A 230,686-nucleotide genomic window follows, 5' to 3' on the forward strand; every position below is an offset into this window, starting at 1 on the left:
GATGGGGCGATCGGCAGAACCCGGCAGATCGGCTCGACCCCATACTCACCCCGATGCTCATCAATGAAGCTGGTCATCGCTTGAACGGGCGGTCGAGCTCCGCCTGGGCAAAATATGCAGAGGCCTTGCGCAGGATCTCGTTGGCCTGGCGCAGCTCGCGGTTCTCGCGTTCCAGCGCCTTCAGCTTGTCTGCAACCTCCACCGGTACGCCGGCACGCTTGCCGCTGTTCACCTCGGCTTTCTTCACCCACTCCAGCAACGTGTGCCCTGAACAGCCAATCATCGCCGCTATGGATGTGATCGCTGCCCACCGGGATGGATGCTCGCTCTCTTGGTCCAGAACCAGGCGGACTGCCCGCTCGCGAACTTCCGGTGCAAACTTGTTCGTCGTCTTGCTCATCGTAGACCCTTCCTCTCAGGAGTTAGGGCCTCCGACAATCCCGGGGCGGTTCAAAATCCGTTTCATCTCGCCCCCTCTAAATGATCGATTGTGCGGGGAATTTTTCACCTTTGCTGTCAACATGCTAGAGATTTGCACGCTGTTACCCCAATCGTTACCCCAAACGAAAAACTTCGCCACAAGGTAGGATAAAATCTCGTCTAAGCTATTGAAAAGGTGGTGAGCCCTGCTGGGTTCGAACCAGCGACCTACTGATTAAAAGTCAGTTGCTCTACCGACTGAGCTAAGGGCCCGACCACGCGGGGGGCACTAGCAGCGTCACCGTATGGGTCAAGCGGTGAAGTAACTGGCGTAGTGTATAGCCCGATATTGGATCGCGCCAGTCGGGCGCAATCGTGGCAGCCGGAGCGAGGGCGAAGGTGCGCTGGCGGAACAGCGGATGCGGGATAGTGAGGTTCGGGCTGAACCAGGTTCCGCCACTCCACAACAGGATATCCAGATCGAGTACCCGTGCGGACCACGGCTGGCCGGTGCGTTTGCGGCCGAAAGCGGCCTCTATCGCCTGAAGCGTGGCCAGGAGCGCCTCTGGCCCCAGATTGGTCGCGATCATTGCGGCGGTGTTGGCGTATCGCCTCCGCGAAGGGCCGAGCGGGGCGCTTTCCATGATCGGGGCAATGGCCTGCAGTTCCAGCCCAGTGTCCTGCATCGCGGCGATTGCCGCAGAGAGAACTTTGCGCGGCGAACCATGCCTGATGTGTCGCACGTTGGAACCGAGCGCGACGATATAGCAATGCCCGAGCTGGCGCATAAAGAATCAGATATCTTGCGCGATTCGGCCGTAGAGCTGTGGCCTCCGGTCGCGGAAGAAGCCCATTCCCGCGCGATGCTTGGCTGCCTGTGCCAGATCGATCCGGGCAACGATCACGCCGCTGTCGTTCGCGCCGAATTCAGCCAGATAGTCGCCCCATTCGTCAGTGATGAAGCTGTGGCCATAAAATGCCTGCCCGTCTTCGCTCCCGATCCGGTTCGCGGCGATCATCGGCATACAGTTGCTGACCGCGTGGCCCAGCATGGCCCGCCGCCACATCCGACTGGTGTCCAAGTCTGCATCATAGGGTTCGGAGCCGATGGCCGTGGGATAGAACAGCAGTTCCGCCCCCATCAGCGCCATCACGCGGGCGCATTCGGGATACCACTGGTCCCAGCAGATGCCCACGCCAATGCGGGTGCCGCACACGTTCCACACTTTGAACCCGTCGTTGCCGGGGCGGAAATAGTACTTCTCTTCGTACCCCGGCCCATCGGGAATATGGCTCTTGCGATATGTGCCGAGGATTTCGCCATCGGTGCCGATCATCGCCAGCGTGTTGTAGTAATGGTGCCCGTCACGTTCGAAGAAGCTGGTGGGGATCGCCACGCCCAGCTTCTGCGCCAGCGCCTGCATCGCGATTACCGAAGGATGTTCGCGGGTCGGGCGGGCGAGAGCGAACAACGCCTCGTCTTCCACTTTGCAGAAATAGGGGCCTGAAAACAGCTCCGGCGGCAACACGATCTGCGCGCCTTGTGCCGCAGCCTGTTCCACCAATGCGGATACGGCAGCGATATTGGCCTGCTCGTCGTGCGACGACAGGTCGAGTTGCAGGGCGGCGACGGTGATCTGGCTCATGCGGGCGGATTACTGGGGCGGCTGGGCGAAGTCCACGGCGATTACCGCTTGCGGAACAACAGTGTCATACGGTCGCTCTCGCCCACGGCCTTGCGCGCTTCGTTTTTTGACGAAAGCCCCGGCGGCAGTTCCCAGACCCCGCCGGGCCAGTCCGCCGTGTCTTTCGGGTTGGCGTTGATCTCGCTTGTACCGACAAGGGCAAACCCGTGCGCTTCGACCAGGCCGATGACATCGCTTTGCCGCAAGTAGCCTTTGCCGCCGTCGGTATAATCGCCACTGGCCCACGGCCTGGCGCGATGCTGGACAATACCGAGCATCCCGTCGTCGGCCAGCAGATCGCGGATGCGGCCGAGCTCTATTCGCATCGCGCCCGAACGGAGCAGGTTATGCATCTCGCGGAAAATCAGCACCCGATTGACTGTACCCTGCAGAGCGTCGGGCAATTCGCTGGAGACATAAGCCGAGACTGGTGCGCCGGAGAGGTTCCACTTCGGGCTGGCTTCGGCGAACTTTGCCGGCAATGCCGCGAAATAGCGTGCGTTCCCTTCCGCTTGCGCGGCAGACGGATCGGGCATCAGGCCGATATACCGGCCGTTCTTGCCGAGATACGGCACAAGTATGCGGGTGTACCAGCCCCCGGCCGGCATATAATCGACCACGGTCATTCCCGGTTCGACGCCGAAGAACGCCAACGTCTGTGAGGGGTGGCGAAACGCGTCACGGGCGCGATCGTCGGTGCGATTGGCCTGTGCCAGTGCGGCCTCCATCGCCGGGGAGGTTTGTGGGTCGGCCAATGCGGGCGCAGGTACAGTGACAAAGGCAATAGCGGCGAGTGCAGCGGCTACTATGCGGCGCATGGTGTTCTCCCCTTCGTTGGAACTATGAACCTAAGCGATCGCGCGGCGATGACAAGCGGGCAGGTGCACCCTATCTCCTTGAACGAAGGAGATTTGGAATGAGCGAGCAGGCAATCGTCGCCGGTGGATGCTTCTGGTGTACCGAAGCGGTGTTTCGCGATGTGATCGGCGTGAGCGCGGTCGAAAGCGGCTATATCGGCGGTACAGTGGCCGATCCGACTTACAAGCAGGTCTGCGGCGGGGATACCGGCCATGCCGAAGCGATCCGGGTGACATACGATCCGGCGGTTATCACTTTGCCGGAAATCTACGACGTATTTCTTGGCACCCACGATCCGACCCAGCTCAACCGTCAGGGCAATGATGTGGGCACCCAGTATCGCAGCGCGATCTTTGTTGCCGACGACACCCAGCGCGAGGAAGCCCTGGCGGCAATCGCTCGCTGGAACAGCGATCATGCAGGCCAGCAGGCCGTGACGACAATCGAAGACGTCACGACATGGTATCCCGCGGAGGATTACCATCAGGAGTATTGGGATGGCGAAGGGCAGCGCAACCCCTATTGCCTGGCTGTCATTCCGCCCAAACTGATGAAGCTGCGTAAGAGCTTTGCCGCCAAGGTCCGGCCCGACGCCTGACGCATTCGGCAATCCGTTCAGTCTCGCGTGTTCGAAGCTGAACGGTGGACCGCTTGTTACACAGTCCTGAAACTCTTTTCCCCTCGGCTCGCATGCCGATCCGGGCTCGCTTGTTTGCGTGCAGAAGGGAGAGGCGAGGTCGCGGCGCATCGCGGTCGGATAGGGCGCCTGTTCGCTGTAGGACAGTTGTGATCGCGGCAAGCAGCAGGTCTGACCAGCCTTAAGCCCTGTAAATGGACGTTGTTACCATTGAGGTGCCTGCGCCCGTGCGCTCAACTGCGAACAGTCGATGGTCAGGTTCTGCCTGACCCGTGGCAATGCCGCCTCGCTTTGGATGACCCGGGTCACGCAAGTTGTTACAAAAAACTTATCATGCGTATTGAGTGCTAAGAATCAATGATTTCAATGAGATAACGGCGATACACTTTAACCAATTGTGTAACCTTTGGCAATTAAAAATCTTGGACACCGTCGACGTGCCCTGAGTGGCCGCGCTTACCTCTTTTGCCAACTGACGGATTTCTTCCTTATTATTTTCAGAGGTTTGCTGAAGATCTCCGCGTAGTTCGCGGCACGTGCGTTCCTGCACGACCGGACACGGGGGCACAGGCTCCGAAACGCTGGTCGGGCAACTGCAACCGACCCATTCCGCTCCTTTCTGGAAATTATTCTCATTTGAATTCAATAGCATATTGCGGGATTCTGGGTGCGTCACTTTGCTACGGTGAATGGTGGTTTGGGGGCCTGGCCACATGCGGGCGGCGATCTCCCGCTCCTCCGGGCCTACGGCATGGGTATATATCGCGGTGGTTTTGAGATCCGCATGGCCGAGCCAGCGCTGGACGAGAGGCAGCGGTACCTTCTGCTGTATGGCGCGAATCGCGAACCCATGCCGCAGACCTTTGGGGGACGCCTGCTCTCCGACTACACCAGCGGCAAGCATTACGCTGCGAACATACCGATAAGCCGTCATACGCGCCCAGGGCCACAACCTATCGTTAGGTGCAGGAATATCTGAAACTAATATTTTTAGTATTTCGAGATAGTTATCTGGAATGGGAATGGATCTGAAATGCGTCTTTTTCCGCTTCTTCAGACTTTGAACGACGACCACTTTCTGATCGAAGTCGATCTGTTCGGCAGTAAGGGCGAGCGCTTCTGAGATACGACACCCTGAATGATACAGCATCAGGCAAAAGGCCCGGATCTGAAGCGGGCGCTTTTCCGCCGCCTCAAGAAATGCATCCAATTCGGATGATGTCAGATACTTTCTCTGACCTCCGTCGGAAAACATCGCGAAATCATAATGCATATCATTCATGAGATCAACAATTCCCTCATTATTGATTAAATTTTAATTAGATTTCGTCAAAATATATCTAAATGTTACACAATTGGTTATTCCGTCACAACAGCTCAAATCAGCAAGAGTGTACAGGGAAAAACCATTTTGGCTGCAATTGTTTGCCTCCCCAAACTTGACCGGCAAAAATCTGGTTTGAATTCCAGCCGCTTACATTTGTTGGTGGGTGGAAATGGTAAATGCGCGCGAGGTACAGTTCTGGCGCGATTTCGCAGCGGCCCGCTGCATGGCGGTTTTTCCCTGCATTCCCCTGTTTCGATGGATGCTTCGTGCGCTGTCCCACGCGTTAGCTTGCGTTTGGGCGGTGGCGATAACTCGGATTCTTGCGTCCTGTCGCTCCCGGCAGGCCGCAAGGGGAGGTTGCGTTCTGGTCAGTCAACGATCCCAAACTGGCTGGGGCGTGACCTCCCAACTCTTCGCGGGCGCCATCGGGTTGCGGCTGCGGTCGGAGGTGGTCGATGCGCGTAGGGGTCTCTGCTCTCCCGGCTGCAGGGGGCGATATCTGGAGTAATGGTATCGGGCAGAATGTATTTCATCTTGCCTGCCTGCTTCGGTCGATTCCCTTTGTTGAACAGGTGGTGCTGCTCGATTGCGGCGGGGAGGGGCAGTTGCCCGCGCATACTGAGCCCGTTGGTGGGCAGTTTCCTCTGATTCCCCTTGTTGAAGCAGATGGGGCGATTGATATCGCGATAGAGCTTTCGGGCGGGCTCGATGCTGAATGGACTCGACGGTTCCGCGCGCGGGGCGGTAAAGTGGTGACCCATTTGTGTGGGCAGCCTTATGCCGCACTGGTCGAGCCGACTATTTTCAGTCGTCCAGCTAATTATGGCCTTGCTGAACGCTGCGACGAAGTCTGGCTCTTGCCCAAGGACCGGCAATTCTCCGCGATGATGCGCGGGGTCCATCGCTGCCCGGTGGAAGAGGTGCCGTATCTTTGGTCGCCTGTCTTCCTCGACCACGCAGCCGAAATGGTTGAGCAGGAGGGGCTCAGTTTCGGTTATCGTGCCGGGGCGCTGGCCAAAGGGGCAGTGTCGGCGGCTATCTTCGAGCCCAATATTTCAACGATCAAAATGGGGATTCTCCCTTTTTTGATCTGTGACGAGGTGCATCGCGCCGACCCCTCGGCGCTTGCCCGTCTGCGCTTCATGAACACGGCGCAATTTGCGAAGCATCACACCTTCGTGATGATGGTTGGCAGATCGTCACTCTACAGCGCGGGGAAGGTGTCGCTGGAAGGGCGCGACTATTTTGCGCGGGTCATGGGGGGCGGGGTGGACATCGTCGTGAGCCATCAGATCGATTGTCCGCAAAATTACCTCTACCTCGACGTGCTGGCAGGCGGATATCCGCTGATCCACAATTCGCCGCTGTTTGCCGACGTGGGGTATTATTACCCCGCGTCGGATGTCGATGCCGGACGCGCGCAGTTCGAACTGGCCTGCCGCGAGCATGACCGTAACCTCGCAAGCTATCGGGCGCGGGCGAATGAGAAAATCGCCTCGCTGAGTCCGGCAAATTCCGCGAACCGTGATGCCTATGCACGGCGATTGCTGGCGGTCACCAGTCGCTCCGCGCCGAGGTATGCGGCATGAGCACACTCGCCAAACATCCCAAACGAAATGCGCCTTCAAAATCGGACTTGAGCGCGCCCTCATCCCCGGCGGGCAAGGGGGCAGGGAATGGGAGTGGTCGTTCGGATGGCCCACGGCGGCTCAAAGTGGGAGTTACCCTTTTCCTCCGGGAGGGGCAGCAGAGCCTGTGGGAAAATGGCATTTTCCAGAACTGCTATTTCCTTCTGATGCTGCTTGAGCGCTCGCCGCTGGTCGAGAAGTGTTTCATTATCAACGGTGGTCCGGGGGATCCGAAGGCGGCGGGTGATTTCCTCTCGCTCTCTCCCGCGCCGGTGATCTCGCTCGACGAAGCGATGGATACGCTCGATCTCGCAATCGAGCTGAGCGCGCAGTTCGATATCGAATGGATGCGGCAGTTTGGCGACCGGGGCGGGCACACGATTGCGATGCACGTCGCCAACGATTTCGTACTCGATATGGAACGGATGGCGTTTGATCGCCCCCCCGCGATGCTGATGTCGCGCGCGCCATACGACCGCATCTGGACGTTGCCTGCTTTCGAGGAAACGTGCGCGCCATACTACCGTGCCGGTTTCCATGCGCCGGTGCAGGCGATGCAGCATTTGTGGAGCCCGCTGCTGCTTGAACGCACGCTCGCCGGTGTGGGGGCGGAACGGTCCTTTGCCTACACTCCCGGTCGCAAAAGCTGGCGCCTTGCGGTGATGGAGCCGAATATCTGTATGGTCAAAACCTGCCACCTGCCAATGCTGCTCAGCGACCTGGCGTATCGGCGCGATCCGAACGCGGTTGAGGCGTTGTGGGTCTATAATGCAATGGAGTTGCGGGAACACAGCGCGTTCGCCGCCTATGCCCGATCGATGGATCTGGTGCAGCATGGCATTGCCAGTTTCGAACCGCGCGTCCCGGTGTTCGACGTGCTGGGGACGCGAGCCGACGCGCTGGTATCCCACCATTGGCATAACGCTCAGAACTATCTGTACTACGAGGCGCTGTATGGCGGTTTTCCGCTGATCCATAATTCGCATCTGCTGGATGGATGCGGATATGCCTATCGCACGTTCGATCCCGAAGACGGGGCGCTTGCCTTGTTGCAGGCGCTGGCGTCGCATGATCGCAATCTCGACAGCTATCGCGCCGATGCGCGGCGTTTGCTGGCGCGGCTCGATCCGTGCAGCGACGCCAATGTGGCGTCCTACACCCGCGCAATGGCCGAGGCCTGCGGGATGGAGGCGCCGGTATGAGCGGTGCGCGCATCTTGCGTGCGGCGGGCATTGTGTCGCTGGTCGCAGGCGGAGTTCTGGCTGGTTATCTGGCGCGTCCGGTGCTGGCGGCGGCTCCCGCCAATGCTGCGGCTGGCTCACCGCCGCTGGTTGCTCTCGCAGCGCAGCAGGTTGGCGTGCGCCGGTGTCTGCCTGCGATCAACGCGGTGGCGCAGCGTGGCGTGGCCGGGGCGACGATGCAGGACATCGTCATCAACTGGGATCACGATTCACCTGACGGATCGCCATTCTTTTCGCTCACCGGGCTGGGCGCGGGGGAGCGGCGCGCGGCGCTGTCGATCACCACAATCCCGACAGCTAAGGGCGGTTGTTCCGTCCTCGTCGAACGGGTTTCGTCCTCTGCGGCCAGCTGCAAAACGGTGGCGGAAAGGCAGTTGGACAGCGCGGTCGGTGCGCCGCTTATCGATGGGATTCTGGTTTATCAAAGCAAGGAGCGGCCAGAGGAAACCTTCACGCTGGTGCAGAATACCGAAAACTGCACGATCATCCGCCGTCAGGCGGCATTCGAATGGCCCCCGCGAAAATGACGCGGCGGCATGCTCTGGAAATCGGCATTACGATCGGGCTGCGTCAGCCTGACGAGAGCCTGTGGACCAACGGGATCAAGCAGAACGCCTTGTTTCTCGCCAAGTTGCTCAGCGCGTCGCCACTGGGGCATCGGGTTGTGCTGCTCAATACGACCGATGTGGCGATCACCGATGCGTTGCCCTGGTCGCTCTCCGAATTTCCGACGATGCCGTTCGACCGGGGCAGTGCGGGGCTCGACGTTGTGATCGAACTGGGCGGGCAGGTCAGCCCGGCGCAGACCGATCGCCTTCGCAAACAGGGCACCCGTCTGGTCAGCTACTGCTGCGGTCCCGAATATGTCCAGAACATCGAGGCGATGATCTTCCGTCGTCCGTTGTGGGGCGATCTCTACGTCAATCCGCATTACGATGAATTGTGGATCATCCCGCAGATTTTCGATCTCAACCGGGGCTTCCTGCAGACTCTGCGTCGCTGTCCTGCGCGGCGGGTTCCGTTCGTGTGGGATCCGATGGCACTCGAATCGGTGGTGGGAGATTACCCTGACGCGGGAACTTATCGCCCACATGACGGGCCGCGACGTCTGTCGGTGATCGAACCGAATATCGATGTATTGAAATTCTGCCTTTATCCGGTGCTGATTGCCGAACAGGCCTATCGCGCGGCCCCGGATGATGTCGGCTATCTTCATGTTGCCAACGCCGATGCGCTGGCCCGCGAAGGGCGCGAATTCACTCGCCTGATGCTGCAACTGGATATCGTCCGGGCGCAGAAGGCCAGCTTCATCGGGCGCGTCCAGACCCCTGCCTTTCTGGCAGAGGCGACCGACATCGTGATTTCCCACCAGTGGGGTTTGGCGCTCAATTACTTTTACCTTGAGGTGTGCTGGCAGGGATATCCGCTGGTTCACAACGCCGAAATCGTTGCCGATCTCGGATATTATTATCCGGGGCACGATCTCGAACTGGGCGCTGCCCTGCTTCGGCGCGCGATGACGGATCATGATCGCGACTGGCAGAGTTACACCGCGCATCAGCGCCAGCGAATTCAGCGGTTTCTGGCGACCGACCCTGATCTCGCCGCCAGTTATGACGATCTTCTGTTCGATCTGATGGAGCGCACGGCGGCGCGAAGCCTGCGGGAAACTGCCGCATGATAGTCCACAATATCCGCGCCATTTTGCCGGCCGCCGCGCTCTGCCTGGCGAGCGGCACGGGCAGTCGCCGCAATCCGGCGATGCGCCGAACAAGACATCGAAAACTTCCCCGATCCACATGGCGAGGCGGCTCTCTCCCTCCCGTTCGGATTGTCCCCGGGGAAGGGGTGCCGAATTTCCGCCCCGCCGCGGTCGGCACCCGCCTGTTATCTGGCGCGTCTGACCAGCGCCATGATTGCTGCAATGGCCTCGGCTCAATGCAGGGAGGGCAACATGGCTGAGCCGGGCATCCACCAAATGGCGACCTGTGAAGATGCACTCGCTGCCCTGAACAATGGCGACCTCGCCCGATGTGGCGAACTGGCGGTGGCGATACTCGCGCACGATCCCGATAACGGGCTGGCCCACATGTTGCGGGCCGCGTCTCTCAACGATGAGTGGGCGGCATTGGCCGCGGCGCATTGTGCGGCAGCATGTCGCAATGCCCCGTTCGATCCGCAGGCATGGATAAACCGCGCCGTGTTTTTTGAGTGGGCGGACCAGCACGACAGGGCGCTGGATTGTTATCGCCGGGCGCTGACGATTGACCCCTTGCATATCGATGCATTGGCCGGGGGCACACAGAGCTTCCGGGTGAACGAATTGTTCGAGGAGTCGATCGCTCTGGCAGAGCGGTTGCAGCAACGCGCGCCCGACCATCCGGCCAGCTATTCCAATGCCGCGATTGCACTGCAAAACCTTGGCCGGGTTGAAGAAGCCGATGCCATGTTCGCGCTTGCGTCGGAAAGGGCGACGGACCGGTCGCACCTCGACTGGGAGCATTTCCACTCGCTGCTCGCCCGGCAGCATTTTGCCGAAGCATGGCCGAAATACGAAACCCGCTTCGCGCCGTCGGTCAAGAATGGCGTGAACGATTTCCCGTTCGATTGCCCGCGTTGGTCAGGTGCGTCTTCAGATCATGTACTGGTCTATGGAGAGCAGGGGCTGGGCGATCAGATCATGTTCGCTTCTGCCGTTGCCGATATGCAGGCAGCCTGCGGGCAGGTCACTCTGGCAGTGCACGAGTTGCTGGTCGGCCTGTTTCGCGCCAGCTTTCCCGAAGTGGCCGTGCTTGCCTTGCCGTTCGATGCGGGGGCGGAGGAATATGCCGACGTGCTCGCCCGCGCCGGTGCGGAACGACCGGTGGATTCCGTGCTCGCCATCGGTTCGCTGATGGGCCGGTTTCGCAATCGCCGCGATGCATTCTCCGGCGCGCCTTATCTGCGCCCGTCGGACGGCGCGCGCGATTTCTGGCGGGGCCGTCTGGATTGGGCCGGGCGAGACGCTCAGGGGCGCGGCCAGCGCGCATTGCGCGTGGGGGTCTGTTGGGCTTCCAACCCCGCGAAGGGGCAATTCAATGGCTCCATGCGGGCGCGTCATAAGACGATGCCGCTGGCCGAAATGCTGCGTCTGGTGGACATCGAGGGCGTCGCGCCGGTGGCGATCACCAATGTGCCATTGGCTGAATTCGAAGGTGGCGACGCGGCGCAGGGGCGGCTGGTCGATATTTCCGCCGATCTGCTCAGTCTCGATCGCACTGCGGCGGTGCTCGAACAGCTCGACTTGCTGGTTACGGTCGACACAGGTGTGGCTCATCTGGCCGGCGCGATGGGCGTGCCGGTCTGGATACTGCTCAATCGCAAGGGCGATTGTCGCTGGGGCGAATGGGGCGCGCGGTCGAGTTACTGGTACGATAGCGCACGCCTTTACTGGCAGGATGCGCCGGGTGACTGGTCCGGCCTGATCGAACGGGTTCGCAAGGATCTCATTGGCGCTGCCCAACAGCAACGTGTGGGAGAATGCGCGTGAACCTGCTCCCGCTTCGCCAGCAGGCGCTCGACGCACATTTGCGCGGCGACACTGCAAAATCGCGCGAACTTGTCCTGTCGGCAGGGCCGCAGGCGATAACCGATCCGTTGATGCTGCAACTGCTGGCGATCGGACTGGGCTGGCTTCCCGACGAACGCGCGCTGTATGAATTCGCGGCGACCGATACCGGGATGCCCGACGCAGAGGCATGGTTCAATCGCGGGGTGGTTGAAGAGGCGGCGGGGCGTCTCGATCGGGCAGGCCTGCATTACGCGCAAGCCTTGCGGATCGATCCGCGCCACTATGGTGCGCTCAATAACCTGTCCGACCTCCTGCGTCGGCAAGGGCGTTATGACGAGGCGTGGCAGCGGATCAGTCAGTTGCTCGATGCTGGCGGCGATCCGGCCGGGATCGAAATACGCATCGCCAAAATTGCCGACGATTGCGGAAAACTGGCCGAGGCGCGGCATTGGTTTGCCGCGGCGGAGCAGCGATCCGCTCATGATCCGGGCATCGTGTGGGAACATGCGATGCAGCAATTGCGCGACGAGGAATTCGCGACTGGCTGGGATAATTTCGAACATCGCCGCACTTTGTACCCGCATGATGCGATGGCGATTGTTTCGTACTCCATGCCCGAATGGGCGGGCGACCCGTTGAACGGGCGCTCGCTGCTTGTGCATAAGGAACAGGGGCTGGGCGATCAGATCATGTTCGCTTCCTGCCTTGGCGATCTTCCCGGCGATCCGGCCAGCCTCCACCTCGCGGTATCGCCGCAACTGGCGCGCTTGTTCGCGGCGAGTTTCCCCGAAGCGCACGTGTGGTCGAGCGTGTCGACAACCGGGCGGGAAGGGGAAGAGTTTCAGCCCTGGCTCGAACTGGCGCGGCCAATCGATTGCCAGATACCGATCGGCAGCCTTCCCCGTCATTTGCGGCGGGAGGGATTCGCCCGGCCACGACCATATCTCTCCGCGCCCGAGGCGGATATCGCGATCTGGCGCAACCGCCTTCTGCAACTCGCGCCTGAAAGCGCCACGCAGTTCCGCTGCGGGCTGGTTACCGTGGCATGGCGTGATGGCCTTGTGATGCCGGGTGTGGCGGATGGGAATTCCAAAACGGTTCCGTCTGCGCTGGTGCATCGCTTCGATCTGCCCGGCATCGCGTGGTTTGGGCTGCACGACAGGTCCGGCGTGGCGGAACTGAGCGCGATGCCGATCCCGAATATTGTCGACACCAGCGACTGGCTGTTCGATCTGGCCGATACCGCGGCGCTGATTGCCTGCCTCGATGTGGTGGTCGCGGTCGATACCGCTGTCGCACACCTTGCGGCGGCGATGGGCAAGCCGGTGTTGCTGATGTTGCGCCGAAGCGCCGACTGGCGTTGGGGGCGCAAGCGGCGCGACAGTTACTGGTATCCCGATGTCCGGGTGTTCCGCCAGACGCATGAAGGCGATTGGGCACCGGTGATCGAAGCGGTGGCGGAACGGCTGGCGCTGTTGCGCGACCGCGCGAGCGGCCAGCCAGCCCGCAATCCGGCATCCGGCAAGGGGCGGCGGCGGTGATGGGGATGCAAACCGCCTCTGCCCGGCTGGAGCCGATGGAACTCGCGAATGCCAGCGCGGTGGAACGCTATGTCGCGTGGGTCGCGGATAGCGCGCTTCCCTATTGGGCGCAGAAACGACCCAATATGATTCTGCCCTTTGCAGAGCAACTCGATCGGGCCGGTCATTCCGCATGGCCGGGATATTTGCGCCTGCGCGTCATCGCGCGGCAGGTTTCGGTTTACGCGCAGGCTGCGGACGCGGGGCTGACGTGGGCATTGCCGGTGGCCGAAAACGGCTGGCAGGCGATGGTGCGGTATTTCTGGTCCACCGTATCGGGCTGGCATGCGCGCGTGGGTAGCAACGGGCAGGCAGTCGATACCGAATTCACGCTCTACGATCAGGCGTTTGCGCTCTATGCCTGTGCCCATTGGGCGCGGGTGTCGGGGGCGCAGGAGCCGGTCGATATGGCCTGCCGCACACTCGACCTGATCGATCGCCGCCTGCGCCTGAACGAACAGCCCGGCTGGCGAACCGCGTCTGACAATCAGGACCACGATCAGAATTCGCACATGCATTTTCTGGAGGCACTGCTCGCGCTGCGTGACGTGGCACCGGAATGGCGGATCAGGGGGCGGATAGAGGAAATCCTCGACCTGCTTGCGACACGCATGGTCGATCCGAACAGTGGGGCCGTGCTCGAATGGTTCGGTATGCGCTGGCAGCCAGCACAGGATGGCGGTGTGGTCGAGCCCGGGCATCAGTACGAATGGGCATGGTTGCTCGCGCGGGCAGAGAGGGCAGGGTTTGCCTGCGACGTACCGGTTCGGTCAATGCTGGCATTTGCCGATGATCACGGGTGGTGTCTGGAAAGCGGCCTGATTTACGATTCCTGTCGGCCCGAAGGCACCGTTCTGCGCCCCCATCACCGCCTTTGGCCGCATTGCGAGGCACTGCGCGCGGCGACTGTCTTCGACGATTCAGAGGCAGGGATGGATCGCGCCGAACGGATTGCCGGGCTTATTCTGGAGCATTTCGTTGGTCGCCCTTTCGCGGAAGGGTGGGTCAGCGATCTGGACGAGAACGGCGTTCCGATGGTCGACACAGTGCCCGCGTCGTCGCTCTACCATTTGTTCGAAGCAGCGCTGGCGCTGGTCGGCTGCGGCTGGGCCACATTCCCGGAGGCGGCGCGATGACGAACGCTACCGTCGCAAGAGCCCGAACCGGGCGAAAAACGCTTGTTCTGTCGGCAAGCCCGCGCCGCCGTTTCAGCTGGTCCGTTCGCACGCGCACCGATTGTGCGGATGTTCCGGGCGGGAATGTTCCGGGCCGTGGCGGTCGTGGGGGCGATATTCCCCTGACGAAACAAGAGAAAATGCCCCTCCACACTTCAGACAGGAAAAGCTGCATGACCAATACTCTTTACGCACGCCTTCGTCGGGGGGGCACGCTGGCGGCTCTCGTCGCTTCGGTCGCCGTTTCGCCGGTGGTCGCGCAGGCGCAGCAGGCCGCGCCATCCGCGCAAGCCAACAATACGCAGCCCGCCGCGATCGCGATGCCGAGCAGAGCGCAGCAGCTGATCCTGCTGCAATCGACGCTGGCCGCGCTCGATCAGGCCAACCGGACGGGCGATTACGGTGTATTGGTGAAGCTGTCCGCGCGTCAGTTTCAGCTCACCAATACGCCGGAGGAACTGGCTGGCGGTTTCAGAGGGTTCAGCGAAAACGGCATCGATCTGTCACCGATCCTGCTCTACGCTCCGCGCTGGACGCGTGAACCGTGGATCGAAAACGGCGTCCTGCGGATGGTCGGGGTATTCGATACCAACCCGCAGCAGGTGACTTTCGACCTCGCCTTCATTTTAGAGGAAGGGCGCTGGAAGATGGTTGGCATATCGGCCGGCCTGAACGCACCCAGAGCGGCACCATGACGGGGGGTGCCGGGCGACCATCCGGCGACAGCGGCGCCGATTCCATCAGGGACGATCTCGATTACGAAGGCCTTGGCACATTGCTGCGCGCTGCCGGCGTTCAGCCGGGGCGAGCGGAAGCGATTGTGTCCGGCCGCCTTGGTATCGAAGCAGGCAACGCATGCGAGGATCACCGCTTTCGCGAGGATCTGGCGCTGCAATGCGAAGTGTTCCTGAACCGCATGGCGCAAGTGCACGAAGATGCGCTGGTCGCACAGGAAGCGAGTGCGATGGCGCACCGTCTTCAGCCGGAAAACATGCGCGCAGTTCTCAGTCGCGGAGGAGAGGGCAACTCCGCGGTCCCGTGGTTACTTGCCCTCTCGATCGCGCTTCAACTGGCCATTCTGGCACTCGCCTTGTGGCCATTCGTCCAGCCTTACGCCGCCGATCCGGCGGCCACGGCCAATCACAATGCGGAAGTGACTTCGACCGATGGTCGAACGGGCCATTCCGCACAAATGGGGAGTGCGTAGATGCAAAGCAAAACCACCCAGACCGAAACTCAGTCGACTGCCGCGCTGCAGCGTTTGTTGTCCGGCATCGACGAGATGTTGGGCGTCGCCAGCGAAATGGCGACCGCTTCGGGCAAAAGCTGGCTGGCAGAACAGATCGAAGACACGCAGTTCATGTTCTCGCGCTCGATCGCGCGGGAAAGCGAAGTGATCGACAAGCTGCCGGCAAGCGGCACGCTTGCCATTCCCTCTCAGGATCCGGGGCAACAGGCTGTCAACATCACCCCGCAGATGGTTGTCGGCGACAATATGGATGCCGTCGTGCGGACATATCTGGTCGCGTCGATCCAGCGGAAGCTGCGAACAGCCGGGCCGGCCTGTGCCAAGCTGCTGGTTCTGCTGATGTCGGAAGCGGATTCATATGTCGCGAGTTCGGTGGTGCGCGCGCATTTGCGGACCAATTCGCACGATGATCGTGTGATAAAGGTCTATATTTGCCGCTTGCGGTCCGAGCTGCGGCTGGTGGGTATTCGCGATGCGATTGTGACCGGACGCAAGTCTTACATGTTCCGCAAGCGTTACCTCGCCCCGATGCTGACCCTGCTGAACGAAGCCTGATCCGGGCGCGCTGTGCAATGATCCCGCTGGTGCGGAATATACTGGCTTGTGTGCTGTGTATGTGTGCCGTGTGGGCGCACCCGGCTCTGTCGCAAACGGCCGACCCGCAGCAGGCCGCGCCGCGCGAAGCGTCCGAAGTCGCCTTGTTTGCGAAGGCATTGCAGACCGTGGCCGACAACTATGTCGAAACGGTCGACGCGCAGAAGCTGACCGATGCCGCGCTGAAAGCGATGCTGAATTCGCTCGATGGTCACTCCGCCTATATGAATGCGGAAGAATATCGCGAGTTCGACGAGAATCTGGCGGGCGAATTCGCCGGTATCGGTGTCGTTCTGGAAATAGCCGATGGCTGGCCGCGCGTGATATCCCCCACCGACGGCGGACCATCGGCCCGCGCGGGGGTGGCTTCCGGCTGGAAAATCGACACGATCGACGGCAAATCCGCCAAAGGCAAAACGCTGCAGGGCACCGTTCGCCTGTTGCGTGGACAGATCGGAACGGAAGTTGCCGTAGGGTTCAGGGATGAGCAGGGGAAGTCGCACGAACTCACCCTCGTCCGCGATACGATCCGCCTGAAAAGCGTGTATTCGCGGCGATTGGGCGATGTCGGCTATCTGCGGATCACCAATTTCGGCGGGCGCACCGCGGATGATTTCGGGGATGCGCTGGCCGAACTGTATAGCGACGGGCCGCTGACCGGGGCGATCCTCGATTTACGCAATAATTCTGGCGGCTTTGTCAGGGCGGCCATCGCCGTGGCGGGATATTTCCTCGAACCGGGGGCAGTCATCGTGCGTCAGGGTCGGTCGTTGCAGGATGCGGCGGAAACCAAAGTGGTTCAGGCCAATTCGCTGCTCACCGGAGTGCCCGTGGTCGTGCTGATCAATGGCGGCAGCGCCAGCTCTGCCGAGATTCTGACCGGGGCATTGCGCGACAATCACCGCGCCTCGATCCTCGGTCTGACCAGCTTCGGCAAAGGTATCGTACAGGGTGTGTTCCCGATTGCCGACGGGGCGCAGGGCGCGGTCACGGTTACCACGGTGCGCTATTTTACGCCGGAGGGGCAATCGATCCAGAAAATCGGCATCGCGCCCGATCTCGCCGTAGCGCGCACAGAGGCAGAGGCGCGCGCGGCGCTGACTCCCGATCGCACCTTGTCGGAGGCGTCGCTGGTCAATGCGATGGACAACGATCAGGGCCTCGTGCGCGAAGTGCCCACCGAAGTGGAAGGACCGGAACCGCCCGCCGAGGGCGATCCACCCGCGCCGCCACTGTTCGCGCAGCCCGTGCCCGACGATGCCGCGATTGCAGCGGATTTTCAGATCAGGCGCGCGCTCGATGTGCTGGCCACCGGGTCGGTCGATGCCGCGCGCGAGGGTCGGCCGGTGAAGGTCTATTGCGCTGAAAAGCAGGCGGAAGACGCAGCATCGGAGTAGTTGTCCGTCGGGCGTGGCGGATTACGGCCGGTGTCAGCGATAATGGGTGGCTGGCGCGGTGTTCGGGCTGCCCCGTCACCGGGCTTCTGAGTCGGCGTTGCACTGTCCTTCTGGCGCAACGCCGTTAGGGAGACGCTGGACCCCGGATCAGGTCCGGGGTGACGGTGTGATGTTTTGTGCACCTCTCCCTCGCTCCTCGTCATTGCGAGGAGCCTTCAGGCGACGTGGCAATCCATGGACCGCCCTTGCCGCGCTCACAACCGCCGCGAAGGGCGGAGGCGTTGGGTGGAAACGTGTCACACGAAGGCACGAAGGCACGGAGTGGGTTTGGTTCGGGGGAAGGGACGGCACTGCCAATGGCTGGCCAATACTCTCGCGCATAGCCCCACCCTCGTCATTGCGAGGAGCCTTTAGGCGACGTGGCAATCCATGGACCGCCCCGGCGCCTCGGCCATCGCCGTTGTGATAAGAGAGGCCTCCCAGCCATGGATTGCTTCGCTACCCTCGCAATGCCGAACGGTGGGAGAGGCGCGTAGCATGCGAGTGGTGGAGGTGCTGCCTCCCTGCAGCGGGTGCGCCCTGCGGCGGAACGCGCCGTGAGGGTAGCTCTCTGACAGAAGTGCACCGCACAACATCCCGGCACCCCGGCACCCGGCCCAAGAAGTCCTTTACTTCCTATGCAAGGCCGCAAAGGCCAGCCTCGCCCCTGCATCAGGCCCGGAGTGACCGGGCCGCGCAGGCGGGTGGAAACACTAAGTCAGTCCTCCCGTTCCTTCAGCCATTCTTCCAGCCATTTAATCGAGTAATCGCCGCTCAGCACATCAGGCTGGTCGAGCAGTTCGCGGTGCAGCGGGATCGAGGTTTTCACCCCTTCCACCACCATTTCATCCAGCGCGCGCTTCAGTCGCATGATGCACCCTTCGCGGGTGCGGCCATAGACGATCAGTTTGGCGATCATCGAATCGTAGTAGGGCGGAATGCGATATCCGGCATACAGCCCGGAATCGACCCGCACATGCATGCCGCCCGCCGCGTGATAGGTGTGCACCAGTCCGGGGCTGGGGGCGAATGTGAACGGGTCTTCCGCGTTGATCCGGCATTCGATGGCGTGGCCGGTGAAGTGCAATTCGTCCTGCGTCACCGACAACGGTTTGCCATCGGCAATGCGGATCTGTTCGCGCACCAGATCGACGCCGGTGATCGCTTCGGTCACCGGATGTTCGACCTGCAGGCGGGTGTTCATTTCGATGAAATAGAACTCCCCGTTTTCCCACAGGAATTCGATGGTGCCTGCCCCGCGATAACCCATATCGGCCATCGCCTTCGCGCAGATCGTGCCCATCCGGTCCCGCTCTTCCGGGGTGATGACGGGAGAGGGCGCCTCTTCCAGAACTTTCTGATGGCGGCGTTGCAGCGAACAGTCGCGTTCGCCCAGATGGATCGCGTTGCCGTTGCCATCGCCAAACACCTGGAATTCGATGTGGCGCGGATTGCCGAGATATTTCTCGATATAGACCGTGGCATCCCCGAACGCGGCCTTCGCCTCGCTACCCGCTTGTTTCATCAGGGTTTCGAGCGTGTCGGGGCTTTCGCAGACCTTCATCCCGCGGCCACCGCCGCCGCTGGCTGCCTTGATAATCACGGGATAGCCGATCTCGTCAGCGATTTTCTTCGCTTCCGCGACATCGGAGACAGCGCCATCGCTGCCCGGCACCAGCGGCAGGCCCAGTGCGCCGGCGGTGCGCTTCGCCTCCACTTTGTCGCCCATCGTGCGGATATGTTCGGGCTTCGGCCCGATCCACTTGATATCGTGCGCTTCGACGATTTCCGCGAACTTGGCATTTTCCGACAGGAAGCCATAGCCGGGGTGAATCGCATCGGCCTGCGCGATTTCGGCGGCGGAAATGATCGCGGCGACGTTGAGATAGCTGTCGGTCGCGGAAGGCGGACCGATGCAGACCGCATGATCGGCCAGCCGCACATGCATGGCATCGGCATCGGCGGTCGAATGCACGGCGACCGTTTCGATCCCCATTTCTTTCGCCGCGCGATGGATGCGGAGCGCGATTTCACCGCGATTGGCGATCAGGATACGGGTAATTGCCATGTTCGCGCCCGACGCCTCAGCCGATCACGACCAGCGGCTGGTCGAATTCGACCGGCTGGGCATTGTCGACGAGAATGGCCTTGATCGTGCCCGCCTTGTCGGCAGTGATCGGGTTCATCACTTTCATCGCTTCCACGATCAGCAGGGTATCGCCCTGTTTCACACTGTCGCCCACTTTCACGAACGGCGCGGCGCCGGGTTCGGATGAAAGATAGACTGTGCCCACCATCGGGGATTTCAGCGCGCCGGCGATTTCCGCCGCCGCTTCCTCCGCCGGGGCGGCTGCCGGTGCGGCCGGTGCAGCAGCGGGGGCCGCAACCGGTGCAGCGACCGGCGCGGCAATCGCCGCCACACCGCCGCGCGCCACGCGCACTTTGCGGTCGCCATCTTCGACTTCGATTTCCGTCAGCCCGGTTTCAGCGAGCAGTTCGGCCAGCTCACGAACCAGCGTGGTATCGACATTCATGCCCGCCTTGCGTGCAGGGGAGCCTTTGGTTTCGGCCATTGTGTGCCTCTTGATTTGTCCAGCGCCCGCCTATGGGCATCCATGAGCAGGCTGGCAAGGGGGTGGAGGGTCTGAGCCTAGAGTTTGGCAGCCTTTTCCAGCGCGATGACATAGCTTTGCGCGCCAAGCCCTTTGACTTCATCGACCGCGGCCATGCCGACATAGGACACGTGGCGGAATTCCTCGCGCGTCATCGGATCGGACAGATGCACTTCGATCACCGGGGTGCGGATCGACCGGATCGCATCGAGCAGCGCGATAGAGGTGTGGGTATAGGCACCGGCGTTGAGCAGCACCGCCTTCGCTCCTTCGGCCTGCGCTTCGTGCAGCCAGTCGACCAGATGCCCTTCGTGGTTTGACTGCCGCACATCGACCTCCACCCCCAGATCGTGCGCGCGGTCTTCCAGCATCCCGGCAATATCGTCGAGCGTGTCGGAACCATATATTTCCGGCTCCCGCAGGCCGAGCAAGTTGAGGTTGGGTCCGTTGAGGACATAGATCGTATCGGTCATGGTGTCGCTTCTAGGCTGAGGCTGGTGGATCGCAAGCGTGTTGAAGGAGGGAAGTGGCGCCAAGCCGGGAGGGCGATCACCGCTCCACCCCCTTCGCCTTGCCCCACTGGCGGGCGGCGGTGTAGCCGAGGTAGCCGGTGCCGAAGAGGGTGTAGAGCTCGCCCGGCAGGCCGCGCAGGTATGCGGCCATCGCGGTGGATATGCCGCTCGCCGCGCCGGGGGCGAACAGCGACAGGACGCTGACCGGCAGAGCGAACAGGATCATCGCATACATCACATAGAGGAAACTGGGCCTTGCGCGGCTGGTCCACGGGTCGGTCGAACTGGCCTCTGCCACGATGGCGGACAGGCGTGCTTCGATCGCTTTCAGTTCCTGCGTCCCTTCCAGTTCGAGCAGGGCCAGTTTCGCTTTCGCCCGCGCTTCCTTGTCGGGGATGACCTTGTCGATGATCCCGGCGATGGGGCCGACGAGCGCTTCGAGGATGGACATAACGCATTCTCCGGTTCGGTTGAGAGAGGGTCTTTTATCCAAATAGGTTCGTGTAGGAAATAGGGCGAACCGGAATAGAGGTTTGACACGGGCGCGACCCCGGCGCAGATACTGGCCGGACAGGGGAGACGTTCAGCAGCCATGAAATTTGCCAGTTCCATTGCCGCCATCGCTTTGCTGGCGACCGTGCCGCTCCATGCTGCCGACCGCCCTGCCGCCGAACCGGATTCTGTCGCGCAGGCCGCGCCGATGGCGAGCGCGGCGGACCGGGCCTTGCGCGCGCTTTATACCGAATACTGGAACTGGCAGGTGGCCGATGGCGGCTGGATCGAACAGGCCGATGGATCGGTCGAACCCGGCCCGACTATCCCCTCTGTCACTCCCAAAGCCAACCGCGCCCGTGCGGCGAAGGCGGCGGAGTTCCTGCGGCGGCTGGAGGGGATCGATACCGCATCGCTATCCCCGACAGAACGCGACAATGCCGATGTCCTGCGCGCTGTCTTGCAAGAAGCGATTGGCGATGCGCGCTTTTCCGAATGGGAAATGCCGTTCGATTCGGACAGCAATTTCTGGTCATACTGGGATGCGCGCGGCGGGTTTCAGACGGTGGCCGAATATGACAACTACATCGCCCGGATCAAACAACTGCCGCGCTATTTCGCGGAGCAGGAGGCGAATGCCCGCGCCGGATTGAAGCGCGGGTTCTCTGTCCCCAAAGTCACGCTGACGGGGCGCGATGCCAGTCTGGCGGCCTATGTGGTGGACGACCCGGAGAAGAGCCCGTTCTGGAATGCGTTCCGGCAGATGCCCGCGCGGTTTTCCGATGCCGATCGCAAGCGGCTGATGGACGCAGGCCGCGCCGCGATCGCGCAGCAGGTGACGCCCGCCTATGCCGCGTTGCTCGATTTCATCCGCCGCGAATATGTGCCGCAGGCCCGCACGACACTGGCGGCGGAGGCGATGCCCGACGGCAAGGCCTATTATCGGCAGCAGATCCGCCAATACACCACGCTCGACCTGACAGCCGAACACATCCACCGGATTGGCCTGCGCGAAGTCGCCCGCATCGAACAACAGATGCAGGCGGTGATGGACGAGATGGGGTTCAAGGGCACGATTGCCCGGTTCACCGAACATCTGCGGACCGATCCAAAATACATTGCCAAAACGCCCGACGAACTGATGGGCGTATCGGCCTATGCGGTGAAGCGGGTGGATGGGAAGATCGCGGATTACTTCGGTTTTCTGCCGCGCCGCCGGTTCACTATCCGCCCGGTGCCCGATGCCATCGCGCCGTTCTATACCGCAGGGCGCGGCGGGCTGGATGCGTGTCTGATGAACACATACGATCTGCCGTCGCGCCCGCTGTACAATATTCCGGTGCTGACGCTGCACGAATGCGAGCCGGGGCACAGCTTTCAGGCGGCGTTCCAGACCGAAGTGGGCGGCGATATCCCGCAGTTTCGCCGCAACGTCTATTTCTCCGGCATGGGCGAAGGGTGGGGGCTGTACACCGAATATCTCGGCAACGAGATGGGCATCTATCGCACCCCCGAAGAACGCTTCGGTCAGCTGAGCTATTCGATGTGGCGGGCGGCGCGACTGGTGATCGATACCGGCATCCATCACTATGGGTGGAGCAGGGACAAGGCGATTGCCTATCTGGCGGACCGCACCGCGCTGTCGCGCCACGAAGTCGAAACCGAAGTCGATCGCTATATCTCATGGCCCGGTCAGGCGCTGGCGTATAAGCTGGGCGAGATGACGATCCTGCGCCTGCGCGCCAAAGCGGAAGATGCGCTGGGCGACCGGTTCGATATTCGCAAATTCCACGATGTCGTCTTATCTCTTGGCTCGGTGCCGTTGCCGACACTGGAACGGCGGATCGACGATTTCATCGCTGACGGCGGACAGGGTCTGCCGGGCGTGGATTACAACTGAGAGGGCATATGGGCCGGGGCCGGGTCACTTCGATCGATGTTGCGGAGGCGGCGGGTGTCAGTCAGTCGACCGTCAGCCGCGCGCTGGCCGGATCGCCCGCGATCACGCCGGAAACCCGCATGCGGGTGGAACAGGCCGCGCGGGCGCTGGGCTATCACGTCGACGCCCGCGCCGCGCGGCTTCGCAGCGGCCGCACCGGTACGCTGGCGATCGTAGTGGTCGGACGCAGCGGATACGATCCCACACGGGTCAGCGCATTTCACTATGCCCTGCTGGGCAGCACCTGCGCCGCAGCGGCGGAGCGCGGGTATCAGTCGCTCGTCTCGTTCCAGTCGGAGGCGGAGCATTATTCGTGGAACTTCGTCGCCAGCGGTCAGGCAGACGGGCTGGTGGTGATGGGCACCAGCGTCAACCGCGCCGCATGGGCCGATCTGCGCCAGACCGAGCTGCAGGGGCCGAGCGTGTTCTGGGGCGATCCGTTCGACGACGGGCGCTGGGTCCGCGCCGACAATCGCGGCGGGGCGCAACTGGCGGTGAACCGCCTGATCGCGGCAGGGCACAAACGCATCGCTTTCGTCGGCACGGTCGATGCGATCCACCCGCAATTCGCAGAACGATACGAAGGGTATCGCATCGCGCTGGAACAGGCCGGGCTGGAGCCGGGCAAACCGGTCCCCGCAGAGGGCGACGACCGCGTCGCCGCCGGCCGCGCCGCGGCGATCACGGTGATGGAGCAATCCGACCGCCCCGATGCGATCTTCGCCGCGAACGACGCCATCGCGCTGGGCGTGCTGGAACAGCTTTCGCGCATGGGCTTTACCGTGCCCGACGATATCGGCGTGATCGGGTTCGACGGGCTGGCGGCAGGCGAACACGCGCACCCGCCGCTGACCACGATAGAGCCGGACTTTGCCGAAGCGGGCCGCGTACTGGTCGCCCATGTCTGCGCCGAAACCGACGACGAAGCCCGCGAAGCCGCCCGCCGCGTACCCGTGCGCCTGGTGGAGCGCCGCAGTGTGCGGCCGGTGCAGCTGTCCTGACGTCGGTCGGGCCGAGGGTGCAGGTGCGGCCCAAAGCCCCCACCATTCGGCATTGCGAGCATAGCTGAGCAATCGATGGCGAGAAGGTTCTGCCCATCGCGGCGGATGTGGCCGGGGCGAGGGCGGTCGATGGATTGCCACGTCGTCTGCGGCTCCTCGCAATGACGAGGGGGCGGCGGTGCGCGCGATAGTACTGGCCTACCATCGGCAGTGCGACCTTACCTTCGAACCAAACCCACTCCGTGCCTTCGTGCCTTCGTGTGACACCTCCACCCAACGCCTCCGCCCATCGCGGCGCTTATGGCCGGGACGCGAGGGTGGTCCGTGGATTGCCACGTCGCCTGCGGCTCCTCGCAATGACGAGGGGGGAGGGAGGGCCGCCCGCCGCAACGTCACCCCGGACCTGATCCGGGGTCCAGCTTCGCCTTGCAGCGTTGCGTTTAAGAAAAGCTGGGCCCCGGCTCAGGGGCCGGGGCGACGGGGTGGGCAGACTGGCCCTTTCCTTCCCTTCAGGTCACCACGTTCCTCACCCAGTCGTCATTGCGAGCGCAGCGAAGCAATTCATGACCTGAGGGCGCAGTCTATCGCGCCGGTAATGGCCGGGACGCGAGGGTGGCCCCTGGATTGCCACGTCGCCTGCGGCTCCTCGCAATGACGAGTGGAGGGGATACGCGCGATAGCATTGATCAACCATCGGCAGCGCGTCCTCTGCTCCTGAACCCAGCCCACTCCGTGCCTTCGTGCCTTCGTGTGACAAGCTTCCACCCGACGCCCCCTCCCATCGCGGCGGTAGTGGCCGGGGCGAGGGCGACCCGGTGTTGCTCCCGGCTTACCGCAATGATGTTCCGATATGGCACGGCGGCTAAAATGGGGTTTTGATTTCTTTATTCGTGCCTACCTGCGCGCCCGACAACGTTCCCTCTTCGAAGGTTTTGGCCCCGTGATATCTCTCCGTTCGTCCGTTTCCTGCCTTGCCGCACTGGGTCTGGCGCTGTCTGCCAGCCCGATTCTGGCGTCTTCGGACATGGTGGCGGGCACCGATGTGCTGCGGACGTGGAACCTCGTGGTGCTGGGCGATCTGACCTCTTCGTCGGAAGTGGAAGGGCGCACGTTCGTTGGCGGCAATCTCGATGGCAATGCCTCGAATTACCAGATCAGCCCTACGGTCGATTCCGGCACCGGTACGCCGGGCCTGACAGTGGTCGGCGATGTCAACGGCGGGTATAAGAACCTCAACAACGGTTCGGGCGCGGTCGTTGGCGGCAATGTGAACAGCGGGCTGAACCTCAACGGCAATCCGCAGACGGTTCTCGTCGGTGGTTCGATCAGCAACACCAACGTCAACAACAACACCGTCACTTCGGGCCTTGCTGCGTCGGACCCCGGCTTCGTACAGAATCTCACTCAGCAAAAGAGCCTGATCGAAACCTCGATGGGCAACCTCAGCTATTCGCTGAGCACGCTGGACAGCAACAGCACGCTGAGCATCAATGGCAATCGCGGCACGTTCAACGCTCAGCCGGGTGCCGATGGCGTGGCGGTGTTCAACATCACGTCCGCCGATCTCGACAAGATTGGCGAAATTCAGTTCAATCTGAATGGTGCGGACACCGCGATCGTCAACGTGTCCGGCCCGTCGATCAGGCTCGACGATAATTTCCTGGGCGGCACCAACAATCTGGGCGAAAACGTTATCTGGAACTTCCCCGACGCGGAAAACCTGTCGCTGACCACGGCATGGGGCGGTTCGGTGCTGGCACCGAAGGCCGATGCCCAAACCCGCAATTATATTCAGGGTTCGGCGGTGTTCGGCAATCTGAAGCAAGACGGCGAAATGCACGTGGGCACGTACAACGGCGGCTATAACCCGCCGTCCAACCCCAACCCGCCGACCGGATCGAGCAGCAGTTCATCAGGCGGAACCGCCGTTCCCGAACCGGGAATGATGGGGCTGTTCGGGCTGGCCGTGCTGTCGCTGGTGTTCTGGCGTCGCCGCAAGGTCGCACAGGCCTGACATTCCCGGTGGCTCCGGGCCGCGTTCGGCCGCTCGTTCAGTGAGCCGCCTGTTCAGAACGCCACTCCCCCGCCACTCGTCATTGCGAGCGTAGCGAAGCAAGCCATTGCCTGAGGCCTCCGCCCATCGCGGCGGTTGTTGCGGGGGCAAGGACGGCCCGTGGATTGCCACGTCGCCTTACGGCTCCTCGCAATGACGAGGGGGTGGGGGCGCGCGATGGTATCGGCCAGCCATCGGCAGTGCGCCCTTACCCCCGAACCAAACCCACTCCGTGCCTTCGTGTGACACCCTGTCACCCAATGCCTCCGCCCATCGCGGCGGATGTGGCCGGGGCAAGGGCGGTCCGTGGATTGCCACGTCGCCTGCGGCTCCTCGCAATGACGAGGGGAGGGGACGAGGGAGGATGAGGGAGGGGAGCGCCCGCTGCGACGTCACCCCGGACTTGATCCGGGGTCCAGCTTCGCCTTGCAGCGTTGCGTTTGAAGAAAAGCTGGGCCCCGGCTCGGGGGCCGGGGCGACGGGTTGTTGGGTTGCGTGCTGCCCTCAGGGTGCAGTCCCCTTAGGGAGCCGCCTGCCCAAAAACCCGCCACTCCCCCGCCACTCGTCATTGCGAGCGTAGCGAAGCAAGCCATTGCCTGAGCGTTCCGCCCATCGCGGCGGATGTGGCCGGGGCAAGGGCGGTCCGTGGATTGCCACGTCGCCTGCGGCTCCTCGCAATGACGAGGGGAGGGGGGGCGCGATGGTATTGCCAACCAACCATCGGCAGTGCGCCCTTACCTCCGCACCAAACCCACTCCGTGCCTTCGTGCCTTCGTGTGACACCCTGTCACCCAACGCCTCCGCCCATCGCAACGGCGGTGGCGGGGGCGAGGGCGGTCCATGGATTGCCACGTCGCCTTACGGCTCCTCGCAATGACGAGGGGGTGGGGGCGCGCGATGGTATCGGCCAGCCATCGGCAGTGCGCCCTTACCCCCGAACCAAACCCACTCCGTGCCTTCGTGCCTTCGTGTGACAAGCTTCCACCCGACACCCCCTCCCAGCGCGGCGGGGGTGGCCGGGGCGCTGCGCCAACGCCGCTACCGGCGAACCTCAAAACACGTTCGACAGTACCAGGAACGCGGCGGAGGACAGCAGCGCAGCGGCGGGCAGGGTGATGATCCATGCCATCGCGATCGGCTTCATCAGGCCCCAGTTGGCCTGTTTGTTGACCAGCCCGATGCCCAGTACCGATCCGATCAGGATATGCGTGCTCGATACCGGCAGGCCGAATGCCGATGCCATCATCACCACCGCCGCGGCGGACAGCTCTGCGGAAAAGCCAGAGGCGGGGTGCATCGTAGTGAGGTTGTGGCCCACGGTGCGGATCACTTCCTTGCCGATGAACCACAGCCCGGCGATCAGCGCGACGCCGAATGTTATCATCGCCGCGGCGGGGACGGCGGCTTGCGAGCCGACATCGCCGGTGCGCAACACATCGATAATCGCCGCGAACGGGCCGATGGCGTTGGCGATGTCGTTCGCGCCGTGGCTGAAGGCGAAGCCCGATGCCGTGAACACCTGCATCCAGCTGAACATCAGGAATGTCGAGCGGTCGAGCGAATTGCCCTTCAGCGTTTTGGCGAAAATGAATGTCGCCATCCACACCGCCGCCGCGACCATGCCCATGATCAGGTAATTGTTCAGCGTGGTCAGCCCAAGGTGCATGTGTTTCAGCCCCTTGAACAACAGCATCGATGTGATGATCGCCGCGCCGATGGCGGCGATGACCGGCACCCAGTTCTGCAACGCGCGATAGGCGGCCAGCGAATCCCGCTGGCTGCGGATATCGTGCAGTTTGCGATAGTAATCCGATTCCAGCTCTTCTTTCGAAAACTCTTCTTCGCCCAGCATGATCTGCGCGTCGCGGATCATGGTGTTGGTGTAGGAAATCTGCTGCAATTCGTTCAGCCGTTCGAACGCGCTCTTGTGCTCTTCGTTCAGCTTGCGGCGTTCCTGTTTGAAGCTGACGATCCGCTCGTTCATCTTCTCGTTGTATTGCAGGATGTGCTTCTTGATCTGGAAAAACAGGCCATACGACACCAGCCCGCCCAATATGGGGGACAGCACCCACGATAGCGCGATGGTCCCGATCTGGTCCCAGTGCACCAGTGCGAACGCGCCGCTGCCGCCGCTGACGATATAGCCCAGCGTGATCGAACTGCCGACGATCCCGCCGATGATCGAATGGGTGGTCGATACCGGCCAGCCGCGCCTGCTGGCGAACATCAGCCACAATGCCGCGGCCAGCAGAGCCGACATCATGATATAGACGAACTGCATCGGTTCGAACTGCACCGCCGACAGATCGACGATGCCGCTGCGGATCGTGTCGGTCACTTCGCCGCCCGCGATCACCGCGCCGCTCACTTCGAATACCGCCGCGACCAGCAGCGCCTGTCTGATCGTCAGCGTTCCGGCGCCGACGCTGGTGCCGAACGAATTGGCGACATCGTTGCCGCCGATGTTGAAGGCCATGAAAATGCCGAACAGCGTCGCCAGCACGAAAATCGTGACGTTGCTGTGATTGGTGTAGCCGAGGCCCCACACCAGAAACCACGCCGATACCCCGGCCAGCAATACTGCGAATGCCATGCCGGTGCGCGACAGTCCCAAACCATCGCCAGTCCCCAAACCTTCGCCAGCAGATGCGGGACCGGTCGCGGTTGTCGAAGCCTGCATAAATTAACTGCCCCATTTACCCTGTTAACACTCGATTGAGCGGGTAATCGCGGGGTATGACTGTGCTGTGACAGGATATTGGCGCGTTACATGGCAGGTTATGCCTTTCGTCCGGTGAATAGTCACCGGGCTGGGGGATTATTGCAGGTTTAACAATGCCTTGCCCGCCCCATATCGAGGTGAAGGGGGTGGTGAAAAGGCAGGTGAAACGGGTGTCGTTTCGATCCTCCGTCAGCGGGTGGCGACCGCGTCCCGCGCATCGAGCCAGCGGGCCAATGCGACTCCGCCAGTGATCAGAAACGGCACCAGCACGAAAGAAAGCGTCACTTTCGCAAGGACCTGGCCGATCAGCAGGTCGCGAATCGCGAACTCGCCATAGAATGCCAGTGTGATGAAAATCACCGAATCGAGCGCCTGACTCAGCGCACTCGCCACCGCGCCGCGCACCATCAGCGACACCGTGCCCCCGTTGCCGGTCCCCCGAAGGCGCGAAAATATCCACACGTTCAGCAGCAACGAAACGATGTAAGCCGCCGGCCCCGCCATCCATACCCGCCAGAGCTGAGAATTGACCCGCTCAAACGCCGCCAGATCGTCGGCCCGGAATTGCAGCATTTCCACCGAAGCGGGCAGTTTGAGCACGAGCTGCATCAGCATCGATGCAATGAGCAGCGGAATAAAACCCCACCAAACCAGCTTGTTAGCCAGCGATCGGCCATAGAGTTGCGCCACCGTGCTCGATATCACGACCAGGATCAGGAACGAGAAAATCCCTGCTTCCACCGCCAGGCTGCTGGGCCACAACCGCACCTGTTTGAACGCCAGCATCCCCGCCAGCACAGTCATCCCGCCATACAGAAGAAGATAGACGAACAGCGCGCGGGGAATCGGCGGACTTTGCGGCTCGGCATGGGAAGTCTCTGTCATGGCGGCAGGATTTGGCACTGTGCGTCCCAAAAGGGAAGCCGTGCAGATGTCCCCTTGCGCGTTTGACTGTGGAGACCGAAAAGGCCAGAGCGCTCAGTGTAATATTCCGGTTTCACCCGCAACCGCATGGGAGGCTCATGCCGCCAGTCCTTGCCAGCCTGCTCGGGATCGTTGCGATCCTGGCAATCGCCTTCCTTCTTTCCAACGGCAAACGCCGCATCCGCATCCGCATTGTCGGGGCTGCATTCGCACTGCAGGCTTTGCTGGCTTTCCTTGTATTAAGAACACCTTGGGGCGTCGCGACGATCAAGGGAATGGCGGGCGGTGTGGCGGCTCTGCTCAGTTACGCCAACGAAGGCACTGCGTTTCTTTTCGGAGCGGACAATCCGATGAAGAACACCTTCGCACTCGGCGCCCTGCCGGTCATCATCTTCTTCGCGTCGCTGGTTTCGATTCTCTATCACCTTGGAATCATGCAGCGTATTGTGCGCTGGGTTGGCGGGGCGATCGGTTGGGTGACCGGGGTCAGCCGGGTCGAAGCGTTAGGCGCGGCGGCCAATATCTTTGTCGGCCAGTCGGAAAGCCCGCTGGTGGTGCGTCCCTATCTCGCGGGACTTGCGCCGAGCCGCCTTTTCACGCTGATGACAGTCGGCATGGCCGGGGTCGCGGGCACGATTCTGGCGGCATACGCCGGGTTGCTGGGCGAAGAATACCTGCCTTTTCTGCTGGCTGCGGCGTTCATGTCGGCACCGGGCGGGATCCTGATGGCCAAGATCATCATGCCCGACGAACACGAACCATCCGCCGCCGCGGAAGGGGAAATCGACCTCCCACGTTCGCGCATCAGCGCCGAAGGCCCCGCCGCTTTGGTGGAAGGGGGCAAACCGGCCGAAGTGACGATGGCGGAAACCTTCGAGGAAGGGCAACGCCCGGCCAACCTGATCGAAGCCGCCGCGCAAGGCGCACAGACCGGCGTGAAGCTGGCCGTGGCCGTCGGCGCGATGTTGCTGGCCTTTGTCGCTCTGGTCGCGCTGGCCAATGGCTTCCTGGGCTGGGTCGGTCATCTGTTCGGGCAGGAAGGCTGGAGTTTTCAGGCCGCTATCGGTCGAATCTTCGCTCCGGTGATGTTTCTGATCGGGATCCCGTGGGATCAGGCATCGGCTGCGGGCGGGTTGTTCGGCACCAAAGTCGTGCTCAACGAATTCGTGGCCTTTATCGATCTGGGCCAGATGGGGGCGGACGTGCTGAACGACCGCAGCCGTGCGATTATTACTTTCGCATTGTGCGGCTTTGCGAATTTCTCTTCGATTGCGATCCAGATGGCCGTGACGGGCGGTCTGGCCCCCGATCAACGCCCTGTAATCGCCAAGCTGGGCCTGCGCGCGCTTGCCGCAGGCTCGCTCGCCAATCTGATGAGCGCGGCGCTGGCCGGGCTGTTCCTTCCTTACTGAGAACCAAGATAATGCCTGATATCGCCACAGTTTCGATTGCCCGCCCGCTGAACGAAGTGTCCGAAGAAATCGGCAAAAGTTTCGAGGAATATGGTTTTGCGGTCATTCGCGACCACGGCATCCCGGCGGACCTGATCGCGAGGGCGGAAGAACTGTCAAAAGCGTTCTTCGCTTTGCCTGACGATGTGAAGCGCGCCTATTTCATCGCGGGCGGCGGCGGCGCGCGGGGCTATACCCCGTTCGGCACTGAGCGAGCCAAAGACGCCGAAGTCCATGATCTGAAAGAGTTCTGGCACATCGGTCGCAGCTTGCCCGAAGTGCATCCGCTGGCAGAATATATGCCGCCCAATATCTGGCCGACCGAAATCGCCCATTTCCGCGAAACTTTCGAAGCGTTGTATGCCGCGTTCGAAAAGGCGGGCGCGCGGGTGCTGGAGGCGATTGCGCTTCACCTCGGCCTGCCGCGCGAATGGTTTGCCGCCACTGTGGAGGATGGCAATTCGGTGATGCGCCTGCTCCACTATCCGCCGCTGACCGGCGCTGATGCGGAGGGTGCCATTCGTGCCGCGGCGCATGGCGATATCAACACGATCACTCTTTTGCTGGGCGCTGAAGAGGCCGGTCTGCAATTGCTGACGAAGGAAGGGGAATGGAAAGCCATTGCCGTTCCCGAAGGGGCGCTGGTCATCAATATCGGCGATATGCTCGACCGTCTGACCAATGGCAAATTGCGTTCGACCACCCACCGCGTCGTCAATCCGCACGGCGAGGCGGCCTATCGCAGCCGGTTCTCAATGCCGTTCTTCCTGCATTTCCGGCCCGATTTCACAATCGAGACGCTGGAAAGCTGCATCGATCCCGCTGCGCCGGAGGATCACCCCGCCCCGATTTCGAGCCACGAATTCCTGCTTCAGCGCCTGCGGGAAATTAATCTCGCCTGAGAAGGCGGTGACGAAAACTGTCCGATATTGCGATATTTTTTATCGCGCTGAACCCCGACCGTTGCAGAAATGCCGCAGTAGGTCGTAAACCTATCGGGCGGCCAAGTGGTGAGGGCAACTATAATTCCCTGCGCCCTATATGGGTAGAATAATATTCCCGTACTGGCGCCGTATGCGGCGAATGATTGCGTGGACGGTTAATTTCCGCCGCAGTGTGTCTTTGTGTCACTCGACCGTCACAAAAAGCTCGTTAAGGGGTTCCCGACCAACGGCGACTCAATCGCCAAACGGCCAGAAGAACACAAGCATACCAAGTCTTGGGATCACTCAAATCAATCTGGTTCAGGGGAACTTTTCCATGAAGACCTTCCTTCTCCGCAGCACCGCACTGGTCGCACTTGCGATCCCTGCGGTTGCCCACGCCCAGTCGACGGGCTCGGTCGACTTCGACGATTCGGCTATTGTTGTTTCGGGTGTTCGCGCAACCGACGTTGCCGGGGTCGAAGTTCCCGACAGCCCGAAAGCCAAGCAGGTTCTCGACAAGGAACTCATCCGTCGTCAGGTTCCTGGCCAGACGGTTAACGATATCGTCAATCTCGTTCCGGGCGTCAGCTTCCAGAACAACGACCCTTGGGGCTCGTCGGGCGGCAGCTTCACGATCCGTGGCTTCACCTCAGACCGTATTTCGCAGACGGTCGACGGTATTCCGCTGAACGATTCAGGTAACTACGCTCTCTACACCAACCAGCAGGTTGACCCCGAAGTTCTCGAGCAGGTCAATGTGAACCTGGGCGTTACCGACGTTGACAGCCCGACCGCATCGGCAGTTGGTGGCACCATCAACTTGCGTACCCGCACGCCGAGCGACACCTTCAAGATCACCGCTTCGATGACCTATGGCGATGTTCTTGCGAACGATCGTCAGCGCAGCCGCCCCTACATGCGCGGTTTCGCGATGATCGACACCGGCGACATCACCGGCTTCGGTACCAAGGGTTTCGTTTCAGCGAGCTACACCCGCTACGACAACCCGTTCAACAACTACTCGCGCGTTGACAAGAAGCAGTTCAACGCCCGTCTGTGGCAGGACATCGGCAGCAATGGCGACTTCGTTGCTGTTGCCGGCCACTACAACGAAAACCGCAACAACTTCTTCGGTTCGTTCGGTCTGCCGAGCTTCCCGACAACCCGTGCGGATCGTTTCTACGACATCGAATGGCCGTGCACCGTCGACACGGCAGAGGCAGGCGTAGCTGACGAACCAAACAGCTGCGGCACCGCGTTCGAGCGTCGTTTCAACCCGTCGAACACCGGCAACATCCGTGGCGCGAGCCGTTTCACCCTGACCGATGGTCTGGTCCTGACAGTCGACCCGAGCTACCAGTATGTGAAGGCCAACGGCGGCGGCACCACCACCGGTTATGAATATGGCCGGACCTATAACGGTGAAACCAGCTACGGCTACTTCAGCGGTAAGCCGTACACCGGCGTGGACCTGAACGGCGACGGCGACCTGCTTGATGCAGTCACCATCCTGCAGCCGAGTCAGACCCGCACCAACCGTTATGGCGTAATCGCAAACCTCGCTTACGAGCTGAACGCAGACCACAGCGTTCGTCTCAGCTACACTCACGATTATGCGAACCACCGCCAGACCGGCCAGATTGGCTATCTGTTGCCGAATGGCAGCCCGGTAGACGTTTTCCCGATCAACAACCCGATCCTCGATGCCGATGGCAATCCGCTGCAGAAGCGCGATCGTCTTTCGCTCGCGATCCTCGATCAGGTTTCGGGCGAATACCGCGGTCACTTCGGTAACCTGACTGCTGTTCTGGGCCTGCGCGCTCCGTTCTTTACGCGTGAACTGAACCAGAACTGCTTCACCACTACAGGTAACTCCAACCAGGGTTACGTGGATTGCGTGTATGGCGCTTCGGCAGATGCATATGCTGCTGCAAAACCTTACAGCTACGACGCCACCACCAACAAGGCGTCAGGCGCCGCTCTGCCGCAGTCGCGCACATACAAGTACGACGCGATCCTGCCGACTGTCGGCTTCGTGTATGACATGGGCGCGACTTCGGTTGCGTTCAACTACGCACAGGGCCTGTCGGTACCGGGCACCGATCCGCTGTACGCATCGCTCTATTACCCGGTCGATGCGCCGGGCGTGCAGCCGGTTCCTGAAAAGACCGACAGCTTCGACCTGAGCCTGCGTTACAAGACCGGCAATCTGCAGGCGGCGTTGACCGGTTGGTATACCAAGTACAAGAATCGCCTCGCCAACGCTTACGATCCTGAACTCGATCAGACCGTGACGCGTAACCTCGGCGCGGTGGACAAGTACGGTATCGACGGTTCGGTCGCTTATAAGCCGACTTCGAATACCACCCTGTACGTGTTCGGTTCGTGGAACCACTCGAACATCAAGGATAACCTTGAAGGCGGCAACTGCACGAGCAAGATGGTCACCAGCGGGCAGTATGGCTGTGCGGTTGCAGGCGATGCATACGCGATCCTCACCGGTGGCAAGCAGGAAGCCGGTACGCCGGAATTCATGATCGGTGGCCGTGCACAAGCCGATCTGGGCAATCTGAGCGTGGGCGCGCAGGTGAAGTACACCGGCAAGCGTTATGTCAACAGTGAAAACCTGCCGATCTTTGCTGCGGTTAAGAACGATGCAGGCGACACGGTCGATTACACTCAGGTCTATGGTGCTCAGGTTGGCGGCTATACGCTGGTTGATCTCGACGTTCGTTACAAGATTGCTGAATCGCCCACTGGCGGCGACGTGGCAATTCAGCTGAACGTTTCCAACCTGTTCGACGAGCTTTTTGTTGGCGGTTTCGGCGGCCAGAGCGATCGCTACAGCTCGCCGTTCGTTCAGATCGGCCCGCCGCGCGCAGCCAGCATTTCGCTGCTGTTCGGCTACTAAGCTGATCGCTTCGAACCTTTTGGTTCGATGCACCAAACATCGCGGCGGCGCTCCGGCAACGGGGCGCCGCCGTTGGTTTGTGCGGGGCCGAGGAACGCGGTAGCTTTGTCGGGCGTTCGGGTTGGCGAGGATCATGGAGCAGCAAGGTAACTTTTCCAGCGCATCGCGCCGCCCGCGCCCCGCAATGCTGGTGGCGATCGTGCTGTTCCATGTGGTGGCGATTTATCTGCTGGCTCGCGCGTTTGCGCCGGACTTTACCGCTTCGGTCGAACGCAGTGTAGTGACAACTTTCACAGTGATTGTCGAAACGAAGGACACGCCTCCCCCTGCCACGCCGGAATCGGATGCCGGTGCACAGGTTGCGGAAGGCAAGAAGGCCGTGCCCAAGCCGACCACGGCACCAACCCCGAAAGTGGCGATCCGGCCAACCGCTCCGGAGCCCAAAGCCACCTCGACAGGTACGGCAGATAGTTCCGGCGCGAAGAATTCCGGCACCGGAACGGGCGCTGGCGGGCAGGGGGCTGGAACCGGCAGCGGCAATGGCGGAACTGGACAGGGCGGCGGTATCGCAACCAAGCCGGTGAAGATCGCCGGTGACATCAACAATGCGCGCGATTTCCCTATCCCGCCCGGCGGCAGGCAGGCGCGCCTTGGCACCGAAGTGATCGTGCGGGTTGTCGTGGGCACAGACGGTCGGGCGAGCAATTGTTCGGTCTATAAACCCAGTCCCGACCCGGAAGCCGATGCAATCGTCTGCCGTCTGGTGGTGGAGCGTTTGCGCTTCAAACCGGCGACTGACAGCGCGGGCAATCCCGTGGCAGCGCCATATTACTGGCGGCAAAGGTGGTTCTGACCTGTTGCCAATATTGCCATAGTCAAGGCAGTGGTAACTATCGTTGTTCTATGCAAGGCGGCTGAACAGCACCGATCGTCTGGAGTAACCTTTGTGGCCGAGGGCCTGATCCAACCCGTTATCCTGTGTGGTGGCAGCGGCACCCGCCTGTGGCCGCGCAGCCGCAAGGATTATCCCAAGCCGTTTCTCCCGTTGGTTGGTGAGCGCACTTTGTTCGAGGCAACGCTGGATCGTTGCGCCGATCCGCAGCAGTTCGCTTCGCCCATCGTTGTGGCGGGGGAGGCGCATGTTCATCATATTCTGGCACAGTCGGGGGACGATGCGACACTGATCGTCGAACCGGCAGCGAAGAATACCGCGCCTGCCATCGCTCTGGCAGCGGCGCATTTGCCGCCGGACACGGTGATGCTGGTGTGCCCCAGCGACCACCATATTGCCGACGATGCCGCTTTCATTGCAGCGGCGCAGTCTGCCGTTCGTCTGGCACGACAAAACTGGATGGTTGCATTCGGCATCACACCCGATTCACCGGAAACCGGCTATGGCTATATCCTGCGCGGCGAAGCGATAGACGGCGGCCACCGTATCGCCCGGTTTGTTGAGAAGCCCGATCGGGCACGGGCGGAGGAATTCCTAACTGACGGCGGATATAGCTGGAACGGCGGAATTTTCGCGTTTGGTGCGGGCGCTTTCTTATCTGAACTGGCAACCCATCGCCCGGAAATGGCCGAGGCGGTGCAGCGTTCTGTGGTCGATGCATCGCGCGAAGGCTCGATTCTGCGACCCGCTGCGAACCCTTTTGCGGAGATTGTCGCAGAATCGGTCGACTATGCGGTGATGGAGAATACCGACAATGCCGCTGTGGTGCCTGCCGATATGGGCTGGTCCGATATCGGAAGCTGGAAAGCCTTGCGCGATGTGCGCCCTCACGATGCCAATGGGAATGCAGTTATCGGGGCAGGCGAGCTGATCGATTGCTGCAACGTGATGGTCGAAACCGATGGCCCCCGTGTGTCGGTAATCGGTTTGCAGGACGTGATCGTCGTCGTCGATGGCGATGAAGTCATGGTGACGACTGCCGCCGGATCGCAGAAAGTCGGCACATTGAAAGGCGCCGTGAACCAGTGACGGCAAGTTGTATCCTGCCTGTTCGCATGATCGACAAGGTGTGGGGTGTGGATCGACTGCCTCCGCCCTTCGCAACGCCCGATGGGCGGCGCATTGGCGAAATATGGTTCGATCCGCCGCCGGAACTGGCCAGGCTGCTGGTCAAATACCTTTTCACCAGCGAAAAACTGTCGGTTCAGGTTCATCCGTCGGCCGCCGACGGGCAGCAAGGCAAGGAAGAATGCTGGCTGGTCATTTCGGCAGAGCCGGGCGCGAAACTTGCCATCGGCTTTGTGCAGCCCATCACACCGGACGAAATGCGGGCGGCTGCACTCGATGGTTCGATTGAGGGACTGCTGGACTGGCAGGATGTATCGGCGGGCGATTTTATCTATCTGCCCGCCGGAACCGTACATGCCATCGGCGCAGGGCTGACTCTGATCGAAGTGCAGCAGAATGCGGACATCACCTATCGCTTGTTCGACTATGGCCGTCCGCGTGAATTGCATCTGGATCAGGCCATCGCCGTCGCGAATGGCAGCCCGCACGATCCTGCGCTGAGGCGGCGGGTGTCGCAGAAGCAATCGGCATCGCTGGTCGATGGTCCGCACTTCCGCCTCGACTGGCTCGTTGGCAAGCCTGATGCCGATATTGCGGCCCGCTATAACGATGCGCCGGTTATCATCATCCCATTGACATGCGCGATTGAGATCGGCGGTACACAAGTCGCCCCCGGTTCCTGTGCATCCGCAGACAGATTGTCAGCGGTTCGCTTTGCGCCCGATGGAAAGGCGCTGGTCGCACAACCGCTTTAGGCCGCCTAAACGAACAGCCCTTCGATTTCCGGCTTGCCATATGGCTTTTTAAGCAGCGCCTGCGCCCCGTATTCTTCGATGGTGTCCGCCAGTTCGCCATACCCGGTGGCCAGCACGAACGGGATACCGTCATCGCGCAGCCGCTTCGCCACCGCTTCGGACGATTCGTTGCCCAGATTGTAATCGAGAATGGCGAAGTCGGGCGGATCGGCATTGATCGAATCTATCGCTGTCGCGACGTTGCCTGCGGTGGTTACGATCGTGACGCCCAAAGCCCGCAAGCTGTCTTCGGTATCCATCGCGATAATCATGCTGTCTTCCACAACCAGCACATGGCGGGGGATTTGCCCCGTTTGTTTGGCGGTGGCCCGCTGGGTAATCTCTTCCAGTCTGCGGGTATCGGGAGTGCGCGGCGCATCGGAGAGATAGCGTTGCGGAATGACGAAACGAGCCTCCACGCCTGACAGTTTGAAGCTGATCTTTGCTTCGCCTTTCAGTTCGTAGGGGATCGATCGTTCGATGATGGTCGATCCGAATCCCCGTCTTTGCGGCGCTCTCACCGGTGGCCCGCCGCGTTCGGTCCAGTCGAGCGCCAGATCGCCCTGCTTGTCGTGCGATAACGCGATGCGAATGCGCCCGCTGCTGTCGCACAGAGCGCCGTATTTGACCGAATTGGTCATCATCTCATGAATCACCAGCGCCATTACCGTATAGGCTTCGGGAGCGATCAGGACATCGCTGCCTTCGATGTCCAGTCGGCCTTCTTTCCCGCCGAGATAGGCAATCGCCTCGTCCTCGATCAGTTCGGTCAGCGATGCAGCGGACCAGTGCCCTTTGGTGATATGATCGTGCGCTGTCGCCAGCGCCGAGATACGTCCGCCGATCAGGCCGGAGAAGCTCTCGATATCGGTCGCTTCCTGTCGCGTCTGGCTGACGAGGCTGCGGATCAGGTTGAGGATGTTGCGGACCCTGTGGTTAAGCTCTGCGATCAGCAGATCCTGCTGTTCCTGAGCGCGTGTCCGTTCCTGCACGGCTTCGTCGGTCAGGCGCAGGATCACTTCCAGCAGAGTGACGCGCAGCGATTCTGCGATCTGCTGCTCTTCCTCTGTCCATTCGCCGCTGCGCCCGTGGACAGATTGCTGCCATGCCTCGAAGCTTTTTCGCGGTGTGAGGCGGGCCCCGTTCGGGCCGTATTCTATCGCCTTTTCGGGGTTACCAGCCCATGTGACTGTCTGTGGCAATTCGCGCCGCCACAGCACGAAATAATCGCGCGGGCGGCGCGATACGGGTACCACCATCGCGCCAGCGGCGGTTTCCACGAAAGCCTGCGCCGCCGGTATCCTGCTGGCGAGTTCGTTGCTGGCGAACACGCGACTGGTCGATCCCGAATTCAGGGCGGGCAACAAGGCGCGGAATTGCTCTTCGCCGGGGGCATGGCCGCGCGCGCGATACAGTCCGTCGACATATATGCTGACGCCGTCATGCGGCACGGTCTCTCCGATAACGGCATCGAGCGTGGGAAGCGCTTCGGCCAGATCGACCCCGCCGGCCAGTCGCGCCATCAGCCGGTCGTGCAGCTCGCGCCCTCTGGTGGACAGCCGACTGCCCGCATCGGTCATCATCCTGTCCAGCAACAGCGAAAACAGCTGGCTGAACAGTTCGGCAACGGTCCTCAGTGAAAATGGCAGGACGCGAGGGGAGTAGTGATGACACGCAAACAGGCCCCATAACTTGCCGCGCACTACGATGGAGATCGATAGCGATGCTTCAACCCCCATATTCCGCAAGTATTCGATATGGATGGGGGAAACGGCACGCAATGTGGACAGCGACAGGTCGAGCGGCGCCCCTTCGAGGCTGACTTCGGGCACGATGGGCACCGGTTCGGCATTGACGTCGCTAATGATGCGGAACGGGTTACGTAGATAAAGTGCGCGGGCCTGAGCCGGGATATCGGTTTTGGGATACCGCAAGCCGAAGAAGCTTTCGAGATGGGGCTCGCGTGCTTCAGCGATTACTTCGCCCGACTGGTCGGCATGAAATTTGTACACCATCACCCGGTCGAAGCCGAGCAGTCGCTTCATCTGGTCGGTTGCCTCGCGGCAGATCGCCTGAACGTCGCCGGTGGCCTCCAGATCGTGCATGATCGCCCGCAAGGTGCCGACATGGCTGCTGAATCCGGCTTGATCGTGAGGTTCGAACTCGATCACTGTCAGTGTACCGGAACTATGTACGGCCACATCGAACAAGGGGCCACCATCGACGAGTTGAAGCCCGAATACCCGTTCGACCGCATCGGTTCCGCGCAGCATATTCAACGCGGTTCGCAATTGCCCGATGGCATCGGGGCGGAACAGTTCGCCAAGCTGGATGCCCGGCGCGATCGGGGCGTCGTTATCCAATATCGCGTTGAAGTTGGCGGAATGATGCGCGACCATCCAGTCACCATTCACAGCGACGAGGGCGCCAAACGGCTGAATCCGGCCCAGAATATGGATCGGTTCGCGGTCGCAATTTGTCAGATCGACAGTATCCGGCGGGGCGTTCATGCGATTTCTCTGGTGGCTGTCGCTGCGGATGAGAAACACGCAAACACGGATCGCGCCGCTGCGATTGAAGCGGCAAGCTGAGCAGTGCTTTTCGCCGGGTTAGCGAGATGTGGGCGGATCGCTTTGAAAAATGCGGGCATGGCCGGATCGGCTAGAAACGCGGCAGGAAACTGGGGCGATGAACGGCGCAGGTCTGCCAAAATCGAGCGGTTGCCCATCGATGACCCTGCAATCGCCCACACCACACCGCCAACCCCGTCTCTCGGCGCATCGAAAGTGCTCTGCGGCGAAGCGGAGGTTGAGTGACCGAGCTCAGCCAGATCGGTGTCGATCAATGCCAGCTGCGCGGGTGGGCGCATATCCTTTGATGCGTTCTCCGCCAGCCACGCTTCGATCGGAGCGCGCGCTTCACGCTGGATTTGTAGGAATCGCGCGTATCCACTTGCGCTGGAAAGATCGAGCGCACTGATGATGGTGTCGAGCGTTTCGTGATCTGACCAGGTGGACTGGCGCAATGACTGGCGCAAGGATAGCGGGCGATTTTCGTCTGTCAGGCGTGGTCCCCAGGCAATCGGGTCGCGCGATTTTTAAGGCCCCACATAAGCAGGAGCGATACGCGACCCATCAATCGCTCCACCGACCCCCAATGCCCAACCCCCCGCAATCGTTCCAGAAAAAAATAATATTTAACGGATATTTGATGGCGGGGTCTGGTCGATTTCAACATGCCACCGAAATCAGAACCGCCGGTGAAATTAAGGGGCGTATTGTGGCGGAAGTCGAAGATTGTGCAGCGATGCACTGTCTGGCCGAACCGGTGAGGATGCCTGTCGCGAAGGATTCTGCACAGCCGATGGTATTGGCCGATAGGCCGAATGGTCGGCGGATAAGCGCCGTTATCTTGCCATTCACTCGTGTGCGCCTACATTCACCTGCGAAAGGACATCTTTTGCCATGAATGACGACAAGGACCCCCGCGATCCCGAATCGGGCGGCCCCAATCCGCTGATGAAAAACCTGTTCGTTTGGGGCGGGATTTTTCTGGCGCTGATGCTGGCGGTGTCGCTGTTCGGTCAGGCCGGCCAGCCGGCGGGCAAGACGATGCTATATTCCGATTTTCGTGAGGCTGTGACCGAAGGGTCGGTGAAACAGGTCGCTGTGTCGCCGGACAAGATTACGGGCACGCTGAAAAATGGCGAATCGTTTGTCACGACGCCAATCGCCAACGATACCGAACTGCCCAAGTTGCTCGACAGCGCGGGTGTCGAATATTCAGGCAAGCAGCCGGAACAACCCAATGTCCTGCTCTATCTGCTTATTCAGTCTCTGCCGTTCATCCTGATCCTGGGCATCGCGTTTTTCGCGCTGCGTCAGGTGCAGAAGGGCGGCGGCGGCGGCGCGATGGGCTTCGGCAAGTCGAAGGCCAAAATGCTGACGGAAAAGCAGGGCAAAGTCACATTCGACGATGTCGCCGGGATCGACGAAGCGCGCGAGGAATTGGAAGAAATTGTTGAATTTCTGAAAGACCCGAGCCGCTTCTCCAAACTGGGCGGGCAGATCCCGAAAGGCGCGCTGCTGGTGGGTTCGCCGGGTACTGGTAAAACCTTGCTGGCCCGCGCGATCGCAGGCGAAGCGGGTGTGCCGTTCTTCACCATCTCCGGCTCCGATTTCGTCGAAATGTTCGTCGGCGTTGGTGCGAGCCGTGTGCGCGACATGTTCGAACAGGCGAAGAAGAATGCACCGTGCATCGTCTTCATCGACGAAATCGACGCAGTCGGGCGCCATCGTGGACATGGCCTGGGTAATTCGAACGACGAACGCGAACAGACGCTCAACCAGTTGCTGGTGGAGATGGACGGGTTCGAAGCGAACGAAGGCATCATCATCATCGCGGCCACCAACCGCCCCGATGTGCTTGACCCCGCGCTGTTGCGCCCCGGCCGTTTCGACCGGCAGGTCGTGGTGCCGGTGCCCGATATCGAAGGGCGCGAGAAAATCCTTGCCGTGCATATGAAGAAAGTGCCGCTGGCGCCCGACGTCAACAGCCGCACGATCGCGCGCGGTACGCCGGGCTTCTCCGGCGCGGATCTTGCCAACCTCGTCAACGAAGCGGCTCTGCTCGCTGCGCGCCGTAACAAGCGACTGGTGGCGATGCAGGAATTCGAAGATGCCAAGGACAAGGTCATGATGGGCAGCGAACGCCGCTCTATGGTCATGACCGACGACGAGAAGAAAATGACTGCCTATCACGAGGCAGGGCATGCTCTCGTCAGCCTTAACGAACCGGCGAGCGATCCGATTCACAAGGCCACGATCATCCCGCGCGGGCGTGCGCTGGGTATGGTGATGCGTCTGCCCGAACGGGATAACTACTCGTATCATCGCGACAAGATGCACGCCGACCTTGCTGTCAGCATGGGCGGGCGCGTGGCAGAAGAGATCATCTTCGGTCACGACAAGGTATCGTCCGGCGCGTCTTCCGACATCCAGTATGCCACCAGTCTGGCACGCAACATGGTCACCAAATGGGGCATGAGCGACAAGCTCGGCCCGCTCCAGTACGAGGAACAGCAGGAAGGCTACCTCGGCATGGGTGGCAGCGCGCGGACGATGGGTTCGGATGAAACGAACAAGCTGATCGACGCCGAAATCAAGAGTCTGGTGGAAGGCGCACACAAGCGGGCAACCGAAATCCTGAAGGATCAGGAAGACAAGCTGCACCTGCTGGCGCAGGCAATGCTCGAATTTGAAACGCTCACAGGTGACGAGATCAAGGAACTGCTCGATAGCGGTTCGATCGACCGGCCCGATGCCCCGGCAACGCCCACTCCGCGCCCGGTGCACGGCTCCGCCATTCCGAAGGCAGGCAAGCGTTTCGGTGGTGAAGGCGGGGCGGCTCCGCAAGGCGCCTGAGCCAGCGCTCCCATATCGAAAGGGGCGTCGGAGCGATCCGGCGCCCCTTTGCTTTTGCGCCGGGGGCTACTTGCTCGCCAGCTTGCGCTCTATTGCGGTCCATAGCGCGGCATAGGCGCGGGTGACCGATGCTGTAGGGGCAAATGCGCCCACAGGCTGGCGACGCACAGCGCACTGTTCCGCCGCGCTGGCATAGGGGATCGCTGGCCAGCCCGGATGTGCGGCGCGCACGTCCTTGTGCAGCGCCCGGCGCAGGTCGAGCATCGACAGCACAGGCAGGATCGGGGGATGGGGCCGCGCGTGTGCCGCCACCTCTTTCGCCACCAGCTCGAACGCGCGGGAGGATAGCGGCGATGGCGGCAACGGCACGATCACCAGATCCGCTGCGCGCATCACCTGTGCGCTGGTTTCGCCCAGAATGGGTGGGCAATCGATCACAATGCGGTCGTAGCGTTTGCTGAGTTGCGCGGCGAGCTTAGCAATCCGCTTGCGCTTGCCAATAGACAGCAGCTGGACTTCCAGTGCGCGAATCGATTCATCTGCCGGCAGCAGATCGAGGTTGGCGATGTCGGTGTGGCGGATCAGCTTGGCCGGATCTTTGTCGGCGGCGATCACGGTGTCGGCGCGCCTTTTTGCCTTAGGGTCGATGCCTAGCAGATATCCCGCGCCGCCGGCGGCATCGAGATCCCACAGCAGTGTCTTGCGGCACGAAATCGCGGCGGAGCACCACGCGAGGTTTGTGGCCAGGGTGGTCTTCCCGACACCGCCTTTGACGCTGTACACTGCGATAACTGCCATGATCCCTCCAGTTCTGCCGCAGCCGATGTGACAATTCGATTACGCAGCCAAGCCTGTCCCGCAACAGGTCAAGTTCGTGTCATGGGATATGCTTACAGAATCTGTGCTTCGATAAAGGGAAGCCATAGCAAAAGGGCCACCCCTTGCGGAGCGGCCCCTTGTAGCTCGGAAGCAATGCCGGAAAACGAGTTTCGCGATCAGCCGTCGTAATCGGCGGCGACGGACGTTGTACGGGTAGGGGCAGCGGCAGTGATCCGCAGCGCTTCCGCCGACTGGCTGAGCGAGCCGACTTCATCCGCTTCGTCTTCATCGTCCGGCAGAATTTTCTGCAGGCTGAGCACAACCGATTCGTGCAGATCCTTCGGCTTGATGTTTTCTTCTGCAATTTCACGCAGAGCGACGACCGGGTTCTTGTCACGGTCGCGGTCGAGAGTCAGTTCGGCACCACCGGAAATCTCGCGTGCGCGCTGGGCGGCAAGCAGGACGAGATCGAAACGGTTGGGAACTTTGTCGACGCAATCTTCGACGGTAACGCGCGCCATATGGGCACTCCGGATCAAACGGGTTTAACGGAAGGAACGCGCCACTTAGATACAGCCCCGGCGAAAGTCAAGGAATTGCGCCGCGCGCACGGGCGGCTAAGTTGCCCGCCGATGGAGGAAAACCGCACCCCTGCCGCATTCGCCACGCCGTCTGCGCCATACTGCGCGGAAGAATCGTTTACCGTCACCGCGCAAGGGCAGGATCTGGAGTTCCACCCCGGCGGGTCGGAGCGTCTGGCGGCATTGCTGGCGCTGATCGATGGCGCGCAGGAGAGCCTGCGCCTTTGCTTTTATATCTTCGCCACTGACACGGCGGGCCGGACGGTGCGCGATGCGCTGGTCGCCGCTGCCCGGCGCAAGGTCGACGTGCAAGTGATCGTCGATGGATTCGGTGCACGGGCGAGCCACGATTTCTTCGTTCCACTGGTGGAGGCAGGGGGGCAGTTCTTCGAATTTTCTCCCCGCTGGGGCCAGCGCTATCTGATCCGCAATCATCAGAAAATTGTGCTCGCGGATGGCGCGCGGGCGATGATTGGCGGGTTTAACATCGAAGACGATTATTTTGCCCCGTCCGATGGCACCGGGTGGAGCGATCTGGGGGTCGTGCTATCAGGTTCGGCGGTCGAACAGCTCGCCCTGTGGTACGACGAACTGGAGCGGTGGGTGTCCAATCCCAAGGCCAACTGGCTGACGATCCGCCGGATGGTGCGTGAATGGCAGCCTGGCAACGGCCCGGTGCGCCTGCTGATCGGCGGGCCTACGCGGGTATTGTCGAGCTGGGCCCGATGTCTGGCGCGCGATCTGATTGCAGGTGAACGCCTTGATCTGATTATGGCGTATTTCTCTCCGCCGTTTTGGATGATGCGGCGTATTGGGAAGCTTGCCCGCTTGCGTGGCGCGCGGCTGGTGATGGCGGGCAAAAGCGACAATGGCGCGACTATCCGTGCGAGCCGGGCGCTATATAAATATCTGCTGAAGCGCGACACGGAAATCTGGGAATTCACCGCCTGCAAGCTGCATGAAAAGCTGATCGTCATCGACGATGTGACGTATATCGGCAGTGCCAATTGCGACATGCGGAGCCTCTATCTCAATCTGGAACTGATGCTGCGGATCGAGGATGCCGAGCTGGCCACGCGGATGCGCGAACACATCGGCCATCAGTTGCAGGGATCGCAGGCGATTACCCCGGCGATCCATAAACGCCGGGCCAATCCGATTGCCCGGATACGCTGGTGGTTTGCGTGGTTCGTGGTTTCTGTAGTGGACTACACCGTCACCCGTCGGCTCGATCTGGGAGAATAGCACACGGCGGCGAAAACGGCGGGGGCGGGGTGCGATGCGATCAGGTGTCCGCCAACCTGCCCGGCACCTTTTGCCATTTCAATGCGTTGATCGGATTGAGAAACAGGGAAAGGAACCACATCCATGTCTGCCATCGCGTCTTTTCTGGGCCGCCTGATGCTCGCTTTACTGTTCGTGCTTGCGGGGCTGGGCAAGATTATCGATCCCGGCGGCGCGCAGCAGATGCTGCAGAACGCCGGTCTGCAACCGTGGCTGGCCACGCCGACGGGAATATTCGAAGTGGTTGTCGGCCTGTGCCTCGCAGTGGGAGTGATGACCCGGCTCAGCGCAATCCTGTTGTTTGGCTTTACGCTGCTGGCGACGCTGTTCTTCCATCGCGATCTGGCCGACCCGATGCAGCAGACGATGGCATTGAAGAACATTGCCATCGCGGGTGGATTGCTGGTGGTGTTCGCATATGGGCAGATGCACTGGAGCTACGACCGGATGCGTCTTCGCCGCCGTGGCGAGCGCGATGCGGCGGATGCCAACGCCCGCGCGCACGAGGCGGAATTGCGCGCGGCCCATGCGGAAGGGCGTGCAGAAGGTCGCGCAGAAACAGTTGGGGTGCCCGATCGCGATGGCGATGGACACCCCGGATAAGGGCATAGCCCCAATCGAGTGGCAGACGTGCCGCCTCAGAAACTGAGGCGGACGCTTGCTTCGATATTGCGGCCGGGCAGCGGGGTGTAATCCCGCGTCAGGCTGGTGGCGAGGCGACCGGTTTCGTTGAAGATATTGTCGGCCTTCAACAGCACGGTAACGTTGTTGTTGCCGCTGATCGGGCGCCAGGTCACCGATGCGTTGACGAAAGTGTATGCATCGGTCGGGTTTTCGTTGAGCGCGACTTTGGTCTGTTCGAACGCATGGGCCACTTCGCCGCGCAAGCTGACCTTCCCGACATCGGCCTGAAGCGCACCGAACAGCGACAGCGGCGGGATCATCGGCACGTTGGAGCCATCATCCAGCTTCGCGCGGACGTATGACGCGCGCAGTTCCGATTTCAGGCCGAATCCTTCGCTGTCGTACAGCGGCAGATCGAGTTCACCCTCGGCACCGTAATAATCGGCGTCGCCCTGACGGTATTCATACACCGGACCATCGTCGATCACTTCGCCGGTGTTCTGCTGATAAATGTAATCGTTGAAGCGGTTGTAGAACCCGGTCAGGCTGACTTTGGCCGCACCGATCCGGCCGCGAGCGAACAGCTCACCGCCGACCGCGGTTTCGGACACGAGGTTGGCGTCACCCCGTTCGTAGGTCTGGCTGGATTCGTGATAGCCATCGATGAACAGCTCTTCCGGGCTGGGTGCGCGCGCGACGCGGTTGGCGTTGACGCCCAGTTCCAGCCCTTCCGTCACCATATAGCTGAGGCCGAGCGCACCGGAGAAATTGTCGAAGCTCTTGTGCGCGCCCAGATCGGGGGCCGAAACACCGGCGTGTTCGTATCGTCCGGCAAGTTGCAATTGTAGATCGCCCAGTGGAATCTGCTGCAGCCCGAACACAGCGAACTGGTTGAGCATGTTGCGCGGCAGCAGTTGCTCGTCGCCTTCGATGGCCATGTGGCGCGTGGTGTATTGCACCCCGAGCGAACCCGACCAGCCCGACCGTTCGGCCTGCACCAGTTCGGTGCGGGCTTCGATCCCTTCGACGTTGAAGGTCGTGCCCGGTTCGGTTCCTTCATATTCGGTGTGGGTATAATGGCTGAACGCGACGCGGCTGTTCAGGTGGCTGAACAAGCCATCGCCCAGCGCGAGGTCTGCCCGCAGATCGCCGCGCCACTGGCGCAGGCCGATGTGACCCTCTTCAGGGTCTTCGCTGCCCGGTCGTACCGGTACGCCATAATATGTGTCGTAATATCCAAGCGATGCGCCGAGGCTGCTGTCACCCTGAAAGAACGCCACACCACCGGTCACGCTGTAGGTTTCGGTGGCGCTGTTGGGCAGCACACCGGACTGATTGGCCTGTGACCGCAGCGAACTGGCGAATTCCGGGTTGGTCGCTTCGACTGCGTCCGCCTGACCCAGCAGTTCGGCGCGCCAGGGGGCGGATACCGCATAACCGGGAATCTCGACATCGCCGGTCTTGTGATACGATCCATCGATGTGCGCGGCGAAACCATCGCCCAGCGGGGCGTCGATCGACGCCGCCGCTTGCCGCGAATCCGCTACGGTATTGCCGCTTAGCAATGCGTCGATATGGATCGGTTCGTCCGGCAGGCGGTTGGGAATGCGTTTGTCGATCACATTGACCGCGCCGCCAATCGCCTGACTGCCATAGAGCAGCACGGCCGGACCGCGCAGGATATCGATGCGTTCGGCATTGAATGGATCGATGGCGACTGCGTGATCGTTCGACACGTTCGATGCGTCGATAGAGCCGATCCCGTCGATCAGCAGCTTCACGCGTTCGCCCGAAAAGCCGCGTAATACCGGGCGGGATGCGCCGGGGGCAAACCCGCTCATCGAAACGCCGGGCTGATTGACCAGCACGTCGCCCAACTGGCCCGACAGACTGCGCTGAAGCTCCACACCGCTCAACACGGAAGTGCCCGCCAGCATATCGAGCTGCGACAGGCCGCTGGCGGTCACAACGATTTCATCATTGTGATAATCGTCGTCAGGGGCAGCATTCGCTTTTGCTGCACTGGGGCCTTTGTTGGGAGGCGCATCAGCCTCGCCCGCAAAAGCAGGCGTGGCCAATGCGAGGGCGCTGGAAGCAAGCAGGAGGGCGAGAGCGGGTCGTGCCGCGGGATGATATATAGTCACATGCGCGCCAATAGCGCGCTGAAATCTGAAGGCAAGCCCTTATTGCAGGTGGAAACGACAAACGGCCGATTGTCTGCGACGAACGGCTGCGGGCTGTCAGATCAAGCGGAGCCTACGCCCGGAGGCGCGGCATTTCACCGGGGGCGACCGTCATCACATCCTGCCATTCGGGATGCTTTTGGTATTGCGCGCGGACATAGGGGCACAGAGGGATGATCCTGAACCCACGCGCACGGGCATCGGCAATCAGATAATCGACCAGCCCCCGTGCAGCGCCGGTTCCCCGCAGCGCGTCGGGCGCGCCGGTGTGATCGGCGCTGATCAGATCCGGCCCGCGATGGGTGAAGGTCAGCTCCGCCTCGGCGGCGATGTCATCGACGTGCGCGACATAGCGGCCATGCCGTCCGTCGTCCTCTGTCGCGATGCGGATATCGGCCATGACCTTATCCCTTCGGTTCGGGCAGGGGCGTGAATTCGAGATTGTCGCCGTCGGGCAGCTTCATGCGTTGCTGGCGCCAGTCTTCCTTCGCCTGTTCGATCCGGTCGCGCGATGATGATACGAAGTTCCAGAACAGGAACCGCTCGCCAATCGGTTCGCCGCCCAGCACCATCACCGTTGCCGCTTCCTCGGCCCGGATGGCCACGTCGCCGCCCGGCTGGAGCACGGCCATTTGCCCGGCATGGAGTTTCTGTCCGCCGACTTCGACAGAGCCGATCGCGACATAGACCGCGCGTTCGGTGTACTCGGCAGGCAGCACGCGCCGCGATCCGGGCGCCATATCCAAATGCATATAGAATTGCGGGGAGTGGGTTTTTACCCCGGACTTCATCCCTTCGGTCGCCCCCGCGATCAGCCGTCCGCGAATGCCGTTTTCCTCCCATGTCGGCAGATCGCCGCCTTCGTGGTGAAAGAACGCGGGATCGGTTTCCTCGGCCGCTTCGGGCAACGCGACCCACGCCTGAATGCCATGCATATGTGCGCCGTTTGTGCGGGCATATTCGAAGCGTTCGGAATGGGTGATCCCTTTGCCTGCGATCATCCAGTTGACTTCGCCGGGGCGGATTTCCTGATGGAAGCCAAGGCTGTCGCGATGGGTCATCGCTCCATCGTAGAGATAGGTGACAGTCGACAGCCCGATATGCGGATGCGGCCGCACGTCGAGTTCACGCGGTATGCCGGGGGCGAGATCGACCGGGCCCATATGATCGAAGAAAATATACGGGCCCACGGTTCGCCGGGCATGGAACGGCAAAACCCGCCCCACTTCGAACCCGCCACCCAGATCGTGTTTCCGCTTGTCGATAATACGTTCGATCATGATCGATCTCCCTTGTTCGGCGGTTTCGGGATAGTCACGATCCCGAAACCGCCGTTACTTTGCGTGGTTTTATTGCGCTTCGATTGCTTTGACGAGGTCGCTGATCGCATCGCGCGCGAACCCCAGCGACGGCGCATCGGTCAGCCGCCCGTCGACCAGCTTGTTGTGCACTTCGGCGATGACCACCTGTGGCCGCGCGATGAGTGCGGTCTGGGTGGCGATCAGCGTTTCATGCAGTTGCGACTGGGCACGGACACCGCCGGTGAATGCAGGCGATGCGCTCATGGTGACGGTCGGCTTGCCGGTCAGTGCTGCTTTGCCGTGCGGGCGCGATGCCCAGTCCAGCGCGTTCTTCAACACGCCCGGCAGGCCATAGTTGAATTCGGGGGTCACGATCACCAGCCCGTCCGCTCTGGCGATCGCTTCGCGCAGCGCCGCAACACCGGCGGGCGGCTGATCGGTGTCGAGATCCTGATTGTACAGCGGCACATCGCCCAGCGGGTGCAACGTCAGCGTGACGCCTTCGGGCATTTCGCTCTGTAATGTGCGGAGAATGGCGGTGCTGAACGAAGCTGCGCGCAAGCTGCCCGAGATTCCCAGAAGGTTGATCGGTTTCATGGCTCTGCTCACTTTCCGGAGGCGTTCTGCTGCTGCAGCTTGAATTCCGCTTCGAAATGCAGCGTCACATCGTCACCCAGCATCGGCAACCCGTACGAAACGCCGAATTCGGAACGCTTGATGCGGGCGTGACCGTCGAAGCCGACCGAGTATTTGCCATCGACCGGGTTGACGCCAGCCTGATTGAAATCGGCCAGAATTGTGATCGGCTTGGTCACTCCGCGCAGTGTCAAATTGCCGTCGATCTCAGCGGAATCGGCATCGACCATGCGAATGCGACTGGCTGTGAATTTGGCGGTCGGGAATGTAGCGGTGTCGAGGAAGTCAGCGGTTTTCAGATGGTGATCGAGCGCCTGATTCAACGTGCCGACACTGTCGGTTTCCACTGTAGCGTTAAGCGTGCTGGCCGACGGCGTTTTCGGATCGAGCTTCAGCGTCGCGGACACATCGGTGAACTGGCCGACATAGCTGGAAAAGCCCATGTGGCTGACCGACCAGGTGATTTTGCCATGCGAAGGATCGAGCACATAAGTCCCCGCGCGCACAGCGGCGGGATCGTGCACGATGGTATCGGCGGTCTGGCCAATGGCTCCGGCTGAAACCCCGGCAAGTGCCAGTGCGGCGACGAACACAAATTTCTTTTTCATTGAATGCTCCGTTGGTTGGGCGGCGGCGCAATGCGATCTGCGCCGCCGACTGAAGGGGATTGATATTCAGCTTGCGTCGACGAGGACGATTTCACTGTCTTCGATGGCTGTCACCATGATTGTATCCAGATCGCTGATCGCAGCACCATCGCGGGCATTGATCCGCACACCGTCGATTTCGATTATGCCGGTCGCAGGGACCAGATAGCCCTTGCGATCCTTGCCAATGCGGTATTCGGCCGTTTCACCGGCTTTCAGTGTAGCGGCAACCACACGGGCGTCGGTTCTGATCTTCAGGGCATCGGCATCTTCTGTGAAGCCCGAAGCCAGCGTCACGAAACGACCGGCCCGATCCGCTTTGGGAAACGGACGCATCCCCCACGACGGCTGACCGCCGCGCTCTTTGGGGATGATCCAGATCTGGAACAGTTCGGTCGGTTCGTCTTCCAGATTGTATTCCGAATGCATGATCCCGGTGCCCGCGGACATAACCTGAACGTCTCCGGCGCCTGTGCGGCCGACGTTGCCCTGGCTGTCCTTGTGCGAGATTGCCCCTTTGCGGACATATGTGATGATTTCCATGTCCGAATGGGGGTGAGTGGGAAAACCCGTTCCCGGCTGGATAATGTCATCGTTCCACACACGCAGGTCGCCCCAGTGCACACGTGCCGGGTCGTAGTAATTCGCGAAGGAAAAATGATGCTTGGCGTTAAGCCAACCGTGGTTGGCACCGCCCAGGCTATCGAAAGGTCGAAGGTCGATCATCGGTTTGCTCCCATGACTGGTGCGTCTTTGTTGTTGCCAATCTAGGGAAGACTGTGATGTAAAGAAATAGAACCATTAGAAACATGTCGGTGAAAATTATTACATGTCAAAACTGCCTGATCTCGATGCCTGGGCAATTTTCGCTCGTGCGGCCGACCTTGGTTCCTTTGCTCGCACGGCGGACGATCTGGGACTGTCCAAGCCGACTGTTTCCAAAGCGGTTACCCGTTTGGAGCAGCGACTGGGCGTTGCGCTGTTCCACCGGACATCGCGTCAGATCGCGCTGACTGAAAGCGGCGAAGCGGTGCTCGATCGAGCACGCCGCATTCTGGCGGAGGGGGAGGCTGCGGAGGCGGAGCTGTCGGCACAGGCTGACATGCCAAGCGGGACAGTGCGAATGACAGCGCCGATGTCGTTCGGGATCAAGCGTCTCGGCCCGATCCTGTCACGTTTCCTGGAAATTTATCCTGACGTTGCCTTCGATCTCGAACTGAGCGACGCGCGGGTGGATGTTATTGCAGGCGGTTTCGATCTGGCGCTGCGGATCGGTACGCTGAACGATTCGTCGCTGCGTGCGCGCCGGTTGTGCACCGTGCGCCGACCGATAGTGAGCGCGCCTGAATATATGGAGCGGGTTGGCTGGCCGGTCCATCCGCGCCAGCTCGAAGGAATGGAGGCCGTTTGTTATTCCAATCTGTCCAGCCCGGATGTCTGGCATCTGAAGCACCCGACCGAAGGTGAGTACAATATCCGCATGGCCGGGCGGTTTCGTTCGAACAATGCGGATATCGTGGTTCCCTGGCTGGTGTCGGGGCAGGGGGTGGCGGTGCAGCCTGAATTCGTGGTGCAGAAGGAACTCGACGAAGGCTCGCTCGTTGAAATTCTGCCGGGATGGAGCCTCGAACCGATCAGCCTCTATGTCGTTACACCGCCGACGACATTACGCCCGGCGCGGGTCAGAGTGCTGATTGATTTTCTGGTCGATAATCTGGCGGAAAATTGCTGACACCGGCAGGACCGGCCATCGATCCGGGCGTTATTGAGGCCGCAATGCGATGGCCGAAGCCCGTTCCGATGCATGCGCTTATCGCGCGCGGGTCCACACTTTGGTGCGGCAGAAGATGGCGACGCATCCCTTCACCTGCAGCTTACCGTCAGCCTGTAGCTTCAATTTGCCAGAACTGGCACCGTCACCGGTTTCGGGGTCATACACCGGCCCGCCGGTCCAGTTGGTCGGCCCTCCGGTGAAATCGCGCAGGACAACCAGCCCTTTCAGCCGGCGGGTGCGGAGGTTGGGGTCCGAATTGCGGACATCGCGCAGATCGGGATTGGTGCGAAGCCGTGCGGCGTCGACGATTTTGCCGCAATAGGCCTTGCCACAGCGATATATCTCGACTTTGCCGCCTTCGCTGCCGGTGTTCCACAGCCCGGTGATATCCCCGCTCTGGGCCGCCGCCGGGGAAAGCGGTAGCAGCCCCAGCGTGCACGCCAGGGCTATCGTTTTAAAGCTCTTCATGCAGTGGCTCCTTTGGCGTCGCTGAGCGCGAGATCCTTTAGTGCGGCTTTCAGCAAGTGACGATCGTCGACCTGCCAGGGGTGAAATCCGGGCCGCATATAAGCGAATACTTCGCCCAGCAATTTCCGCATGGGGCCGGGGCGGCCATACAGATAGGACAACAGTTTCAGCCAGGTCGTCAGATCGTTTTTGCCATCCTGCCGTAGCAGATCGGCGGTATTGCGATAAATCACATAATGGAACCGCATGCTGGTGACCGCCATAACGGTGCTGCGCTTCAGCCACCGCCGGAAACGAGTCATTTTCCGGGTCGCGACAAGATAGGTGTCGAAGGCGACGGCCTTGTGCTCGACTTCCTCGATCGCATGCCATTTCCACAAGCGTGCCGGTTCCGCGCTGGCGCCTTCCAGATGCGCCGGGTCGGACAGCAGATCATGCGCCAGTGTGGCGGTGAAGTGTTCCAGCGCACACGTCGCGGCCAGTTGCTGCAGCGGCGAACGACGCTTGGCCCAGTTGATGGTGCGGGCGGCGCGTTCTTCCAGCGGGGCGATATCGAACCCTGCATCGCTGGCCTGCCGGTTGAATACGACATGTTCGCGGGTGTGCATCGATTCCTGATAGATGAAATCCTGAATCTGCTCCCGCAGTTCTTCCGGCGCTTCGTCGCGGTAATGCCGCACTGCGGTCATGAAGAATTTTTCGCCCACCGGGAAAGTGGATGAAAGCGCGTTAAAGAAAGCCGTCCGGCCCGCGTCGCCCCCGTGCCACCAGCGTTCGAGACTTCTGTTTCTACCAAACCGCACATCGCGTTTTTCGATCACGAGGTCGGCGGGGCTGCTTATGCTGCTTGCCATCATGGAACTCCTCTTCGAATCAAATTGACATCAATGTAAATATCAAAACTGAGATGTATGGCAAGTGAATAGTTTCAGCCGGGCCTGCTGCGGGGCCTCAGCGGAGTGGCATTTCCCCATATCGCGTAAATGACGAATAAATATGCATAAAAAACAGTGTCATAACGAACTGATTGACATAGTTGTTAGTAATGATAACTTTCGAATCGCTGGATCGGGAGGGCTTCGTAACAGAAAGCCCGTCCTAAACTTGGGTAGGGCGATTCGTTCCCGCAAAGGGGCTCTCGCGGTCCAGTTTGAGGAGGTTCGCTGCTGGCTAGAATTCGGCTCATAAAGAGCTGAGCGGCACGTCAGCGGCGGCAATACGGGGAGAGGATATGAAGGGAAGTTTTCTTGCTCGTGCAGCTTGCACGACGAGTATCGCTGCTATTGCTGTGCTGGGGGCTACACCGGGTTACGCACAGGAAGGTGAGGAATCGGCTGCCCCCGCGGCGGGCGTCGAGGCGGCAAAGCCCGCGCAGGATGGCAACACGATCATCGTGACCGCGCAGAAGCGCGAGGAATCGATCCTCGATGTGCCGATTGCCATCACGGCGATTTCGGCGGATGCGCTCGATAGCCAGAAGATCGAGGGCGGATCGGAGCTGCTCCGCGCGGTGCCCAACGTCAACTTCTCCAAATCCAACTTCAGCATGTACAACTTCTCGATCCGCGGGATCGGGACCAAGGCGATTTCGGCATCCTCCGACCCGGCAGTCGCGGTCAGTTTCAACAACACGCCGCTGATCCGCAACCGTCTGTTCGAATCCGAATTCTTCGACATGGCGCGGGTCGAGGTGCTGCGTGGGCCGCAAGGCACGCTGTATGGTCGCAACGCCACCGGCGGGGTGGTGAACCTGATCCCGGCGATGCCGACATCGCAATTCGAAGGGGAGATCAAGGGCGAAGTCGGCAACTATGACACACGCCGCATGAGCGGAATGGTCAACGTGCCGCTGGGCGATACGCTGGCGGTGCGCGCATCCGGCGCATGGACCAAGCGCACCGGCTTCGATTACAACACCTATACGCAAAAGCACGTCAACGGCCGCGATCTGTGGTCGACCAGAGCGATTGCGGAATGGACCCCCAGCGACCGGTTCAGCGCCAATTTCATCTGGCAGCACTTCGAAGAAGACGACAACCGTTCGCGTACCGGCAAGAGCCTGTGTACCCGCGATCCGGGCAAGACGATGATCGGCGACACGCCGGTGGTGGACGGGCCCTATGATTATGTTCCACTGGCGTCGAAATTCAGTCAGGGCTGTCTGCCCGGTTCGCTTTATGACGATGCCGCCTACGGTGCACCGAACGCAGAGGCATTGGCATTTATTGCAGCTGGGCGCATTGTATTGCCGATGGGAACAGATCCCAGTACGGATATGCCAAGATACGCGTTTCTTCCCGGCGATCCTTTTGGCAATGTCACGCAATCGAAGAACCTTCGTGAGATTGCGACCAGCTATGATCCGGTCTTTCGTGCAAAAAACGATATCTTCCAGCTGAATATGAATTTCGACGTGAGCGACGAGGTTCAGCTGATCTCGCAGACAGCATATGCGAAAGATCGTTACTATTCCTCGCAAGACTACAATCGCTTCGTATCTGCGCCAATCTTTGAAGATAGCTCTGGTCTTACTGACGGATCTGGTATTCCGATAAGCCAGGACTTCGCCTCGCCGGGTGGCATTTTTGTCGATCCGCAACTGGGCCCATCGAATCGCTTGCTATCTGTTGATTTGAGCAGGTCACGTAATCGACAGTGGTCTCAGGAATTCAGGATTCAGTCTGATTTTTCAGGCGATTTTAACTTTAATATCGGAATGAATTATCTGAATTTTAAATCTACTGATGAGTATTTTGTATTTAATAACGCTTTCTCGTTTATTGCATATAACCTTTATAACAGGAAGGGCGGTAATGATAAATATTATGACTGCCAGCCAACAACTACCGATGTCGATTGCGTCTATGTCGATCCCAATCCGATCGACAGCCTGAACGAACTTGGTCACAATTACTTTCTCAGCCGCAATCTGATCGAAACGGAATCGTGGGCGATTTTCGGGGAGGCGTATTGGAACGTCGCCAGCAATGTGAAAATCACCGCAGGCCTTCGTTTCACCAAGGACACCAAAACATCGACCCCTGTGCCCAGCCAGTTGCTGCTCGGCGCCGGAACCAATGGCAGCAGCGGCGGTTCGGTCGCGGGCGGTTACCCCGAAGGTACGCCGATTGTGCAGAAATGGTCGGAGCCGACCGGTCGCCTTGTGATCGACTGGCAGCCAGACCTTGGCTTTACCGACGATACGCTGATTTATGGATCGGTGTCGCGTGGTTACAAGGGCGGAGGCACCAATCCGCCGCGCCCGGATATCGATCCGTTCGTGGTTCAGTATCAGCCGCTGCCCGGAACGTTTAAGCCGGAATATATCACTGCGTTCGAAATCGGCACCAAAAACAGCTTCGACGGTGGGCGGTTCACGCTGAATGCGACGGCGTTCTACTACGATTATCAGGACTATCAGGTCTCGCAGATTGTCGATCGCATCTCGCTGAACGAGAATTTCGATGCGACCAGCTGGGGCCTCGAATTCGAAGCGGCCTGGCGTCCTTCGCGTGCATTCCGGGTCGATGCCAATCTTGGTTATCTGAAAACCCGCCTGAAAGAAGGCGCGCAATCGATCGACGTGATGAACCGTACGCAGGGGAACGAGGACTGGGTTCTGATCCGGCCCTGGCTGCAGGTTCCATCGAACTGCATCGCACCGCGCGATTTGGTTGAAACTATTCTGGCCAGCCCGCTTACGACATATGGGGGCATTGGCTTCCCGGCACTTGGTGCACTCTGTGGCGGTTCACAGGAATTGGGCACCTTCACGCCGGGCAGTCCGGGCGTTCCACTCTATCAGTTCTATGGCTTCGAATATAATCCGCTCACCGATGCGCCCAATGGCGGGCGGGGTTTCTATGCCGATCTGGAAGGGAACGAACTGCCCAATGCGCCACGCCTGACGTTCAATATCGGTGCCCAGTACACCGCATTTATCAATGGCGGCGATTGGGAACTGACCTTCCGGGGCGATTACTATCGCCAGTCGGAAAGCTTTGCCCGCGTGTACAACACCGAATACGACCGGCTGAAGGGGTGGGGCAATGCCAACCTTGCGATCACGCTGACACGTCCGGCATCCGATCTGGCCTTCCAGTTCTACGTCAAGAACGTGTTCAACGACGCGCCGATCACCGATTTCTTCACCAACAGCGACGATTCCGGCCTCAGCACCAATGTCTTTACCCTCGACCCGCGTATCTATGGGTTCAATGTAACGAAACGGTTCTGACAGGACGCCGGGCCGCGCGGTTGCTGCATGGGGGGGCAGCAGCCGCGCAGTTCGTACGATACAGTATTGCTTCCGCGTATGACTGTGGTCGCGTAGCGGCCTATATTAAGTAAGCGTAAGTTGTTATCTTACTTCACTGCACTGCTTAATATACTCATGACATGAATAAATGTGGGTTAAACGATTTTTACTATAAATTAATATTGACATCATTGTCGAATTTTGTACTCTGAAACAGCATCGATACGAATCGATGCATCCACAATGATGGAGAGGATGAATGATGAAAAAATTTGGATATCTTATCGGTGCCGTTGCCCTTTGTGGCGCGCAGCCGGCACTGGCGGATACTTACACGCCTGCCAGCACTTCGACATTTTCGGGTACATCGGTGAAGGTCCAGAAGGACGGAGCGGAATATACCTGCACTCTGACCGTCAATGTCGATGCGACTGCCGGGTCAAGTGCAACCGCTACTGCTTCACTTAGTGGCGGATTTCCCTGCGGGCTTATTTCTGTCTCGGGGACGGGGTCTGTCGATTTTGATGGCACCTATCTGACCATTAGCGGACTCACGATCGATCCGCCCATCAGTTTGGGTGTCTGCACTGGCCCGATCAAGACTGTCTGGGGCGGTAACTCGGCATCGCCGCGCACGATCACGCTCAGCAAGCCGCTTTCGAACTCGACTGCCACTTCGGGAGCAGACTGCAAAATGGTAGGCACGCTGACGCAGACTGGCGGCGCAGCAGTCAGCATCACCCCGTGATGTAAACTCTCCTGAGCAATCCCAGTTGCTCAGCCTTAAAGGCGCGCGCTTGCCGCGCGCCTTTTTTGGCTTGCTGGCGGCGCGGTGCATATAGTGCGAGCGGACACGCCGTGATTATTGAGGTCGAGCAATAACGGACCACAGCCGATCGGAGTTCATCACACTGCGGCAAGCGATGCGGGCCCGTTTGCCGATGGCACGCACTCGCCCGGTGCAGGCCGCTTCACTAGTGTTTGCCTGTGTCGTGGCCGTCTGGCCGAACGGTTCGGTTCTGGCGAAAGAGCCTGCACCCGCCGCAACCTCCGAAGCGCGCGAAAATCCCGATCCCCATGCCAGCGACCCGGCAGGGCATATCGTGGTGAAAGGCAGGCGTTGGGGGCAAGCTGAAATCGCCGCAGAATCGGTGATAGACGAAAACGCCATCGATTCATTTTCCGCCACAACGATTGGCGAATTGCTCGACAGGATGGCTTCGTTGATCGACAGCAGGGGGCAATCGCCGGAATTGCTGGTCAACGGCAAACGCATCACCAATCCCGCCGAGCTCAAGGACTATCCCAAAGAGGCGCTGGCTCGCATTGCCGTCCTGCCCAAAACAGCGGCGGCGGTGTATGGGTTCGAACCGGAAAAACGGGTCGTCAATCTCGAACTGAAGCGCAAGTTCGCCAGTTGGCAGATACAGTCGGAGGTCGAGATGCCGACGGCAGGCGGTCGGCGTAATGCGACACTGAGGATGGGGCGCTTCATCATCGATGGCGACACCCGCTGGAACATCGGCGCGAATGTCGCGGACGAAACCGAATTGCTTCGCAGCGAAAGGCAGGTGCCGGTTCAGCCCGCCGCGCAGACGCTTCTCGATGCGCTTGGGGCCGGGGGTGCCGGGATCGATCCCAACCGATATGAATCGCTGTTCCCACGCAGCAATGCGCAGGGTTTCAACGCCAGCGTCACGCATCCGGTGGGCGCCTTTTCGGCCTCGGCCAATTTCTCTGCCGGTCGCAGGGAAAGTGCCCAGACGATCGGGATGCCGGTGGCGATCGTGCAGGCCCCCGCCGGGGAGGATTATGGCTTGCTCGCCGCTGAGGAAGCTCTGGAAAACCGGCAGCGATCCGAAAGTATCAGCACCGGCCTCTCGCTGTCGGGCCCGGTCGAAGGCTGGCAAACCAGCCTCGGCTTTCGCTACAGCGTGAATTGGGCGAAGTCTGCGCGCGATGTCGGCTACGATGTTACTCCGTTGCAGCAACGCATCGACGATGGGGCGGAATGGCCGCTCGGTGCGGACCAGTGGGGCAATCTGCCTTTGTTGACCGATCGCCTGGCGTCGACAAGCGAAGTCTATAATCTGTCACTGACGGCAAGCCGCCCGGTGGCCGACTTGCCCGCAGGCCCAATGCGGACAAGCGTTTCGCTGAATGCGAACAGGTTTCTGACGAATTCGTCATACTTCGATGCCGATGCGAACCAATGGTCGGGCTCGCGTTCGTCTCGCTATCAGTTCGATGGTCTGGTGTCGCTCTCTCTGCCGGTTGCCAGCAGAGGGGCTGGCGTGCTGGACGAGATTGGCGATCTGACGGCAACGATGTCCGGCGCATTCCGCAAAGTGACCAAGGCAAAAACGAATTACCGGCTGAGCGGCGCGCTGGACTGGTCACCGGCCAGCTTTGTGAACCTGAGAACCGCTTATTCGCGGGAAAACGTAGAGCCGGGGTACGAACAGTTATTCGGGCCTCGGATGGAAATCGTGAATCGCGTGTTCGATTTTCGCCGCGATGAATATGTTCAGGTGCTCTACCGTTTTGGCGGTAATCCCGATCTGGCAGGGGGGACCGCACAGAACCTGTCGGCCGATCTGTCGCTGATGCCGTTCGGGCCGGGCTCGGTTATGTTCAACCTCGGTTATCGCCGCTCGGTCACCAATGGCGGGATTTCATCGCTGCCCGATCTGACGCCTGTGGTCGAGGCGGCCTTTCCGGACAGGATCATTCGCGATCCTTCGGGAAAGCTGGTGCTGGTCGATGCAAGGGCAATCCGTATCGCATCGGAGCGGAGCCAGCGGCTTACAACAGGGCTTTCATTCAGATGGACCGAGAAGCCCCCCGCGCTTCCCAGCGAAGCGGAGGAGGTATCCCCTGCCTTCGCGCCCTGGACCGTTACAGCATCGCTCACCCATCAATGGAGCCTCCAGAGCCAGACGCAGATACGGCCGGAACTGGCCATCATCGACCGGCTGGAAGGGGGAGGACAGGCGCGCCATCGTGCCGATTTCCAGCTGAACGTGGGACGCAAGGGGCTCGGCGCCAGCGCGAGTGCAAGCTGGAACGGCCCGGCCTATGTGCTGGGGGCCGGGGGGGCGATCTATCGCTACTGGCCGTCGACAATGTTCAATCTCGGCGGCTTTATCGAGCCGGGATCGATTTTCGGGGCAGATGGGCAGAAGAAATGGATCGACGCGCTGAAACTGTCGGTCGACATCCAGAACCTGTTCGACAGTCGGAAGGTTATTGAATCGCCTGGCAGACCTGACGGATTTTCGCGCGACGAACTCGATCCGCTGGGGCGAACAATTCGGTTTACGATCAATACAAGCTTCTGAACCCTTGCCGCCCACCTGACACGCAGCGGGGCAGGCCGTTCAGCGGGGCATCGCAATCAGGAACGGCAGCATGTTGGTGGTGAGCTTCCGCATCTCATCGTCTTTCAGGCCCAGCATTTCGCGCAGGTGAGGCCCGATCACGGCATCGCCGAATGCGGCGATTGCAATAGTGAGCACCACGCCCTTCACGCGTTCTTCCGCCTCGGGTTCGGGGATCTTTTCGGCAAATGCCGTGACCAGCGATTGCACGGCGTTGCGGATCGGCTCCAGATGTTCGAAATCCCGCGCCAGCACGATCCACGCAGCAAGCTGCCCCGCACCGCCGGTGTCAAACGCTTCGAACACCTGCTCGATAACGCTGCGCTGGGCATTGGGGTCGTCCCTGATTTGAACGACAGCGCTTTCCAGCGCATCGGCCAGATCGTCGACCATGGCGCCCATCAGCGAGGCTTGCAGGCCTGCCGCCGAGCCGAAGTGGTGGAGGACATTGCCGTGCGACATGCCGACCCGTTTGCCGACATTCGAGACGGTAACGGCACCGGGCCCACCTTCCAGCAAGAGAGAGCGCGCGGCGGCAATGCCCTCTTCCCGGGCCTCTTCAGCGCTGCGCTTTCTCCGGCGTGTTTTCTTCGGCGTCGCGCTTGCGCGGGCGTACCGGCCGCGGGTTACGACGGGGGAGGCGGTATCGTTGTCGCCCCCGCTGCTATCCGCCTTATCGATCCTGTCGCTTTTCTTCATTCCGCCCTCATACGCTCACTCTCCCGACTGGTAAATCCGCCGGGATTTCCGCCTGTTGATTGTGGGATGGGAGCGGAAGATGCTACGGGATAAGCAGATAAACCTTCGAAATATCAAGAGTAAATGCCAAAAGCCGAACCGATCCGGCAATGGCGATGCTCGCTTATGGGGGAGAGCTGCCCACTGGAGCCAGCGTATGGAGTCGAGCTGTCCGGCAGATATCAGTGCAGCCACGCCTTCCATGCCCGACTGGCTATGGTGGCCTTGTTCGTCACCATCCGTGCCGGGATACCGTGGGTGTCTGCAAAGTGCATGGCTCGCTCCGGGCCCAGTACCAGCAGGAGTGTGGCAAGCCCATCGGCCTGCATGCAGCCGGTGTGGAGCACCGACACCGACAGCACATCGTCTGCAACCGGAAGCCCGGTTTGTGGGTTGAGCGAGTGCGACCACGATCGCGCGTCCGCCTCTCGCCGGCGGCGATAATTGCCCGATGTGGCGATTGCCCAGCCACACAGCCCGATCCGTGCTGTCGGGGCGTCGCTGTCTGGCGGGGTGTCGAGATCGACCCACCAGGGCAAGCCATCGGCCTGCACCCCGATCCCGCGCAGCTCTCCGCCGATTTCCAGCAGGGCATGGCGCACACCGATCTGTTCCAGCGCGTCTATCCCGAAATCGACCGCGAACCCCTTGGCGATGGCGGACAGGTCGAGTTGCAGGCCACCGGGCTGAACCAGTGTGCAATCGTTGTGCGACAGCGCGACATTGCGCCAGTTCAGCTTGCGGGTGGCCTGCGCCGTTGCGGGACCGGGCATCGCCGCCGGGGCGGGTACGGCACCGAAGCCCCACAGATCGCTTGCCGCGCCCAGTGTGGGGTCGAACGCGCCATCGCTGACTTGTGCGAGGGTCAGAGCACAATCGAGCACATGCGCGAACGGGCGGGAAAGAGAAAGCGTTGTGCCGGGGGCAGCCCGGTTGAACCGGCTGATTTCGGATTCCGGTTCCCACTGGCTCATCTGCGCGATGACAGTGGCGAACCGCTGTTCCAGCGCCCGCACGATCTGCGTGTCACTGATTTCGGGCGGGGCCACTGCGGACAGGCTCCAGCTTGTGCCCATCGTGTCTCCGCAGAGCGTCAGCGTTCGCCCGTTTTGCAGCGGACGCACACGATCCGGGTTGAGATTGGGGGGAAGCAGCAGTTCCGCCACTTCCCCTCCATCGGTATCCGCAGGCGGGTGCATCAGAGCGGCAGGAACTCCAGCACCCCTGTGTAAGACGCGCGGTGAGGGATGCCGTCCGCGCCGCCTTCTTTGGTGGAGCCGGTTTCGATATAGTACATGCCCGGTGTCGCGGCGGTCAGTTCGACCTGGCCATCGGCGTCGGTCGTCAGCGTCTGAATACCTGCGTCATCGCGGTAACGTGTGCCTTCTTTGACGAATTCGACTTCCAGCCCGGCCGCGGGCGCACCATCGAGCAGGAAACGCACCGTTGCGGGTTCGGTGGCGACGAGATCGTTGGGATGTGTCACCGGAACCATCTCCAGCCCGCGACCGGTCGGCGCCAGTGCGGTATCGGTGGGCGCGCCCAGTGTCACGAATGTTTCGGTGCGCGAGCTGGCTGCGCTGATCCGCACATCGGTGGCCCCTTCGGGTACGGAGGCGCGCGCTTCGCTGACAGTCGCGGCGCGCAGGCGGTGACGTTCTCCGCCGAGCTGGTAGAAGCCCATCGCACCATCGCTGGCGAGCGCGATGCGATATGTGCCCTGCGCTTTCAACGGCACGTCGAACACACTGCGATAGCGGGCCGAGCCGACGATCTCGGGCTGGACTGCCGCGCCATCGGGGCCAGTGATCTGCAAACTGTCGAGCGGCATGGCCCTATGGTCAAACACGAACAGTTCGTTGGATGCAGCGGCATCGACGCTGACGGTTTCGGTTTCGCCCGACAGAACAGTGGCGGACGGCAACAGCCAGCGGCGATGCGCTTCCGCAGGGGTGGAGACAAGCGCGCCAAGGCCAAGTGCCAGGACGGCGGCGATCAGGCTGGATCGTTGGAACATGATGATACCTCTCGAAATAGTGTCTGTTCGAAATCGTGTCAGGGTTTGATGGTCAGCCGGACAGTGCCGAGCTCTTTCGTGCCTTTGGCGGACGCGGTCTGGCTGCCCTTTGGCGGCCATTGGAAGGGGACGCTCAGAACTTCGCGGCCGCCGACTTCGCGCGCGGCTTCCACGCGCAGTTTGTAAGAGCCGGGGCGCAAGTTGCCGAGCGGGCGGGAGCCTTGCTTGAAATTGACGGTGTGGCGACCCGGCGGCTGGGTCGGGCCGCTGACACCGTTGACCGGCATTTTCAGCGTCCGGCCCGTGCGGCGCCACCAGGTCCGCAGATCGGGCAACCACTTGGTCGGATCGTCGCCGCGCAGGTCCATGTCATACCAGACATCGAGATTGGCAACCGCCTTGCCCGCTGCATCTTCAATCCAGATAGCGATGTAGGGGTTGTGGTATTCAGCGACGCGCAGGCGTGGAATTTCGACGCTGACACTCATGGTCTGTGCGCTTGCCGGGGTGGCAATCGCGCCAGTGGCCAGGCCGGTGACGATACCTGTGCCGAGAATGGAGAAAGTTTTACGCATAGTTCGGCTCCAGACGTTCAATGCATCAGAAAAATCAGGAGAAAGAGCGGGATGATGACCCCCGCCCCTACGATCGGCCAGGTCGCGCGGCGCTTTTTTGCGTGAAGCTGAAGCAGCAGCAGGCCGGTCAGGCTGAAAATGACGCAGGCTACTGCGAAAATATCGATGAACCACGACCATGCGGTGCCGGTATCGCGCCCTTTGTGCAGATCGTTCAGATAAGCGATCCAGCCCCGGTCGGTGTCTTCGAACAACACCGCGCCAGAGCTGCGGTCGATCGCCACCCAGCCATCGCCGCCGGGGCGGGGCAGGGGGATGTACAGCTCGTCCGCGCTCCATTCGTGCGCCCGCCCCGACGCGTCGATCCCGAATTCCCCGTCGAGCCAGCGCGACACGGCTTGCGGCACCGGGGTGTCGCGCCCGGCGCTATCGGGTACAGCGGCCAGCGTTGCACGCACATCGTTCGGCAGCGTGCCTTCCTGGCTGACCACCGCGGGCTCGCTCTCGATCGAAGCGGCGTGGTTGAGCGTGATGCCGGTGACCGCGAACAGGATCATCCCCACCAGACAGATCGCGCTGCTCATCCAGTGCCAGGTGTGGAACTGGCGCACCCAGAAGGCGGAAAATCCGCCTCTCTTGCGTTTGCCTTTCGCTGGCGGTGCGGCCTTGCGGCTCTGTGTGATCGTTTGCGGGTTCATCTTCGGTGTATCGCGAGGTGCCATTCAATCCTGCACAGGTGGCTGGATAGAGATTGATAATCAATAGCAATAAGTGGCCGATGCGCCTGTGCTCGCGAAATTCCGCTCGCATTGGGGCGCATCGGCCTGTTCGCCTCAGAAACGTGCGTTCACGCTGATCCAGTAACTGCGGGCTTTGTCCTTGTTATTGTAATCGTCCTGATAGCTGGGTTCCCACCCGCCATTGCCATCGCTGACGAAATCGGTCTGGTAGCTGGTGAAATCCTGATTGAGCAGGTTGTTCACACGGCCGCTGAGCGTGACATGCTCGTTGATCCGATACTGCGCGCCCAGATGCAGGACTTTGTAGCTTTTATAATAAAGCTGTTTGCCGGTCAGGGTATCCACCCCGCGATACCGCCGCGACCGCAGTTCGCCCATCAGCTGAGCGGACAGGCCATCGGTGATTTCCCATGCCAGTGTGGCGTTCGCCATGTGCCTGGCCGAATTGGTGAGCGGCAGGCCTTCGTTCGCCCCGCTCAGCTGTTCGCTGTCGGTCAGGGTATAGTTGGCGCGCAGCAACAGACCGTCGAGCAGTTCGTATTGCCCGGCAACTTCGACGCCCCGCAGCCGTGCCTTGTCGATATTGACCGGCTGGTTCAGGCTGCCGACCCCAAGGATTTCCCAATAGGATCCCAGATTGGCGCAGGGGCGCACACCACCGGTTTCCGCACACGTCTGGGTGACCGGTGTTCTGACGATCTTGTTATTGAAATCGTTCTGGAACACCGTGACGTTGAAATTGTGGCGATTGGACGGTGCGGTCCAGTACACCGCCGCTTCCAGATTGGTGCTGGTTTCCGGCTCCAGATCGGGGTTGCCGGTCCACGGGCTGGTGCCCTGTCCGCCAAAGCCGGTGATACCGTCGTAGAGGTCGGTGGTCTTGGGCGTCTTGTACCCGGTGCTGACCCCGCCCTTCACGGTCCAGCTCGGCGAAATCGCATAGACGGCATAGAGCCGCGGGCTGACATGGCCGCCGAACGTGTCGTGATTGTCATACCGGATACCGCCGGTGATCGTCAGGCTTTCGACCGGCGACCAGTTGTCTTCCGCGAACAGCGACCACATCTTTTGCTTCTGGTAGGCCTGCAGGCCTTCGGCACTGCTTTCGAGGCCGAACACCCCGTCTTCCAGTTCGCCATCGATATATTGGCCGCCGACCACGAAGCGGTGATTGCCCGCAAAGCCAGCGACCGGGATGTCGAGCCGGGCATCAAGCGTGTACTGGCTGCTTTCCAGCGCCCGGTGGGGGCGGGGGAGGAATGCTTCCAACTGGGCGTATTGCGCCTCGGTCAGATTGGAAAGCGATGCGCCGTTGCATCCGGCAGAGCGACCGCCGGCAACACAGGCGGCATCCCACAGCCCCTGCAAGGCAACGCGTTCGGCGACCGAGAACGGCAATGTGCGCCCCTTGTTGCTGGTCTTCACATACGCGAGTGAGACGAAGCTGCGGACTTTGCCCCATTCGCCCTGATGGGTCAGCGCCCAGTTCATGCGATCGAACTTCTGTTCTTCGGCATAGCCGGTGCGCGGAGCGACCACGCCGCCGCGCGCCAGCCAGATCCGTTCGATGCTGTCCACTGTGCCCAGCGGATAGCTGGTCGCGCCGCTGACCGGATCGGTGGTGGGGGTGTTATCGTATTTCTGTTTGGAAATATCGTAATCGAGCGTCACGGTCTGCGTATCGCTCGGGGTCCATTTGAGCGTGGCGCCTACGCTTTTGTTGGTGTTGTCCACTGTCTTGCCACCGGCGCCAAAGCCCAGGCTGCGAACATGCACCCCGCCGTCGGGATCGATCGCGGTATCGTATTCCGGGTTGGACGCGATGCGTTCGTAAATCGACGCGCGCACGCTGAGCCCCAGTGTGCCCGGAATGATCGGCCCGCTGGCGGCGATGTCGAATGTCATATCGTCGCCGAAGTTTTCGTCTTCCTGCAGCGAACGGCCGAAGGTTGCCGAACCTGTCCAGCGATCCATCACTTTCTTGGTGATGATGTTGATAACCCCGCCCAGAGCGTCAGCACCATACAGAGTGGAGGCCGGGCCGCGGATCACTTCGATCCGCTCGATCGTGTCCAGCGGGGGTACGTGGTTGAACTGGTTGCCCCCGAAATTATTCGGATAGATATCGCCGTGGTTGTTCTGGCGTTTCCCGTCGATCAGGATGAGCGTGTAGTCCGAACCCATGCCGCGAATACTGATCGTGCGCTGGCCGGTCTTGTCGGATGTTTCGCCTACATCGACCCCTTCCAGATCGCGCACTGCGTCGATCAGAGTGATGTACGGGCGGCGCTTGATCTCTTCGGCGGTGACCACGCTGATGCTGGCCGGGGCGTCGGTGATTTTCTGTTCGAAGCTGGATGCGGTCACGACGATGGTGTTGCTATCGCTGTAAGGTCCGGCGTCGTCAGCGTCTTCGGCGGCTGCAGGCACGGCACAAAGCGCGAACCCAAGCGCGAGAGCGCCCGCGCCCGATGACAGAGTACCGTGGAAATTTGACAGAAACTTCTTCATTTGCCCCTCTTGCTATTGCGAATGGCTTGCATTTGCGAGAGGGCGTTGGCGGCTGCATGATGCGCGGTCAATCGATTCGGAAGTGCGAGAAACATTTTGTTACAGTTGGCGCAGGGGATCGGCGTGCCGAACGGACGGAAGGGCTTATTTTCGCCGCGTGGCAACGCAGGGGCGCTGGCGTGACACGGCCCGCGCATATCGTGGTGGTGGAGGATGATGCGCCGCTGCGCGCGTTGCTGACGCGGCTGCTGGGCGAACACGGCTACGAAGCGACGGGGGTGCGCGATGGCAGTGCGCTGTCGCAGATGATCATGCACCCCGATGACCGGCCTATCGATCTGATCCTGCTGGATATCATGTTGCCGGGGGAAGACGGGCTGACATTATGCCAGCGCATCCGCGAAACCAGCCAGGTGCCGATCATCATGGTCAGCGCGCGCGGCCAGGAATCCGATCGCGTGGCGGGGCTGGATTGCGGTGCGGACGACTATGTGCCCAAGCCGTTCAGCCGGCTCGAATTGCTGGCGCGCATCCGCGCCGCGCTGCGGCGTGGCCGGGAAAACCGCATCCCTGCCGAAATCGCTATGCCCGAATGTTACCGTTTCGAAGGGTGGCAGTTCTTTCCGCGGCGGCGCGAGCTGATCGCGCCCAGCGGCGCACAGGTGAGTCTGACCGCGGCGGAACACGAATTGCTGCTCGCTCTGCTGCGCCATGCCCAGCGGGCGATCAGCCGCGAACGGTTGATGGAGCTGGTCCATAACCGGCTGTCGCATTCCGGCGATCGCAGCATCGATGTGCTGGTCAGCCGCTTGCGCGGCAAGCTTGGCGGAGATCGCCGCTCCCCGCCATTGATCCGCACAGTGCGCGGCGTGGGATACGTGTTTTGCGCGGAACTGGAGCTGTCCTGACTATGCCCCGACCCGCCATTCCGCGCCCGCTGAAAGGGATGATGGCTGGAATGATGGCCGGAATGATGGGACGCATCGCTCTCGTCCTGACGGGGGCGATCGTGCTGGAACTGCTGGGCATCGTGGCGCTTCACCAGTGGCAGGATCGCGAACTGGTGGACGTCGCCCGCACGCAGTCGATCGCCGGCCAGCTGGCCGATGCGGTACGGATCGCAGAGACAGCACCGCGCCCTCGCAGAGCTGGATCGATGCACGATCTGGCTGCAAGGGGACCGTCCCGACAGGCACTGGCGCTGAACTGGGTGCCCAACACCGTCATCACCGATCACAGCGTGGCAGATGCGCGACTGGCGGCGATGCGTGCGCGTCTGGTGCAGGCGGACGACCGGCTGCGCGACCGGGAAATGCGGCTGAGCCTGATGCTGGGCCGCGATGGCGGACAGCACGATCTGGTCGGGCTGATCGCTTTGGACGACGGCAGTTTCCTGTCGTTCCGGGTCAACCGTTACCTCCGTGGCCCGCCTCCGCTGTGGCTGGTGTCCTTGTTGCATATATTGCTGCTGGTGGCCGTGTTCGGGTTGGCGATGGTGCTGGTGCGGTCGCTGCTCCGCCCGTTGCGCGATCTGGCGAAGGCGGCGGACGAGACGGGGCGCAATCACACCCACGCCATCGTTCCCGATGGCCCCCGCGAAGTGCGGCAACTGGCCCATGCGTTCAGTGCGATGCAGGTGCGGCTGATCGCGGCGATGGACGATAATACGCAGGCGCTGATCGCGGTATCGCACGACTTGCGGACCCCTATCCAGCGCGCGAAGCTGCGCGCCGCCATGCTGGACGATGCCGCAGCCGGGGCCGCGATCGAACAGGAACTGGCCGCCATGGACCGCTTCATCGATGGCGCGCTGGCCTATGTCCGCAGTGGCGCGGACGAGGAACCGCGCCTGATCGATGTCGCCGCCATGCTCGCCGCAATTGCAGACGACACCGCGGATCAGGGGGCAGACATCCGCTTTCGCGGGCCGCCCAGTCTGATCCTGCATACCCGCCCGATATTGCTAGCCCGGATGCTGCAAAACCTGATCGACAATGCCCGCCGCTATGCCAACCGGATTGAACTCCGCCTGACCGGAGAAGCCAATCGATACGCGGAGATATGCGTGGACGACGATGGTCCCGGCATCCCCGCAGAACAACGCGCCGATGCTCTGCAGCCGTTTCGCAAACTGACGCCTGCTGGCGGGGAAGGGCTTGGGGCCGATGGGGCGCTGAACCAGGGCGCCGGACTGGGCCTCGCCTTCATCCAACGCGCCCTGTCCGGCTCACCCGATGGGTTGACGCTGGAGGACAGCCCGCTGGGCGGCCTGCGTGCGCGGCTTACGTTGCACGATGCCGGATCGTCGGCTGAGCAGGGGCCGCCAGGATGATGGGGGCGAAGGTGCTGGGGAAGATACAGCGCAGCGGTTTGGCGAACAGTCGCCATCCCCTATCCCCGCCCGCAATATAGCGCACCGTCGCCCCGGACATGATCCGGGGGCCCGCTTTTCTTCGGGCGCGGCGTCAGCAGAAGCTGGACCCCGGCTCAAGGCCGGGGTGACGAGAGATGATACGAAACACCCTCTCCCTCGTCATGGCGAGGAGGCGCAGGCGACGTGGCAATCCAGGGACCGTCCTTTGTATCCGCCACAACCGCTGCGATGGGCGGGGACGTCGGGTGGAAGCTTGTCACACGAAGGCACGGAGTGGGTTTGGCCCAGAGGTAAGGTCGCACTGCCGATGGTTGGCCAATACTATCGCCCGTGTCCCCACCTTCGTCATTGCGAGGAGCCGCAGGCGACGTGGCAATCCAGGGACCGCCCTTTGTATCCGCCACAACCGCTGCGATGGGCGGAACCCTCAGGCCATGGATTGCTTCACTGCGTTCGCAACGACGAAGGGATGATGCGGGCTCAGGAAGCTGGACCTCGGCTCACGGTGGGGTGACGAGAGATGATGAGGCCACCCCACCTTCGTCATTGCGAGGAGCCGCAGGCGACGTGGCAATCCAGGGACCGTCCTTTGTATCCGCCACAACCGCTGCGATGGGCGGAACCCTCAGGCCATGGATTGCTTCACTGCGTTCGCAATGACGAACGGGTGATGCGGGCGCGGGAGGCTGGACCCCGGCTCGCCCCCTCCCATCACCGTAACCGCCGCAATACTCCTCAAACCGCCGCCGGTTCCGGCGCGATCCATTGGTCCATGTCTGCGTCCAGTCCGATCTGCGCGAGGCCGTAGGCGATCGAGGTCAGTTCTTCGCCGCTGGCCAGTCTGTCGTTGCCGAAACGCCGGGCGAACAGAGCGCGCACTGCGGGGATCAGCGAGGAACCGCCGGTCAGGAACACCAGATCGATATCGTCCGTCTCCATCCGTGCGTTGACCAGCGCGCGGTCGAGCGTGTCGCTGATCCGGCTCAGATCGGGGGCAATCCAGTGTTCGAAATCGGCGCGGCTGACGGTCTGTTCGATCGACAGGTCTTCGCTTTCGAAGCGGAACTGCCCTTCGTCCGCATCCGACAGGCTGCGTTTCAGATCGCCCACCGCTTCGTACAGGCCGTGGCCCAGTTCGTGTTCGACCACAGCGATCATGCGGGCAATCGCAGAGGGATCGCTGGCGGCGCGATGCAGGCGTGCCAGTTCGTCCAGCGTCTTGCGGTTGTGCATCAGCGCCAGTTTCGACCAGTCGCGGAAACCGTCGTAATAACTGGGCGGGATTTCCAGCACTTTGCCGAAATTCGCATATGTCCCGCCTTTGCCCAGCATCGGTAGCACCAGATGATCGAGGATGCGATAATCGAACCGGTCGCCCGCGATGCCGATCCCGGCGGAGCCGAGCGGGGTACAGCGGGTGTCGGCGCCGGGCGGTTCGATCCGCACGATGGAAAAATCGCTGGTCCCGCCGCCGAAGTCGGCCACCAGCAGCGTGGCGGCGCGGGTCTGCCGCATGGCAAAGCCGTAAGCCGCGCCCAGCGGTTCATAGACATAATGCACCGGCCGCCCCAACATGGCGAACATCGCGTCGTAGCGGGTGCGGGCCAGCGCCGCATCTGGGTTGGACCCGGCATAGTGCACCGGGCGGCCGACGATGATCCGTTCGGGCAGATCGGCGGTCTTCAACTGGCCGTGCTGCAACAGGTGGGCGAGGAAGGTCTGCCCCAGTTCTTCGAACTTCATCCGGCGGGCGAACAGGCTGGCGCTGTCGAAAGAAGCGCTGGCAGCGACCGATTTGAACGATTGCAGAAAGCGCGACCCGGCTGGAAAATCGAGGAATTCGGCAATCGCCCACGGCCCCGCCTCATGTCCCAGGCCCCCGCGCGCCTGCGGCTCTTCCCAGAAACACAGGGCGGAACGGAACACGTTGACGGTGCCGCCGCCGGGCGCCGCGAAATCGTGCAGGTGCACTCCGTCGCCCGCAGTCTGCGCGACGACCGAATTGCTGGTCCCGAAATCGATGCCCAGCGAACGGGCAGACGGCGATGGCGCGGCCATAGGGGGTGCTTTCCTGCAACGCGGTGAAGGGGAGGGGCGCGCGCTATGGCAGCATGGCGGCGGGGTTTCAACGCGGTTTACGCGCGGTTAGTGCGCCGCCATGCGGGCGCGGCGCGCCTGCCCGCCGGGGAGCCGGAAATGGCGACAGGATTGCGGGCGGCGCGCGCGAAAGGCCCGCCGTTATGCGCCCGCCACTATGCGCCCTGCGGCAAGGCCGCGTGACCGGCCAGATGCCGGGCATAGAGCGCCGCGCCCATGCATGGCGAATGGCGGGGGGTGACCAGTTCGAATTCGGGAACGCTCGCCAGTCGCCGGGCAAACCCGTCGCGCACGGCGGCAATCCGGCTGACCGCGCCACCCGACCACGAAATCGGACAGCTTTCACCGCTGACAAACCCCAGAGAGCGGCGCAGCGCGCAGGCCATGTCGAACAGTTCGGCCCCGGCGCGGCCGAGAATATCGCGACAGGCGGCATCGCCCGCTTCGGCGGCGGCGGAGATGACTTCGGACAGGGCGGCGATCTCGCTGCGCGGCATCGGCGGTTCGGTCATGATCCGGGCGCAGAGGTCGATGTCGCTTTCCAGTTCCATCCTGACGCGCAGGATATCGTAGAGCGGCCCCGGCTCTGCGCGCCCGTCGGCCATGCGGGTGAAGGCGTTCAGCCCTTCGCGGGCGATCCAGTAAGCGGAGCCTTCATCGCTGAAAATCTCGCCCCAGCCGCCGACGCGGGCCGATTGCCCCTGACGTTCGCCATAGCCGATGGAGCCGGTCCCGGCGACGATATTGATCCCGTCTTCACAGGCGAGCGAGCCGGCCCAGCCGCAGACCATATCGTTGCCGCAGGTGTAGCGGGTATTGCCCAGCAGCTCGCCGCACAACTGGTCGAGCTGCGGGTCGATCACCCGGTCTTCGCCATAGGCGGGCAAGCCGAAAAAGGTATATGTCAGATCGGCGCGCGACAGTTCGGCCTGCGCGCATATGGCATCAAGCCCGGCGGCGATCACATCGCGCACCCCGTCCAGCCCGATTTGGAGATGATACGCGGTCGTGCCGCGATGGCGGGCGATTTCCCGGCCCTGTGCATCGATCAGCAGGAACTCTGTCTTCGTACCCCCGCCGTCCACGCCCAGAAAATAGCCCGCACCGGTCATTGAGCGCCCTCGTGGATAATCACACCCTGCACCACGCGGTTGACCGTGCCCGATCGGCTGGGCGTGTCGGGCGTGATCCCGTGCGCGAAAGATGCGGCCAATGCAAACATCTGTGGTAACACGACATAAGGGAACAGCAGGTCGCTGTCGCCCGCCGATTGCAGCGCGGTGGGCGCGATATCGGCCCCGTCCGCACCCTGCGCGTCGCACACCAGTATCCGCCCGGCGCAATCGTCGCGCTGCATCTCGTGCAACATATCGAGATCGTAGCGGCGGGTGAGCGGATCGTTGGAGAGGAAGAACACCACCAGCGTGCTATCGTCGACAAATGTCTTCGGACCGTGGCGGAAGCCGAGCGGGGTTTCCGCCATCGTGGCGATCTGCCCGTCGGTGAGTTCGAGCAGCTTGAGCGCCGCCTCCCGCGCCAGCCCGAACAGCGGCCCGCTGCCGAGATAGATCGTGCGGGCAAACCCATGCTGTGCCAGTTCGGCGGCCAGCGGCCCGGCGGCGGCCAGCGCGCCCTGTGTCGCATCGGCAATCGCGCCGATCCGGTCCTGCATCGCGGCGGTGCCGGTCAGCGTGGAAAGCGCGCAGTACATCATCGCGCTGAAACTGGACGTCATCGCAAAGCCGCGGTCGTGCGATTCTTCCGGCAGGCTGATCACCAGACTGTTGGCGATGTCGTTCTGCGCCAGCGCGCCGCTGGCGTTGCAGGTCACGATCAGGTGATGCAGACGCGACAGCTTGCGCCCGGCGACGGCAATCGCAGCAATGCTTTCCGGGCTGTTGCCCGACCGCCCGAACGACACCAGCAAAGTGGGCACGTCTTCCGCCAGCGCCAGATCGGGCGTGCCGACGATGTCGGTCGTCGCGATCGCTTCGACCCGGCGACCCAGCGCCCGGCGCAGCACCGGGGCAAGGCACTGCCCGATGAAATCGGACGATCCCGCGCCGGTCAGCACGATCCGCAGATCCTTGTCCGCCAGCAATGGCGCAAGGAATGCATCGATTTCCGCACTGCGGCTGTCGAGCAATGCCTGTGTGGCGCGCAAAACGGCGGGCTGCTGAGCGATTTCTTTCGCTGTCCAGCATTCCGGCACATCCGTGCTGGTGCCGGCGGCGGCGGTTGACGTGAGTTCACGCATTGGGTCGGCAAGCTCCGTGATAAAGGTCGAGCGTCGCCCCGATGTGCGCCTGAACCAGATCGGCCGGATCACTGGTGATCGTGCCGCTGCGAAGCGCCGCATAGGAGGTCGGAAGATATTGGCTGAGTAGCGCCAGCGGCACATTCGCTGCGCGCAGGTTGGCGAACAGTTTATCCTGTGCAGCGGCAATCGCGCTGTCGGGCCAGTAATAACGGATGCGGTCGGACAGGCTGTATTGCAGCTGCAATTCCAGATCGTGCCCTTCGGCATGGTAATATTTGCGCCAGTTGCCCGGTTCGGCATGCATCCGTTCCAGCGCGACAGCGCGCAGGTTCGAACGGTTTTCTGGCGGCAGCAGTTCGCCCTCCATCGCAGCCAGCGCCCACAGCGCCTCGCGCAAGGCGAAGGTCACGCCGGGGCCGACCTTCAGAATGGCGAAGTGATCGCGCACCAGCGCGGCCAGCGCATCGCCGGTCTGGTAATCGGTCGAATGCGCTTCGTACACGATGCCGTCCGCGCGTTCGATGGCGCGGCTGAGATCGCGGGCCTTTTCCGGCTGATAATCGACCACTTTGTCGTGATCGAATTCCACCCCCGGCTGCACCACGGTGGCGATCACCCGGCTCCACGCATCGCCAAGCCCGGCGGCGGCGAAGGCATCGCGGTGAATGTCCACTGTCGTCAGCGCAGCTTCGGGCGTAGTGGGGGCCAGTTCGTCAAGCTCTTCCGCGGCGCCGCCGGGCACCGGCACTTCGGTGCCGATGACATAGAGCGGGGCATCTTCGGCCGCGCCGGTAAAGCTGGCTTCCGCCGCTTTCGCCAGTTGCACGGCGCGCGCGGCAATCGTCGCATCGTCGAGCGGGAAGGGATCGCCCTGACAGCTCATCGAACAGTCGAGGTGGATCTTGCGGAAACCCGCCGCGACATAGGCGGCGACCATCACTTCGGCTTTCGCCATCGCTTCTGCGGGGGGCAGCGCGGTCCAGGTATTGGGGCCGAGGTGATCGCCGCCGAGCACGATCCGCTCCGCCGGAAAGCCGACTTTCGCGGCGATCGATTCCACGAAAGCGCGGAAATCGGCAGGCTGCATCCCGGTGTAGCCGCCATCCTGATTGACCTGATTGGAGGTCGCTTCGATCAGAACAATCGGCAGATCGCGCGCCTTCGCGTGGGCGAAAGTCGCTTCGATTACCAGCGGATGGGCCGAACAGATCGAAGTGATCCCGATGGCGGTTCCGCTGCGATTGGCTTCGACGATATCCCGGATTCCGGTCACTGACGATTGTCCTCTTTTGCGCGCCCGATGGGCTAATGTTTCTATAACGCAATAAAAAGAATGAAAACGAAAGTCAATCCGCTACAGCAGAGGCTGCCGCTTCCGGATCGCTCTCCGGGTCGGGCATATCTTCGTCCGCACTGTCAGGCTCGATAGCCAGCAGCATCGATGCGATCAGAGCCAGCACGATACCGACGATCTTCAGCGTGCCGGGGATGACGCCTGCCACCGCCAGCGCGATGATCGCGGTCATCAGCGGGGCACCGGCATTGGACAGCGGCGCGACGATGATCGCCTTGCCGTATCGAAACGCGAACACCAGCGTCAGCGCGCCGATTGCGTTCAGTACTTGAATCCCTGCCGCCAGCGCGGGGCCGCTGAGGCCCCAGTTGATCGGGGCGGAAAGGTCCGTCATCCACAACGCCAGCGGGGCCAGCATCAGGCCTGTCAGCATCATGTAGAAAAAGATGCTTTCGCCGCGCATGACTGCATTGGCCGATTTCATGAAGAACGCCTGCAACCCCCAGCATACCATGATGCCGAGCGCGAGCAGGAACCATTCCGATCCGTGCGCGGATTCGCCGCCCTGCGGCGCGAAATCGAACATCGGCAGCGCCATCAGCGCCAGCACGATGCCCAGCGCGCCCAGCTTGCCGGTGCGTTCGCCCAGCAGAACGAAAGACAGCGCAATCGTGACCAGTGGCGATAGCGAGATGATCGGGAATATCAGATAGGCCGGCCCGCGCGTGATGGCATAGAACAGCAGCATCTGCCCGCCTGCGCCCAACAGGCCGATGGCCATGCCATAGGCGATGGCGCGCGGGTCTGTGTCGAGTTTCCACCCTGCCTGCCGCAATACGACAAGCGCGGGCGGGATCATGGTGAGCGACCAGACGCAATAGACCAGCGTTTCGGGAAACCCGTTTTCAGGCGAAAGCCCGGAAAACGCCCCCCACACGCCCCACAGGACGACCGTGGTCAGTGCGTAGAGCAGCCAGATCCGGCCCCCCGGTGCGGCACTGGCGGGGGCGGCGGCGGTCATGCCTTCGCCCCTGTTTCCGGGGTTGCTGTCAGGACGAGGAACTTGCTGAATTCAGCCGACACGCGCGGGGCATCGGCTGTGACGAAGCCCAGCGTGGTTTTGTGGAACACGTCCTCCACCCGATAGCGGGTGCCGGTTTGCAGGCCGCGCAGTTCCACCGGGCCGCTCCAGCTGTCGGCATAGAATGCGTAGTGCCGCACCGCGCCGGTTTCGATCATGTGGCCTTCGGGTTTATCGAAACCGATATCGTACAGGTCGCCGCGATAGTGCCCCTTGGGCAGCATGTTCGCGCGATAGAGGTCGATCCACTGGCGCCACAGCGCCTCTTTCTCAGGCGTCAGCACGTATCCGCCCGGCGGCAGGCTTTCGATCGGTTTGTCGGTGTCTTTCGGCCAGGTGAACTTGGTCGAAAGCACCGCGCCGATGCCATAGCTGGACGCGAAATCGTTGCCGCCATCGCTCAGTTCGACATGGTCCCCGGCATAGGGCGCGCTGGGGCCCATGATCGCCTTGAACGTCTTGCCTTTCAGGCGGACCTGCCACGACGACAGCGGATCGGACGACGGCGTGTGGTTCATGCCGGGCATGTTGTGGAATGCAAATGCATCGCCGCACGGGCACAGTTCGATAATCGCATCGGGATTGATCGAAATCGCCTCTTCATACAGCGCGATCCAGAAATCCTGCATTTTTTCGAAGGATTCTTCCGGGCGGGCGTGGTTGTGAGCGGGGTTGTAACAGGGGGCGACACCGTTGAGGTGCTGCCCATCCATCTTGATCCCTTCGAAACCCCATTCGCCAATAATCTTGCGGACCAGCGCGCGGAAGAAATCGACGGTCGGCTGATAGGCGGGGCACAATGTATAGGCATCCCACCAGGTCACATCCTGCGCCGCGCCGTCCTTGCCCAGCAGCAGCATTTCGGGATGGTCGCGCAACATGCGGGTGCCGGGATCGACCGCCAGCGGGGCCAGCCACAGGCGCGGGCGCATTCCGGCGGCCTTGATGCGGTCGGCAAACGCTTTCATGTCCGCGCCGCCACGGGGGAATTTCGTCAGATCGACATCCCAGTCCCCTTCCGAAGTCTGCCAGCCATCGTCGAGCACGGCCCAGTCGAGGCCGAGCGACTTTGCCTTGTCCAGTGTGCCGAACACCTGCTGCGTGGTGAAATGGCGTTCGTATCCCCACGCGCACCAGATCGGTTCGTAACTGCTTTCGGGAATGGCCGGGGCGGCGATGCCGCGTTGCGTCATCACTTTGCGGAACGTGTCGAGCGCGGGATAGAAATCGCCCTTGTGCGCCATCACGAAGATCTGCGGCAGAGCGAAGGTTTCGCCCGGTGCCAGCGGCATCTGCCGGTCGGCTTCGATGCCGATGCGGGTGCCGCCGGGCTGAGCGGTGACCGGCAGGCTGACCAGTTCGGGGTGGGTTTCGACATGGCCCACGGCAATGCCGCCATCGCGCCGCCACACAGCGGACACGGGAATGCCGCCGCCGTAATCCGATGCGTTCATGCCCATGAAATTGGGTTGCGCGAACCCGGCAACGACCGGCTGCACCCAGTCGCGGCGGTCGGGGTGCGACGCGCCGGAGAAACTCCACGCGCCATCCTTGTGCGCGCGCAGATTGTGGGTCGCGGCATACCATCCCGCCACGTCGAGCCGCTTGCTGCCGATATTGCGATACGTAACGTCGATCAGCGCCATGCCGGGATAGGCATCGTAAAGCGTGATCGTAGTCAGCCGTTCGACCCGGTCGCCCTTCACCCCGCGCAGGATGTGGGCGGTGCCTTTACCGTGGCGGTCGCTGACCGGTTGCTGCGTGCAATCGAGCAGCGTGAAATTGTCGATGATCTTGCCATCGGCCAGCCGCAGCGCGTCGCCCGCCGAATAATCGGCCAGCACGGTATCGCCCAGCGCGATGCGCGATGCCATCGTGCCGTCGATATCGATCGACAGAACGCCATCCGAAATGCGGCAGGTCTTGCCCGATTTGGCGAATACGCTGGTGGAAAATCCGACTTGCCCCACAGCCACCGCTGTTCCGGCCAGCAGGCGCCCTATCGCTCCGCGCCGCGAAATGCCCTGAATGTTCCGTTCGGCCATCGTCTCCCCTTCCGCCCTATTTCGCTCAACACAAAAACCGGTCAGCAACTTGCATACAAACGCAATGTCGAATAGGCAAGGTTTCTGTCGTTATATTTCGTTTTATATCTTTGGAGGGTGGATATGCGCTTGTTTCTGACAATGTTGGCTCTGTCGGTGGCGGTCGTGGCCGCGCCCGCTTGCGCGCAGGCCACTGCCGGGGATGCGGCTGGCGATGCGGGGCAGGCGGCGCAACCGTATTCGGAGGCGGATTTCGACCGGGTTCGCAAGTTCGATGCCCATGTGCATGACAATGTCGGCACCCGCGAATTCCTCGATATCGCGAAGAAAGACGGGTTCGAAGTGCTGTCGATCAACGTCGATTATCCCGATTTCCCGCCGCTGGCCGATCAGGCGCGGATCGCGGTGGCCCATCGCAAGATCGATCCGGCGCGGTTCCATTTCTCCACTACGTTCTCAATGGACGATTTCGGCCAGTGGGGCTGGGCGGAACAGGTCAACGCCGGGATCGCCAAAGCGCGCAGCGAAGGCGCGGTGGCGGTAAAAGTTTGGAAGAACATCGGCATGGTCGATGAAGACGCCGATGGCCAGCGCGTGTTCCTCGACGATCCGCGGTTCGAACCGGTGTGGGCCTATGCCGAACAGAGCGGCCTGCCGCTGATCGCGCATCAGGGGGAACCGTATAACTGCTGGCTCCCGCTCGATCAGATGACGACCGAGAACGACCGCGCCTATTTCAGCGCACACCCCGAATACTACATGTACCTCCACCCGGAAGAGCCGAGCTACGAACAGATCATGGCTGCGCGCGACCGGCTGGTGGCGTTCCACCCGAAGATGAGCGTAGTCGGCGCGCATCTGGCCAGTCTGGAATGGAGCGTGGACCGGATGTCGGTGTTCCTCGACCGGTTCCCCAACGCGACGCTCGATATGGCTGCGCGGATGAGCCAGATTCAATACCAGTCGGTGCGCGATCCGCAGAAAGTACGCGACTTTTTCATCAAGTATCAGGACCGCATCATGTATGCGACCGACCTGACCCATTCCCCGGCGGACCCCAATGCCAAAGCGCAGAACCCGCCGGTTGGTAACGACGGGTTCGCGGCAGAGGCGGACCGGGTGTGGCGTTCGGACTGGCGCTATCTCGCCACTCCGCTGTCGCAGCGGGTCGATGCTCTCGATGCAGACGTGCCGGGGCTGGCGTTGCCGCGCGGTGTGATCGACAAGATCTATTACAGCAACGCCCGCCGGGTCTTTCTGGGCGAAGGTGCAGGTGAAGGCGCGCCGAAGCAGAGCTGAGCGGGGCGGGCCGCTGGCCTCGACATAAGTCACGCAAATCGCACAGGCCGCGGCATCCCCGCGGCCTGTTTCGTTGCAGGGTCGTCAGGCGGTGTGGATATCGAACCCGAACTGCGCCGATGCGGAGCGGATGGCATCGTCCACCGGCCCGTCTGTCACCAGTGCATCGACTTCATCGATGTTGAGAATCCGGTGGAGGCACACGCGGCCGAATTTCGAACGATCGGTCACCGCGATCACTTGCCCGGCGGCCTCCACCATCTTGCGGTTGAGCAGCGCCTCCGGCTCGTAATGGGTGGTGATCCCGCGATCGATATCGAACCCGTCGACCCCCAGGAACAGTTTATCGACATGCAGATCGTCCAGCGCGGCGACGGTTTGCGTGCCGTAAAACGCCATGTTCTTGCGCCGTAACGCACCGCCCAGCATGATCACGTTGATCCGGCTTTTCGCAGTGAGAACCGCGAGGATATCGAAATCGTTAGTGACGACAGTGATATCCTCATCGTCGGCCAGCGCCTCTGCGATATGCATCGTTGTCGTGCCCGAATCGAGCACGACCGATTCCCCCGGCAGCACCAGCGAAGCGGCCAGCTTGCCGATGCGTTCTTTCTCTTCGAAAAAGACCGAGCGTTTGGCGTCGAGCGGTGCCTCTGTCGCAACGTTGATTTCGCTGGCCAGAATCGCGCCGCCATACGAACGTTCCGCCACCCCGCGTTGAGCGAGGTATTCCAGATCCTTGCGGATCGTCTGCACTGAAACCGCGAATTTCTTCGCCAGCGATGCAACCTGCACACTGCCGCGTTCGCGCATTTCGGAAATGATCTGTTGCCGCCTCTCGCTGGTATCGCGCATATTAGCCAAGCCGACGAACCCCCCTTTACCTTTCGGATTCTTCCTAACAGCTTCCCCATTGCAGAACAACGCGCATTCGCTCTCGTGGTCCGCGAGAGCGAACTGAATCGATTAAATGTGTCTTTCGTTTAATTTCGATTTGACATATTACCGTGCCTTATGCATGCAGTTGCAACCATTAAGATGCAAACCGAAAGCTAATAGGAGCTTTCCATATTCAATGCACCTGCTTCACGATGCCGCCTCTCAACAAACAGGGCGGACTGGCGCGAAAGAGCCGCAGCCGGGCAGGGCGTGCGAGGTTTACGGCATTAGTTTGTAAGACACTGGAAAATCAGGGGGGAAATTGAATGTGCGATTATCGTTCCTTGCGGATGCTGGCGCTTGCCGGAACCAGCGTGGCGGCGCTTGTGCTGGCCACGCCGGGCTTCGCTCAGGCGCAACAGCCGCAATGGGAAGCCGGCGATAGCGATCCGTCGGCGGAAGCGCCCGACAATGGCAACGCCATCGTGGTTCGCGGCGAACGCGGCAGTATCGTGCGCGCCATCGAAACAAAGCGCAACGCGACGACAGTGCAGGACTCAATCAGCGCGCTCGAACTCGGCGTTTTCCCTGACGATAACGTGGCCGACTCGCTGGCTCACATCACCGGTGTCGCGATCAGCCGCACCGCGGGCGGTGAAGGGCAATATGTCAGCGTGCGCGGACTTGGTCCCGAATATACGCTGACGACGTTCAACGGCCGTATCCTCGCCACCGATGGCGCCAGCCGCGATTTCGCGTTCGACGTGCTGCCCGCCGATGTCATCAGCGGCGCGGATGTCGTCAAAGGTGCCGAAGCATCGCTGACCGAAGGGGCGATTGGCGGTCTCGTCAACCTGCGTTCGGCCAGCCCGTTCGACAAGCCGGGCCTGCGCGGCACTGCCCGTCTGGAAGGCGACCGCAATTTCATGTCGCGGTATAACGGCGTGAAATTCTCCGGCGTCATCAGCGATACTTTCGCCAACGACACGCTGGGCGTGATGCTGGGGCTGGTGATCGAACGACGCAAGGATCGCACCGATGTCGCCGGGAACGACGGCGGCTGGACCCGCAACCCCGACCCCACCGATGAAAGCTGGCTGTGGGGCAATGCATGGGGCGGCAATATCGACCCCAACGGCAATGGCGAGCTCGATCCCGACGAATACGGCCTGATCGGGCTGGGCCAGTTCCGCGTCGGTTCGATCATCGAAGAAAAGAAGCGCAACGCCTACACCGCGAAAATCGAATGGCGCCCGACCAGCAATTTCCAGTTGACCATCGATGGCCTGAAGACGCGGCTGGATTCGCCGCAGGTCGGCTATCAGCAGTCGTATTATACGCTGTTTTCGCCAGACCGCTGGTCGAACATGGAAATCCAGGACGGGATCGTCACCAGTTTCGACATGGATAATCCCGACCCCGAACTGGCGCTGAATCCCGAACTGCTCAACCAGACCAACTATCGCGTGGTCGATACCGAACTCTACGGCGCGAATGCCCGGTGGGATGTGACCGACAGCTTCACGCTGGTCGGCGATGTGTACCGTTCGAAATCGTCACGCCATTCGGGCGGGCAGGACAGCTACGTCGTGCTGCGGATGAATCAGCCGAACAGCGCGCATTTCGAACTGAACGGCGGCGCGGTGCCCGATGTATATATCGATTTCAACGATGGCCGCGAACTGTCGAACGGGCTGGCCAATGGCGAATTCGGCCCTTCGGATTTCAACACCCACTATTTCGAACTGTCGGGCGATAATATCGATGACAAGGTCACCGGTGCGTCGCTGGCCGCGAACCTCGAACTGAATGCCTCGTGGCTCAAATCGCTGAAATTTGGCGCGACATTCACCGATCGCAAAAAATCGCGCGATCTGGTGAATAACTCGCTGACCGGCGGGGCCGATTATTATTCCGGCGATTATGCGATCAATGTCGGTGATCTGGGTGGCAACGTGTTGTCGCACAGCTTCACGCTGCCCAATTTCATGAGCGGGGTTTCCGGGTATTTCCCGCGTTCGTTCCTGTCGTTCGACATCCCCGGATATCAGGCCGCGCTGGCCGCCTATAATGGCCAGCCAAGGCCCGGCGGCGGGACATACGATTATGCCGCTGCGGCCCCGGTGTGGAACCCGCTGCAAAGCTATCGCGTGAAGGAAACGACCTGGGCCGGATACCTGCAGGCCAATCTGGAAGGTATGCGCTGGAACGGCAATGTCGGCCTGCGTGTGGTGCACACTTCCACCGATGCACAGGCATGGGATGCCCCGATCCTGAGCATTACCGAAAACGGTGCCTTCAACTACACCGCGAAATACGGCGCGGCGGAAGAGATCCTGCAGAAAAGCAGCTATACTTACCTGCTGCCCTCCGCCAACCTCAACTTCGGCCTGACCGACGATCTGCGTCTGCGGCTGGGTGCGGCGCGCACGATGGCGCGGCCTTCGGTGGAAGCGCTGGCCCCCACCAACACCACCGAAAGCGTTTCGTGGGGCGAATTCACGCAGATCTATGGCGGCAATGCCGATCTGAAACCGTACACCGCCGATCAGTTCGACGTGTCGCTGGAATGGTATTTCTCGCCCAAGTCGATCTTCAACGTCGCGGCGTTTTACAAATATATCCGCAACCAGATCACCACCAGCTGGGAACCGGGGCAGGACATTGGCGTGCCGGGATACCTGTTCAACGTCACCCGCCCGATCAACGGCGACTATGCCCGTGTGAAGGGGATCGAAGTCGGCCTGCAGCATCTGTGGGAAAACGGCTTTGGCGTGCGCGGGCAGTTCACCCGCAACTGGTCCAACAGCTATGTCGGGGATCTGGAACGGCCGCTGGAAGGGATCGCTCCGTCGGTCTATTCGCTCAGCGTGCTGTACGAAAAAGGCCCGCTGTCGCTGGCGGTCACCGCCGACCATACCGATGGCTTCACCACCGCGACCAGTGTTCTGGGCGAAGGGTTCAACGAAGAAGCGGACGCCATTACCTGGCTGACGGCGCATATCTCTTATGAAGTGGTCAAGAACTTCAGCCTGACGCTGGAAGGGCAGAACCTGCTGGACAAAGCGCAGACCTACAGCATCAACGGCAATCCGATGTTGTCGCAGGGCTACTATCGCTATGGTCGTTCGTTCAAGCTGACGGCCGGTTTCCGGTTCTGATCGCAATTCACCGGGCTGGTCGGCCGATTGGCGGCCGGCCCGGTTTCGTCATCGCCATTACTCCAAAGCGGGCGGCGCATCGAAATCCGGCGGGTCGCCCGTTTTGGAGTTGGCGGGTGGCTGGCGATGGTCCGGGGCCGTTTTTGCAGGATCGGAATTGACCGTTTGCCTGCCGGATTCGGGTTTGGGCGGCCTATCAGTGAGAGATGCAGGCCTCTCGGGGCAGAAAACGGGGCTATGCGGTGAAACTGCGTCTTCGCTGCGGCTTTTCCGGAAAATCATGCGCGGGCAATTGCGGAGGTGCAACGGGCTTCCCGGTGTTGAAGGTGGGCGGTTGAGTGCCCGTATTATGCTGATCCTAAATGGGAAAATTTCCATTGGCCGGATGGGCCGATTGCGCGTGCATGGCCTGTATGGGGCAGGGGCCGCGCTGCACTTACGTCGCATATAAGGAGGTGAAGGGGGTGTAAAAAAGGGGCGATCGCGGTGCGATTTCGCGGGCCGGATGTGCAGAGCAGGGGTTGCGCGAGCTGATCGCCGGGACGGTGCAGGTTTTCGGTTGCTTATCAATCACATAATGGCGCCGGTGCGGTGATGCGGGCAGGCAGAGGGCCTATTCGCTATTCTCCCTTCAACACATTGATTATACGCACGAAAAGGGCCGGACCCCCGGTTGGGAACCCGGCCTCCTTTCTCTGCTACAGCGGCGCGGGGTCAGCGATCAGCCGTTGAATCTCTCGCCCCGCTCGGCCTTGCCGCGCAAGTAATCGCATACCGGCAGGCCGTATTTTTCCAATCCTGACACGACGTTAGCCAGCCCGACAGTGTCGGCCCAGAACATCGGGCCACCTGTGTAGAGCGGCCAGCCATAGCCGTTGATCCACACCACATCGATGTCGCTCGCCCGCTGCGCCATGCCTTCGTCGAGGATCATCGCACCTTCGTTAACCATCGGATAAAGCAGGCGTTCTTTGATCTCGTCCTTCGAAATCTCGCGCTGTGGGGTGCCCGACTTCGCGGCGAACTCCGCGATCAGTGCCCTGACTTCGTCCGAAGGGGTGCGATTGCGGGATTCGTCGTAATCATAGAAGCCCTTACCGTTCTTCTGCCCGAACCGGCCCGCCGCGCACAACGCCTCGCGCAAAGTCGTCACTTTGCTTGGATCACGGTGCCAGCCGATGTCGATCCCGGCCAGGTCGGCCATCTGGAACGGACCCATCGGGAACCCGAAGTCGAGCAAAACTTCGTCGACTTCCCAATAGTTTGCACCTTCCATAATCAGCGCATTGGCCTGTTCCTGACGCGGGCTGAGCATACGGTTGCCGATGAAACCGTGGCACACGCCCGCGACGACAGCGACCTTGCCGATTTTCTTCGATAGCTTCATCGCAGTGGCCAGAACATCGGGCCGCGTCTCTGCTCCACGGACAATTTCCAGCAATTTCATGACATTGGCGGGCGAGAAGAAGTGCAGCCCCAGCACATAACCGGGGCGTGTTGTCGCCGTGGCAATCTCGTTAACATCCAGATAGCTGGTGTTGGAAGCAAGAATAGCGCCTTGTTTTACAACGGTATCGAGCTTGCCGAACACCTCCTTCTTGACGTCCATGTTTTCATAAACGGCCTCGATCACCAGATCGCAATCGGCCAAGTCATTGTATTGCAAGGTGGTTGACAGGTTGCCCATCGCTGCCTCGACCTGCTCCGCCGTCATCCGGCCGCGCTTTGCGGTGTTCTCGTAATTCTTGCGGATCACCCCGACGCCCCGGTCCAGCGCTTCCTGCTGCATTTCCAGAATTGTCACAGGAATTCCAGCGGATAGGAAGTTCATCGCGATCCCGCCGCCCATCGTTCCGGCCCCGATCACACCCACTTTGGCGATCGGAATCAGCGGCGTATCCGCGGGTACATCGTCGATCTTGTTCGCGGCGCGTTCGGCAAAGAAATAGTGGCGCATCGCCGCCGACTGGGTGCCGGTCATCAGCTGGGTGAACAGCTCCCGCTCCTTCTTAACCCCTTCGGAATAGGGCAGTTCTCCTGCCAGTCTGACGGCTTCGATGGCTGCATTGGGGGCATCGAAGCCGCGCATCTTGCGCCCGTTTTTGGCGCGGAATTCATCGAAGATCGCCGGATTTTTCACGCCATCCTGATTGGCGGTGCCCTCCGATGTGCGGCGGATCGGTTGTCCTATTTTGCCGCGCGCGAACGCGATGGCATCGGCGGCAAGGCTGTCTTCACCAACGATTTCATCGACTAAGCCGATGGACTTCGCCTTGCTGGCGGAAATCGGATTGCCAATCGCCACCATCGGCAGTGCTGCCTCGGCCCCGACCAGACGCGGCAGGCGCTGTGTGCCCGCTGCACCGGGGATCAGGCCCAGCTTTACCTCGGGCAGGCCGATTTTCGCGCTCGGCACAGCAACGCGATAATGGCACGCGAGCGCGACTTCGCAGCCGCCGCCCAGCGCCGTGCCGTGGATCGCCGCGACGACCGGCTTGTCGCTCGCTTCGATGGCGTCGAGCACTTCGGGCAGGCTTGGTCCGACGGGTGGTTTGCCAAACTCGGTGATATCGGCTCCGGCAAAGAAAGTGCGGCCATCACAACGAATTACGATGGCTTTCACGCTGTCGTCTGCCAGCCCCTGAGCAATCGCATCCTGCAAACCGGCGCGCACGGCCTGCCCCAGCGCGTTGACCGGCGGATTGTTCGAAACGACGACGAGGACATCGCCATCATGCACAGTGGAAATCGGATTGGTCATCGGTTCTCTCCTCAGGCGCGGCTGTCGGCCAGCGCGGAATAAATCAGGGTCTTGAGCTGGCGGCGGATGGGATAGACGCTGGAGGGATAAACCTGCGTCATGAATACCATAGTGATCGCCTCCACCGGATCGACGAAGAACGCGGTCGAATAGGCACCGCCCCAGTAATATTCGCCTTTACTGGTTGGCATCAATGTCTTGGCAGCGTCGATCACGCACGCGAAACCAAGGCCGAAGCCGACGCCCGCGTTCTGGCTTTCGGAAAACATGCTCTGCGACAATTGCGTCAGATCGGCCCCGCCGGGCAAGTGGTTGGCGGTCATCAATGCCAGCGTTTTAGGGCTGATGATGCGCGCTCCGTCGAGTTCTCCGCCGTTGACCAGCATGGCGCAGAACCGGTGATAATCGGCGATCGTGCTGACAAGCCCGCCGCCGCCGCTGTCGAACCGGCCCGGTTTGGCAAGACTGCTGCCGATACCAGCGTCGAACAGTTTCGGTTCGGAGCCCGGAACATATTGGAATGCATCGACAAGCCGTTCGTTCTGGCCGTCAGCCACGCCAAACGCGCTGTCCACCATTCCCAGCGGTTTGAAGATGTGTTCAGAGAAGTAATCGCCCAGTCGCTGGCCCGAAATGCGCTCCACCGCGATGCCCAGCACATCGGTTGAAACCGAATAGTTCCACCGCTCGCCCGGTGCGAATTCCAGCGGCAGTTCGGCCAGGCGCGCGACGAATTCATCACTATCGAGATGACGGCGCGCGAAATCGAAATTGTGCTCGCGATACACGGCATCGATGTTGGTGCGGTTCTGCAGTCCGTATGTGAAGCCGGACATATGGGTCAGCAAATCGACGAACCGGATGGGCGGTGCATTGCGGCCCGGCATGAAAGGGATCGACCCACCACCGCCGGCATAGACCTGAAGATCGGCAAACTCAGGAAATACTTTGGTAATCGGGTCTTCCAGCGCAACCTTGCATTGTTCGACCAGTTGCATGAACGCGATCGATGTGATCGGCTTGGTCATCGATGCGATGCGAAACAGCGCGTCGTCCCGCAAATCGCCGCGCCCTTCACCCATCGTGCCGAGCTTGCCGTAATACACCGGCTTCCCATCACGCGCGATGAGCAACTGCGTCATCGGTAACCGTCCGCTGTCGATATAGGCTTCACGCAGGAACGGTTCGATCCGTGCAAGACGATCGGGGGCAAAGCCTAGACTGGCTGGGTCGGTCAGGTCGAACAATGGGGTTTCCTCTCTCCGAAAGTCGCATTGGCGACGCTTGAACGGGTTTTAGGCATGCATACCGTCTATTCTGAAACGCTGGCAAGTCCGAAGCATGGTTTAGGCATACCACTCCTTCCGAATACCTAATTCATCGCTTGCAGGAATTGTGAGTGGCGATGTAGTGTAGGACAAACAAGAGCATGAGGATGCCAGAATGACAATGCCTGCATCGGGCCCGGAAACGGCGCCTGCAACCGGTTTCGCGTCGGCAATGGGGTGGTCGCCCCCTGCGGGCTGGCCAGCATGCTCTTACGATCGGTGCCGCGATATTTTGACTGCGCCGGGCCAGCGGCTTGAAACCGAAACGATCGCGATCCGCGGGGTGCCGACCCGTGTGTGGAAGAACGCACCGGATAACCTGCGCGCATTGCTGGCGTTGGCCCGCACCCATGGGCAACGCGAATTCGTTATCTATGAAGGTGAGCGTGTTACCTATGACGCATTCCATAGAGCGGTCGCCCGACTGGCGCAGGAAATGCGCGAACGCGGAGTGGGTAAGGGCGATCGTGTCGGGCTGGCTATGCGAAATCTGCCCGAATGGCCCGTGGCGTTCTTCGCCACAGAGGCGCTGGGCGCGATCTGCGTTCCGCTGAATGCCTGGTGGACCGGGGCGGAACTGGCATTTGGCCTGGCGGATTCAGGCGCGCGTCTGCTGATCTGCGATGAAGAGCGGTGGCTGAGGATTTTGCCGCATCGGGATGAAATGCCCGCGCTGGAGCACGTGCTGGTATCGCGCACCGGGGCGGAAACCTCGGTCGATCATCCGGCGGAACGGCTGGAGGCGGTGATCGGCGCGCCGGATGCATGGTCATCGCTGCCTGACGCGGACCTTCCCGATGCCGATATCGCCCCCGACGACGAAGCCACTATCTTCTATACCAGCGGGACCACAGGCAAGCCCAAGGGGGCGCTGGGTACGCACCGCAATTTGCTGACCAACATTTTCTCCAGCGCCTATTCCGCGGCCTGTGCCGCGCTGCGCCGGGGGGAGGTGCCGCCGGAGCCGACACATAAAGTCGGGCTGCTGGTCATCCCGCTGTTCCATGTGACAGCCTGTTCGGCCAGCCTGATGGGCAATCTCGCTGCTGGTAATACTCTGGTGTTCATGCATAAGTGGGAACCGGTGGAAGCGTTCGCGATCATCGAGCGCGAGCGGGTCAATGTGACCGGCGGCGTGCCTACGATTGCGTGGCAACTGATCGAACATCCCGAACGTGTGAACTACGATCTGTCGAGTATCGAAGCTGTTGCCTATGGCGGTGCGCCTTCCGCCCCGGAGCTGGTGCGCCGTATCTATACCGAATTCGGCGCGCTGCCCGGCAATGGCTGGGGCATGACCGAGACGATGGCCACTGTCACCAGCCACGGCGGCGAGGATTACCTCAATCGGCCAAGCAGTTGCGGCCCGCCGGTAGCCGTGGCCGAACTCAGGATCATGGACCCGGAAGGCAAGCGCGAATTGCCATGTGGGGAAGTGGGCGAGCTGTGGGCCAAGGGGCCAATGGTGGTTAAAGGGTACTGGAACAGGCCCGATGCCACGGCAGAAACATTCGTGGACGGGTGGGTTCGCACCGGCGATCTGGCGCGTCTGGACGAAGAAGGGTTCTGCTACATCGTCGACAGAGCGAAGGACATGATCCTGCGCGGGGGAGAGAATATCTATTCGTCCGAAGTGGAAAACGTGCTGTACGATCATCCTGCTGTCACCGATGCGGCGCTGGTCGGTATCCCGCATCGCACTTTGGGTGAAGAACCGGCGGCCGTTGTCCATCTTGCCCCGGGCGAGCAGGCGAGCGAAAGCGAGTTGCAGCAATGGGTGGCTGACCGGCTGGCACGTTTCAAAGTGCCGGTTCGGGTTATTTTCAGCGCGGCGATCTTGCCGCGCAATGCGAATGGCAAGATACTCAAGAGCGAACTGAAGAAACTGTTTGCCGCCTGATCGGGCGGTAGGAGAAATATATGAGTGCCGCTGATGGCAATAGTGCTGAAAGGGTTTCCGGCGAGACGGCGCGCTTCGGGAAGCGGCGCGATGAAGTGATCCATGCGGCCTCCACACTGATTAACGCGGTAGGGGTGAAGGGAATGACCTTTGCCGAACTGGCGCAGGCGGTCGGGCTGAATGCCACCAGCATCACTTACTACTTCGACCGCAAGGACAAGCTGGTCTGCGCGGTGTATGAGGAAACGCTGGACTGGCTCGAACAGGCGGCCAGCATTGCCGCTGCCGAACCGAACCCGGCAGCGCGGGTGCGATCGTTCATCCACGCGCATTTCGCTCTGCGCCAGCGGGTCCGCGAAGGGGAGAAGGGGCTGGTCACGGCTCTGTCCGAAATCCGCACTCTGGAAGAGGACGCGCAGGAGCCATTGCTGGCCCACTACGCCCGAATTATCGACATCGTGCGCGGGTTCTTTGGCAAGGATCGCACCGGTATGCGCCGTTCGCTCGACACAGCGCGGGCGCACGTGCTGATGGAAGCGATGTTCTGGCTGCCGGTGTGGACCGAACAGTATTCGACCCGCGATTTCGACCGGGTGGAAGCCCGCCTGTCCGACATATTCGCGCATGGCCTGTCGGTGCGGCCCGGTGACTGGCACCCGGCTGCGCTCGACAATCGCGCATGGCGGACGGGCGACACTGCCGATAGCGATACGCTGGACGCATTTATGCGCGCGGCGACCGAGATGATCAATCAGCGCGGCTATCGCGGGGCGTCGGTCAATCGGATTGCCGCCGAACTGAATGTGACCAAGGGCAGTTTCTATCACCATCACGAAGCGAAAGACGATCTTGTCGCTGATTGCTTCACGCGCAGTTACGACCGGCTATCGGCAATACAGCTCGCTGCGGTGCGGGCGCCTGCCAATGGCTGGGGGCGAATAGCCAGCGCATTGGCAGAAGCGATCGATCTGCAATTTCGCGATCCCATGCCACTGTTACGGACAGCGGCATTGCAGGCGTTGCCGGAGGAGGCGCGCGACAATGTCGTCCTGCGGGCCAACCGTCTGGCGATGCGGTTCGCCGGAATGCTGGCCGATGGAATAGCCGATGGGTCGGTGCGCCCGGTCGATCAGATACTGGCCAGCCATGTGCTGATGCCGGCGCTGAACGCCGCCTACGAGGCGCGCAAATGGGCGGGTCGCCAGTCCGATCCTGCCATCGCAGTCAAGCTGTATGCCTGGGTGCTCTGCGCCGGCTTTAGCTGCGATCCACCCGAGGTCGGCTAGCCAACATTATCAGCTCCAATGTGAAAGGGCCCGGCGTCGCTGTTCGCCGGGCCCTTCGCTGTAGCACCGAAGTGCCGGGGAATTTCTGACGGGTTTTCAGGCAGCAGGTGCCGTTCGCCCGTCCCTTCGGATGATCAGAACCCGCTGAGAGTAGCGAAGCGATCGCGCATCTGGCTGCTCGATCCCCAACTCGCTTCCAGTACGCGGGCGCGCTTAAGATAGAAGCCGATGTCGTATTCGTCGGTCATCCCGATGCCGCCATGCAACTGAATACCTTCGCGGCTGACGGTGTGCAGCACATCGTTGGCGGTCGCCTTGGCAATAGCCGCCGCTCTGCCGATACCGTGGCCACTGTCGAGCGCCTCCAGCCCGGCCTCTACGGCAGAGCGCATCTGGGCGAGATCGGCAAACAGATCGGCCATGCGATGCTGCAACGCCTGAAATGTCGCCAGTACCTGATTGAACTGGACGCGCTGCTTCAGATAATCGAGCGTTACGTCGAACACCTGTTGCGCCATGCCGAGCATTTCGCAGGCGGTCAGGATACGCGCCCGGTCGAGTATCTGATCGAGCAGATCGTCGCCACCGTTCGCCAGTTTGTCCGCTGCGGCACCGTCGAAGGTGATGTTGGCGTGGCTGCGCTGATCGGTCAGGGCGCGCCCGGAGAGTGAGACACCGTCACCCTTTTCGACGAGGTACAATCCATCGCTGGCGGCGACCACGAACAGATCGGCCCCGTGCGCTTCGTGAACGAAGGCCTTGGTTCCGGTCAGCTTGCCGTCAGAGACGCTGGCTGCGATCTTATGGGGCGCGTGGTGCGGGCCTTCGTCGATCGCCAGCGTGGCGACCTTTTCCCCCGACGCGAGCGCGGGCAGCCATTTGGCCTTCTGTTCGTCACTTCCGCCCAGAACGATGGCACTGGCGGCCAGCGTCGTCATCGTCAGCGGGCTGGCGGCCAGCGTCTTGCCCAGTTCTTCGACGACGAGCCCGGCAGACATCCACCCGAAATCGCTGCCGCCATAGGTTTCCGGGATGACAATCCCGGCCCAGCCCATCGCCGCCATCGCAGACCATGTGTCAGCGAGGTAGCGTTCGTCGGGCTTGCTATCGCGCATCTTGCGGAAAGCGGACACCGGGCTTTCGTTGGTTGTCCAGTCGCGCGCCATATCGCGCAGCATTTCCTGTTCTTCGTTGAGAACGGCCATAATATCGTCCTCCCCCTTACTGGTGATCGAGCATACCAAGCACGCGCTTGGCGATGATGTTGTTCTGGATCTCGGTCGATCCGCCATAGATGGTGAAGGCTTTGCCGAAGAGCCACCCGCGCACGCCCTCCAGCTCTTTCTCGGTGAAGCCTTCGCCTTCCCAGCCAAGCCCTTGCAGGCCCATGATCTCTATCGTCAGTTCGGCGCGTTCCTGCCCCAGCTTGGTGCCGAGCTTCTTGAGGACTGAACTGATTTCGGAAACGCCGCCCGATGCCTTGCTCTCTTCCGCGGCACGGCGGGCGGTGAGCAGGAAGGTGTTCCAGCGGATTTCGTAATCGGCGATCCTGTCGCGCAGTACGGGGTCCGCGATGCGGCCTTCGGCATCGGTTTCGCCGTACATGCGGGCGATGTCGCTGACACTTGGCCCCATCATCCGGGCCATGCTGCCACCGCCGGAGATATTGGTCCGTTCGTGCTGCAGCAGGCGCTTGCCGATGGTCCAGCCCTGACCTTCTTCGCCGACCAGGTTTTCCTTGGGCACCTTCACATCGGTGAAGAAGGTTTCGCAGAACGGGCTGACGCCGCTGATCATCTGGATCGGGCGGACTTCGACACCGGGTGCGTCCATGTCGATCAGCAGGAAGCTGATGCCCCTGTGCTTGTCACTGCGGTCGGTGCGGACAAGGCAGAAACACTTGTCGGCCCACTGTCCGCCGCTGGTCCATGTCTTCTGACCGTTGACGAGGTAGTGGTCGCCCTTGTCTTCCGCAAAGGTTTGCAGGTTGGCGAGGTCCGATCCGGCATTGGGTTCCGAATATCCCTGACACCAGCGCACTTCGCCACGGCAGATAGGGGGAATGTGTTCGTGTTTTTGCGCTTCGCTGCCATATTCCAGCAGAGTGGGGCCGAACATCATCACGCCCATTCCGCCAATGGGGTTCCACGCCCCGGCCTTCATCATCTCCTCAGTCAGGATTTTGGCCTGCGCGCGGCTTAGCCCGCCGCCGCCGTATTCCTTCGGCCAGGTGGGTGTGCCCCAGCCACGTTCGCCCATCGCTTCGCGCCATTTCTTCTGCGCGGGGGTTTCGGTGCCCGGGCCTTCGACAGCGGAAAGGGCGTTGTTGTTTCCCTTCAGCTCAGGGGCGAAGTTTTCGGCCAGAAAAGCGCGGACTTCTTCGCGAAATGCATCATCGGTGCCCGCGGCAGGGGCATCGGCAAGGGTTGCCATGATCTCTCTCCTCCAACCCGGCGGAATCGTTGGCATCCCGCCGGGGCAACTGGGTTGCATGCCGCAACCATACCGCATCTTCTGCGCGGGGCAAGCGGCAAGGAGGGGATCGGATCAGGCGGAGATAACCTCTTGTTCGATCTTGCCGAAAATCGAATGACCATCGGCATCGCGCATTTCGATCGCAACGGTATCGCCCGGTGCCATGAAGCGGGTGCTCGCCTCGCCATCGCGGATCGTTTCGATCATGCGGATTTCCGCAATGCACGAATAGCCTGCGCCTCCTTCGCTGACCGGAGTGCCGGGGCCGCCGTCTGCACCCTTGTTGCTGACTGTGCCCGACCCGATGATCGATCCGGCACACAGGTTGCGGGTCTTCGCCGCGTGGGCCACGAGCTGGGCGAGGTTGAAGGTCGCCTCCTGCGCGGCGTTGGCGCGGCCGAATGGCGCGCCATTGTAATCGACCAACAGCGGCAGATCGATCACGCTGTTCTTCCACGCATCGCCCAGTTCATCGGGCGTTACCGCCACCGGACTGAATGCGCTGGCGGGTTTGGACTGAAAGAAACCGAACCCTTTGGCCAGTTCGCCCGGTATCAGGCCCCGAAGAGAAACATCGTTGACCAGCATGATCAGCTTGATGTGATCGGCGGCATCTTCGGCGGACACGCCCATCGGTACGTCATCGACCACTACCGCGATCTCGCCTTCCATGTCGCATCCCCATGCAGTGTCTTTCAGCGGAATCGGATCTCGTGGGGCAAGAAACCCGTCGCTTCCGCCCTGATACATCAGCGGATCGTGATAGAAGCTTTCCGGGACGGTGGCATTGCGCGCCTGCCGCACCAGTTCGACATGGTTGATATAGGCGCTGCCATCGGCCCACTGATAGGCACGGGGCAGCGGGCTGGCGGCATCGTGTTCGTGGAACCGCTCGCACGGCACCGTCTGATGCTCGACATCGCGATAGAGCGCCTCCAGCTGCGGGGCCACCTGTGCCCAGTTGTCGAGCGCATATTGCATCGTCGGTGCGATGTGATCGGCGGGGCTGTAACGGGTCACGTCTTTCGAAACGACGACCAGCTTCCCGTCGCGGCCAGATTTCAGCGATGCGAGTTTCATATGGGTCTCTCCGTTTCTTATTGCGTGGGTGTATCGGGTTGATTGTCGGGGTGTGCGCGGATGAAGGCGGGCAGGGCAAGGCACGCCGCTTCGATCTGCCTGATGCGCGGCATAGTGTTGAGATCGAAGCCGAAACGGCGCGCGTTATAGACTTGCGGCAACAGAACGACTTCGAACATGCCCGGTGCATCGAGCAGGAAATCGCCCGTATTCCGCTGTTCCAGCCGCGTTTCCACCGGAACCAGCGTCTTGGCCAGCCAGTGACGATACCAGGTTTCGATCCCGTGCTGATCCTGACCGTATTCGTCCTTCAGGTACTGGAGAACCGGCGAATTCAGCGGGGCATGGAGCTCTGTGGCGATGGCATAGGCCAGTTCGCGCACAGTGAAGCGGTCTTCCACGTCCGCAGGCAGCAAGGCGCGGTCGGGGTAGGCTTCGTCGAGCCATTCGATCACCGCCATCGACTGCGCGCGGTCGCGCCCGTCCGCTTCCAGCATCGGCACGCCGCCAAATGGGTTGCGTGCGCGATAGGCATCGCCTTTCTGCTCTGCCTTCAGCAAGTTGACGGGCGCGATCTCGTAATCGAGGCCCTTGAGGTTGAGCGCGATCCGCAGGCGATAGCTGGTCGAGCTGCGGAAGTAGGCGTGAAGCTTCATATCCCTCTCCCTAGCTATGGTTTCACCTGAAACCAACCCGATGATTGCGCGCTTGTTCCCTCAGAAGGCGGCAATCCCCGTGATCGCCCGGCCCAGGATCAGCGCGTGCACATCGTGCGTCCCTTCGTAGGTGTTGACCGTTTCGAGGTTCACCATGTGGCGGATGACCTGATATTCGCCGGAAATGCCGTTGCCGCCATGCATGTCGCGCGCCATCCGTGCGATATCGAGCGCCTTGCCGACATTGTTGCGCTTAACGACAGAGATCATCTCCGGCGCGAAGGCGTGTTCGTCCATCAGGCGGCCCACGCGCAGGCTCGATTGCAGGCCGAGCGAAATCTCGGTCAGCATGTTCGCCAGCTTGAGCTGGTAGATCTGCTTGGAGGCGAGCGGCACGCCGAACTGCTTGCGATCGAGGCCATATTGCCGCGCCGCGTGGAAGCAGAATTCCGCCGCGCCCATCGCGCCCCAGCTGATGCCGTAACGCGCGCGGTTGAGGCAACCGAATGGGCCCTTCAGCCCTTCGACATCGGGCAGCAGGGCATCCGCGCCTACTTTCACATCGTCCATCACCACCATCCCGGTGGTGCTGGCGCGCAAGCTGAGTTTGTGGCCGATCTTGGGGGCGGACAGGCCTGCCATCCCCTTTTCCAGAACGAAGCCGCGGATCTTGCCGCCGTGGGCCTCGCTCTTGGCCCATACGACGAACACGTCTGCGAACGGAGCGTTTGAAATCCAGGTCTTCGAACCATTGAGGATGTAGCCGTCGCCATCCTTTTTCGCGACTGTCTTCATAGAGCCGGGGTCCGATCCGGCATCGGGTTCGGTCAGGCCGAAACAGCCAATCAACTGGCCGCTGGCGAGGCCGGGGAGATACTTACGCTTCTGTTCTTCCGATCCGTATGCGTGGATCGGGTACATCACCAGCGAGGATTGCACGCTGGCCATCGAACGGTATCCCGAATCGACCCGCTCGATTTCGCGGGCGATCAGGCCATAGGCGACATAGCTGGCACCGGCGCCGCCGTATTCTTCGGGTACTGTCGCGCCCAGCAGGCCGGCCTGGCCCATCAGCGGAAACAGCTCCGGCGCGTCGCGCTCTTCCTCGAACGCTTCGATCACGCGCGGCTGGAGTTCGGATTGAGCGAAGGCATGCGCCGCATCGCGGATCATGCGTTCGTCTTCAGTTAGCTGCCCGTCGATTGCGAACGGGTCTTCCCAGTTGAAAGCGGTCATGATGCAGTCATTGGCACGGGAGGCGAATGTGGCGCAAGCGTGGACCGCTAAATGCAGTTTTTAAACATGTGACTTTCACCGGATAACCCGTGCGGTACAGTGGCTTGTCTGTGGCCTTTCGCGGGCCGGTGTGGACTTTGCAAAATGCCGGACGCGCCGGGAAAGTCACAGATACGTGGCACGGTCGCGATACCCACCGAACGGGGAAGAGCAGGCGGTCCATGTCGCCCATATTACGGCTGCAATCGGTTGTAGGACAGTGTGCGGGAGTGCGCCGCAGAGCGCGCCCTTCAATCAGGCGTGAAGCGGCTCCAACGCCTCGCGCATCATCGAAATGATCTGATCGGGTGGGCAGGGCTTGCTACAAGCTTTCACTTCGGGAAACCGGGCGGCGACCTCTTCCGGCGAAACCTGCCCCGAATGGAAGATCACCGGAACATCTTCCGCGATCAGTGCCTCTGCCAGAGCGTAGGATTCGCCATCTTCCAGTCGCACGTCGAGAATAGCGATATCGGGCCGGTGCTCGGCAATCGCCTGACGCGCGGATTGCGCGGTATCGAACGGACCTTCCACCACGAACCCGGCCTCTGCCACCGTGTTGCACAAGTCCATACCGATGATGAGTTCATCTTCGGCGACGAGTACGCACGGCTGGTTCATGGTCGTTCCCTTCGGATCGGTTGCGGATAACGACCAGTCAACGGGATTTGGGGGATGGGGTTCCCGTCAGGTCGCGCCGAAGCGGCTGCGGAACCCATCCAGATCGCCTTTGGCAAGGTATCCCGCCTGCTCCACCCAGCCATCGCGGCGGATGCGGCCCTGAAAGCGCCCAAGCAGTGCATCCACCCTGTCGATCTCGGCATCGTCCCACGCGGCGATCTGTTCGAAGCGGGTCACACCCAAATCCGTCAGCAGAGCCGCCAGCTTGGGGCCAAGGCCCTTGATCTGCGTGAGATCGTCGGCGCTCGCCGTGGCTGATGCAACCTTCGGTGTCGGAGCAGGGGCAGGAGCGGGCTCCGGCTCTGGCTCGACAGCGGCCGTTTCCGCGTCGGCGGCGCGAGCGGCGGTTTCGGCCGCTTCGATCTGCGCTTCTTCCACGGCGGCGGCGACTGCGGTTCCGGCACCGGCCAGCCCGACCGGGGCGGGCGGCGGCATCGGCGCGGGGTCGCGGGCGGCGGCAGGTGCTGCATCGATCAACGCCTGATTACGCGCGGCGGGCGCGGCCCCTTCGTCGAGTGTGTCGCGACGGTCGGTTTCCACGCGTGTGCGGCGGGTGGCGGCAAACAGCCACCATGCCACCAGCAGCCCGATCACCAGCGCAATAGCCACCAACAGCCAGTTTTCAGCCAGCAGTTCGCTCATTCGTCGTCACTCCTCTCGCGCACGGTGCGGCCCCAGATTGCCCAGCCAAGGGCCAGTCCGGCGGTATAGGCGGTCAGCCCCAGCACCAGAAGTTCACTCCATAGCGGCATCGTCCGTCTCTTTCTATCGTGGTCCGGGGGTGTCGACCGGGGTCGGCACGACAGGCTGTATGGCGATGACTGAAAATTCGATCCGGCGATTGGCCGGGTCGCGCGGGTCCAGCCCGCTGACCGGCTGCGCCGATCCCACGCCGCTGGCGCGCAACCCGTCTGCCGGGATGCCACGCGCAACCAGTGCAGCCTCCACCGCTTTGGCGCGCGCCTGCGACAGTTCAATATTGCCCGGTTCAGGGCCAGAGCTGTCGGTATGCCCGGTGATAGCGATAATCGCGCCCAGACATGGGCGCAGTGCGCGGGCGACTTCGCCGATCAGTTCGCGGCTGGCGGGATCGAGATTCGCGCTGGATTCCTCAAACCGGATCGTGCGCGATCGCAGCAGGGCATCGACATCGTCCTGACAATGCATCGGCGGGCGAGGGGTGTCGGTGCCCCTCTGCGCCATGATCGTGCCATCACTCCATCGCACACCGCCTGCGCCGGGGATCGCCGCCACGGCGCGTGCCACGCGGGCGCGGACTTTTTCGTTCAGCCCTTTACCGCCCGACAGCACCGGATGGCGGGTGGGCGAACCGGCCGACGTATGGAAACTGGCCGCCACCCCTTTGCCACCGGCGGCGGCAATCGCCACCCTGGCCTTGGCTTCAAGCCGGTTGGCCATTTCCGCGCCTGTTCGATCGTATTGCAGATAAACTAGCGCGACGACGGCAATCAGGCCAGCGAGCACAGCGATAGCGGGACGGATGAATGTCATCGCCGCCCGAATGGCAATTCCGGCCCCGGCTCGCAAGGGGGCACCGGCCTGTGGCGCAAAGTTATTGCGGAGGCGTGGTATCGAGGTTGCGGCGGAACAGCACCCGGTCTTCCGGCCCGAACCCGAAGCGCCAGATGACCCAGCCATACACGAATAGGATTGCCGGGACGCCGAATGCCAGTTCCGCCCATTCGGGCATGCGGGTAAAGCCATAGCCGACGAATGCCGCCGGAATAGCCGCATAAATCAGTGCCCAGCGCCAGTTATTGATCGGTTCCTGCAGAATGCCTGCCAGCACCCGGCTTTTGACAATCGATGCGATGCCCAGCGCCACCATCAGCGACGCCGCTGCGGCGGCGGCCTTGTAATTGTCGCTCAACCCAAGCCGTTCGACCAGCATCATGGCCCCTACGGTCAGCAGACCCTGAAATATGATCGTGGCGACCGAAATCGTCAGATTGCGGACCCGTGCGACATAAATCAGCGCCGCTTCGGACACGACAGCGGTGGCCGCGACCACTTCCGCGCTCAGCAGGAAAGCAAGTGCAGCGGTGCCGCCTACGAAAGTTGGCCCGACCAGCCCCATCACGCCTTCGCCGGGAATGCCCAATGCCAATGCGATGCCGGCCTGCGCTGCAGTGATCCAGAAGCCAACCTGACATACCTGCCGGGCAATCGCGGCATAGTTGCGTTCTTTCAGATTGCGGGTGATGACCGGGCCGAGGATCGGTTCGAAACTGGTCTTGAGCTTCTGCGGCAGCGACGCGACCTGCTGCGCGACGTAGTAAATTCCCACTGCCTGCGGTGCAGCGAACAGGCCCAGAATAAACAGGTCCAGACGTCGGGTGCCCCATTCGATAGCGTCGGCCGATGCCAGCGGCAGTGCCCGCGTCGTCAATTGCACTGTGCCGCGCAGGTCGGGCTGCCAGCCTTTCGGCAGGCCATAGGATTTGAGGAACGGGATCACCGCCGTCAGTAATCCGGCGTAGATCGACACGAGATAGGCGACCGACAGGCCGGAATCGGGCAGCGGGAACCACAGTACCCCAGCCAGAATCGAAATGGTCCACGGTTCCACCACGGCCCGTGCGCGGACTGTCGTGGCGATATCGAACCGATAAGCTTGTGCGGCAAGAATGATCTCTGTCAGCGCATAGGCCGGGATCGACAGCACGATCAGCCGGTCGACCCATGTGTAGTCTCCGCTGGGAAACAGTGGCTGTGGCACGAACCACAGGAATACAGCGGCGATCAGCGACAGGATCAGCGCGGCCAGCATCCCATCGAACACCAGATGGCACCGATCGGCATCTTCGCGTTCGGACAGGCGCTGCGCCAGCCCCCGCTTTTCCCCCAGCGAACACAGCATCGCGCACAATTCCGCCACGACCAGTGCAGAGGCGAACACACCCAGCTCTTCCGCACCATAGAGCCGCCCGGCGATAAACAGGAACGGCAGGCGCGCAGCGAGACGCAGGAGGAAGCCGAGGAAGTTGGTTCGTCCCCCTTTTGCCAGCGCGGCCATGTCCGCTTGCGATTTGGCCTCGGTCATACAGGCGCTTCAGTGGTGAGCGGGCGAGCGAGCAGTTCGGACACGATCTCGCGCGCGGGCGCGCCTTGCAACAGGCGATAGACCGCCGCGACGATAGGCATGGCGATGCCGTGGCGCATGGCCAGTTCGGCCAGCACTGGCGCGGTATGCGCGCCTTCGGCCACAGTGCGCCGGTCAGCCATCAGCGATGCGGCGTCCTGCCCTTCGCCCAATGCCTTGCCCAGGCTGAAATTCCGGCTGGACGTGGAGGAACAGGTCAGCACCAGATCGCCCAGCCCGCACAAGCCCGCCAGCGTATCGCGCTCAGCCCCCAATGCTTCGCCAAAGCGCATCATTTCGGCATATCCGCGGGCGATCAGTGCGGCGCGGGCGTTCTGGCCCAGCTCCAGCCCATCGACCACGCCGCACGCGATAGCGAGCACGTTCTTCACTGCGCCGCCGATTTCGGCCCCTGTCACATCGTCTGAGTAATACGGGCGGAACGCAGGGCGGGCGATTTGCGGGGACAGCCGGTCCCACTGTTCCTCGCCCCCGGCACATGCCAGTGTGACCGCAGTGGGCAATCCTGCGGCGACTTCGTGGGCGAAAGTGGGGCCGGAGAGGATAGCGATTTCGCTGCCCGGTTTGGCATCGCGGGCTACATCGTTCATCAGCCGCCCGGTGCCCGCTTCGATCCCTTTGCTGCACAGCACCAGATCGCGCGGCGATGCGGGCAGGTCCGCCAGCACTGTGCCCAGATGTTGCGCCGGGGTCACCGCCAGAACCGTGTCGAGCGCAGCGAACTGCGCCAGATCGCCGGTCGCACGGATCGTTTCTGACAGTTGCGCGGATGGAAGATACACGCTGTTGCGGTGTTGCCGGTTGATTTCCGCGACCAGCTCCTCTTCTCGCGCCCATAGCAAGACAGTGCGCCCATCGCTCGCCAGCATTTGGGCCAGCGCAGTGCCCCATGCGCCCGCGCCGAGCACACCGATTGCGGTCGCTTCGCCGGTCATCCTTTTACCCCTGCGCCGCGTACCGGCTCCGCTGTCGGGTCGAGTGGCCAGCGCGGTCGGGCCGCGATGTCGAGCGGATCGTTCTGGCCGGTGGGCAGCCGTTCGCACCCGGCCCAGGCGATCATTGCCGCGTTATCGGTGCACAGTTCCGGGGGCGGCGCGGAAAAGCGCAGGTCGCGCGCGCGCGCCAGCGTTTCCAGCGCGCCGCGCACCGCTTTGTTCGCAGCGACCCCGCCTGCCACCACCAGCGCGTTGACCGGTCCCATCGCGTCGAGCGCGATTGTTAGCCGGTCGTTCACGCAATCGATGGCCGCCTGCTGGAAACTGGCAGCCAGATCGGCATTGCTGTGTTGCTGCGTTTCGTATGCGCGCAACACCGCGCTCTTCAGCCCGGAGAAGGAAAAATGCGGTTCCCCGCTGCCGACCAGCGGACGGGGCAGGCGCACGGCATCGGGATCGCCCTGCAATGCCAGCCGCTCCACCGCCGGGCCACCGGGGTATCCGAGGCCAAGGATCTTGGCGGTCTTGTCGAATGCTTCGCCCAGTGCATCGTCGATTGTGGTGGCGAAGCGGCGATATTCGCCAACGCCATCCACTCGCAGGATCTGGCAATGTCCGCCCGATACCAGCAGCAGGGCATACGGGAATGTCAGCGCCGGATCGGCCAGCCGGGGGCTGAGTGCGTGCCCTTCCAGATGGTTGATCGCCATCAGTGGCACATCGGCCGCCATCGCCAGCGCCTTGGCACTGACCAGCCCGACCATCACTCCGCCGATCAGGCCCGGCCCGGCGGTAGCGGCAATCGCATCGAGTTCGTGCAGGGCAACGCCCGCTTCTTTCAAAACCGCATCGATCATCGGGGCCAGTCGTTCGGCATGGGCACGGGCGGCGATTTCGGGCACGACCCCGCCATAGGGCGCGTGTGCCTCGTCCTGGCTGGCGATCCGTTGGGCCAACACCTGCCGTTCGGTGGTGACGAGCGCCGCTGCGGTTTCGTCGCAACTCGATTCTATGCCGAGAACCAATCCCATGCCGCTTTCCCTTACCGCTTTGCTTGGGTAGGGCAAGCGCAGTCAGTCGAATGACATGAAGGCAAATATTTTGAAACTCCGCCTCGGTACCCGCAAATCCCCTCTCGCAATGGCACAGGCTCACGAGGCGCGCGCCCGTCTGTGCAAGGCTCACGGGTGGGACGAATCGGCCATCGAACTGGTTCCCGTGGTCGCCAGCGGAGACAAAGTGCAGGATCGCCCGCTGGCCGAAATCGGCGGCAAGGCGCTGTGGACCAAGGAACTCGATGGCTGGTTGGCGGAAGGCCGGATCGATGCGTCGGTTCATTCGATGAAAGATGTCGAAACGATCCGTCCCGACTTTCTCGCTATCGCTGCGATCCTGCCGCGCGCTGATGTGCGCGATGTGCTGTTGGGGGCCGATAGCATCGCGGCGATTCCGCACGGTGCGCGGATTGGCACCAGCGCTCCGCGCCGTGCGGCGCAAATGCTTCACAACCGGCCCGACTGTTCGATCGTATCGTTTCGCGGCAACGTCGCAACCCGCATGGCGCGGCTGGAAGCGGGAGAGGCCGATGTGACGCTGCTTGCCGCTGCCGGGCTCGAACGTTTGGGGCAGAGCAGCGCGGGCGCTCCGATACCGCTCGATCAATGGCTGCCCGCCCCGGCGCAGGGGGCTATCGGCATCGAATGCCGGGCAGACGATACGCAGACCCGCGAATGGCTCGCCGCCATCGATCATGCGCCCAGCCACGATGCCGTGATGGCCGAACGTGCCTTGCTGGAGGCACTCGGCGGCAATTGCCATAGCCCGATTGCCGTGCTGACCAGCGTGGAAGACGGCGAACTGGCGATGCAGGCGGCGATTTTCAGTGCCGACGGGGCAGAACGGGTCGCAGGCGAAGCGCGCTTCGCACCCGGCGATGGCTATGGCCCGCAAGGGCTGGCGGCAGACCTGTTGTTGCGGGCCAGCCCGGCGGTAAAGGCATTGTTCGGGATCGGTTGATGCCGCGCCCGGCCATTGTCTTGCGCCCCGAACCGGGCCTTGCCGAAACACTGGCGCGCTTGCGCGAGCGCGGGATAGAAGGCGTGGGAGCGCCGCTGTTCACGATCGAGCCGGTGGCGTGGGCTGCGCCCGATCCGGCGCAATTCGATGCAATTCTGGTCGGCAGCGCCAATGTGTTCCGCCACGGTGGCGAAGGGCTGAAACGGCTGGCTGGGTTGCCGGTTCACGCTGTCGGTCCCCGAACGGCGCAGGCAGCGCGTGACGCGGGCTTTACCGTCGCGGATATCGCTGGCGGCGAATTGCAACCACTGGTCAGCCGCATGGCTGCACCGCAGCGGCTGTTGCGTCTGGCAGGGGAAAAGCGTGTGGCGCTGTCCCCGCCGGTGGGTGTCGAAGTGGCCGAACGTGTCGTCTATCGCGCTGTTCCTCTGCCATTGGCTGGCGCAGTTGCGGCGCGTCTGGCGGGTGGCGCGGTGGTATTGCTGCATTCGGGCGAAGCGGCGCGCTATTTCGCGGAGGAATGTAAGCGGCTGGCGATTGACCGCAGCAGGCTGTCGCTGGCGGCGCTGGCCCCGCGTATCGCCGCCGCCGCAGGTGACGGCTGGCAGTCTGTCGAATGGGCAGAGCAGCCTGCCGAACTTGCGCTTTTGGCCTTGTCCGTCCAAATGTGCCGCTGATCGCCAACAAAGACCGGCCGCAAAGACGGCACAGGTCGCAGAACGGATAATGATGAACACCTTTTCTGACGGTAACCGCGCAGGCGGTTCGTTAAAGCCGGTGCTGATCGCCGTGCTCGCCTCTTTTGTGCTGGGTGCCGCGATTGTCGGCTATCTGGCGTGGAAGGGATATATCGGGCCGCGCGGTGTGACGACTGCGCCTCAGGCCGGGGTTGTAACCACGGCAGAACCAACCGCCACGGCTTCCCCGCAAAAGCTGGCGGGAGTCGCGGTGGGCGACAAAGCATCCGATGCGCCCACTGCAACAACGGAAGACAACACCGCTGCTGCCAAGGCGGTTGAGAAAGTCGCGGAGCAGCAAGGCGGACTGGATCAACGCATTGCCGCCGCAGAACAGCGCATCGCCAAGCTCGATCTTCAGGCGCAGGCCGCTGCTGGTAATGCCGCGCGGGCGGAAGGATTGCTGATTGCATTTGCCACCCGGCGTGCGCTCGAACGGGGCGCGCCGCTCGGTTATCTCGATGAACAGCTTCGCCTGCGGTTTGGCGATGCGAAACCGAATTCGGTGCACACGATCATCGAGTTTTCCAAAAATCCCGTCACGCTGGACGTGCTGATCGCGCGCCTGCAAGGGCTGGCGCCCCAGTTGAAGGATGACAGCAGCCAACCGTTTCTTACCCGGATGCAGCGGGAATTGTCGAACCTGGTGGTCATCCGCCGCGAAACGACGCCCTCTCCGCAACCGCAGAAGCGGCTGGAGCGCGCGCGCTTCTTCCTCGAAAGCGGCCGCGTGGACAAGGCGATCCGCGAGGTGGAACAGCTGCCGGGTGCCGCCGCGGCAAAGGACTGGATCGCGCTGGCCAAGCGGTATGAACGCGCGCAGCAGGCACTCGACCTGATCGAAACATCAGCAGTGCGCGAGCGGCGTCTGCTGCGGGATGGCGATGGCAAGCCGGTGCAACAACTCGGCCCGGCGGATGAGAAAACGCCTGCGGTCAAATAAGGTGAAGTGGGTGGCTAGGCGGCTTTGGGAGCGTGCCAAGTAAGCCATCTGCCGAACGGGTCGGGTCGGCAAGTGGTCAGACCTGCAGCAGTTCCGGTAATGCGCCTGACATGCCGCGGGCTTCGTCCATGAACCATTTTTTGAGCAGCGGTGTGCGCTGAACCCCGCTCATCCCCAGGCGGCGGATGGCCGATGCCGTCTTGCCGCCGAAGCCGAACAGATGCGTCAGTCCATCGGTGGCAGACATGACCATTACCGAATCGAGCGCGCGCCATTTTTCATAGCGGGCGAGGATTTGTGCGTCCCCCAGATCGAGGCCGAGCCGCTGCCCGTCTGTCAGTACCTGTATCAACGCACCGACGTCGCGCAGGCCCAGATTGAGGCCTTGTCCGGCAATCGGGTGCATCCCGTGGGCCGAATCGCCCACCAGCGCCAGACGTTGCCCCACCATCCTGACAGTGTGCTGGAAACTGAGCGGATAGGACGAGCGTCCTGAATTGAGCGTTACTTCGCCCAGCAGATCGCCCATTCGCTTGTAAACTTCTGCCACGAAGGCGCGGTCGGATAGTTTGAGGACGCCAGCGGCATCTTTCTCGTCCACCGTCCAGACCAGCGCGCTGCGGTGCTGCCCCTGTCGCACGTCGAGCATGGGCAGCAATGCGAATGGCCCCGCGGGGTAGAAGATTTCCCATGCGACATTGCCGTGCGGTTTGCTGTGATCGAGCCCGACGATCAGGGCGCGGTGGCTGTAATCCCACTGCGCCATTGTCAGACCTTCCTCATCGCGCGTGGGCGAGCGGCGGCCTTCGGCACCGATCATCAGCGCGGCATGGAGCGTGCGCCCATCGGCCAGCGTCGCGGAAACGCCGAATTCGTCGCGGTGCCGCTCCACTACCTCGACCGGGGCATGCCACGCGATCAGATCGGTTTCCCGCGCCGCTTCGAACAGAGCGAGCCGCAAGTCGCGATTGGCGAACATCCGGCCCAGCGATCCTTCGTGCGGTTCAGGCGTGAAATCGAGCAGGCCCGGCTTCATCTGATCGCTGACCATGATCGATTCGATCGGGCAGCCGAACGGCTCCAGCCTGTCGGCCAGTCCGATATTGGTGAACAGGTTCCAGCTTGCAGTGGAAATCGCGCTGGCGCGACCGTCGAAATTATCCGCAGTCAGCGAAGCGGGATCGGCGCGGTCGATCACATGGCTGCTCAATCCCTTGCGCGCGGCAGCCAGCGCCAGAGTCATTCCCACCAGGCCGCCGCCCAGGATCAGCAGGTCGCGCTTGTCGTTCATCGCCCACAGCCCTAGAGCCAGCGGCACGATGCACGCAAGGATATTGCCTCGCCTGATGGCGTTTTTCGCGGTGGTTTGCGCCGGTTTGCTGGCAGTGCAGCCGATAACTGCGCGGGCGCAGGTCGCAGATCGCGTGAATCACATCTCCGCCGATCTGGGTGCGGCCCCGATAACAACGGGTCAGCCGGTGCACATGGTGCTCCATTTCGTGCCCGATGCCGGATGGCATGGATACTGGAGCAATCCGGGAGATGCCGGATACGGGATGCAGCTGAAATGGACGCTGCCCCCCGGATGGACAGCGGGGCAGGCGGAATACCCCGTACCGCAGCAACTGGTCATCGGCGGGCTGATGAACCATGTGTACGAAGGGCCTTATGCGGTCCTCGTCGATCTGATCCCGCCAACGGGCGCGCCAGCGGTGAATGCCCCGGTGAAGCTGGAGGCGCAATGGCTCGCCTGTACTGACACGATCTGTGTGCCGGAGCAGCAGTCTTTCGCGCTCACTCTGCCGGGGCAGAGCGCGGCATCGCGCGATTATGCCAAATGGCGGGCGGCAATTCCAGCTCCGCTCGACCGCGCGGGTACGTTTGCCGTTGCGGGCAAGACATTGCGTGTCGCGCTGCCATTGCCTGCGGCGCTCGATCTGCCCGATCCGCATGTGTTCATCGATCAACGCGATCTGGTCGCCTACGCCGGCTCTCAGACGTTTCGCCGTCAGGGCGATTTGCTGGTGGCCGAAATCCCGCTGGCGGACACGGTGGTCGCGACCGATGCGGTCAGCGGCATCCTGTCGCTGGGCGATGGCAATGGTGTGCGTTTCACTGCGGCCAAAGGCACGGTGCCTGCGGGTGGCGATCTGGTTGGCAAAGGCGGCGGGGCGGCGGACACCGGGCCGCTGTGGCTGCTGCTGCTGGCGGCGCTGGCGGGGGGGCTGATCCTCAATGTCATGCCGTGCGTATTCCCGATCCTTAGCCTGAAAGCGCTGAGCCTTGCGCGCGCCGGGGAAAGTGACGCGCAGGCGCGGGCCGATGGTCTGGCCTATACCGCAGGTGTGCTGCTGGCGACGCTGGCGCTGGGCGCGCTGCTGCTGGCCTTGCGCGCGGCGGGCGAGAGTGTCGGCTGGGCATTCCAGTTGCAGGAACCGGGCGTCGTTGTCGCGTTGTTGGTGCTGGCCTGCGCGATCACTGCCAATTTCGCAGGGCTGTTCGAATTGCCTTCGCTCTCTTTCTCGCGCGGGGGAGAGCAGGCGGGGGCCTTCGCCACCGGCTTGCTCGCTGCCTTCGTGGCGACACCGTGCACCGGACCATTTATGGCTGCGGCAATGGGGGCGGCGCTGCTGCTGCCAGCTGCAGAGGCTATGCTGCTGTTCGCGGCGTTGGGATTGGGGCTGGCGCTGCCGTTCCTGTTGCTCGGCTTTATCCCGCCGCTGCGCCGCCTGTTGCCGAGACCCGGCAAATGGATGGAGACCTTCCGCCGCGTGATGGCGGTGCCGATGGGTCTGACCGCGCTGGCGCTGGCATGGCTGTGCTGGCGGCTGGGTGGCGCATGGTTCGCTGTTGGGTCAATAGCGCTGGCTGTGGTGGCTATCGCGCTGCTGATCGCCGCGCTGCGCCAGCGGCAATCAGGGCAGCGGTATGCCTATTTGCTGTTGCTGGCTGTGATCGTACCGGTAACGGCGGGGGCGCAGTTGTTGCCCCGCTTGTATAACGACGCACCTGCGGGTGCGGAACAAGGCATTATCCCGGCACAACCTTTTACGGAAACGGCGCTGCACACCGCCCGCGCACAGGGCAAGCCGGTGTTCGTGTGGTTCACCGCTGACTGGTGCCTGACCTGCAAAGTCAACGAACGCGTGGCGATAGAGCGGGAAAGCACCCGCGACGCTTTTGTAAAAGCGGGTGTCGTGCCGCTGGTGGGCGACTGGACTCGCCGCGATCCGGCAATCACGCAGTTCCTGACAGCGCACGGCGCTGCCGGGGTGCCGCTCTATCTGTGGTATGCACCGGGCAAGGATGCCGAAGTGCTGCCGCAAGTGCTGACACCCGATATGTTGGCTACGTTGGCGGGGTCGGCTCAGCCTTCGGCGCAATCGCCTGCGTCGGCTTCTCCATCTCCAGCTCCGGCACAGGAATAACCGCCGGGTCCGGCTGGGCCAGACGACGGCACGTCTCGATCAGTTCGGCGGGCTGCGTGCTGGGGTTGATCGCCAGCGTACCTGCGCCGGGGATCGTCAGTTCCAGTTTGCGCGCTCCTGTGAATGCATCCAGCGCAGGCAAGACCGCGGGATAGCGCCCTTGCCATAGCCAGCCACGCCCGTTGTCCTTCGCATCGATCGGCAGGCGTTCGACATGGCCATTGCCGACCAGCGCCATGATCGCTTTCGCATTGCGGTCCGCCGCTGCAAAGCGGGTGATTTCCACCGTCCGGGCACTGCCTTCTCCGGTGCAAGCCAGCGCGAGCAGAGGCGCCTTGCCCGGAATTCCGTACACAATACGGTTGGGGGTGGGGCTCACCGCCCAGATTGCCCCGGTGACATCGGGCGATGACGTCAGCACATGCGCGGGGCCTTGCCCCGAATCCAGATCGAGCCGTTCGACATAACGATCCGTGGCAGGCGGGCGACAACCGCCCAGCACAGCGGGCAGAGCGATAATAGTGAAGAGGGCGATAAGTCTGCGATCCATCGCCGCGCGCTATGACACTGTATTGTAAGCTGGTAAATCGTGGGGACTCGCACGTCCCCAGCGCTATCGATGGTCGCGCGATTACCGCTCGCGGATGAATTGACGGATGTCGGCGGACAACTTCGTCCGGTCTTCATCGCGCACATACATCATGTGCCCCGCGTCGTAGTAATGGAACTGGATGCGATCCTGCGGATATCCGGGCCGGGTAAGCGAATATTCCGCGCCGAAGAACGGGGTGGCGAAATCATACCACCCTTGCCCCACGAACACGCGCAGATCCGAATTTTCGCGCAATGCCTTGCCGATATAGGGCGCGACATTGAAATAGGTGCTCGTGCGTCCTTCCTTCTGGAAATCCCACGGCTGGACACTGCCGATGGTCACATATTGGCGATCGGTTTTGTAGCCGAGCGTGTCGCGCATGAAGTGATTGACCGCTGCGGTATATCCGCCGTCGATCCCGTAAAAGCTGGGGTCGTTGTCCGGATATTCGCCCACGTTATCCAGATCCTTGCCGGTATAGCGGCTATCTAGACGCCCCACTGTCAGCCCCCGGTCGCGCAGCAGTTCCTTGTAGAACCGTCCCGGGCTGACCCGCAGGTCGGCCTGATCGAGATATGTCTCGCTCAGGCCAGTGAACCGCGCCAGTTGCGCGCGGACGGCGGCACGTTCCTGTGCGCTGGCATTTTGCCCTTTCAGCAGAAACGCAGCGTATGGACCGATGGCGAACTGGCGCGCTTCCTCCGCGAATTGCGCGGGCGATGCGGCGGTGGCTTTTCCATGAAACAGCGCAGTTGTCGCCATTGTCGGCAGATTGGTGATGTAACCCAGCTCGTTACCATCGTCGGTATCGCCCGCCGCGAAATCGAGGATCGTCGAAATCAGGATAATCCCGTCCACCGCGACATCGTTGTATCCGCCCTCCAGCTCGTTGATGACAGTGGCCGACCGGGTGGTGCCGTAGCTTTCGCCGCCGATAAATTTGGGGCTGTTCCAGCGCCCGTTTTCCGACAGCCACTGGCGGATCGTTTTGGCGACCGATCTGGCATCCTGCGTGATGCCCCAGTAATCCTTGGTATCGGCATCTCCGATCACATGGCTGAATCCCGTGCCGACCGGGTCGATAAATACCAGATCGGTAACATCGAGCAGCGAGTCCGGGTTGTCGAGAATGGGGTAAGGCGGCCCGCCATCGTCTTTGGCATCGGAGGGGATCGCGACCCGTTTCGGCCCGAAAGCGCCCATCTGCAACCAGACCGAACCTGACCCAGGCCCGCCGTTCCACAGGAAGGTGACCGGGCGGCTGGGATCGCGCGGTTCGGCGATATACGAGGTGGTGACAATCGCTGCCTTGGGCGTGCCCTTGTCGTCTTTCAGCACTTCTTCCTTCACCGTCGCGGTATAGCTGACCGACTTGCCGCCGAACGTGCCGCGCATCTGCTTGCTGGTGCTGTTGGCGGTGTATTCTTGCGGAGCGGCAGCAGTGGGCTTTGCCTCGTCCGCTTCCTTAGCCACTGCGCCCGGCGCAGCGATGGCAAGAGCAATGGGCGCTGCAAAGCAGGCGGCGGCGAAGCGTTTCATGGCGATGATCCCTGTTTTCCCTGTCCGGGCGAGCCGGTTGCGGAGGAAACTACCCGAATGACGGGGCAGGGCAAGGGGATTGGGTAGTTATGCGCTTCGCTGCCGGATTTGCCTGCGTATCACTTCCCCCATTTCCGCTGGGTCTTGCCGTAACGCATCTTGCGGGTGCCCGGTTTGCCTTCGTTCGAACGGCCGACAAGCGGGGCCTTGCGTTCGCCTTCTGAGAGGCCGAGTTCGTCTTGCTCCAGCCGGCGGATTTCGTCGCGCAGGCGGCCTGCCTCTTCGAATTCGAGATCAGCGGCGGCGGCGCGCATCCGTTTTTCCAAGTCTTCGATATAGGCGCGCAGGTTGTGGCCGACCAGATTGTTGCGCTCGTCGTCGCCGGTATCGACAGTGACGCCATCCTTGCTGGCGGTGTGGGCGACGATATCGGCAATCTGGCGCTTGATTGTTTGCGGAGTGATGCCGTGTTCGGTGTTGTATTCGCGCTGCTTTTCTCGCCGCCGTTCGGTTTCGGCCATTGCGCGTTCCATGCTGCCGGTAATCCGGTCTGCATAAAGGATCACCCGACCATCGACATTGCGCGCGGCGCGGCCAATGGTCTGGATCAGGCTGGTTTCGCTACGCAGGAAGCCTTCCTTGTCGGCATCGAGAATGCAGACAAGTCCGCACTCAGGGATATCGAGCCCTTCGCGCAGCAGGTTGATCCCCACCAGCACGTCATAGACCCCCAAACGCAAGTCGCGGATCAGTTCGATACGTTCCAGCGTTTCGACGTCGGAGTGCATATAGCGGACTTTCAGCCCGGCCTCGTGCATGAATTCGGTCAGATCTTCGGCCATCCGCTTGGTCAGCGTGGTCACCAGTGTGCGGTATCCCGCCTGCGCTGTCTTGCGGCATTCTTCGATGCAATCCTGCACCTGATCCTCCACCGGGCGGATATCGACCGGCGGATCGATCAGCCCGGTAGGGCGGATCACCTGTTCCGCGAATACCCCGCCGGTCTGTTCCATTTCCCAGCCACCGGGCGTAGCGGAAACGGCGACAGTCTGCGGGCGCATCGCATCCCATTCGTTGAACCGCAGCGGGCGGTTGTCGATGCAGCTGGGCAAGCGGAAGCCATATTCGGCCAGCGTCAGTTTGCGGCGGTGGTCCCCGCGTGCCATCGCGCCGATCTGCGGCACTGTCTGGTGGCTTTCATCGACGAACAGCAATGCGTTGTCGGGCAGGTATTCGAACAGCGTCGGTGGCGGTTCGCCCGGCAGGCGACCGGTCAGAAACCGGCTGTAATTCTCAATCCCCGCGCACGAACCGGTGGCGGCGATCATTTCGAGGTCGAAATTGGTCCGCTGTTCCAGTCTTTGTGCTTCCAGCAGGCGGCCTTCGGCGGTCAGTTCTTTCAGCCGTTCCTGTAACTCGAATTTGATCGCCTCGCTGGCCTGCTTCATCGTTGGGCCGGGCGTGACATAGTGGCTGTTGGCATAGACCCGCACGCTGGGCAGGCTGGCGCCTTTGGTGCCGGTCAGCGGGTCGAACTCAGCGATATCCTCGATCTCGTCACCGAAGAAGCTGATGCGCCATGCCATGTCTTCGTAGTGGCTGGGGAATATCTCCAGATTATCGCCCCGCACACGGAACGTGCCGCGCTGAAACGCGGCATCGTTGCGCTTGTATTGCAGGGCCACCAGCTTGCGGATCAATTCGCGCTGATCGACAGTTTCGCCCTGCTTGATGTCGAAGATCATTGCCGAATAGGTTTCGACCGAACCGATACCATAAAGGCACGAAACCGATGCCACGATCACCACGTCGTCGCGTTCCAGCAGCGCGCGGGTGGCGCTGTGGCGCATCCGGTCGATGGCTTCGTTTACGCTGCTTTCTTTCTCGATATAGGTGTCCGACCGGGGGACATAGGCCTCCGGCTGATAATAGTCGTAATAGGATACGAAATACTCGACCGCGTTGTTGGGAAAGAAGCTCTTGAATTCCCCATAAAGCTGCGCGGCGAGGATCTTGTTCGGCGCAAGGATCAGCGCGGGACGCTGCAATTCCTCGATCACTTTGGCCATCGTGAAGGTCTTGCCCGACCCGGTCACACCGAGCAGAACCTGTGTTTGCTCGCCATCTTTGGCGGATGCGACCAGTTCGGCAATCGCAGTCGGCTGATCGCCTGCCGGTTCATAATCGCTGACCAGTTCGAAAGGCTTGCCCGGCATCGATTTTTCAGGCCGTGCGGGCTTATGCGGTTTGAAGCTTTCGGAAGTGTCGGGCTCTTCCAGTCCCCTGCGGATCACGAGTTCGGCCATAGTGCCGGATATGGGCGCTATGGTCGCAGGGGGCAAGCGCGGGTGCAGCCGATCTGCCGGGCTATCGCAGGGCAAGGTCCGGTTCAGGCAGGGTGTGTTTAACAGAGGCTTATTCGTTGCGGTTCGATGGCGTGCGGCCCTCCCGGCGTGCCGATCGGTGGATCGACAGTCCGCAGCAATTTTCACATTGGAGCGGAGGGCACAACGGGGAGACCGAACCATGAAACGACCCATCCTGACTGCCTTCGCAGGGCTGGCGGCATTTGCGCTGTCCGGCTGCGCCACGGGATATGGTGGCGGCATCGGTTATGGATATGGCAGCGGCTACGGTTCCGACTATGGCTATAGCTATCCATCGCGGTACTACAGTGGATATTACGACGGGTATTATGGCCCGATCTACGACGGGTACTGGGGCACCGACGGGTTTTTCTATTTCCGGTCCAGCGCGCGCCATTCGCATTACCGCCGTGCCGACCATTCCCACTTCAGCCGCCACCGCCGCAATGGGCACAAGTGGCGCGAATGGCGCGGTCAGTTGCGTGCGCGCGATGGATACCGGATGCCGAATTACGCCCGCCCGCATCGGGGCACCGATGGCAAGAGTCATTATCGCCGGCCAAGCCCGCGTTTCGATCCCACGCACCGGCCGCGCAATCAGGGCGACTATAACCATGGATCGCATCGCCGCGATGGCGACGCCAACCGTGGAAGACATCGGCGCGGTGACGAAGCGCGGCGCGGCCCGCCCCGGCAAACCAATGATGCACGGCGAGGCGCTTCCCGTCGTGACGATGCAAGGCGCGGTCCGCAGCGTCAGCGTAACGAAGCCAGTCGCCCGCAACGCCAGCGGATCGACCGTAGCGATAACCGACCATCCCATCGCCGCAATGGTCGTCCTCGGCGCGAGCCGAATAAGGATTGATCGCGCCAAGGTGCTGAAGGGCGGAGGATAAACTCGGCAGGAGTGGGTTGCACCCGGCGAACGTATCGCTAGCCTGCGGGGCATTCCCTCGCAGGAGAATCATTCGATGCGTGCAATCTATCTTGCCATTCCGCTGTCCGCCGCTTTCGCCCTTGCGGCATGCGGCGGAAATTCCGATGAGTCGTCCGCGCCCAAAACCACCGACGAAGTGATCGCCGAAGCGGGCAAACTGGTGAAGCCTCAGCCCGGCAAATACACCACGCAGGCGAAAATGATCGACTTTTCCGTCCCCGGCTTGCCCAAGGAGCAGGCTGCTCGGATGAAGGCGATGATGGGCGATGTTGCTGGCAAGAACAGCAGTTATTGTCTGACGAAAGAAGAGGCCGAAAAAGGGTTCGAGGAATCGGTCCGCAAGCTGGGCGAAGGCGAAGGCGGGCAGAAGTGTACTTTCGATAAATTCGAAGCGGACGGCGGGAAGCTGGACGCTGTGCTGTCGTGCACCGGAAAAGGCGGCGCGAAAGGCACGATGAAAATGAAGGGCACCGTCACGCCCACCAGCAATACCATGCATATGGACATGACGCAGGAAGCGGCGGCAATCCCCGGCGGATCGATGCATATGGAAATGGAAATGACTTCGACCCGAACCGGCGATTGTTCATGACAGTTTCATGAAACGAAGCGCCATTTGTTGCGTTATTGTGGCATCGCAACTTAGGAATGGCGCATGGTTCAGCTCGCAGCCCGGTTTGGAAACGTGCGGTTCGCCGACAGGCGGCAGGAGATCGTGCGCCGTATCGGCATCGCCGCTGAACCGCGACCAGAGGATGTCGCAGCCCCGTCTCTGAGGCGGATGCTGGGTGAGCTCGATGTGCTGGCAGAGCCGGTTCGTCGGCGCTTCCGCACAATCGACATCGCGCCTGCGGTAACTCCGCGCACTGTGATGCTGTTGCCCGGATTTGCGACCCATCCGTTTCGTATGCGCTATCTCGCGCAGCAGATCGAACGTGCGGGGCACACTGTTAAGCGGTGGGGGCTGGGATACAACCTCGGCCCGAGCGAGGAAAATCTGCAACAGCTTGAAGCGCGGCTGGCGGATCTGGCGGTGCGGAGCGGCGGGCCGGTCTATCTCGTCGGGTGGAGTCTGGGTGGTCTGTTCGCGCGCGAACTGGCCAAGCGCCGCCCGCATGAAGTGGCCAAAGTGGTGACGATGGGATCGCCATTTTCCTACAATCCGCGGGCTAATAATGCCTGGCGCGCCTATCACCTCGTCACCGGACATCGGGTGGAAGAACCCCCGATCGAAGCCGATCTGGCGGCGAAACCCCCGGTTGAAACGGTGGCTTTGTGGAGCCCGCGCGATGGCATAGTGCACCCCCGCGCCGCTCGTGGATTGCCCGGCGAGCGTGACAGAGCGGTTGCGCTGCGCTGCACTCACTTGGGTTTTGCCTATGCGCCAGAAGTAGTTAGCGCGATCTTGCGGGAACTCGAAGCGGGTTGAGTGGGTTGATTATTGTGCAATTGCACAAAATGGTTATCGTCAGTGCAAATTAACCCCGATTCTCCCGAAAGGAGATGAATGACCGGCGCTGCCGAGACTTTCGATGAAATGTTCGATCCCGCCGGAGAGGTGCGGTCGGGCTACGCAGATTACTGTGTTTGGTATGACGAGCAGGAAGTAGAACTTCTCCGTCGCAAGCATAAAGAGGCAGAGGCTTCTTTCCGGCGCACCGGTATCACCTTCAACGTCTATGGCGAACACGATGCCGAAGAACGGTTGATCCCGTTCGATATGGTGCCGCGGATTATCACGGCCAGAGAATGGCGGCGGCTGACGCGCGGGATCGAGCAGAGGGTGAGCGCGCTCAACGCTTTCATCCACGATCTGTATCACCGGCAGGAAATCACTCGATCGGGCCGCCTGCCGCAAAGGCTGTTGACCGGGAACGAGGCGTGGCTGGCCAATATGGTCGGCTTCACACCGCCGGGTGGGGTTTATACGCACATCGTAGGCATCGATCTGGTGCGAACCGGGCCAGACGATTTCTTCGTTCTGGAAGATAATGCGCGCACCCCCAGTGGCGTGTCGTACATGCTCGAAAATCGCGAAACGATGATGGCGATGTTCCCGGAACTATTCACCCGCGTGCCGGTGGCCACGGTCTCGGACTATCCCCGCCGTCTGGCGCGTAGTCTGGCGGCGTGCGCGCCGAAGATGACCGCGGGCAAGCCGACAATCGCGGTGCTGACCCCTGGCATCTATAACAGCGCCTATTACGAGCACGCCTTTCTGGCAGACCAGATGGGTGCCGAACTGGTGGAGGGGTGCGATCTGCGGGTCGTCAATGGCCGTGTCGCGATGCGGACGACGATGGGTTACGAACCGATCGATGTGCTCTATCGCCGGGTGGACGACGAATTCCTCGATCCGTTGACCTTCAATCCCGACAGTGTGCTGGGTGTGCCGGGGATTATGGACGTCTATCGCTCTGGCGGGATCACTATCGCCAACGCGCCGGGCACAGGGATTGCCGATGACAAGGCGATCTATTCCTTCATGCCGGAAATCGTCGAATTCTATACCGGCGAAAAGCCTTTGCTGCCCAATGTCGAAACGCACCGCTGCGCCGACCCGGAAAGCCTGAAATACGTGCTCGATAATCTGGAAGAGCTGGTAGTGAAGGAAGTCCACGGATCGGGCGGATACGGGATGCTGATCGGACCGACCGCCAGCAAGAAAGAAATCCGCCACTTCCGCCACAAGCTGGAGTCGAAGCCGGAAAACTATATCGCCCAGCCCACGCTGGCGCTGTCGACCTGTCCGATCTTCACCAACAAAGGGCTGTCGCCGCGCCATCTGGATTTGCGTCCATTCGTGCTGGTTTCGCCCGATAATGTGGAAATCGTTCCCGGCGGGCTGACGCGTGTGGCGCTCAAGAAGGGATCGCTGGTGGTCAATTCTTCGCAAGGCGGAGGCACCAAGGATACCTGGGTGCTGAAGGACTGATCGCGATGGACCGGCATATGCTTGGGCGCACGGCCAACGGGCTGTTCTGGATGTTCCGCTATCTCGAACGGGTGGAAAATACCGCGCGCCTGATCGACGCGGCGCAGCGCATGGCGTTGACCCGCGATATCGTTTCGGCGGCGGAGGAATGGCGATCGGTTATCGAAACACTGGGGCAGCGGATTTCGTATGAAAGCAAGCATGGCACCTATACCGGGGTGCAGGCCTGGAATTTCCTGCTGCGGGACAGGGACAACCCGGCCAATCTCCATGCGCTGATGCGGTCGGTGCGGACCAATGCGCGCGCGGTGCGGACGGCGATCAGCAGCGAGTTATGGACTGCCATCAATGAAAGTTGGATGGAAATCGACGATGCGCTGTCCCGCCCTATAGCGCAGAGCAATCTGGGCGACGTTATCAAACTGATAAAGCGGGCGGGTACACTGGCGCATGGTGCGGTTGCCAATTCGATGCTGCGCGATGCCGGTTTCAACTTTGCCCGTGCGGGCACATTTGTTGAGCGGGCAGATTCCACCGCCCGTGTGCTGGACATGAAATACTATCTGCTGCTGCCATCGGTCAGCTACGTCGGATCGAGCCTCGATGCAGGACAGTGGGATCAGTTGCTGCGTTCGGTGTCGGGCGACCGGGCATTTCGCTGGCTCAATGCGGGCAAGGCCGATGCGCGCGGGATCGTGGAATTCCTGATCCTCGACGAACGCTTCCCGCGCAGCCTTGCGTATAGCTATTCTCTGCTGCGCCAGAATCTCACAACCCTGTCGCGCCTGCACGGCACCGAAGGACGGGCGAGCGAACTGATCCGCGATTCAGCGACCGCGCTGGCGGATCTGACAATCGACGCAGTGTTCGACGAAGGGCTGCACCAGTTTCTCACCGGCTTCCAGCGCCGCAATGCCGAAATTGGCAATGCGATTGCGGAAGACTATCGCTTTCTCGCCTAGGACGAATTCGCCATGCGCCTCGCGATCCGCCATTCGACCACGTATCGTTTCGATGAACCGGTTGTGCACGCGCTCCAGCGGTTGCGGCTGACCCCGAAAGAGACGCAGGGGCAGGAAATACTCGACTGGCAGATGGAATACGATCACGCCGCGCTGGAACTGGAATACGAAGATCAGCACCACAATCATGTGACGCTGGTATCGGTCGAGCCGGGCACCACCGAAGTCACGATTACCTGCCGTGGCACTGTCGATACGCACGATAATGCCGGGGTGATTGGCCGCCATGCAGGGCATCTGCCCCTGTGGAGTTTTCTGACGCAAACCAAATTGACCCGCCCCGGCCCCCGGCTGCGCGCACTGTTTCGTGGGGTGGAGGAAGATCCCGCCGACCGGCTGACCTACCTACATGCTTTGTCGAGGGCGATACACGATCTCGTCAGGTACGAGACGGGCAAAACGGGTGTGCAGACAACCGCCGAAGAGGCGGTCGAGGCCGGGTATGGTGTGTGTCAGGATCACGCCCATATCTTCATCAGCGCGGCACGCGCCGCAGGTATCCCGGCGCGATATGTCAGCGGATACCTGATGATGAATGACCGGATCGATCAGGAAGCGACACACGCATGGGCAGAAGCGCATGTGGAAGGGCTGGGCTGGGTCGGGTTCGATATATCCAACGGCATCAGCCCCGATCCACGCTATGTCCGTGTGGCAACCGGGTGCGATTATAACGATGCCGCGCCCATTACCGGGATCAGCGTTGGCTCAGCGACCGAGTATTTGCACGTTGACGTTGCCGTGGAGCAGCAGCAGGTGGAGCAGTAGGGGATCGCCCGCGCCGCTGGAGAAGTGAATGACGTATTGTGTGGGAATGGTGCTCGATAAAGGGCTGGTGTTGATGAGTGACACCCGCACCAATTCGGGCGTCGACAATATCTCTGTGTTCCGCAAAATGGCGCACTGGCAAGTGCCGGGCGAACGCATAATAGCTGTGATGACCGCCGGAAATCTGGCCACCACGCAATCGGTTATCAGTCAGCTGGAAGAACGAACCAAGGCGCCGAACGAGCGGCGCAATTCAGTGTATGATGCGCCGACGATGTTTCAGGTCGCTACCGAAGTCGGGCAGTTGTTGCGCGAAACGATTCAGGAACGACAGGATGTCAACGGCCAGCAGGGGCAGGGACGCTTTACCGCGACGATGATCGTTGCGGGCCAGATCAAGGGGATGGAGCCGCGCCTGTTCCTGATCTACCCCGAAGGCAACTTTATCGAAGCGAGCTGGGATACTCCGTTTTTCCAGATCGGTGAAACCAAATACGGGCGTCCGATTCTGATCCGAGCCTACGATCGCACGATGAGTTTCGAAGATGCCGTGAAGCTGCTGATGGTCAGTTTCGATTCGACTCTGAAAGCCAATCTCTCGGTCGGTTTGCCGCTCGACATGATGGTGATCGAACGCGATCAGTTCGAACCTTCGCAATCGCGCCGCATTACTCACGAAGATGAGTATTTCCAGACAATCTCCGCCGGATGGGGTGATGCCTTACGCAATGCGTTCGATGCTTTGCCAAAGTACCGCTTTCCCGAAGACGATTAGCTAAGGAACTATTCGGGTTAAATATGTCGGTTTCTAATTTAATAACTAAGGGTTTTCATATCCACCTTGGATGATGTATTGCGCTAACACGCGCATCGCCTCTCTCTATTAACCTCCATTTTGGAGGTACTTTCGTTACTGACCGACCATTTTCAGCGGCATACCGCAAATATGAATGAACGACATCTGATCCATTTTATCGACCGGGCAGGCAATCGCGATAGTCAACTGGTTCGGGTGGCTGTGGCTGCGGGATGTTGGCCGCTGGTTTACCGTTCTGTCGAAGAATTATGCTCTGCCCGCCCGTCCGACGGAATAGTCATTGCATCGGATGATCCGCCGCGATGTGGGGTGATTCATGCGTTCGAAATGATGACGGCGGCCCGGATATGGTTGCCGTTGATTGCAGTAAGTGAGAAACCAATACCCGCCCGTGTGGTCAGCGCGATCAAGGCCGGGGTTTTTGACTATCTGAAGCTGCCATTACAGGAAGAATGGCTGCGAGGTGCCATTCGCCGTATTCGAACCGAGGCGGAGGCGCATGTACGTTCGCTGCGGCGGAGGATTGAGGCCCGATCCCGCATCGGGAAACTGTCACTACGCGAACGGCAGGTGCTCGATCGGTTGGCTTGCGGTGGCAGTAACAAGGTGATCGCACGTGATTTAAACATCAGCCCGCGAACGGTAGAAATCTATCGCGCGAACATGATGGCCAAACTGCATGCCGCCCATAGTGCCGAAGCGGTGCGGATGCGGGTCGAGGCACAACTGGACGATCGATCGACCGAACGGGCATGATGACCGGACTGCCTGATGGGCAGTACTGTTGTCAGCGGCAGAATCCGCCGCCGCCCAGCTCCACATGAAAATGGTTGGCGTGGGCGGCGTTATAATCCGGGCCGAGGACTGTGCCGAAACGCTTGCACGCACTTTTGAAGACCACTCGCAGAAATGCGCGCTCGCGGGGGGTGCCATTCCATCCATCGAGCAATGTGATCCGCCGCCCATCGGCCAAAACGAATGTGGCGATGTCGATGGCCTGTGCCTGAGCGTGCGCGGATCGCTTCCCGCTCCCGGCGATGTTGCGGCAGGAATAGCTGCCATACGTTTCGATCCGGGCCAGCGGGCTGCCGAGTTCCTGCCGCGCGGCACGATCCACGCCGTAACGGGCCCACCGGGCAAACGCTTCCGCCAGAGGGCAGGATACTTTGCGGAGATTGGACACGCTGAAGCGCGATTCGTCACCCTGTAGCGAGGCGAGATTGATCGTTCCGAGCGTCGAGCACCCGCCGCCATAATATGCGTCAGGCACCGGATCGAATTGCGACCCTTGTGCGCCAAGCCGGGCAAGGCACTGGCGGGTGTCTGCGTTTTGAGACACCACAGTGCCGGAACGAACTGGCGGCGGCTTCTGGCTCTGACTGCGCCCGTCGGGCACCAACCGGCCGCAGCCGGTAAGGCCGATTACAATGACTGCAACGAGAGCCGGCAAGCGCATGGTATGATCGCTGGCAGGTTCATCTTGAACCGGGACTGAAGCTGTTACTGTGTGGCTGCATTCGTGCGCGGACTTTCATTTGCAGGCTTGCGGGTGGCGTTACTCACCAGCCAGATTGCCAGCCACGACAACACAAAGCCCGGAATGATTTCATAGACGCCATCGCCGCCCATAAACTGCGCGTCCCAACCCAGAGCAATCCAGAGAACCACCACCAGCGCACCGGTTGTCAGGCCCGCAACCGCCCCTTTTCCCGTCATACCCTTCCACGTGAGCGACAGGATGATAAGGGGGCCAAAGGCTGCACCGAATCCTGCCCAGGCGTGGGCGACGAGCCCCAGAACTTCGCTATCGGGATTGCCGGCAATCATGATTGCTGCAACTGCGACCAGCGCCACGCACACTCGGCCGACATTGACCGATTCATGCTCGCTGGCGTTCTTTCGCAGAAACAGGCGATAGAAGTCTTCCACCAGCGAACTTGACGACACCAGCAATTGCGAACTGATCGTGCTCATGATCGCAGCAAGCAGGGCGGCATAGAGGAAACCGGTCACCAGCGGATGGAACAGCAGGTTGGCCAGCACTACGAAAATCGTTTCGGGGTCGTCCAGAACCAATCCGTTGCGCGCAATATAGGCGCGCCCTGCGATGCCGACGCCCAGAGCACCGATCAGGCAGACGAACATCCAGCTCATGCCATACGTGCGCGCTGTGGCAACCTCGCGAACCGAACGCACTGCCATGAACCGCACGATGATATGGGGCTGGCCGAAGTAACCTAGCCCCCACGTTACCGCGGAAAGCCAGCCAATCATCGTCAGGCCGTGCGTCAGGCTGAGGAACCCTTCCTGCGGAATGGCGGCAATACTCGCCCCATTGGCACCTCCCGGCCCGAACATGACCACCAGCGGCATAATGACCAGCGCCAGCAGCATGATGATCCCCTGGACGAAGTCGGTCAGGCTGACTGCGAGGAAACCACCGATCATGGTATAAACCAGCACGACGCCTGCAGTGATCCACAGGCCGGCGGTGTAATCGCTGATTCCGCCAATATGAATCGCGCCGCCGAACGCGGTTTCAAACAGCTTACCACCGCCCACCAGCCCGGCGGCGGTGTAAACCGTGAAGAACAGTACGACGATGATCGCGCTCGTCACACGCAGCGCAATCGCTTTGTCGGGAAAACGATTGGCGAGGAATTCGGGAATAGTCAGCGCGTTGCCCAGTTCTTCCGTCTGTTGTCTCAGGCGGGGGGCGACAACGATCCAGTTGATGAACGCGCCCACGAACAGCCCAATGCCGATCCAGGCCGAAACGAGGCCCGATGCATATAGCGCGCCCGGCAGCCCCAGCAGAAGCCAGCCCGACATATCGCTGGCCCCGGCCGATAGTGCGGCAACGGCAGGATGAAGGTTGCGCCCGGCGAGCAGATATCCTTCCGAACTATCGGTCGACTTGCGCCAGGCATACAATCCGATGCCCAGCATCAGAAGGAAATAAAGGGTGAGCGAGATGATTATTCCTGTCTGCATGTCGCAGGCAGGTAACAAACGAAACCGCCGCTGACCACCCAGGGCCGAAATGAATAAAGCCTTACCAGCCTAACGTGGTGGTTAATTCCTGCGTCGGGCCGTTCAAATCCAGCTTTCGATCTCGCACCCAATTGTCGTCGAAATAGGTATCGGCATAGCGTTCGCCGTCGTCGCATAAGATTGTGACAATACTGCCGGTTTCACCTGCTTGTACCATCTGGCTTGCAAGGGTTGCGACTGCCCACATATTGGTGCCGGTCGATCCACCGACCTTGCGGCCCAATTGTGCTGACAGCAATCGTGCGGCAGCCACACTTTGTGCATCTTCAACCGGCATCATGGCATCGACCACTGCTGGCAGAAAGCTTGGCTCCACCCGTGGGCGACCGATTCCCTCTATGCAGGAGCAGCACGAATCGAGCGTGGTCACCGATCGGTCGGCCCAATGCTTATGGAACACCGAACCGGCGGGGTCTGCCACCATCAGTCGGGTGGCATGGCGGCGATAACGGATGAACCGGCCGATCGTGGCGGATGTGCCGCCAGTTCCGGCGCCGCATACGATCCATGACGGGATCGGGTGGGGTTCGAGGGCCATTTGTTCGAAGATCGTTTCACCGATATTGTTATTGCCGCGCCAGTCGGTGGCCCGTTCGGCATATGTGAACTGATCGAGATAGACCCCGCCGTTTTCATCGGCGAGCCGTTGTGCCACGGCATAAACAGTGCCGGGATCATCCACGAAATGCGCCTTCCCTCCGTAAAATTCGATGGCGGCGATTTTGGCATGGGCGGTGCTGCGCGGAACCACAGCAATAAACGGCAGGCCCAGCATTCGTGCAAAATACGCTTCCGAAACAGCGGTGGAGCCGCTCGATGCTTCGACGATAGGTGTGGCGGGCCCGATCCGTCCGTCGCACAAAGCATATAAGAACAGTGACCTGGCAAGCCGGTGTTTGAGGCTGCCTGTCGGGTGGCTTGCTTCATCTTTCAGATAGAGATGGATACCGGGCAGAGCGGGCAAAGACACCGGAACCAGATGCGTGTCGGCAGAGCGATTATAGTCCGCTTCGATAATGCGGATTGCTTCGTTGGTCCACGCGCGGTTTGCTATGTTGGTGGCTCTCTGGTCTGCGACATCGGTCATGCGAAGTGCAGTGATCCTGCGCTTGGTTGCGGTCAAGCGAGCAAATTTGGGGTTCGGGGATTTCATCGCCATTTCAGTTGTCTGCGGTTTCGTTTTCACAGACGTTTCACATTGTCATTTTTCCGTCCTCAAACTGTCGTGAACCGGTAATCGGCCATCCATAGGGGCCTCCCCCGAACAGGGAGGTTCTTGTATGTTCGTGAAATTTCGTCAGCCCTTGGGGCTGAGCGTCAGCGCGCTTGCGCTGTGTGTTGCCACTCCTGCGCTCGCTGGTGAGCTGCAAGGGTTTGTTGTCGACTCGAGCGAAACCGTCGCGCTGCAAGCGGCGCAGATCAGCATCGTCGAACTGAACCGCACCACTACGGCACAATCCGACGGCAGCTATATCTTCGGTGATGTGCCAGCCGGCACTTACACCGTTACCGCCAGTTATGTTGGCGCTGCGCCGGTTTCACAAACTGTGACTGTTCCCGCTGAAGGTCGCGTGGAAGCCAATTTCACGATTGGCGGGGAGAGCGACAAGATCATCGTGATCGGCCAATATGCCAATCAGGCCAGCGCTCTGTCGCGCCAGCGTGCCGCTGACGGTGTTGTCAGTGTTTTGACCCGTGACGCCATTGGCCAGTTCCCCGATCAGAATGCTGCGGAATCGCTGCGTCGCTTGCCGGGGATCAACATCCTCGACGATCAGGGCGAAGGGCGCTTTGTTTCGGTGCGTGGGCTTGATCCCAATCTCAACGCAACCTCGCTCAACGGGGTGCGTCTGCCTTCGCCGGAAAGCGATGTGCGGCAGGTCGCGCTCGATGTAATTTCAAGCGACATTATCGAATCGATCACGGTCAAGAAATCGCTGACCCCGGATATGGACGCCGACACCATCGGCGCATCGATCGAAATAAACACCACCAGCGCTTTCGACCGCAAGAAGAACTACTACGCGGTACGGGCCGAAGGCAGCTACAACGATTATTCGGGCAAACTGACGCCCAAGGGTAGCTTCGATTTCTCTACCCGGTTGGGGGATAATTTCGGCGTCGCGGGCGGCATCAGCTATTACAAGCGCGAATTCGAAACCGATAATATCGAATCCGATCCGTGGGCAACCGCGCCCGATGGCACTGCCTATTCGCCGGTGCTTGAACTGCGCGATTACGATGTGAAGCGCACCCGCATCAGCGGCAGCCTGTCGTTCGACTGGCGCGCTTCAGACACCACCACCGCTTATGTACGCGGTAGCTGGTCGCAGTTCGACGATCACGAATACCGCCGCCGCACGACCTTCGATTTCGGGGAATTCGAAGACGATGGCCCGTCCGCGGTCAGTGGTGATACCGTCACCTTCGATGGTGCGGACAACGATATTACCGTCGAACGGGACATGAAAGATCGCTTCGAACGCCAGCGTATCCAATCGGTTGTGGTTGGTAGCGATACTGACACCGGCGAATGGAAGCTCAATTGGTCGGCCAGCTATGCCCGTTCGACCGAACGTGAAGACTGGTCGCTCGATCCAGTGCGCTTCGCTGCCGACTTCGACGATGGCGTGGTGATTGCTGTCGATAATTCCGGGCGTTACTATCCGACTTACTCGGTCACCAGCGGCGCGGAAGACGTCAACGATCCCACCAAATACACGCTCAACCGGGTGGAACTGACCACCCTGTCGGACAGCGTGGACGAAGAATGGGCATTCAAGGGCGATGTAGCGCGCACCTTTGCCGGGGCTGCCGGTGACTTCACCGTGCAGGCCGGCGGTAAGGCACGCCTGCGCGACAAGAGCTACAACTTTGAAATGCTGCGCTACAAAAAGTCGAAGGACTACACGCTGGCCGATGCATTGGGCGACCAGACCTATCGCCTGATCGATATGGGGCCGGTTGCATCGAAAGAAGACACCGCAGACTGGTTTCGCGCCAACGAAGGCGATCTGAAGATCGATGCTTACAAATCGGCGCTGGATTCGGCGGTGGACGACTACAGTGTCAAAGAAGACATCTATGCCGGATACGCCTTGGGCCGGTGGGATAGCGATACGCTGCGGCTGATCGGTGGTGTCCGTATGGAGCGCACCAGGAATACGTTGAACGGGCAGACCGTAATCGACGATGAAGACAACTACGATCTGCCACCGGTAACGCCTGTGACGTTCAAGCGCAGCTATACCGACTGGCTGCCGAGCCTGACGATGCGCTTCAACACCGATCCCAACCTGATCGCCCGCGCAGCGGTGTACAAGAGCCTGGTGCGGCCCAAGCTGTCGGCTATGGCTCCGCGCTTCAATGTCAACGAGGATAACGAAGCCAAAGTCGGTAATCCCGATCTCCTGCCATATCGCGCATGGAACGGTGATTTCGGCCTCGACTATTATTTCGGGGAGAATGCAGGGCTGTCGTTCTCCGCATTCTACAAATCGATCAGCAATTATATCGTTGAGACGCGGTACGACGATTACGCGGTCAATGGTGTGACTTACAAAGAGGTATCGACTTACCGTAACGGTGGCAGTGCCGAAGTGGCCGGGTTTGAAGCCAGCTACAGCCAAGCCTACACCATGCTGCCCGCGCCGCTGGATGGGCTGCTGACTCAGCTCAACTATACTTACACCTATTCGCGTGGTGAACTTGACGATGGGCGGGTGATTCAGCTTCCATCCAACTCGCGCCATACGTTCAATGCAGTGATTGGGTTCGACAAGGGGCCGATCGATCTGCGCGTTGCCGGCACCTATCGCAGCAAGTATCTCGACGAGGTGGGGAGCGAGGCATCGAAAGATCGCTGGGTGGACAATCATTTCCAGGTCGATATTTCGCTGAAGTACAAAGTGACCGACAATATCCGTCTGTTTGCTGATTGGGTGAACGTGAACAACGCCAAATACTTCGCTTACCAGAACCTCGAAAGTCGTCAGCGCTTGCTGCAGTACGAGGAATATGGCCCGACAGTGAAGTTTGGCGCACGAGTGACGTTCTGATGCGCGCGCTCTATCGTTACGCCGCGCTTGCTTCGGTCAGTCTGGTCGCCGCTTGCGCTACAGTGCCAGTCGCTGGCGATCCAGTTGTGACGGTTGTCGCTGCGGGTGAAACCGCCCCTGTTGAAACGGCTGCCGGAACGGATGCTGCGGATGATCCCGCGATCTGGCATAACCCGGACAATCCGGCAGGCAGCCTGATTGTCGGCACTGACAAGAAAGCGGGACTGCATCTTTACGACATGAACGGAAAGGGTGTCGATTTCGATCCGGGCGGCAAGCTCAACAACGTCGATCTCGTTTCGTCCGGCCTTCATGGGGTGATCGTTGCCGCAAGCGATCGCAACGATCCGCTCCATGCGCGGATGCGGGTTTATCGGCTCAACACCGCCGCGCGGAAGCTGGAGTTGCTGGGCGAAGCCGATGCAGGGAAGGGAGAAGCCTATGGCTTCTGCATGGCCATGCGGGGCGATGATATTCTTACCTATTCGGCTTTGAAGGACGGGACCGTTCGCGAATTTCGGCTGGATGTGTCGCAAGGGACAGCCGTGAGCATTCCCTTGCGGACAATGAAGCTGGCGACACAGATCGAAGGGTGCGTGGTCGATCCGCGCGATGGCACGCTCTATGTCGGGGAAGAAGACGTCGGCGTCTGGCGTTTTGCAGCCGGATCAACCGAAGGCACGATGTTCGCTCCGGTTGATCGTAAGATGCTGGTGGCCGATGTTGAGGGCCTTGCGATTATGCCCGAAGGCGAAAGCGGCGGCTATCTTGTTGCATCGAGCCAGGGGGACAGCGCTTATGCTGTGTACCAGTTGGCCGATGGTAAGCCCGTCGGGCGGTTCCGCATCGCTGCAGGCAAGTTTGGTGCAGTCGAGGAAACTGATGGTATCGACCTTATCGGCGGCAGTTTCGGTCCGGGCTATCCGCAGGGTCTGTTCGTGGCGCAGGATGGCCAGAACGCGCCTGCTGCACAGAATTTCAAGCTGGTATCATGGGCCGATATTCTGGCGGCTTTGGGACGGTAATATTTCAACTACTTCGTTGGTTTTTCGATGAAGTGGCAGCTGAAGCAAAAACGGGGAGGGACGTTACGCCCCTCCCCGTTTTTGTGTCTGTTCTCAGGGCGTGGCGCTCTACGCCTTCACACCCTTGAAAGGTTAGGCTCAGGACAGGACAAATCAGTCGCCCTTGCGCTTGGCCTTTTTGCGTTCGTGCGGATCGAGAATGGCCTTACGCAGCCGGATCGATTTGGGCGTCACTTCGACCATTTCGTCGTCATCGATGTAGGCGATCGACTGTTCGAGAGTCATCACAGTCGGCGGAGTGAGGCGGATCGCATCGTCCTTGCCAGTCGAACGGAAGTTGGTCAGCTGCTTTGATTTCAGCGGATTGACTTCGAGGTCTTCGGGCTTGGCGTTTTCCCCGATAATCATCCCTTCATACACCTTGGCCTGCGGGCCAAGGAACAGGATGCCGCGCTCTTCCAGTGCGTTGAGTGCGTAGCCCACTGCATCGCCGGTGGCGTTGGAGATGAGTACGCCGTTGGGCCTTCCTTCGATCGGGCCTTTATGCGGGCCGTATTTCTCGAACAGGCGGTTCATGATTCCGGTGCCGCGCGTGTCGGACAGGAATTCGCCATGATAGCCGATCAGGCCGCGGCTGGGGGCTGAGAATGTGATGCGGGTTTTGCCAACACCGCTCGGCCGCATTTCAGTCAGCTCGGCTTTGCGGCGCTGCATCTTTTCGACAACGGTGCCTGAGTGTTCGTCGTCCACATCGATCACGACCTGTTCGTATGGTTCCATACGCTGGCCGTTTTCTTCCTGAAACAACACGCGCGGACGGCTGATGCCCAGCTCGAACCCTTCGCGGCGCATCGTCTCAATCAACACACCGAGCTGAAGTTCGCCGCGCCCGGCCACTTCGAAGCTGTCCTTGTCGTGGCTTTCCGTCACACGGATCGCGACGTTGGTTTCCGCTTCGCGCATCAGGCGGTCGCGGATCATGCGACTGGTGACTTTATCACCTTCGCGCCCAGCCAGCGGGCTGTCGTTGACGGCAAAGCGCATCGACAGCGTGGGCGGATCGATGGGTTGCGCGGCAATCGGTTCGCTCACCACCGGATCGGCGATGGTGTTGGACACGGTGGCTTTTTCCAGACCAGCCAGTGCGATGATGTCACCCGCCTTGGCATTTTCCACTGGTACACGTTCCAGCCCACGGAAGCTCATCAGCTTGGTTGCCCGGCCGACTTCGATCACGTTGCCTTCCGCGTCGAGCGCGCGGATCGGATCGTTGATCTTCAGCTTGCCCGACTGAACCCGCCCGGTCAGTACGCGGCCCATGAAGCTATCGCGATCGAGCAGGGTGGCAAGGAAGCTGAACGGAGCATCTTCATCCAGATCGGGCGCAGGTACATGATCGACGATGCGCTGAAACAGCGGAGTCAGATCGCCGCTGCGGGCTTCCTGATCTTCGCTCGCGTATCCTTCACGGCCCGATGCGTAGAGGACGGGAAAGTCGAGTTGCTCGTCCTTCGCGTCGAGGTTGACGAACAGATCGAACACTTCGTCGAGAACTTCTTGCGGGCGTCCATCAGGGCGATCGATCTTGTTGACCACGACGATAGGCCTGAGGCCCAGGCCCAAAGCCTTGCCGGTCACGAACTTGGTCTGCGGCATCGCGCCTTCGGCACTATCCACCAGCAGAATCACGCCATCGACCATACTGAGGATGCGTTCGACTTCGGCGCCAAAATCGGCGTGTCCGGGGGTGTCGATAATATTGATGCGGGTGCCGTTCCATTCGATGGAGGTCGGCTTGGCAAGAATCGTGATCCCACGTTCTTTTTCCAGATCGCCCGAATCCATTGCGCGTTCGTCGACACGCTGGTTATCGCGGAAAGTGCCGGATTGGCGGAATAGCTGGTCGACAAGCGTGGTCTTGCCGTGATCGACGTGAGCAATAATTGCCACGTTGCGGAGCGAGGTCATGAGTCAATTCCGAATTGTCAGATAACGCGGCAAGGTTTGCGGCACGTTTGTGCCGCGCCCCCTAGCGGACGATAGAGCGAGCGGCAAGTGATTGCTGCGTTGCAACATTGTTGCTTGGCTGTGTCGCACTGGCAACATAGCTCTCTGAATTCGATAACGATTGAAACCACCTCTTGTGTAACTGAAGACAAATGATAAATTTGAGCGGTTAAACAAGTCTGGGAGCTTGTGTCGCAAAGTTTGCGCTCAGGTATCCCCGCTAAATCTGGAACAGAGGATACCTGCATTTCATGAACAGTTTCCGTTTGCGCCTTGCGGATCGCACCCGTTTTGCCCTGCTCGCCGGCGTTGCCATTACTGTCTCCCCTGCCGTCGCTGTCGCGCAGGATGGCACTGAAGATGTCGCTACTCCCGCACAGGCACGCGAACAGGCCGGGGAAGCTGAGGCCGGAGTCGGCAATGCTATTATCGTGACGGCGACCAAGCGCGCGCAGACTCTGCAGGATGTGCCGGTGGCCGTGTCGGTGACGACCGCTGAAACGATCGAACGTGCCCAGATCCGCGACGTATCGGATCTGTCCAGCGTCGTGCCCTCATTGAAGGTGACGCAGAGCCAGAACGCCTTTGCCACTACATATTCGATCCGCGGTTTCGGCACCAGCGGTAACAATATCGGTCTGGAACCGTCAGTCGCGGTGTTCGTCGATGGTGTTTATCGTAGCCGTTCGATGTCGCAGATCAGCGACCTGCCCGATATCGAGCGGGTCGAAGTGTTGCGTGGCCCTCAGTCCACGCTGTTCGGCAAGAATGCCAGCGCAGGCGTGATCTCCATCGTGACCAAGAGCCCGTCCTTCACGCCGCATGGCAGCATCGAAGCAAGTTATGGCAATTTCAACGATATCGTTGCCAAGGGTTACCTGACCGGACCGATCAGCGACACGATAGCGGCATCGATTTCCGGCGGTTATCACAGTCGCGACGGGTACGTGACCAACCTTTATAACGGTGACGATATCGGCAATCGCAACCGTTGGTTCGCACGGGGTCAGGTATTGTTCGAACCGTCCAGCGATTTCAAATTCCGGGTAATCGGCGACTACGACGAAATCGACGAAAAATGCTGTGCCGTGTTCAACCTGCGCCCCTCGGCCGCAACTGCCGCGGTCATGGCCGTAGGCGGGATGGTCAACGATTATCAGGGTGTGCCGGGCGCGGACGAAGTTTACACCGATGTCGTTCCCAGCAACAAAGTGCGGAACTGGGGCGTTTCGGGTCAGGCTGACTATACGATGGGTGCTCTGACGCTGACCAGCATCACCGCCTATCGTGAAACCAAGCTTGAAGCCGATCAGGATGTCGATTTCACCAGTGCTCCGCTGGCCTCTGGCGCGAATGTTGGCCAGGCGAACCTCAATACGTTTACGCAGGAACTGCGTATCGCCAGCGATTTTGACGGTCCGCTCAACTTCCTGCTCGGTGGTTATTACTTCAACGAAGTGGCCGAGACACACGACCAGATCGTTTATGGCGATGCGTTCCGCGATTACGCTAACCTGCTGATCCAGTCCGCCAGTGGTGGGGCCTATTCGATTCCCACGCTTGAAACGACTTTCAGCGCGCTCACTGGCAATGACTACACCGGCCAGTTTTTCGCTTCGGGCCAGGGCCTGTTCAACAACATGCGCCAGAAGGATGAAGCGTGGTCGATTTTCGGCAATGTCGACTTTGAAATGGCCGCTGGTCTTACGCTTACGCTTGGTGCGAACTATACCCGCGACACCAAGAAGGTAACGTCGAACACAACCAGCACCGACGTGTTCTCCGGCCTTGATCTGACAAGCATTGGCCAGACAGCGATCTATCAGCAGGCTCTGGCCACACAGGTCGGCACGCTGTTGGGCTTGGGGCAGCCCGCCAACGCAACTCAGATTGCTGCTTTTGCAGGGAACAATCCTGCAGGGTACCAGCAGGTGCAGGCCGGGGTTCAGGCCTACGCTGCTGCAAATGCCGACAATCCGGCGGTCAATCCGTTACTCAGCCTCACCTCGCTGCAGTTCCTGCCGCCGTTCCAGAACTTCCCCAATGCAGTGGAAGATGGCCGGTTCAGCGATGGCGACTGGAGTTGGACTGCACGACTTGCGTATGAATTCAGCCCAACGCTGAATGCCTATGCGTCGTGGTCGACGGGCTACAAGGCGGCCAGCTATAACCTGTCACGCGATAGCCGTCCTTCACCGACGGACTACGCCGCACTGGTTCAACAAGGGCTGGCAGTCACCAATTTGCGTGCTGGTTCGCGCTACGCTCAGCCGGAAGATTCGGAAGTCTATGAAATTGGGTTGAAGGGTAACTGGGGGTTGGCCGCGGCCAACCTGACTGTCTTCAAACAGTCGATCAGCAACTTCCAGACCAACACCTTCACCGGCACCGGCTATGTCTTTGCCAATGCGGGCAAACAGTCGACCTGGGGTGTCGAATTCGATGGGTATGTCCGTCCGACCGATCAGCTTACACTGACGCTGGCGATGACTTATCTCGATCCGAAATACGACGATTTCACGAACTCGCCCTTCGGGGATCTTTCCGGCGAGACGGTTACTGGTATTCCCAAGCTGTCGGCTGTCTGGGGTGCGACGTGGGATCAGCCGGTGGGTGACGATCATCTGATCCTGCATGCCGATTTCGCTTATTCGGCACCGTATCAGATTGAGCCGGGTCTGCTGGCGTTCGCAGTCCGCAATCCCGATGGAACGTTGGATTATGAGCCCGCACGTGCAGCGGCGCGCCCATATCGCAACGAGACCACCAATCTCAACGCATCGATTACTTATGCGATGGCCAACGGTTTCGAGCTGTCGGTGTGGGGTCGCAACCTGCTTGACGACCGCAACATCACCGGCGTGTTTGACTCGGTGGCTCAGGCAGGTTCGATTTCAGGCTATACCGATCAGCCGCGCACTTATGGTGTTTCGGCCCGGTTTAAATTCTGATCTTACTGTAAATTCGCAATTGGAAGGGGCCTCGCTTATGGGGCCTCTTCTCATTTGTCACAGTAGGTTCTTTGTTATCTGACACTGCGCGTGGAATCTGAATGGGAGGTGTGTGATCATTGATCCGTCCATTAGGCAGCCCTGCTTAGGTTTCTTGCTCAGATGATGGTCCCGCATTTCCCATGATCTCATTGATCAGGCGCAGTAGTCGAGGTGGGGCGCTGCCATTCAAAAATTGAGTCACGCATTGGGAAGATGCCTGGTTCTCGGCATTCATAGTTAGCGCGCAGGCTGAGAGAGTCGCATTGCGATTACGATCATCTTGGTAATTCCGCCAAATCTATATGGGGGAGAGGCGCATATTTCCGATGTCACAGTCATACGCAAATATCTGACTGGTAATATTAATTTGTTTCAATAAAATAATTCACACGTTTAGTAAGATGTAAATATCATTACCCATCATTTTTTCAAATGTAAATTAAGTCATTAATTTTAATGATGGGGTTTGGTTTAATGAAATTAGATATATCAGCTATATTCGTGGAAACCGGCCGTATCATTGGCCGAAAATTTCTTCTGCTCTTCGGGGTATGGGCTGCCTTTCTGGTTCTGAGGATTGCAGTTATCGCCATTGGTGGAGCGATAACAGGAGGTTTGGGTGTCGCCGGCACCTATTTAACCCCTTCGTCGATTCTGGGAGGAGGGGCGGGGCTAGCCATCTTCCTGTCGTATATAGCCTACCTACTTGTTGTGCTTGCGGGGATGGCGGGGTTGTCAGGGGTGGCGTCGCCTTTGCGCCATTATGGCTTTGGAGAAGCCTTCGGTGCCGGGCTTCGGGGTGCGCCAGTATTGCTGGCGATCGCGATAATGATCGGCGCTGTGCTGATGTTAGGTATGATGGTCTTAGGTGCGGGGGCGTCATGGCTAGCAGCCGATAATCATATCCGCGCCATACTTATCGGTTGCATCGCCTTGCTTATCCTTGGCGTCTATTTGGCCTGCCGACTGGCTCTGGTGTTGCCGATTGTCGCTGTCGAAGGTGTATGCAATCCGCTGGTGGCTCTTAAACGGTCTTGGGAACTGACCCGGCATCATGTGGTGACGATCTTTCTTGCAACGCTCGCATTCGCGGTACTGGTCGTCGTCCTTTATGGTTTGGCCGTCCTGCCAATAATGGGATCTTATGCCGCAATTATATATGGCGGGGTTTCCACGGTTCCTGGAGGGGGTGCGATGATAGTCAGCTTACTTGCTGCCGTACTCGTGTCTATCGTGATTTCATTTGCATATGCGGTCTTCCTGTCTGTCATACATGCCGGCCTTGCAGGCGCAGCCGAGACAACGGCGGAGGCGTTTTAAAGAGTTCGCAGCGCTCTTGCCGGTTTCGCACTCAGAAGCGGGAGTGCGCTGGCAAGGGCGAATGCGACCACAAGGGCCAATCCTGCACCGAGGACACCGAAGACCGCTGCCCAGTCTGGCACCCACTCGAACTCGAAGAGTTTGGTCACGACCAGCCAGCCAACAAACAACCCCAGACCGAGCGCCACGAGCGCAAGGATCATGGCCAGCACAGCATATTCAGCCATAATCATCGCCAGAACTTGCAGTCTGCTGGCCCCCAAAACACGCATGATAACGGTGTCGTATGTACGTTGCGCGCGAGCAGCTGCGATTGCGCCCAGCAATACGGCCAGCCCCGCCAATACCGCAACCGATGCGGCCGCAAGCGTGGCCACACCGACTTGACCCAGCAGAGTGCGGGCCTGTGCCAGCACGGGCCCTGTTTCGATCACGCTGCTGGAAGGGAATGCGCGCACGAGGTCTGCCAGCAGGGCGCGCTTGTCTGAGTTGTCCGGCAAGCGAATTGTTGCGGCCAGATTATGTGGCACGTCCCGCAAAGTATTCGGGCTGAATACGAGGACATAGTTGAAGCCCATCGATTGCCAGTCGATCCGCCGGAGGGAGGCTACCCGCGCCTGTCGTTCCACACCCAGCACACCGATGGTAAGATAGTCGCCCACTTTCAGGCCGATGGCTTGCGCCAGATCCTCGTCCACGGAAACTTCGGGCGGGCCCTGATACATTGGACCCCACCACATCCCGTCGGTCACGGTATTGCCGGGTGGCACTTCGTCGGCATATGTCAGACCGCGTTCGCCCCTCAGAGCCCACGCTCCTTCCGGAAGATTGTCTCCGAGGCTGGCCACGCGGGTTTGCGAGTCTTTTGGGCCATAGGCGAGGATCGCTCCACGCATCGCGGGAACGGTGCGGATTTCGCTGCCCGGAGCGACCTGTTTTACCAGTTTCGTAAACGCCTCGGCTTTGGCTTGTGGCAGGTCTAACACGAAATAGTCGGGGGCCTGCGCGGGCACTCGGCTGGTGATTGTCCCATCGATGCTTGTCTGGACAGAGGCTAGCAGCACAAATGCAGCGAGACCGAAACCAAGTGCGGTGACCAATGTACCGGTCGCTGCACCAGGGCGATGAAGGTTGGCCAGCGCAGCCCGCGCAATCGGGCTGCGCGGCCGGGGAACGCGAGCTGCCCCCGTACGGATAGCCCCCCCCAACATCGCGAGCAGTGCCAGTGCCGCCGCCGCACCACCGATGAAACCAGCGGTCAGCCACGGCTGACGGGCCGTCGCCATCGCCAATGTTGCAATCGCCAGCAACCCACCGCTCACTGGCAGCCAGATCTTCTTGTCACGCGTCAGAGGCGTAATTCTTGCGCGCATCAGCGCCATCGCGGGAAAATGTCGTGCCCGCATCAGAGGTGGAGCGGCGAAGACCAGCGCGACCAGTAGCCCATAGGCGAGCGCCAGTGGCAAGGGGGCGGGGGCAAATGCGATACCGGTGCCGACGGGCAGCAAACCCTGCAAGGCGTGCTCCAGTAAAGGAGTGACAGCCACTCCCGCAATGATCCCCGCTGCGCTGCCGACAAGTGCAGCGATGCCGATTTCCAGCGCATAGACGCGGGCGATATCGCCGCTGGTCGCGCCCAAAATCTTCAGTGTGGCAATCGATTGACGGCGTGCGTCGAGGTAGCTGGATACCCCGCCGCCAATGCCGATCCCGGCGATTACCAGTGCAGCCAGCCCCACCAGAGTCAGAAATTCACCCATTCGTCCGACAAACCTATCGGTGCCGGGCGCTCCGTTATCGCGGGTCTTAATGTCAAATCCGGCGTCGGGGAATTGTGCTTTCAACGCATCGCTGGCCTGTTGCGGCGAACCGGCGGCAGGCAACGCGATGTTGGTTTTGGTGCGATACATGGCACCGGGCGCAGTCAGGCCTGCGCGTGCGGGCAGATCGGCATTCACGATTACTGTCGGGCCAAGCTGGAATCCTTCGCCCAATCTGTCGGGCTCTTCTCCCAGAATGCCGCCGACTGTCAGTGTTTGCGTGCCGACGGAGAAACGGTCGCCTGGCTTCAGGCCTAACCGATCGGCTGCGCCCTGAGCAACCCATGCCTGTCCGCCAGCAGGTGCGCCAATCTTGCGCCCGTTTGCCAGCGTTGCTGTGCCATAGAGCGGCCAGCGATCATCCACTGCTTTCAGTTCGACCGGTGCGGCTGACTCTCCGGCTCTCGCCATCGCCTGCATCCGAATGCCGGTGGATACTGTGCCGGTTCGTTCCAGCGCGGCCATTTCGGTGGTGGAAGGCGCGCGTTGCCACAGCGCGATCTGAATATCGCCGCCCAGAAATTCGCGCCCCCGGTCGGCCAGTTGGCTTTCAATAGTATGCGTAAGCGTACCGATTGCCGCCAATGCGCCTGTGCCGAGGAACAGGCACACCAGCAGCAGGCGCAACCCGCGAAACCGGCCTGAAAGATCGCGCCGTGCGATGCGCCATGCCGCTGCCCAACGATTATCGTTCACCGGTATCGCTCGCGATCCGCCCATCGGCGAGAGTGACAACGCGTTGGCACCGTTCGGCCAGATCGACATCGTGGGTGATAATCAGCAGCGTAGCGCCGGTTTCCGCACGGCGCGCAAAAAGCAGCTCGGTTATGGCTTCCCCGGTTGCGGCATCGAGATTGCCTGTCGGTTCGTCCGCGAAAATCAACGCGGGGCGCGGGGCAATTGCGCGGGCAATGGCGACACGCTGCTGTTCCCCGCCGGACAATTGCGTGGGGTAATGCGAAATCCGACGGCCAAGGCCGACCGCTCGCAACTCCGCCTCTGCCCGGTCGCGTGCATCCGGAATGCCTGCCAGTTCCATCGGGGTGGCGACATTTTCCAGCGCAGTCATTGTCGGCAGCAGATGAAACGCCTGTAAAACGATGCCGATGCGGCCCCGGCGGGCGCGAGCAAGAGCGTCTTCTCCCATCGCGGCGAAATTCGCGCCAGCCACTTCCAGCGTACCGCTGCTGGCGCGTTCCAGACCGGTGAGTACGGCCATCAGGCTCGACTTTCCCGATCCTGATGGGCCAAGCAGCGCGACGATTTCGCCAACGGCGACATCGAAGTCGATCCCTTTCAGGATATCGACCGCTGCGGAACCGCTACCGAGTGTGAGGGTGAGGTTTCGCGCATGAATTGCAGGGGCAGGGCTTGTCACATCGCTGCGATGGCATAGGTCGGGGTCAGCAGCAAGGAGGCTGGTCGATGGTTACAGGTAAGTGGTCGATATGGGCGGCGGTGGCGCTGGCATTGTCCGGGTGTGGGCAGGAAGTGTCCGCGCCGGAGGCGGGGCCGCGAGAAACAACCTCGTCCGCTCCTGCTGCGGAGGTCGCTGGCTCGGCACGCCATATTCTTGCATTCGGGGATTCACTGTTTGCTGGGTATGGGCTCGACAGTTCCGATCAAAGCTATCCCGGCCAGCTGCAGGCCGCTCTGCGATCAGAGGGTGTCGATGTGCGGATCGCCAATGCGGGTGTGTCGGGCGATACGACGGCTGCCGGTTTGCAACGCCTCGACTTCACGCTCGACAGTCAGTCGCAGACGCCCGATCTGGTGATCCTTGAACTGGGCGGCAACGATCTGCTGCGTGGTTTGCCTCCCGAACAGACCAAGGCCAACCTTGCCGCGATGCTTGAAAGATTGAAGGCGCGCGGAATTCCTGTGCTGCTGATGGGGATGCGCGCGCCACCGAACGGCGGGCCGGAATTCCAGCGTCAATTCGATGCGATCTATCCGGCATTGGCGAAAGAGTATGGTGCGAAGCTGGTGCCGTTTTTCATGGAAAGTGTTTACGATAAACCGGAATTGATTCAGCCCGATCACGTTCATCCGACGAAAGATGGTGTGGCGGCGATGGTCGCTGCAACGAAAGCGGACGTGGCGGCGGCGTTGCCGGTGCCTGCGAACAGCGAATAGAGCGGCGCCTGTGCACCTTCGCGCGCCTGCCATTCTTGTATCGGCCCGGTCGCACGGCGAAACGGCGGTTATCGCTCGCTTGCTGACTGAGGATTTCGGCCTTGTCGCAGGCTACGTGGCTGGTGGCCGAGGGCGGCAATTGCGGCCAGTGCTGATCCCCGGCAATATTTTGGATGTGGAGCTTCGCGGCAGAGGCGATAGCCAGCTACCTTCCGCCAGACTCGAACTGAAAGAGAGCCGTGGCCCCTGGATCGGTGAGCCGCTGGCGGCGGCCGCGATCGGCTGGGTTTGTGCGCTGACAGCAACGGTAGTTCCTGAGCGTAACCCCTATCCATCGTTGTTCAGCGCGCTGTCCGCCACGCTCGATGCGATTTGCCATGCCCCTTCGGCGCGTGGCTGGTTGCGTGCGCTTGTGGCCTATGAGGCGCTGGTTCTGCGGGAACTCGGATATGGCGGGAATCAGCCGGGCGCGGAAGCCGAGCTTGAGGCGCTGTTGGAAATCTTTGCCCGTCATGCCGCCCCTTTAGAGCGCTACCTCCTTGCCGACCGTCGAGGCGATGTTATGGCCGCCCGCGCCATGCTTGGCGAACGGCTGGAACGGATCAGGTTATGAAAATTGCAGTGCTTCCCGGTGACGGGATTGGACAGGAAGTCACGCAGGCAGCAGTGCGGGTGCTGGAAGCGCTCGATCTGCCCGGACTTTCGCTGGAATGGGCCGATGTCGGGGCAACGGCCTATCGCGCTCATGGCCACCCGCTGCCGCCTGCCACGCTGGAACTGGCACGTGGAGCGGACGCGATCCTGTTCGGTGCGGTCGGTGATTTCGATTGCGATCACCTGGAGCGCCATTTGCGACCGGAACAGGCGATTTTGGGGTTGCGTTCCGAGCTTACGTTGTTCGCCAATCTTCGCCCGGCCACTCTGTTCGCCGGGCTTGAGGGGATGAGCGCGTTGCGGCCGGAGATTGCCCGCCAGATCGATCTTGTAATCGTGCGCGAACTGAACGGCGATGTCTATTTCGGTGACAAAGCCATCGAAACCCTGCCCGATGGCGAGCGCCGTGGGTGGGACATGATGAGCTATACCGAAAGCGAAGTGCGCCGCATCGCCCATGTCGCCTTCCGTGCGGCACAGGGGCGCAAGGGCCGGTTGTGCTCGGTCGACAAGGCCAATGTGCTGGAAACCAGCCAGTTGTGGCGCGACGTGGTGATCGAAGTGGCGAAGGAATATCCCGATGTCACACTCAATCACATGTACGTCGATAATGCAGCGATGCAATTGGTGAAGAATCCTGGCCAGTTTGACGTTGTCGTGACTGGCAATCTGTTCGGCGATATCTTGTCGGATCAGGCGAGCATGTGTGTCGGGTCGATCGGTCTGCTGGCCAGCGCGGCGCTGGGCGAGCGACAGACTGAATATGGCACGTTCGGTCTGTACGAACCCATTCACGGCAGCGCGCCGGATATTGCCGGACAGGGCAAGGCCAACCCGATGGCAACGATTCTGTCGGCTGCCATGCTGCTGCGCCACTCGCTTGGGCTGGCCGAACAGGCAGACCGTATAGAGACAGCGGTGAGCGGTGCGCTGGCAGACGGAGTGCTTGGGCTTGACCTTGGTGGCGAAGCGGGAACGCGGGAAATAGGTGACGCGGTGATTGCGCGGCTATAAAGGGCCGCGAATGCTTGAACTGGCTATCGTTCTCCCGACGCTCAACGAGCGTGACAATCTGGCTCCGCTGATCGAGCGCATCGACGCGGCTCTGCGCGATGTCTCGTGGGAAGTAATCGTTGTCGACGACGACAGTACCGATGGCACGGCAGACGCCGCGCGCGCTCTGGCGCTGGCAGATAACCGTTTGCGTGTGATCCAGCGTTTCAAACGGCGCGGGCTGGCTTCTGCTGCGATAGAGGGAATGTGTGCGACAGCGGCGCCATTCGTTGCCCTGATGGACGCGGATCATCAGCACGATCCTGCGCTGCTGGTACAGATGCTGGCGGCTGTGAAGGCGGGCGATTGCGATATTGCCGTCGGCTCCCGCTTTGTCGAAGGGGGCAGCGCGGCGGGGCTGTCCAGCCAGACGCGGGAAAAGGGTTCGCGATTGGCCAATCGGCTCGCTCGCAGAGTGACAGGTGTGGAAATGACCGATCCGATGAGCGGTTTTTTCCTGACGCGCAGCGAACACCTGCGGGCGGCGGCACCGCGGCTTTCGGGTATTGGCTTCAAAATCCTGCTAGACCTGTTGGCTACTGCCAATCCCAGCTTGCGTGTGAAAGAATTCCCGCTCCAGTTCGCGGAGCGGTTGAGTGGCGAAAGCAAGCTCGATTCTGCGGTGGCGTTTGAATTTCTCGTCGGCCTTTACGATCGCAGTTTCGGGCGCTTCGTTCCGTCACGCTTCGCCTTGTTCGGAACGGTTGGAGCTGCGGGGGTCGTCGTGCACCTTGCGGTGCTGACGCTGCTCTATCGGTTTGCCGGGGAAGGGTTCGCTCTGGCGACCGTTTTCGCGACCTTTGCCGCGATGACGTTCAATTTCTGGGTCAATAACTGGCTGACCTATCGCGATCAGCGGCTCGCCGGACTTTCTGCCATCGTGCGAGGGTGGCTCGGCTTCTGCGCGACTTGCGCGATCGGGGCGCTTGCCAATGTCGCGGTGGCGACATTGCTGCAGGCGCGCGGGTTCCATTGGGTTCTGGCTGCGCTGGCAGGCATCCTGATCGGATCGGTTTGGAACTACGCCTTGTCGAGCCGGTTTGTGTGGGGTCGTTTCTGATCCCGATTACCAGGCACTATTTCCAGCTATCGAGCCACATCCAGTGAAGGAACGCCGGACGGCCACCTTCGAGGGGCGCTGCGCTGATAATGGGATAAAACCACGCGAATATTCCACACGCTGCGGTCAGGAATGCCAGCGGTAACCAGCGTGGCCCCCTACGCCATAGCGCGTCGAGTGCCAGTGCCAGCGCTGCAAACAGGATCAGCGACGGGGCGAGGTAGTGGTAGAAGAACTGGATCGGCTTGGGCGCGATAATCCAGAATCCGATCGCGAAAATATACAGCACCGCCACGGCGAGCGCATCTTTTCGCCCACGAATTCCGGCCCATAAACACCACGCCCACGCCACTATCCCGGCAATCATTGTCAGCGGATTGCCGATCATAACGACCCCCCGCTGAGCGCCGTCGATATCGCGATAGAGATACCACAGTCCGCGTTGATCGAGTACCCATTGCCACCAGCGGGTGGAATATTGATGCGGTTTGATGACGCTTTCCTGCAAGGCCAGCATCTTGCTCTGATAATCCAGAAACCCGCCGGGTTGGAGCGGATTGACGCTGAAGAAATAGGCGGGAAGGAATGTCGCCCAATATGCCAGAAGAGGTACGACGCCCAGCCAGAGGGCCGCTTCCAGCAATGTGACGCCGGGGACGGGCGCGCCGCGTTTGCTCCACACGAAACGCCATCCTGCTGCACGCGCCCGAACAATCAGGAATGCGAGGCCGGGTACGATGGCCAGTGGCACGGCATTCCATTTGGTTCCCATCGCCACGCCCATGGCGATTCCGCTGGCTGCCAGATAACGGCGGCCATGCTCAGGCTGTCGGACAGCTTTGGCCAGCATCCAGAACGACACTGCCAGCGCAGCGAGCATATATGCATCGAGCATGGCAATCTGCGACTGGATCAGCAGCATGAAACCGCTCGCCAGCAATATGCCATAGGCCAATGTGGCGAAGCGCCGTTGCGACGCAAACCACAAGGCGCGAATGCTTGCCCAGAATGTTAATGTTCCCGCCAGCGCCGACCCGATCCTCCATCCCCAGGGATTGTCGCCCAGCGCCCACATCCCCAACGCGATCATCTCTTTGCCGAACATCGGGTGCTCGCGATTGACCCACTTATGCATTGCCAGCATCTCGCGCGCGGCAGGCAGATAATGGATTTCGTCGAAGTAGGGTGCAGTGGGGATTGCCAGACGATGCATGGTGAAGGCGAAAAACACCGTAGTCAGCGCAATGCACCAGACGAACGGATCGCGGGATTGCGTCGGCTGTTGCATGGCGCGGGCCATTACGAGCGCACAGAAAATAGTGCAAGCAATTGCCCATGTTGGCGCCGCTGATCTGTTGTGCGGTTGCGAAGATGCGGGAATTGCCATAAAGCCAGTTCCGAAAAAATGCGCGGTCTGCCGGGAACGATCGGCAATCATAGCCGTACCGTGTGCAAGGATGATGGATATGGATTTCCGCAAGTTGGTTTTGGCTGCTGGGTCGCTTGCGCTCGTCGCAACACCTATTGCGGCACAGGCTGCCCAAATCGAACGGACAAGCGAACCTGTCGAAAAATCGAACAGTTTGTTCAAGGATCGGTCATTATTGCTGATTATTGCTACTATCGCGATCGTGGCTGGCGCTATTGTACTTGCCACGAACGATGACGAACCTGCGAGTCCGTAGGGAGAGCGTGGGATTGATGCGACAGGTTGTATGAAATGTACGACCGGTCGATTGCGGAAGGTTGCGCCCTCAGTTGGGCGTAACTACTGAAAGAATCGAATTGTTTTTGCGATTCGGTCGTTTATCGCGGGTCATGCTTTGCGATGAATGGAATTAGTAAGGGGAAGATTAATGAAGATCAGCAAGATCGCTCTTGCAACTGCAGCGGCAGCACTCGCTGTTGCACCTGCAGCAGCTCAGGCTGCTAATGCTGACCGTGCTTCGGCACCGGCAACCAAGTCCACCAAAATGGGCGGTGCGCCGATCGGTGCAATCATCGCTGCTCTGGCCGTTGTGATCGGTGCTGTGGTGATCGCCACCACTGGCGACGACGAGCCGACCAGCCCGTAGTAATCTGCCGACTTTGTCGGCGTTACTCGGTAGAGATTAAGAGGCGGGGCTCCTTGCGGGGCTCCGCCTTTTTCTTGCTGTATGGTGAAGCAACTTTGTCATGCCAGCGGTCAAGCGGCGCTTCTGCCTCTGCAACAAGAGATGCGGCTATGTTCGCGCGTGTTTTTCGTTGCACCGTGATCGTGTCTGCGCGATGCGCGGAGCCGTTATGAAAAAGACCACCGGCCTCAATCGCTCGATCACTTCCAACTGGCGCCCCGCTACACGTGCAATACGCGGTGGCACCTGGCGTTCGGAAAACGGGGAAACGAGTGAGGCACTGTTCCTCACTTCGGGGTACTCCTACGATGATGCGGAAACGGTAGCTGCACGCTTTGCCGGTGAAGCGGAAGGAATGACCTATTCGCGCCTGCAAAATCCCACTGTGGCAATGCTGGAAGAACGTATTGCCCTGATGGAGGGCGCGGAGGCCTGTCGCACTCAGGCCAGTGGCATGGCGGCGATGACTGCCGCGTTGTTGTGCCAGTTGTCTGCCGGTGACCATATCGTTGCGGCCCGTGCGGCGTTCGGATCGTGTCGCTGGCTTGTCGACAGCTTGCTGCCGCGTTTCGGCATCGAAACGACTGTCATCGATTCCGCTATCGATAGGGAGTGGGACAAGGCGATCCGGCCGAACACCAAGGTCTTCTTCTTCGAAACTCCGGCTAACCCAACGCTCGACGTGGTCGATCTGCAGTATATCTGCGATCTCGCCAAATTGCACGGGATCACTACAGTGGTGGATAACGCATTTGCGACAAGCGTTTTGCAACGCCCGATGGATTTCGGAGCGGATGTGGTTGCATACAGCGCGACCAAGCTGATGGACGGGCAGGGGCGCGTTCTTGCGGGTGCTGTATGCGGCAGCCGTGAATGGATCGACGAAGTCCTGCTGCCGTTTCAGCGAAATACCGGCCCCAATTTGTCTCCGTTCAATGCATGGGTTGTGTTGAAGGGGCTCGAAACGCTCGAATTGCGCGCCATGCGCCAGAGCGAGAGTGCGCTTGAACTGGGGCGGTTCCTCGAACCGCGTGTCGCACGAATGTTGCACCCCGGCTTGCCGAGCCACCCGCGCCACGAACTTGCCTTGCGCCAGATGCGTGCAACCGGGCCGATCTTCGCGTTCGAAGTGCCTGGTGGCCGCCAGCAGGCATTCGCTCTGCTCGATGCGCTCGAACTGATCGATATTTCGAACAACATTGGCGACGCCCGCAGCCTGATGTGTCATCCGGCCAGTACCACTCATGCCAATATGGGCGAGGAAGCACGGGCGGAAATGGGAGTGACCGAAGGGTTGCTGCGTTTCAATGTTGGGCTGGAAGATATCGATGATCTGAAAGAGGATCTCGATAGGGCGCTGTCTGCCGCCGGGCTTTAAGTCCCGATCGGGCGGCAGTCGCGGTTCGACCAGCGCACTTTTGCTGTTGCCCCCCCCCCCGCGCCTTTCAGCGCGCTGCCTCTGTCCCAAAGCGATGTCCGGGTGGGGTTAAGTGCCTCAATCCTTGCGAGATTGTGCGACGGGCCACGGCTATGACCGTCGATCGGGCCGGGCTGTGCCATTTGTCGCTCCGGAGCGTGCGGATCTGCGAGCCGACACTCTCTCCGCAATGTCGCATTTGTTGAGGTCAGATAACGCGGGACGCGGGGGAGGGGCACCTAGTAAGATATTCTGTATTCTGAAAAATGTGCTAGGTTTCGTTGGTAACGGGACTTTTCCAACAAGGTATGCGACGGTTGATGGATCCACGCGATCACTATGCTGCACTCATCGCGTCTTCGGACGATGGGATAATCGCGAAGGATTTGAGCGGGATTGTCATCAGCTGGAATCCGGCGGCCGCGCGGCTGTTTGGATGGACCGAAAGCGAAATGGTGGGGTTTTCGATCCGCCGCCTCTTGCCGCCAGATCGGCAGGACGAGGAAGATGCGATACTCGCCCGTATCGGGGCGGGGGAGCGTGTGCCTGCCTTTCTTACTCGGCGGCTGCACCGGGATGGCCATGAACTGGATGTGGAAGTCTCCGTCTCGCCAGTGCGCGATCCTGCCGGGGTGATCGTTGGGGCGAGCACGATCATGCGCGATGCCACCGATCGGGTACTGGCCGAACGGCGGCTGCGCGAGAGTGAGGCGCGGTTCCGTATGCTGGGCGAAAACATGTCGCAGCTGGCATGGATCGCGGAAGCCGATGGCGCGATCCGATGGTACAACCAGCGATGGTACCAATATACCGGCACAACGCCTGACGAGATGCGCGAACTTGGCTGGCCGCACTTCCACCATCCAGACCATCTGGATCGGGCATATTCCCGTTTCTTCAGTTGCGTGGCGCGCGGGGTCGAGTGGGAAGACATCTTCCCTCTGCGGCGGGCCGATGGCGAATGGCGCTGGTTCCTTGGGCGGGCGAAGCCAATTCGGGATGACGCGGGCAAAGTCACCCACTGGTTCGGCACCAATACCGATATAACCGAACAGCGCGAGCAGGCCGAACAGATCCAGTTGCTGCTGCAGGAAGTGAACCACCGTTCGAAGAACATGCTGGCCAAAGTGCAGGCATTGGCGCGCAGTTCGATCCGGGCCGATCCGGCGCTCGTTCGCCGGTTCGAGGAACGGGTAGGCAGTCTGGCGGTCAACCAGGACATATTGGTCAGGCGTGACTGGCGCGAAGTACCGATGCGCGAACTCGTGGAACTGCAACTGGCATTTGTGAGCGCGCGTGAAGATGTGATCGTGCTGGATGGGCCGGACTGTGCACTGAACCCGCGCGCGGCGGAAGTGATCGGGATGGCGCTGCATGAATTGGCCACCAACTCCATCAAATACGGTGCCCTGTCAGCGGAAGGCGGTGTTGTTTCCATCACATGGAAAGTTGGCGACGACGCCTTTTCGATCGAATGGGCCGAATCCGGCGGGCCGCCGGTTGAGCCGCCATTGCACCATGGATTTGGCACGCAGTTGATCCGCGAGATTCCCAAGCGGTCTTTCGCGGCTGAGGTTACGCTCGAATACCCGGCAGATGGGCTGCGCTGGCGTTTTACCAGCGATGCGCGGGTGCTGACATCCCGTTCTGTGCCAACTGGATGAGGACGAATTGTGCGGCCCGATTGCACAGCGGGCAGCGGGGCGCTACGTTCGCATTTGCGATGAAAGAGTTGTTTCAACACGCCGCCAATACCGATGGCATCACCGTGCGCGTGGCGGTGAATTTCCTGCCCGAACAGTCCCGCCCGCAAGATGGCAAGTGGTTCTGGGTGTATCACATCCGTATCGAGAACCACCGCGACGAACGGGTGCAGCTGATTACGCGGCACTGGCGCATCACCGATGGCAACGGGATAGTGAATATCGTCGATGGCGAGGGGGTTGTGGGCGAACAGCCGACGCTCGCACCGGGGCAGAGCCACGATTATGTGTCGGGTTGCCCATTGGCGACACCGCATGGGTCGATGGAAGGGTTTTACACGTTTCGTCGCCACGGCGGGGATTTGCTGGAGGTTCGCATCCCCTTCTTCCCGCTCGCTGCGCCTGCCACAGCGGGCTGATCGATCCCCGTTTTTTCCGGGCTGCGAGCGGCAACGGTTCGTCGCTGCCAGAGAACACATGGACCGGATGTTACACAGTCCTGAAGAGAAAAAATCTCCTTCCCCCAAACGTGCCTGAAAAGCACGATTGAGGGAGAGGGGCGTCTGGCAATGCATGGCCGACAGATTGCCCAAATCGGGCCGTGTAGGACAGCGCGATTAATCGGGAGGCACCCTGCCGTATCGCGGGTGTGCGTTACTGCCCTTCGGCCAGTTTGAGCGACTGCCGGGCCATTGTTTCGAACGGTGCGATTGCGATTGCTGCATCATCGTATCCGCCATCGGTCAGCGTTGCGATCCGTGACAGGACAGCGTCGGGCACGCCGCGTTCTTTCGCCGTGGCCATAAACACGGGCTGACTCCACGGCTTACCGGCGCGCACTTTCGCAAAGAACGCGCGGTTGAGATCGGCCAGCCCATCGTGGCCGTGTTCGCGCAGCGACTGATCGAGCGCTAGCCAGAACACCAACCCGCATTGGTAATGGAGATCGAACTTTCCTTCTGCCGTCGCCCGATCCAGCGGCATGTGGGCCAGACCTCTGGCGCAATTCGTGCCGGCATGATCGGCGCGTTGCAGCACATATTCACGCTCAGTCGCGCCGCGCCCGGCCAGTGCCAGAGCGGCCATCGCTTCGGCCCCGCCTTCGTGAATCCACGCCACGGCATCGTCGCCCGGACTTTTGCCGATCTTGTCCTGCTGAAACAGGTGGGCGGCTTCGTGGGCGAAGAACCAGTCGAGTTCCAACGGTGATCCCTCGGTCGCGCGCTGGCGGGCGTGGGCCCCATCGAAATGCATGAATATCTGGTTGGGCAGTGTGCCCCCCTGAGTGGATTCGCCGCCGTTCGGCTCCGGGCGGTCGTCCATCGACACGTACAGTTCGGGTACGAAAGACAGTGGCCCATAAATCGCACTGAAATATCGGATCGACTGGGGCAGCGAACGGTCCAGATGCTGGCGCAGAGCGGTTGGCAGGCCCGGATCGATAATCGCCACAAACCCATCGGCGGCGACCGGTTCCAGATTGCCGACGAAGATATTGGTCCCGGCCCCTTCGCTGACAAACTGTGCCTTATCCCGTGTGCGGTGGCCATTGACGCCAATGGTCTTGCCTGCGGCTGCAATGGAAATGGGCAACGCCTCTTCCCCGTCGCACGGAACAGCGGTGCAGGCCTGAAAATGCCCGGAATAGATCAGCGTACTGCGGTCGCTGAACGGAGAGAAGGGGGCGTAATTTTTCGGCAGAGCGCGGTAATCGATGGGGATATCGAACGTCAGGCGGTCGAACGATTGTCCATCGGTCCGTTCGATCCGCTCGCCGTCTCCCTCCCTGATCCACCGGAATTCGCTCCCCTCGGGGTGCCACAAATCTTTGCGGTATCCGCCCAGATTCTGTGCGAAATGCAGGGCCCGAACAGGCTTGGCGAGAGAATATGTCGCTTCGACGGTATCATCAGAGGCGATGTCCAGCGCCAGAGCAATCGGCGGCGTGGCAATGGATGAGGGCAGGGGTGTCGATGCACACCCCTGCAACCCGATAATACATGTGACTACTGAACACGCGTAAACTATTGAACGCACAACGTTCTCCGATCCCGAAATTAGACCTGTCGGCTTGCTGTGCGCCAGTAGTCCACGCTGACTGCTGCTTTGCCGATACGGGCAGGCCACTTTCCAGCGGCCCGCCACGGGAAAAGTATGTAGAGATCGATGGCCGTTCGGCAACCGCGATCAAGCGACTGGTTTAGCGGGAGAGGTTGTCACCAATAGCGACCTCCGCGTCGCACCCGAACCAATTGCCGAGTGCGGCGATATCCTTACGCACGGATTCCCCAACGATATCGGCGCGGTCAGGGGTCACGGTCAGCACGATACCGCTTTCGTCCTGTTCCAGCGAACTGGTCAGGGCAGCGGTGCCGCTGCCTGCGTCCATTCGTCGGGCGAGCCGGATGGCGAGACCCCAGCCCATCGCTTCGTGCAATTGCGGCTCGTCTGCCAGCGTGGCCAGATCGGCGGGGATTTCTTTCTGTCCGCAACTGCCCAGCAGCGCAGCAGCCAGTATCGCGCGCCCTGTGGGATCGATCCCGACCCAGCGTTTGTCCAGTGCCCATTCGCGTGCCTGACTGACCCGCCGGTTCGGCTCGATCCGGGCAAGCGAGAGCGACAGCATCGCGGCAGCAACCCGCAGGCGTTCGCTGCCATGGCCGCTGCCGTGCGCCAGCGGCGCGGTCCACGCGGCGACCCGCGTCGCCTCTGTCACGGCACCGTTGCGCGGACCGGCGAACGCGATGACACTGTCGATCAGCGGGTCTTTCGCCTGTTCGATTTCGGACAGCGTGTTGTACAGCAGCCCTTCGCGCAGGCCCCAGCCGGAAAACACCAGCCCATCGGGGTTGAGTTCGCCCAGCATCACTTTCAACATAGCGGCGGCATCGGGTAAAGCCGCCGCGCGCATACTGGAAATGCCCTCGATCGCGGACAGGGTGGCAGGCTCCGTGCGGGCCACCTTTTTCGCCAGTCGCATGGCATCTTCGCTCGAAAGAACGAAGCCGTGCGGGTCGGTCAGCGGTATCTGCGCCTCACGCATGGCATAAGCGGCGAATGCCCGCCATGTGCCGCCCACGCAATAGAGCGGTCCCTCGTGCGCCGATGCCCAGCCAACCTTTGCCAGCGCCGAATGGATCGTGCGCTTGAATTTGGCGGAACCCTTTGCGCGCAGATCCGGCAGACGCAGAGTGCCGAATGGCAAGCTGACGCCGTGATGGCTCTTGCCGCCTTCGATCGACACCAGTTCCAGGCTGCCCCCGCCCAGATCGGCCACGACGCCATAGGCACCGGGAAACGCCCCGATCACGCCGCTGGCCGATGTCCGCGCTTCCTCTTCGCCCGACAGCAGGCGTGGGTTGAGGCCGAGAGCGGCGACCTGTTTCAGAAACGCCTTGCCATTGCTGGCGTCGCGCACGGCGGCCGTGGCGACGGTCTGAAGATCGGTGATGCCGTGGTCTTCGATCAGGATACGGAACCGCCTGAGCGCGCCAATCGCCTGTTCCATCGCGGCAGTGGGCATCTTGCCCGTCTCGTCCATTTCGCGGCCAAGCCGGGCGCTGACTTTTTCGTTGTGCAACACAGTGGGCGCGCGCGGCGGCCCGCCGTAAATCACCAGCCGCACGGTGTTGGAACCGATATCGATCACCGCCCGCTGGCTGGCGCGCTCCCGCGCTTCGCTCTTCCGGCTCACGCGCGGCCCCGTCGCAGACTCAGCTTGGGTACGGCCCCGATCCCGGCACCGCCACGCCCGGAGAGCGAGGGATTACGCATGAAATAATCGTGCACGTTGAAACCTTCCGCATCGCCACGTTCGACCCGCGTGTAGTCGCCAGAGGCATCGAGCGTCCAGCTTCGTTCGTTATCGAGCAAGTTGGCGACCAGCACCTGATCGAGCACCTGATTATGCACGGTACGATTGCGGAGCGGAACCAGCGCTTCGACCCGGCGGGTAAGATTGCGGCTCATCGCATCGGCGGACGAAATCCACACGTTCGCCCGCGCGCTGGGCAGGGCATAGCCATTGGCGAATGCCCAGATGCGGCTGTGTTCGAGAAACCGCCCGATGATCGATTTGACGTGGATATTGTCCGACAGGCCGGGCACGCCGGGGCGCAGGCAGCAGATGCCGCGAATGACCAGTTCGATCTCCACCCCGGCCTGGCTCGCTTCGTACAGCCGGTCGATCATGCCCTTTTCGGTAATCGAATTAAGCTTGGCCCAGATGCCTGCCGGGCGCCCGGCACGGGCGTTCTCGATCTCGCGGTCGATCGCTTCGTACAGCGTTTCGCGCAAGTCGATGGGGGAAATCGCCAGTGCCTCTGTCTTGCGCGGCTCGACATAGCCGGTCACGAAATTGAACAGCTTGCCTGCATCGCGCGCCAGTTTCGGGTCGGCGGTGAAATAGGACAGGTCGGTATAGATATTGGCTGTCACCGGATGATAATTGCCGGTGCCGAAGTGGCAATATGTGCGGATGCCATCGTCTTCGCGGCGCATCACCATCGACACTTTCGCGTGGGTTTTCCATTCGGTGAAGCCGTAGATCACCTGCACCCCGGCGCGTTCCAGTTCTCCGGCCCATTTGAGGTTCTGCTCTTCGTCGAAGCGGGCTTTCAGTTCGACAACGGCGGTCACCGACTTGCCGTTCTCCGCCGCTTGCGTCAGCGCCTGAATCACCGGGCTTTGATTGCCTGCGCGATAGAGGGTCTGCTTGATCGACAGCACTGCCGGATCGCTCGCCGCTTGCCGAAGGAAATCGACCACCACTTCGAAACTTTCGTAAGGGTGGTGAATAATCATATCTTTTTCGCGGATTGCAGCGAAGCAATCGCCATCGTGTTCCATCACCCGTTCGGGATAGCGGGGGCTGAACGCGGCGAATTTCAGATCGGGACGATCTTCGTCCACCACTTGATTCAATCCGCGCAGGCCGAGCATCCCATCGGTTTTGATGACCATCGCCCCTTCGACGCCAAGCTGTTCGCGCAGCAACTTTTCTGCTTCGGGATCGCATTGCTGATCGAGTTCGAGTAGCACAACGCGTCCGCGCCGTCGCCGCTGGATCGCTGTGCGGAAGTAACGCACGAGGTCCTCCGCCTCTTCCTCCACTTCGATGTCGCTGTCGCGGATCACGCGGAACACGCCGTCGCCCACGATCTCAAAACCGGGGAACAGGGCCGGGGCGAAGCGGGTGACAAGGCTTTCGACCGGCACCCACGTGGCCTCATCCTCGCCCGGCAGCCGCACGAAACGTGGAATGCCGGCGGGGATCAGCACCATCTCGACCAACCCCTCGCCATCCGATTTGCGGACGAGGTTGAAGATTACCCCCATGCCGAGGTTGGCGACGAACGGGAACGGGTGCGCCGGATCGATTGCCTGTGGGGTCAGTACCGGCAGCACCTGATCTTCGAACCATTCGCGCAGCCATTTGATATGGCCGGGCGCAAGGTGTTTTTCGTCAGCGATACGGATGCCCTGATGCGCCAGTCGCCCGCGCAGATCGGCCAGTGCGGCCTGCTGGGTTTTTTCGATATCGATATACTCGCGGCGGATCGCCGTGAGTTGTTGCGACGGCGTTTTGCCGTCAATCGACGTTTTGGCGATGCCGCGGCGCACTTGCGCTTCCAGCCCGGCGACGCGGATCATCATGAATTCGTCGAGGTTGGACCCTGAAATCGACAGGAACCGCAGCCGTTCGAGCAACGGATAACTGGAATTGCGCGCTTCCGCCAGAACACGGCGGTTGAACGCGAGCCAGCTTAGCTCGCGGTTGAAATAGCGCGTCGCCGGATCGCCGCTGTCAGCGCTTGTTGCCAATACCTCGCCGGTGGGGGTGAGGGTGAGAGAGCTGTCTGTCGGACCGTCCATCTTGATTCCGGAAATTGGGAAGTATCCGTGCCTTGTCTGGCTTATGTTGCAATCAAGTGACTCGTAACACAACTGAGAACAGTCAGATAATTGCCCGATGGCGCGCGATTGGCTATCGGCTTGCGTCACGATGAAGCGAACACACCTGCCCCTGAACGCCCTGCGCGTGTTTGACGCGGCTGCGCGCCACCTTTCATTCACCCGCGCGGCGGATGAACTCGCGGTCACTCCGGCTGCTGTCGGACAGCAGATTCGCGCGCTGGAGGAACACCTTGGCACTGTGCTGTTCCGCCGCACCAGCAAGGGGCTGGAACTGACGGACGAAGGCGGTGCCGGTCTGGATGCCTTGCGCGAAGGGTTTCTCAAGTTCGAAGAATCGGTCCAGTCGATGCAGGCCGGGCAGGCCAGCGACCGCTTCACTATCGCCGCTCCGCGCGAATTCTATGCTCAATGGCTTGCCCCAAGGCTGGCGGCCTATCGGGAGCAGAGCGAAGGTGTGCGGTTTCAGTTGATTGCTGACGAGAATGCAGACTTTACGGAAACCAATCTCGATTTTGCGATTCGTCTGGTCGATGGGCCGGGCGATCTGGAGGGGGTCGAACTCGCTCCCGCCCGCCGTGTGATCGTGGCCGCACCCGGTGCGCCGGACGAATGGATCGATTGGCCGGGCGCGCCTTTGCCCGAAGGGGTCGATGCCAAAGTCGTGGCGGGCAACGCCGGACAGGCACTGTCGAGTGCAGTCGCGGGTCTGGGCAAAGCGATGCTGCCATACCTGCTGGTGGAAGAGGCGATCGAAGCGAAACGCCTCGAAGTGCTCGAAGGGCCGGACGAAGGGCGCCGGGCATACTGGCTGGTGGCGCCAACCCCCCAGTGGCGACAGAAAAAGGTGAAGGCTCTGGTCGCGTTCCTGACGGCCTGATCTGAGTTCAAAACAATGTAATTTCAGCAAATTGGGATCGATATTTGCCGCCTGAGGAGGGCGCAATGGATTTCATGAAGCTGCTGCAGTCGCTTGAACAGGCGCTGTTCGAAGTCATTTCGTGGCTGGTGTTTTATCCCATCACGCTGTGGCAGGCGATCCGCCATCCGTTTGCGATGATGGACTATGCGGATGGCGAGCTGATGAGATCGGCAGACGACCGTTTCACCAGCCGCCTCAGTCCTCCGATCTTTCTGGCGATCACACTTGGCCTCCTGCATTTGGTGGAAGTGCAAAACGACGGTGCGAAGCTGAAGGGCTTTCTGGCCGACAGCACCAATCTGATGGCATTTCGGATGTTTGTGCTGAGCGTACTGCCGCTCGGCATAGCGGTACGTTTCATGCAGTTTCAAAACCTGATGTTCGATCGCAAGGTGCTGAGGCCGTTGTTTTACGGGCAAATATATATCTCCGCGCCGATTGCGATGGCGGTTGGCCTTGCATCTGCGATACTTCCCCGGTTTGTCGAGCGCAGCTTTCTCGGCGATCTCGCTGGTATCGCTGTCCTGCTCATCGGTGGTTTGTGGTACATGGCGCTGGAAATCGTCTGGTTTCAGCGGCACGGGCCGATGTCTTACATGCGCGCCGCAATATACACTGTTTGGGCGACGTTTGTTTCGCTTGTGCTCATCATCGTGTTGAGTGTCGCGGTGAGCAAACTTTAGGCGAGCGCGGCGTGAGTCAGAATTGCAGGTGGCGGGGATTTATTCCGCCGCCATTCGCTCCGCTTCGCCAAGATCGACGCTGACGAGGCGGCTGACGCCTTTCTCCACCATAGTCACCCCGAACAGACGGTGCATCCTGCTCATCGTCACCGCGTTGTGCGTGACGATCAGATAACGTGTCTGTGTTTCCGTCACCATTGAATCGAGCAGATCGCAGAACCGGTCGATATTGGCATCGTCCAGCGGCGCATCGACTTCGTCCAGCACGCAGATCGGCGCGGGGTTGGTAAGAAACAGCGCGAATATCAGCGCGGTGGCGGTCAGCGCCTGTTCGCCGCCCGACAGCAGCGTCAGCGATTGCAGGCGTTTGCCGGGGGGCTGCGCGAAGATTTCCAGCCCGGCCTCCAGCGGATCGTCGCTGTCGATCAGTGCCAGATGCGCTTCCCCTCCTTCGAACAGGCGGGTGAACAGCCGTTTGAAGTGTTCGTTCACTTCATTGAAGGCCACTCGCAGCCGTTCGCGCCCCTCGCGATTGAGGCTGCCAATCGATCCGCGCAGTCGGGCAACGGCTTCGGTCAGTTCGGCCTGTTCTTCGGCGCTGTTGCCGTGTTCGGCCTCGATCCGTTCGAGTTCATCCGCCGCGACCAGATTGACAGGGCCGATCCGTTCGCGGCTGCCGGTCAGGCGGTCCAGTTCTTCGGATTCAAGCCCGGCGTTTTTCACGTCCCCATCGTCGAACCCGAACCGATCACCCAGCAGCGGGGGCGGGCACTGGAATCGTTCACCCGACAGGCGCGCCATTTCTTCGCGCCGCTGCTCCTCGTTTTCGGCGCGGGCGGCAAGGCCAGCGCGCCCTTCGCGGGCAGAAGCGAGCATTTCGGTGGTATCGGCCAGAGCGCGGTCGGCGGCCTGCGCGGTTTCCTGTGCCGTCGCGACGGCGCTTTCCGCTTCATGCAGCGCGTCGGTCAGGCGCGCGCGAACGGCGTCTCCCTGTTCGATTTCGCGCATCAGCCCTTCGGGCTTGGCGGCAATGACTGCGCGTTCCTGTTCGATTTCTTCGAACCTGTGAGCCATTTCACTGAGCCGACGTGCCGCTTCGCCCGACCGCGCCTGCCAGTTGGCGATATCCTTGCGCTGAGCGGCGGTTCGTTCGCGCGCGACAGCGAGTGACTGATCGTGTGCGGCGAGTTCGGCGGTCGCCGCCTGCATCGTATCGCGGGCCGCTTCGTTCTTCGCCTGAGCGGCATCACGTGCGGCGCGGCCTGCCTCTGGCGAAGGCAGCGCGGCGTGGCGGCCCTGAGCTGCTGTCAGATCGGCTTGCGCGGCCTGGCGTTGTTCGGCCAGTTCTGCGGCGGCGGCTTCCAGTTCCTCGATACGTGCCGCGTGGCGATCCCGCGCAGCTTCCGCCTGATCGAGCGTGCGCAAAGCCTGCCGTTCGGCATCGGCGGCCTGTTGCACGGCACGTTCGTCAGCGACCAGTTCGCGCTGAAGCGTCGCCAGTTCGTCCTGTACAGCGGCCTGAGTTGCTTCCGCTTCGGCAACGGCGGTCTGCCGGGGCGGCAATTGCTGTTCGAGTTCGGCCAGCCGGTTCTCTGCCTCCAGCCGGGCCGCTTCCGCTGCCCCTTCACCGCGGGCGACGAACCCGTCCCACCGCCGCAATGCCCCATTGCGGGTGACGAGCCATTCGCCCGGTTTCAGCGCCCGCCCATCGTCGCTGTCAACGACGTGGACCAGCGCCAGTCGCGCGGCCAGCTGCGGCGGGCAGTCGGTGACATGGGCGGCGAGACTGTCTGCTACCGGGTTCGGCGCATCGGCACCAGTCCAGTAACGCCCCTCCGCACCGCCAGCCGGGGCGCCGAGCGGCGCCTTGGCATCGCGGCCAAGTGCCGCCGCGAGCGCCCGTTCATAGCCGGGTGCGGCGCGCACTTTATCGAGCGCGGCGGGCAATCCCTGACGGTTGGCAGCCTGTTTGGCGCGGGCCTGACGGTCGCGTTCCAGCGCGGTGTGTTCGCGCTCCAGACCGGCGAGTTCGGCCCTTGCAGCGGATAGCGCGCTGGCAGCTTCGTCGCGGGTGGTTTGCAGCGCCTCTTTGCGCGCTCGCTTGTCTTCCAGCGATTGCTGCAATCGGGCCAGTGCGGCGTTGGCATCGGTTGCGGCACGGTGCGCCTCTTCGACAGCCAGCGCCGGATCGCCTGCTTCGCTCAGGGCGGCGCGGGCTGCGTCCTGCCGTTGCGCTTCGGCGGCAATCCGGTCGAGACGGTTCTGCGCCTGTGCCACTTCGGCTTCGGCCACGCGCCATTCCGCCTCGACACCGGCGTGGTCGGCGGTCGCCTTGGCCAGCGCCAGTTCGGCAGCGCGCGCGGCGCGGTCGGTGTTTTCCAATCGCGCGGCAAGGGTGGGGCGCTTCTCCTCATCGGCGGCGAGGGTGGCTTCGCTGGCTGCCAGCTCTTTCTCCAGCCGGGCGAGCGCCTCCGCGGCGTCCTTGGTCAGCCGATCGGCATCGCCTCGATCCTCTTCCAGTCGTGTTTTCTGCCGGTCCAGATCGGCCAGCCGCTGTTCCGCCGCTTCGAGCTGACTGGTCAGCGCTGCCATCCGGTGGCCGTGGGCGCTGGCATCGTCACGGCGGTCGGCCAGCTCGTCGCGCGCCTCAGCTAAAACTTGCGCTGCGGTGGCCTGCGCCTTCTGCGCTTCGGTCACAGCCGTTTGCGCGGTACTCACCCGCTCTTCCGCACCACGCGCTTCCTTGCGCGCGGCCTCTGCCGCAGCGGCGGCATCGCGCCAGCGCGCGAACAACACCCGCGCCTCTGCCACGCGGATCTGATCCGACAGCACTTTGTAGCGTTCGGCCTGCTTCGCCTGTCGCCGCAGCGAGGCGATCTGGCTGTCGAGCCCGGCCATCAGATCTTCCAGCCGGGCCAGATTGGCTTCGGTCTGGCGCAATTTGCTTTCGGCGTCGCGGCGGCGAACGTGAAGCCCGGCGATCCCGGCGGCTTCTTCCAGCATCATGCGCCGTTCGGTCGGCTTGGCCGCAATGACTTGGGCTATCTTGCCCTGACTCACCAGCGCAGGGCTGTGCGCGCCGGTGGCGGCATCGGCAAACGTAAGTGAGACATCCTTGGCGCGCACATCGCGCCCGTTGATGCGATAGGCGCTGCCTGCGCCGCGTTCGATTCGGCGGACGACTTCCAGTTCTTCGCCGCTATCGGTCGTGGCGTCGAGCACGACTTCGGCAAAGTCGCGCTGCGGGCGCTGTGCGGTTCCGGCGAAGATGACATCTTCCATCCCGCCCGACCGCAGCGATTTGGGCGAATTTTCGCCCATGACCCAGCGGATCGCTTCCAGCAGATTGGATTTACCGCAACCGTTAGGGCCGACTACTCCGGTTAACCCCGGTTCGATACGCAGTTCAGACGGCTCTACAAAGCTCTTGAAACCACTGAGCTTGAGCCGCCTGAAGTGCATTGTCTGGCCGTTTCCCCCTTGGCCCCTGCGCGCTGTTTAGCGCGCGCCGGCGCGTTGCAGCGCGGCCTCAAGCTGGGGCCAGGGTTCTTCACCGCCGCTCAATTCCACTTTGCTGCCGTTGATGAACAGCGTCGGTGTGGAATTGATGCCTTCGTTACTGTATTTCGTCGCGAGATCGGCGACCTTCTGTGCCTTGTTCGCATCGGCGAGGCAGGCGTTGGCCTGATCCACCGGCAAGCCGCGCTTAGCGAAGAAATCGACATATCCGAGCGCATTGGCAAGCGCGACAAAGCGCTTGTTCGGCGGCAGGTTGCCACTGGCCTGTGCGCGTTCGAGCGCGGCCTTGTCGTTAAGCACTTCGTTCATCGAATCGAAGTTCTTGTAAACCTGTGCGACCAGTGGGAAGAACGTTTCCTTGCCGCCGCACTCGGCAAGAACGGTCAGCGGGACATCCTGCGGGTGGATTGCAAAGCTGCGGAATTCCCAGCTTACCCGGCCACTGGCAATGTAATCGTTCATCAGCGGCTCGTCCGCTTCAGCGCCAAGGAGGGCGCAGTGCGGGCACGAAAGCGAGCCGTATTCCAGCAGCTTGATCGGTGCATTGGGATTGCCGGCGAGATAGCCACCGTCTGCGGTCTGCACGACGGTTTCCGACCATGATTTACCTGCAGGTGGAGCAATCTTGGCAATGGCCTGATCGCTGCTGGGGCTGGCGGTGGCATCATCTTTCTTGCCGCAAGCGGCAAGGCCGAGCGCGAGGGCAGCAGTGGCGATCATCAGTGTCGAACGGGTAAGCGAATTCGGCGTCATATGATTCCTCAGCGAATCTGCAGGATAGAGCAGGGTATACGATAGAGCCTGCGTAGCGAAATTGGAGTCCCGGCGTTTCCACAGGCGATCGGGGAGTGACACGCCCGATCGAAATGGGTGTATCAGAACCGCGCGTCGAGTTGCGGCTGCAGCATTTCCCAGGTGAAAGTCCCTGCGAGTAAATTTCCATCGAGCACAAAACTGGGCGTGCCGGGAATATTGTATTTCTCGATAGCCGCCTTGGTGCCATTCACCAGCTTGTCGGCCATCGCCTTGTTGGCCAGACACCGGTCGGCTTCGGCCCGCGAGTAACCGCGGGTTGCCATCATATCGTAGAAGCCCAGCGCGCTGGAGATAGAGCGCATACGGGTGGGTAAATCCCCGGTGCTCCACCGTTTCCTCTGCCCCTCGGTCGCTCGCTCGGCCTTTTCCAGCCATTTGGGCTGTTGCAGCATGAACATCATATGGTTCTGTTTGAACTTCGATGCCGGTCCGCAATTGGTCAGCAGCGCGGCCGCCAGATCGATTGGATCACGAACGAAGTTGTGCACGGTCACCTGCACTTTGCCCGAACCGACATATGCCAGTTGCAACGCTCCATCGCCATCTTTCGCGAAGTGGGCGCAGTGCGAGCAGGTATAGCTGACGAATTCGTCCAGCTTGATCTTCGCATTGGGGTTGCCGATGGCATGGGCGCCATTGGGGGTGACGGAAACGGTAGTTGCCCAGTTCGCAGCTTTGGAAGTGGCCGGCTGCGCCGCCGCTTTGGCGAATGCTGTGCCGCCAGATGACAATGCGACAGACGCTGCAAGCGCGATGGCCGTGCGGCGGACGGCGTGGGAAATTCTCATTTATCCTCCTGTGCGGCAATCGATCGCGCGAGCGATTCGAGCACCGTGCGTAATTCCGGGTCGCCGATATCGCGCAGGCTGTCCCCCAGTTCCATTGGAATCGGTTTAAGCGAAGGCGGGGCCTTCGGCCGTTCCTCAGCACGGGGCGGCTTAACCGTTCCTTGCCGCAGTTTGATGCGGGCCACTGCTTTGTACCCGAAGAACCGGTTTACCCGTTCCATGATTTCCGGGATCACATGCTGGATCAGCGGGGCATGGGCCGGGGTGACGACCAGTTGCAGAATGCCGTCGGTCTTCTCGCCGGGGGGGAAGCGGATCGCTTCGGGCACACAGACCCGCGCATGGGTTTCGCCAACGATTTCCGGCCAGCGGGTAACCACGCTCGATTGTACGAAGCCGAAGCGGCGGAATGCCTGCCGCCCCACTTGCGGAGTGAGATCGGAGATCGCCTTCGCCGGGCCGCCGCGCGGGCGTTCATACCGGCGCGCAACGGTCTTGCCGCCTTTGGGTGCGGATTTCGGGGGGGTATCGCGTTCCATCGGTGCACAGCTCATGCCATAGCGCGGCCATGACTGCCAGCGCGCAATCCATCGCCAGCGACTTGCTGAGCTGGTACGACCGCCATGCTCGTGAACTCCCGTGGCGCAGTCCGCCCGGCGCACCGCCGCCCGATCCCTATCGCGTGTGGCTGTCCGAAGTGATGCTGCAACAGACGACCACGGCAGCGGTTGCTCCCTATTTCGCGGAGTTCACCCGGCGCTGGCCCGATGTCGATGCATTGGCCGCCGCGCCGGAGGAAGAGGTGATGGCGGCATGGGCGGGGCTGGGGTATTATTCCCGTGCGCGTAACCTGATCGCTGCGGCCCGTGCTGTGAGCGCGCGCGGTGCATTTCCCGACAGCGAAGCGGGCTTGCGCGAGCTGCCCGGCGTGGGCGCTTACATCGCGGCGGCAGTGGCGGCGATTGCCTTTAAACGGCGGGCAGTGGTGGTCGATGCCAATGTCGAACGCGTCGTCAGCCGCCTGTTCGCGCTGTCCGATCCGCTCCCCGGTGTCCGCAAGGCTATTCGGGCGCATACCGATGCGATTACGCCCAGCGAACGCTCAGGCGATTTCGCGCAGGCGATGATGGATCTGGGCGCGACGATCTGCACTCCGCGCGATCCGCGGTGCCTGCTGTGCCCACTTGCGGACGACTGTGCGGCAAAACTGCAAGGCGATCCGGCACAGTATCCGGTCAAGGCGCCGAAGAAAGCCAAGCCGCAACGCACCGGCACTGCATGGTGGATCGTGCGAGACGAGGCCGTGTGGCTGGTGCGGCGCGAAGGGAAGGGGATGCTGGGCGGAATGCGTGCGCTTCCTTCCGATGGGTGGAGCGCGCGTGTCGATGGCTATGGCGCGCCGCCGGTTGCTGGCGAATGGCGCAAGGCGGGTGTGGTGCGCCATTCGTTCACTCATTTCGATCTCGATCTTGTGGTGATGGTGCTGACAGAAGGTTCTGCGGTGCCGCCCGGAGCGGGCGAATGGTGGCCGATTGCCGATCTGGAGCAGGCAGGCCTTCCCACTCTGTTTGCCAAGGCGGCGCAACGGGCGCTGGCTTAGAGGACGGGCTCGGTCCCGATGGCCTGCCCGCCGACTTGCCGTCCGGATCAGATAATCCCGCCGCCGATCGACAGGCGGATCGCGGCGATCAGCAGCACCACAAGGCAGAAATTGCGGCCGTGGTTCTTGCTCGACAGCGCCCCGATCCCTGCGCCAAGCACAGCGAACGGCAGGACCAGCCAGTTGCCCCAGCCAAGCAGTGGCACCGCCGAGGGAATGGCTAGCACGAGGGCGACAAGTCCGATCAGGATTGAAAGTACGTTCAGCATGTGTGTTGTATGGGTATAACAGCCATTCGCCGCAAGTCCCGTTGACCCGCGACAGCCTATGCCGCACATCGGGTTTCGTAAGCGAACCTGATCTGGAGAGTAGGCGCGATGGCATTCCGGGAATTCGACACGGCGCAGATTTCGCGCCGTAATATCTTGCGGGCAGGCGCATGGCTCGGCGCGGGTGCAGCGATGGGCGGCGTGCCACTGGGGCGGATCGCTCTGGCAGCAGATACCGGCACAGTGTGGGCCAATGTCGCGAAGCTGCAAAGCGATTATGTCGCATCGCGCAAGGTCGCTAACATGGTCGCGGCACTGGGTTTTGGACAGAAAGCACCTGAATTTCTGTCGCAAGGGACACTGGCCATCGGACAGACCGCACCTGCCGGGCCGGACAGCCTCTATCGCATCTATTCGATGACTAAGCCGGTCACCGGCATGGCAGTGATGCAGCTGATCGAAGCGGGTAAGCTGGGACTCGATCAGCCGCTGTATGAAATCCTGCCCGCATTCAAGGACATGAAGGTCCAGAAGACCTATGACGGGTCCATCACCGATGTCGAACCCGCCAAACAGGCGATTACTATCCGGCACTTGCTGACCCATACTGCGGGCTTTGGCTATGCGATCATGCAAAAGGGGCCGATCCGGCAGGCTTATATCGATGCCGGTCTGGCTGCGGGTCAGGTTTCCAAACTGCCTATCCCCGGTCTCGACGGAGGGACGCAGGCGCCGAGCCTGAAGGCTTTTGCCGACCGGTTGGCGACATTGCCGCTGGTTTTGCAGCCGGGCACGAAGTGGTCATATTCGGTTGCGATCGATCTGCTGGGGCGGGTGATCGAAGTCGCCAGTGGCCAGCCATTCGATCAGTATCTGCAACAGCACATCTTCGATCCGTGCGGGATGACCAGCACATTCTTCCGGGTACCGGCGAAGGACGTTCCGCGGCTCACCACTAACTATTTCGTAGTCAACGGCACACCGCTGCCCGCCGATCCGGGCCGCCAGTCGATCTTTGCCGAAGCGCCCCCGTTCCCGATGGGTGGGTCGGGGCTGGTCAGTTCGGCGCGCGATTACGACCGTTTCCTGCGTATGCTGCTCGGTTACGGCCTGATCGATGGCAAGCGGGTGATGAGCGAACCGGCGGTGCGGCTCGGTGCATCGAACTTGTTGCCTGAAGGGATCGTGACCAAGGGCACATTTGTGGATGGAGCGGGCTTTGGCGCGGCAGGCCGGGTCGGGCTGGGCGCGCGAGCGGGCACTTATGGCTGGGGAGGAGCGGCAGGAACGATCGCGTTCGTCGACTTCGCCCACAATCTGCGCGCAACGATGATGACGCAATACATGCCGTCGGAAGTATATCCGATCCACAGTGCATTCCCGGCGGCAGTGGCCAAAGACCTCGCTGCAATGGCTGCCCGGTGAGCGGCGCGCCTATCGCCTTCGCCGGATCGCCGCTCGACCGTGCCGATCATGTGCGGGCCGATCCCGACCGCCTCGCCGGGCTGATGGACTGGCGCGCACGGCTGTTGCGGATGGAAGGGCTGGCCCCTGTGTTGGGCGAGGATGGCGGGCTGGTGTGGGGCACGCTGGCTGATGCCGACCCCGATGCCGAACTGGTGTTTCTGGGCCTGAAAGAGGGCAAGGGCTGCTTCGCCGCGGTTCCGGCGGAAGGCGACAACGCCCCGGCCTATGCCATTCGCGATGTCTGGAACATGCTTGGCGCCCTGCCGCCTGCCGATCTGGCGACATATGGCGGCGCGCGCAGTCTGGTGGACTGGCACGCACGGCATCGGTTCTGCGCCAAATGCGGCCAGCCGACCGCGTTGGCGAAAGGCGGGTGGCAGCGCAATTGCGGTGCGTGCGGGGCGCAGCATTTTCCGCGCACCGATCCGGTCACGATCATGCTGGTCGAACATGCAGGCAAGCTGTTGCTGGGCCGTGGGCTGGGCTGGCCCGAAGGCCGCTATTCCGCGCTGGCCGGGTTCGTCGAACCGGGTGAGAGCATAGAGGAAGCGGTTGCCCGCGAAGTGCTGGAGGAAACCGGGGTGGTGGCTGGCTCTGTGCAATATATCGCCAGCCAGCCGTGGCCGTTCCCCAGTCAGCTGATGATTGGCTGTCACGCAATGGCGAGCGGTGAGGAGCTGACTGTCGATACGACCGAACTGGTCGATGCCCGCTGGTTCACGCGGGCAGAGGTCGAACATGCGATGGCCGGTCGCGCCGATCCGGCATTCCTGCCGCCGCCGCCGACGGCCATCGCGCACTTCCTTCTCAAATGGTGGCTCGCCCGATGACCGAATCCGTTACCATCGATATCTGGTCCGATGTCATGTGCCCGTGGTGCGTGATCGGGTACCGCAATCTGCAAGCGGGGCTGGCGCAACTGGAGGGGGAGATCGCAGCGGAAATCCGCTGGCTACCGTTCGAACTGAACCCCGATATGCCGCCCGAAGGGGAAGAAAGCCGCGCGCATATTGCCCGCAAATATGGCCGCACCGGCGAACAGGCGGCGCAAGCGTCGGATATGATGGCGGACCGGGCGCGGGCGGCGGGCTTTCCGTTCGATTACACCGGTGAAGGCGATCCGCCCCCGGCGATGATGTGGAACACCTTTGCCGCGCACCGGCTGTTGCGCTGGGCATTGATGGCGCACGGGGCAGCGGCGCAGACCCGGCTCAAGCTGGCGCTGTTTGCTGCTCATTTCCAGCAACGCCGCCGTATCGGGGAGCGAGAGGTCTTGCTCGATGTAGCGGAAGAGGCGGGGTTCGATCGCGATTCAGCCGCTTCAGCGCTCGACGATGAAGGGCTGGCGCAAACCGTGCGCGCGGAAGAGCGGCGGGCGTTCGATATGAATGTCACCGGTGTTCCGGCAATGGTGATCGACGGGCAGTTCCTTGTTCCCGGCGCGCAGGAGCCGGAGACATATGCCAATGTCTTGCGAAAGATCGTCGCGAAGCGGGTCAGCTCATAAGCAGGCGTACGCCGGACACCGCCAGAATCGCGGCCAGCACCAGTTGCAGCAACCGTTCCGGTGCATGGCTGGATAGCAGGCTGCCTGCGATCACGCCGGGGATCGATCCGATCAGCAATGTGAGCAACAAAGCGAAATCGACACTGCCCAGCAGCCAGTGACCGGCACCGGCGATCAGCGCCAGCGGCACGGCGTGGGCAATATCGCTGCCCACGATCCGGGCCACGGGAATGCGGCGGTACAGCAGCAGCAGGATCGTCGCTCCGATCGCACCTGCACCGACCGAAGTAATCGTCACCAGCAAGCCGAGCACCGCGCCGAGCGCCACCGTAGGGGCGAAACTGTGGGTCGAATGCGCGAACTGGTGCGTTGCCCCGTAAGTCATCAGGCGCCGCTGGAACAGCAGCCCGACCGACGTGATCAGCAGCAAGACGCCGAGCACGATCAGCACCATGTGGCTGGTATTCTTACCCAATTGCCCAAACGTGTTGAGCGCCATCAATGTAAGGAGCGCTGCGGGAATGCTGCCGATGGCGAGACGGCGGACGATCTTCCAGTCGATCGTTTGCCGTCCGTGGTGGACGCCAACCCCCACCGTCTTGGTCACTGCGGCGAACAGCAGATCGGTGCCCACTGCGGTTTGCGGCGCCACGCCAAACATCAGCACCAGCAGCGGTGTCATCAGCGATCCGCCGCCCACCCCTGTCAGTCCGACCAGTACCCCGACGAGCAGCCCGGCCATCGCGTGCGCCAAATCGATCATGGCAAACAGGTCAGTGATCGGCAGGTCGGTTATCGGGGTGGCCTTTCGGACGCAGGAGTGCGCCGGACCAGTATCTGCGCCGGATCGCGGCGCGGTGCAATTGTCGTTAGTATTGGGGAGGAGCGATGAAAACTACTGCCTCGCGCGCCCGCGTTTCGTGAAAGGCGCCGATGGTGCGGGCGATGGCGGGAAATTTTCTCTTTTAAATCAAGCCCAGTTTACTGAGCTTGCCCGCCAGCCTTCCAGGCATGACATCGCCAGGTTCCTCCCCATCGGTCAGATCGCGCGGCGCATCCTCCTCCGCCAGATAGCGCCAGCCCTGATGCGCGCGTTTGGGGTGCGGTTCCACGCGGATCAGCTTTGGCGCGAGGCGGATGGTCCAATGGCTGTCAGGCCGTTGTTCGAAACCGAGAATTTCGCAGCGGGCGACAATGGTGTGGTCCATGATCCAATAGAGCGATCCGCCGATCATCTCTTCGTGGCGCTTGGGCAGATAGCGGGTCCGCATATGTGCCTCTGTCCCGGATTCGACCCAATTCCGCAGGGAATCGAGGCTTTTGGAGCGATAGGCGATCTTGGTCATCGATAGCGGCATGGGCACCTGAGATAGTGTCCGCCGCCAGCCATGCAACGTCAGGGCAACGTCAGGCCAGCCCGGTCAGCACCGCCAGGCCGAGGAACGAGAAGAAGCCCATCACATCTGTCGCCGTGGTCACAAATACAGCGGACGACACCGCCGGATCGACCCGCAGCCGTTCCAGTGTGACGGGCACCGCAATCCCGGCCATTCCGGCAGTCAGGTTATTGATAATCATCGCTGTTCCGATCACCGCACCGAGCAGAGGATTGCCGAACACCAGGGCGGTTCCGCCGCCTATCAGAATCGCCAGCGCCACACCGTTGGCACTGGCAATGGTGAGTTCGCGGCCAATCGCGCGCCAGGTGTTGGTGCTGGTCAACTGGTTGGTGGCAAGGGCGCGTACTGTCACCGCCAGTGTCTGAGTGCCGGCATTTCCGCCCATACCCGACACGATCGGCATCAGCACCGCGAGCAAGGCAAACTTCGCGATTGCGTCCTGAAACATTCCGACCACCGATGCTGCCAGCATCGCTGTGCCGAGGTTGATGACCAGCCAGGTCAATCGTGCGCGGACCGTCAGCAGGATCGGTTCGTTGATGTCGCCATCGCCCGCACCGGAGAGCAGCAGCGCGTCTTCACCTGCTTCTTCGGAGATGATGTGGACCACGTCGTCCACTGTCATCTGCCCGACCAGCCGTCCGGCTTCGTCGACAACGGCGGCGGAAATCAGTCCGTATTTCTGGAACATCAGCGCGACTTCTTCCTGATCCGCTGTTACCGGGATCAGGGTCTGATCGCGCTTCATCACATCGGTCAGGCCGATGTGGCGCGGGGTTCGCAGGATCCAGCTGAGCTGGCAGGTGCCAACCGGGCGATGGGCGGGATCGACGACGAATATTTCGAAGAAATCGGTCGGCAGCGCATCGGGATCGCTGGCTTCGTCGCGCAGGAAATCGATCAGGTCGCCAACGGTAATGTGTTCTGGCACCGCGACAAATTCGCGCTGCATCAAACGACCGGCGGTTTCTTCCGGGTATGACAGCGCGCTTTCGATAGCAGCGCGGTCTTCCGGCTCCATCTCTGCCAGAACGGCGGCCTGATCGCGCGGATCGAGGTCTTCGATCAGTTGAACCGCGTCATCGGTTTCGAGCTGTTCGGCAATTTCCGCAACTGCATAGGCGGGCAGTGCGTCGATCATATCCTCGCGGACATAATCGTTCAGTTCGGAGATCACTTCGCTCGACAGCAGGTCCGACACGGCCTCTGCCAGAGCCGAGCGATCTTCGCGCCCGACCAGCTCGAACAAGTCGGCCACGTCGGCCGGGTGGAGCGGTTCGACGAGGTCGTAAACCTCTGACTTATCGCCATCTTCCAGCGCGGCGACCACGCGGCGGACGAATTCGGGCTTCAGCCGGTTTTCTTCGTCGTGGCGTTCGTCGTCGACGCGGTCGTCGGGTTTGCCGCCTTCTTCCGGCAGATCCCGTCGCAGTTCTTCGTCGATCAGATCGTCGCTTGCCATCCCGACTGCTCTAGGCGGGCGCTCGCGAAACGCAAGCAGCGGGTGACATTGTCGTTTCGCGGCCTATATCGGCGGCGAACCATTGAACAGGAGACTCCGATGGCCGCCGAAAAGCTGACTTTCACGCTCGATACCGGAAACGGAGAGGGCGGCGATGTCGTTATCAAGCTGCGCCCCGATCTGGCGCCTAACCACGTTGAACGTATTGCAGAACTTGCTGGAGAAGGATTTTATGACGGGGTGGTTTTCCACCGCGTGATCCCCGGTTTCATGGCGCAGGGCGGCGATCCGACCGGCACCGGGATGAGCGGCAGCGACAAGCCCGATCTGGCGCAGGAATTCAACGCCGAACCGCACGTTCGCGGCACTTGCTCGATGGCGCGCACGCAAGATCCGAACAGCGCAAACAGCCAGTTTTTCATATGCTTCGACGATGCCCGCTTCCTCGACCGGCAGTACACGGTGTGGGGCGAAGTCGAGAGCGGGATGGAACATATCGACGCGCTGCCCAAGGGCGAACCGCCGCGTGAACCGGGCAAGATCGTCAAAGCGGTTGTCTCGTAATTCACCACTATATTTGTCGCATAAATAATTGCGGTATAATGGAAAAGAGAAGGGCGGCCTGCGAAGGTCGCCCTTTTTTACAGATAACGACTGCCGATCCCCTGAAACAGCGGGGCAAACACCCGATACCGGCCTTCAGCGGGTGATCAGCGGGATTTCAGCCGCCGTTCCTGAAAGGCAAACCGGGCGGTTTTCGCGACATCGGCCTGAAACGACCGGTTGACCATCAGCCCGACCGCCGATCCGGCCACCGGCACCATCATCCCCATCCGTTTGCGGAACGAAGCGAAGGCCACCGCGCGCGACAGGCGTTCGACCGTGGCATCGACCATTGCGTTGGTGGCATCGGCGGACACCGGCAGCAGCGATCCATCGGGCGCAATCGCCGCTTCCAGCGCAGCAATGCGTTCGGCGCGCAATTTGGGATCGTCGATAGCGGCGAGTTCGAGAACCCGCAGGCGGAACAGCTTTTCTTCCGGCCCTTTCCCATCGTAGCCATAAGCGCGGCCGGTATCGCGGATATTGCGGAGCGCGATGGCGATCGAGGTGGGCACATCGACCCCGGCGGAAATCGCTCCGCCGAACCCCGCCGCCGCGCCGGTGGCGCCGTTGACGTTCTTCGCCAGCCGTTCGACCTTGCGCGCAGCTTGGCGGCTGGCCTCCAGATCGGCGGGGTCGTGGCGGAAGCGTGTTAGGGCAGGGGCGTTCGCGGCGGCGTCGATCCCGCGGATCACGGCATCGACCAGTGCATCGGGCACCATCGCCGACAGCGCCTTGCCAAACGGGTTGGTCAGCCGCTCTATCCCGCGACCGAGGAACGAAGGGCGCGCCTTGCGAAAGGCCTGCTGTTCTTTTGCGATATCCATCAAGGGGATAACTATTGGAACGGGCGCCTGTTCCGCACCGCGCCCGCACATGCAGCCAGTTACAGTCCCGCTTTCACCAGCCAGTCGTGGAACAGGCGCACCTGCCGCTGTTCCAGATCGCGCGGGCGGCAGACGAACCAATAGGAATACGGGCTTTCGACATCGATATCGAACAGCCGCGCCAGCCGCCGGTCGCCCGACCGCTTGAAGTGATCGTCGTGCATGATGGCGATGCCCAGACCCTGCGCCGCCGCTTCCAGCAGCAACTGCCCCGAATCGTAGTGGTCGATGGCCGCCGGTTCGAAATCTTTCAGTCCGATCGCTTCGCGCCATGCCGTGAAACTGTCGGGCAATTCGTTGTGGATCAGAAAAGTCTGCCGCGCCAGCGTCGCCTTGTCGGGCACATTGCCGACTTCGGCGGCGATGTCTTCCGATGCGATGGCATAGACGCGGTTATGATCGAGCCGCACCGCATGCAGTGCGGGGTCGGGATCTCGCAACAGAACAATCGCCGCATCCAGCGTATCGCCCACGCGGTCGAGCAAGTGAGGGCCGGTATCGATATCGATATGCAGCCGGGGATGGCGTTTACGCAGTTCGGAGAGGCGCGGGAACAGCCGCTGCCCGCCGAACAGCGGCAGCACGCCCAGTTTCAGCCGCATGACGCCGAGATTATCCGACTGGTTTTCGACCGCCGCCGCCAGCGCTTCGATATGCGGCGCGACCGCATCGAAGAACGAGCGGCCATCGTCGGTCAGCTGCATCGCCTGATGCGCGCGGGTGAACAGCTTTTTGCCGACGAATTCTTCCAGCGTGCCGATACGGCGCGACAGGGCCGACGGGCTGAGGCTGAGTTCAGCCGCAGCCGCGCGTGCCGATCCCAGACGGACGACACGCAGAAAAGCCTCAAGGGCGCGCAAAGGGGGAAGGCGACGGGACATTGCGGTGCGATGATGATGGGAAAGCCAGCGGTTGTCGAGATACTTGTTCGCAGTTGCACAAGTTAACTTGTGGACCGGCGGTTTTCGTTAACTTTCCGGGTCTTCTCCGTTCGCGGGCGGGTGCAGCCGCAGCCGTTTGACGTGGGTTTCATCGCCATCGGTCACTTCGATCTGCCACCCGCTGGGATGGGCGACGACAGTGCCCACCGGCGGCACCTGTTCGGCCAGCACGAATGTCAGGCCGCCCAGCGTATCGACCGATTCTTCCACTTCGGCCAGACGCGGATCGATGGTTTCGGCGATATCGTCCAGCTCGGTACGGGCATCGCAATCCCACTGCCCGTCGGGCAGGGCGATCATCATCTCTTCCGGCTCGTCATCGTGCTCGTCTTCGATTTCACCGACGATTTCTTCGACCAGATCTTCGATCGTGATGATCCCGTCGGTGCCCGAATATTCATCGAGAACGACCGCCAGATGGGTGCGTTGCTGGCGCATGTCGGCCAGCACGTCCAGCGCGTTGCGGGTTTGCGGCACGAACAGCGGCTGGCGCAGCAACACCGTCCAGTCCGCGGGGGGAGTGCGCTTTTCCGCCAGATAGGGGAACACGTCCTTGATGTGGATCATCCCGATCACGGTATCGAGCGAATCGCGGTAGACCGGCAGGCGCGAATGGCCGTTTTCCGAAAACGCATCGACCACTTCGTCCCACGAACTGGCCGCATCGATGGCGATGATTTCGCCGCGCGGCACCGCCACATCGTCGGCATCGTGTTCCGAAAAATGCAGCAGGTTACGCAGCATCTGCCGTTCCACCAGCGACAGGTCGCCCGTGGCCGACGGGGCATCGGCTTCACCGACATGCGCGGCATCGTGTTCGTCGATCGCTTCTTCAAGCTGTTCGCGCAGCGAACGTTCGCCTTCGTCGTGATCGAATAGTTTGCGGATCGCGGGCCACAGCCCGCGGCTACTTTCCGCGTCTCCCGGTTGGGAATCGGTATCGGACATGGTCCTTCGTCGTGGCCCTCTTACTGGTCAGCTTCGCCATATGGGTTGCCAATGCCGATAAAGGCAAGCGCCTTTGTTTCCAGCGCCTCCATTGCTTCGGCCTGTGCATCGCTGTCGACATGGTCGTGGCCCGCCAGATGGAGCAGGCCGTGGACCACCAGATGCGCGGCGTGATCGGCCAGCGACACGCCCTTTTCCGCCGCTTCGCGCGCGCAGGTTTCATGCGCCAGCGCGATATCGCCCAGCAATTCGGGCGGCCCGTCGGGGTCGAGGTGCACGAGATCCTCGCGCTTCAGCATCGGGAAGCTGAGCACATTGGTCGGCCTGTCCCGCTCACGCCATTCGCGGTTCAGCGTGTGCACCTCGGCATCGCTGGTGAACAGCACGCTGACCTGCAGCCGCGGATTGGCCAGCGCCGGCTCCACCCGCGCGGCCGCCTGCGCCACCCGCGCCACCAGCCCCTCCCAATCGGCGTCGCGCCAGTCTTCCACTTCGACAATCGCGTCCATAGCGGGGCCTGTAGGCGGGTTTTCGCTGAAGGTCATGGGGAGAAATGGGGGGCTTTCCCCTTGCCGTTCGTCATTGCGAACGCTGTGAAGCAATCCATCAACTGAGGGCGGTGCCGGTTGCGACGGTTACGGGTGGGGCAAGGGCGGTCGATGGATTGCCACGTCGCCTTCGGCTCCTCGCAATGACGAGGGGGGGATACGCGCGATAGTACGGGCCAGCCATTGGCGGGACGGCCTTACCTCCGAGCCAAGCCTGCTTAGTGCCTTCGTGCCTTCGTGTGACACACTATCGCCCAACGCCTCCGCCCATCACGACGGTTGTAGTGGGGGCGAGGTGCGGTCGATGGATTGCCACGTCGCCTTCGGCTCCTCGCAATGACGAGGGGTGGGATACGCGCGATAGTATGAGCCAGCCATTGGCGGGACGGCCCCTACCTCCGAACCAAGCCTGCTTAGTGCCTTCGCGTCTTCGTGTGACACACTATCGCCCAACGCCTCCGCCCATCACGACGGTTGTAGTGGGGGCGAGGTTCGGTCCTTGGATTGCCACGTCGCCTGCGGCTCCTCGCAATGACGAGGGGGGGTGAAGGCACGTTCTCGCTGGGGGGGGCACACCCACCTCTCTGTTCGTCATTGCGAACGCCGTGAAGCAATCCATGGCCTGACGGTTCCCGCCCATCGCATCGGTCGCAGGTGGGGCAAGTGCGGTCGATGGATTGCCACGTCGCCTTCGGCTCCTCGCAATGACGAGGGGGGGATACGCGCGATAGTACGGGCCAGCCATTGGCGGGACGGCCTTACCTCCGAGCCAAGCCTGCTTAGTGCCTTCGTGCCTTCGTGTGACACACTATCGCCCAACGCCTCCGCCAATCGCCCCGATGAATAACGGAAGACAATTAGGCCGACGATGTCTGTAAGAAAATGGAGCGGGCGAGGCGATTCGAACGCCCGACCCCAACCTTGGCAAGGTTGTGCTCTACCCCTGAGCTACGCCCGCTCACTTGGCGTGATCGGAAACTGACGTCTCCGATCGGGGAGGCGGGCGATTAGCAGCGGGTTCGCGGGCCTGCAAGGGGAAATTTTCGCCAATTTGCATCCCCCCTGTCTTCCCGCCGAATTCCCCTTCACATTGCAGCGCAAACGCCCACATTGGGCATTCGTGTATATGCAAGTGACAAATGGATTAGGGGACTGAACGTGGCCAGCATGGGGCTCAACCTCGACGAACAGAAGGCAGTCGATCGCTTCCGCACTCAGGTGGTCGAACCATCGATGAGCAAGCTGGTGGTGCTCGATTTCTGGGCCGAATGGTGCGGCCCGTGCAAGGCGCTGACACCGGTGCTGGAAAAAGTGTGCGGCGAATATGCCGACAAAGGTGTGCTGCTGGCCAAAGTCAATGTGGACGAGGAACAGTTCATTGCCGCGCAGTTTCAGGTCCGCTCGATCCCGACGGTCTATGCCATGTTTCAGGGGCAGCCGGTCGCGGATCTGACCAATGCCCGCAGCGAATCGCAGCTCAAGCAAATGCTCGATCAACTGCTGGCGCAATTGCCGGTAGAGGCCGGGGCGGAGCAGGATGGCGGCGCCAATGGGCAGCAGGCGCCCGATGTCTCGCAGTTCGTGACAATGGCCGAACAGGTGCTGGCCGATGGCGATGCGGACCGTGCGGCGGGCATCTTCATGCAAGTGGTGGAGATGGCGCCCGACAATGCCGCTGCCAGCGGCGGACTGATCCGCTCACTGGTGGCTGCGGGCAAAGTGGAAGAGGCGCGCCAGTTCGCCGCTTCGCTGCCCGGCGAAATCGCTGACGATCCTGCGGTGAAGACGGCGATGTCGGCGCTCGATCTGGCGGGGACGCAAGTGGATGACAGCGAGCTGGCCGCGCTGCGCGATGCGGCATCGGCCAACCCCGCCGATATGGATGCCGGGCTGGCCTATGCCGAGGCGGCCTATGCCGCGGGCGATCGCGATGCCGCGGCCGATACGCTGCTGGCGATGATCGCGGCCGACCGCGAATGGAACGAAGGCGCGGCCAAGGCCAAACTGCTCCAGATATTCGAAGCGATCGGGCTGGAAGACCCGTGGGTCGTTTCGACACGTCGCCGTCTGTCCAAGATATTGTTCGGGTAACGATGGCCACCCGCCTGTCGATCTTTCCGCTGCCGGGGGCGATTTTGTTCCCCGGGCTGCATCTGCCGCTGCACGTGTTCGAACCGCGCTATCGCGCGATGGTCAGCGATGCGCTGGCGCGTGACCGGCGGATCGCGATGATACAGCCGCACACCGCCGAACCCGATGCGCCGCTGTACGCGGTCGGCTGCGTCGGCAAGATCGACGAAGTCGAAGCGATGGACGACGGGCGGTTCAATATCGTGCTTCAGGGCGAATCGCGCTTCCGCGTAATGCGCGAACTGGATGTCGACACGCCGTTTCGCCAGGTCGAAGCCGAGCTGATCGAGGACGATGAATTCGCCTCGCTTTCCAGTGTAGAGCGGGCCGGGTTCGAACAGGAAGCGCGCCGCTTTGCCGATCTTCAGGGTTATTCGGTGGACTGGGATTCGGTCTCAAGCCTCGACGATCGTTCGCTGATCGACGGGGTCAGCCAGATCGCCCCGTTCGACAGCGCCGCGAAACAGGCGCTGCTGGAATCGCCCACGCTGGGTGCGCGGTGCGAACTGCTGATTCAGTTGATGCAGTTCTTCGGGCGGAGCGACCCGGATGAAGAGCGGGTGACGTTGCAGTAACCCGTCAGATGCCGAAGGCGGCGCGCAATCCGTCGATCACGTATTGTGCCGCCAATGCCGCCAGCAACACGCCGAGCAGGCGGGTAATCACCGCCTCCACATTCGATCCGAACACCCGCATCATCGGCCCGGCGGCGAGCAGCGCGGCCAGCGTGATCGCCATGATCGCTGCCAGTGCACCCAATACCACCAGTGTGCCCTGAAATCCCGGTGCCTTGCTGGTCAGCAGCATGACGCTGGCGATGGCGCCCGGCCCGGCGAGCATCGGCATCGCCATCGGGAATACCGACACGTCTTCAATCTCTGGCGTGGAGTTGACCATTTCCACCCGATCTTCGCGCCGCTGTGTGCGTTTTTCGAACACCATGTCGAGCGCGATGACGAACAGCATGATCCCGCCCGCGATGCGGAACGCGTCGAGTTCGATATGCAGCGCGCCCAGCAACGCCTTGCCGAACAGCGCGAACACCAGCAGGATAGCCATGGCGATCACGCAGGCGCGGATCGCCATATGGCGGGTCTGCGCGGCGGTGGCGCCTTTGGTCAGCCCGGCATAGATCGGCGCGCATCCCGGCGGGTCGATCACGACGAACAGCGTGACGAAAGCAGAGAGGAAGAGTTCGAGCATTGCGGCGTCAGTTGCCCGTTCTGTTGGAACGATCCCCGGCGGGGACCGATTGATCGATCGCCAGCTTAGGGCCTGCCTTGCCAGAGGTCCACACCCGCAGGCTTCGCACACCGTTTTCGAAGCTGTAGCTCCACGCAAGCGAGCCATCGTCCGACTGGCCCACAGCGCCACTGGCCGGGGCGGCAGGGGCTGCCTTGCATTCAGCGACATCGGCGCGGATCATCTCCGGCGCTTCGGCGCGGGGCGCGGCGTAGCCCATATCGAACAGATAGCGATAGCGGTCGGGGCGGTCGCGTTTCCACACGGTGTACCCTTCGCCGCTGGTCCCGTCAGTGGGATCGGTGAAGGCATATTTGCTGACCGCCAGCGATCCGTCGCAACTGGACCAGATGGCCAGCGGTTCCCACGACACTGGCTGCGCCGGATCGGCTTTCCCGGCCAGCCAGCTGCGCGCATTCACCGGCCCGGATTCGCGCAGCATGATCGCGCTTTTGTCCGCATATTTGCGAAACGCGCTCCACTGCCCGTCTTCCTGAGCGGCGCGGGCGAAGGCGAGTTCAGTTGCAACCACTGCGCTGGGGTTCGCCACTGGCTTCAGCTTGCGCGGGCCGTTCGGCCCACTGGCGCATCCGGCAATTGCCAGCGTCAGCACAGCAACAAGGGCAACCCGCGCGCGCATCAGATCGTCCCTTCGGGCAAGTCCAGCCCTTCGTGGCGGTAAGCGGCGACCAGCGCATTGCGGAGCAGGACGGCAATCGTCATCGGGCCGACCCCGCCGGGCACGGGCGTGATCGCCCCGGCAACCACCGACGCTTCGCCAAAGGCGACATCGCCCACCAGCTTGCCCTTGTCGCTGCCCGGTTCGGGCGGCAGGCGGTTGATGCCTACGTCGATCACCGTCGCGCCCTCTTTCAGCCATTCGGCCCTGACCATTTCGGCCCGGCCCACCGCCGCGACTACGATATCGGCACGCTTGACCACAGCGGGCAGATCCTTCGTGCGGCTATGCGCGATAGTCACCGTGGCGTTGGCATCGAGCAGCAGTTGCGCCATCGGCTTGCCGACGATGTTCGACCGGCCGATCACCACCGCCTCCAGCCCGGACAGGTCGCCCAGCCGATCGGTCAGCAGCATCATGCAGCCCAGCGGGGTGCACGGCACAAACCCGCGATCGCCCACCGCCAGCCGCCCGGCGTTGATGACGTGGAAGCCATCGACATCCTTGTCCGGGTCGATAGCGGCGATCACCGCTTGTTCATCCATCTGAGCGGGCAGGGGAAGCTGCACCAGAATGCCATCGACCGCCGGATCGGCGTTCAGCTTGCTTACCAGAGCCAGCAGTTCATCCTGAGAGGCATCGGCGGGCAGGCGGTGTTCGAAGCTTTCCATATTGGCGGCCACGGTCGCCTTGCCCTTCGACCGGACATAGACCTGGCTGGCGGCATCTTCGCCCACCAGAACCACAGCGAGGCCCGCCTTGCGACCGGCCTTCGCCGCGAACTCGGCAGCCAGTGCGCCGACCCGTTCGCGCAAATTGGCGGCAAATGCCTTCCCGTCGATAATCTGTGCGGTCACGATCAGTGCCCCGCTGCCGAACGGATCAGGATATCCGCCGCATAGAGCAGCATCAGCAGCACCATCGGGGAGAAGTCGATCGACCCGGTATCGGGCAGGATGCGGCGAATCGGGGCCAGCACCGGTTCGAACAGGCGCGAAATGGCATCGTACACCTGCACGAAAAACTGGTTATCCCGGCCGATCACGTTGAATGCGAACAGCAATCCGATAATGAACCAGATGATGATCAGCATGTTCACCGTGGAGATGAGCATGGAAAGGATCTGGAGAAGGGCGTCCATCGTTACCTCTTAAATGGCGTCCGCATTGATGTAGCGGAGCGCCGCGGGGTGTATCAACTGTGTAATACGCAAGCTAGTCACTGACCCATGCGGATCAAGGTGCCTGCGCCACGCGCGGTGAAGAACTCCAGCAGCATCGCGTGGGGCACGCGCCCGTCGAGCACGACGGCGGCTTCGCACCCAGCCTCCACCGCATGGGTGCATGTTTCCAGCTTGGGGATCATCCCGCCGCTGATCGTGCCGTCGCTTTTCAGCGTGGCGATGTCGGCGGGGGTCAGATCGGTCAGCAGGTTGCCGCCTTTATCCAGCACGCCCGCGACATCGGTCAGCAGGAACAGCCGCGCCGCGCCCAGTGCCGCGGCGATAGCCCCGGCCATCGTATCGGCGTTGATATTGTAAGTATGCCCATCCGTCCCCGCGCCGATGGGGGCAACCACCGGGATCATCCCAGCGCCAATCGCGGTGTCGAGCAATGTCGTGTCGACGCAGGACGGTTCGCCCACGAACCCCAGGTCGACCGCCTGTTCGATATTGCTTTCCGGGTCTTTCGTAGTGCGGCTGACTTTGGTGGCGGTGACCATGCCGCCATCCTTGCCGGATATGCCCAGCGCCTTGCCGCCGGCCTGTGCGATCCAGCCGACCAGTTCCTTGTTGATCGCGCCGGACAGGACCATCTCGGCCACTTCGGCGGTGGCCTTGTCGGTGACGCGCAGGCCATCGATAAATGTGCTTTCCACGCCCAGTTTCTTGAGCATGGCGCCGATCTGCGGGCCGCCGCCGTGGACCACCACCGGGTTGATACCCACAGCTTTCAGCAACACCACGTCTTCCGCGAAATCGCGCGCGGCGGCGGGATCGCCCATCGCATGGCCGCCGTATTTGACCACGAACGTGCGCCCGGCATAGCGCTGGAGATAAGGCAGTGCCTCGATCAGCACTTCCGCCTTGGCGAGCATGGTCTTGTCGGTGGAAGCGCTCATCTTGCTGGTCTGCTCCTTATCGGTTGCCCGCCCTTAGCGATTGCCCTGCCGCGTGGGAACCCGCTGCATCATGCTGCCGATAATCGGTGCCTGTAATCCGATCCGGTGGCGGCCAGTGGCGGACTGTGGCTGCAAACCCCGTTGCCCCTTGTGTGCGATGCCGTATGATCGGGGGCAGGGCGCATGACAGGCGGCAACGCGACCAAGGGGAATTTGCATGAACGATACGGGTACCAACGGCGGCCCCGCACCGGCGGGCGGCGGGTTCGATTTCAACCATTCGACCATTATCAGTCTGTGTTACCTCGCCTCTTTCATCACCGGGATCAGCGGGCTGGTCGGTATCGTGCTGGCCTATGTCTGGCGCAAGGATGCGGCAGCTTCGTGGGAGGCATCGCATTATGCCTATCACATCCGCACCTTCTGGATCGGCTTTATCGGTTCGATCATCGGCGGCGTGCTGATGATCGTGCTGGTCGGTTTCCTGATTCTGCTGGCGGTCGCGGTGCTGGTGGTGGTGCGTTCGGTGCTGGCATTGCTCGCCGCGCAGAAGCACGAGCCGATGCCCAACCCGGATAGCTGGACGATCTGACGCGCTCCACACCGTAGCGAGGCTGGGCAGCGAGACCGGGTAGCAGGGGCGGCGTCCGGACGGCGCCCCCTATCGCTGTGCCGGTTTGTCCAGCGCCCAGGGGTTGTAGTGTTCGTGCGCCGCCTGCACTGCGGGGTGCTGCTGAGCAGTCTCGTCGCGAGAGGGGACGGAGCAATAGGCGGTCAGCATGATCCCGCCCGCCCACAACAGAGCGCGCCAGCGGCTGCGGAACACGTTCTGATAACGGTTGAACATGCCCACCGGTATAGCCGAAGCGAGTTAACGAACCGCTGCTGTGCGCGGGGGAAAGGCCACATTGGCGCGTGACGCTCATTGCAGTTTTGAAAGCTGTGACTTTCACCGCTCACGCTCTGTCGCCAACACCGCCCGATCAAGCTGCGCCAGCAGTTGGAGCAGGGCATTATGATCGGGTTTCCAACGGGTTGCCATATAGCGGCCAGCGCTCATCACCACTTGCGCCAGCCCCGCCTCCGCCCGATAGCGAGCGGACAGACCTGTGGACTTTGCGCTGGCCAGATTCACCGGCGTGTGTGACTTTCCCAGCGCCGCGTCCCATGCCGCCGCGAACCCGGTTGCCCCGGCGCGCCGCCGCAGGCGATAGACGCTCTCTCGCCCCATCCGCACCGATTGCGCCGCGGCCAGCACCGATCGGGTCTGCGCCAGCATACCGATAAATGCGGCCTGCCGCGCAGGCGTCCACCCATCGGCGCGGTTGCCGACGGGGACAGGGTGAAACGCCGGAATGCGGCGCGGCGGACGTGGCCCGGTCGGCCGAGAGGCAGAGGGCGAGGGGTGGGGATAGTGTTTCATCCCACAGGATGAAGCAGGTTTCCCGCGTGTAGGAAAACGCAAGGCATCCCGCCGGCAGTATCACCGGCAAGGCCCGGTCCGGCGGGCGCTGCCCGGTGCGAAGCCGGTGCAGCGCCCCCGTGCGGTGGATTACTCAGCCGGTGCCGCGCTGGCGGTGTCTGCCGGGGCCGGGGTCATCGCGGTTTCGGGAACGGTAACCGGAACGGCATCGCTCGATTCATCGGTCACCTGCAACTGGCCCCCGCTCTGATCGACCGCGTCGGCCTCATAAGTCGGCTCTTCGGACTTGCCACAAGCGCCCAACGCCAGCGCACCCGCCAGAACGATTGCACCGGCAGCTTTGGTGGAAGTGAAACGGATCATAAAGCGACTCCTTCGCCAAGAGGTTAGCAAGAGTGCGCGGTGTTTCATGTTCAGCCGTGCGGGGCAAGGGGGTGGAGGCGTTTGATGTGGGTGGGTAGCTTCCGGTTGGTTTTCTGAGGGTGTGGTAGGCAAACTTTCGCTTTGGTTTGATTGCATGGCAGAGTTTGGGGCGGATGCCGACGGGCCGGTTTTGGGCAATCGAACTGGGAAAGCTGCCATCCTCGATCACATTTTTCCGGTAACGGCTATCGATCAGGTATTGCCGCTCGCCTGACGCGGTGCAAACGTCCGGATCAGACAGAAGCTGCCGGACAACAAGCACCACAGGTCGTGGCATTCAATCGATAATCCCCGTTGCCGAACCCGGCCGCTCGGATAATGCGCGACCGTCCCGTTTCTCCATCTCCGATGCGCCATTTTGGGAGAACACAATCGGGACAAGGCTTCGGGAGGCCAAGCTTGTTACCGGTTGACTGCGCATGCAGCCACCAGCTGCCCCGCATCACGTTCCCAATCGGGAAGCAGCCCACAAGCTATCCGTCAGTGGCGCTTCACTGCTCCGCAGGCGTCGCGGCGCGGTGCCCGTAACTGAGGACACTGGTGATCCGCCAGGCACCATCCTGCTTCCTCCAGACCATCACGAATTTGGCGATCCCGTCGCATCGTCCCGTCGCCAGTTCGCAAAAGCGATGTTCGCCTTCCTCGATGGCACCATAGTCCTTGATCGGATAGACGCGGAACGTTGCCGGGATCAGTTCGCGCTTCACTTTTCCGCAAATGTATTTGCGAACGCCATCGACCATCGTGTCACGCTCGAATGTCGCACCGCCGGTGTCGTGGTAGAAGGCGACTTTCGGATCAAAATAGGCAGAGAAGGTCGGCAGGTCGCAGCGGTTGTAGGCGCCGAACACCTTCGCATCGAGCGCGCCGATCTCCGTCGTCAACGGATCGGCGGGGGGCGGCACGGACGTCGCTAGCAAAGCTGCGGCAACGGCGATGGCGGTCATCATGCTCATGGTCCTGTCAGTTCATCTGGCCGCGGAGGAAGGCAATCAGCTTCGGATCGCTTCCTGTGCGTTCGAGGATGGGCAGGATGACCCGCCACCCGTTGTCGCTGTTGGTTAGGATGACGATGCCGTCGCCGCTCGCGCGGTCGATGGCGGCGAAGGTGAAAGCCCCTGCATCCTTGCCGGTGTGGAGCATCGTCGTACCGTCGGGGAAGCCGAGGAGCTGCCAGCCCAGTCCGAAACCAGTCCAGGGCGGGCAAGTGGCCGCTTTCGATCCGGCGCATATTTCCGGCGTCAAGCCTGCCTGCGATTTGCTGCGTTCCGCCGCTAAAGACGCGACCAGGTGCCGGTCGTTGCGGGCATCAATGAGGAAGCGCGCATAATCACGTGCTGTCGCGTGTGCCAGATCGGCAGCGTTGTATCGCGTCACCCTCTCGACCGGCAGCGGCTTGCCTACCTCGTCGTATGGTACGGCGATCGGCACCGTCTCGCCTTGCGTCGACACATAGCCCGAGGCGCGCATGTGGGCGGGGGCGAACAGCCAGCGGCCAGCAAGCGTCTCGAACGATTGCCCGGTGCGGTGTTCGGCGTAGCGCGCCGCGTATTGATACCCCTCGCCTGAATAGCTGGTCGTCGTTCCGGGATCATGATCGAAGGCCAGCCCCTTCGCATCGCGCCAGTTCGGCAACCCGGTGCGATGGCTCAGCGCCATGCGGACGGTCAGCTTCATCCGCCGGGGGCCGCGCGACAGGTCGGGGTCGCTCCAGTAACGATCCATCGGCTCATCAAGTGACAACTTGCCGGCCGACACCAGTCGCAGGATGACCTCCGCCGTCAACGGCTTCGTCAGCGATGCGAGATTGTAGGGGGTGGCGACGGTCGCCGCGCGGTTCGGCCCCGCTATGCCCCAGGCCCCAGTCGAGACGATCTGTCCGTCGCGGATCACGGCGATCGACGCGCTTTCTACGCGTTGTTCGCGGAGGGTTGAGGTCATATCCGGCAGCTCAATGCTCGTCCTAGCGTCCGCCATCGAGGCGCAAGCCATCAACGCGACCATGCCGACGCGAATTGCTCGTTTCAACGCGCCAACTGTATCACTCATGGGCAACAGTTAGCGGCATTGAAGTTTGTCCGCAACCTTGACCGCATTTGCATTTGCCATCGATGTGACGGACGTGAGAACCGCTATGAGATTCCCGAAATAGCATCCCTTTTCGGGATAATCGCGAACGGCAGCTCTCAGTCGAACCTGCCGTTCGGTGAGGCCGCTGCGGATAGCAGGCTTGTCCCAAACTCAGCCATTCGTCTGCGGCGCGAACCAACGACAGCTTTCGGGATCGAAATAGCGGGTTCGGAATGACTAAGATGAAGGCGCAAACCCGCCACCGGCAGGAAGAATGTCCGATGTCAGCAATCGATTGCTGGCGTAATGTCTGGCGTCCACCAGTCAGGGCGGGGACGCGGGCAGTTGTCGCTCTCACAACTGCCTACGCCCTCAATAATCACTCCGCGGCAACGCTCCCGTCGTTGCTGCTGGCCTCTTCACCGAACAGGCCGGGGCCGTCATCTTCGGCGTCGTTGGCTTCTTCGCCCTTTTTCGCTTTCTGGCGTTTGTCGAAGCTGGACCACACGTCGTTCCAGTTGCCCTTGGTCGCGGCCTTGGAATATTCGGTGGCGCGGGTTTCGAAGAAGTTGGCGTGTTCCACCCCGTTCAGCAGCGGCGCCAGCCAGGGCAGCGGGTGTTCTTCGATCATGAACTGCCGTTTCAGGCCGAGCTGTTCCAGCCGCCAGTCCGCGATGTAGCGGATGTATTTCTTGATTTCGTTCGCGGTCATCCCGCTGACCGGGCCCTGTTCGAACGCCAGATCGATGAAGTTATCTTCCAGCCGCACGGTTTTCATGCAGCAATCGAGGATGTCTTCCTTGACCGATTTGGTCAGGCAGTCGCGTTCCTTGGTGAAGGCGTGGAACAGGCGGGTGATGCCTTCGCAGTGCAGGCTTTCGTCGCGCACCGACCAGCTGACGATCTGGCCCATGCCCTTCATCTTGTTGAAGCGCGGGAAGTTCATCAGCATGGCGAAGCTGGCGAACAGCTGCACCCCTTCGGTAAAGCCGCCGAACATCGCCAGCGTGCGGGCGATATCTTCATCGGAATCGACGCCGAATTCCTGAAGATAGTCGTGCTTGGCCTTCATCTCCTCGTATTCGAGGAACATGCCGTATTCGCTTTCGGGCATGCCGATCGTGTCGAGCAGGTGGCTGTAAGCGGCGATGTGCACCGTTTCCATGTTGGAAAACGCGGTGAGCATCATCTTGATTTCGGTCGGTTTGAACACCCGGCCATATTTTTCGTGGTAGCAATCCTGCACTTCCACGTCGGCCTGTGTGAAGAAACGGAATATCTGGGTGAGCAGGTTGCGTTCGTGATCGGACAGTTTCTGTGCCCAGTCGCGGCAATCTTCGCCCAGCGGCACTTCTTCGGGCAACCAGTGCACCTGTTGCTGGCGCTTCCAGTAATCGTAAGCCCACGGATATTCGAAGGGTTTGTAGGTTTTGCGGGCTTCGAGAAGGGACATCTGGTGGCTCCGTGAGTTGCGAGGCCCCATATCTAGCGTGAGGCGATGCGAATGTGAATCATAAATCGGCACATTTTTTGTGCCTTTCCCCGGCGCTGAGTCCGGCTGGCCACGGTTCCCCGCGATAGCCTGCGCGCGACTCGTGCGCGGGGTGCAGGATATGGCCAGCGCGGTCCGGGGCGAAGGGCCGCGGGGAACGCTGCGGGGGATAACTCGCCGGTTCGCACTGCGACCGATTCAGGGATGCTTCGAACGGCTCTCAGGAACCGCCGGCAACAGATCGATTCACCGCTGAAACCGGGCGGTGCGTGGCACCCGCATTCCTGATAAAATTGTGGCTGAACAAAGGCATGGAACCGCCCGCCTGTTGGGGAATTGGGTGAATAACGACCCGGGGGTTTGCAAGGCTCTCCGGGCGCATGAGGGAAATACGGGAGTGCCTGTTTTCCCCCCTTTCGCGGGCACTACCCCGCACCCCTCGGCGCCCCTCCCGTGAAACGGAGGGGCGCCAACCGTTGGGGGGCTACAATGTCAGCATCAGCGTCAGCAAAATCGCGACTATGGCGACCGAACCTATCGCGCCCAGAATAGCCTCTTTCGGGATCGTCGCATCCAGCGATTGGCGGAGCAATTGAGGGCGGTGTTCGGGCGGATCGTTGATCCAGCGCCATCCATAGTATGCCGCGACGATGGCAATCGCAGCAAGGGTCGTTTTCCAATGGTCGTCGCTGATGGCGTAACCGAGAGCCGCAGGTGCAGCAATCTGGCTCATGTGGATGGCGACCCCTTGAGCGGTCTTGGCGCGATCAATCGGTTCGGGATCGTCGCCAATCCTTTGCTGGTAGTCGCGCAGTTCGTTGGCGAGGATATAATTGGAGCGCGCCAGTTGCCGATTGAGCCGCCAGCGAAGGAATTTGTGTCGGGCGTGTTTGCCAATGGTATAGGCAAGGATAGTTCCGACACCGATGACTGCGAGCCAGAGGTCTTCCCCGAAAGCGCTGTCTATCAGATCGAACAAATCGGCCATCGCGCGGGTGATCGTATCCCGCGCGATGGGCCGGTCAAGCGGCGCCTGTCAGGCGATTGAAAACACGATCACTTCCAGAACCAGCGATCCCGCGCCTTGCGACGGGCGCGTTCGCGCCACATGCGGATGTAGAGCCACAGGCCCGAAAACGCGAAGAACATCAGCGCGAAACCCGAAAGCAGGCTGATGACTTCGCCCACCGGGCCGAAGCTTTCGCCCGAATGCAGGTGGTGGAACAATCCCACCATGCCCGCCAGCCCGGAGGCGTCGCCCTGCGGCGGGCGGCAGCGCCACCCTTCGGGGCATTCCCAGCCGGGCGGTGGGGTAGCGGCGGCAATCGCGGCGGGAGACGGGCTGGCCAGTTCGCCCTGCCACGCGCCAAGCTGGCTCAACACACCGGTGGCCGCGATCCACAGCAGGAACACGGCAAAGAAAACGGACAGCCAGCGATGCCACTTACGCATATGTGGGAACTCCTTGCGTTGGAATGTTTGTGAGCACCGCTCAGCGCCGCGGGCCCGCTGTTTTCAAGTCGCAGGTGGTATCGAAATGTATCGGTTGGGGATAAGCGGCATTCAGGCGAGGGTGTGATGGGCTGGGGCCGTCGGGTAAGAGTGTGTCACACGAAGGCGCGAAGGCACGAAGTGGGTTTGGTTCTGAGGTAGGAGCCGTTCTGCCGATGGTTGGCCCATATTATCGCGCGTATCCCCACCCTCGTCATTGCGAGGAGCCGCAGGCGCCGTGGCAATCCATGGGGCGACGTTTGCCTTTATCGCGATTGCCGTGATGGGCGGGGGCGTCGGATGGAAGTTTGTCACACGAAGGCACGAAGTGGGTTTGGTTCTGAGGTAGGAGCCATTCTGCCGATGGTTGGCCCATATTATCGCGCGTATCCCCACCCTCGTCATTGCGAGGAGCCATAGGCGACGTGGCAATCCATGGTGTGCCCATCGCCTCCACCACAGCCGGCGCGATGGGCGCTACCTATCCTCGCACTTTGGGCTGCCCCCCAGTGTTCACGCTGACGAGCGGGTTGCCCGGCGTCGCAGGCACGAAAAAGGCCCCGTCCATCTGGTGTAGACGGGGCCTTCGGCGGCAGGCGGATCGGCGGGTGGGGCCGGATCGACGCCTGCCTTCGGGCTGATTGACTCGCCTTACTGGCAGGCGAGGCATTCGTCGTAGTCGGTGGTTGGCAATTCGTACTTCGCCGCATCGGGGGTGTTGTCGGCTTCCACGCCGCCCGCGAAACCGGCGCGCTGCACGCTCTTGCTGCGGAGGTAGTAGAGCGACTTGATGCCTTTCTCCCATGCCTGGAAGTGGAGCATCGCCAGATCCCATTTGTCCACGTCAGCCGGGATGAACAGGTTGAGGCTCTGCGCCTGATCGATAAACGGGGTGCGGTCGGCTGCGAATTCGAGCAGCCAGCGCTGATCGATTTCGAAGCTGGTCTTGTATACCGCCTTCTCTTCCGGGGTCAGGAAGTCGAGGTGTTGCACCGACCCGCCCTTTTCGAGGATCGAGTTCCACACGTTGGTGGAATTCTTGCTCTTCTTCTCCAGCAGCTTCTCAAGATAGGGGTTCTTGACGATGAAGCTGCCCGACAGGGTTTTGTGGGTGTAGATATTGGCCGGGATCGGTTCGATGCAGGCGCTGGTGCCGCCGCAGATGATCGAGATCGACGCGGTCGGCGCGATCGCCATCTTGCAGCTGAACCGTTCCATCGCGCCGGCGTCTTCCGCATCGGGGCAGGCACCGCGTTCTTCGGCCAGAACCATGCTCGCCTCCTCCGCCTTGGCAGAGACGTGTTTGAACATTTTCAGGTTCCACACTTTCGCCATCGGGCTTTCGAAACCGATGTTCTTCGCCTGGAGGAACGAGTGGAAACCCATCACCCCCATACCGACGCTGCGTTCGCGCGCGGCGGAATACTTCGCACGCGCCATTTCGTCGGGCGCGCGGTCGATATAATCCTGCAGCACGTTGTCGAGAAAGCGCATCACGTCTTCCACGAAATGCTTGTCTTCATTCCACTCGTCCCACTTTTCGAGGTTGAGCGAGCTGAGGCAGCAGACCGCGGTGCGGTCGTTGCCCAGATGGTCGCGCCCTGTCGGCAGGGTGATTTCGCTGCACAGGTTGGACGTGGATACCTTCAGGCCCAGTTCGCGGTGATGCTTGGGCATCATCCGGTTCACCGTGTCGGAAAACACGATATAGGGCTCGCCGGTGGCCAGCCGGGTTTCGACCAGTTTTTGAAACAGGCTGCGCGCATCGACCGTGCCGCGTACTTCGCCCGTCTTGGGGCTGGTGAGATTCCATTCCTCGCCATTGCGGACCGCTTCCATGAAGGCATCGGACAGCAGCACACCGTGGTGCAGGTTCAGCGCCTTGCGGTTGAAATCGCCCGACGGTTTGCGGATTTCGAGGAACTCTTCGATTTCGGGGTGCGACACGTCGATGTAACACGCGGCCGATCCGCGGCGCAGCGATCCTTGTGAAATCGCCAGCGTCAGGCTGTCCATCACGCGCACGAACGGGATGATCCCGCTGGTCTTGCCATTCAGGCCGACCGGCTCGCCAATTCCACGCACCTGGCCCCAGTATGTGCCGATGCCGCCACCACGGCTGGCGAGCCACACGTTTTCATTCCAGGTGTTGACGATCCCTTCAAGGCTGTCTTCCACCGAATTGAGATAGCATGAAATCGGCAGGCCACGGCTGGTGCCGCCGTTCGACAGCACCGGCGTGGCGGGCATGAACCACAGGCGCGAGATATAATCGTACAGCCGCTGTGCGTGATCCTGATCGTCGGCATAGGCATCGGCCACGCGGGCGAACAGATCCTGATACGATTCACCGGGCAGGAGATAGCGATCTTCCAGCGTTTCCTTGCCGAATTCGGTCAGCAGTGCATCGCGCGACGCATCGGTTACGATGGTGAAACGGCGATCGTGAATCGTCTTGCTGTCGTGTTTGGGGGCAGCAGCGGCAGAGGCCGCCGCCGCAACGGCACCTGCCATCGCGCTGGCAATCGTTGCGTCCGTTTTTTCCGCCACCAGTTCGTCGGTGCCCTGATCTGCCTGTTCCATGCTTACTGCCGCCTTGTCCTTGCGTGCGCGGGCGATTGCGACACCACTATCGGTCGTGTCGTCAGCTCCGTGAAAGCCCATCGCCGCTTCATCTCCGCTTCTGAATTCCATCGGTCCCCCCGTCCTGTCATACAGACCGGGCGCCCCGCCCGGTGTTCCGCATTCGTTCGAATCGGCGGGCAAGCGCCCAGCCTAGCATCATGTGGTTCGCAGCGGGGTGAAAACTTATCCCCAGACTGGCCTGCCAATGCGCCCTCACGGGCATCATGCGAGGCCGGATCACAGCGCCGAATCGCCCATCGTACCGATTACGGTGCGTAAACAGGGCAACTAGGTATTGTGGGTCTCCCGACCGCCGAACTACTGGCAATAGTGAATCAGGCAGGATTCATGTGCAAGAGGGTGAAAATACCATTTACAGAAAATTCATGGCCAGATGCCGGGTGGTCTATGCAGGCAATACAGTGCGACGCGGCGGATTTCCTAGGGTCGCGCGGGATGCAAGAGTCAAAATCAAACTGAGAAAAAATTTTGGTGGGGACAGGTTTCTGTGGAGCCTTTGAATCAATCGAATCGCGGCCGGAAATAATGCTTCGTTTGCGGGTCATTTCGGGCAACGGCAAACCCGGCGCGCGCACCACTTCCCGGATCGAATCGCAATAGCGGCTGGCGCGACTCCCGATTGCGCCAGCCGTCAATAATAGGCCCTGAGCCTATAAAGGAATGCAGTCGAAGCCGGGCCAGATCAGGCCTTGCGGGCGTGTTCCGCGATCAGATCGGCTATCGGTTCGACCAGCGCCAGAGGCAGATCGTGACCCATACCGGGGAAAGTGGAAATCCGCGCCCCGGCGATGTTTTCCGCTGTGTCGAGTCCACCGGCCAGCGGAACCAGCGGGTCCGCCTCCCCGTGAATCACTAAAGTCGGGGCGGAAATGGCGGCAAGCCGTTTACGCCGGTCGCCGTCAGCCAGAATCGCAGCGAGCTGGCGGGGCAGGCCGTCGGGATAGTAACTCCGGCGCACTCCTTCGCGCACGCGCGATAACAGGCGTTCTTCGCTGGGGGGATAGGCGGGGCTGCCGATCGTGCGCGCCACGCGAATACCGTGGGCGACCAGCACTTCCTCGTCCGCAGACGGAGGGCGGGTGGTCAGCACTTTGATCGCCTCTTTCTGCGCGGCAGGCAGTTTGCGGTTGCCGGTGGTCGACATGATCGATGTCAGACTGGCGGTGCGTTTGGGGTGTTCGGCCGCGATCAGCTGCGCGATCATCCCACCCATACTCGCGCCCACGATATGCGCGTTGTCGATATTCAGCGCTTCGAGCAACCCGACGCCATGTCCGACAGCGTGTAGGGCACCCGCGGTTTCAGACCCAGCCGGTTCATCAGCACCAGCTTGAAGATGCCGGGCGCTTTCTCTCCGTCCATCTTCTGGCTCAACCCGATATCGCGGTTATCGTAACGGATCACGCGAAAGCCGCGTTCCACCAATGCATCGACCAGTTCGATCGGCCACAACGTCAATTGCGCGCCGAGGCCCATCACCAGCAGGATCGCGGGATCGCCGGGATCGCCGTAGTCTTCGTATTCGATCGTAATGTCATTGGCAGTGATCTGAGCCATTCTTTGTTATCCCACCGTTGTTCCGAAAAGTTTGCCGACCCCGGCGGTGACGGCCATTGCCAGTGCACCCCAGAAAACCACGCGGGCAATCGCGCGCCCTGCCGGTGCGCCGCCTGCATTCGCGCCCAGCCAGCCGAGCACACCCAGCGCCAGCAACGATGCGACCACTACGCCCCATAACACCGATCCCATCGGCACCGATAACACCACCAGCAGCGGCAGAGCCGCCCCGGCGGAGAAGGTGAGGGCGGAAGCGAACGCCGCCTGCAAGGGGCGCGCGGTGGTCAGTTCGGTAATCGCCAGCTCCTCCCGCGCATGGGTGGCCAGCGCATCGTGCGCGGTGAGCTGTTCAGCCACTGTTCGCGCCAGGTCCGGGTCCAGTCCGCGTGCGGTATAGATGCCGGTCAGTTCGTCCAGTTCGGCAGCAGGCATCGTTGCCAGTTCGGTGCGCTCGCGCGCGAGATCGGCATTTTCGGTGTCCGATTGCGAGCTGACGGAGACATATTCACCCGCCGCCATCGACAGAGCGCCGGCAGCAAGACCGGCAAACCCAGCCAGCAGCACTTCCTGCTTGCCGCCTGCCGCCGCGGCGACGCCGACGATCAGGCTGGCGGTGGAAACGATTCCGTCATTGGCCCCCAGCACGGCGGCGCGCAGCCAGCCAATGCGAGAAATATTGTGCTCTTCGCGATGTACTCTGGCCATGAACCCTCCATCACCCGCTTGACGATATCGCGGTTTATTTACAGTACTGTCAGCAAAACGAGGATGCTGCAATGACAGAGCGAAAAGAGAGGCCGCCGATCCTGCGCGCACACCGCAGTTCTGCCCCTGCAATCACCCAAACGCTGGCGCGGGCATTCATTGATGATCCGGCGTTTTCATGGATCGTTCCCGACCGGGCGCAGCGCCCCCGCGTGTTGCAGCGGTTTTTCGCGATTGCCGCGGCAGACGATTTTTCCAACGGGTTCGCACTGGCATCGCCCGATCACGGCGCGGCAACCTTGTGGCGCGAACCGGGGCGGGCGGGGGAAAGCCTGCTGCACACCATTGTGTCCGCACCGGCCTATCTGCGCGCCTTCGGTGCATGCCTGCCGCGCGCGATGCGCGTGGGCAATACGATCTCTGCCCATTTTCCGGCGGGCGAGCGTTACCTGTACCTGCATATCGCCGGGGTCGATCCGGCGCAGCAGGGCAGGGGGCTGGGCGGGGCCGCGATCCGCGCCGGGCAGGATACCGCGCGTGAGAGAGAGCTGGATATCTACCTCGAAACTGCCACGACCGATAATGTCACGATTTACCGTCGGTTGGGCTTCGATGTGGTGTGCGAATACGATGTGCCCGGTGGCGGCCCGCACTTCTGGGGTATGATGTGGCGGCACAACCCCTGACGGGGCTTGTGTGTGGTGCGTCGCCTCACTTGGGGGAGCCTGATGTAATACCATCAATGATCGCACCCGGTTTACCTGTTTGTTAGGATGTTCACGCCTACCGCTCTTGTTGATGCATCAACAATGCATGGCATAAAGTACAGGTATTATTGAATTGAGCGGTGACATCGGATTTTGGCAGAAATCGGAAGAATCCATCGCGTCGGATGACCATCGATTGCGATACGAGCGCAAATTTCCCCTTTGGATTCGCCTGTTTCTTCTGCCGTGGTCCCTGTTTTGTATCCCGTTCATCCACTTTTATGTGGGCAATGCGCGATTGATCGATTGGGCAGACCCCCCGATTTTTGGCGGGATCGTGGCGACTTTCGGGTTCTTAATCCTGCCGCTTGGCTTTTCAGGAATGATTTTGTGGTTCGCGCTGTTCGGCGATGCAGTCGATCTGACGTTGGATGCCAGATCCGGCAAGGTCACTTTGCAGCGGCGATCTCTGTTTCGAAACAGGTCGACACGGTACTCTCTCGCCGGCCTTCAGATATACAAAGTCGAACTGGAGGCCGACCATCCGGTTTACGATGCGGCAATCGTCACATTAAGGATGCCAGATGGCGTCAAGGTCAGGATCGGCGCCTTCTTCCGCGATGAAGAGGCAGTGGCTTTGGTCGATAAAATCGGCAAATTCATCGCCGCGGCAACTGCGAAGAGCGACTCTCGCGTTCCAGCTTCACCGAGATAAGCCGTTCTCGCGGATCACCTCACCATCACCAATACCCCGCGCCCACTCAGGGCACCAGCACCGTATCGACGGGCTGTTCCAGTGTATTGGGATAATCGAGTGTATAGTGCAGCCCGCGACTTTCGTGCCGTTTCAGCGCGCTTTTCACGATCAGGTCGGCGCACTGGTGCAGATTGCGTAGCTCGATCAGGTCGGTTGTGACGCGGAAGCTGCCGTAATAATCCTCGATCTCCTGCGCCAACGTGGCGATGCGGTGGGCGGCGCGTTCGAGGCGCTTGGTCGTGCGGACGATGCCGACATAGTTCCACATGAACCGGCGAATTTCGGTCCAGTTCTGTTTGATGACCACTTCTTCGTCGGAATCGATCACCCGGCTGGCGTCCCATGCGCGGATGGCCGGGGGATCGTCCATCTCGTGCCACACCGAGAGGATGTCTTTCGCTGCCGCTTCCCCGAATACGAAACATTCAAGCAGACTGTTCGAGGCGAGGCGGTTGGCGCCATGCAGGCCGCTCTCGGTCACTTCGCCCGCGGCCCACAGGCCGGGCAGATCGGTGCGTGCGTCCAATCCGATCAACACCCCGCCGCAGGTATAATGCTGCGCCGGAACGACGGGGATCGGCTCCTTCGTCATGTCGATGCCCAGCCCGATCAGCTTCTCGTAGATAGTCGGGAAATGGTGCTTCACGAATTCGGGCGGCTGGTGGCTGATGTCGAGGTGGACATAGTCGAGGCCATACCGCTTGATCTGATCGTCGTTGGCGCGGGCGACGATATCGCGCGGGGCCAGCTCCATGCGTTCGGGATCGTATTTGCTCATGTACCGTTCGCCGGTCACGGGGTTGAGCAAGTGCCCGCCTTCACCGCGCACCGCCTCGGTAATCAGGAAATTCTTGACCTCCAGATTATAGAGGCAGGTCGGGTGGAACTGCATCATTTCCATGTTGGAAACCCGCGCACCCGCGCGCCAGGCCATCGCGATCCCATCTCCCGTCGCGCCGCGCGGGGCGGTGGAGAATAGATAGCAGCGCCCGGCACCGCCGCTGGCCATCACAGTGGCGCGTGCGACATGCGCTTCCACTTCGCCGGTTTCCTGATTCAGTGCGTAGACGCCCCAGACCCGGCCCGATCCCGAATACTTCTCCGCATTGCGCCCGGTAATCAGATCGATACACGCCCGGCCCGGCAGCATAGTGATATTGGGGTTGGCATTGGCCGCTTTCAGCAATGCTTCCTGCACGGCCCACCCGGTCGCGTCATCGACATGGACGATGCGGCGGTGGCTGTGACCGCCTTCGCGTGTCAGATGCAGATCGCTGCCTTCGGTGTTGAACGGTACGCCCAGTTCGATCAGGCGGTCGATGGCCGCCGGTGCGCGTTCGATCACGAATTCCACGGTGTCGCGATCGTTCAGCCCCGCACCCGCGACCATCGTATCGCGAATATGGTTTTCGAACGTGTCGCCTGCGTCGAGCACGGCGGCGATCCCGCCCTGTGCCCATGCGGTGCTGCCGCCGGTCAGCGAGCCTTTCGCCAGCACCAGCACGCGCTTTTCTTCCGCCAGCGCCAGCGCGGCGGTCAGGCCCGCAGCGCCCGATCCGATCACGATCACATCGTAAGGTGAAGTTGTCATCGCACGGTCATGGCGGATGGCCCGCGCTGCGGCAAGGTATCATCCGCCCGGTGGTGCGGAAGAGAGGCGGGGCGGAATTATCCCGCGCCGGTCAACTGGACGAACACGTCTTCCAGATCAGCCTCGCGCGTGGTCACGTCTTCGATAGCGTAACCATGTTGCTGGATCAGCGCGAGCACGTGCCCGGCGGTGGTGTTGTCGCGGTTATAAGTGATGTCGAGCCGGCGCGGTTCGACCACTTCGGATTTGAGGAAGGCGGTTTCTTCGACCGGTCCCGTCAAATCCTTGTCCACCGTGACCGAAACGATTTTCTCCCGCGCCATGCCCACCAGTTCGCGAGTCGGCTTGTTGGCGATCAGTTCGCCGTGATTGATGATCGCGATCCGGTCGCAGAGCTGTTCCGCCTCTTCGAGGTAATGCGTGGTCAGAACCACGGTGACGCCTTCTTTATTGAGCCCGGTCACCAGTTCCCACAGCTGCCGCCGCAATTCGACATCGACCCCGGCGGTCGGTTCGTCCAGCACCAGAACCGGCGGCGAATGGACCATCGCCTTGGCCACCAGCAGGCGCCGCTTCATCCCGCCCGACAACGCGCGGGCGTAGGCATTGCGCTTATCCGCCAGATGGACCGCGGCGAGCAATTCCTCGCTCCGCCGCAAAGCCTTGGCGATGCCGTAAAATCCGGCCTGATTTTCCAGCACTTCGTAGGGCGTAAAAAACGGATCGAACACGATTTCCTGAGGCACGATGCCGATCGACCGTTTGGCATTGCGCGGATTGGCGTCGATGTCGAAGCCCCAGATTTCCGCGCTGCCGCTGGTCTTCATCACCAGCCCGGCAAGGATATTGATCAGCGTCGATTTGCCCGCGCCATTGGGGCCAAGCAGGCCGAAGATTTGCCCCTGCGGCACATCGAAGCTGACGCCTTTCAGCGCCAGCTTACCCTCTTCCCCCCGGGCACCGGCATAGCGTTTGACGACGTTATCGATGCGGATTGCGGGCGGTGTGGTCATGCCGTTTGCCCTAAGGCGCAATGGCCCCTCACGTAAAGGGGATATGCATGACATCGAAGATTGCATGCCGCCGCGCGGTGGATTATCGGATTCGACCCATGAGCATTCCGCCGCCAGAAGTCACCCTGACCGACGAACACCGTGTTGCCTGCGATGGCGCTGGCGCGATCCGTCCCGGTCCCGGTTATACCCCCGCTGCGCTGGGCCATCCGCGCGTGTGGCTGGAAATCGATGAGCATGGCTATGTCGATTGCGGATATTGCGACCGTCGCTTTGTATTGCGCGGCGGCCCGGCCGATGGGGTGGATCAGGCGACTTTGCCCGATATTTCCGAAGGCGCCGATCCGGGCCACCGCTGACAGCGCGCTTGCCGCTGCCCGATGGGGGCAAGCGGCTTGGTAAGTGGCCATCAGCCTGTCACCGAGGCTAAACCGCAACTTGCCGCGTGACGGGGCGGCCTGCACTCCCTATCTATCGAGGGATGACTGAAACGCTCGACCCCCACGCACTGCTTTATGGCGACAAGCTCACCCCGCAAGAGGCGCAGGCGCTCGCCGCGGAAACGCTGGCCCGGTGCGACGATGGGGAGCTTTATCTCCAGTTCACTGCCGCCGAATCTTTCGTGTTCGACGACGGGCGGCTGAAAACCGCCGACTATTCGCGCGATTCCGGTTTTGGCCTGCGCGGGGTTTCGGGGGAAATGACCGGGTTCGCCCATGCCAACGAAATCAGCGCGGCGGCAATCCGGCGGGCGGGGGAAACGCTGCGCCTGCTCGATCCCGCCACCGGATCGCGCCCGGCACCACCGGTGCGCAGCAATCGCCACCTTTACACCGATGCCAGCCCGCTCGACATGATTCCGTTCGCGGAAAAGGTCCGTCTGCTGGAATCGATCGATGCCGCCGCCCGCGCGAAAGATCCGCGTATCCGGCAAGTCACCGCCAGCCTTGTCGGTAGCTGGAGCGCGGTGGAAATCGTGCGTCCCGACGGTTTCGTCGCGCGCGATCTGCGCCCGCTGGTGCGCCTGAACGTCAGCGTCGTGGCGGAACATAACGGGCGGCGCGAAAGCGGCAGCTTCGGGCTGGGCGGGCGCTATCTCTATGGTCCGCTGTTCGAAGAATCGCAGTGGACCCGCGCGATTGACGAGGCGGTGTCGCAAGCGCTGATCAATCTCGAAGCGGTCGCCGCACCGGCAGGGGAAATGACAGTGCTGCTCGGCCCCGGCTGGCCTGGCGTGTTGCTGCACGAGGCAGTCGGGCACGGGCTGGAAGGCGATTTCAACCGCAAGGGAACCAGCGCATTTTCCGGTCGCATCGGTGAACGCGTCGCCGCGCCGGGGGTGACGGTGGTGGACGATGGCGCGATAACCGACCGGCGCGGATCGCTCAGCATCGATGACGAAGGCACGCCGACGCAGGAAACCGTGCTGATCGAAGACGGTATCCTGAAAGGATATATGCAGGACCGCCTCAACGCCCGCCTGATGGGTGTCGAACCGACCGGCAATGGCCGACGTGAAAGCTACCAGCATGCCCCGATGCCGCGGATGACCAACACCTTTATGCGCGCGGGCAACGACGATCCGGCGGAGCTGTTGGGTCGCATGAAGAAAGGGATTTTCGCCAAGGCGTTCGGTGGCGGGCAGGTCGATATCGTCAGCGGCAAGTTCACCTTCACTTGTACCGAGGCCTATCTGGTGGAAGACGGCAAGCTCGGCGCTCCGATCAAGGGGGCGACGCTGATCGGCGATGGACCCAGCGTGCTGACCCGTGTGAGCGGGATCGGCAACGATCTCGCGCTCGACGAAGGAGTGGGCACTTGCGGCAAGGGCGGGCAATCGGTGCCCGCCGGGGTCGGTCAGCCGACTTTGCTGGTCGAAGGGCTGACCGTGGGCGGAACTGCATAGGGTCACGGCGGGTTCATATAAAGTATGTTATAGAGCACCCAAGAAGGGGCTAAAACCGAGGAGAATCGCAATGAACAGAATCGCACTGACCATTGCCGCCCTTGCCGGTATCGCGACAGTGACCGGCCCGGCGGTCGCTAAGGAGCGCCTGACTGGCGAACAGCAGCTTGAAAAGATGCTCGAAGGTCGCGTTGCCGGTAAACCGCAAAGCTGCATCAGCCGGTTTCAGCAGGACAATATGAAAATGATCGATGGCACCGCGCTGGTATATGGCCGGGGCAAAACGCTCTGGGTCAATGTCCCGACCAATCCCGATAGTCTGGACGACAGCGACATTCTGGTCACGCGCCAGTTCGGCGGTCAGCTGTGCCGGATGGACATGGTGAATACCGTCGACCGGATGAACGGCTTCTACACTGGAAACGTGTTCCTCAGCGAATTCGTCCCTTACACCCGCACAAACTGAGCGCAGGATGGCGGCCCCCACGCGGCGTTGGGCCGCCGACCTGCTCCATTTCTGGTTCCACGAGCTCGGTCCTGCCGACTGGTGGGGTGGCTCGCCCGAACTCGATGCCCGGATAGAGCGTCGTTTCGGGCATATTCTCGCGATGTTGCGGACGCGCCCGGCGCGTGAATTCCTGTCCGATCCGCTGATCGCGCGGGCGGCGGTGCTGTTGTTCGATCAGGTGCCGCGAAATGTTCATCGCGGCACTCCTCTGGCATTTGCGAGCGATCCTCTGGCCCGTCGGATCGCCAAAGCGGCGATTGCGCGTGGCTGGGGCAGGGGGCTTTCGCGCAATGAACGCGCTTTCCTCGGCATGCCGCTGATGCACAGCGAAGCGATCGCCGATCAGTTGCACAGTCTTGTGTGGTTTCGCGATATTCCGGGCAACTTCGCGTTCGCGCGCGCGCATTATCGCATGATCGCCCGCTTCGGTCGCTATCCCCACCGCAACCCGATCCTTGGCCGCAAGAGCAGCGCAGCGGAAAAGCGGGCCGTTGCGGCAGGGAATGCGTGGTAACGCCTGCGGGCAATCAAGGCATCAACTGACCGCGGATCGCCCCGTTGGGATATGCCGTGGTGTGGATATTGACATAGAACTGCTGCGGATTGCCCTGAATGCGGTTCTGCGTCCATTCGGCGCCTTCCGAACAGCCTTTCCATGTGCCTTCGTTCGATTTGGTCAGGGTGAACACCGGCGGCCCGTTAGTGCCTGCCGCACCATAATGAATGTGGGCCGCGGTGACGGTGTCGATATTGTGGATGTCGTGCAGATCCCAGCACACCTGATCGAAGTTGTCGGAAATGGTGATGGATGCCTTGCCGGTTCCGTCCGCATCGCCGCCGCCCACCTCCTGCGCGCCGGTCAGGTTGGCGTGGTATGTCATGTTGGTGGCGGACGCGATGCCTTCTTCCACAGTGGCGCATCCGGCCAGTGCCAAAGCGCCGATGGCGGCGGTTGCAATCATGGGTAGCCTGGTCATCTTTCTCTCCTTCGCTCCGCGTCCGTTGTGTGCAAAGTCCCTGTTTGCCAACGCGGAGAGAGAGGAGGTGTTCCGGCAAGTCTCTGAGATAAAAGTAAATATGCCTCTAGGTGAGGAGCCAGCCAAACGCCTGACGCAGATAGGCCGCACCATTGCTGCGCGCGATCTCGCCATGCGCCATGATGACCCGTTCGGGCTGGCTGGCCAGCATCCGTTCGATTTTGGCCCGTGCGCTGGCGCGGTCGCGAAATGTCAGCCGCACCTCCAGCGGGGCATAGCCCCAACCTTCCACGATCTTCCACAGACGCGCTATCGGGCGCTGCCACCATTTCCAGTGCTGGCGGAGGAATGCTTCGCTGAAATTCTCGCTCATGTCAGTCAGAATGACTGTGCGCGATGGCAAGTGAACGAATTCGACTTCGTCCAGAAACGATGAATTGGTGAGGTGATACTGATCGATCTGCCCGGCCCAGTCGTCTGGCGCGCCATCGCTCAGCACACCATCGAAAGACAGGTCGCTGCGCTTGTCGATCAGCGTTTGCGGCCCCCACAGACTGGCGTCGGGCCAGCGGGCGATCCATTGCGGCAGGAACAGGTGATGGATCTTGTTGGGGGCGACAAGGTGACGCACTGGGCCAAGCGCATTCACTTGCGCCGCCAGATCGTCGTCCACTGCAATCGGTGACCAGGCCCACAGATCGCCGTTCGCCAGCCGCACGATCACCATACGGGTCGGGTAAGCGCAGGTATAGAAATCGACGATCGGGCCTTCGACGATCCACAGATCGGGGGCGAGTTGCTCCAGCGTGCCGGTCATTCCCACTCGATCGTGCCCGGCGGCTTGCTGGTGTAGTCATAGACTACGCGGTTGATACCTTGCACTTCGTTGACGATGCGGGTGGCGCATTGCGTCAGGAAGCTGGCGTCGAAGGGATAGACATCAGCCGTCATCCCATCGGTGCTGGTCACGGCGCGCAGGGCGCAGACGCTGTCATAGGTGCGCCCATCGCCCATCACGCCCACGGTCTTCACCGGCAACAGCACAGCGAATGCCTGCCAGATCGCGTCGTAGAGCCCGGCGTTGCGGATTTCCTCTAGATAGATCGCATCTGCCTTGCGCAGAATGTCGCAACGCTCCTTGCTCACTTCGCCGGGGATGCGGATGGCGAGGCCGGGGCCGGGGAAGGGGTGGCGGCCGACGAACAGATCGTTCAGCCCCAGCTCGCGCCCCAGCTCGCGCACTTCGTCCTTGAACAGTTCGCGCAGTGGCTCGACCAGTTTCATGTTCATGCGTTCGGGCAGGCCGCCGACGTTGTGATGGCTCTTGATCGTGACCGACGGGCCGCCAGTGAAGCTGACGCTTTCGATCACATCGGGATAGAGCGTGCCTTGGGCAAGGAAATCCGCGCCGCCCAGTTTCTTCGCCTCTTCCTCGAACACGGCGATGAATTCGGCGCCGATGAATTTGCGTTTCCTTTCCGGGTCGGTCACTCCCGCAAGGCCGCGCATGAAGCGTTCTTCCGCATCGACCACGACGAGGGGAATATTGTAATGATCGCGGAACAGCGTTTCGACCTGTTCGCGTTCGTTCAAACGCAACAGCCCGTGATCGACGAATACGCAGGTGAGCTGATCGCCGATCGCTTCGTGAATCAGAATCGCAGCGACCGAGCTGTCGACCCCGCCCGACAAACCGCAGATCACCCGCCCATCGCCGACCTGCTGGCGGATTTCGGCCACCTTGGTTTCGCGATAATGCGCCATCGTCCAGTCGCCCGGAATGCCGCATACGCGGTGCACGAAATTGGCGATCAGCTTTGCCCCATCGGGCGTGTGGACCACTTCGGGGTGGAACTGCGTGCCGTAAAACTTGCGGCTCTCGTCAGCGATCACAGCGAAGGGGGCGCCATCGCTGACAGCGACGATTTCGAAGCCTTCGGCAAAGCGGGTGACTTTGTCCCCGTGGCTCATCCACACCTGATGGCGTTCGCCTTCCTGCCACAGTCCGTCGAACAAGGCGCACGATTTGGTCACTGTCAGATAAGCGCGACCGAATTCACCGCCGTCGCCGGTTTCATGGCCGGGGCGGACTTCGCCACCAAGCTGATGCGTCATTACCTGCTGGCCATAACAGATGCCGAGGATCGGCAACCCCGCTTCGAACAGCATCTGCGGTGCGCGCGGACTGCCTTCGTCCGGCACGCCGGCGGGGGATCCCGACAGGATGATGCCCTTGGGCTTCATCCGGTGGAATGCCTCCTCCGCCTGCGTGAAGGGCGCGATTTCGGAATAGACGCCCGCTTCGCGCACACGGCGTGCGATCAGCTGGGTCACCTGGCTGCCGAAATCGACGATAAGGATGGAATCGGGGAGAAGGGCCTGGTCCATGGCGAGGAGCGTTAGGCCGGGCGCAGGCAAACTGTCCAGCGGCGTGACGCAGATAATGCACTGTCGCGCGATCCGCCTTGTTGCGTGTCGTGCGTCGGTAAATCGCGGAATGTTGCGTGCCGCACAACATTGATGTGCCGATTATGTCGCGATGAATCGGCTTATCGCTAAAAAATCTATATAAAACAGATAGATGCCTGCTTGTTCCGCGCGGCCGATCCGATTTTGATTTTGGTTCGTTGCTGGCAACAGCAGTTTCGTTTTTTGCGTTTGCGAAGTTTATGATGCACTGCACAATAGCGCTGTCTCAGGGGGAGACCGCGCCTGGCAGGTTTGAACCACGTCAAAGGGAATCAGACCTATGCGTATTGCCATTCTTGCATTTGCCACCGCCATCGGGCTGGCCGCTACATCCGCCAGTGCGGAAGAAATCACCGTCAGCGTTTCCTATGCCGATCTTGATCTCACCAAGCCCGGCGATGTGACCGCTCTCGAAACCCGTCTCGCTACGCGTATCCGCGATGTCTGTGCGCCGTCGCATGGCTGGCAATATCGCCGGTCCACTGCGAAATCGGAATGTGTATCGCAAGCGATGGAAAGCGCGCTGGTGAAGATTGCCGAAGCGCGTGAAGCTGCCACCTCCACTCAGGTAGCCGTCGCCAAGTAAAGTGAATGCATCGGTTCCTGCCAATTCGCCTGGCTGCCATACAGATGGGCGAGGGCAGGGACCAGTGCGATATGCGTGGCAATGACGTGTGACAATGCCACAGCATATTTGCCATCGCCGCTATTGCCCTTCAAACGAGACGTGCAGTTTCACGCAATCGCAGAGCGGCCTGATATCATATAAGATACTAAATTAATTACATAATTTAAAGGCGCCCTTTCCTTCTGTTGGAAGGGGGGAGTGTTTTTTGTTGCGTTTGATGCAACTCAAAGCGCCTTTTTCGCATTTGTCTCTTAGGGGGCTGAACCCTATTTCCGCTGATGAACCGGGTTGGGACTGTCCTCTCCCCCCATTGTGGCCCCTGGCCCGGTTGCAGAAGATCGGTAACCGCGTCCCCCCATTCGGTTGCTGAGTCCTGCATCGTCTCGCAGCCGTTTGGATGCGGGCGAAAAGAAGCGGAGCGGCGGCGCCCCTCCCCCCTTATAATGCCGCCGCTCCGCTTTCACTCTTTCCCGATATCGAACGATCACGGCCTTTACGATCAGGCCTCTACCGTCAGGCAACCTCGATCGCTTCGGCGCGTTCGCGCAGTTCGGTCTTCAGCAGCTTGCCGATATGGCTGCGCGGCATTTCGTCGATTGGCAGCAGGCGCGACAGGCGCTGTGTCTTGCCGAGCGTCGCGTTCACGTCTGCCATGATCGCATCGACATCGCTTTGCATGACACCCGATGCCAGCCGCACGAAACCGACCGGCGTTTCGCCCCATGCCCGGCTGGGCACGCCCACCACCGCTGCTTCGGCCACGCGTGGATCGGCCTCCAGCGCGGCTTCCAGATCGCTGGGATAGATATTGAACCCGCCGGAGATAATCATGTCCTTTGCGCGGCCAACCAGTTCGACGAATCCGTCGCTGTCGATCCGCCCGATATCGCCCATCCGCTGCCATGTTTCGCCCGTTTCAGGGTGGGTCCAGTATCCTTCCTGCGTTTTGCCGGGCTGATTTTTGTATCCCATCATCATCGTGCCGCTGCGCCCCACGAGATTGCCTGCGGTCCCTGCTGGCACCGGTTGATCGCTATCGTCGAGCACGAGCAGTTCGCTGCCGGGGGCGGGGCGGCCCACGGTATGCAGCTTGTCAGGAAATTCGTGGCATGGCAGCAGGCAGACCACGCCGCCTTCGGTCATAGAGTAGATTTCGATTAGCGCACCGGGCATTCGTGCCAGTACTTCGCGCTTTAATTCCGCGGAAAACGGTGCGGATGTGCAGTATTTCAGCTTCATCGCCGACAGGTCGAATTCGTCGAAGCGCGGTTCGTCCATCAGTCGCTGGTACTGCACCGGCACCAGCATCGTCATGTCGGTGCGATCTGCCTGCACCCCTTCCAGCCAGCGGATGGTGTTGAACTTACCCATTACCCGCACAGTGCCACCCGCAAACAGCGGTGGCAGGAACGCCACCATCGTGGTGTTGGAATAGAGCGGAGTCGACGCCAGCGAAACTGGTCCAAGCCCCTGTGCAGGCAGGCTTGCCCCGATGCTGGCGAATTGCCGCCAGCGCATCTGGTGCGAATGGACAATACCCTTGGGAATGCCGGTCGTGCCACTTGAATAGATGATGTTGAATGGCTCGCCTTCCAACGGGTCGAACGGCGTGGCAATGGTCCCGACCGGTGCCATCCATGTATCCAGCTCTTCATCCAGCACGATACGATCGAGGTGGGACAGGAAATCTCCGCCCAATACGGCCAGCTTCGCACGATCGATGAACAGATGGCGCGCGCCGCTGTCTGCAGCCATCCCGACAAGCTGTTCGGCACTGGCGCTGGTGGTGAGCGGGGCGGCCACGCCCCCCGCGCGCATGGCGGCCAGGAACACCAGAGCATAGGCGATACTGGAATATCCCAGTATCGCCACCGATTGCCCGCGTTCGAGCCCGGTTTCCTGCAATCGAGCGGCGATTCGCTCTATCCGCTCGACCATATCGGCCCAGCTCAGCTCCCCCTGTTCATCGCGCAGTGCAGGCTTATCCGGGTGGACTCTCGCCCACTCGGACAGCACGTGCGGAAACGAACCGAAGGGTTCGCTCAGCCGGGCGGTGACGGTATCCGCCGAAAGGGTAGCGGTCACTTGTTCGCCAGCTCTTTGACCAGATCGAACAGGTAATCGCGGGCGGTATAGACTGCCTTCACTTCGACGCGTTCGTTCAGACCGTGGGTGCCATTGCCATCGGGATCGACCCACAGGCTGGGTACGCCATATGTCGGAATGCCAGCGCCACTGGTGTAAACCCCGTCGGTCGCGCCGGTGGACATGCTGGGTACGACTGGAACGCCGGGATAATATTTCGCGGCCAGTTGCTCCATCGGGCCGATCAGCCTGGGATCGAGCGGCGGTGCCTTGGCCAATGGTTTGTCATCGCGGCGATAAGCAATCTCTACAGCGGGATTGCCGATCACTTTGGTCAGCGTATCCTTGATTTCCGCCGGGGTGTGGCCGGGGAAAATCCGGCAGTTGATGTTCGCGTCGACATGTTGCGGCAGGGCATTCACGGCATGGCCGCCATCGATCGTTGTCGCCACGCAGGTGGTACGCAGCATCGAATGCATCGCCTTGTCCTGATCGACGATAGCCAGCGCGGCCTTGTCGTTCACGTTTTTGGAGATCGCGACCATTGCCTTGCCCAGTTCGTCCGAACGCATTGCGCCCGCCTTGGCGAAGAAAGCGCGGGTGGTGTCGTTCAGTTCGGCCGGGAATTCGTGCGCGCGTACTTTCTCGATGGCGTCCGCCATTTCATAGATCGCGTTTTGCGGCACCGGCTGCGAGCTGTGCCCACCGGGATTGGTCGTGGTCAGAGTGTAATCCTGATAGACTTTCTCACCGACCTGAATGGTCTGGACCACCAGATGCCCCTTGCCATCGGTGCGCCCGCCGCCGCCTTCGTTCAGCGCGAATTCCGCATCGATCAGCGGCAGCTTGTTAGCGGCCAGATACTGCGCGCCGTTAAACGCGGTGTCGGTTTCCTCGCCGCAGGTCAGCGCCATCTTCACGGTGCGGGCGGGCTTGTATTTGTCCTTGGCAAAACGGATGAGGGTGTCTGCCCACACGGAGGACATGAACTTGTCGTCCACAATGCCGCGGGCATAGTAATAACCGTTTTCTTCGACCACCTTGAACGGATCGCGTGCCCAATCGGAACGCTTGGCATTCACGACATCGATGTGGCCGAGCAGCAACATCGGCTTCAGCGTTTTGGAGGTGCCGGGATAGACGACCACGATCCCGCCGTCCTTCGGGTGTTCGGGCACGGAAAACTGCGTGATCCAGTCTTTCGGAATGCCTGCCGCTTCCAGTCGCGTGGCAAGCTGAGCAGCGGCGACGGTGCAGTTGCCGTTATCGGGAGAGGTGTCGGTTTCGACCAGTTCCTTGTAGAGATCGAAGAACTGGATCTGATCCGGGCGCAGCTTGCCCATCTGGCCGGTCGGTACTTGTGCAGCGGCAGGAATGGCGAGGCTGAGTGCGGCCACACCGGCCAGGAAACGTGCGATCATATCTGCTTTCTCCCGTTGTCTGAACGGGTTTCAGCACTCGATCACATTGACTGCAAGCCCGCCCTGACTCGTTTCCTTGTATTTGGTGGACATGTCGAGTCCCGTCTGACGCATCGTTTCGATTACCTGATCCAGACTGACCCGCGTTTCCGCTTCGGTGCGGTGGAGCGCCAGACGCGCGGCGTTGACCGCTTTGACCGCGCCGATGGCATTGCGTTCGATGCACGGCACCTGCACCAGCCCGCCAACAGGATCGCAGGTGAGGCCCAGGTTGTGCTCCATGCCGATTTCCGCCGCACAGGCGACTTGCGCCGGGGTGGCGCCCCACAACGCCGCCAGCCCGCCCGCCGCCATCGAGCAGGCTACGCCGACTTCGCCCTGGCACCCCATTTCGGCCCCGGAAATGCTGGCGCGCTGTTTATACAGCAGACCAATTGCCCCGGCGGTGAGCAGGAATATGCGGCGCCTTTCGCTGCAAGCACTCTCGTCCGCTGTCTTGCAGTAAAACCGCATCACAGCAGGAATGATGCCCGCGGCGCCATTGGTGGGGGCGGTTACGACACGCCCACCGGCGGCATTCTCTTCATTCACCGCCATTGCATAACAGTTGAGCCAGTCGAATAATTGCTCGCGCTCGTTCGATTGGGGACTGGCGTTCAGCTTGTCCCACATATCCGGTGCGCGGCGCGATACTTTCAGGCCGCCGGGCAGAATGCCGCGCTGGTGCAGGCCGCGTTCGATGCACTGGTCCATCGCCTGCGCGATCCGGTCCAGCCCGGCCAGTGTCTTGTCACGCGGCCGATAGGCATCTTCATTGGCCAGAACGATATTGGCAATGGCCAGACCGCTTTCGGCACAATGGTTCAGCAATTCGGCAGCCGATCCGAAATCGTGCGGCACGGCGGTGCCGGTGGTGACGCGGTCGGCCTTAGGCGGGCGTTTCAATTGCGCTTCGGATGCGACGAATCCGCCACCGGTCGAATAATAGGTGCGTTCGAGCAGGGGGTCGCCTGCCGCATCGAACGCAGCGAGTTTCATCCCGTTGGGGTGCAGGGTGGGGATGATATGCCCCGCCAGATCGATATCGTGCGCCGCCGCGAAAGCGATTGTATGCTTGCCGCCAAGCGCGATCCGGCCTTCCTCTGCAATGCGTGCCAGTGTTGCCGCAGCTTCGTCGGGGCAGGTCTTGTCGGGGCGAAATCCGGCGAGGCCCAGTATCGTGGCATCGACGGTGCCGTGGCCCACTCCTGTCAGCGCGAGCGATCCCCGTAATTCGACAGTAATTCTGGTGACAGGCTCCAGCTTTCCCGCCTTGCTCAGCGCGCGGATAAACATCCCCGCGATCCGCATCGGGCCCACTGTATGCGAGGAAGACGGGCCAATCCCGATACGAAAGACGTCGAGCACGGAAAGCATGGTCAGCAGATGGCCGCGCGCAGGAAAACGGTCAAGTGGTTGCAGGTGAAACTGTGTGTGCGGAGACCTGTGGGAAATGGCGCCGGGAAACTTTGGATTTTTCCCGCTGCCAGCCTATATGATGGCCATGAACGAGAACCCCGCAGAATCCCCCGAAAGCACCCCGAAGAAGAACGGCTATGGCGCAGACAGCATCAAGGTGCTGAAAGGGCTCGATGCCGTCCGCAAGCGGCCCGGTATGTATATCGGTGATACCGATGATGGTTCGGGCCTGCACCACATGGTGTTCGAAGTGAGCGACAACGCCATCGACGAGGCGTTGGCGGGCCATTGCGATCTGGTGCTGATCGAACTCAACCCCGATGGTTCGGTATCGGTAGAGGATAACGGGCGCGGTATCCCGGTGGATCTGCATAAAGAAGAAGGCGTGTCGGCGGCGGAAGTCATCATGACTCAGCTGCACGCTGGCGGTAAGTTCGAAAACACCAGCGACGATAATGCATACAAGGTATCGGGCGGTCTGCACGGTGTGGGCGTGTCGGTGGTCAATGCGTTGTCCGAATGGCTGGAACTGGTGGTCTGGCGCGATGGCAAGGAACACTGGATGCGGTTCGAGCATGGCGATGCCGTCAAATCGCTCGAAGTGCGCGGCGATGCGCCGCCGGTTGCCTCCAACGGCGATGAGAATGGCCTGAAGAAAGGCACCCGCGTCACCTTTCAGGCAAGCCACGATACGTTCAAGAACGTGACCGAATTCGATTTCGACAAGCTGGAACACCGTTACCGCGAACTGGCGTTCCTCAATTCGGGCGTTCGCATCCTGCTGCGTGACAACCGCGGCGAAGAGCCGGTGGAGCACGATCTGTTCTACGAAGGCGGCATTGCGGCGTTCGTGAAATATCTCGACCGCAACAAAGATGCCCTGATTTCGGAGCCGATTTCGGTCAGCGCGGAAAAGGACGGGATCGGGATCGACGTCGCGTTGGAATGGAACGATTCGTATTACGAAAATGTGCTCTGTTTCACTAACAACATCCCGCAGCGTGACGGGGGCACCCATCTGGCGGCGTTCCGTGCCGCGCTGACCCGCACGCTCAATAACTACGCCACCGCTTCGGGCATGATGAAGAAAGAGAAGGTGTCTCTTTCGGGCGAAGACATGCGTGAAGGGCTGACCGCGATCGTATCGGTCAAACTGCCCGATCCCAAGTTCTCTTCGCAGACCAAGGATAAGCTGGTCAGTTCCGAAGTGCGTCAGCCGCTGGAAAGCCTGATGGGCGAAAAGATGACCGAATGGCTGGAAGAAAACCCGGCCGATGCCAAGGCGATCGTCCACAAGATCATCGATGCCGCCGCTGCGCGCGAAGCGGCCCGCCGTGCCCGCGAAATGAGCCGCAAGGGAGCGATGAGCGTCGCCAGCCTGCCGGGCAAGCTGAGCGATTGCCGCGAACGCGACCCATCGAAATGCGAACTGTTCCTGGTCGAAGGTGACTCCGCAGGCGGTTCGGCCAAATCCGGGCGCGACAGCAAGTATCAGGCGATCCTGCCCCTGCGCGGCAAGATCCTGAACGTGGAACGCGCGCGGTTCGACCGGATCATCAGTTCGAAGGAAGTCGGCACGCTGATTCAGGCGATGGGCACCGGCCTGCGCGACGAATTCAATCTGGAAAAGCTGCGCTACCACAAGATCGTCATCATGACCGACGCTGACGTGGACGGGGCGCACATTCGCACTCTGCTGCTCACCTTCTTCCACCGCCAGATGCCCGAAATCGTCAAGGCCGGGCACCTGTTCATCGCACAGCCGCCGCTGTTCAAGGTGAGCAAGGGGCGCAGCGAAGTCTATCTGAAGGATCAAGGCGCGCTCGATCGCTATCTGGTCGATGCCGGGCTGGCCGGTCGCATGCTGGAAACGCGCGGTGGCGCGCGTTCGGGTGCGGACCTGCGCGAACTGGTCGATCATGCCTTGCGCCTCCGCAATTTGCTCGCCTTCATCCCGCGCAAGTACGACACTGGTGTGATCGAACAGATGGCACTGGCCGGGGCGCTTGCTCCCGATCTTGACCGGGCCGGGCGCGAAGCCGCGCTGGCACAGGCCGCGCACCGGCTTGGCATGGGCGACCCGGAAGGCAAATGGTCGGCCGCCATGCTGGATGATGGATCGGTCCATATCGACCGCCTCTGGCGCGGTGTAACCGATGTGCATGAAATCGACGCGAAGTTTCTCGACAGTGCCGAAGCGCGCAAGCTGCACAAGCTTGCGTCGGAACAGGCCGCAGCTTTCTCCGATCCGGCGCAACTGGTCCGCACCGCTGCCGATGCGGAGCAGGAAGAAGATGCCGATGCAGCAGCGACTGAAGATGGCGAAGAAGAAACCGTTATCGCACGCGAAGGAGCGATCACCCGTCCGTCCGAACTGCTCGATGCGGTTCTGGCCGCAGGTCGCAAAGGCCTGTCGATCAGCCGGTACAAAGGGCTGGGCGAAATGAACGCGGAACAGCTTTGGGAAACAACGCTCGACCCGGAAAACCGCGCGCTGTTGCAAGTGAAGGTCGAAGATGCCGATGTGACGGATGAAATCTTCACCCGCTTGATGGGCGACGTAGTCGAACCGCGTCGCGAATTCATTCAGGACAACGCGCTGAACGTCGCCAATCTGGATATCTGATTGCGCGGTTTGGGCGGGGGCGGGTTCGCCGGGGCAGCTTTGAGCCTAGCTTTGAGCGGGAGCGACGATGCCCTCTGCCCGCTCGCGGCGGTCTTTCGGCTTCACGCCGTTGAACAGATAGAGCAAGAGCGGGCTGCGCCTCAGCAGGCTGTGTATGCCATACGACAGGCCAAGCGTGAGGACGCAGATCGCTGCCCATGCGGGGAACGGCGACAGTGCCATGCCTGCGGAGAGCGCGACCAGCCCGATAATGATCGGATGATGGACGAGGTAAATCGTCAGCGAGGCATCGACCAGCTTCCTCACCAGCGGGGATTCGCGATCGAGAAAGCGGGCTGCGGCGGCCATCACCACTTGCACCAGTGCGACGGAGGATATCGCATCGAGCGCATATCCACGTGCGACATCGAAATGCGATCCGTCATTCGGCAGCGCGATGCTCAATGACAGAGCCAGCAGTCCGATTATCGCCATTAACAGGCTGGGCCGCAACAAACGGGCAAAGGCCAGCGGATTGCGCCGAACGGCGACACCCCATGCGAAGAACGGCCCGTAGATAAGCACGGCCGCGAAATCGATCAGTCCCCCTAAGGGGCGCAAAATGGTATATGCGTTGTTGACGGCGAAAATCGTTCCCAGCGTCCACACGGCATAGCCAGCGACGAGCCACACGACAGGCACGTCAGGCACCTTTATTCGGCGAACGATTGGCCAGCACACGGCCAGAATGGCGCACATATACAGCAGCACCGGCAGGAACCACAGGTGTGACAGAAGCCCTTGCGACCAGTCGCCCCGGTCAAGCGGATTGCCGCCGGTCGCCTGGGTTAGCAAATAGTCCTGCAAAGGCACGATTGTGACCATCCCTGCCAGCAAGGGCAGGCCAAGGCGCTGCACACGGTTGGCCATCCATTCGCGGGGGGCACGTCGTTCCAGCAGCAGTGCGGCGAAAAAGCCAGCAATCAGAAAGAATCCAGGCAATCGAAATTCGCTAAGCGTCAGCGGCACGATCTCAAGCGCGTCGCTATGCCGATCTGCGTGTATCACCCAGGGAAGAACGGTGAATGGCAGAGCTGCATGGAATGGTATCCCAAACAGCATGAACATGGCGCGGGCGGCATCCATAAAATGGAAGCGCGTCGCCTGCGCTGGCAAGGCTGCCGTGGCTTCTGAAGGGCTGGCCGGATTCGTCGTCACACCAGATTATTGCACTTTTCGGCAGTTGGTGCGTGGGTCAGAATATGGTTGTCCGGTTTGGGGACAGTTGGGCCATAAAATATGATCGCGGTGAACAGGCGATCCGGCCGCGCGACGATACAAATCGCACGACCGGGACCGGGACCGATCATGCGACCGGCGTGACGATTTTTTCTCGCGGTACAGGGGCACCGGCAACCCGCCCAGTGCGTGTGTTTTCATTAGACACATCGGTGTCGGGAATATGGTCTGCAGCCAACAGTTCGTCGAACAGCGCTTCGTAATGAATCATCGCCTGCCGCAATTCTTCGGTCGTTGCTTCGCCGCGTTCGTGCTTGCGCGCGATCTCGTGTCCGGCGCGATAGTGGCGCGCCACTTCGCTGTGATCGACAGTCAGGGTTTCATAGCGGGCATCGAAATCGTCGACCGGAAAGCCGCGCGCGGCCATCGTCGCGCCAATCACGCCATCGGCATCCACGATGGCGCTGGTCGGATCATCGACAAAGCGGCCTTTTGCAGCAACCCATTCATCGGTGAAGCGCGTGCGTTCCCCCGCGTCGAGCGGGCGCAATTCAAGCTTTGAAACGCGCTTTTCACGGGCGGTCAGGTCAGCTTCGGCCTTTGTGCGGGCTCCGCGCTCTTCCAGTGTTCGTTCGTATTCTGCTTCTCCGAACCGTTCGCGCAGAGCGGCGGTGCGGCGCGAACGATAGACCGCGAACAGAATAAGCGCGGCAACGGCCAGTAATAATATTATAGAAATAACAGCAGTTTGTGTCGGTTCCATGGGACAATCCTCTTGAATGTCCCCCTCCGTATATGGTGGGTCAACGATGGCTCGCCGCAAGTGGTTCCCCGGTCTGTGGGCGCGAGTAAGCGCGCAGGCGGGGGATTTTGTCTTGAAGCGGCAATCGCAGCGGTGCAGGTGCAGGAAATGCTGCGTAATTTTCTAGCCGTTCCGCTTGCGCTGGGCCTTGCGGCCTGTGCCACTGTACCCACCCACACGGCCACCGCGCCGGTGCCCGAGAGCCCGGTGACCGTGCGGCTGGTGGGGATCAACGATTTTCACGGCAATCTCGAACCGATCAAGCGACCGTTGGAACTGGAAGACGGGCAGGGCGGCAAGCAGACCGTCTATGCCGGGGGTGCGGCATGGTTTGCCGATGCCGTGGCGAAAACCCGCGCACAGAACGAATACAGCATGGCGGTTTCGGCAGGCGACATGATAAGTGCAAGCCCGCTGGTCAGTTCGCTTTTTCTCGATGAGCCGACCATTGGCGTGATGAACCGCATCGGCATCGATTTCAACGCAGTCGGCAACCACGAATTCGACCGCGGCTGGCGCGAACTGAAACGCCTGCAGGCGGGCGGGTGCGAGAAATATACGCTGCGTCAGCCATGCGCGGTCGAAAACCCATACAAAGGTGCGAACTTTCCGTTTCTGGCGGCGAATGTGACGATGCCCGATGGCGACACGTTGTTTCCGGCTTACGGGATCAAGCGGTTTGGTTCCGGCGCGCGCGCAGTGGCAGTGGGGGTTATCGGCCTGACGCTGAAAGGTACGCCATCGATTGTCGATCCTTCGGGCGTGAAGGGCCTGACTTTCGGTGACGAAGCCGATGCGATCAACAAGGCGGTCGGCGCGCTGACGGGGCAGGGCGTCGATGCCATCGTCGTGGCAATCCATCAGGGGCTGGTGCCCGAACCGGGGGCCAATTTTACGGGGTGCGGTGCGATTTCGGGCGATCTCAAGCCGATCCTTGAACGGCTGGACCCGCGAGTCAGCATCGTGCTGTCGGGCCACACGCATCGCAGTTACGTATGCGATTTTGCGACGGTCGATCCCTCGCGGCGGTTTCTGGTGACGCAGGCCGGGTATGGCGGAACAGAGATCACCGATATCGCGCTGAATATCGACCCGGCGACCGATACGGTCGTGAGCGTGAAGGCGAAGAACATTCCGGTGCAAAGCGTCAGCCCGGCAGCGGGCGATAGCCGCCCGGCGGACCCGGCTTTCACCAGCTATACCCCGGATCCGGCCATTGCCGCTTACGTGGCGAAATATGCCGCCGCTGCCAGCGCCGCGACCAATCGCCCGGTGGGCAAATTGTCCGGTGCCGCGCTCAAGCAGGGCGTGGACAATGCGCTGGGCGATCTGATCGCAGACGCGCAACTGGCCGCCACCCGCGAAGCGGGGGCGCAGATCGCCTTGATGAACCCCGGCGGCATCCGCGCAGACCTGCGCCCGGCGCCCGACGGCACAGTGACCTTTGGCGATATCTACGCGGTTCAGCCCTTCGGCAACACGCTGGTGACGATGACATATACCGGGCAGCAATTGCTCGACCTGCTCGAACAGCAATATGGCGACAGCAGTGAGAACAAGGTGTTCTCCGTCTCGCACGGCTTTGCGATGACGCTCGACCCGGCAAAGCCTGTCGGGCAACGGGTGGTGCGCGCCACGCTCGATGGCAAACCGATTGATCCGGCCGCGTATTATCGGGTGACGATGAATTCGTTTCTCTCGACCGGCGGCGATGGTTTTACGCTGTTCAAACAGGGAACCGAACCGACTGTCGGACCGCTCGATGTCGATGCGATGGAGGCATGGCTGCAACTGCCCGGCGGCGATGTGCGGTCCTTGCCCAAAGGCGGGCGAGTGACAGTCATCGGCAGCTAGGGGATGACTTTGGCTTAGGGACAGAGTTCACTGCCGTCAGTTGCCACTGACCCGATCCGGGGCCCCGTGCATTTTCGGGCGTGGCCACAGTGTAAGCTGGACCCCGGCTCGGGGGCTGGGGTGACGGCAACGGAGGTGGCTCACTGGAGAGGCGAATGAAGTGCACCGGTTCGGTACGTGCATATCGCATCTCCGCACCTACCTATAGCATCGCACAACGTCGCCCTGGACTTGATCCGGGGCCCAGCTATTCTTGTTAAGTGCGATTGTCAGGCGTGCGTTCTCAACGCGCCCGGCATTCTCGGTTAGCCGCTTCGTCCCTGCACAGCAGCGATCCTGGCGATCCCGCTGGCGCCGCGGTTTGCCGCCGACAGGCCTGCGAACATCGTATCGACGATAGCGGCGAGCTTTTCTTCGCTCAGCCGGTCGTCCATATAAGTCAGCACTTCCGCCATAGTGTAGGGGAACACCATCTGGTTGATCAGCGACAACGCCTGATTGATCTCCAGCCCCGGAAATGCCCCATCGGCCTGTGCCTGCGCGATCAGTTCGCACAGGTAATGATCGGCCAGATCGACGTAGCTTTCGACCCGCTCGAAATGCGCCGCGCCCAGTTCGCAATAAACTTCGAACGTCGCCGGATCGGCGCGGTAGCGGTCGCGATGGATACGAAACCGGCGGACGAAGAATTCGTACATCTTCCGGTTCGGCGGCAGATCGGCGGCCAGCACTTCTTCCATCGCGGCGATATGATCGACGAACCATGTCTCGACAATGGCATCGATCATTTCGTTATCGTCAGCGAAATGCGCCTCTACCCGTGCACGGGGGACACCGGCAGCGCTGGCGACCATACCCAGCGTGATGCCGTCGCCGTTCTGCTCGACCAGCTTGCGCGCAACTTCCACGAAGCGCGCGCGTTCGGTGCTGTGACTCGCATCGGAGGAGGGCAAGGATTCGGCTCCGCTCAAGTGGTTCTGGAGCAATCTAGAGTGCGTCCGGCCCCGCGTGAAGCCCCGATTGTTCGATAGCCTGACGGGCAAGTTCTTCAAACCGCGGGCAATCGGGGCGCACAGAGCGATAGAAAGCGGCGATTTTGGCCAGATCGGCGGCAAAGTCGCCGGTTGGCATGATAGGCGGACCCAGCCCGCCGCGCTTCGTTGCATGATCGACCCAGCCGGGCACGATCGGCACCCCGGCGGCATGGGCGATGTGGTAGAACCCGCTGCGCCAGCGCCCGTTCGAATTGCGCGATCCTTCGGGTGCCACGACCAGCGCCAGTTCGTCCGTCTCGGTAAAGGCTTGCGCCACCTGCCCGACATAGTTCGACTGCCGCGACCGATCGACCGCAATGCCGCCCATATCGCGCATGAACCGGGTCATCGGCCATTTGAACAGCGTGTGTTTACCCATGAAACTGGGCTGCATCCCGAAATGGTGCACCCCGCCGAGGAAGAACACGAAATCCCAGTTCGACGTATGCGGCGCGCCGGCGATGACACATTTTCCCACGCCGGGATGGTGCCCCTCCACCCGCCATCCTTTCCAGCGATAGAGCGTCAGCAATATCCGCCACGCAATGCGCGACAGCCAGTGCGGCCTGCGATGGGTGGCGGTGGTCAAACGACTGGAGGCCTACATCCGGAACACGCCGAACGCCGGGCGTTCGGGGATTGGTGCTTCCAGTGCCGCCGCCAGACTGAGGCCGAGCACGTCGCGGGTCTGCACAGGATCGATTACCCCATCGTCCCACAGGCGGGCGGTGGCGTAGTAGGGGTTGCCTTCGTCTTCGTATTTCTGGCGGATCGGGGCTTTGAACGCCTCTGCCTCTTCCGCCGACCATTTGTCGGCATCGCGGTGGACCGTGGCCAGCACGCTGGCCGCCTGTTCGCCGCCCATCACGCTGATCCGGGCATTGGGCCATGTGAACAGGAAGCGCGGGGCATAGGCGCGCCCGCACATCCCGTAATTGCCCGCGCCGAAGCTGCCGCCGATCACTACGGTGATCTTGGGCACTGTCGCAGTGGCCACCGCTGTCACCAGTTTGGCACCGTGCTTGGCGATTCCTTCCGCTTCGTACTTCCCGCCGACCATAAAGCCGGAGATATTCTGAAGGAACAGCAAGGGGATGCGCCGCTGGCATGCCAGTTCGATGAAATGCGCGCCTTTCTGTGCGCTTTCGCTGAACAGCACCCCGTTGTTGGCCAGGATTGCCACTGGCATGCCCCAGATATGCGCGAAGCCGCAGACCAGCGTGCTGCCGTATTGGGCCTTGAACTCGTGGAACTCACTGCCATCGACGATCCGCGCGATCACTTCGTGTACATCGTAGGGCGCGCGCACGTCTTCGGGGATCAGGGCATAGAGATCGTCGGCATCGTATTGCGGCGGGCGGGGTTCTTCGATCCGCACGGCAGCGGCGGCCTGCGGATTGTCGCCCAAATGCGACACGATATCGCGCACGATAGTCAGCGCGTGCTCGTCGTTTTCGGCCAGATGATCGACCACACCGCTTTTCTTCGCATGCAAGTCGCCGCCGCCGAGATCTTCGGCGCTGATTTCCTCGCCCGTCGCGGCCTTCACCAGTGGTGGCCCGGCGAGGAAGATCGTGCCCTGATTGCGGACGATCACTGTCTCGTCGCTCATCGCCGGGACATAGGCGCCCCCGGCGGTGCAAGAGCCCATCACGCAGGCGATCTGCGGAATGCCCAGCGCGGACATATTCGCCTGATTGAAGAAGATGCGCCCGAAGTGATCGCGGTCGGGGAACACCTCTGCCTGATAGGGCAGGTTGGCCCCGCCGCTATCGACCAGATAGACGCATGGCAGGCGGTTTTCCTGCGCGATTTCCTGTGCGCGCAGATGCTTCTTCACCGTCATCGGGTAATAACTGCCGCCCTTCACGGTGGGATCGTTGCACACGATCATCACCTGACGGCCCGATACCCGTCCGATGCCGCAGATCATCGACGCGCCGCTGACATCGCCTTCGTACATTCCGTTGGCGGCGAGCTGGCCGATTTCGAGAAACGGCGAACCGGGATCGAGCAACCGCTCCACCCGTTCGCGCGGCAACAGCTTGCCGCGCGCGACGTGGCGTTCGCGGTGCTTCTCACTGCCACCCAGCGCCGCCTGCGCCACTTTGGCGCGCAGATCGTCGGCCAGCGCCTTGTTATGCGCAAACCGGGCCTTCGCCTCGGGGTTTTCCCGGTCGAGCCTGGTGGGGAGGATGGGGGCGGTCACCCCGCTGCCCCGATCAGTTCGCGGCCGATCAGCATCCGCCGGATTTCATTCGTCCCCGCGCCGATATCGAGCAGCTTGGCATCGCGCAGATAGCGTTCGACCGGCCAGTCCTTGGTGTAGCCCGCACCGCCCAGCGCCTGCACCGCCTCTGCCGCGACCTTGAAGGCATTTTCGCTGGCCAGCAGAATCGCGCCGGCTGCGTCGAAGCGGGTGGTCTGCCCCGCGTCGCATGCTTTGGCCACGGCATAAGTATAGGCGCGCGCCGATTGCAGGGCGACGTACATATCCGCCACTTTGGCCTGCATCAGCTGGAACGTTCCGATCGGTTTGCCGAACTGTTTGCGCTCGCGGATATAGGGGATCACGGTGTCGAGGCAGGCCTGCATAATGCCCAGCTGCAATCCGGCCAGCACCACGCGTTCGTAATCCAGCCCGCTCATCAACACGCCGACCCCGCCGTGCAGCGGGCCCATCACGTTTTCTTCGGGAACGAAACAATCGTCGAACACCAGTTCGGCGGTCGGGCTGCCGCGCATCCCCATCTTGTCGATTTTCTGCCCGATACTGAAACCGGGCATGTCTTTCTCGATCAGGAACGCGGTGATGCCGCGGCTGCCGCCGTCGGGCGCGGTCTTGGCATAGACCACCAGCGTATCGGCATATGTCGCGTTGGTGATCCAGAACTTGGTGCCATTGAGCACATATCCGCCATCGGCCGCATCGGCGCGCAGCTTCATCGATACGACATCGGACCCGGCGCCCGCTTCGCTCATCGCCAGCGATCCGACGTGTTCGCCGCTGATCAGCCTGGGGAGATATTTTGCCTTCTGATCGTCGTTACCCCAGCGGCGGATCTGGTTGACGCACAGATTCGAATGCGCGCCATAGCTGAGGCCGACGCTGGCCGATGCGCGGCTGACTTCCTCCACCGCAATCACATGTTCGAGATAGCCCAGACCAAGCCCGCCCCATTCCGGCTCCACCGTCATGCCGTGCAGCCCCAGTTCACCCATCGCAGGCCACAGATCGCGCGGGAACCAGTCTTCCCGGTCAGCCTTTTCCGCCAGCGGCGCGATCTGCTCGTCCGCGAAACGTGCCGTCGTTTCGCGGATCATTTCCGCATTCTCGCCAAGCTGAAAATCAAATTCCGGGGTCGCGCGCAATGTCTCTCTCCTCTGGCCGACCCGCATAGCCGAGGGATGGTTACAATGGCAATCAGTGCGGTGGGGACAGTGTGCAGGCAAGTGAAATTGTATTGAAGGTACACGGATTTAGTCTAAAACGACCGTCGGATCGTTACATGGAAAAATTAGCAAAAAACGCATGGCCAACCGGCTTGGCCCCCGACGCGACGATGTGTGGCGAGGGGCAACGCGCAGCTGTTATGGCATCGTATGGCATCGACGTACTGACCGGCGATAGCGAGTTGACGGAAATTGTCCGGTTCGCGGCAAAGCTGTTCAATGCGCCGATTGCGCTCGTCAGTCTGGTTGAACAGGAGCGGCAGCGCTTCGTCGCGCGCGAGGGGTTGGAAGAAACCGAAACTCCGCGCGATGTCAGCTTCTGCGCGCATACGATGCTTCAGGCGGAGCCGATGATCATCACCGACGCGCCAGCCGATCCCCGCTTTGCCGACAATGCGCTGGTCACCGGGCCGATGCATCTGCGGTTCTATGCCGGGGTGCCGCTGGTATCGGAAGAAGGGGCGCCGCTGGGCGCGCTGTGTGTGATCGATCGGGTCGCGCGACCCGGTGGATTGAGCGACTTGCAGATCGAAGGGATGCAGGTGCTGGCGGCGGCGGTGATGCGCCGTCTCAGCGCGCGGCGTTCCAATCTGGAGTCGCTGCGCCAGTTACAGATCAGCGAAGAACGGTTCCGCCTGCTTGCGGATTCGATGCCCGATATCGCCTTTACCTGCACCGCCGATGGACAGTTCGATTATTACAATCGGCGGTTTTATGAATATACCGGTGTCGAACCGGGCTTTCATGAAGGCGGTGTCGGCACGCTGGTTCACGAAAGCGACCGGGAAAGCGCGGTCCGGCAATGGGAGCGCGCGCAGGAAATCGGTGAGCCGTATCAGCACGAACACCGTCTGCGCCGGGCCGATGGCGAATACCGCTGGATGCTGGTCCGCGCTCTGCCGCTAAAGGATGCAGGTGGCAATGTTGTGCGCTGGTCGGGGACAATCACCGATATCGACGATAGCCGCCGCCTGTCGGACAATCGCGATCTGCTGGCCCGCGAACTGTCGCACCGGATCAAGAATATCTTTGCGGTGGTTGCGGGGCTGGTGTCGATTCGCGCGCGGCGCCACCCGGAAGCAACGGCATTTGCGGAAGATTTGATTGCAGCAATTCGTACTCTGGGCCGGGCACACGATTTTGTGCGTCCGATAGAGGGGGCAAAGGGCGATAGTCTGACCGGGCTGCTGAATGAATTGATGGCACCGTATGCCGACGAAGGCGTCCGGGTGGCGATTGCGGGCGATGATTGCGCGATTGGGCACCGGGCAGCCACTCCGCTGGCGCTGGTGTTTCACGAACTGGCGACCAATTCAGCGAAATACGGATCGTTATCGGCGCCAGAAGGTCGCATCTCGATTCACGTCGATTGCAGCGAAGGCAGCGAAACGACGCGGATCGCCTGGCGCGAATCCGGTGGCCCGGAAACTCGGGCGGGCAACGAAGGCTTCGGTTCGCGGCTGGTACAAATGGCCATCGAAGGGCAGTTGAACGGTTCGATGGAACGGCGCTTCGAACCGGCGGGGCTGGAAGTCGATCTGACGATCCCCACTGCCTCCATCCACGCCTGAGCGCTGGCGCCGTTTCGGTGCCGGGCTCTCTCCCACCGCAGCGGTTGTAACGGGTGCGGGCCGCGGTTCATGGATTGCCGCGTCACCTGTGGCTCCTCGCAATGACGAGGGGGTGATGAACCTCCCCCACCAACTTCGTCACCCCGGACCTGATCCGGGGTCCAGCTTCATTCAGCGCCGCGCCCGAAGAAAAGCGGGGCCCCGGATCGGGTCCGGGGCGACGTGGGTGAGGGGGATGGCGTTGGTGCTGGTGCCGGTTGGGTGCGCTGGTAGCGCCGAGGGGCGCGGGCTTTGGCTGAGAGCGGCGCGGCGGTTGGTGGCGGGCTTCGGTGTTCCTGCCATTCGCCCCATGACCAGCGATAATTCACGCCCCCTTCCACTCGTCATTGCGAACGCAGTGAAGCAATCCATGGCCTAACGGTTCTGCCCACCGCAGCGGTTGTGATGGGGCGGGCGTCGGTTCATGGATTGCCGCGTCACCTGTGGCTTCTCGCAATGACGAGGGGGTGATGAACCTCCCCCACCAACTTCGTCACCCCGGCCTTGAGCCGGGGTCCAGCTTCATTCAGCGCCGCGCCCGAAGAAAAGCGGGGCCCCGGATCGGGTCCGGGGCGACGCGGGTGAGGGGGATGGCGTTGATCTGGGGGTGCTGCGCTATGCAGTATGCCGCGCTTTGCACCACCCCCTCTATCCGCCGAACCCCGCGCCCGCTGGCCAGTCCGGTGCGGCAAGGCCCATGACTTTGAACAGGTGGCCCATCTGATCCTCCGCGATCAGCCGGTCGCGCGCGGCATGCAGTTCCGCGCGGTATTGCGGGGCGCGTTCGGATAGCGCCTGCGTGCGCGCTTCGATTCCCAGTGCGCGTAGCCAGTTGCCCTGTGTCGCTGTGCCGAGCCATGCGACATCGCGCGACCGGGCAACCCGCGCCAGCGTCGCGAAATCGACCAGAGCGGTCAGATCGGCTTCGCCCGGCGCAGCGAACGGATTGACTTTCTCGTGCGCGCGAACCGCCTGCAAAGTGCTGCCGTCGCGCCCGTCGGTATGTCCATAATCGATCAGCAGCGCGGCCCCCTGCTGCTGCGCCAGACGCCCGGCGATCTCGGACACCACCGCTGCAGCGGCGGGGCAGGTTTCGACAATGGTTCCTTCGGCTGCATCGTGCCGTTCGGGGGGCAGGGCGGCGTCCATCGGCCGATCCCCGGCGACGAACACGAAATCATCCCCTTCCAGCCCGACCATCCGTTCGCGCCAGCCGTCTGCCGTTCGCACCAGTTGCCGAATCGGCAAGGCATCGAGGAATTCGTTGCCGACGATCAGCAGCGGCCCGTCGGCGGGCAATGTGCTCAGATCGTCATGAAACTGGGCATCGGGCACAGCATTCTGCTGGGCTTTCCTGAGCAGGGGCGAGGTTTCGACAAAGTGGACCGCCGGATTCAGTCCGTGTTGCTTCATCGATCGCAGCGCATCGCTGGCCAGTGTTCCGCGACCGGGGCCGAGTTCGACGTAATGCACCTGGGCGGGCCGGCCGGCGCGCAGCCAGATGTCGGCCAGCCACAGTCCGATCAGTTCTCCGAACATCTGGCTGATTTCCGGGGCGGTGATGAAATCGCCGCCGCTGCCGAACGGATCGCGCCCCGAGTAATAGCGCGCGTTGCTTTCCGCCATATAGTGCGCGAGGCTGATCGGGCCGGTCGCGCGGATCAGGCGGCGGAATATCTCGGCCTGACTGGTCGGAACCTGCCCGTTCATGCCGTTTCTGTGCTGGCAGCCCCTTCGCCCTTCGCCGCTTGCGTGGTGCCGAGTGGCGGACGCACCAGAGCGCGAATGACCAGCGCAATGCCGATCAGAATTAGCGGCAGGGTCAGCCATTGCCCCATGCTCAGCCCGGTCTGGCGGGCGAATTCGCTGAGCTGGGCATCGGGTTCGCGGAAGAATTCGACAGTGAAACGGCCCGCCGCGATACAGGCGGTGAACACGCCGACCAGCAGGCCGGGGCGCCAGCGCGCGCGGGTTTTCCAGAACAGCGGCAGCATGATCAGGATGACCAGCAGGCCTTCCAGCGCCGCTTCGTAAAGCTGGCTGGGGTGGCGCGGCAGTTGCAGCGGATCGGTCGGGAAAATCATCGCCCACGGCACATCGGTCGGGCGGCCCCACAGCTCGCCATTGACGAAGTTAGCCAGCCGCCCGAACAGCATTCCGAAACCGACGTTGACCGCGATGTAATCGGCCACCCGGATGAATTGTAATTTGTTGCTACGGCACACCCATGCAATCGCCAGCAGCACCCCGATTGCGCCGCCGTGGAAGCTCATCCCGCCATCCCACAGGCGCAGCAGATCCCAGCTGGGGAATGCGCCGGGGGTGAAGTGGGTGAACATGCTCGGCTCTGTGCTCGACCCGCCGGTGTAGAACGCGGCATAGCCGATCCGACCGCCGAGAATAATGCCCATCGTGCAATAGAAGAACAGATCATCGACATGACGTTGCGCCAGCGGGCTGCCGGGGGCCTTGATCATTTTCGAAAGGTGCCAGTATCCCAGCACGATTCCGGCCAGATAAGCCAGCGAATAGAACCGCAGTTCAAAAAATCCGAGATCGATTCCCCTACGGAGTCCTAGGTCTTCGAAACGGATTGCCTGGGATGCGTCGGCCAGTAGTGACAGCAGCACGATTGGTCCTTAATTATGAGCGCAAGCATGGCGCGCCGGATTCCGCCGCGCTTTTGGCATAGCCCGCGTTCAGGCGAAACCCCGCATAGGGGCCGGATCGGGCAAAACCGCTGGAGAGAGGAAGAATCGTCGATGGCCACAGAGCTCGATAACGCACTGGAAAAAATCATGGACATGATCAGCGGGCCCGGCGGTCCGTTCGAGACTGTCCCGTTCGAGCGGTATGGTACGACGATTCCGGCCTTCAAGAACGCACCGCCCAGTCTGGCGCACTATTTCGCGGCCTATTGCACGCAGCATGCCGACAACACGTTCCTCGTCGATGGCAAGACCCGGCTGACTTTCGCGCAGACCTATGCCGCGGCGCAGGCAGTGGCTGCGGGGCTGATCTCCCAACATTCGATCGAGCGGGGCGACCGGGTGGGTCTTGCCGCGCGCAATTCGGCCAACTGGATCATCGCCTATATGGGGATCGTGCTGGCAGGCGGCTGTGCCACGCTGCTCAACGGGTTCTGGACCGGGGACGAACTGGCCTATGGCATCGATCTGGCGGGCTGCAAGATGGTGCTCGCCGATGCCCAGCGGGCCGAGCGGCTTGAGGGCACAGATCACAAGGCGAAGATCGTGGTGTTCGGCCACGGCGGCGAACCGGCCGACGGACTGGCCCGCGTGTGGGCCGATCCGGCCAGCGCAACGCTGCCTGAGCTGGGACCGGACGATCTGGCGACGATCCTCTACACTTCCGGCTCCACCGGCAGTTCGAAAGGGGCATGGTCCGATCATCGCGGCGTTGTTCACGGCACGATGAGCTATGTCGCGCAATCCGCGATGGCGGCTCTCCTGCTCCAGCAACGGGGCGAAGCCTCCGACTCTCAGCCGAGCGCGCTGGTCGCGGTGCCACTGTTTCATGTTACCGGCGAAGTGCCGCTGTTCCTTCAGTCGTTCGCCATCAACCGCAAGCTGGTGCTGATGCCCAAGTGGAACGCTGAAGAAGCCATGCGGCTGATGGAAGCGGAGAACGTCAGCTACTTCGTCGGCGTTCCGCTGATGAGTTACGAGATTGCAACCCATCCCGACCGCGAGAAATACGATTTGTCGGCGTGTAAGAGCTTTGCCGCCGGTGGCGCCCCGCGCCCGGTCGAACACGTCAACAAGATCAAGGAAGCCTTCCCCGGCGGTTTCCCGCTGTTGGGTTACGGCCTGACGGAAACCAATGGCGTCGGCTGCGGTAATTTCAACGAAAACTATATGGCCAAACCCGGCAGCACCGGCCGCGCCAGCCGACCCATCGTGCAGATCGCCATTCTGGATGACGATGGCAATTCGATCGATCAGGGCAAGGTGGGCGAAGTCTGTTTCCGCTCTGTGGCCAATTTCCGTGGTTATTGGGAAAATGACAAGGCTACGGAGCAGGCTATCAGTAAAGATGGCTGGTTCCGTACCGGCGATCTCGGATATCTCGATGAAGATCAGTACCTTTTTATCGTCGATAGGAAGAAAGACATCATCATTCGCGGTGGTGAAAACATCACCTGCATCGAGGTAGAGCAGGAGATTTACGCGCATCCCGATATTGCGGAATGTTCCGTCTTCGGCCTGCCCGACGAACGGTTTGGCGAAATCCCCGCAGTCGTCTATCTGCCCAAGGAAGGACGCGACGTTTCACCCGACGATCTGACTGAATTTCTTACGGAACGTCTGGCGAAGTTCAAGATCCCCGAACGCATGTGGCAGGTCGATAAACCGCTTCCCCGGCTGGGTACGCAGAAAATCGACAAGCGCACTTTACGCGCCCAATATACTGAAAAAGCGGTCGCCGCTTGATTGCACAGCGCATCCCCGGACAGCGGGCGATCATCGACCGCCGCGCTCTTGCCGGAACGATTGCCGAGCATGTCGAGGCGGATGGTGCGGCCAAGGCCCGCCCCGCTATCGTGACGGCCTTGCGCGATGCGCTGGAAAAGGGGCGCGAAGAACTGACCCGGCGGCTGGAGGAAAAGCCATCCGCCGGGCACGAAATCACTGCGGGATATGCGTTTTTAATCGACCAATTGGTCCGCACGATCCACGATCATGTGGTCGCGGATGTCTATCCGTCGGCCAACCGTTCGTCGGGAGAGCGCCTGACGATTGTGGCTGTCGGCGGATATGGCAGGGCGGAAATGGCCCCGCATTCTGATGTGGACATCGCCTTCCTCACGCCTACCCGCAACACGCCGTGGTGCGAACAAGTAATTGAAGCGATGCTCTATTACTTGTGGGATCTGGCGCTGAAGGTTGGCCATTCGAGCCGTTCGATAGACGATATGGTCCGCATGGCGCGTGGCGATCTGTCGATCCGCACGGCCTTGCTCGAAGGCCGCTATGTCTGGGGCGACGAGGCCCTGTATGACGAGGCTTCGCAGCGCTTCGCAGACGATGTCGTCAAAGGGACAGAGCGCCAGTTCGTCGCGGAAAAGCTGGAGGAGCGCAACGCACGGCACAAGCGGATGGGGGACAGTCGCTATGTCGTTGAACCCAATGTGAAAGATGGCAAAGGGGGCTTGCGCGACCTTCAGACATTGTACTGGATCGGCAAGTATATTCATAAAGTCCGCACGGCGGCGGAACTGGTCGATGTCGGCCTGTTCACTACCAACGAATATCGCAGCTTTCGCCGGGCTGAGGGCTTTATGCTGGCGGTGCGGTGTCACCTGCACACGATCACCGGGCGAGCGGAAGACCGCCTGACCTTCGATCTGCAACGGCAGGTCGCCTCGCGGATGAACTTCGCCGACCGCCCCGGCAAAAGCGCCGTCGAACGCTTCATGCAATTCTATTTCCTGCAAGCGAAGCGCGTGGGGAGCCTGACCGGCGTGTTCCTGGCCCATATCGACGAACAGTTCGCGAAAAGCCGTACGCGCAAGGGGTTGCTCGCCAGTTTCCGGCCCAAGCCGCGTATGCTGAAAGGGTATCGTGTGTTCGGCGGCAGCATTGCCGCGCCGGGCGATGACTGGTTCCGGCAGGATCCTGTAAGGCTGATCGAAATATTCCAACTGGCAGAGGCCAACGGGTTGGAAGTCCACCCCGAAACGATGCGTCAGGCGGCGCGCGATGCCGGGTATATCAAGCACGAAGTGCGTGACGATCCCCGCGCCAATGCCCTGTTTCTGGAATTGCTGACCGGGCGCAACGACCCCGAAACCGTTTTGCGGTGGATGAACGAGGCAGAAGTGTTTGGCCGGTTCGTGCCCGATTTCGGGCGGGTCAACGCGCAGATGCAGTTCGATATGTACCACCACTATACGGTGGACGAACACACGATCCGCGCCATCGGGCTGCTCAGCCGGATCGAGAAAGGGCTGCTGGATGACGATCATCCCCGCGCCACGCATCTGATCCACGAAGTTGCCAGCCGCCGTTGCGCCTATGTCGCAGCGCTGTTGCACGATATCGCCAAAGGGCGGGGAGGCGATCACTCGATACTGGGTGCAGAGGTGGCCGAGGAGCTGTGCCCGCGCTTCGGCCTTGACGATAGCGAGACTGCGCTGGTGGCATGGCTGGTGCGGCAACATCTGCTGATGAGCCGGATCGCCTTCAAACGCGACCTTACCGATCCGAAGACGATCGAAGATTTTGTTACCGAAGTTCAAAGTCTGGAGCGATTGCGCCATCTGGCGATCCTGACAGCGATCGATATCCGTGCGGTCGGGCCGGGAACATGGAATTCGTGGAAGGGCCAGCTTCTGGGTGAGCTGTACGACGCAGCGGAAGAGCGCCTGCGGCTGGGCCATATGAAGCACGGGCGCGAACAACGGGTCGCAGCCAAGAAGGCCGCCGTTTCTGAATTGCTGGGAGACAAGAAAGGCTTCCTGCGCCTCTATGGCGACCGGTTCGACGACGCCTACTGGATTGCGGAGCCGGAAGATATCATCGCGATCAACATCGTCCACTATACTGCCGCGCATGAAGTGAAAGATAACCTGTCGATCCATTGCGAGGTCGACAGGGCACGCGGGGCGACATTGGTGACGGTGATTGCCGCCGACCACCCCGGCCTGTTCTACCGCATCGCTGGCGGTATCCATCTGGCCGGGGCGAACATTATCGACGCGCGCATTCATACGACGCGCACCGGCTGGGCGGTCGACAATTTTATCGTCCAGGATATTCACGGTCGTCCGTTTTCCGAACCGGATCAGTTGCAACGCATCAAGCGCAGCATCGGCGATGCACTGGCCAACCGAATCGAACTGGTCCCGCAACTTGCGAAGCGTCCGCTGCCGCACAGCCGGGCGAAGGCATTTGACGTGCGCCCGATTGTCACGTTCGATAATCAGGCTTCTGGCCGTTTTACGGTGATCGAAGTCAACGCGCGCGACCGGGCTGCCTTGCTCAACCGCCTTGCGCGTGCGTTGTTCGAATGCAGTCTGGTGGTGCAGTCGGCCCACATCACGCATTATGGCGAGCGCGCGGCGGATACGTTTTACGTGACTGACCTCACAGGCGGAAAAGTAACGGCACCCGGTAAGCTCAAGGCAATCGAAGAGGCTCTGCTGGAAGCCGCCAGCGACGAACGGCAGGCGGAACTGGAGGGGGCGTAGAGACTGTCGGTCAGTTTTCCGGAGGGCTGACGCTTCCAACAGCGGGCAGCAGATCAGCTCCGATCCCCGAACAATGCAGTCCCCACTCGCACGTGCGTTGCGCCGAGCATGATGGCGGTTTCGTAATCGCCGCTCATCCCCATGCTGCGTCCTTCCAGTCCGTTATCGACAGTTAGTTTGTCGAGAAAGGCAAAGAAAGGGGCGGGCTCGATGTCGTGCGGCGGCACACACATCAGGCCAATCACCGGGATATCGGCGGCGCGTGCCTGCGACAGCAGAGCGGGCAGATCTGCGATCGGGCAGCCGCCCTTCTGCGGTTCTTCCCCGATATCGACCTGAACGAAGCAGGGCACCTGCTTGCCCGCCTTGTCGAATGATTTGGCCAGCGCATTCACCAGACTGGGCCGGTCGAGAGAATGGATACAATCGAACAGCGCCACGGCATCGTCTGCTTTGTTTGATTGCAACTGACCGACAAGGTGCAGCGCCAGATCGGGATATCGCTCCCTCAAGGCAGGCCATTTGGCTTGTGCTTCCTGCACCCGGTTCTCGCCAAAAACGCGCTGACCCGCGTCGAGCAGCGGCACAATTGCCTCTGCCGGATGCGTCTTGCTGACAGCGACGAGAGTGACATCGTCGACCGGACGGCGAGCGATCTTGCATGCATGGGCGATGCGGTCGTGGACGAATTGCAAGGCAGAGGCTGGGTTTTCCATCGTGGTGCGCTATAGCGGTCTGGTGCAGACACGCCAGACCCAGTTGCCCGACTTGTGGCTCTTGTCCGATGCGCGAAACGAGGATTCGCTCGAACGTGCGATTGCGGCGCTGCCGACGCGCTCTGCATTCGTGTACCGCCACTATCATCTCGATCCGCGTTCGCGGCGCGCGCGCTGGGACACGTTGTTGCCTCTGTTGCGCGCTGGCGATCATCTGGCGATCCTGTCGGGCAGCGATGACGAAGCGCAGGCGTGGGGCGCCGACGGTTCGTATGGCCCACCCGAAGGGATCGGGGAACCGCCACAGCTTCTGCGGATCGCGGCGGTGCACGATGCGTTGGAAATTGCCCATGCCAATGCCGCCGGGGCCGATGCCGTTATGCTCAGTCCGGTATTCCCCACTCGCACCCATCCCGACCGTGCCGCTTTAGGGGCAGAGAAATTTCATGCACTTGCCGCGCTGGCGGAAATGCCGGTGATTGCGCTGGGCGGAATGGATTTTCAGCGGGCGGAAGAAATCGGCTGGAACCGCTGGGCTGCAATCGATGGCTTGGGCCTGATGCAGCGCGGATAGCGATCCTCGCTCGACGAACGGCATCGCGTCGATTCTTGACGGCGAGTCCCCGGCAGGCGATGATGGCGGCAGACGTAAACGGGATCTCGCAAATGGCTTCACGTGCAATCGGCAAGACTGGCCAGACAGACTGGCGCGCGGCGTTCCGTCGCAGCTTGCGCCGTGCGAGCGAGATGATCGGTGCGGGCCTGTTGTTCGGGACGATGGTATTCCTCGCCCTTGCGATGGCGAGCTACACCCAGACCGACCCAAGTCCATCGACCGCCGCGGCGGGAACGGACATCGCCAACTGGATGGGCGCGTGGGGCGCGTGGGCATCGGAACGCATCTTTTTCCTGTTCGGCGTGTCGGGTGTCCTGATCCTGCCGCTGCTTTATGTTGGGGCACGCGCCCTGTGGCGCGATGTGGAAGAGGATAGCGTCGATAATGAAACCCGCTGGTGGCGGCCGCTTGGTCTGTTGCTGCTGGCCATGGCCCTGCTCGGTACAGTGCTGGCGCTGACGTTCGATGGCCCGCGCGGTACGCTGCCGGCATCGATGGGCGGAATTACCGGATTGCTCGGGGCGGGCGCCATTCACGGCATCGCCGGACGGTTTCCAGATGGAGCACAGGGCTGGATCATCTTCGCTGCGGCGTTGGTCGGGCTGATCGCCGGGGTGGCGCTGATTGCGCGGGTGTTCGCGCTCGACTGGGCCAAATTGCTCACGTTGCCGCGTTTCCTGACTCGAATGCCGCGCTTGCCGCGTGGGGGTGAGATTGCGGACAGCGTGGCGGCATTTGCGCCCGCTGAACGCCCGGCCAGGGCAAAGAAGCCGCGTGGAGATACCGACGAAGTGCCGCAGATCGCAGAACGTCGCGCCCCGGAAATCGTCGATCCCACGGCCCCACCCGAACGTGCCAAACCCGCCGGGAAGAAAGCGCAGAAGGACTTGTTCGCGAATTACGAACTGCCTAGTCTGGAACTGTTGGCCGAACCGCCCGCCAACAATGCACCCAAGCTCGACAAGCTGGCGCTGGAACGCAACGCCCGCCTGCTTGAGACCGTGCTCGACGATTTCAATGTGAAGGGCGAAATCACAGCCGTGCGTACCGGCCCGGTGGTGACGATGTACGAACTCGAACCGGCGCCGGGGATCAAGGCCAGTCGCGTGATCGGCCTGGCCGAAGACATCGCCCGCAATATGAGCGCGATCAGCGCGCGCGTTTCATCGATTCCCGGCAAGACGGTGATGGGCATCGAACTGCCCAACGCCGACCGGCAGATGGTGGCGTTCAAGGAGCTTGCCGCATGCGACGCCTTCGTTAATGCCAAGGGCACTCTGCCGATCATTCTGGGCAAGGATATCGCAGGTGAACCGATCGTGGCCGATCTTGCCGCGATGCCGCACTTGCTGGTCGCAGGGACGACCGGATCGGGTAAGTCGGTCGGGCTGAACTGTATTCTGCTCAGCTTGCTCTATCGCTTTACGCCGGAAGAGTGCCGCCTGATCCTGATCGATCCCAAGGTACTCGAACTCAAGAGCTACGACGATATCCCGCACTTGCTGAGCCAGGTGGTGACTGAGCCGCATAAATCGGTTCGCGCACTGAAGTGGGCGGTCGAGGAAATGGAGCGCCGTTATCGCATGATGAGCAGCATCGGCGCGCGTAATCTGGGCGGTTTTAATGAGCGTGTTCGCAATGCGCGGGCGAAGGGCAAGCCGTTGGGTCGCCGGGTACAGACCGGGTTCGACCCCGAGACGGGCGAGGAACTGTTCGAGGAAGAGCAGCTTGACTACGAAGTGCTGCCGCAGATCGTGCTGATCGTCGATGAACTGGCCGATCTGATGGTGACGGTGGGCAAGGAAATCGAAGTGCTGATCCAGCGTCTGGCGCAGAAGAGCCGGGCTGCAGGCATTCACCTGATTATGGCGACGCAACGGCCCAGCGTTGATGTCATCACCGGGGTTATCAAAGCCAACTTGCCCACACGTATTGCGTTCAATGTCACCAGCCGGATCGACAGCCGTACGATCTTGGGCGAACAGGGGGCGGAACAACTGCTGGGCAAGGGCGACATGCTGTACAAACCCAGCACCGGGGCGCTGTTGCGCGTTCACGGCCCGTTCGTGTCTGACGAAGAGGTAGAGGCTGTTGCCGACCACTGGCGTGGGCAGGGGCAACCTGACTATATCGATGCCGTAACTGAAGAGCCGGAAGACGGCGGCGGGTTCGGCTTTGACGACGAACTCACTGCATCAGACAATCCGGACGAGCGCAAGTATCGTCAGGCCTGCCAGATCGTGATCGAGAATCAGAAGGCGTCGGGTTCGTGGCTTCAACGCCAGATGGGTGTTGGTTACAACACCGCCGCCAAATGGATAGAGCGGATGGAGGAGGACGGACTTGTCGGTCCCGCAAACCATGTTGGTCGCCGCGACATCTATCGTGACAAAGATGGTAACCCGCTGTAGTAAAATAAAGATTATTGATATGGATGCTTTATCGATACTTATTGCGTAACGTCTCTGCAACACTATTTGCGATTTTTTGGGTTAATATCTCAATTAACTTCATTAAAATATGGAGCGACATTTAATTACTCTGTTCTCTTCAAGGGAACTGGGAATATAATATATGTCACGACGCTCTACTTATCTGCTTGGCGCTGCTATCTCCGTTGTTGCTTCGGTAACTGTACCCCAAACCGTGCTGGCGCAAGATAGCGCAGATCAGGCGGCCAGTTCGGCGGCCCCTGCCGGTGAAGGGGCGATTGTGGTGCTCGGCACGCGGCGGGCAGACCGCACAGTTACCGATTCCGCCTCACCGGTGGACGTGATCGGGGCGCAAGATCTGGTTGGTCAGCCAAGCGCAGATATGGTCGATGCGGTGAAGAATGTCGTGCCGTCGTTCTTTGTCGGACAAAATACCATTTCGGACGCTTCCACGTTCGTTCGCTCGGCTTCGCTCCGCGGTCTTCCGGGGGATCAGGTGCTGGTGATGATCAACGGCAAGCGGTTCAACCGTTCTTCGCTGGTACAGGTCTATGCCGGTGGCGACACCGCACTTTCATTTGGATCGCAAGGGCCGGACATTTCGTCGATCCCGTCGCTCGCCATCGCAAATTTGCAGGTTCTGCGCGAAGGTGCGACCGCACAATATGGGTCGGATGCGATCGCGGGCGTGCTGAATTTCCAGCTTCGCAGCAAGCCAGGCTTCGAAATGCAGGCGCGATATGGGCAGTATTTCGATAACGGTGGTGATGGCCAGAGCTATCAGATCGCCGGAAATTACGGGGTCGATCTCGGCTCTCGCGGGTTCATCAATCTGACCGGGGAATATAACGACAACAAGCAGACAAGCCGCGGGGTGCAGGTTCCCTCCGCGGTTTATTTTGACGACAAAAACCCCACGCTCACCGACCGGCTGCCGAATTACCCGGACCCGGTTCAAAATTGGGGATCGTCCCCCAGTCACGGTTACAAGCTGATGCTGAACGCAGCGTACGACGCGGCCGATTGGGCGCAGCTCTATGTGTTTGGCAACTATGCCAACAGCAAGGGTGACCAGAGCTTTCAGTATCGGCCTGTGTCCGACTGGGAAATGGAACGCGACAATGGCACAGACATTGCTACTGGCGGGGGCAGCGCAAATTCGGTGTTCCGCCATCCGATCTATCTGACACCGTGCCCTGATGGAAACGCGACCTGCCCGGAAGGCGGGTTTGTGAAGGACGGCAATGTCTATAACTTTTCGACCTTGTATCCCGCCGGGTTCACGCCCCGGTTTGTCGGCGAAACGACCGAAATATATGGCACAGTCGGTGCGAAGGGCGAAATCGATCAGCTGACGTGGGATTTGTCCGGCACTTGGGCGCGCCATAAGCTGGACCTGTCCATGTACAGCTCGCTCGCGCCATCTTACGGTCCGTCCAGCCAAACAGAATTCGAATTCGGGCAGTTGAGCCAGACAGAAACGAATGCGAATCTTGACCTGACTTATCCTCTGGAAGTTGGCCTTGCCAGCCCACTAACCCTGTCGGCAGGTGCGGAATATCGGAATGAAACATACGAGGCGACCGAAGGTGATCCGCAATCCTACGGGGTCGGGCCATATGGGGTTCAGGCACTTTATGTGGAAACCGCTCCCGGTGTTTTCGCGTACGACAGCGCAGTTACGATGTTTTCCGGCGCCAGTGGCTATGCTGGCACCAGCCCTCAGGCGGCAGGAAAATACTCGCAGAATAGCTATGGTGGTTATGTAGGAATCGAAGGTGACCTGACTGAAAACCTCAGTTTTGGGGCTGCCGGCCGCTATGAGCATTACGACACTTTCGGCGATGCGACGGTGGGCAAGGTCAACGCGATTTATCACCTCTCGCCCGAATTCGCGATCCGCGCGAGTTATGGCACCGGCTTCCACGCGCCATCGCCAGGACAGAACAATGTGCAAGTTCTCACCACGGCCTTCATCGGCGGGAATCAGGTGCAGACCGGCACCTATCCAGTGACGAGCGCAGCGGCACAATACTTTGGCGCAAAATCGTTAAGCCCTGAAAAGGCGACCAATTTCGGTATTGGTTTCGTGATTGAGCCGGGCAACGGCTTCACTCTCACGGCCGATGCCTACAGCATCAAGGTCAAAAATCGCATCGGATTGTCGCAGTCATTCGATGTGACAGCGGATGATGTCGCGGCAGAACCGATACTTGCCGCAGTTGGTGCAGGTGGGGCGGTTCAATACTTCACCAACGGCTTCGATACCAAGACCGTGGGTGTCGATGTGGTCGCTTCCTACAGGACGTATCTGGCAGGCGGGGCGTTGAATTTTACGCTTGCCTACAACTACAACAGAAGCCGGGTCACCGATTACGATCCGAATGTAGTTGGTAAGACCCAGTTGATCGACATTCAGTATCTGGCTCCCAATCATCGGGCGAACCTTTCAGCCAACTGGCAGCTGGGCGACTTCACGTTCAATGTGCGTGAATCGTATTACGGCGAATGGCGAAATTCGAATGATTACCCGATCCGTGAAGGCAATCTCGCGGATGGTGCGATTATCGATGGCCAGCACTTTGGCGAGAAGTTCCTGACCGATCTCGATGTCAGCTATCGCTTCATGGATCGTTACACGTTGACTGTCGGCGCAAACAATGTGTTCAACACCTATCCCGACAAAATCATGGCGACTGTGAACAATCCGATCTACACGGCGACCGGCAGTCTCGCGAATGGTTCGGTCTATCCGCGTTCGGGCGGTCCGTTCGGTATTAACGGAGGCATGTGGTACGTCCGCCTCGGCGTGAAATACTGATCCGCTGATCTTCCATCACAATTCGCGATGTGATGCTCGCTTGTAATACGGAGCCGCCCGCGTCCATTATGGGGGCGGGCGGTTTTGCGTTTCAGGTATCGCGAAGGGTTTAAAAAAAGCCCCCCACCGGCGTGGGGCCGATGGGGGTCTGATAAGGAGCGGGGCTTATTCCAGCCCTTCGGCTGTCATGATCGTGCCATCCTGAACCTTTTTGAGGTTGGCCGCCTGCACATCGTCAGGCGATGCAATAAAGCCAACTTTCGCCAGCGGTCCACCTTTGGTCCAGCTCTTGGTCCACTGGTCGATGAATTCCTT

General features: G+C 61.3%; 194 protein-coding genes, 2 tRNA genes, 2 pseudogenes and 1 other annotated feature (1 of these 199 cut by a window edge). Of the genes and pseudogenes, 85 read left to right on the top strand and 113 right to left on the bottom strand.

Going from position 1 to position 230,686, the window contains the following annotated elements; genetic code table 11:
- The 5 genes and pseudogenes from D6858_RS00240 to D6858_RS00260 all read right to left on the bottom strand — a co-directional run.
- Positions 1–400: pseudogene (locus D6858_RS00240) on the bottom strand (transposase); the annotation flags it as partial.
- Positions 3–119 (bottom strand) — a sequence feature (AL1L pseudoknot). It overlaps the preceding pseudogene by 117 nt.
- A gap of 217 nt (positions 401–617) precedes the next feature.
- A tRNA-Lys gene (locus D6858_RS00245) sits at positions 618–693 on the bottom strand.
- Positions 684–1,208 carry a 2-amino-4-hydroxy-6-hydroxymethyldihydropteridine diphosphokinase gene (folK, locus tag D6858_RS00250; protein ID WP_120105884.1) on the bottom strand — a complete coding sequence of 175 codons (525 nt, stop codon included), beginning with the start codon at positions 1,206–1,208 and terminating at the stop codon, positions 684–686. Before folK ends, D6858_RS00245 begins: the two co-directional genes overlap by 10 nt.
- A 6-nt stretch (positions 1,209–1,214) precedes the next feature.
- A complete protein-coding gene (gene aguB, locus D6858_RS00255) occupies positions 1,215–2,066 on the bottom strand; it encodes an N-carbamoylputrescine amidase (RefSeq protein ID WP_120105886.1) in 852 nt (283 codons plus the stop codon).
- A gap of 41 nt (positions 2,067–2,107) precedes the next feature.
- On the bottom strand, positions 2,108–2,923 hold the full coding sequence (locus D6858_RS00260) for a class I SAM-dependent methyltransferase (RefSeq protein ID WP_120105888.1): 816 nt from the start codon (positions 2,921–2,923) through the stop codon (positions 2,108–2,110).
- Positions 2,924–3,021: 98 nt separating this feature from the next.
- Here D6858_RS00260 and msrA point away from each other — a divergent pair, with 98 nt between their 5' ends.
- A complete protein-coding gene (msrA, locus tag D6858_RS00265) occupies positions 3,022–3,561 on the top strand; it encodes a peptide-methionine (S)-S-oxide reductase MsrA (protein WP_120105890.1) in 540 nt (179 codons plus the stop codon).
- A gap of 370 nt (positions 3,562–3,931) precedes the next feature.
- Here the strand turns inward: msrA and D6858_RS00270 are convergent, their stop codons facing one another.
- Positions 3,932–4,882 (bottom strand): tyrosine-type recombinase/integrase, encoded by a 951-nt coding sequence (locus tag D6858_RS00270; protein ID WP_225082680.1) that lies wholly within the window; start codon positions 4,880–4,882, stop codon positions 3,932–3,934.
- 500 nt (positions 4,883–5,382) lie between these two features.
- Here D6858_RS00270 and D6858_RS00275 point away from each other — a divergent pair, with 500 nt between their 5' ends.
- The 11 genes from D6858_RS00275 (at position 5,383) to D6858_RS00325 (ending at position 17,341) form a co-directional block, all read left to right on the top strand.
- Positions 5,383–6,516: a DUF2827 family protein gene (locus tag D6858_RS00275; protein ID WP_120105892.1), complete on the top strand. Its 1,134-nt coding sequence runs from the start codon at positions 5,383–5,385 to the stop codon at positions 6,514–6,516.
- Between the two features lie 125 nt (positions 6,517–6,641).
- Positions 6,642–7,757, top strand: coding sequence for a DUF2827 domain-containing protein (locus tag D6858_RS00280; protein ID WP_240623619.1), 1,116 nt, complete (start codon positions 6,642–6,644; stop codon positions 7,755–7,757).
- Positions 7,754–8,323: a hypothetical protein gene (locus tag D6858_RS00285; RefSeq protein WP_120105896.1), complete on the top strand. Its 570-nt coding sequence runs from the start codon at positions 7,754–7,756 to the stop codon at positions 8,321–8,323. Before D6858_RS00280 ends, D6858_RS00285 begins: the two co-directional genes overlap by 4 nt.
- Positions 8,305–9,477, top strand: a complete 1,173-nt coding sequence (locus D6858_RS00290; RefSeq protein ID WP_240623620.1) for a DUF2827 domain-containing protein — start codon at positions 8,305–8,307, stop codon at positions 9,475–9,477. The genes D6858_RS00285 and D6858_RS00290 overlap by 19 nt, the downstream gene beginning before the upstream one ends.
- A 273-nt stretch (positions 9,478–9,750) precedes the next feature.
- Positions 9,751–11,325, top strand: a complete 1,575-nt coding sequence (locus D6858_RS00295; protein ID WP_165859583.1) for a glycosyltransferase family 9 protein — start codon at positions 9,751–9,753, stop codon at positions 11,323–11,325.
- Positions 11,322–12,887 carry a tetratricopeptide repeat protein gene (locus D6858_RS00300; RefSeq protein ID WP_165859584.1) on the top strand — a complete coding sequence of 522 codons (1,566 nt, stop codon included), beginning with the start codon at positions 11,322–11,324 and terminating at the stop codon, positions 12,885–12,887. The genes D6858_RS00295 and D6858_RS00300 overlap by 4 nt, the downstream gene beginning before the upstream one ends.
- Positions 12,887–14,062, top strand: coding sequence for an AGE family epimerase/isomerase (locus D6858_RS00305; protein WP_120105902.1), 1,176 nt, complete (start codon positions 12,887–12,889; stop codon positions 14,060–14,062). The genes D6858_RS00300 and D6858_RS00305 overlap by 1 nt, the downstream gene beginning before the upstream one ends.
- 212 nt (positions 14,063–14,274) lie before the next feature.
- On the top strand, positions 14,275–14,796 hold the full coding sequence (locus D6858_RS00310) for a hypothetical protein (RefSeq protein ID WP_120105905.1): 522 nt from the start codon (positions 14,275–14,277) through the stop codon (positions 14,794–14,796).
- On the top strand, positions 14,793–15,308 hold the full coding sequence (locus tag D6858_RS00315) for a hypothetical protein (protein WP_120105908.1): 516 nt from the start codon (positions 14,793–14,795) through the stop codon (positions 15,306–15,308). The genes D6858_RS00310 and D6858_RS00315 overlap by 4 nt, the downstream gene beginning before the upstream one ends.
- Complete coding sequence (locus D6858_RS00320) at positions 15,309–15,905, top strand: helix-turn-helix domain-containing protein (protein WP_120105911.1); 597 nt, start codon at positions 15,309–15,311, stop codon at positions 15,903–15,905. It begins immediately after the preceding gene.
- Between the two features lie 17 nt (positions 15,906–15,922).
- Positions 15,923–17,341, top strand: coding sequence for a S41 family peptidase (locus tag D6858_RS00325; RefSeq protein ID WP_120105914.1), 1,419 nt, complete (start codon positions 15,923–15,925; stop codon positions 17,339–17,341).
- A 757-nt stretch (positions 17,342–18,098) separates the two neighbouring features.
- On the opposite strand, the gene accC is transcribed toward D6858_RS00325, so the two are convergent.
- From accC to D6858_RS00345, 4 genes are all read right to left on the bottom strand, one after another.
- The gene (gene accC, locus D6858_RS00330) at positions 18,099–19,448 is read right to left on the bottom strand and encodes an acetyl-CoA carboxylase biotin carboxylase subunit (RefSeq protein ID WP_120105917.1); all 1,350 of its coding nucleotides are present in this window, start codon (positions 19,446–19,448) and stop codon (positions 18,099–18,101) included.
- A gap of 16 nt (positions 19,449–19,464) precedes the next feature.
- Entirely contained in the window at positions 19,465–19,953 is a 489-nt protein-coding gene (gene accB / locus D6858_RS00335; protein ID WP_120105920.1) for an acetyl-CoA carboxylase biotin carboxyl carrier protein, read from the bottom strand.
- A 77-nt stretch (positions 19,954–20,030) separates the two neighbouring features.
- Positions 20,031–20,465 carry a type II 3-dehydroquinate dehydratase gene (aroQ, locus tag D6858_RS00340; RefSeq protein WP_120105923.1) on the bottom strand — a complete coding sequence of 145 codons (435 nt, stop codon included), beginning with the start codon at positions 20,463–20,465 and terminating at the stop codon, positions 20,031–20,033.
- A gap of 76 nt (positions 20,466–20,541) precedes the next feature.
- Complete coding sequence (locus D6858_RS00345; protein ID WP_120105926.1) at positions 20,542–20,955, bottom strand: holin family protein; 414 nt, start codon at positions 20,953–20,955, stop codon at positions 20,542–20,544.
- Between the two features lie 141 nt (positions 20,956–21,096).
- On the opposite strand from D6858_RS00345, the gene D6858_RS00350 reads away from it, so the two are divergent.
- From D6858_RS00350 to D6858_RS00360, 3 genes are all read left to right on the top strand, one after another.
- Positions 21,097–22,896: a DUF885 domain-containing protein gene (locus D6858_RS00350; protein ID WP_120105929.1), complete on the top strand. Its 1,800-nt coding sequence runs from the start codon at positions 21,097–21,099 to the stop codon at positions 22,894–22,896.
- A gap of 8 nt (positions 22,897–22,904) precedes the next feature.
- Positions 22,905–23,936 (top strand): LacI family DNA-binding transcriptional regulator, encoded by a 1,032-nt coding sequence (locus D6858_RS00355; protein ID WP_120105932.1) that lies wholly within the window; start codon positions 22,905–22,907, stop codon positions 23,934–23,936.
- Between the two features lie 940 nt (positions 23,937–24,876).
- A complete protein-coding gene (locus D6858_RS00360) occupies positions 24,877–25,950 on the top strand; it encodes a choice-of-anchor A family protein (RefSeq protein WP_331859776.1) in 1,074 nt (357 codons plus the stop codon).
- A gap of 1,090 nt (positions 25,951–27,040) precedes the next feature.
- Here D6858_RS00360 and D6858_RS00365 read toward each other — a convergent pair.
- Both D6858_RS00365 and D6858_RS00370 read right to left on the bottom strand, forming a co-directional pair.
- The gene (locus tag D6858_RS00365; RefSeq protein ID WP_120105937.1) at positions 27,041–28,669 is read right to left on the bottom strand and encodes an inorganic phosphate transporter; all 1,629 of its coding nucleotides are present in this window, start codon (positions 28,667–28,669) and stop codon (positions 27,041–27,043) included.
- Positions 28,670–28,900: 231 nt separating this feature from the next.
- Entirely contained in the window at positions 28,901–29,596 is a 696-nt protein-coding gene (locus D6858_RS00370) for a queuosine precursor transporter (RefSeq protein WP_120105940.1), read from the bottom strand.
- A 137-nt stretch (positions 29,597–29,733) separates the two neighbouring features.
- On the opposite strand from D6858_RS00370, the gene D6858_RS00375 reads away from it, so the two are divergent.
- The 6 genes from D6858_RS00375 to D6858_RS00400 all read left to right on the top strand — a co-directional run bounded on the left by D6858_RS00375 (position 29,734) and on the right by D6858_RS00400 (position 37,698).
- A complete protein-coding gene (locus D6858_RS00375) occupies positions 29,734–31,047 on the top strand; it encodes a NupC/NupG family nucleoside CNT transporter (RefSeq protein WP_120105943.1) in 1,314 nt (437 codons plus the stop codon).
- Positions 31,048–31,058: 11 nt separating this feature from the next.
- The gene (locus D6858_RS00380; RefSeq protein WP_120105946.1) at positions 31,059–31,988 is read left to right on the top strand and encodes an isopenicillin N synthase family dioxygenase; all 930 of its coding nucleotides are present in this window, start codon (positions 31,059–31,061) and stop codon (positions 31,986–31,988) included.
- A gap of 358 nt (positions 31,989–32,346) precedes the next feature.
- Positions 32,347–34,923 (top strand): TonB-dependent receptor, encoded by a 2,577-nt coding sequence (locus D6858_RS00385; RefSeq protein WP_120105949.1) that lies wholly within the window; start codon positions 32,347–32,349, stop codon positions 34,921–34,923.
- Positions 34,924–35,056: 133 nt separating this feature from the next.
- Positions 35,057–35,776 (top strand): TonB family protein, encoded by a 720-nt coding sequence (locus tag D6858_RS00390; protein ID WP_120105952.1) that lies wholly within the window; start codon positions 35,057–35,059, stop codon positions 35,774–35,776.
- A 93-nt stretch (positions 35,777–35,869) separates the two neighbouring features.
- On the top strand, positions 35,870–36,904 hold the full coding sequence (locus D6858_RS00395; RefSeq protein ID WP_240623621.1) for a mannose-1-phosphate guanylyltransferase: 1,035 nt from the start codon (positions 35,870–35,872) through the stop codon (positions 36,902–36,904).
- 26 nt (positions 36,905–36,930) lie between these two features.
- Positions 36,931–37,698 carry a class I mannose-6-phosphate isomerase gene (locus D6858_RS00400; protein WP_120105955.1) on the top strand — a complete coding sequence of 256 codons (768 nt, stop codon included), beginning with the start codon at positions 36,931–36,933 and terminating at the stop codon, positions 37,696–37,698.
- Positions 37,699–37,703: 5 nt separating this feature from the next.
- On the opposite strand, the gene D6858_RS00405 is transcribed toward D6858_RS00400, so the two are convergent.
- Both D6858_RS00405 and D6858_RS00410 read right to left on the bottom strand, forming a co-directional pair.
- Positions 37,704–40,247, bottom strand: coding sequence for an HWE histidine kinase domain-containing protein (locus tag D6858_RS00405; RefSeq protein WP_120105958.1), 2,544 nt, complete (start codon positions 40,245–40,247; stop codon positions 37,704–37,706).
- Positions 40,244–40,762, bottom strand: a complete 519-nt coding sequence (locus tag D6858_RS00410; protein WP_120105960.1) for a biliverdin-producing heme oxygenase — start codon at positions 40,760–40,762, stop codon at positions 40,244–40,246. Before D6858_RS00410 ends, D6858_RS00405 begins: the two co-directional genes overlap by 4 nt.
- Before the next feature lie 439 nt (positions 40,763–41,201).
- Here D6858_RS00410 and ftsH point away from each other — a divergent pair, with 439 nt between their 5' ends.
- The gene (gene ftsH / locus D6858_RS00415; RefSeq protein ID WP_120105963.1) at positions 41,202–43,160 is read left to right on the top strand and encodes an ATP-dependent zinc metalloprotease FtsH; all 1,959 of its coding nucleotides are present in this window, start codon (positions 41,202–41,204) and stop codon (positions 43,158–43,160) included.
- Positions 43,161–43,226: 66 nt separating this feature from the next.
- Here ftsH and D6858_RS00420 read toward each other — a convergent pair whose 3' ends face one another.
- Together D6858_RS00420 and rpoZ are read right to left on the bottom strand one after the other, a co-directional pair.
- Positions 43,227–43,958 (bottom strand): ParA family protein, encoded by a 732-nt coding sequence (locus D6858_RS00420; protein WP_120105966.1) that lies wholly within the window; start codon positions 43,956–43,958, stop codon positions 43,227–43,229.
- Between the two features lie 197 nt (positions 43,959–44,155).
- Positions 44,156–44,500, bottom strand: coding sequence for a DNA-directed RNA polymerase subunit omega (gene rpoZ / locus D6858_RS00425; RefSeq protein ID WP_120105969.1), 345 nt, complete (start codon positions 44,498–44,500; stop codon positions 44,156–44,158).
- A 111-nt stretch (positions 44,501–44,611) separates the two neighbouring features.
- Between rpoZ and D6858_RS00430 the strand changes: the two genes are divergently transcribed.
- Together D6858_RS00430 and D6858_RS00435 are read left to right on the top strand one after the other, a co-directional pair.
- On the top strand, positions 44,612–45,805 hold the full coding sequence (locus D6858_RS00430; RefSeq protein ID WP_165859585.1) for a phospholipase D-like domain-containing protein: 1,194 nt from the start codon (positions 44,612–44,614) through the stop codon (positions 45,803–45,805).
- A 123-nt stretch (positions 45,806–45,928) separates the two neighbouring features.
- Positions 45,929–46,447: a DoxX family protein gene (locus D6858_RS00435; RefSeq protein ID WP_120105974.1), complete on the top strand. Its 519-nt coding sequence runs from the start codon at positions 45,929–45,931 to the stop codon at positions 46,445–46,447.
- Positions 46,448–46,482: 35 nt separating this feature from the next.
- On the opposite strand, the gene D6858_RS00440 is transcribed toward D6858_RS00435, so the two are convergent.
- The 6 genes from D6858_RS00440 to D6858_RS00465 all read right to left on the bottom strand — a co-directional run bounded on the left by D6858_RS00440 (position 46,483) and on the right by D6858_RS00465 (position 51,961).
- Positions 46,483–48,612, bottom strand: a complete 2,130-nt coding sequence (locus D6858_RS00440) for a TonB-dependent receptor (RefSeq protein ID WP_240623622.1) — start codon at positions 48,610–48,612, stop codon at positions 46,483–46,485.
- A gap of 112 nt (positions 48,613–48,724) precedes the next feature.
- Positions 48,725–49,051, bottom strand: a complete 327-nt coding sequence (locus tag D6858_RS00445) for a GNAT family N-acetyltransferase (protein ID WP_120105977.1) — start codon at positions 49,049–49,051, stop codon at positions 48,725–48,727.
- A gap of 4 nt (positions 49,052–49,055) precedes the next feature.
- Complete coding sequence (locus D6858_RS00450; RefSeq protein WP_120105980.1) at positions 49,056–49,931, bottom strand: pirin family protein; 876 nt, start codon at positions 49,929–49,931, stop codon at positions 49,056–49,058.
- A 69-nt stretch (positions 49,932–50,000) separates the two neighbouring features.
- On the bottom strand, positions 50,001–50,549 hold the full coding sequence (locus D6858_RS00455) for an NADPH-dependent FMN reductase (protein WP_120106466.1): 549 nt from the start codon (positions 50,547–50,549) through the stop codon (positions 50,001–50,003).
- A gap of 8 nt (positions 50,550–50,557) precedes the next feature.
- Positions 50,558–51,196, bottom strand: a complete 639-nt coding sequence (locus tag D6858_RS00460; RefSeq protein ID WP_120105983.1) for a YceI family protein — start codon at positions 51,194–51,196, stop codon at positions 50,558–50,560.
- A 66-nt stretch (positions 51,197–51,262) separates the two neighbouring features.
- Complete coding sequence (locus tag D6858_RS00465) at positions 51,263–51,961, bottom strand: pirin family protein (RefSeq protein WP_120105986.1); 699 nt, start codon at positions 51,959–51,961, stop codon at positions 51,263–51,265.
- 103 nt (positions 51,962–52,064) lie between these two features.
- On the opposite strand from D6858_RS00465, the gene D6858_RS00470 reads away from it, so the two are divergent.
- The gene (locus tag D6858_RS00470; RefSeq protein WP_120105989.1) at positions 52,065–52,967 is read left to right on the top strand and encodes a LysR family transcriptional regulator; all 903 of its coding nucleotides are present in this window, start codon (positions 52,065–52,067) and stop codon (positions 52,965–52,967) included.
- Positions 52,968–53,045: 78 nt separating this feature from the next.
- Here D6858_RS00470 and D6858_RS00475 read toward each other — a convergent pair whose 3' ends face one another.
- Together D6858_RS00475 and D6858_RS00480 are read right to left on the bottom strand one after the other, a co-directional pair.
- Entirely contained in the window at positions 53,046–53,477 is a 432-nt protein-coding gene (locus tag D6858_RS00475) for a DUF2147 domain-containing protein (protein WP_120105992.1), read from the bottom strand.
- Positions 53,474–54,334, bottom strand: a complete 861-nt coding sequence (locus D6858_RS00480; RefSeq protein WP_240623623.1) for a metal-dependent hydrolase — start codon at positions 54,332–54,334, stop codon at positions 53,474–53,476. Before D6858_RS00480 ends, D6858_RS00475 begins: the two co-directional genes overlap by 4 nt.
- A 374-nt stretch (positions 54,335–54,708) precedes the next feature.
- Here D6858_RS00480 and D6858_RS00485 point away from each other — a divergent pair, with 374 nt between their 5' ends.
- From D6858_RS00485 to D6858_RS00495, 3 genes are all read left to right on the top strand, one after another.
- A complete protein-coding gene (locus D6858_RS00485) occupies positions 54,709–57,714 on the top strand; it encodes a TonB-dependent receptor (protein ID WP_120105994.1) in 3,006 nt (1,001 codons plus the stop codon).
- A gap of 280 nt (positions 57,715–57,994) precedes the next feature.
- Positions 57,995–58,483, top strand: coding sequence for a hypothetical protein (locus tag D6858_RS00490; protein WP_120105997.1), 489 nt, complete (start codon positions 57,995–57,997; stop codon positions 58,481–58,483).
- Positions 58,484–58,676: 193 nt separating this feature from the next.
- Positions 58,677–61,076, top strand: a complete 2,400-nt coding sequence (locus tag D6858_RS00495; protein WP_133305206.1) for a TonB-dependent receptor — start codon at positions 58,677–58,679, stop codon at positions 61,074–61,076.
- Positions 61,077–61,115: 39 nt separating this feature from the next.
- On the opposite strand, the gene D6858_RS00500 is transcribed toward D6858_RS00495, so the two are convergent.
- From D6858_RS00500 to D6858_RS00525, 6 genes are all read right to left on the bottom strand, one after another.
- Positions 61,116–61,814, bottom strand: a complete 699-nt coding sequence (locus D6858_RS00500; protein WP_120106003.1) for a TetR/AcrR family transcriptional regulator — start codon at positions 61,812–61,814, stop codon at positions 61,116–61,118.
- A 221-nt stretch (positions 61,815–62,035) separates the two neighbouring features.
- On the bottom strand, positions 62,036–63,052 hold the full coding sequence (locus tag D6858_RS00505; RefSeq protein WP_120106006.1) for an FAD:protein FMN transferase: 1,017 nt from the start codon (positions 63,050–63,052) through the stop codon (positions 62,036–62,038).
- Complete coding sequence (locus D6858_RS00510) at positions 63,052–63,870, bottom strand: DUF4198 domain-containing protein (RefSeq protein WP_165859586.1); 819 nt, start codon at positions 63,868–63,870, stop codon at positions 63,052–63,054. Before D6858_RS00510 ends, D6858_RS00505 begins: the two co-directional genes overlap by 1 nt.
- A 38-nt stretch (positions 63,871–63,908) precedes the next feature.
- Positions 63,909–64,445, bottom strand: coding sequence for a DUF2271 domain-containing protein (locus D6858_RS00515; protein ID WP_120106012.1), 537 nt, complete (start codon positions 64,443–64,445; stop codon positions 63,909–63,911).
- A 17-nt stretch (positions 64,446–64,462) separates the two neighbouring features.
- Complete coding sequence (locus tag D6858_RS00520) at positions 64,463–65,143, bottom strand: PepSY-associated TM helix domain-containing protein (protein WP_120106471.1); 681 nt, start codon at positions 65,141–65,143, stop codon at positions 64,463–64,465.
- Between the two features lie 135 nt (positions 65,144–65,278).
- Complete coding sequence (locus tag D6858_RS00525) at positions 65,279–67,696, bottom strand: TonB-dependent receptor domain-containing protein (protein WP_120106015.1); 2,418 nt, start codon at positions 67,694–67,696, stop codon at positions 65,279–65,281.
- 179 nt (positions 67,697–67,875) lie between these two features.
- Between D6858_RS00525 and D6858_RS00530 the strand changes: the two genes are divergently transcribed.
- A complete protein-coding gene (locus D6858_RS00530) occupies positions 67,876–68,604 on the top strand; it encodes a response regulator (RefSeq protein ID WP_120106473.1) in 729 nt (242 codons plus the stop codon).
- A 2-nt stretch (positions 68,605–68,606) separates the two neighbouring features.
- Entirely contained in the window at positions 68,607–70,028 is a 1,422-nt protein-coding gene (locus tag D6858_RS00535; RefSeq protein WP_120106018.1) for an ATP-binding protein, read from the top strand.
- A 777-nt stretch (positions 70,029–70,805) separates the two neighbouring features.
- Here the strand turns inward: D6858_RS00535 and D6858_RS00540 are convergent.
- Positions 70,806–72,128: an Hsp70 family protein gene (locus D6858_RS00540; RefSeq protein ID WP_120106020.1), complete on the bottom strand. Its 1,323-nt coding sequence runs from the start codon at positions 72,126–72,128 to the stop codon at positions 70,806–70,808.
- A gap of 45 nt (positions 72,129–72,173) precedes the next feature.
- Between D6858_RS00540 and D6858_RS15700 the strand changes: the two genes are divergently transcribed.
- Positions 72,174–72,350: a hypothetical protein gene (locus D6858_RS15700; protein ID WP_165859587.1), complete on the top strand. Its 177-nt coding sequence runs from the start codon at positions 72,174–72,176 to the stop codon at positions 72,348–72,350.
- On the opposite strand, the gene D6858_RS00545 is transcribed toward D6858_RS15700, so the two are convergent.
- The 5 genes from D6858_RS00545 to D6858_RS00565 all read right to left on the bottom strand — a co-directional run bounded on the left by D6858_RS00545 (position 72,323) and on the right by D6858_RS00565 (position 78,847).
- Positions 72,323–73,279: an N-acetylglucosamine kinase gene (locus D6858_RS00545; RefSeq protein ID WP_120106023.1), complete on the bottom strand. Its 957-nt coding sequence runs from the start codon at positions 73,277–73,279 to the stop codon at positions 72,323–72,325. The two genes, D6858_RS15700 and D6858_RS00545, sit on opposite strands and share 28 nt — an antisense overlap.
- Positions 73,276–74,424 (bottom strand): SIS domain-containing protein, encoded by a 1,149-nt coding sequence (locus D6858_RS00550; RefSeq protein ID WP_120106026.1) that lies wholly within the window; start codon positions 74,422–74,424, stop codon positions 73,276–73,278. The genes D6858_RS00545 and D6858_RS00550 overlap by 4 nt, the downstream gene beginning before the upstream one ends.
- Entirely contained in the window at positions 74,417–75,700 is a 1,284-nt protein-coding gene (locus D6858_RS00555; RefSeq protein ID WP_120106029.1) for a D-tagatose-bisphosphate aldolase, class II, non-catalytic subunit, read from the bottom strand. Before D6858_RS00555 ends, D6858_RS00550 begins: the two co-directional genes overlap by 8 nt.
- 73 nt (positions 75,701–75,773) lie before the next feature.
- On the bottom strand, positions 75,774–76,742 hold the full coding sequence (locus D6858_RS00560) for a DMT family transporter (RefSeq protein ID WP_120106032.1): 969 nt from the start codon (positions 76,740–76,742) through the stop codon (positions 75,774–75,776).
- Positions 76,739–78,847 carry a glycoside hydrolase family 36 protein gene (locus D6858_RS00565; protein WP_120106035.1) on the bottom strand — a complete coding sequence of 703 codons (2,109 nt, stop codon included), beginning with the start codon at positions 78,845–78,847 and terminating at the stop codon, positions 76,739–76,741. Before D6858_RS00565 ends, D6858_RS00560 begins: the two co-directional genes overlap by 4 nt.
- A gap of 123 nt (positions 78,848–78,970) precedes the next feature.
- On the opposite strand from D6858_RS00565, the gene D6858_RS00570 reads away from it, so the two are divergent.
- The gene (locus tag D6858_RS00570; RefSeq protein WP_120106038.1) at positions 78,971–80,146 is read left to right on the top strand and encodes an amidohydrolase family protein; all 1,176 of its coding nucleotides are present in this window, start codon (positions 78,971–78,973) and stop codon (positions 80,144–80,146) included.
- Positions 80,147–80,230: 84 nt separating this feature from the next.
- Here D6858_RS00570 and agaR read toward each other — a convergent pair whose 3' ends face one another.
- Positions 80,231–81,001, bottom strand: a complete 771-nt coding sequence (gene agaR, locus D6858_RS00575) for a transcriptional repressor AgaR (RefSeq protein ID WP_225082720.1) — start codon at positions 80,999–81,001, stop codon at positions 80,231–80,233.
- A gap of 350 nt (positions 81,002–81,351) precedes the next feature.
- Between agaR and D6858_RS00580 the strand changes: the two genes are divergently transcribed.
- Complete coding sequence (locus tag D6858_RS00580) at positions 81,352–84,186, top strand: TonB-dependent receptor (RefSeq protein ID WP_120106044.1); 2,835 nt, start codon at positions 81,352–81,354, stop codon at positions 84,184–84,186.
- 721 nt (positions 84,187–84,907) lie between these two features.
- Here D6858_RS00580 and D6858_RS00585 read toward each other — a convergent pair.
- Both D6858_RS00585 and D6858_RS00590 read right to left on the bottom strand, forming a co-directional pair.
- Entirely contained in the window at positions 84,908–86,947 is a 2,040-nt protein-coding gene (locus tag D6858_RS00585; RefSeq protein ID WP_120106047.1) for a 3-hydroxyacyl-CoA dehydrogenase NAD-binding domain-containing protein, read from the bottom strand.
- 11 nt (positions 86,948–86,958) lie between these two features.
- Positions 86,959–88,194 carry a serine hydrolase domain-containing protein gene (locus D6858_RS00590; RefSeq protein WP_120106051.1) on the bottom strand — a complete coding sequence of 412 codons (1,236 nt, stop codon included), beginning with the start codon at positions 88,192–88,194 and terminating at the stop codon, positions 86,959–86,961.
- Between the two features lie 253 nt (positions 88,195–88,447).
- Here D6858_RS00590 and D6858_RS00595 point away from each other — a divergent pair, with 253 nt between their 5' ends.
- Positions 88,448–90,175, top strand: a complete 1,728-nt coding sequence (locus D6858_RS00595) for a class I adenylate-forming enzyme family protein (protein ID WP_205664844.1) — start codon at positions 88,448–88,450, stop codon at positions 90,173–90,175.
- A 20-nt stretch (positions 90,176–90,195) separates the two neighbouring features.
- Positions 90,196–91,461, top strand: a complete 1,266-nt coding sequence (locus tag D6858_RS00600; RefSeq protein WP_120106057.1) for a TetR/AcrR family transcriptional regulator — start codon at positions 90,196–90,198, stop codon at positions 91,459–91,461.
- A 134-nt stretch (positions 91,462–91,595) separates the two neighbouring features.
- Here the strand turns inward: D6858_RS00600 and D6858_RS00605 are convergent, their stop codons facing one another.
- The 11 genes from D6858_RS00605 to tsaD all read right to left on the bottom strand — a co-directional run bounded on the left by D6858_RS00605 (position 91,596) and on the right by tsaD (position 102,718).
- On the bottom strand, positions 91,596–92,666 hold the full coding sequence (locus tag D6858_RS00605; RefSeq protein WP_120106061.1) for an acyl-CoA dehydrogenase family protein: 1,071 nt from the start codon (positions 92,664–92,666) through the stop codon (positions 91,596–91,598).
- A 16-nt stretch (positions 92,667–92,682) separates the two neighbouring features.
- Positions 92,683–93,894 (bottom strand): acyl-CoA dehydrogenase family protein, encoded by a 1,212-nt coding sequence (locus tag D6858_RS00610; RefSeq protein WP_120106065.1) that lies wholly within the window; start codon positions 93,892–93,894, stop codon positions 92,683–92,685.
- A gap of 114 nt (positions 93,895–94,008) precedes the next feature.
- A complete protein-coding gene (locus D6858_RS00615; protein WP_120106068.1) occupies positions 94,009–95,016 on the bottom strand; it encodes a fumarylacetoacetate hydrolase family protein in 1,008 nt (335 codons plus the stop codon).
- Positions 95,017–95,033: 17 nt separating this feature from the next.
- Positions 95,034–95,672 carry a maleylacetoacetate isomerase gene (gene maiA, locus D6858_RS00620; protein WP_120106071.1) on the bottom strand — a complete coding sequence of 213 codons (639 nt, stop codon included), beginning with the start codon at positions 95,670–95,672 and terminating at the stop codon, positions 95,034–95,036.
- A 60-nt stretch (positions 95,673–95,732) separates the two neighbouring features.
- Entirely contained in the window at positions 95,733–96,908 is a 1,176-nt protein-coding gene (locus D6858_RS00625; protein WP_120106074.1) for an acyl-CoA dehydrogenase, read from the bottom strand.
- A 294-nt stretch (positions 96,909–97,202) separates the two neighbouring features.
- The gene (locus D6858_RS00630; RefSeq protein ID WP_120106077.1) at positions 97,203–97,568 is read right to left on the bottom strand and encodes a response regulator; all 366 of its coding nucleotides are present in this window, start codon (positions 97,566–97,568) and stop codon (positions 97,203–97,205) included.
- 66 nt (positions 97,569–97,634) lie between these two features.
- Positions 97,635–98,270 carry a hypothetical protein gene (locus D6858_RS00635; RefSeq protein WP_120106080.1) on the bottom strand — a complete coding sequence of 212 codons (636 nt, stop codon included), beginning with the start codon at positions 98,268–98,270 and terminating at the stop codon, positions 97,635–97,637.
- 123 nt (positions 98,271–98,393) lie between these two features.
- A complete protein-coding gene (locus tag D6858_RS00640; protein ID WP_225082729.1) occupies positions 98,394–99,140 on the bottom strand; it encodes an OmpA family protein in 747 nt (248 codons plus the stop codon).
- Positions 99,141–99,201: 61 nt separating this feature from the next.
- Positions 99,202–100,692, bottom strand: a complete 1,491-nt coding sequence (locus D6858_RS00645; protein ID WP_225082730.1) for a lipopolysaccharide biosynthesis protein — start codon at positions 100,690–100,692, stop codon at positions 99,202–99,204.
- The gene (locus D6858_RS00650; RefSeq protein WP_120106083.1) at positions 100,689–101,687 is read right to left on the bottom strand and encodes an NAD(P)H-dependent glycerol-3-phosphate dehydrogenase; all 999 of its coding nucleotides are present in this window, start codon (positions 101,685–101,687) and stop codon (positions 100,689–100,691) included. The genes D6858_RS00645 and D6858_RS00650 overlap by 4 nt, the downstream gene beginning before the upstream one ends.
- On the bottom strand, positions 101,684–102,718 hold the full coding sequence (gene tsaD / locus D6858_RS00655; protein WP_120106085.1) for a tRNA (adenosine(37)-N6)-threonylcarbamoyltransferase complex transferase subunit TsaD: 1,035 nt from the start codon (positions 102,716–102,718) through the stop codon (positions 101,684–101,686). The genes D6858_RS00650 and tsaD overlap by 4 nt, the downstream gene beginning before the upstream one ends.
- Positions 102,719–102,773: 55 nt before the next feature.
- On the opposite strand from tsaD, the gene hemC reads away from it, so the two are divergent.
- From hemC to D6858_RS00670, 3 genes are read left to right on the top strand one after another with little or no spacing between them, the layout of a single operon-like run.
- Positions 102,774–103,703 (top strand): hydroxymethylbilane synthase, encoded by a 930-nt coding sequence (hemC, locus tag D6858_RS00660; RefSeq protein ID WP_120106088.1) that lies wholly within the window; start codon positions 102,774–102,776, stop codon positions 103,701–103,703.
- Positions 103,703–104,380, top strand: coding sequence for a uroporphyrinogen-III synthase (locus D6858_RS00665; protein WP_120106091.1), 678 nt, complete (start codon positions 103,703–103,705; stop codon positions 104,378–104,380). The genes hemC and D6858_RS00665 overlap by 1 nt, the downstream gene beginning before the upstream one ends.
- 49 nt (positions 104,381–104,429) lie before the next feature.
- The gene (locus D6858_RS00670; RefSeq protein WP_338067254.1) at positions 104,430–105,383 is read left to right on the top strand and encodes a mitofilin family membrane protein; all 954 of its coding nucleotides are present in this window, start codon (positions 104,430–104,432) and stop codon (positions 105,381–105,383) included.
- A 76-nt stretch (positions 105,384–105,459) separates the two neighbouring features.
- On the opposite strand, the gene D6858_RS00675 is transcribed toward D6858_RS00670, so the two are convergent.
- Positions 105,460–106,674 (bottom strand): FAD-dependent monooxygenase, encoded by a 1,215-nt coding sequence (locus D6858_RS00675; protein ID WP_120106481.1) that lies wholly within the window; start codon positions 106,672–106,674, stop codon positions 105,460–105,462.
- Between the two features lie 55 nt (positions 106,675–106,729).
- Here D6858_RS00675 and D6858_RS00680 point away from each other — a divergent pair, with 55 nt between their 5' ends.
- Positions 106,730–108,811: a protein-disulfide reductase DsbD family protein gene (locus D6858_RS00680; protein ID WP_120106094.1), complete on the top strand. Its 2,082-nt coding sequence runs from the start codon at positions 106,730–106,732 to the stop codon at positions 108,809–108,811.
- Here D6858_RS00680 and D6858_RS00685 read toward each other — a convergent pair.
- The 3 genes from D6858_RS00685 to uvrB all read right to left on the bottom strand — a co-directional run bounded on the left by D6858_RS00685 (position 108,732) and on the right by uvrB (position 113,251).
- Positions 108,732–109,361 (bottom strand): hypothetical protein, encoded by a 630-nt coding sequence (locus D6858_RS00685; protein WP_120106097.1) that lies wholly within the window; start codon positions 109,359–109,361, stop codon positions 108,732–108,734. The genes D6858_RS00680 and D6858_RS00685 overlap by 80 nt on opposite strands.
- 81 nt (positions 109,362–109,442) lie before the next feature.
- Entirely contained in the window at positions 109,443–110,945 is a 1,503-nt protein-coding gene (locus D6858_RS00690) for a S10 family peptidase (protein WP_120106100.1), read from the bottom strand.
- 119 nt (positions 110,946–111,064) lie between these two features.
- Positions 111,065–113,251, bottom strand: coding sequence for an excinuclease ABC subunit UvrB (gene uvrB, locus D6858_RS00695; protein ID WP_120106103.1), 2,187 nt, complete (start codon positions 113,249–113,251; stop codon positions 111,065–111,067).
- Between the two features lie 220 nt (positions 113,252–113,471).
- Here uvrB and D6858_RS00700 point away from each other — a divergent pair, with 220 nt between their 5' ends.
- The 8 genes from D6858_RS00700 (at position 113,472) to D6858_RS00735 (ending at position 120,546) form a co-directional block, all read left to right on the top strand.
- Entirely contained in the window at positions 113,472–114,176 is a 705-nt protein-coding gene (locus D6858_RS00700; RefSeq protein ID WP_120106105.1) for a hypothetical protein, read from the top strand.
- A gap of 106 nt (positions 114,177–114,282) precedes the next feature.
- Entirely contained in the window at positions 114,283–114,840 is a 558-nt protein-coding gene (locus D6858_RS00705; protein WP_120106107.1) for a DUF3617 domain-containing protein, read from the top strand.
- Between the two features lie 63 nt (positions 114,841–114,903).
- The gene (locus tag D6858_RS00710) at positions 114,904–115,677 is read left to right on the top strand and encodes an esterase/lipase family protein (RefSeq protein WP_120106111.1); all 774 of its coding nucleotides are present in this window, start codon (positions 114,904–114,906) and stop codon (positions 115,675–115,677) included.
- A 78-nt stretch (positions 115,678–115,755) separates the two neighbouring features.
- Positions 115,756–117,183 (top strand): circularly permuted type 2 ATP-grasp protein, encoded by a 1,428-nt coding sequence (locus tag D6858_RS00715; RefSeq protein ID WP_120106114.1) that lies wholly within the window; start codon positions 115,756–115,758, stop codon positions 117,181–117,183.
- Between the two features lie 5 nt (positions 117,184–117,188).
- Positions 117,189–118,145: an alpha-E domain-containing protein gene (locus D6858_RS00720; protein WP_318286486.1), complete on the top strand. Its 957-nt coding sequence runs from the start codon at positions 117,189–117,191 to the stop codon at positions 118,143–118,145.
- Between the two features lie 12 nt (positions 118,146–118,157).
- A complete protein-coding gene (locus tag D6858_RS00725; protein WP_120106118.1) occupies positions 118,158–118,973 on the top strand; it encodes a transglutaminase family protein in 816 nt (271 codons plus the stop codon).
- A 28-nt stretch (positions 118,974–119,001) separates the two neighbouring features.
- Complete coding sequence (locus tag D6858_RS00730) at positions 119,002–119,748, top strand: proteasome-type protease (RefSeq protein WP_102155788.1); 747 nt, start codon at positions 119,002–119,004, stop codon at positions 119,746–119,748.
- A 171-nt stretch (positions 119,749–119,919) separates the two neighbouring features.
- On the top strand, positions 119,920–120,546 hold the full coding sequence (locus D6858_RS00735) for a response regulator transcription factor (protein ID WP_120106122.1): 627 nt from the start codon (positions 119,920–119,922) through the stop codon (positions 120,544–120,546).
- Between the two features lie 31 nt (positions 120,547–120,577).
- On the opposite strand, the gene D6858_RS00740 is transcribed toward D6858_RS00735, so the two are convergent.
- The 3 genes from D6858_RS00740 to D6858_RS00750 all read right to left on the bottom strand — a co-directional run bounded on the left by D6858_RS00740 (position 120,578) and on the right by D6858_RS00750 (position 123,931).
- Positions 120,578–121,246, bottom strand: coding sequence for an extensin-like domain-containing protein (locus D6858_RS00740; RefSeq protein ID WP_120106125.1), 669 nt, complete (start codon positions 121,244–121,246; stop codon positions 120,578–120,580).
- Positions 121,247–121,290: 44 nt separating this feature from the next.
- The gene (gene putP / locus D6858_RS00745; protein WP_120106128.1) at positions 121,291–122,784 is read right to left on the bottom strand and encodes a sodium/proline symporter PutP; all 1,494 of its coding nucleotides are present in this window, start codon (positions 122,782–122,784) and stop codon (positions 121,291–121,293) included.
- A 61-nt stretch (positions 122,785–122,845) separates the two neighbouring features.
- Entirely contained in the window at positions 122,846–123,931 is a 1,086-nt protein-coding gene (locus tag D6858_RS00750) for a PLP-dependent cysteine synthase family protein (protein WP_120106485.1), read from the bottom strand.
- Positions 123,932–124,124: 193 nt separating this feature from the next.
- Here D6858_RS00750 and D6858_RS00755 point away from each other — a divergent pair, with 193 nt between their 5' ends.
- Entirely contained in the window at positions 124,125–126,902 is a 2,778-nt protein-coding gene (locus D6858_RS00755; RefSeq protein WP_120106131.1) for a TonB-dependent receptor, read from the top strand.
- Positions 126,902–127,927: a phytase gene (locus D6858_RS00760; RefSeq protein WP_120106134.1), complete on the top strand. Its 1,026-nt coding sequence runs from the start codon at positions 126,902–126,904 to the stop codon at positions 127,925–127,927. The genes D6858_RS00755 and D6858_RS00760 overlap by 1 nt, the downstream gene beginning before the upstream one ends.
- 153 nt (positions 127,928–128,080) lie before the next feature.
- Here D6858_RS00760 and typA read toward each other — a convergent pair whose 3' ends face one another.
- Positions 128,081–129,895: a translational GTPase TypA gene (gene typA / locus D6858_RS00765; protein ID WP_120106137.1), complete on the bottom strand. Its 1,815-nt coding sequence runs from the start codon at positions 129,893–129,895 to the stop codon at positions 128,081–128,083.
- A 290-nt stretch (positions 129,896–130,185) separates the two neighbouring features.
- On the opposite strand from typA, the gene D6858_RS00770 reads away from it, so the two are divergent.
- Both D6858_RS00770 and D6858_RS00775 read left to right on the top strand, forming a co-directional pair.
- A complete protein-coding gene (locus tag D6858_RS00770; RefSeq protein ID WP_120106141.1) occupies positions 130,186–132,885 on the top strand; it encodes a TonB-dependent receptor in 2,700 nt (899 codons plus the stop codon).
- A 516-nt stretch (positions 132,886–133,401) separates the two neighbouring features.
- Entirely contained in the window at positions 133,402–134,247 is an 846-nt protein-coding gene (locus D6858_RS00775; RefSeq protein ID WP_165859588.1) for a glycerophosphoryl diester phosphodiesterase membrane domain-containing protein, read from the top strand.
- On the opposite strand, the gene D6858_RS00780 is transcribed toward D6858_RS00775, so the two are convergent.
- Complete coding sequence (locus D6858_RS00780) at positions 134,244–136,787, bottom strand: ABC transporter permease (protein ID WP_120106148.1); 2,544 nt, start codon at positions 136,785–136,787, stop codon at positions 134,244–134,246. The two genes, D6858_RS00775 and D6858_RS00780, sit on opposite strands and share 4 nt — an antisense overlap.
- Complete coding sequence (locus D6858_RS00785; protein WP_120106151.1) at positions 136,753–137,445, bottom strand: ABC transporter ATP-binding protein; 693 nt, start codon at positions 137,443–137,445, stop codon at positions 136,753–136,755. The genes D6858_RS00780 and D6858_RS00785 overlap by 35 nt, the downstream gene beginning before the upstream one ends.
- Before the next feature lie 47 nt (positions 137,446–137,492).
- Here D6858_RS00785 and D6858_RS00790 point away from each other — a divergent pair, with 47 nt between their 5' ends.
- From D6858_RS00790 to D6858_RS00805, 4 genes are read left to right on the top strand one after another with little or no spacing between them, the layout of a single operon-like run.
- Positions 137,493–138,203, top strand: coding sequence for an arylesterase (locus tag D6858_RS00790; protein ID WP_120106154.1), 711 nt, complete (start codon positions 137,493–137,495; stop codon positions 138,201–138,203).
- A 10-nt stretch (positions 138,204–138,213) separates the two neighbouring features.
- Positions 138,214–138,816, top strand: coding sequence for a DNA repair protein RecO (gene recO / locus D6858_RS00795; protein ID WP_120106157.1), 603 nt, complete (start codon positions 138,214–138,216; stop codon positions 138,814–138,816).
- Complete coding sequence (gene leuB / locus D6858_RS00800; protein ID WP_120106160.1) at positions 138,813–139,871, top strand: 3-isopropylmalate dehydrogenase; 1,059 nt, start codon at positions 138,813–138,815, stop codon at positions 139,869–139,871. Before recO ends, leuB begins: the two co-directional genes overlap by 4 nt.
- Before the next feature lie 10 nt (positions 139,872–139,881).
- On the top strand, positions 139,882–140,970 hold the full coding sequence (locus D6858_RS00805) for a glycosyltransferase (protein ID WP_120106163.1): 1,089 nt from the start codon (positions 139,882–139,884) through the stop codon (positions 140,968–140,970).
- 16 nt (positions 140,971–140,986) lie between these two features.
- Here the strand turns inward: D6858_RS00805 and D6858_RS00810 are convergent, their stop codons facing one another.
- Positions 140,987–142,270 (bottom strand): phospholipid carrier-dependent glycosyltransferase, encoded by a 1,284-nt coding sequence (locus tag D6858_RS00810; protein WP_120106487.1) that lies wholly within the window; start codon positions 142,268–142,270, stop codon positions 140,987–140,989.
- A 166-nt stretch (positions 142,271–142,436) separates the two neighbouring features.
- Between D6858_RS00810 and D6858_RS00815 the strand changes: the two genes are divergently transcribed.
- The 5 genes from D6858_RS00815 to apaG all read left to right on the top strand — a co-directional run bounded on the left by D6858_RS00815 (position 142,437) and on the right by apaG (position 146,623).
- Positions 142,437–142,655: a hypothetical protein gene (locus tag D6858_RS00815; RefSeq protein ID WP_133305207.1), complete on the top strand. Its 219-nt coding sequence runs from the start codon at positions 142,437–142,439 to the stop codon at positions 142,653–142,655.
- Positions 142,656–142,826: 171 nt separating this feature from the next.
- Complete coding sequence (locus D6858_RS00820) at positions 142,827–143,045, top strand: hypothetical protein (protein ID WP_120106169.1); 219 nt, start codon at positions 142,827–142,829, stop codon at positions 143,043–143,045.
- Positions 143,046–143,253: 208 nt separating this feature from the next.
- Positions 143,254–144,462, top strand: coding sequence for a trans-sulfuration enzyme family protein (locus D6858_RS00825; protein WP_120106172.1), 1,209 nt, complete (start codon positions 143,254–143,256; stop codon positions 144,460–144,462).
- 359 nt (positions 144,463–144,821) lie between these two features.
- On the top strand, positions 144,822–146,165 hold the full coding sequence (locus D6858_RS00830; protein WP_120106175.1) for a PAS domain S-box protein: 1,344 nt from the start codon (positions 144,822–144,824) through the stop codon (positions 146,163–146,165).
- Positions 146,166–146,224: 59 nt separating this feature from the next.
- Positions 146,225–146,623, top strand: a complete 399-nt coding sequence (apaG, locus tag D6858_RS00835; RefSeq protein ID WP_120106178.1) for a Co2+/Mg2+ efflux protein ApaG — start codon at positions 146,225–146,227, stop codon at positions 146,621–146,623.
- A gap of 235 nt (positions 146,624–146,858) precedes the next feature.
- Here the strand turns inward: apaG and D6858_RS00840 are convergent, their stop codons facing one another.
- The 3 genes from D6858_RS00840 to D6858_RS00850 all read right to left on the bottom strand — a co-directional run bounded on the left by D6858_RS00840 (position 146,859) and on the right by D6858_RS00850 (position 152,078).
- On the bottom strand, positions 146,859–148,241 hold the full coding sequence (locus D6858_RS00840; RefSeq protein WP_133305208.1) for a hypothetical protein: 1,383 nt from the start codon (positions 148,239–148,241) through the stop codon (positions 146,859–146,861).
- Positions 148,242–148,404: 163 nt separating this feature from the next.
- Positions 148,405–149,898, bottom strand: coding sequence for a Ppx/GppA family phosphatase (locus D6858_RS00845; protein ID WP_120106185.1), 1,494 nt, complete (start codon positions 149,896–149,898; stop codon positions 148,405–148,407).
- Positions 149,895–152,078 carry an RNA degradosome polyphosphate kinase gene (locus tag D6858_RS00850; RefSeq protein ID WP_120106188.1) on the bottom strand — a complete coding sequence of 728 codons (2,184 nt, stop codon included), beginning with the start codon at positions 152,076–152,078 and terminating at the stop codon, positions 149,895–149,897. The genes D6858_RS00845 and D6858_RS00850 overlap by 4 nt, the downstream gene beginning before the upstream one ends.
- Positions 152,079–152,208: 130 nt before the next feature.
- Here D6858_RS00850 and D6858_RS00855 point away from each other — a divergent pair, with 130 nt between their 5' ends.
- Both D6858_RS00855 and D6858_RS00860 read left to right on the top strand, forming a co-directional pair.
- The gene (locus D6858_RS00855) at positions 152,209–152,997 is read left to right on the top strand and encodes a LysR family transcriptional regulator (protein WP_120106191.1); all 789 of its coding nucleotides are present in this window, start codon (positions 152,209–152,211) and stop codon (positions 152,995–152,997) included.
- Positions 152,998–153,062: 65 nt separating this feature from the next.
- Positions 153,063–153,722 carry a hypothetical protein gene (locus D6858_RS00860; RefSeq protein ID WP_120106194.1) on the top strand — a complete coding sequence of 220 codons (660 nt, stop codon included), beginning with the start codon at positions 153,063–153,065 and terminating at the stop codon, positions 153,720–153,722.
- Between the two features lie 39 nt (positions 153,723–153,761).
- Here D6858_RS00860 and D6858_RS00865 read toward each other — a convergent pair whose 3' ends face one another.
- From D6858_RS00865 to D6858_RS00880, 4 genes are all read right to left on the bottom strand, one after another.
- Entirely contained in the window at positions 153,762–157,184 is a 3,423-nt protein-coding gene (locus tag D6858_RS00865; RefSeq protein WP_120106197.1) for an AAA family ATPase, read from the bottom strand.
- A gap of 36 nt (positions 157,185–157,220) precedes the next feature.
- The gene (locus tag D6858_RS00870) at positions 157,221–157,994 is read right to left on the bottom strand and encodes a thioredoxin domain-containing protein (RefSeq protein ID WP_120106200.1); all 774 of its coding nucleotides are present in this window, start codon (positions 157,992–157,994) and stop codon (positions 157,221–157,223) included.
- A gap of 122 nt (positions 157,995–158,116) precedes the next feature.
- The gene (locus D6858_RS00875; RefSeq protein ID WP_120106203.1) at positions 158,117–158,845 is read right to left on the bottom strand and encodes a thioredoxin domain-containing protein; all 729 of its coding nucleotides are present in this window, start codon (positions 158,843–158,845) and stop codon (positions 158,117–158,119) included.
- Positions 158,842–159,384: a DUF721 domain-containing protein gene (locus tag D6858_RS00880; RefSeq protein ID WP_120106489.1), complete on the bottom strand. Its 543-nt coding sequence runs from the start codon at positions 159,382–159,384 to the stop codon at positions 158,842–158,844. The genes D6858_RS00875 and D6858_RS00880 overlap by 4 nt, the downstream gene beginning before the upstream one ends.
- 29 nt (positions 159,385–159,413) lie before the next feature.
- Here D6858_RS00880 and mutY point away from each other — a divergent pair, with 29 nt between their 5' ends.
- Positions 159,414–160,445 carry an A/G-specific adenine glycosylase gene (gene mutY, locus D6858_RS00885; protein WP_120106206.1) on the top strand — a complete coding sequence of 344 codons (1,032 nt, stop codon included), beginning with the start codon at positions 159,414–159,416 and terminating at the stop codon, positions 160,443–160,445.
- 47 nt (positions 160,446–160,492) lie between these two features.
- Here mutY and D6858_RS00890 read toward each other — a convergent pair whose 3' ends face one another.
- Positions 160,493–160,714, bottom strand: a complete 222-nt coding sequence (locus tag D6858_RS00890) for a hypothetical protein (protein ID WP_102155734.1) — start codon at positions 160,712–160,714, stop codon at positions 160,493–160,495.
- A 108-nt stretch (positions 160,715–160,822) separates the two neighbouring features.
- On the opposite strand from D6858_RS00890, the gene D6858_RS00895 reads away from it, so the two are divergent.
- The 3 genes from D6858_RS00895 to D6858_RS00905 are packed head-to-tail and all read left to right on the top strand — an operon-like array spanning position 160,823 to position 163,688.
- Complete coding sequence (locus D6858_RS00895; RefSeq protein WP_120106208.1) at positions 160,823–162,139, top strand: serine hydrolase domain-containing protein; 1,317 nt, start codon at positions 160,823–160,825, stop codon at positions 162,137–162,139.
- Positions 162,136–163,011, top strand: a complete 876-nt coding sequence (gene nudC, locus D6858_RS00900) for an NAD(+) diphosphatase (RefSeq protein WP_120106211.1) — start codon at positions 162,136–162,138, stop codon at positions 163,009–163,011. The genes D6858_RS00895 and nudC overlap by 4 nt, the downstream gene beginning before the upstream one ends.
- Positions 163,008–163,688, top strand: coding sequence for a DsbA family oxidoreductase (locus D6858_RS00905; protein WP_120106491.1), 681 nt, complete (start codon positions 163,008–163,010; stop codon positions 163,686–163,688). The genes nudC and D6858_RS00905 overlap by 4 nt, the downstream gene beginning before the upstream one ends.
- On the opposite strand, the gene D6858_RS00910 is transcribed toward D6858_RS00905, so the two are convergent.
- The 3 genes from D6858_RS00910 to mgtE all read right to left on the bottom strand — a co-directional run bounded on the left by D6858_RS00910 (position 163,678) and on the right by mgtE (position 166,550).
- A complete protein-coding gene (locus D6858_RS00910; RefSeq protein ID WP_120106214.1) occupies positions 163,678–164,451 on the bottom strand; it encodes a sulfite exporter TauE/SafE family protein in 774 nt (257 codons plus the stop codon). The two genes, D6858_RS00905 and D6858_RS00910, sit on opposite strands and share 11 nt — an antisense overlap.
- Before the next feature lie 202 nt (positions 164,452–164,653).
- Positions 164,654–165,046: a DUF1489 family protein gene (locus D6858_RS00915; RefSeq protein ID WP_120106217.1), complete on the bottom strand. Its 393-nt coding sequence runs from the start codon at positions 165,044–165,046 to the stop codon at positions 164,654–164,656.
- Positions 165,047–165,095: 49 nt separating this feature from the next.
- On the bottom strand, positions 165,096–166,550 hold the full coding sequence (gene mgtE, locus D6858_RS00920; RefSeq protein ID WP_120106221.1) for a magnesium transporter: 1,455 nt from the start codon (positions 166,548–166,550) through the stop codon (positions 165,096–165,098).
- 99 nt (positions 166,551–166,649) lie between these two features.
- Between mgtE and D6858_RS00925 the strand changes: the two genes are divergently transcribed.
- A complete protein-coding gene (locus tag D6858_RS00925; RefSeq protein ID WP_120106224.1) occupies positions 166,650–167,114 on the top strand; it encodes a peptidylprolyl isomerase in 465 nt (154 codons plus the stop codon).
- Between the two features lie 146 nt (positions 167,115–167,260).
- Here the strand turns inward: D6858_RS00925 and D6858_RS00930 are convergent, their stop codons facing one another.
- The 5 genes from D6858_RS00930 to D6858_RS00950 form a co-directional block, all read right to left on the bottom strand.
- Positions 167,261–167,980, bottom strand: coding sequence for an EcsC family protein (locus D6858_RS00930; RefSeq protein WP_120106226.1), 720 nt, complete (start codon positions 167,978–167,980; stop codon positions 167,261–167,263).
- A gap of 59 nt (positions 167,981–168,039) precedes the next feature.
- Complete coding sequence (locus D6858_RS00935; RefSeq protein WP_120106229.1) at positions 168,040–168,921, bottom strand: LysR substrate-binding domain-containing protein; 882 nt, start codon at positions 168,919–168,921, stop codon at positions 168,040–168,042.
- Between the two features lie 87 nt (positions 168,922–169,008).
- Positions 169,009–169,929 (bottom strand): hemolysin family protein, encoded by a 921-nt coding sequence (locus tag D6858_RS00940; RefSeq protein ID WP_120106232.1) that lies wholly within the window; start codon positions 169,927–169,929, stop codon positions 169,009–169,011.
- A 20-nt stretch (positions 169,930–169,949) separates the two neighbouring features.
- Positions 169,950–170,438, bottom strand: coding sequence for an rRNA maturation RNase YbeY (ybeY, locus tag D6858_RS00945; protein WP_120106493.1), 489 nt, complete (start codon positions 170,436–170,438; stop codon positions 169,950–169,952).
- Positions 170,439–171,360: 922 nt separating this feature from the next.
- Positions 171,361–171,435, bottom strand: a tRNA-Gly gene (locus D6858_RS00950).
- A 209-nt stretch (positions 171,436–171,644) separates the two neighbouring features.
- On the opposite strand from D6858_RS00950, the gene D6858_RS00955 reads away from it, so the two are divergent.
- A complete protein-coding gene (locus tag D6858_RS00955) occupies positions 171,645–172,568 on the top strand; it encodes a tetratricopeptide repeat protein (RefSeq protein ID WP_120106235.1) in 924 nt (307 codons plus the stop codon).
- 2 nt (positions 172,569–172,570) lie between these two features.
- Complete coding sequence (locus D6858_RS00960; RefSeq protein ID WP_120106238.1) at positions 172,571–173,182, top strand: LON peptidase substrate-binding domain-containing protein; 612 nt, start codon at positions 172,571–172,573, stop codon at positions 173,180–173,182.
- Positions 173,183–173,186: 4 nt separating this feature from the next.
- Here D6858_RS00960 and D6858_RS00965 read toward each other — a convergent pair whose 3' ends face one another.
- From D6858_RS00965 to argB, 5 genes are all read right to left on the bottom strand, one after another.
- Positions 173,187–173,810, bottom strand: coding sequence for a MarC family protein (locus D6858_RS00965; RefSeq protein WP_120106241.1), 624 nt, complete (start codon positions 173,808–173,810; stop codon positions 173,187–173,189).
- A 7-nt stretch (positions 173,811–173,817) separates the two neighbouring features.
- The gene (locus D6858_RS00970) at positions 173,818–174,489 is read right to left on the bottom strand and encodes a hypothetical protein (RefSeq protein ID WP_120106244.1); all 672 of its coding nucleotides are present in this window, start codon (positions 174,487–174,489) and stop codon (positions 173,818–173,820) included.
- Positions 174,489–175,385 (bottom strand): bifunctional methylenetetrahydrofolate dehydrogenase/methenyltetrahydrofolate cyclohydrolase FolD, encoded by an 897-nt coding sequence (folD, locus tag D6858_RS00975; RefSeq protein ID WP_120106247.1) that lies wholly within the window; start codon positions 175,383–175,385, stop codon positions 174,489–174,491. The genes D6858_RS00970 and folD overlap by 1 nt, the downstream gene beginning before the upstream one ends.
- Before the next feature lie 2 nt (positions 175,386–175,387).
- The gene (locus D6858_RS00980; RefSeq protein ID WP_120106250.1) at positions 175,388–175,669 is read right to left on the bottom strand and encodes a YggT family protein; all 282 of its coding nucleotides are present in this window, start codon (positions 175,667–175,669) and stop codon (positions 175,388–175,390) included.
- A 77-nt stretch (positions 175,670–175,746) separates the two neighbouring features.
- Entirely contained in the window at positions 175,747–176,649 is a 903-nt protein-coding gene (gene argB / locus D6858_RS00985; protein WP_120106253.1) for an acetylglutamate kinase, read from the bottom strand.
- Between the two features lie 217 nt (positions 176,650–176,866).
- Between argB and D6858_RS00990 the strand changes: the two genes are divergently transcribed.
- Positions 176,867–177,241, top strand: a complete 375-nt coding sequence (locus tag D6858_RS00990; RefSeq protein ID WP_120106256.1) for a DUF4870 family protein — start codon at positions 176,867–176,869, stop codon at positions 177,239–177,241.
- A gap of 69 nt (positions 177,242–177,310) precedes the next feature.
- Here D6858_RS00990 and D6858_RS00995 read toward each other — a convergent pair whose 3' ends face one another.
- From D6858_RS00995 to D6858_RS01045, 13 genes and pseudogenes are all read right to left on the bottom strand, one after another.
- Positions 177,311–177,496: a hypothetical protein gene (locus D6858_RS00995; RefSeq protein ID WP_120106258.1), complete on the bottom strand. Its 186-nt coding sequence runs from the start codon at positions 177,494–177,496 to the stop codon at positions 177,311–177,313.
- A 102-nt stretch (positions 177,497–177,598) separates the two neighbouring features.
- A complete protein-coding gene (locus D6858_RS01000) occupies positions 177,599–178,072 on the bottom strand; it encodes a hypothetical protein (protein ID WP_133305209.1) in 474 nt (157 codons plus the stop codon).
- 129 nt (positions 178,073–178,201) lie between these two features.
- The gene (locus D6858_RS01005; RefSeq protein ID WP_225082763.1) at positions 178,202–178,435 is read right to left on the bottom strand and encodes a hypothetical protein; all 234 of its coding nucleotides are present in this window, start codon (positions 178,433–178,435) and stop codon (positions 178,202–178,204) included.
- Between the two features lie 551 nt (positions 178,436–178,986).
- The gene (locus D6858_RS01010; RefSeq protein ID WP_240623626.1) at positions 178,987–179,451 is read right to left on the bottom strand and encodes a nuclear transport factor 2 family protein; all 465 of its coding nucleotides are present in this window, start codon (positions 179,449–179,451) and stop codon (positions 178,987–178,989) included.
- A 7-nt stretch (positions 179,452–179,458) separates the two neighbouring features.
- Complete coding sequence (locus D6858_RS01015) at positions 179,459–180,499, bottom strand: serine hydrolase domain-containing protein (RefSeq protein WP_240623627.1); 1,041 nt, start codon at positions 180,497–180,499, stop codon at positions 179,459–179,461.
- 445 nt (positions 180,500–180,944) lie between these two features.
- Entirely contained in the window at positions 180,945–182,018 is a 1,074-nt protein-coding gene (locus D6858_RS01020; protein WP_120106264.1) for a ribonucleotide-diphosphate reductase subunit beta, read from the bottom strand.
- A gap of 523 nt (positions 182,019–182,541) precedes the next feature.
- The gene (locus D6858_RS01025; RefSeq protein WP_120106267.1) at positions 182,542–183,045 is read right to left on the bottom strand and encodes a hypothetical protein; all 504 of its coding nucleotides are present in this window, start codon (positions 183,043–183,045) and stop codon (positions 182,542–182,544) included.
- A 68-nt stretch (positions 183,046–183,113) separates the two neighbouring features.
- Positions 183,114–183,524 (bottom strand): annotated as a pseudogene (locus D6858_RS01030) (PepSY domain-containing protein); the annotation flags it as partial.
- 675 nt (positions 183,525–184,199) lie between these two features.
- Complete coding sequence (locus D6858_RS01035) at positions 184,200–186,242, bottom strand: ribonucleoside-diphosphate reductase subunit alpha (RefSeq protein WP_120106273.1); 2,043 nt, start codon at positions 186,240–186,242, stop codon at positions 184,200–184,202.
- A 266-nt stretch (positions 186,243–186,508) separates the two neighbouring features.
- Complete coding sequence (locus D6858_RS15590; protein ID WP_133305210.1) at positions 186,509–186,829, bottom strand: hypothetical protein; 321 nt, start codon at positions 186,827–186,829, stop codon at positions 186,509–186,511.
- Positions 186,830–186,876: 47 nt separating this feature from the next.
- Positions 186,877–187,455 (bottom strand): alpha/beta fold hydrolase, encoded by a 579-nt coding sequence (locus tag D6858_RS01040; protein ID WP_240623628.1) that lies wholly within the window; start codon positions 187,453–187,455, stop codon positions 186,877–186,879.
- Positions 187,440–187,751, bottom strand: coding sequence for an alpha/beta fold hydrolase (locus tag D6858_RS15995; RefSeq protein ID WP_240623629.1), 312 nt, complete (start codon positions 187,749–187,751; stop codon positions 187,440–187,442). The genes D6858_RS01040 and D6858_RS15995 overlap by 16 nt, the downstream gene beginning before the upstream one ends.
- A 6-nt stretch (positions 187,752–187,757) precedes the next feature.
- Positions 187,758–188,456 (bottom strand): VIT1/CCC1 transporter family protein, encoded by a 699-nt coding sequence (locus D6858_RS01045; RefSeq protein WP_120106276.1) that lies wholly within the window; start codon positions 188,454–188,456, stop codon positions 187,758–187,760.
- A 71-nt stretch (positions 188,457–188,527) separates the two neighbouring features.
- Here D6858_RS01045 and D6858_RS01050 point away from each other — a divergent pair, with 71 nt between their 5' ends.
- Positions 188,528–189,142, top strand: coding sequence for a GNAT family N-acetyltransferase (locus tag D6858_RS01050; protein WP_120106280.1), 615 nt, complete (start codon positions 188,528–188,530; stop codon positions 189,140–189,142).
- A gap of 154 nt (positions 189,143–189,296) precedes the next feature.
- Entirely contained in the window at positions 189,297–189,878 is a 582-nt protein-coding gene (locus D6858_RS01055; protein WP_205664835.1) for a hypothetical protein, read from the top strand.
- Between the two features lie 46 nt (positions 189,879–189,924).
- Here the strand turns inward: D6858_RS01055 and nadB are convergent, their stop codons facing one another.
- Positions 189,925–191,511, bottom strand: a complete 1,587-nt coding sequence (nadB, locus tag D6858_RS01060; RefSeq protein ID WP_120106283.1) for an L-aspartate oxidase — start codon at positions 191,509–191,511, stop codon at positions 189,925–189,927.
- 77 nt (positions 191,512–191,588) lie between these two features.
- Positions 191,589–192,524, bottom strand: coding sequence for an ABC transporter ATP-binding protein (locus D6858_RS01065; RefSeq protein WP_120106286.1), 936 nt, complete (start codon positions 192,522–192,524; stop codon positions 191,589–191,591).
- A 98-nt stretch (positions 192,525–192,622) separates the two neighbouring features.
- On the opposite strand from D6858_RS01065, the gene D6858_RS01070 reads away from it, so the two are divergent.
- From D6858_RS01070 to D6858_RS01085, 4 genes are all read left to right on the top strand, one after another.
- The gene (locus D6858_RS01070) at positions 192,623–192,883 is read left to right on the top strand and encodes a zinc-finger domain-containing protein (protein ID WP_102155964.1); all 261 of its coding nucleotides are present in this window, start codon (positions 192,623–192,625) and stop codon (positions 192,881–192,883) included.
- Positions 192,884–193,005: 122 nt separating this feature from the next.
- Positions 193,006–194,430 (top strand): metalloprotease TldD, encoded by a 1,425-nt coding sequence (gene tldD / locus D6858_RS01075; RefSeq protein WP_120106289.1) that lies wholly within the window; start codon positions 193,006–193,008, stop codon positions 194,428–194,430.
- 70 nt (positions 194,431–194,500) lie between these two features.
- Positions 194,501–194,896, top strand: coding sequence for a hypothetical protein (locus D6858_RS01080; protein WP_205664836.1), 396 nt, complete (start codon positions 194,501–194,503; stop codon positions 194,894–194,896).
- 7 nt (positions 194,897–194,903) lie between these two features.
- Positions 194,904–195,452 (top strand): DUF924 family protein, encoded by a 549-nt coding sequence (locus D6858_RS01085; protein ID WP_120106292.1) that lies wholly within the window; start codon positions 194,904–194,906, stop codon positions 195,450–195,452.
- Between the two features lie 13 nt (positions 195,453–195,465).
- On the opposite strand, the gene D6858_RS01090 is transcribed toward D6858_RS01085, so the two are convergent.
- From D6858_RS01090 to guaA, 3 genes are all read right to left on the bottom strand, one after another.
- On the bottom strand, positions 195,466–195,915 hold the full coding sequence (locus tag D6858_RS01090) for a CHRD domain-containing protein (RefSeq protein WP_225082772.1): 450 nt from the start codon (positions 195,913–195,915) through the stop codon (positions 195,466–195,468).
- Positions 195,916–196,021: 106 nt separating this feature from the next.
- Positions 196,022–196,732, bottom strand: a complete 711-nt coding sequence (locus D6858_RS01095) for a DUF4336 domain-containing protein (protein ID WP_120106298.1) — start codon at positions 196,730–196,732, stop codon at positions 196,022–196,024.
- Positions 196,729–198,303, bottom strand: coding sequence for a glutamine-hydrolyzing GMP synthase (gene guaA, locus D6858_RS01100; RefSeq protein WP_120106301.1), 1,575 nt, complete (start codon positions 198,301–198,303; stop codon positions 196,729–196,731). The genes D6858_RS01095 and guaA overlap by 4 nt, the downstream gene beginning before the upstream one ends.
- A gap of 361 nt (positions 198,304–198,664) precedes the next feature.
- Between guaA and D6858_RS01105 the strand changes: the two genes are divergently transcribed.
- Positions 198,665–198,970, top strand: a complete 306-nt coding sequence (locus tag D6858_RS01105; RefSeq protein ID WP_120106304.1) for a UrcA family protein — start codon at positions 198,665–198,667, stop codon at positions 198,968–198,970.
- A gap of 555 nt (positions 198,971–199,525) precedes the next feature.
- Here D6858_RS01105 and D6858_RS01110 read toward each other — a convergent pair.
- Genes D6858_RS01110 through D6858_RS01120 form a run of 3 tightly spaced genes read right to left on the bottom strand, consistent with a single transcriptional unit; the run spans position 199,526 to position 203,934 of the window.
- A complete protein-coding gene (locus D6858_RS01110) occupies positions 199,526–201,097 on the bottom strand; it encodes a class I adenylate-forming enzyme family protein (protein WP_120106307.1) in 1,572 nt (523 codons plus the stop codon).
- A complete protein-coding gene (locus tag D6858_RS01115) occupies positions 201,094–202,518 on the bottom strand; it encodes a M20/M25/M40 family metallo-hydrolase (RefSeq protein ID WP_120106310.1) in 1,425 nt (474 codons plus the stop codon). Before D6858_RS01115 ends, D6858_RS01110 begins: the two co-directional genes overlap by 4 nt.
- Positions 202,519–202,548: 30 nt before the next feature.
- Positions 202,549–203,934 carry an L-serine ammonia-lyase gene (locus D6858_RS01120; RefSeq protein WP_120106313.1) on the bottom strand — a complete coding sequence of 462 codons (1,386 nt, stop codon included), beginning with the start codon at positions 203,932–203,934 and terminating at the stop codon, positions 202,549–202,551.
- 127 nt (positions 203,935–204,061) lie between these two features.
- Between D6858_RS01120 and gyrB the strand changes: the two genes are divergently transcribed.
- Positions 204,062–206,602, top strand: a complete 2,541-nt coding sequence (gyrB, locus tag D6858_RS01125) for a DNA topoisomerase (ATP-hydrolyzing) subunit B (RefSeq protein WP_120106505.1) — start codon at positions 204,062–204,064, stop codon at positions 206,600–206,602.
- Positions 206,603–206,647: 45 nt separating this feature from the next.
- Here the strand turns inward: gyrB and D6858_RS01130 are convergent, their stop codons facing one another.
- Together D6858_RS01130 and D6858_RS01135 are read right to left on the bottom strand one after the other, a co-directional pair.
- The gene (locus D6858_RS01130; RefSeq protein WP_120106316.1) at positions 206,648–207,727 is read right to left on the bottom strand and encodes an acyltransferase family protein; all 1,080 of its coding nucleotides are present in this window, start codon (positions 207,725–207,727) and stop codon (positions 206,648–206,650) included.
- Between the two features lie 220 nt (positions 207,728–207,947).
- Positions 207,948–208,583 (bottom strand): hypothetical protein, encoded by a 636-nt coding sequence (locus tag D6858_RS01135; protein WP_205664837.1) that lies wholly within the window; start codon positions 208,581–208,583, stop codon positions 207,948–207,950.
- A 12-nt stretch (positions 208,584–208,595) separates the two neighbouring features.
- Here D6858_RS01135 and D6858_RS01140 point away from each other — a divergent pair, with 12 nt between their 5' ends.
- Positions 208,596–210,476 carry a bifunctional metallophosphatase/5'-nucleotidase gene (locus D6858_RS01140; RefSeq protein ID WP_240623630.1) on the top strand — a complete coding sequence of 627 codons (1,881 nt, stop codon included), beginning with the start codon at positions 208,596–208,598 and terminating at the stop codon, positions 210,474–210,476.
- Positions 210,477–210,781: 305 nt separating this feature from the next.
- Here D6858_RS01140 and D6858_RS01145 read toward each other — a convergent pair whose 3' ends face one another.
- Genes D6858_RS01145 through D6858_RS01160 form a run of 4 tightly spaced genes read right to left on the bottom strand, consistent with a single transcriptional unit; the run spans position 210,782 to position 214,882 of the window.
- The gene (locus D6858_RS01145; RefSeq protein ID WP_120106509.1) at positions 210,782–211,429 is read right to left on the bottom strand and encodes a TetR/AcrR family transcriptional regulator; all 648 of its coding nucleotides are present in this window, start codon (positions 211,427–211,429) and stop codon (positions 210,782–210,784) included.
- A gap of 34 nt (positions 211,430–211,463) precedes the next feature.
- Complete coding sequence (locus D6858_RS01150; protein WP_120106320.1) at positions 211,464–212,099, bottom strand: lysophospholipid acyltransferase family protein; 636 nt, start codon at positions 212,097–212,099, stop codon at positions 211,464–211,466.
- A 12-nt stretch (positions 212,100–212,111) separates the two neighbouring features.
- Positions 212,112–213,719: a carboxyl transferase domain-containing protein gene (locus tag D6858_RS01155; protein WP_120106323.1), complete on the bottom strand. Its 1,608-nt coding sequence runs from the start codon at positions 213,717–213,719 to the stop codon at positions 212,112–212,114.
- A complete protein-coding gene (locus tag D6858_RS01160) occupies positions 213,716–214,882 on the bottom strand; it encodes an isovaleryl-CoA dehydrogenase (protein ID WP_120106326.1) in 1,167 nt (388 codons plus the stop codon). The genes D6858_RS01155 and D6858_RS01160 overlap by 4 nt, the downstream gene beginning before the upstream one ends.
- Before the next feature lie 137 nt (positions 214,883–215,019).
- On the opposite strand from D6858_RS01160, the gene D6858_RS01165 reads away from it, so the two are divergent.
- A complete protein-coding gene (locus tag D6858_RS01165) occupies positions 215,020–216,534 on the top strand; it encodes a PAS domain-containing protein (RefSeq protein WP_225082783.1) in 1,515 nt (504 codons plus the stop codon).
- 687 nt (positions 216,535–217,221) lie between these two features.
- Here D6858_RS01165 and D6858_RS01175 read toward each other — a convergent pair.
- Both D6858_RS01175 and lgt read right to left on the bottom strand, forming a co-directional pair.
- Entirely contained in the window at positions 217,222–218,283 is a 1,062-nt protein-coding gene (locus D6858_RS01175; RefSeq protein WP_120106332.1) for a class I SAM-dependent methyltransferase, read from the bottom strand.
- Entirely contained in the window at positions 218,280–219,206 is a 927-nt protein-coding gene (gene lgt / locus D6858_RS01180) for a prolipoprotein diacylglyceryl transferase (RefSeq protein ID WP_120106335.1), read from the bottom strand. The genes D6858_RS01175 and lgt overlap by 4 nt, the downstream gene beginning before the upstream one ends.
- Before the next feature lie 129 nt (positions 219,207–219,335).
- Between lgt and D6858_RS01185 the strand changes: the two genes are divergently transcribed.
- Together D6858_RS01185 and D6858_RS01190 are read left to right on the top strand one after the other, a co-directional pair.
- Positions 219,336–221,027 carry a class I adenylate-forming enzyme family protein gene (locus D6858_RS01185; protein WP_120106338.1) on the top strand — a complete coding sequence of 564 codons (1,692 nt, stop codon included), beginning with the start codon at positions 219,336–219,338 and terminating at the stop codon, positions 221,025–221,027.
- Entirely contained in the window at positions 221,024–223,786 is a 2,763-nt protein-coding gene (locus tag D6858_RS01190) for a [protein-PII] uridylyltransferase (protein WP_120106341.1), read from the top strand. Before D6858_RS01185 ends, D6858_RS01190 begins: the two co-directional genes overlap by 4 nt.
- Positions 223,787–223,839: 53 nt before the next feature.
- On the opposite strand, the gene D6858_RS01195 is transcribed toward D6858_RS01190, so the two are convergent.
- Positions 223,840–224,502: a YggS family pyridoxal phosphate-dependent enzyme gene (locus D6858_RS01195; RefSeq protein WP_120106513.1), complete on the bottom strand. Its 663-nt coding sequence runs from the start codon at positions 224,500–224,502 to the stop codon at positions 223,840–223,842.
- 1 nt (position 224,503) lies between these two features.
- Between D6858_RS01195 and D6858_RS01200 the strand changes: the two genes are divergently transcribed.
- The 3 genes from D6858_RS01200 (at position 224,504) to D6858_RS01210 (ending at position 230,371) form a co-directional block, all read left to right on the top strand.
- Complete coding sequence (locus D6858_RS01200) at positions 224,504–225,076, top strand: thiamine phosphate synthase (RefSeq protein WP_318286488.1); 573 nt, start codon at positions 224,504–224,506, stop codon at positions 225,074–225,076.
- A gap of 92 nt (positions 225,077–225,168) precedes the next feature.
- The gene (locus D6858_RS01205; RefSeq protein ID WP_120106515.1) at positions 225,169–227,529 is read left to right on the top strand and encodes an FtsK/SpoIIIE family DNA translocase; all 2,361 of its coding nucleotides are present in this window, start codon (positions 225,169–225,171) and stop codon (positions 227,527–227,529) included.
- Positions 227,530–227,692: 163 nt separating this feature from the next.
- The gene (locus D6858_RS01210) at positions 227,693–230,371 is read left to right on the top strand and encodes a TonB-dependent receptor plug domain-containing protein (protein ID WP_120106347.1); all 2,679 of its coding nucleotides are present in this window, start codon (positions 227,693–227,695) and stop codon (positions 230,369–230,371) included.
- Positions 230,372–230,536: 165 nt separating this feature from the next.
- Here D6858_RS01210 and D6858_RS01215 read toward each other — a convergent pair whose 3' ends face one another.
- Positions 230,537–230,686 carry the 3' portion of a substrate-binding domain-containing protein gene (locus D6858_RS01215; protein ID WP_120106350.1) on the bottom strand. 894 nt of this gene lie beyond the right edge of the window, so only the last 150 of its 1,044 coding nucleotides appear in the window; its start codon lies off the right edge, out of view — the gene reads right to left on this strand; its stop codon occupies positions 230,537–230,539.

Origin of the sequence: Tsuneonella suprasediminis (assembly GCF_003605755.1) — a bacterium.
Taxonomy (GTDB): Bacteria; Pseudomonadota; Alphaproteobacteria; order Sphingomonadales; family Sphingomonadaceae; genus Tsuneonella; species Tsuneonella suprasediminis.

Coding starts and splice junctions, on each gene's coding strand:
- D6858_RS00965 (WP_120106241.1), bottom strand. CDS start 173,810: ATGCTCGAACTCTTCCTCTCTGCTTTCGTCACGCTGTTCGTCGTGATC.
- D6858_RS00790 (WP_120106154.1), top strand. CDS start 137,493: ATGGTTACAGGTAAGTGGTCGATATGGGCGGCGGTGGCGCTGGCATTG.
- D6858_RS01020 (WP_120106264.1), bottom strand. CDS start 182,018: ATGTCCCTTCTCGAAGCCCGCAAAACCTACAAACCCTTCGAATATCCG.
- D6858_RS00500 (WP_120106003.1), bottom strand. CDS start 61,814: ATGAAGAAAAGCGACAGGATCGATAAGGCGGATAGCAGCGGGGGCGAC.
- D6858_RS00995 (WP_120106258.1), bottom strand. CDS start 177,496: ATGTTCAACCGTTATCAGAACGTGTTCCGCAGCCGCTGGCGCGCTCTG.
- D6858_RS00275 (WP_120105892.1), top strand. CDS start 5,383: ATGCGCGTAGGGGTCTCTGCTCTCCCGGCTGCAGGGGGCGATATCTGG.
- leuB (WP_120106160.1), top strand. CDS start 138,813: ATGAAAATTGCAGTGCTTCCCGGTGACGGGATTGGACAGGAAGTCACG.
- accC (WP_120105917.1), bottom strand. CDS start 19,448: ATGGCAATTACCCGTATCCTGATCGCCAATCGCGGTGAAATCGCGCTC.
- D6858_RS00760 (WP_120106134.1), top strand. CDS start 126,902: ATGCGCGCGCTCTATCGTTACGCCGCGCTTGCTTCGGTCAGTCTGGTC.
- D6858_RS00355 (WP_120105932.1), top strand. CDS start 22,905: ATGGGCCGGGGCCGGGTCACTTCGATCGATGTTGCGGAGGCGGCGGGT.
- D6858_RS00905 (WP_120106491.1), top strand. CDS start 163,008: ATGACCGAATCCGTTACCATCGATATCTGGTCCGATGTCATGTGCCCG.
- D6858_RS00385 (WP_120105949.1), top strand. CDS start 32,347: ATGAAGACCTTCCTTCTCCGCAGCACCGCACTGGTCGCACTTGCGATC.
- D6858_RS00290 (WP_240623620.1), top strand. CDS start 8,305: ATGGCCCCCGCGAAAATGACGCGGCGGCATGCTCTGGAAATCGGCATT.
- D6858_RS01015 (WP_240623627.1), bottom strand. CDS start 180,499: ATGGTCGCGTTGATGGCTTGCGCCTCGATGGCGGACGCTAGGACGAGC.
- D6858_RS00535 (WP_120106018.1), top strand. CDS start 68,607: ATGCCCCGACCCGCCATTCCGCGCCCGCTGAAAGGGATGATGGCTGGA.
- D6858_RS00875 (WP_120106203.1), bottom strand. CDS start 158,845: ATGAGAATTTCCCACGCCGTCCGCCGCACGGCCATCGCGCTTGCAGCG.
- D6858_RS00700 (WP_120106105.1), top strand. CDS start 113,472: ATGAAACGACCCATCCTGACTGCCTTCGCAGGGCTGGCGGCATTTGCG.
- D6858_RS00970 (WP_120106244.1), bottom strand. CDS start 174,489: ATGCGCGCGCGGGTTGCCCTTGTTGCTGTGCTGACGCTGGCAATTGCC.
- D6858_RS00260 (WP_120105888.1), bottom strand. CDS start 2,923: ATGCGCCGCATAGTAGCCGCTGCACTCGCCGCTATTGCCTTTGTCACT.
- D6858_RS00390 (WP_120105952.1), top strand. CDS start 35,057: ATGGAGCAGCAAGGTAACTTTTCCAGCGCATCGCGCCGCCCGCGCCCC.
- D6858_RS00540 (WP_120106020.1), bottom strand. CDS start 72,128: ATGGCCGCGCCATCGCCGTCTGCCCGTTCGCTGGGCATCGATTTCGGG.
- D6858_RS00345 (WP_120105926.1), bottom strand. CDS start 20,955: ATGTCCATCCTCGAAGCGCTCGTCGGCCCCATCGCCGGGATCATCGAC.
- D6858_RS00520 (WP_120106471.1), bottom strand. CDS start 65,143: ATGAACCCGCAAACGATCACACAGAGCCGCAAGGCCGCACCGCCAGCG.
- D6858_RS00825 (WP_120106172.1), top strand. CDS start 143,254: ATGAAAAAGACCACCGGCCTCAATCGCTCGATCACTTCCAACTGGCGC.
- D6858_RS00480 (WP_240623623.1), bottom strand. CDS start 54,334: ATGATGGCAAGCAGCATAAGCAGCCCCGCCGACCTCGTGATCGAAAAA.
- rpoZ (WP_120105969.1), bottom strand. CDS start 44,500: ATGGCGCGCGTTACCGTCGAAGATTGCGTCGACAAAGTTCCCAACCGT.
- D6858_RS00615 (WP_120106068.1), bottom strand. CDS start 95,016: ATGAAACTCGCATCGCTGAAATCTGGCCGCGACGGGAAGCTGGTCGTC.
- D6858_RS00690 (WP_120106100.1), bottom strand. CDS start 110,945: ATGAAACGCTTCGCCGCCGCCTGCTTTGCAGCGCCCATTGCTCTTGCC.
- aroQ (WP_120105923.1), bottom strand. CDS start 20,465: ATGACCGATACGATCTATGTCCTCAACGGACCCAACCTCAACTTGCTC.
- D6858_RS00605 (WP_120106061.1), bottom strand. CDS start 92,666: ATGGCCGTTCTCAACGAAGAACAGGAAATGCTGCGCGATATGGCGCGC.
- uvrB (WP_120106103.1), bottom strand. CDS start 113,251: ATGGCCGAACTCGTGATCCGCAGGGGACTGGAAGAGCCCGACACTTCC.
- D6858_RS01005 (WP_225082763.1), bottom strand. CDS start 178,435: ATGATCCGTTTCACTTCCACCAAAGCTGCCGGTGCAATCGTTCTGGCG.
- D6858_RS00855 (WP_120106191.1), top strand. CDS start 152,209: ATGAAGCGAACACACCTGCCCCTGAACGCCCTGCGCGTGTTTGACGCG.
- D6858_RS00400 (WP_120105955.1), top strand. CDS start 36,931: ATGATCGACAAGGTGTGGGGTGTGGATCGACTGCCTCCGCCCTTCGCA.
- D6858_RS00495 (WP_133305206.1), top strand. CDS start 58,677: ATGGCACGCACTCGCCCGGTGCAGGCCGCTTCACTAGTGTTTGCCTGT.
- D6858_RS00490 (WP_120105997.1), top strand. CDS start 57,995: ATGATGAAAAAATTTGGATATCTTATCGGTGCCGTTGCCCTTTGTGGC.
- D6858_RS01205 (WP_120106515.1), top strand. CDS start 225,169: ATGGCTTCACGTGCAATCGGCAAGACTGGCCAGACAGACTGGCGCGCG.
- D6858_RS00915 (WP_120106217.1), bottom strand. CDS start 165,046: ATGCCGCTATCGATGACCAAGATCGCCTATCGCTCCAAAAGCCTCGAT.
- D6858_RS15995 (WP_240623629.1), bottom strand. CDS start 187,751: ATGGCTCAGATCACTGCCAATGACATTACGATCGAATACGAAGACTAC.
- D6858_RS00505 (WP_120106006.1), bottom strand. CDS start 63,052: ATGCACCCGCCTGCGGATACCGATGGAGGGGAAGTGGCGGAACTGCTG.
- D6858_RS00375 (WP_120105943.1), top strand. CDS start 29,734: ATGCCGCCAGTCCTTGCCAGCCTGCTCGGGATCGTTGCGATCCTGGCA.
- D6858_RS00320 (WP_120105911.1), top strand. CDS start 15,309: ATGCAAAGCAAAACCACCCAGACCGAAACTCAGTCGACTGCCGCGCTG.
- guaA (WP_120106301.1), bottom strand. CDS start 198,303: ATGGACCAGGCCCTTCTCCCCGATTCCATCCTTATCGTCGATTTCGGC.
- D6858_RS01195 (WP_120106513.1), bottom strand. CDS start 224,502: ATGGAAAACCCAGCCTCTGCCTTGCAATTCGTCCACGACCGCATCGCC.
- D6858_RS00775 (WP_165859588.1), top strand. CDS start 133,402: ATGAAATTAGATATATCAGCTATATTCGTGGAAACCGGCCGTATCATT.
- D6858_RS00550 (WP_120106026.1), bottom strand. CDS start 74,424: ATGCGTGAACTCACGTCAACCGCCGCCGCCGGCACCAGCACGGATGTG.
- D6858_RS01135 (WP_205664837.1), bottom strand. CDS start 208,583: ATGGAACCGACACAAACTGCTGTTATTTCTATAATATTATTACTGGCC.
- D6858_RS00955 (WP_120106235.1), top strand. CDS start 171,645: ATGGGGCTCAACCTCGACGAACAGAAGGCAGTCGATCGCTTCCGCACT.
- D6858_RS01035 (WP_120106273.1), bottom strand. CDS start 186,242: ATGGAATTCAGAAGCGGAGATGAAGCGGCGATGGGCTTTCACGGAGCT.
- D6858_RS00895 (WP_120106208.1), top strand. CDS start 160,823: ATGGCATTCCGGGAATTCGACACGGCGCAGATTTCGCGCCGTAATATC.
- D6858_RS01175 (WP_120106332.1), bottom strand. CDS start 218,283: ATGAACGGGCAGGTTCCGACCAGTCAGGCCGAGATATTCCGCCGCCTG.
- D6858_RS00730 (WP_102155788.1), top strand. CDS start 119,002: ATGACGTATTGTGTGGGAATGGTGCTCGATAAAGGGCTGGTGTTGATG.
- D6858_RS00820 (WP_120106169.1), top strand. CDS start 142,827: ATGAAGATCAGCAAGATCGCTCTTGCAACTGCAGCGGCAGCACTCGCT.
- D6858_RS00430 (WP_165859585.1), top strand. CDS start 44,612: ATGGAGGAAAACCGCACCCCTGCCGCATTCGCCACGCCGTCTGCGCCA.
- D6858_RS15700 (WP_165859587.1), top strand. CDS start 72,174: ATGGCAGCATGGCGGCGGGGTTTCAACGCGGTTTACGCGCGGTTAGTG.
- apaG (WP_120106178.1), top strand. CDS start 146,225: ATGAAAGAGTTGTTTCAACACGCCGCCAATACCGATGGCATCACCGTG.
- D6858_RS01085 (WP_120106292.1), top strand. CDS start 194,904: ATGGCGGCCCCCACGCGGCGTTGGGCCGCCGACCTGCTCCATTTCTGG.
- D6858_RS00710 (WP_120106111.1), top strand. CDS start 114,904: ATGGTTCAGCTCGCAGCCCGGTTTGGAAACGTGCGGTTCGCCGACAGG.
- D6858_RS01165 (WP_225082783.1), top strand. CDS start 215,020: ATGGAAAAATTAGCAAAAAACGCATGGCCAACCGGCTTGGCCCCCGAC.
- D6858_RS00645 (WP_225082730.1), bottom strand. CDS start 100,692: ATGACCGAGGCCAAATCGCAAGCGGACATGGCCGCGCTGGCAAAAGGG.
- D6858_RS00270 (WP_225082680.1), bottom strand. CDS start 4,882: ATGAATGATATGCATTATGATTTCGCGATGTTTTCCGACGGAGGTCAG.
- D6858_RS00705 (WP_120106107.1), top strand. CDS start 114,283: ATGCGTGCAATCTATCTTGCCATTCCGCTGTCCGCCGCTTTCGCCCTT.
- D6858_RS00445 (WP_120105977.1), bottom strand. CDS start 49,051: ATGGCCGATATCCGCATCGCGACAGAGGACGACGGACGGCATGGCCGC.
- tsaD (WP_120106085.1), bottom strand. CDS start 102,718: ATGGGATTGGTTCTCGGCATAGAATCGAGTTGCGACGAAACCGCAGCG.
- putP (WP_120106128.1), bottom strand. CDS start 122,784: ATGCAGACAGGAATAATCATCTCGCTCACCCTTTATTTCCTTCTGATG.
- mgtE (WP_120106221.1), bottom strand. CDS start 166,550: ATGGCAAGCGACGATCTGATCGACGAAGAACTGCGACGGGATCTGCCG.
- D6858_RS00925 (WP_120106224.1), top strand. CDS start 166,650: ATGGCCGCCGAAAAGCTGACTTTCACGCTCGATACCGGAAACGGAGAG.
- gyrB (WP_120106505.1), top strand. CDS start 204,062: ATGAACGAGAACCCCGCAGAATCCCCCGAAAGCACCCCGAAGAAGAAC.
- D6858_RS01095 (WP_120106298.1), bottom strand. CDS start 196,732: ATGACCGGCACGCTGGAGCAACTCGCCCCCGATCTGTGGATCGTCGAA.
- D6858_RS00315 (WP_120105908.1), top strand. CDS start 14,793: ATGACGGGGGGTGCCGGGCGACCATCCGGCGACAGCGGCGCCGATTCC.
- D6858_RS00685 (WP_120106097.1), bottom strand. CDS start 109,361: ATGGATCGCAGACTTATCGCCCTCTTCACTATTATCGCTCTGCCCGCT.
- D6858_RS01210 (WP_120106347.1), top strand. CDS start 227,693: ATGTCACGACGCTCTACTTATCTGCTTGGCGCTGCTATCTCCGTTGTT.
- D6858_RS00680 (WP_120106094.1), top strand. CDS start 106,730: ATGGCGTTTTTCGCGGTGGTTTGCGCCGGTTTGCTGGCAGTGCAGCCG.
- D6858_RS01000 (WP_133305209.1), bottom strand. CDS start 178,072: ATGAAACACTATCCCCACCCCTCGCCCTCTGCCTCTCGGCCGACCGGG.
- D6858_RS00435 (WP_120105974.1), top strand. CDS start 45,929: ATGTCTGCCATCGCGTCTTTTCTGGGCCGCCTGATGCTCGCTTTACTG.
- D6858_RS01070 (WP_102155964.1), top strand. CDS start 192,623: ATGAGCATTCCGCCGCCAGAAGTCACCCTGACCGACGAACACCGTGTT.
- D6858_RS00715 (WP_120106114.1), top strand. CDS start 115,756: ATGACCGGCGCTGCCGAGACTTTCGATGAAATGTTCGATCCCGCCGGA.
- D6858_RS01050 (WP_120106280.1), top strand. CDS start 188,528: ATGACAGAGCGAAAAGAGAGGCCGCCGATCCTGCGCGCACACCGCAGT.
- D6858_RS00350 (WP_120105929.1), top strand. CDS start 21,097: ATGAAATTTGCCAGTTCCATTGCCGCCATCGCTTTGCTGGCGACCGTG.
- D6858_RS00325 (WP_120105914.1), top strand. CDS start 15,923: ATGATCCCGCTGGTGCGGAATATACTGGCTTGTGTGCTGTGTATGTGT.
- D6858_RS00525 (WP_120106015.1), bottom strand. CDS start 67,696: ATGAAGAAGTTTCTGTCAAATTTCCACGGTACTCTGTCATCGGGCGCG.
- D6858_RS00880 (WP_120106489.1), bottom strand. CDS start 159,384: ATGGAACGCGATACCCCCCCGAAATCCGCACCCAAAGGCGGCAAGACC.
- mutY (WP_120106206.1), top strand. CDS start 159,414: ATGACTGCCAGCGCGCAATCCATCGCCAGCGACTTGCTGAGCTGGTAC.
- D6858_RS00650 (WP_120106083.1), bottom strand. CDS start 101,687: ATGACCGGCGAAGCGACCGCAATCGGTGTGCTCGGCGCGGGCGCATGG.
- D6858_RS00940 (WP_120106232.1), bottom strand. CDS start 169,929: ATGTCCGATACCGATTCCCAACCGGGAGACGCGGAAAGTAGCCGCGGG.
- D6858_RS00610 (WP_120106065.1), bottom strand. CDS start 93,894: ATGGCAACCCTTGCCGATGCCCCTGCCGCGGGCACCGATGATGCATTT.
- D6858_RS00665 (WP_120106091.1), top strand. CDS start 103,703: ATGCCGCGCCCGGCCATTGTCTTGCGCCCCGAACCGGGCCTTGCCGAA.
- D6858_RS00635 (WP_120106080.1), bottom strand. CDS start 98,270: ATGAGCGAACTGCTGGCTGAAAACTGGCTGTTGGTGGCTATTGCGCTG.
- D6858_RS01090 (WP_225082772.1), bottom strand. CDS start 195,915: ATGACCAGGCTACCCATGATTGCAACCGCCGCCATCGGCGCTTTGGCA.
- D6858_RS00720 (WP_318286486.1), top strand. CDS start 117,189: ATGGACCGGCATATGCTTGGGCGCACGGCCAACGGGCTGTTCTGGATG.
- ftsH (WP_120105963.1), top strand. CDS start 41,202: ATGAATGACGACAAGGACCCCCGCGATCCCGAATCGGGCGGCCCCAAT.
- D6858_RS00380 (WP_120105946.1), top strand. CDS start 31,059: ATGCCTGATATCGCCACAGTTTCGATTGCCCGCCCGCTGAACGAAGTG.
- D6858_RS00295 (WP_165859583.1), top strand. CDS start 9,751: ATGGCTGAGCCGGGCATCCACCAAATGGCGACCTGTGAAGATGCACTC.
- D6858_RS00585 (WP_120106047.1), bottom strand. CDS start 86,947: ATGACCAATCCGATTTCCACTGTGCATGATGGCGATGTCCTCGTCGTC.
- D6858_RS00560 (WP_120106032.1), bottom strand. CDS start 76,742: ATGACCGCCGCCGCCCCCGCCAGTGCCGCACCGGGGGGCCGGATCTGG.
- D6858_RS00465 (WP_120105986.1), bottom strand. CDS start 51,961: ATGATCGACCTTCGACCTTTCGATAGCCTGGGCGGTGCCAACCACGGT.
- D6858_RS00870 (WP_120106200.1), bottom strand. CDS start 157,994: ATGACGCCGAATTCGCTTACCCGTTCGACACTGATGATCGCCACTGCT.
- D6858_RS00310 (WP_120105905.1), top strand. CDS start 14,275: ATGACCAATACTCTTTACGCACGCCTTCGTCGGGGGGGCACGCTGGCG.
- maiA (WP_120106071.1), bottom strand. CDS start 95,672: ATGAAGCTTCACGCCTACTTCCGCAGCTCGACCAGCTATCGCCTGCGG.
- argB (WP_120106253.1), bottom strand. CDS start 176,649: ATGAGCGCTTCCACCGACAAGACCATGCTCGCCAAGGCGGAAGTGCTG.
- D6858_RS00910 (WP_120106214.1), bottom strand. CDS start 164,451: ATGATCGATTTGGCGCACGCGATGGCCGGGCTGCTCGTCGGGGTACTG.
- D6858_RS00810 (WP_120106487.1), bottom strand. CDS start 142,270: ATGGCCCGCGCCATGCAACAGCCGACGCAATCCCGCGATCCGTTCGTC.
- D6858_RS00510 (WP_165859586.1), bottom strand. CDS start 63,870: ATGTTCCAACGATCCAGCCTGATCGCCGCCGTCCTGGCACTTGGCCTT.
- nadB (WP_120106283.1), bottom strand. CDS start 191,511: ATGACAACTTCACCTTACGATGTGATCGTGATCGGATCGGGCGCTGCG.
- D6858_RS00485 (WP_120105994.1), top strand. CDS start 54,709: ATGAAGGGAAGTTTTCTTGCTCGTGCAGCTTGCACGACGAGTATCGCT.
- D6858_RS00470 (WP_120105989.1), top strand. CDS start 52,065: ATGTCAAAACTGCCTGATCTCGATGCCTGGGCAATTTTCGCTCGTGCG.
- D6858_RS00640 (WP_225082729.1), bottom strand. CDS start 99,140: ATGACATTCATCCGTCCCGCTATCGCTGTGCTCGCTGGCCTGATTGCC.
- ybeY (WP_120106493.1), bottom strand. CDS start 170,438: ATGGACGCGATTGTCGAAGTGGAAGACTGGCGCGACGCCGATTGGGAG.
- folK (WP_120105884.1), bottom strand. CDS start 1,208: ATGCGCCAGCTCGGGCATTGCTATATCGTCGCGCTCGGTTCCAACGTG.
- D6858_RS00850 (WP_120106188.1), bottom strand. CDS start 152,078: ATGGACGGTCCGACAGACAGCTCTCTCACCCTCACCCCCACCGGCGAG.
- D6858_RS00600 (WP_120106057.1), top strand. CDS start 90,196: ATGAGTGCCGCTGATGGCAATAGTGCTGAAAGGGTTTCCGGCGAGACG.
- D6858_RS00865 (WP_120106197.1), bottom strand. CDS start 157,184: ATGCACTTCAGGCGGCTCAAGCTCAGTGGTTTCAAGAGCTTTGTAGAG.
- D6858_RS00675 (WP_120106481.1), bottom strand. CDS start 106,674: ATGAACGACAAGCGCGACCTGCTGATCCTGGGCGGCGGCCTGGTGGGA.
- D6858_RS00815 (WP_133305207.1), top strand. CDS start 142,437: ATGGATTTCCGCAAGTTGGTTTTGGCTGCTGGGTCGCTTGCGCTCGTC.
- D6858_RS00545 (WP_120106023.1), bottom strand. CDS start 73,279: ATGACCGGTGCGGGCTATTTTCTGGGCGTGGACGGCGGGGGTACGAAG.
- D6858_RS00780 (WP_120106148.1), bottom strand. CDS start 136,787: ATGGGCGGATCGCGAGCGATACCGGTGAACGATAATCGTTGGGCAGCG.
- D6858_RS00755 (WP_120106131.1), top strand. CDS start 124,125: ATGTTCGTGAAATTTCGTCAGCCCTTGGGGCTGAGCGTCAGCGCGCTT.
- D6858_RS01185 (WP_120106338.1), top strand. CDS start 219,336: ATGGCCACAGAGCTCGATAACGCACTGGAAAAAATCATGGACATGATC.
- D6858_RS00860 (WP_120106194.1), top strand. CDS start 153,063: ATGGATTTCATGAAGCTGCTGCAGTCGCTTGAACAGGCGCTGTTCGAA.
- D6858_RS00830 (WP_120106175.1), top strand. CDS start 144,822: ATGGATCCACGCGATCACTATGCTGCACTCATCGCGTCTTCGGACGAT.
- D6858_RS00990 (WP_120106256.1), top strand. CDS start 176,867: ATGAACGATACGGGTACCAACGGCGGCCCCGCACCGGCGGGCGGCGGG.
- D6858_RS00420 (WP_120105966.1), bottom strand. CDS start 43,958: ATGGCAGTTATCGCAGTGTACAGCGTCAAAGGCGGTGTCGGGAAGACC.
- D6858_RS00890 (WP_102155734.1), bottom strand. CDS start 160,714: ATGCTGAACGTACTTTCAATCCTGATCGGACTTGTCGCCCTCGTGCTA.
- D6858_RS00305 (WP_120105902.1), top strand. CDS start 12,887: ATGGGGATGCAAACCGCCTCTGCCCGGCTGGAGCCGATGGAACTCGCG.
- D6858_RS00935 (WP_120106229.1), bottom strand. CDS start 168,921: ATGTCCCGTCGCCTTCCCCCTTTGCGCGCCCTTGAGGCTTTTCTGCGT.
- D6858_RS00515 (WP_120106012.1), bottom strand. CDS start 64,445: ATGCGTAAAACTTTCTCCATTCTCGGCACAGGTATCGTCACCGGCCTG.
- D6858_RS00565 (WP_120106035.1), bottom strand. CDS start 78,847: ATGGCCGAACGGAACATTCAGGGCATTTCGCGGCGCGGAGCGATAGGG.
- D6858_RS01045 (WP_120106276.1), bottom strand. CDS start 188,456: ATGGCCAGAGTACATCGCGAAGAGCACAATATTTCTCGCATTGGCTGG.
- D6858_RS00365 (WP_120105937.1), bottom strand. CDS start 28,669: ATGCAGGCTTCGACAACCGCGACCGGTCCCGCATCTGCTGGCGAAGGT.
- D6858_RS01120 (WP_120106313.1), bottom strand. CDS start 203,934: ATGCTTTCCGTGCTCGACGTCTTTCGTATCGGGATTGGCCCGTCTTCC.
- D6858_RS00725 (WP_120106118.1), top strand. CDS start 118,158: ATGCGCCTCGCGATCCGCCATTCGACCACGTATCGTTTCGATGAACCG.
- D6858_RS00750 (WP_120106485.1), bottom strand. CDS start 123,931: ATGACCGATGTCGCAGACCAGAGAGCCACCAACATAGCAAACCGCGCG.
- D6858_RS00370 (WP_120105940.1), bottom strand. CDS start 29,596: ATGACAGAGACTTCCCATGCCGAGCCGCAAAGTCCGCCGATTCCCCGC.
- D6858_RS00580 (WP_120106044.1), top strand. CDS start 81,352: ATGTGCGATTATCGTTCCTTGCGGATGCTGGCGCTTGCCGGAACCAGC.
- tldD (WP_120106289.1), top strand. CDS start 193,006: ATGACTGAAACGCTCGACCCCCACGCACTGCTTTATGGCGACAAGCTC.
- agaR (WP_225082720.1), bottom strand. CDS start 81,001: ATGCGCGATACCAGCGAGAGGCGGCAACAGATCATTTCCGAAATGCGC.
- D6858_RS00735 (WP_120106122.1), top strand. CDS start 119,920: ATGAATGAACGACATCTGATCCATTTTATCGACCGGGCAGGCAATCGC.
- D6858_RS00450 (WP_120105980.1), bottom strand. CDS start 49,931: ATGATCGAACGTATTATCGACAAGCGGAAACACGATCTGGGTGGCGGG.
- D6858_RS00595 (WP_205664844.1), top strand. CDS start 88,448: ATGGGGTGGTCGCCCCCTGCGGGCTGGCCAGCATGCTCTTACGATCGG.
- D6858_RS00630 (WP_120106077.1), bottom strand. CDS start 97,568: ATGAACCAGCCGTGCGTACTCGTCGCCGAAGATGAACTCATCATCGGT.
- D6858_RS00740 (WP_120106125.1), bottom strand. CDS start 121,246: ATGCGCTTGCCGGCTCTCGTTGCAGTCATTGTAATCGGCCTTACCGGC.
- D6858_RS01010 (WP_240623626.1), bottom strand. CDS start 179,451: ATGAGCATGATGACCGCCATCGCCGTTGCCGCAGCTTTGCTAGCGACG.
- D6858_RS00980 (WP_120106250.1), bottom strand. CDS start 175,669: ATGGACGCCCTTCTCCAGATCCTTTCCATGCTCATCTCCACGGTGAAC.
- D6858_RS01065 (WP_120106286.1), bottom strand. CDS start 192,524: ATGACCACACCGCCCGCAATCCGCATCGATAACGTCGTCAAACGCTAT.
- D6858_RS00960 (WP_120106238.1), top strand. CDS start 172,571: ATGGCCACCCGCCTGTCGATCTTTCCGCTGCCGGGGGCGATTTTGTTC.
- D6858_RS00405 (WP_120105958.1), bottom strand. CDS start 40,247: ATGAACGCCCCGCCGGATACTGTCGATCTGACAAATTGCGACCGCGAA.
- D6858_RS00770 (WP_120106141.1), top strand. CDS start 130,186: ATGAACAGTTTCCGTTTGCGCCTTGCGGATCGCACCCGTTTTGCCCTG.
- D6858_RS00805 (WP_120106163.1), top strand. CDS start 139,882: ATGCTTGAACTGGCTATCGTTCTCCCGACGCTCAACGAGCGTGACAAT.
- accB (WP_120105920.1), bottom strand. CDS start 19,953: ATGGCCGAAACCAAAGGCTCCCCTGCACGCAAGGCGGGCATGAATGTC.
- aguB (WP_120105886.1), bottom strand. CDS start 2,066: ATGAGCCAGATCACCGTCGCCGCCCTGCAACTCGACCTGTCGTCGCAC.
- D6858_RS00285 (WP_120105896.1), top strand. CDS start 7,754: ATGAGCGGTGCGCGCATCTTGCGTGCGGCGGGCATTGTGTCGCTGGTC.
- D6858_RS01115 (WP_120106310.1), bottom strand. CDS start 202,518: ATGATCGCACGTTTCCTGGCCGGTGTGGCCGCACTCAGCCTCGCCATT.
- typA (WP_120106137.1), bottom strand. CDS start 129,895: ATGACCTCGCTCCGCAACGTGGCAATTATTGCTCACGTCGATCACGGC.
- D6858_RS01130 (WP_120106316.1), bottom strand. CDS start 207,727: ATGGATGCCGCCCGCGCCATGTTCATGCTGTTTGGGATACCATTCCAT.
- hemC (WP_120106088.1), top strand. CDS start 102,774: ATGAAGGCAAATATTTTGAAACTCCGCCTCGGTACCCGCAAATCCCCT.
- D6858_RS00625 (WP_120106074.1), bottom strand. CDS start 96,908: ATGACCGCTTTCAACTGGGAAGACCCGTTCGCAATCGACGGGCAGCTA.
- D6858_RS00455 (WP_120106466.1), bottom strand. CDS start 50,549: ATGAAACCGATCAACCTTCTGGGAATCTCGGGCAGCTTGCGCGCAGCT.
- D6858_RS00460 (WP_120105983.1), bottom strand. CDS start 51,196: ATGAAAAAGAAATTTGTGTTCGTCGCCGCACTGGCACTTGCCGGGGTT.
- D6858_RS00570 (WP_120106038.1), top strand. CDS start 78,971: ATGCGCTTGTTTCTGACAATGTTGGCTCTGTCGGTGGCGGTCGTGGCC.
- D6858_RS00475 (WP_120105992.1), bottom strand. CDS start 53,477: ATGAAGAGCTTTAAAACGATAGCCCTGGCGTGCACGCTGGGGCTGCTA.
- D6858_RS01025 (WP_120106267.1), bottom strand. CDS start 183,045: ATGGCCGATTTGTTCGATCTGATAGACAGCGCTTTCGGGGAAGACCTC.
- msrA (WP_120105890.1), top strand. CDS start 3,022: ATGAGCGAGCAGGCAATCGTCGCCGGTGGATGCTTCTGGTGTACCGAA.
- D6858_RS00670 (WP_338067254.1), top strand. CDS start 104,430: ATGATGAACACCTTTTCTGACGGTAACCGCGCAGGCGGTTCGTTAAAG.
- D6858_RS01105 (WP_120106304.1), top strand. CDS start 198,665: ATGCGTATTGCCATTCTTGCATTTGCCACCGCCATCGGGCTGGCCGCT.
- D6858_RS01080 (WP_205664836.1), top strand. CDS start 194,501: ATGAACAGAATCGCACTGACCATTGCCGCCCTTGCCGGTATCGCGACA.
- D6858_RS00930 (WP_120106226.1), bottom strand. CDS start 167,980: ATGGATATCGCAAAAGAACAGCAGGCCTTTCGCAAGGCGCGCCCTTCG.